The 230,686-nt window shown below is 32.6% G+C and carries 225 protein-coding genes, 1 tRNA gene and 1 other RNA gene (2 of these 227 cut by a window edge); 118 read left to right on the top strand and 109 right to left on the bottom strand.

Annotated features, from left to right (window positions below; translation table 11 throughout):
* Positions 1–258, top strand: partial view of a DUF3307 domain-containing protein gene (locus Q0829_RS02565; RefSeq protein WP_298539574.1) — the 3' portion only. Its footprint begins 171 nt before the window's first position; only the last 258 of its 429 coding nucleotides appear in the window; its start codon lies beyond the left edge, outside the window; it ends in the stop codon at positions 256–258.
* A gap of 9 nt (positions 259–267) precedes the next feature.
* Here Q0829_RS02565 and Q0829_RS02560 read toward each other — a convergent pair whose 3' ends face one another.
* The 6 genes from Q0829_RS02560 to Q0829_RS02535 all read right to left on the bottom strand — a co-directional run bounded on the left by Q0829_RS02560 (position 268) and on the right by Q0829_RS02535 (position 9,393).
* Entirely contained in the window at positions 268–1,449 is a 1,182-nt protein-coding gene (locus Q0829_RS02560; RefSeq protein WP_298539572.1) for an alpha/beta hydrolase-fold protein, read from the bottom strand.
* Between the two features lie 56 nt (positions 1,450–1,505).
* Positions 1,506–2,336 (bottom strand): alpha/beta hydrolase-fold protein, encoded by an 831-nt coding sequence (locus Q0829_RS02555; protein ID WP_298539570.1) that lies wholly within the window; start codon positions 2,334–2,336, stop codon positions 1,506–1,508.
* Positions 2,337–2,437: 101 nt separating this feature from the next.
* Positions 2,438–3,586, bottom strand: a complete 1,149-nt coding sequence (locus Q0829_RS02550; protein ID WP_298539568.1) for a ChaN family lipoprotein — start codon at positions 3,584–3,586, stop codon at positions 2,438–2,440.
* A 182-nt stretch (positions 3,587–3,768) separates the two neighbouring features.
* Positions 3,769–4,812 carry a SusE domain-containing protein gene (locus Q0829_RS02545; protein ID WP_298539565.1) on the bottom strand — a complete coding sequence of 348 codons (1,044 nt, stop codon included), beginning with the start codon at positions 4,810–4,812 and terminating at the stop codon, positions 3,769–3,771.
* Between the two features lie 18 nt (positions 4,813–4,830).
* On the bottom strand, positions 4,831–6,447 hold the full coding sequence (locus Q0829_RS02540) for a RagB/SusD family nutrient uptake outer membrane protein (RefSeq protein ID WP_298539562.1): 1,617 nt from the start codon (positions 6,445–6,447) through the stop codon (positions 4,831–4,833).
* Between the two features lie 12 nt (positions 6,448–6,459).
* Positions 6,460–9,393, bottom strand: a complete 2,934-nt coding sequence (locus Q0829_RS02535; protein ID WP_298539560.1) for a TonB-dependent receptor — start codon at positions 9,391–9,393, stop codon at positions 6,460–6,462.
* A gap of 433 nt (positions 9,394–9,826) precedes the next feature.
* Here Q0829_RS02535 and Q0829_RS02530 point away from each other — a divergent pair, with 433 nt between their 5' ends.
* From Q0829_RS02530 to Q0829_RS02520, 3 genes are all read left to right on the top strand, one after another.
* Positions 9,827–10,870 carry a sensor histidine kinase gene (locus tag Q0829_RS02530; RefSeq protein WP_298539558.1) on the top strand — a complete coding sequence of 348 codons (1,044 nt, stop codon included), beginning with the start codon at positions 9,827–9,829 and terminating at the stop codon, positions 10,868–10,870.
* Positions 10,871–10,876: 6 nt separating this feature from the next.
* A complete protein-coding gene (locus Q0829_RS02525) occupies positions 10,877–11,602 on the top strand; it encodes a response regulator (protein ID WP_298539556.1) in 726 nt (241 codons plus the stop codon).
* 168 nt (positions 11,603–11,770) lie between these two features.
* Positions 11,771–11,935: a hypothetical protein gene (locus Q0829_RS02520; protein WP_298539554.1), complete on the top strand. Its 165-nt coding sequence runs from the start codon at positions 11,771–11,773 to the stop codon at positions 11,933–11,935.
* A 75-nt stretch (positions 11,936–12,010) separates the two neighbouring features.
* Here Q0829_RS02520 and Q0829_RS02515 read toward each other — a convergent pair whose 3' ends face one another.
* Both Q0829_RS02515 and Q0829_RS02510 read right to left on the bottom strand, forming a co-directional pair.
* On the bottom strand, positions 12,011–12,235 hold the full coding sequence (locus Q0829_RS02515; protein ID WP_298539551.1) for a (4Fe-4S)-binding protein: 225 nt from the start codon (positions 12,233–12,235) through the stop codon (positions 12,011–12,013).
* A 76-nt stretch (positions 12,236–12,311) separates the two neighbouring features.
* A complete protein-coding gene (locus Q0829_RS02510; protein WP_298539549.1) occupies positions 12,312–13,898 on the bottom strand; it encodes an NAD(P)/FAD-dependent oxidoreductase in 1,587 nt (528 codons plus the stop codon).
* Positions 13,899–14,156: 258 nt separating this feature from the next.
* Between Q0829_RS02510 and Q0829_RS02505 the strand changes: the two genes are divergently transcribed.
* Positions 14,157–14,903, top strand: a complete 747-nt coding sequence (locus tag Q0829_RS02505) for an acyl-CoA desaturase (protein ID WP_298539546.1) — start codon at positions 14,157–14,159, stop codon at positions 14,901–14,903.
* A gap of 117 nt (positions 14,904–15,020) precedes the next feature.
* On the opposite strand, the gene Q0829_RS02500 is transcribed toward Q0829_RS02505, so the two are convergent.
* Complete coding sequence (locus tag Q0829_RS02500) at positions 15,021–15,890, bottom strand: DUF5694 domain-containing protein (RefSeq protein WP_298539544.1); 870 nt, start codon at positions 15,888–15,890, stop codon at positions 15,021–15,023.
* Positions 15,891–16,097: 207 nt separating this feature from the next.
* On the opposite strand from Q0829_RS02500, the gene Q0829_RS02495 reads away from it, so the two are divergent.
* Complete coding sequence (locus Q0829_RS02495) at positions 16,098–17,138, top strand: histidine kinase (RefSeq protein WP_298539541.1); 1,041 nt, start codon at positions 16,098–16,100, stop codon at positions 17,136–17,138.
* Positions 17,139–17,156: 18 nt separating this feature from the next.
* A complete protein-coding gene (locus Q0829_RS02490) occupies positions 17,157–17,870 on the top strand; it encodes a LytTR family DNA-binding domain-containing protein (protein WP_298539539.1) in 714 nt (237 codons plus the stop codon).
* A gap of 11 nt (positions 17,871–17,881) precedes the next feature.
* Here the strand turns inward: Q0829_RS02490 and Q0829_RS02485 are convergent, their stop codons facing one another.
* From Q0829_RS02485 to Q0829_RS02470, 4 genes are all read right to left on the bottom strand, one after another.
* Complete coding sequence (locus Q0829_RS02485; protein WP_298539537.1) at positions 17,882–18,619, bottom strand: YARHG domain-containing protein; 738 nt, start codon at positions 18,617–18,619, stop codon at positions 17,882–17,884.
* A gap of 175 nt (positions 18,620–18,794) precedes the next feature.
* Complete coding sequence (locus Q0829_RS02480; protein WP_298539535.1) at positions 18,795–20,375, bottom strand: alkaline phosphatase family protein; 1,581 nt, start codon at positions 20,373–20,375, stop codon at positions 18,795–18,797.
* A 357-nt stretch (positions 20,376–20,732) separates the two neighbouring features.
* Positions 20,733–20,915: a hypothetical protein gene (locus Q0829_RS02475; protein WP_298539533.1), complete on the bottom strand. Its 183-nt coding sequence runs from the start codon at positions 20,913–20,915 to the stop codon at positions 20,733–20,735.
* Positions 20,916–21,287: 372 nt separating this feature from the next.
* Positions 21,288–22,736 (bottom strand): glycosyltransferase, encoded by a 1,449-nt coding sequence (locus tag Q0829_RS02470; RefSeq protein ID WP_298539531.1) that lies wholly within the window; start codon positions 22,734–22,736, stop codon positions 21,288–21,290.
* Positions 22,737–23,066: 330 nt separating this feature from the next.
* Here Q0829_RS02470 and Q0829_RS02465 point away from each other — a divergent pair, with 330 nt between their 5' ends.
* Together Q0829_RS02465 and Q0829_RS02460 are read left to right on the top strand one after the other, a co-directional pair.
* Entirely contained in the window at positions 23,067–24,152 is a 1,086-nt protein-coding gene (locus Q0829_RS02465; protein WP_298539530.1) for an adenylate/guanylate cyclase domain-containing protein, read from the top strand.
* 169 nt (positions 24,153–24,321) lie between these two features.
* Complete coding sequence (locus Q0829_RS02460) at positions 24,322–25,404, top strand: adenylate/guanylate cyclase domain-containing protein (protein ID WP_298539528.1); 1,083 nt, start codon at positions 24,322–24,324, stop codon at positions 25,402–25,404.
* A gap of 355 nt (positions 25,405–25,759) precedes the next feature.
* Here Q0829_RS02460 and Q0829_RS02455 read toward each other — a convergent pair whose 3' ends face one another.
* The 7 genes from Q0829_RS02455 to Q0829_RS02425 all read right to left on the bottom strand — a co-directional run bounded on the left by Q0829_RS02455 (position 25,760) and on the right by Q0829_RS02425 (position 32,319).
* Positions 25,760–26,182 (bottom strand): hypothetical protein, encoded by a 423-nt coding sequence (locus Q0829_RS02455; protein WP_298539526.1) that lies wholly within the window; start codon positions 26,180–26,182, stop codon positions 25,760–25,762.
* Between the two features lie 28 nt (positions 26,183–26,210).
* Positions 26,211–26,624, bottom strand: a complete 414-nt coding sequence (locus tag Q0829_RS02450) for a hypothetical protein (RefSeq protein WP_298539524.1) — start codon at positions 26,622–26,624, stop codon at positions 26,211–26,213.
* Positions 26,625–26,630: 6 nt separating this feature from the next.
* Complete coding sequence (locus tag Q0829_RS02445) at positions 26,631–27,899, bottom strand: Hint domain-containing protein (RefSeq protein ID WP_298539522.1); 1,269 nt, start codon at positions 27,897–27,899, stop codon at positions 26,631–26,633.
* A 104-nt stretch (positions 27,900–28,003) separates the two neighbouring features.
* Complete coding sequence (locus Q0829_RS02440) at positions 28,004–30,082, bottom strand: WG repeat-containing protein (RefSeq protein WP_298539519.1); 2,079 nt, start codon at positions 30,080–30,082, stop codon at positions 28,004–28,006.
* Between the two features lie 129 nt (positions 30,083–30,211).
* Positions 30,212–30,724 carry a hypothetical protein gene (locus Q0829_RS02435; protein ID WP_298539517.1) on the bottom strand — a complete coding sequence of 171 codons (513 nt, stop codon included), beginning with the start codon at positions 30,722–30,724 and terminating at the stop codon, positions 30,212–30,214.
* 29 nt (positions 30,725–30,753) lie between these two features.
* Positions 30,754–31,188, bottom strand: coding sequence for a hypothetical protein (locus tag Q0829_RS02430; RefSeq protein WP_298539514.1), 435 nt, complete (start codon positions 31,186–31,188; stop codon positions 30,754–30,756).
* Between the two features lie 351 nt (positions 31,189–31,539).
* Positions 31,540–32,319: a hypothetical protein gene (locus Q0829_RS02425; RefSeq protein WP_298539511.1), complete on the bottom strand. Its 780-nt coding sequence runs from the start codon at positions 32,317–32,319 to the stop codon at positions 31,540–31,542.
* 431 nt (positions 32,320–32,750) lie between these two features.
* Between Q0829_RS02425 and Q0829_RS02420 the strand changes: the two genes are divergently transcribed.
* The 17 genes from Q0829_RS02420 to Q0829_RS02340 all read left to right on the top strand — a co-directional run bounded on the left by Q0829_RS02420 (position 32,751) and on the right by Q0829_RS02340 (position 44,238).
* Positions 32,751–32,912, top strand: coding sequence for a hypothetical protein (locus Q0829_RS02420; protein ID WP_298539509.1), 162 nt, complete (start codon positions 32,751–32,753; stop codon positions 32,910–32,912).
* Positions 32,913–33,000: 88 nt separating this feature from the next.
* On the top strand, positions 33,001–34,932 hold the full coding sequence (locus Q0829_RS02415; RefSeq protein WP_298539507.1) for a tetratricopeptide repeat-containing sensor histidine kinase: 1,932 nt from the start codon (positions 33,001–33,003) through the stop codon (positions 34,930–34,932).
* An 11-nt stretch (positions 34,933–34,943) separates the two neighbouring features.
* The gene (locus Q0829_RS02410) at positions 34,944–35,615 is read left to right on the top strand and encodes a DNA-binding response regulator (RefSeq protein WP_298539505.1); all 672 of its coding nucleotides are present in this window, start codon (positions 34,944–34,946) and stop codon (positions 35,613–35,615) included.
* A gap of 24 nt (positions 35,616–35,639) precedes the next feature.
* On the top strand, positions 35,640–36,200 hold the full coding sequence (locus Q0829_RS02405; protein ID WP_298539503.1) for a hypothetical protein: 561 nt from the start codon (positions 35,640–35,642) through the stop codon (positions 36,198–36,200).
* Positions 36,201–36,338: 138 nt separating this feature from the next.
* Positions 36,339–37,607, top strand: a complete 1,269-nt coding sequence (locus Q0829_RS02400; RefSeq protein WP_298539501.1) for a DUF2130 domain-containing protein — start codon at positions 36,339–36,341, stop codon at positions 37,605–37,607.
* A gap of 189 nt (positions 37,608–37,796) precedes the next feature.
* Positions 37,797–37,979 (top strand): YegP family protein, encoded by a 183-nt coding sequence (locus Q0829_RS02395; protein WP_298539499.1) that lies wholly within the window; start codon positions 37,797–37,799, stop codon positions 37,977–37,979.
* Positions 37,980–37,997: 18 nt separating this feature from the next.
* Positions 37,998–38,774, top strand: coding sequence for an ion transporter (locus tag Q0829_RS02390; RefSeq protein WP_298539497.1), 777 nt, complete (start codon positions 37,998–38,000; stop codon positions 38,772–38,774).
* A 14-nt stretch (positions 38,775–38,788) separates the two neighbouring features.
* The gene (locus Q0829_RS02385; RefSeq protein WP_298539496.1) at positions 38,789–39,040 is read left to right on the top strand and encodes a DUF4236 domain-containing protein; all 252 of its coding nucleotides are present in this window, start codon (positions 38,789–38,791) and stop codon (positions 39,038–39,040) included.
* 11 nt (positions 39,041–39,051) lie between these two features.
* On the top strand, positions 39,052–39,402 hold the full coding sequence (locus Q0829_RS02380) for an excalibur calcium-binding domain-containing protein (protein ID WP_298539494.1): 351 nt from the start codon (positions 39,052–39,054) through the stop codon (positions 39,400–39,402).
* A 15-nt stretch (positions 39,403–39,417) separates the two neighbouring features.
* A complete protein-coding gene (locus tag Q0829_RS02375) occupies positions 39,418–39,588 on the top strand; it encodes a hypothetical protein (RefSeq protein WP_298539492.1) in 171 nt (56 codons plus the stop codon).
* Positions 39,589–39,590: 2 nt separating this feature from the next.
* Positions 39,591–39,998 (top strand): hypothetical protein, encoded by a 408-nt coding sequence (locus tag Q0829_RS02370; RefSeq protein ID WP_298539490.1) that lies wholly within the window; start codon positions 39,591–39,593, stop codon positions 39,996–39,998.
* A gap of 3 nt (positions 39,999–40,001) precedes the next feature.
* Positions 40,002–41,276: an ABC transporter permease gene (locus Q0829_RS02365; protein ID WP_298539488.1), complete on the top strand. Its 1,275-nt coding sequence runs from the start codon at positions 40,002–40,004 to the stop codon at positions 41,274–41,276.
* Positions 41,276–42,196 carry a hypothetical protein gene (locus tag Q0829_RS02360; RefSeq protein ID WP_298539486.1) on the top strand — a complete coding sequence of 307 codons (921 nt, stop codon included), beginning with the start codon at positions 41,276–41,278 and terminating at the stop codon, positions 42,194–42,196. The genes Q0829_RS02365 and Q0829_RS02360 overlap by 1 nt, the downstream gene beginning before the upstream one ends.
* Positions 42,193–42,636 (top strand): hypothetical protein, encoded by a 444-nt coding sequence (locus tag Q0829_RS02355; RefSeq protein WP_298539484.1) that lies wholly within the window; start codon positions 42,193–42,195, stop codon positions 42,634–42,636. The genes Q0829_RS02360 and Q0829_RS02355 overlap by 4 nt, the downstream gene beginning before the upstream one ends.
* Positions 42,633–43,160, top strand: a complete 528-nt coding sequence (locus Q0829_RS02350) for a hypothetical protein (RefSeq protein ID WP_298539482.1) — start codon at positions 42,633–42,635, stop codon at positions 43,158–43,160. Before Q0829_RS02355 ends, Q0829_RS02350 begins: the two co-directional genes overlap by 4 nt.
* Positions 43,161–43,174: 14 nt before the next feature.
* The gene (locus Q0829_RS02345; protein ID WP_298539480.1) at positions 43,175–43,549 is read left to right on the top strand and encodes a hypothetical protein; all 375 of its coding nucleotides are present in this window, start codon (positions 43,175–43,177) and stop codon (positions 43,547–43,549) included.
* 41 nt (positions 43,550–43,590) lie between these two features.
* Positions 43,591–44,238, top strand: a complete 648-nt coding sequence (locus tag Q0829_RS02340) for a thermonuclease family protein (RefSeq protein ID WP_298539478.1) — start codon at positions 43,591–43,593, stop codon at positions 44,236–44,238.
* 104 nt (positions 44,239–44,342) lie between these two features.
* Here the strand turns inward: Q0829_RS02340 and Q0829_RS02335 are convergent, their stop codons facing one another.
* Positions 44,343–45,794 (bottom strand): hypothetical protein, encoded by a 1,452-nt coding sequence (locus tag Q0829_RS02335; RefSeq protein WP_298539476.1) that lies wholly within the window; start codon positions 45,792–45,794, stop codon positions 44,343–44,345.
* A gap of 370 nt (positions 45,795–46,164) precedes the next feature.
* Here Q0829_RS02335 and Q0829_RS02330 point away from each other — a divergent pair, with 370 nt between their 5' ends.
* The 4 genes from Q0829_RS02330 to Q0829_RS02315 all read left to right on the top strand — a co-directional run bounded on the left by Q0829_RS02330 (position 46,165) and on the right by Q0829_RS02315 (position 52,773).
* Positions 46,165–49,884, top strand: a complete 3,720-nt coding sequence (locus tag Q0829_RS02330) for a T9SS type A sorting domain-containing protein (RefSeq protein ID WP_298539474.1) — start codon at positions 46,165–46,167, stop codon at positions 49,882–49,884.
* A 554-nt stretch (positions 49,885–50,438) separates the two neighbouring features.
* Positions 50,439–51,113 carry a hypothetical protein gene (locus Q0829_RS02325; RefSeq protein WP_298539472.1) on the top strand — a complete coding sequence of 225 codons (675 nt, stop codon included), beginning with the start codon at positions 50,439–50,441 and terminating at the stop codon, positions 51,111–51,113.
* A gap of 116 nt (positions 51,114–51,229) precedes the next feature.
* Positions 51,230–51,889: a hypothetical protein gene (locus Q0829_RS02320; protein WP_298539470.1), complete on the top strand. Its 660-nt coding sequence runs from the start codon at positions 51,230–51,232 to the stop codon at positions 51,887–51,889.
* A 197-nt stretch (positions 51,890–52,086) separates the two neighbouring features.
* On the top strand, positions 52,087–52,773 hold the full coding sequence (locus tag Q0829_RS02315; protein ID WP_298539468.1) for a hypothetical protein: 687 nt from the start codon (positions 52,087–52,089) through the stop codon (positions 52,771–52,773).
* 564 nt (positions 52,774–53,337) lie between these two features.
* Here the strand turns inward: Q0829_RS02315 and Q0829_RS02310 are convergent.
* Complete coding sequence (locus tag Q0829_RS02310) at positions 53,338–54,009, bottom strand: hypothetical protein (protein ID WP_298539465.1); 672 nt, start codon at positions 54,007–54,009, stop codon at positions 53,338–53,340.
* 151 nt (positions 54,010–54,160) lie between these two features.
* Positions 54,161–54,589 carry a hypothetical protein gene (locus Q0829_RS02305; RefSeq protein ID WP_298539462.1) on the bottom strand — a complete coding sequence of 143 codons (429 nt, stop codon included), beginning with the start codon at positions 54,587–54,589 and terminating at the stop codon, positions 54,161–54,163.
* Positions 54,590–54,883: 294 nt separating this feature from the next.
* On the opposite strand from Q0829_RS02305, the gene Q0829_RS02300 reads away from it, so the two are divergent.
* Entirely contained in the window at positions 54,884–55,315 is a 432-nt protein-coding gene (locus tag Q0829_RS02300; protein ID WP_298539460.1) for a hypothetical protein, read from the top strand.
* A 122-nt stretch (positions 55,316–55,437) separates the two neighbouring features.
* On the opposite strand, the gene Q0829_RS02295 is transcribed toward Q0829_RS02300, so the two are convergent.
* On the bottom strand, positions 55,438–55,839 hold the full coding sequence (locus tag Q0829_RS02295) for a hypothetical protein (protein ID WP_298539456.1): 402 nt from the start codon (positions 55,837–55,839) through the stop codon (positions 55,438–55,440).
* A gap of 82 nt (positions 55,840–55,921) precedes the next feature.
* Positions 55,922–56,335, bottom strand: coding sequence for a DUF3052 domain-containing protein (locus Q0829_RS02290; RefSeq protein WP_298539454.1), 414 nt, complete (start codon positions 56,333–56,335; stop codon positions 55,922–55,924).
* Positions 56,336–56,533: 198 nt separating this feature from the next.
* Between Q0829_RS02290 and gcvT the strand changes: the two genes are divergently transcribed.
* The 3 genes from gcvT to Q0829_RS02275 all read left to right on the top strand — a co-directional run bounded on the left by gcvT (position 56,534) and on the right by Q0829_RS02275 (position 58,994).
* On the top strand, positions 56,534–57,616 hold the full coding sequence (gcvT, locus tag Q0829_RS02285; protein WP_298539453.1) for a glycine cleavage system aminomethyltransferase GcvT: 1,083 nt from the start codon (positions 56,534–56,536) through the stop codon (positions 57,614–57,616).
* Between the two features lie 89 nt (positions 57,617–57,705).
* Positions 57,706–58,521 carry a sugar nucleotide-binding protein gene (locus Q0829_RS02280; RefSeq protein WP_298539451.1) on the top strand — a complete coding sequence of 272 codons (816 nt, stop codon included), beginning with the start codon at positions 57,706–57,708 and terminating at the stop codon, positions 58,519–58,521.
* Positions 58,522–58,580: 59 nt separating this feature from the next.
* The gene (locus tag Q0829_RS02275; protein ID WP_298539449.1) at positions 58,581–58,994 is read left to right on the top strand and encodes a thiol-disulfide oxidoreductase DCC family protein; all 414 of its coding nucleotides are present in this window, start codon (positions 58,581–58,583) and stop codon (positions 58,992–58,994) included.
* A 477-nt stretch (positions 58,995–59,471) separates the two neighbouring features.
* On the opposite strand, the gene Q0829_RS02270 is transcribed toward Q0829_RS02275, so the two are convergent.
* Positions 59,472–59,651 carry a hypothetical protein gene (locus tag Q0829_RS02270; RefSeq protein ID WP_298539446.1) on the bottom strand — a complete coding sequence of 60 codons (180 nt, stop codon included), beginning with the start codon at positions 59,649–59,651 and terminating at the stop codon, positions 59,472–59,474.
* Positions 59,652–59,909: 258 nt separating this feature from the next.
* Between Q0829_RS02270 and Q0829_RS02265 the strand changes: the two genes are divergently transcribed.
* Entirely contained in the window at positions 59,910–61,778 is a 1,869-nt protein-coding gene (locus Q0829_RS02265; protein WP_298539444.1) for a DUF4139 domain-containing protein, read from the top strand.
* 68 nt (positions 61,779–61,846) lie between these two features.
* Here Q0829_RS02265 and Q0829_RS02260 read toward each other — a convergent pair whose 3' ends face one another.
* Positions 61,847–62,236 (bottom strand): hypothetical protein, encoded by a 390-nt coding sequence (locus Q0829_RS02260; protein ID WP_298539441.1) that lies wholly within the window; start codon positions 62,234–62,236, stop codon positions 61,847–61,849.
* Between the two features lie 270 nt (positions 62,237–62,506).
* Between Q0829_RS02260 and Q0829_RS02255 the strand changes: the two genes are divergently transcribed.
* The 4 genes from Q0829_RS02255 to Q0829_RS02240 are packed head-to-tail and all read left to right on the top strand — an operon-like array spanning position 62,507 to position 67,287.
* Positions 62,507–64,837 carry an outer membrane beta-barrel family protein gene (locus Q0829_RS02255; RefSeq protein WP_298539439.1) on the top strand — a complete coding sequence of 777 codons (2,331 nt, stop codon included), beginning with the start codon at positions 62,507–62,509 and terminating at the stop codon, positions 64,835–64,837.
* 10 nt (positions 64,838–64,847) lie between these two features.
* The gene (locus Q0829_RS02250; protein WP_298539437.1) at positions 64,848–65,564 is read left to right on the top strand and encodes a hypothetical protein; all 717 of its coding nucleotides are present in this window, start codon (positions 64,848–64,850) and stop codon (positions 65,562–65,564) included.
* A gap of 23 nt (positions 65,565–65,587) precedes the next feature.
* The gene (locus tag Q0829_RS02245) at positions 65,588–66,616 is read left to right on the top strand and encodes a histidine kinase (protein WP_298539435.1); all 1,029 of its coding nucleotides are present in this window, start codon (positions 65,588–65,590) and stop codon (positions 66,614–66,616) included.
* Positions 66,613–67,287 (top strand): LytTR family DNA-binding domain-containing protein, encoded by a 675-nt coding sequence (locus Q0829_RS02240; protein WP_298539433.1) that lies wholly within the window; start codon positions 66,613–66,615, stop codon positions 67,285–67,287. Before Q0829_RS02245 ends, Q0829_RS02240 begins: the two co-directional genes overlap by 4 nt.
* Positions 67,288–67,325: 38 nt before the next feature.
* Here Q0829_RS02240 and Q0829_RS02235 read toward each other — a convergent pair whose 3' ends face one another.
* From Q0829_RS02235 to Q0829_RS02220, 4 genes are all read right to left on the bottom strand, one after another.
* Positions 67,326–68,768, bottom strand: coding sequence for an aminotransferase class I/II-fold pyridoxal phosphate-dependent enzyme (locus Q0829_RS02235; RefSeq protein WP_298539431.1), 1,443 nt, complete (start codon positions 68,766–68,768; stop codon positions 67,326–67,328).
* Between the two features lie 101 nt (positions 68,769–68,869).
* The gene (locus Q0829_RS02230; protein WP_298539429.1) at positions 68,870–70,192 is read right to left on the bottom strand and encodes a dicarboxylate/amino acid:cation symporter; all 1,323 of its coding nucleotides are present in this window, start codon (positions 70,190–70,192) and stop codon (positions 68,870–68,872) included.
* A gap of 458 nt (positions 70,193–70,650) precedes the next feature.
* Positions 70,651–71,715 (bottom strand): chorismate synthase, encoded by a 1,065-nt coding sequence (gene aroC, locus Q0829_RS02225; RefSeq protein WP_298539401.1) that lies wholly within the window; start codon positions 71,713–71,715, stop codon positions 70,651–70,653.
* Between the two features lie 182 nt (positions 71,716–71,897).
* Positions 71,898–73,058, bottom strand: a complete 1,161-nt coding sequence (locus tag Q0829_RS02220; RefSeq protein WP_298539399.1) for a histidinol-phosphate transaminase — start codon at positions 73,056–73,058, stop codon at positions 71,898–71,900.
* A 156-nt stretch (positions 73,059–73,214) separates the two neighbouring features.
* Here Q0829_RS02220 and Q0829_RS02215 point away from each other — a divergent pair, with 156 nt between their 5' ends.
* The 9 genes from Q0829_RS02215 (at position 73,215) to Q0829_RS02175 (ending at position 81,484) form a co-directional block, all read left to right on the top strand.
* A complete protein-coding gene (locus Q0829_RS02215) occupies positions 73,215–75,515 on the top strand; it encodes a type IA DNA topoisomerase (protein WP_298539397.1) in 2,301 nt (766 codons plus the stop codon).
* A 168-nt stretch (positions 75,516–75,683) separates the two neighbouring features.
* Complete coding sequence (locus Q0829_RS02210; protein ID WP_298539395.1) at positions 75,684–76,580, top strand: hypothetical protein; 897 nt, start codon at positions 75,684–75,686, stop codon at positions 76,578–76,580.
* A gap of 169 nt (positions 76,581–76,749) precedes the next feature.
* Positions 76,750–77,316: a Crp/Fnr family transcriptional regulator gene (locus Q0829_RS02205; RefSeq protein ID WP_298539393.1), complete on the top strand. Its 567-nt coding sequence runs from the start codon at positions 76,750–76,752 to the stop codon at positions 77,314–77,316.
* Between the two features lie 139 nt (positions 77,317–77,455).
* A complete protein-coding gene (locus Q0829_RS02200) occupies positions 77,456–78,316 on the top strand; it encodes an alpha/beta hydrolase (protein WP_298539391.1) in 861 nt (286 codons plus the stop codon).
* Positions 78,317–78,320: 4 nt separating this feature from the next.
* Complete coding sequence (locus Q0829_RS02195) at positions 78,321–78,554, top strand: hypothetical protein (RefSeq protein ID WP_298539389.1); 234 nt, start codon at positions 78,321–78,323, stop codon at positions 78,552–78,554.
* A 64-nt stretch (positions 78,555–78,618) separates the two neighbouring features.
* Positions 78,619–79,137 (top strand): hypothetical protein, encoded by a 519-nt coding sequence (locus tag Q0829_RS02190; protein ID WP_298539387.1) that lies wholly within the window; start codon positions 78,619–78,621, stop codon positions 79,135–79,137.
* Between the two features lie 47 nt (positions 79,138–79,184).
* On the top strand, positions 79,185–79,958 hold the full coding sequence (locus tag Q0829_RS02185) for a hypothetical protein (protein ID WP_298539385.1): 774 nt from the start codon (positions 79,185–79,187) through the stop codon (positions 79,956–79,958).
* A gap of 156 nt (positions 79,959–80,114) precedes the next feature.
* Positions 80,115–80,789: a class I SAM-dependent methyltransferase gene (locus tag Q0829_RS02180; protein ID WP_298539383.1), complete on the top strand. Its 675-nt coding sequence runs from the start codon at positions 80,115–80,117 to the stop codon at positions 80,787–80,789.
* On the top strand, positions 80,786–81,484 hold the full coding sequence (locus Q0829_RS02175) for a VanW family protein (protein ID WP_298539381.1): 699 nt from the start codon (positions 80,786–80,788) through the stop codon (positions 81,482–81,484). Before Q0829_RS02180 ends, Q0829_RS02175 begins: the two co-directional genes overlap by 4 nt.
* On the opposite strand, the gene Q0829_RS02170 is transcribed toward Q0829_RS02175, so the two are convergent.
* The 5 genes from Q0829_RS02170 to bglX form a co-directional block, all read right to left on the bottom strand.
* A complete protein-coding gene (locus Q0829_RS02170) occupies positions 81,479–82,522 on the bottom strand; it encodes a helix-turn-helix transcriptional regulator (RefSeq protein WP_298541203.1) in 1,044 nt (347 codons plus the stop codon). The two genes, Q0829_RS02175 and Q0829_RS02170, sit on opposite strands and share 6 nt — an antisense overlap.
* A 122-nt stretch (positions 82,523–82,644) precedes the next feature.
* Positions 82,645–82,782, bottom strand: coding sequence for a hypothetical protein (locus tag Q0829_RS02165; protein WP_298539379.1), 138 nt, complete (start codon positions 82,780–82,782; stop codon positions 82,645–82,647).
* 140 nt (positions 82,783–82,922) lie between these two features.
* Positions 82,923–84,266, bottom strand: a complete 1,344-nt coding sequence (locus tag Q0829_RS02160) for a gluconate:H+ symporter (RefSeq protein WP_298539377.1) — start codon at positions 84,264–84,266, stop codon at positions 82,923–82,925.
* Positions 84,267–84,269: 3 nt separating this feature from the next.
* Positions 84,270–86,186 carry an NADP-dependent phosphogluconate dehydrogenase gene (gene gndA / locus Q0829_RS02155; protein ID WP_298539375.1) on the bottom strand — a complete coding sequence of 639 codons (1,917 nt, stop codon included), beginning with the start codon at positions 86,184–86,186 and terminating at the stop codon, positions 84,270–84,272.
* Between the two features lie 15 nt (positions 86,187–86,201).
* Positions 86,202–88,490: a beta-glucosidase BglX gene (bglX, locus tag Q0829_RS02150; protein WP_298539374.1), complete on the bottom strand. Its 2,289-nt coding sequence runs from the start codon at positions 88,488–88,490 to the stop codon at positions 86,202–86,204.
* A 303-nt stretch (positions 88,491–88,793) separates the two neighbouring features.
* On the opposite strand from bglX, the gene Q0829_RS02145 reads away from it, so the two are divergent.
* From Q0829_RS02145 to Q0829_RS02135, 3 genes are all read left to right on the top strand, one after another.
* Positions 88,794–89,633: a UDP-2,3-diacylglucosamine diphosphatase gene (locus Q0829_RS02145; protein ID WP_298539372.1), complete on the top strand. Its 840-nt coding sequence runs from the start codon at positions 88,794–88,796 to the stop codon at positions 89,631–89,633.
* 159 nt (positions 89,634–89,792) lie between these two features.
* Positions 89,793–90,887: an adenylate/guanylate cyclase domain-containing protein gene (locus Q0829_RS02140; RefSeq protein WP_298539369.1), complete on the top strand. Its 1,095-nt coding sequence runs from the start codon at positions 89,793–89,795 to the stop codon at positions 90,885–90,887.
* Between the two features lie 136 nt (positions 90,888–91,023).
* Positions 91,024–91,608 (top strand): tRNA-(ms[2]io[6]A)-hydroxylase, encoded by a 585-nt coding sequence (locus Q0829_RS02135; protein ID WP_298539366.1) that lies wholly within the window; start codon positions 91,024–91,026, stop codon positions 91,606–91,608.
* A gap of 109 nt (positions 91,609–91,717) precedes the next feature.
* On the opposite strand, the gene Q0829_RS02130 is transcribed toward Q0829_RS02135, so the two are convergent.
* Both Q0829_RS02130 and Q0829_RS02125 read right to left on the bottom strand, forming a co-directional pair.
* Positions 91,718–93,376 (bottom strand): serine hydrolase, encoded by a 1,659-nt coding sequence (locus Q0829_RS02130; RefSeq protein WP_298539364.1) that lies wholly within the window; start codon positions 93,374–93,376, stop codon positions 91,718–91,720.
* Positions 93,377–93,601: 225 nt separating this feature from the next.
* Positions 93,602–94,156, bottom strand: a complete 555-nt coding sequence (locus Q0829_RS02125) for a DUF4494 domain-containing protein (protein WP_298539361.1) — start codon at positions 94,154–94,156, stop codon at positions 93,602–93,604.
* Positions 94,157–94,465: 309 nt separating this feature from the next.
* On the opposite strand from Q0829_RS02125, the gene Q0829_RS02120 reads away from it, so the two are divergent.
* On the top strand, positions 94,466–95,641 hold the full coding sequence (locus Q0829_RS02120; RefSeq protein ID WP_298539359.1) for a DUF4848 domain-containing protein: 1,176 nt from the start codon (positions 94,466–94,468) through the stop codon (positions 95,639–95,641).
* A 2-nt stretch (positions 95,642–95,643) separates the two neighbouring features.
* Here Q0829_RS02120 and Q0829_RS02115 read toward each other — a convergent pair whose 3' ends face one another.
* Together Q0829_RS02115 and Q0829_RS02110 are read right to left on the bottom strand one after the other, a co-directional pair.
* Positions 95,644–98,568: an FAD-binding and (Fe-S)-binding domain-containing protein gene (locus Q0829_RS02115; protein ID WP_298539357.1), complete on the bottom strand. Its 2,925-nt coding sequence runs from the start codon at positions 98,566–98,568 to the stop codon at positions 95,644–95,646.
* On the bottom strand, positions 98,565–99,044 hold the full coding sequence (locus Q0829_RS02110; RefSeq protein WP_298539355.1) for an Lrp/AsnC family transcriptional regulator: 480 nt from the start codon (positions 99,042–99,044) through the stop codon (positions 98,565–98,567). Before Q0829_RS02110 ends, Q0829_RS02115 begins: the two co-directional genes overlap by 4 nt.
* A 161-nt stretch (positions 99,045–99,205) precedes the next feature.
* On the opposite strand from Q0829_RS02110, the gene Q0829_RS02105 reads away from it, so the two are divergent.
* The 3 genes from Q0829_RS02105 (at position 99,206) to Q0829_RS02095 (ending at position 101,301) form a co-directional block, all read left to right on the top strand.
* Positions 99,206–100,018 (top strand): DUF1338 domain-containing protein, encoded by an 813-nt coding sequence (locus Q0829_RS02105; RefSeq protein WP_298539353.1) that lies wholly within the window; start codon positions 99,206–99,208, stop codon positions 100,016–100,018.
* A gap of 119 nt (positions 100,019–100,137) precedes the next feature.
* On the top strand, positions 100,138–100,629 hold the full coding sequence (locus tag Q0829_RS02100; protein WP_298539351.1) for a hypothetical protein: 492 nt from the start codon (positions 100,138–100,140) through the stop codon (positions 100,627–100,629).
* Between the two features lie 135 nt (positions 100,630–100,764).
* Positions 100,765–101,301 carry a hypothetical protein gene (locus Q0829_RS02095; RefSeq protein ID WP_298539349.1) on the top strand — a complete coding sequence of 179 codons (537 nt, stop codon included), beginning with the start codon at positions 100,765–100,767 and terminating at the stop codon, positions 101,299–101,301.
* A gap of 76 nt (positions 101,302–101,377) precedes the next feature.
* On the opposite strand, the gene bshA is transcribed toward Q0829_RS02095, so the two are convergent.
* From bshA to rnpB, 3 genes are all read right to left on the bottom strand, one after another.
* Positions 101,378–102,505 carry an N-acetyl-alpha-D-glucosaminyl L-malate synthase BshA gene (gene bshA / locus Q0829_RS02090; protein WP_298539347.1) on the bottom strand — a complete coding sequence of 376 codons (1,128 nt, stop codon included), beginning with the start codon at positions 102,503–102,505 and terminating at the stop codon, positions 101,378–101,380.
* A 182-nt stretch (positions 102,506–102,687) separates the two neighbouring features.
* Positions 102,688–103,863: a Shedu immune nuclease family protein gene (locus Q0829_RS02085; RefSeq protein WP_298539345.1), complete on the bottom strand. Its 1,176-nt coding sequence runs from the start codon at positions 103,861–103,863 to the stop codon at positions 102,688–102,690.
* 32 nt (positions 103,864–103,895) lie between these two features.
* An RNA gene (gene rnpB, locus Q0829_RS02080) (RNase P RNA component class A) lies at positions 103,896–104,208 on the bottom strand.
* 126 nt (positions 104,209–104,334) lie between these two features.
* Between rnpB and Q0829_RS02075 the strand changes: the two genes are divergently transcribed.
* Both Q0829_RS02075 and Q0829_RS02070 read left to right on the top strand, forming a co-directional pair.
* Complete coding sequence (locus Q0829_RS02075; protein ID WP_298539343.1) at positions 104,335–106,131, top strand: DNA polymerase III subunit gamma/tau; 1,797 nt, start codon at positions 104,335–104,337, stop codon at positions 106,129–106,131.
* Between the two features lie 97 nt (positions 106,132–106,228).
* On the top strand, positions 106,229–106,810 hold the full coding sequence (locus Q0829_RS02070; protein ID WP_298539340.1) for a tRNA-(ms[2]io[6]A)-hydroxylase: 582 nt from the start codon (positions 106,229–106,231) through the stop codon (positions 106,808–106,810).
* A 54-nt stretch (positions 106,811–106,864) separates the two neighbouring features.
* Here the strand turns inward: Q0829_RS02070 and Q0829_RS02065 are convergent, their stop codons facing one another.
* The 4 genes from Q0829_RS02065 to Q0829_RS02050 form a co-directional block, all read right to left on the bottom strand.
* A complete protein-coding gene (locus Q0829_RS02065) occupies positions 106,865–107,422 on the bottom strand; it encodes a porin family protein (protein WP_298539338.1) in 558 nt (185 codons plus the stop codon).
* 96 nt (positions 107,423–107,518) lie between these two features.
* Complete coding sequence (locus tag Q0829_RS02060; protein ID WP_298539336.1) at positions 107,519–108,418, bottom strand: exopolyphosphatase; 900 nt, start codon at positions 108,416–108,418, stop codon at positions 107,519–107,521.
* Positions 108,419–108,423: 5 nt separating this feature from the next.
* Positions 108,424–110,529, bottom strand: coding sequence for a polyphosphate kinase 1 (gene ppk1, locus Q0829_RS02055; RefSeq protein ID WP_298539334.1), 2,106 nt, complete (start codon positions 110,527–110,529; stop codon positions 108,424–108,426).
* 6 nt (positions 110,530–110,535) lie between these two features.
* Entirely contained in the window at positions 110,536–111,021 is a 486-nt protein-coding gene (locus Q0829_RS02050; RefSeq protein ID WP_298539332.1) for a histidine phosphatase family protein, read from the bottom strand.
* Positions 111,022–111,413: 392 nt separating this feature from the next.
* Between Q0829_RS02050 and Q0829_RS02045 the strand changes: the two genes are divergently transcribed.
* Positions 111,414–113,600, top strand: coding sequence for an OmpA family protein (locus tag Q0829_RS02045; protein ID WP_298539330.1), 2,187 nt, complete (start codon positions 111,414–111,416; stop codon positions 113,598–113,600).
* Positions 113,601–113,610: 10 nt separating this feature from the next.
* Here the strand turns inward: Q0829_RS02045 and pdxH are convergent, their stop codons facing one another.
* The 20 genes from pdxH to hisG form a co-directional block, all read right to left on the bottom strand.
* Positions 113,611–114,255 carry a pyridoxamine 5'-phosphate oxidase gene (gene pdxH / locus Q0829_RS02040; protein WP_298539327.1) on the bottom strand — a complete coding sequence of 215 codons (645 nt, stop codon included), beginning with the start codon at positions 114,253–114,255 and terminating at the stop codon, positions 113,611–113,613.
* Between the two features lie 52 nt (positions 114,256–114,307).
* Positions 114,308–115,213: a ribonuclease Z gene (locus Q0829_RS02035; protein ID WP_298539324.1), complete on the bottom strand. Its 906-nt coding sequence runs from the start codon at positions 115,211–115,213 to the stop codon at positions 114,308–114,310.
* A gap of 62 nt (positions 115,214–115,275) precedes the next feature.
* Positions 115,276–115,728: a thioredoxin family protein gene (locus tag Q0829_RS02030; RefSeq protein ID WP_298539320.1), complete on the bottom strand. Its 453-nt coding sequence runs from the start codon at positions 115,726–115,728 to the stop codon at positions 115,276–115,278.
* Between the two features lie 52 nt (positions 115,729–115,780).
* Complete coding sequence (locus Q0829_RS02025; RefSeq protein ID WP_298539318.1) at positions 115,781–116,113, bottom strand: ribonuclease Z; 333 nt, start codon at positions 116,111–116,113, stop codon at positions 115,781–115,783.
* 4 nt (positions 116,114–116,117) lie between these two features.
* Entirely contained in the window at positions 116,118–117,047 is a 930-nt protein-coding gene (locus Q0829_RS02020; RefSeq protein ID WP_298539316.1) for an aspartate carbamoyltransferase catalytic subunit, read from the bottom strand.
* A gap of 62 nt (positions 117,048–117,109) precedes the next feature.
* Complete coding sequence (gene pyrR / locus Q0829_RS02015; RefSeq protein WP_298539314.1) at positions 117,110–117,649, bottom strand: bifunctional pyr operon transcriptional regulator/uracil phosphoribosyltransferase PyrR; 540 nt, start codon at positions 117,647–117,649, stop codon at positions 117,110–117,112.
* A 178-nt stretch (positions 117,650–117,827) separates the two neighbouring features.
* Positions 117,828–119,654, bottom strand: coding sequence for a 30S ribosomal protein S1 (gene rpsA, locus Q0829_RS02010; protein ID WP_298539313.1), 1,827 nt, complete (start codon positions 119,652–119,654; stop codon positions 117,828–117,830).
* 159 nt (positions 119,655–119,813) lie between these two features.
* Positions 119,814–120,410, bottom strand: coding sequence for a bifunctional phosphoribosyl-AMP cyclohydrolase/phosphoribosyl-ATP diphosphatase HisIE (gene hisIE, locus Q0829_RS02005; protein WP_298539311.1), 597 nt, complete (start codon positions 120,408–120,410; stop codon positions 119,814–119,816).
* 51 nt (positions 120,411–120,461) lie between these two features.
* Positions 120,462–121,217 carry an imidazole glycerol phosphate synthase subunit HisF gene (gene hisF / locus Q0829_RS02000; protein ID WP_298539309.1) on the bottom strand — a complete coding sequence of 252 codons (756 nt, stop codon included), beginning with the start codon at positions 121,215–121,217 and terminating at the stop codon, positions 120,462–120,464.
* Between the two features lie 59 nt (positions 121,218–121,276).
* Positions 121,277–121,786 (bottom strand): DinB family protein, encoded by a 510-nt coding sequence (locus Q0829_RS01995; RefSeq protein ID WP_298539306.1) that lies wholly within the window; start codon positions 121,784–121,786, stop codon positions 121,277–121,279.
* Positions 121,787–121,860: 74 nt separating this feature from the next.
* A complete protein-coding gene (hisA, locus tag Q0829_RS01990) occupies positions 121,861–122,592 on the bottom strand; it encodes a 1-(5-phosphoribosyl)-5-[(5-phosphoribosylamino)methylideneamino]imidazole-4-carboxamide isomerase (RefSeq protein ID WP_298539303.1) in 732 nt (243 codons plus the stop codon).
* 41 nt (positions 122,593–122,633) lie between these two features.
* On the bottom strand, positions 122,634–122,975 hold the full coding sequence (locus tag Q0829_RS01985) for a four helix bundle protein (RefSeq protein WP_298539301.1): 342 nt from the start codon (positions 122,973–122,975) through the stop codon (positions 122,634–122,636).
* A gap of 30 nt (positions 122,976–123,005) precedes the next feature.
* On the bottom strand, positions 123,006–123,593 hold the full coding sequence (gene hisH, locus Q0829_RS01980; RefSeq protein WP_298539299.1) for an imidazole glycerol phosphate synthase subunit HisH: 588 nt from the start codon (positions 123,591–123,593) through the stop codon (positions 123,006–123,008).
* A 73-nt stretch (positions 123,594–123,666) separates the two neighbouring features.
* The gene (gene hisB, locus Q0829_RS01975) at positions 123,667–124,809 is read right to left on the bottom strand and encodes a bifunctional histidinol-phosphatase/imidazoleglycerol-phosphate dehydratase HisB (RefSeq protein WP_298539297.1); all 1,143 of its coding nucleotides are present in this window, start codon (positions 124,807–124,809) and stop codon (positions 123,667–123,669) included.
* A 24-nt stretch (positions 124,810–124,833) separates the two neighbouring features.
* Positions 124,834–125,754 carry a DUF2167 domain-containing protein gene (locus Q0829_RS01970; RefSeq protein WP_298539295.1) on the bottom strand — a complete coding sequence of 307 codons (921 nt, stop codon included), beginning with the start codon at positions 125,752–125,754 and terminating at the stop codon, positions 124,834–124,836.
* Between the two features lie 21 nt (positions 125,755–125,775).
* Entirely contained in the window at positions 125,776–126,834 is a 1,059-nt protein-coding gene (hisC, locus tag Q0829_RS01965; RefSeq protein ID WP_298541202.1) for a histidinol-phosphate transaminase, read from the bottom strand.
* 62 nt (positions 126,835–126,896) lie between these two features.
* Complete coding sequence (locus Q0829_RS01960; protein WP_298539293.1) at positions 126,897–127,754, bottom strand: DUF3667 domain-containing protein; 858 nt, start codon at positions 127,752–127,754, stop codon at positions 126,897–126,899.
* An 18-nt stretch (positions 127,755–127,772) separates the two neighbouring features.
* Positions 127,773–129,065, bottom strand: coding sequence for a histidinol dehydrogenase (gene hisD / locus Q0829_RS01955; RefSeq protein WP_298539290.1), 1,293 nt, complete (start codon positions 129,063–129,065; stop codon positions 127,773–127,775).
* Entirely contained in the window at positions 129,062–129,481 is a 420-nt protein-coding gene (locus Q0829_RS01950; RefSeq protein WP_298539288.1) for a GNAT family N-acetyltransferase, read from the bottom strand. The genes hisD and Q0829_RS01950 overlap by 4 nt, the downstream gene beginning before the upstream one ends.
* The gene (hisG, locus tag Q0829_RS01945) at positions 129,481–130,338 is read right to left on the bottom strand and encodes an ATP phosphoribosyltransferase (protein ID WP_298539286.1); all 858 of its coding nucleotides are present in this window, start codon (positions 130,336–130,338) and stop codon (positions 129,481–129,483) included. The genes Q0829_RS01950 and hisG overlap by 1 nt, the downstream gene beginning before the upstream one ends.
* Positions 130,339–130,673: 335 nt before the next feature.
* Here hisG and Q0829_RS01940 point away from each other — a divergent pair, with 335 nt between their 5' ends.
* Together Q0829_RS01940 and Q0829_RS01935 are read left to right on the top strand one after the other, a co-directional pair.
* The gene (locus tag Q0829_RS01940; RefSeq protein WP_298539283.1) at positions 130,674–131,588 is read left to right on the top strand and encodes an OmpA family protein; all 915 of its coding nucleotides are present in this window, start codon (positions 130,674–130,676) and stop codon (positions 131,586–131,588) included.
* Between the two features lie 12 nt (positions 131,589–131,600).
* Positions 131,601–132,092: a hypothetical protein gene (locus tag Q0829_RS01935; RefSeq protein WP_298539281.1), complete on the top strand. Its 492-nt coding sequence runs from the start codon at positions 131,601–131,603 to the stop codon at positions 132,090–132,092.
* A 51-nt stretch (positions 132,093–132,143) separates the two neighbouring features.
* Here Q0829_RS01935 and Q0829_RS01930 read toward each other — a convergent pair whose 3' ends face one another.
* The 5 genes from Q0829_RS01930 to Q0829_RS01910 form a co-directional block, all read right to left on the bottom strand.
* Positions 132,144–134,351 (bottom strand): ATP-binding protein, encoded by a 2,208-nt coding sequence (locus tag Q0829_RS01930; protein ID WP_298539279.1) that lies wholly within the window; start codon positions 134,349–134,351, stop codon positions 132,144–132,146.
* A gap of 336 nt (positions 134,352–134,687) precedes the next feature.
* Positions 134,688–135,503, bottom strand: a complete 816-nt coding sequence (locus tag Q0829_RS01925; RefSeq protein ID WP_298539277.1) for a prohibitin family protein — start codon at positions 135,501–135,503, stop codon at positions 134,688–134,690.
* Positions 135,504–135,526: 23 nt separating this feature from the next.
* Positions 135,527–137,557 (bottom strand): VWA domain-containing protein, encoded by a 2,031-nt coding sequence (locus Q0829_RS01920; protein WP_298539274.1) that lies wholly within the window; start codon positions 137,555–137,557, stop codon positions 135,527–135,529.
* A 163-nt stretch (positions 137,558–137,720) separates the two neighbouring features.
* Complete coding sequence (gene fabG, locus Q0829_RS01915) at positions 137,721–138,467, bottom strand: 3-oxoacyl-[acyl-carrier-protein] reductase (protein WP_298539272.1); 747 nt, start codon at positions 138,465–138,467, stop codon at positions 137,721–137,723.
* Between the two features lie 300 nt (positions 138,468–138,767).
* Positions 138,768–139,100 (bottom strand): hypothetical protein, encoded by a 333-nt coding sequence (locus Q0829_RS01910; RefSeq protein ID WP_298539269.1) that lies wholly within the window; start codon positions 139,098–139,100, stop codon positions 138,768–138,770.
* Between the two features lie 236 nt (positions 139,101–139,336).
* Here Q0829_RS01910 and Q0829_RS01905 point away from each other — a divergent pair, with 236 nt between their 5' ends.
* Positions 139,337–140,317, top strand: a complete 981-nt coding sequence (locus Q0829_RS01905; RefSeq protein WP_298539267.1) for a Gfo/Idh/MocA family oxidoreductase — start codon at positions 139,337–139,339, stop codon at positions 140,315–140,317.
* Positions 140,318–140,420: 103 nt separating this feature from the next.
* Here the strand turns inward: Q0829_RS01905 and Q0829_RS01900 are convergent, their stop codons facing one another.
* Positions 140,421–141,260, bottom strand: a complete 840-nt coding sequence (locus tag Q0829_RS01900) for a DUF2911 domain-containing protein (RefSeq protein ID WP_298539265.1) — start codon at positions 141,258–141,260, stop codon at positions 140,421–140,423.
* A gap of 120 nt (positions 141,261–141,380) precedes the next feature.
* Here Q0829_RS01900 and Q0829_RS01895 point away from each other — a divergent pair, with 120 nt between their 5' ends.
* From Q0829_RS01895 to Q0829_RS01875, 5 genes are all read left to right on the top strand, one after another.
* Positions 141,381–142,043: an MIP family channel protein gene (locus tag Q0829_RS01895; protein WP_298539263.1), complete on the top strand. Its 663-nt coding sequence runs from the start codon at positions 141,381–141,383 to the stop codon at positions 142,041–142,043.
* Positions 142,044–142,182: 139 nt separating this feature from the next.
* Positions 142,183–142,677: an SRPBCC family protein gene (locus Q0829_RS01890; protein ID WP_298539261.1), complete on the top strand. Its 495-nt coding sequence runs from the start codon at positions 142,183–142,185 to the stop codon at positions 142,675–142,677.
* A gap of 20 nt (positions 142,678–142,697) precedes the next feature.
* Positions 142,698–143,396 (top strand): SDR family oxidoreductase, encoded by a 699-nt coding sequence (locus Q0829_RS01885; protein WP_298539259.1) that lies wholly within the window; start codon positions 142,698–142,700, stop codon positions 143,394–143,396.
* Position 143,397: 1 nt separating this feature from the next.
* The gene (locus tag Q0829_RS01880; protein ID WP_298539257.1) at positions 143,398–144,708 is read left to right on the top strand and encodes a deoxyribodipyrimidine photo-lyase; all 1,311 of its coding nucleotides are present in this window, start codon (positions 143,398–143,400) and stop codon (positions 144,706–144,708) included.
* An 82-nt stretch (positions 144,709–144,790) separates the two neighbouring features.
* Entirely contained in the window at positions 144,791–145,159 is a 369-nt protein-coding gene (locus Q0829_RS01875; RefSeq protein ID WP_298539255.1) for a nuclear transport factor 2 family protein, read from the top strand.
* Between the two features lie 47 nt (positions 145,160–145,206).
* Here the strand turns inward: Q0829_RS01875 and Q0829_RS01870 are convergent, their stop codons facing one another.
* Positions 145,207–146,085 carry a LysR family transcriptional regulator gene (locus tag Q0829_RS01870; RefSeq protein ID WP_298539253.1) on the bottom strand — a complete coding sequence of 293 codons (879 nt, stop codon included), beginning with the start codon at positions 146,083–146,085 and terminating at the stop codon, positions 145,207–145,209.
* A gap of 85 nt (positions 146,086–146,170) precedes the next feature.
* Here Q0829_RS01870 and hutH point away from each other — a divergent pair, with 85 nt between their 5' ends.
* The 6 genes from hutH (at position 146,171) to Q0829_RS01840 (ending at position 154,849) form a co-directional block, all read left to right on the top strand.
* Entirely contained in the window at positions 146,171–147,751 is a 1,581-nt protein-coding gene (gene hutH / locus Q0829_RS01865; protein WP_298539251.1) for a histidine ammonia-lyase, read from the top strand.
* A 2-nt stretch (positions 147,752–147,753) separates the two neighbouring features.
* Positions 147,754–149,004 carry an imidazolonepropionase gene (gene hutI / locus Q0829_RS01860; protein ID WP_298539249.1) on the top strand — a complete coding sequence of 417 codons (1,251 nt, stop codon included), beginning with the start codon at positions 147,754–147,756 and terminating at the stop codon, positions 149,002–149,004.
* A 54-nt stretch (positions 149,005–149,058) separates the two neighbouring features.
* On the top strand, positions 149,059–151,062 hold the full coding sequence (locus Q0829_RS01855; protein WP_298539247.1) for a urocanate hydratase: 2,004 nt from the start codon (positions 149,059–149,061) through the stop codon (positions 151,060–151,062).
* Positions 151,063–151,111: 49 nt separating this feature from the next.
* Positions 151,112–152,065: a formimidoylglutamase gene (hutG, locus tag Q0829_RS01850; protein WP_298539245.1), complete on the top strand. Its 954-nt coding sequence runs from the start codon at positions 151,112–151,114 to the stop codon at positions 152,063–152,065.
* A 51-nt stretch (positions 152,066–152,116) separates the two neighbouring features.
* Complete coding sequence (locus Q0829_RS01845; protein ID WP_298539243.1) at positions 152,117–152,758, top strand: hypothetical protein; 642 nt, start codon at positions 152,117–152,119, stop codon at positions 152,756–152,758.
* A gap of 210 nt (positions 152,759–152,968) precedes the next feature.
* Positions 152,969–154,849, top strand: a complete 1,881-nt coding sequence (locus tag Q0829_RS01840; protein ID WP_298539241.1) for an ATP-binding protein — start codon at positions 152,969–152,971, stop codon at positions 154,847–154,849.
* A gap of 50 nt (positions 154,850–154,899) precedes the next feature.
* On the opposite strand, the gene Q0829_RS01835 is transcribed toward Q0829_RS01840, so the two are convergent.
* Both Q0829_RS01835 and Q0829_RS01830 read right to left on the bottom strand, forming a co-directional pair.
* Positions 154,900–155,388 (bottom strand): papain-like cysteine protease family protein, encoded by a 489-nt coding sequence (locus Q0829_RS01835; protein ID WP_298539238.1) that lies wholly within the window; start codon positions 155,386–155,388, stop codon positions 154,900–154,902.
* Positions 155,389–155,543: 155 nt separating this feature from the next.
* Positions 155,544–156,368 (bottom strand): alpha/beta hydrolase, encoded by an 825-nt coding sequence (locus tag Q0829_RS01830; RefSeq protein ID WP_298539235.1) that lies wholly within the window; start codon positions 156,366–156,368, stop codon positions 155,544–155,546.
* 398 nt (positions 156,369–156,766) lie between these two features.
* Between Q0829_RS01830 and Q0829_RS01825 the strand changes: the two genes are divergently transcribed.
* The 3 genes from Q0829_RS01825 to Q0829_RS01815 all read left to right on the top strand — a co-directional run bounded on the left by Q0829_RS01825 (position 156,767) and on the right by Q0829_RS01815 (position 161,490).
* Positions 156,767–157,534, top strand: coding sequence for a DUF805 domain-containing protein (locus tag Q0829_RS01825; protein ID WP_298539233.1), 768 nt, complete (start codon positions 156,767–156,769; stop codon positions 157,532–157,534).
* Positions 157,524–160,175 (top strand): hypothetical protein, encoded by a 2,652-nt coding sequence (locus Q0829_RS01820; protein ID WP_298539230.1) that lies wholly within the window; start codon positions 157,524–157,526, stop codon positions 160,173–160,175. Before Q0829_RS01825 ends, Q0829_RS01820 begins: the two co-directional genes overlap by 11 nt.
* A gap of 319 nt (positions 160,176–160,494) precedes the next feature.
* Entirely contained in the window at positions 160,495–161,490 is a 996-nt protein-coding gene (locus Q0829_RS01815; RefSeq protein ID WP_298539228.1) for a T9SS type A sorting domain-containing protein, read from the top strand.
* A gap of 40 nt (positions 161,491–161,530) precedes the next feature.
* Here the strand turns inward: Q0829_RS01815 and Q0829_RS01810 are convergent, their stop codons facing one another.
* The 13 genes from Q0829_RS01810 to Q0829_RS01750 form a co-directional block, all read right to left on the bottom strand.
* Positions 161,531–161,998 (bottom strand): MaoC family dehydratase, encoded by a 468-nt coding sequence (locus Q0829_RS01810; RefSeq protein ID WP_298539226.1) that lies wholly within the window; start codon positions 161,996–161,998, stop codon positions 161,531–161,533.
* Between the two features lie 134 nt (positions 161,999–162,132).
* A complete protein-coding gene (fabG, locus tag Q0829_RS01805) occupies positions 162,133–162,870 on the bottom strand; it encodes a 3-oxoacyl-ACP reductase FabG (protein ID WP_298539224.1) in 738 nt (245 codons plus the stop codon).
* A gap of 166 nt (positions 162,871–163,036) precedes the next feature.
* Positions 163,037–164,014, bottom strand: coding sequence for an NADPH:quinone oxidoreductase family protein (locus Q0829_RS01800; protein WP_298539222.1), 978 nt, complete (start codon positions 164,012–164,014; stop codon positions 163,037–163,039).
* Between the two features lie 120 nt (positions 164,015–164,134).
* The gene (locus tag Q0829_RS01795) at positions 164,135–165,139 is read right to left on the bottom strand and encodes an NADP-dependent oxidoreductase (protein WP_298539220.1); all 1,005 of its coding nucleotides are present in this window, start codon (positions 165,137–165,139) and stop codon (positions 164,135–164,137) included.
* Between the two features lie 38 nt (positions 165,140–165,177).
* A complete protein-coding gene (locus Q0829_RS01790) occupies positions 165,178–165,942 on the bottom strand; it encodes an enoyl-CoA hydratase/isomerase family protein (protein ID WP_298539218.1) in 765 nt (254 codons plus the stop codon).
* Between the two features lie 38 nt (positions 165,943–165,980).
* The gene (locus Q0829_RS01785; RefSeq protein ID WP_298539215.1) at positions 165,981–166,736 is read right to left on the bottom strand and encodes an SDR family NAD(P)-dependent oxidoreductase; all 756 of its coding nucleotides are present in this window, start codon (positions 166,734–166,736) and stop codon (positions 165,981–165,983) included.
* A gap of 22 nt (positions 166,737–166,758) precedes the next feature.
* Positions 166,759–167,145, bottom strand: coding sequence for a hypothetical protein (locus Q0829_RS01780; RefSeq protein WP_298539212.1), 387 nt, complete (start codon positions 167,143–167,145; stop codon positions 166,759–166,761).
* Between the two features lie 10 nt (positions 167,146–167,155).
* Positions 167,156–167,794, bottom strand: coding sequence for a transglutaminase family protein (locus tag Q0829_RS01775; protein ID WP_366892477.1), 639 nt, complete (start codon positions 167,792–167,794; stop codon positions 167,156–167,158).
* 9 nt (positions 167,795–167,803) lie between these two features.
* The gene (locus tag Q0829_RS01770; protein ID WP_298539210.1) at positions 167,804–168,856 is read right to left on the bottom strand and encodes a phosphotransferase family protein; all 1,053 of its coding nucleotides are present in this window, start codon (positions 168,854–168,856) and stop codon (positions 167,804–167,806) included.
* A 3-nt stretch (positions 168,857–168,859) separates the two neighbouring features.
* Positions 168,860–170,074 (bottom strand): acyl-CoA dehydrogenase family protein, encoded by a 1,215-nt coding sequence (locus tag Q0829_RS01765; RefSeq protein ID WP_298539208.1) that lies wholly within the window; start codon positions 170,072–170,074, stop codon positions 168,860–168,862.
* Positions 170,075–170,130: 56 nt separating this feature from the next.
* A complete protein-coding gene (locus tag Q0829_RS01760) occupies positions 170,131–170,907 on the bottom strand; it encodes a glucose 1-dehydrogenase (protein WP_298539205.1) in 777 nt (258 codons plus the stop codon).
* Between the two features lie 52 nt (positions 170,908–170,959).
* Entirely contained in the window at positions 170,960–172,774 is a 1,815-nt protein-coding gene (locus Q0829_RS01755; RefSeq protein WP_298539201.1) for an acyl-CoA dehydrogenase, read from the bottom strand.
* A 331-nt stretch (positions 172,775–173,105) separates the two neighbouring features.
* Positions 173,106–173,678 carry a Crp/Fnr family transcriptional regulator gene (locus tag Q0829_RS01750; RefSeq protein WP_298539199.1) on the bottom strand — a complete coding sequence of 191 codons (573 nt, stop codon included), beginning with the start codon at positions 173,676–173,678 and terminating at the stop codon, positions 173,106–173,108.
* A 904-nt stretch (positions 173,679–174,582) separates the two neighbouring features.
* On the opposite strand from Q0829_RS01750, the gene Q0829_RS01745 reads away from it, so the two are divergent.
* The 10 genes from Q0829_RS01745 to Q0829_RS01700 all read left to right on the top strand — a co-directional run bounded on the left by Q0829_RS01745 (position 174,583) and on the right by Q0829_RS01700 (position 182,745).
* A complete protein-coding gene (locus tag Q0829_RS01745) occupies positions 174,583–175,041 on the top strand; it encodes a Crp/Fnr family transcriptional regulator (protein WP_298539196.1) in 459 nt (152 codons plus the stop codon).
* Positions 175,042–175,124: 83 nt separating this feature from the next.
* Positions 175,125–176,567, top strand: coding sequence for an alginate export family protein (locus Q0829_RS01740; protein ID WP_298539194.1), 1,443 nt, complete (start codon positions 175,125–175,127; stop codon positions 176,565–176,567).
* Between the two features lie 37 nt (positions 176,568–176,604).
* Complete coding sequence (locus Q0829_RS01735; protein ID WP_298539192.1) at positions 176,605–177,372, top strand: hypothetical protein; 768 nt, start codon at positions 176,605–176,607, stop codon at positions 177,370–177,372.
* A gap of 4 nt (positions 177,373–177,376) precedes the next feature.
* Positions 177,377–177,859: a DUF1772 domain-containing protein gene (locus Q0829_RS01730; RefSeq protein ID WP_298539189.1), complete on the top strand. Its 483-nt coding sequence runs from the start codon at positions 177,377–177,379 to the stop codon at positions 177,857–177,859.
* A 284-nt stretch (positions 177,860–178,143) separates the two neighbouring features.
* Positions 178,144–178,662, top strand: a complete 519-nt coding sequence (locus Q0829_RS01725; RefSeq protein WP_298539186.1) for a hypothetical protein — start codon at positions 178,144–178,146, stop codon at positions 178,660–178,662.
* Between the two features lie 183 nt (positions 178,663–178,845).
* Positions 178,846–179,391, top strand: a complete 546-nt coding sequence (locus Q0829_RS01720; protein WP_298539184.1) for a hypothetical protein — start codon at positions 178,846–178,848, stop codon at positions 179,389–179,391.
* 152 nt (positions 179,392–179,543) lie between these two features.
* Positions 179,544–180,197: a hypothetical protein gene (locus Q0829_RS01715; protein ID WP_298539183.1), complete on the top strand. Its 654-nt coding sequence runs from the start codon at positions 179,544–179,546 to the stop codon at positions 180,195–180,197.
* Positions 180,198–180,394: 197 nt separating this feature from the next.
* Complete coding sequence (locus Q0829_RS01710; protein ID WP_298539181.1) at positions 180,395–180,727, top strand: hypothetical protein; 333 nt, start codon at positions 180,395–180,397, stop codon at positions 180,725–180,727.
* A 20-nt stretch (positions 180,728–180,747) separates the two neighbouring features.
* A complete protein-coding gene (locus tag Q0829_RS01705) occupies positions 180,748–181,164 on the top strand; it encodes a hypothetical protein (protein WP_298539178.1) in 417 nt (138 codons plus the stop codon).
* 270 nt (positions 181,165–181,434) lie between these two features.
* The gene (locus Q0829_RS01700; RefSeq protein ID WP_298539176.1) at positions 181,435–182,745 is read left to right on the top strand and encodes a DEAD/DEAH box helicase; all 1,311 of its coding nucleotides are present in this window, start codon (positions 181,435–181,437) and stop codon (positions 182,743–182,745) included.
* A 311-nt stretch (positions 182,746–183,056) separates the two neighbouring features.
* On the opposite strand, the gene murA is transcribed toward Q0829_RS01700, so the two are convergent.
* From murA to Q0829_RS01665, 7 genes are all read right to left on the bottom strand, one after another.
* Positions 183,057–184,373, bottom strand: a complete 1,317-nt coding sequence (gene murA, locus Q0829_RS01695) for a UDP-N-acetylglucosamine 1-carboxyvinyltransferase (protein ID WP_298539173.1) — start codon at positions 184,371–184,373, stop codon at positions 183,057–183,059.
* Between the two features lie 32 nt (positions 184,374–184,405).
* Positions 184,406–185,062: a DUF4290 domain-containing protein gene (locus tag Q0829_RS01690; RefSeq protein WP_298541198.1), complete on the bottom strand. Its 657-nt coding sequence runs from the start codon at positions 185,060–185,062 to the stop codon at positions 184,406–184,408.
* Between the two features lie 333 nt (positions 185,063–185,395).
* On the bottom strand, positions 185,396–185,689 hold the full coding sequence (locus tag Q0829_RS01685; protein ID WP_298539170.1) for a DUF493 family protein: 294 nt from the start codon (positions 185,687–185,689) through the stop codon (positions 185,396–185,398).
* 59 nt (positions 185,690–185,748) lie between these two features.
* Positions 185,749–186,324 (bottom strand): nucleotidyltransferase family protein, encoded by a 576-nt coding sequence (locus tag Q0829_RS01680; RefSeq protein ID WP_298541196.1) that lies wholly within the window; start codon positions 186,322–186,324, stop codon positions 185,749–185,751.
* A gap of 19 nt (positions 186,325–186,343) precedes the next feature.
* Positions 186,344–187,414: an XdhC/CoxI family protein gene (locus tag Q0829_RS01675; protein WP_298539168.1), complete on the bottom strand. Its 1,071-nt coding sequence runs from the start codon at positions 187,412–187,414 to the stop codon at positions 186,344–186,346.
* Between the two features lie 3 nt (positions 187,415–187,417).
* Positions 187,418–189,580 (bottom strand): molybdopterin cofactor-binding domain-containing protein, encoded by a 2,163-nt coding sequence (locus Q0829_RS01670; protein ID WP_298539166.1) that lies wholly within the window; start codon positions 189,578–189,580, stop codon positions 187,418–187,420.
* Positions 189,581–189,600: 20 nt separating this feature from the next.
* On the bottom strand, positions 189,601–190,062 hold the full coding sequence (locus tag Q0829_RS01665) for a (2Fe-2S)-binding protein (RefSeq protein WP_298539164.1): 462 nt from the start codon (positions 190,060–190,062) through the stop codon (positions 189,601–189,603).
* Positions 190,063–190,245: 183 nt separating this feature from the next.
* Between Q0829_RS01665 and Q0829_RS01660 the strand changes: the two genes are divergently transcribed.
* The 5 genes from Q0829_RS01660 to Q0829_RS01640 all read left to right on the top strand — a co-directional run bounded on the left by Q0829_RS01660 (position 190,246) and on the right by Q0829_RS01640 (position 194,813).
* Entirely contained in the window at positions 190,246–190,800 is a 555-nt protein-coding gene (locus Q0829_RS01660; RefSeq protein WP_298539162.1) for an ATP-binding protein, read from the top strand.
* Between the two features lie 13 nt (positions 190,801–190,813).
* Complete coding sequence (locus Q0829_RS01655; protein WP_298539160.1) at positions 190,814–192,706, top strand: ATP-dependent DNA helicase RecQ; 1,893 nt, start codon at positions 190,814–190,816, stop codon at positions 192,704–192,706.
* Positions 192,707–192,714: 8 nt separating this feature from the next.
* Complete coding sequence (gene fmt, locus Q0829_RS01650) at positions 192,715–193,662, top strand: methionyl-tRNA formyltransferase (RefSeq protein ID WP_298539158.1); 948 nt, start codon at positions 192,715–192,717, stop codon at positions 193,660–193,662.
* Between the two features lie 186 nt (positions 193,663–193,848).
* Positions 193,849–194,121, top strand: coding sequence for an HU family DNA-binding protein (locus Q0829_RS01645; protein WP_027391128.1), 273 nt, complete (start codon positions 193,849–193,851; stop codon positions 194,119–194,121).
* A gap of 131 nt (positions 194,122–194,252) precedes the next feature.
* A complete protein-coding gene (locus Q0829_RS01640) occupies positions 194,253–194,813 on the top strand; it encodes a YqgE/AlgH family protein (protein WP_298539156.1) in 561 nt (186 codons plus the stop codon).
* Here the strand turns inward: Q0829_RS01640 and Q0829_RS01635 are convergent.
* Positions 194,810–195,658: an aminotransferase class IV gene (locus Q0829_RS01635; protein WP_298539154.1), complete on the bottom strand. Its 849-nt coding sequence runs from the start codon at positions 195,656–195,658 to the stop codon at positions 194,810–194,812. The genes Q0829_RS01640 and Q0829_RS01635 overlap by 4 nt on opposite strands.
* A gap of 64 nt (positions 195,659–195,722) precedes the next feature.
* A complete protein-coding gene (locus tag Q0829_RS01630; protein ID WP_298539152.1) occupies positions 195,723–196,115 on the bottom strand; it encodes an START-like domain-containing protein in 393 nt (130 codons plus the stop codon).
* 156 nt (positions 196,116–196,271) lie between these two features.
* Between Q0829_RS01630 and Q0829_RS01625 the strand changes: the two genes are divergently transcribed.
* The 5 genes from Q0829_RS01625 (at position 196,272) to Q0829_RS01605 (ending at position 197,751) form a co-directional block, all read left to right on the top strand.
* Positions 196,272–196,345 (top strand) — tRNA-Met (locus tag Q0829_RS01625).
* A gap of 45 nt (positions 196,346–196,390) precedes the next feature.
* Positions 196,391–196,642, top strand: a complete 252-nt coding sequence (locus Q0829_RS01620; protein ID WP_298539150.1) for a GIY-YIG nuclease family protein — start codon at positions 196,391–196,393, stop codon at positions 196,640–196,642.
* A 118-nt stretch (positions 196,643–196,760) separates the two neighbouring features.
* Positions 196,761–197,012 (top strand): GIY-YIG nuclease family protein, encoded by a 252-nt coding sequence (locus tag Q0829_RS01615; protein ID WP_298539150.1) that lies wholly within the window; start codon positions 196,761–196,763, stop codon positions 197,010–197,012.
* A gap of 118 nt (positions 197,013–197,130) precedes the next feature.
* The gene (locus tag Q0829_RS01610) at positions 197,131–197,382 is read left to right on the top strand and encodes a GIY-YIG nuclease family protein (RefSeq protein WP_298539148.1); all 252 of its coding nucleotides are present in this window, start codon (positions 197,131–197,133) and stop codon (positions 197,380–197,382) included.
* 99 nt (positions 197,383–197,481) lie between these two features.
* Complete coding sequence (locus tag Q0829_RS01605) at positions 197,482–197,751, top strand: GIY-YIG nuclease family protein (protein ID WP_298539146.1); 270 nt, start codon at positions 197,482–197,484, stop codon at positions 197,749–197,751.
* A 57-nt stretch (positions 197,752–197,808) separates the two neighbouring features.
* Here Q0829_RS01605 and Q0829_RS01600 read toward each other — a convergent pair whose 3' ends face one another.
* A complete protein-coding gene (locus Q0829_RS01600; protein ID WP_298539143.1) occupies positions 197,809–198,015 on the bottom strand; it encodes a hypothetical protein in 207 nt (68 codons plus the stop codon).
* A 652-nt stretch (positions 198,016–198,667) separates the two neighbouring features.
* On the opposite strand from Q0829_RS01600, the gene Q0829_RS27595 reads away from it, so the two are divergent.
* A complete protein-coding gene (locus tag Q0829_RS27595; protein ID WP_366892761.1) occupies positions 198,668–198,937 on the top strand; it encodes a LytTR family transcriptional regulator DNA-binding domain-containing protein in 270 nt (89 codons plus the stop codon).
* 31 nt (positions 198,938–198,968) lie between these two features.
* Here the strand turns inward: Q0829_RS27595 and ccsA are convergent, their stop codons facing one another.
* The 3 genes from ccsA to nrfH all read right to left on the bottom strand — a co-directional run bounded on the left by ccsA (position 198,969) and on the right by nrfH (position 204,310).
* On the bottom strand, positions 198,969–202,112 hold the full coding sequence (gene ccsA / locus Q0829_RS01595) for a cytochrome c biogenesis protein CcsA (RefSeq protein WP_298539140.1): 3,144 nt from the start codon (positions 202,110–202,112) through the stop codon (positions 198,969–198,971).
* 86 nt (positions 202,113–202,198) lie between these two features.
* On the bottom strand, positions 202,199–203,698 hold the full coding sequence (nrfA, locus tag Q0829_RS01590) for an ammonia-forming cytochrome c nitrite reductase (RefSeq protein WP_298539124.1): 1,500 nt from the start codon (positions 203,696–203,698) through the stop codon (positions 202,199–202,201).
* 12 nt (positions 203,699–203,710) lie between these two features.
* Positions 203,711–204,310 (bottom strand): cytochrome c nitrite reductase small subunit, encoded by a 600-nt coding sequence (nrfH, locus tag Q0829_RS01585; protein ID WP_298311285.1) that lies wholly within the window; start codon positions 204,308–204,310, stop codon positions 203,711–203,713.
* A gap of 406 nt (positions 204,311–204,716) precedes the next feature.
* On the opposite strand from nrfH, the gene Q0829_RS01580 reads away from it, so the two are divergent.
* From Q0829_RS01580 to Q0829_RS01525, 12 genes are all read left to right on the top strand, one after another.
* On the top strand, positions 204,717–205,145 hold the full coding sequence (locus Q0829_RS01580; protein ID WP_298539120.1) for a hypothetical protein: 429 nt from the start codon (positions 204,717–204,719) through the stop codon (positions 205,143–205,145).
* An 11-nt stretch (positions 205,146–205,156) separates the two neighbouring features.
* Entirely contained in the window at positions 205,157–206,458 is a 1,302-nt protein-coding gene (locus Q0829_RS01575; protein WP_298539118.1) for an anaerobic C4-dicarboxylate transporter, read from the top strand.
* A gap of 29 nt (positions 206,459–206,487) precedes the next feature.
* On the top strand, positions 206,488–207,912 hold the full coding sequence (aspA, locus tag Q0829_RS01570) for an aspartate ammonia-lyase (RefSeq protein WP_298539114.1): 1,425 nt from the start codon (positions 206,488–206,490) through the stop codon (positions 207,910–207,912).
* 38 nt (positions 207,913–207,950) lie between these two features.
* On the top strand, positions 207,951–209,021 hold the full coding sequence (locus tag Q0829_RS01565; protein ID WP_298539112.1) for a type II asparaginase: 1,071 nt from the start codon (positions 207,951–207,953) through the stop codon (positions 209,019–209,021).
* Positions 209,022–209,038: 17 nt separating this feature from the next.
* On the top strand, positions 209,039–209,707 hold the full coding sequence (locus Q0829_RS01560; protein ID WP_298539111.1) for a succinate dehydrogenase cytochrome b subunit: 669 nt from the start codon (positions 209,039–209,041) through the stop codon (positions 209,705–209,707).
* 9 nt (positions 209,708–209,716) lie between these two features.
* Positions 209,717–211,627, top strand: a complete 1,911-nt coding sequence (locus Q0829_RS01555; RefSeq protein ID WP_298539108.1) for a fumarate reductase/succinate dehydrogenase flavoprotein subunit — start codon at positions 209,717–209,719, stop codon at positions 211,625–211,627.
* A gap of 6 nt (positions 211,628–211,633) precedes the next feature.
* Positions 211,634–212,377, top strand: a complete 744-nt coding sequence (locus tag Q0829_RS01550; RefSeq protein WP_149625719.1) for a succinate dehydrogenase/fumarate reductase iron-sulfur subunit — start codon at positions 211,634–211,636, stop codon at positions 212,375–212,377.
* 35 nt (positions 212,378–212,412) lie between these two features.
* Positions 212,413–213,570, top strand: coding sequence for a porin (locus Q0829_RS01545; protein WP_298539103.1), 1,158 nt, complete (start codon positions 212,413–212,415; stop codon positions 213,568–213,570).
* Positions 213,571–213,631: 61 nt separating this feature from the next.
* A complete protein-coding gene (gltS, locus tag Q0829_RS01540; RefSeq protein WP_298539100.1) occupies positions 213,632–214,834 on the top strand; it encodes a sodium/glutamate symporter in 1,203 nt (400 codons plus the stop codon).
* Between the two features lie 29 nt (positions 214,835–214,863).
* Complete coding sequence (locus Q0829_RS01535) at positions 214,864–216,018, top strand: acyloxyacyl hydrolase (protein ID WP_298539097.1); 1,155 nt, start codon at positions 214,864–214,866, stop codon at positions 216,016–216,018.
* A gap of 34 nt (positions 216,019–216,052) precedes the next feature.
* Positions 216,053–216,667 (top strand): trimeric intracellular cation channel family protein, encoded by a 615-nt coding sequence (locus Q0829_RS01530; RefSeq protein WP_298539095.1) that lies wholly within the window; start codon positions 216,053–216,055, stop codon positions 216,665–216,667.
* Between the two features lie 46 nt (positions 216,668–216,713).
* Positions 216,714–217,355 carry a hypothetical protein gene (locus tag Q0829_RS01525; protein WP_298539093.1) on the top strand — a complete coding sequence of 214 codons (642 nt, stop codon included), beginning with the start codon at positions 216,714–216,716 and terminating at the stop codon, positions 217,353–217,355.
* A 24-nt stretch (positions 217,356–217,379) separates the two neighbouring features.
* Here the strand turns inward: Q0829_RS01525 and Q0829_RS01520 are convergent, their stop codons facing one another.
* The gene (locus tag Q0829_RS01520) at positions 217,380–218,354 is read right to left on the bottom strand and encodes a lipid A-modifier LpxR family protein (protein WP_298539091.1); all 975 of its coding nucleotides are present in this window, start codon (positions 218,352–218,354) and stop codon (positions 217,380–217,382) included.
* 343 nt (positions 218,355–218,697) lie between these two features.
* On the opposite strand from Q0829_RS01520, the gene Q0829_RS01515 reads away from it, so the two are divergent.
* Both Q0829_RS01515 and Q0829_RS01510 read left to right on the top strand, forming a co-directional pair.
* The gene (locus tag Q0829_RS01515) at positions 218,698–219,147 is read left to right on the top strand and encodes an META domain-containing protein (RefSeq protein WP_298539089.1); all 450 of its coding nucleotides are present in this window, start codon (positions 218,698–218,700) and stop codon (positions 219,145–219,147) included.
* Positions 219,148–219,209: 62 nt separating this feature from the next.
* On the top strand, positions 219,210–219,521 hold the full coding sequence (locus Q0829_RS01510; RefSeq protein ID WP_298539087.1) for a hypothetical protein: 312 nt from the start codon (positions 219,210–219,212) through the stop codon (positions 219,519–219,521).
* A 177-nt stretch (positions 219,522–219,698) separates the two neighbouring features.
* Here Q0829_RS01510 and Q0829_RS01505 read toward each other — a convergent pair whose 3' ends face one another.
* Complete coding sequence (locus Q0829_RS01505) at positions 219,699–220,532, bottom strand: universal stress protein (protein WP_298539085.1); 834 nt, start codon at positions 220,530–220,532, stop codon at positions 219,699–219,701.
* A gap of 351 nt (positions 220,533–220,883) precedes the next feature.
* On the opposite strand from Q0829_RS01505, the gene Q0829_RS01500 reads away from it, so the two are divergent.
* The 5 genes from Q0829_RS01500 to Q0829_RS01480 all read left to right on the top strand — a co-directional run bounded on the left by Q0829_RS01500 (position 220,884) and on the right by Q0829_RS01480 (position 224,031).
* Positions 220,884–221,072 (top strand): hypothetical protein, encoded by a 189-nt coding sequence (locus Q0829_RS01500; RefSeq protein ID WP_298539083.1) that lies wholly within the window; start codon positions 220,884–220,886, stop codon positions 221,070–221,072.
* A gap of 181 nt (positions 221,073–221,253) precedes the next feature.
* Entirely contained in the window at positions 221,254–221,601 is a 348-nt protein-coding gene (locus Q0829_RS01495; RefSeq protein WP_298539080.1) for a hypothetical protein, read from the top strand.
* A gap of 127 nt (positions 221,602–221,728) precedes the next feature.
* On the top strand, positions 221,729–221,908 hold the full coding sequence (locus Q0829_RS01490; protein ID WP_298539078.1) for a hypothetical protein: 180 nt from the start codon (positions 221,729–221,731) through the stop codon (positions 221,906–221,908).
* A 361-nt stretch (positions 221,909–222,269) separates the two neighbouring features.
* Positions 222,270–223,265: a histidine kinase gene (locus Q0829_RS01485; protein ID WP_298539075.1), complete on the top strand. Its 996-nt coding sequence runs from the start codon at positions 222,270–222,272 to the stop codon at positions 223,263–223,265.
* Between the two features lie 4 nt (positions 223,266–223,269).
* The gene (locus Q0829_RS01480) at positions 223,270–224,031 is read left to right on the top strand and encodes a LytTR family DNA-binding domain-containing protein (RefSeq protein WP_298539073.1); all 762 of its coding nucleotides are present in this window, start codon (positions 223,270–223,272) and stop codon (positions 224,029–224,031) included.
* A gap of 2 nt (positions 224,032–224,033) precedes the next feature.
* Here the strand turns inward: Q0829_RS01480 and Q0829_RS01475 are convergent, their stop codons facing one another.
* The 5 genes from Q0829_RS01475 to Q0829_RS01455 all read right to left on the bottom strand — a co-directional run bounded on the left by Q0829_RS01475 (position 224,034) and on the right by Q0829_RS01455 (position 228,389).
* Positions 224,034–224,864 (bottom strand): MBL fold metallo-hydrolase, encoded by an 831-nt coding sequence (locus Q0829_RS01475; RefSeq protein ID WP_298539070.1) that lies wholly within the window; start codon positions 224,862–224,864, stop codon positions 224,034–224,036.
* A gap of 39 nt (positions 224,865–224,903) precedes the next feature.
* Positions 224,904–225,314, bottom strand: a complete 411-nt coding sequence (locus Q0829_RS01470; protein WP_298539068.1) for a TerB family tellurite resistance protein — start codon at positions 225,312–225,314, stop codon at positions 224,904–224,906.
* Between the two features lie 222 nt (positions 225,315–225,536).
* The gene (locus Q0829_RS01465) at positions 225,537–226,652 is read right to left on the bottom strand and encodes a BamA/TamA family outer membrane protein (RefSeq protein ID WP_298539066.1); all 1,116 of its coding nucleotides are present in this window, start codon (positions 226,650–226,652) and stop codon (positions 225,537–225,539) included.
* The gene (locus Q0829_RS01460) at positions 226,652–227,314 is read right to left on the bottom strand and encodes a hypothetical protein (RefSeq protein ID WP_298539064.1); all 663 of its coding nucleotides are present in this window, start codon (positions 227,312–227,314) and stop codon (positions 226,652–226,654) included. The genes Q0829_RS01465 and Q0829_RS01460 overlap by 1 nt, the downstream gene beginning before the upstream one ends.
* 64 nt (positions 227,315–227,378) lie before the next feature.
* Complete coding sequence (locus Q0829_RS01455; RefSeq protein WP_298539062.1) at positions 227,379–228,389, bottom strand: trypsin-like peptidase domain-containing protein; 1,011 nt, start codon at positions 228,387–228,389, stop codon at positions 227,379–227,381.
* Positions 228,390–228,786: 397 nt separating this feature from the next.
* Here Q0829_RS01455 and Q0829_RS01450 point away from each other — a divergent pair, with 397 nt between their 5' ends.
* The 3 genes in view from Q0829_RS01450 to Q0829_RS01440 are tightly spaced (at most 47 nt apart) and all read left to right on the top strand, a layout consistent with a single transcriptional unit that may run on beyond the window.
* Positions 228,787–229,200, top strand: a complete 414-nt coding sequence (locus Q0829_RS01450) for a hypothetical protein (protein WP_298539060.1) — start codon at positions 228,787–228,789, stop codon at positions 229,198–229,200.
* 32 nt (positions 229,201–229,232) lie between these two features.
* Positions 229,233–229,643, top strand: coding sequence for a hypothetical protein (locus Q0829_RS01445; RefSeq protein ID WP_298539058.1), 411 nt, complete (start codon positions 229,233–229,235; stop codon positions 229,641–229,643).
* A 47-nt stretch (positions 229,644–229,690) separates the two neighbouring features.
* Positions 229,691–230,686 carry the 5' portion of a TolC family protein gene (locus Q0829_RS01440; RefSeq protein ID WP_298539056.1) on the top strand. The gene runs 1,347 nt beyond the window's last position, so the window shows 996 of its 2,343 coding nt (coding positions 1–996); its start codon is at positions 229,691–229,693; its stop codon lies off the right edge, out of view.

Below are 230,686 nucleotides of genomic sequence, written 5' to 3'. Positions count from 1 at the left end.
TTATTCGTTCATGTTATAGTTTATACCATTACATTAGCTACATTTAGTCTTTTCTTATTTTCTATTAAAACAACCATTGCATACGTTTTAATAAACAGCTTTTTACATGGTTTTACCGATTTCTTTACTAGCAAACTTACCTCGCGTTATCGAGAAAACCCTCGGATTTTTTTTCCACTTTTAGGACTAGATCAGTTAATTCATACAATAACCTTGTATGCAACCTATCTTCATATAGAAAAAATATTACTTTGGTAATTGACTAAATCATTTATTCGCCTTAAGATCTTTTATCAACTTTATAATTCGTTCATTGCTATTGGGATTCATTCTAAGGGATTTTTCAAAACTTTTAATAGCTTCTTTCTTCTTGCCTTCGTTATTATAAGCATATCCCAGCATTTCGTATGCTGTATGAGATAATGGGTAGTTACTGATATTCAAATCAAAAAACTTATATGCTTCTTTTCTATCATTATTATTAAACTTTGTCCAGGCAATCATATTTACTATATTCTCTGGAGGTAGGAAACTAACACCTAAATTATCAGACAATGTATCATAATGACTAACAACTTCATCCATAGTTATCGTAGATGAAATTGGCAATACATAATCTTCGAAAACAAATCGAAGTCCGTGATATAAACTTATTAAAGATATACTCTCATTGCTTTGTTCTTCAAAAATCTGAAACTTGAGATTACTATAAGGCACTCCATTGTTTTTAAGTAATGAATACAGGTGTTCTTGATTGTTTCTGATATCTAACATCCTGTTTTTTGTACTCTTCACTTCGCCATGACCAGAAAAATAAAAACGCTTCTTTTTTATAGCTTTGGTTAGCGTAGTATCTATCGCATCAATTGTAGATAACTCCTCCTTCCAAAAACCTGAGTTTATAGCCACATATGAATGGAAGATACTATTGTTAAGATACGCTTCTGTAACCAAAAGTCCATCTTGTGTATTACCTACTAACAGACTATAATTCTTGGTTCTAAAATTTTTATTTACTTCCGTAAGTAATTCTTTTTCCAGAAACTTAAGAAACCTTTTATCGTTCATCCTGATGTTACAACGTATCATAAGATCGGTTTCACTTAATGTTCCATCCTCTGTAAAATATTTTTTTCCATTGTCATACGCAGGAATACCCACAATTATCATTTCTGGTATCTGTCCTTCTTTGCTCATAACCTCAACTGTAGTACTCGCGTAATGTAAATGATAATCACTTTCTAAAAGAAAAATCACCGGATAACTTGAAGCAGGGCTATTTTTATAAGAAGGCGGAAGACTTATAGTATAATGCATTTCTTTATGTACCCATTCTGAAACTATTAAATGTTCTGAGGTATCTAGATAGATTCCTTTACCTTCTTGTCCAAAAGTATGAATTGTATTTATTAAGCATGCAAAGCCGAATAGTATCTGATGTAGATGCATTTGTAATGTATATGTTTTAGATAGAGAGAAATAGTATTGCCTGTCAATCTCTGTTATTATTCAATTATATTACTCAAGTCTAAAGTATCGTACACATACAGCAATCCATAATAAAGACTTCTATAAGCGGATGTACCGTGATTTTCATCTGTGAAATATTCTAATTTTATGTTAGCATTTGGAACTCCGTGTTTTTTTAGTTTAATACTAAATAACTCGTGGGCATTACGCATGGCACTCACAGCTTGTGGATTATTGTTGTAATCATCTGCGCTGGAAATGTAAATAGGTTTGTGTTTGATATTCTTTACTAGATCTTTATTAATATTTCTCACCAGTAATTGAGAATCCCACCAAAAACTTGGATCCGTAGCTATGAAAGCATTAAACGTACTATTAGACAAATACGCATAACCAGCAAAAAGTCCTCCCAATGAATGTCCGGTAAGTATTCTACATGTGTTCGTTCTGAATTTTTTATCAACTTCGGTTAAAAGTTCTTTCTCTATAAAATTTAAAAAATTCTTCCCTCCACCACTATTACTATTATAAGCCATATTTGTTGGTGTAAGATCTCTGGTTCTATCTGTATTAGGTATTGCCACAATGATTGTTTCGGGTATTCTATTTTCTTTACTTAAATATTCGATAAGCCCGGATGTATACACAAATCTATAGTCGCCATCTGAAAGTACCAGCACCGGATAGGTTTTCTTAGTTTTATAATATGATGCAGGAAGGCTAATAATATAGCTCCTCGTTTCTTCTAGAATTTCTGATTGAATAGTATATTCTGTTCCTATTTTAAGTTTTTTCGATTCTTGTGCAACTACGTTGAAAAATATCATATACATCAATATTTGCATCCCTATTATAATTTGTTTCATCTGTTTATATTTATTGTTTTCATTGGTCAGATGGAATCGCCACTCTATCATTTCGGTTGGGTGTCAACCTAATAGTTATGGCTTATTTCATAAGATTATTATTATTTATTAATCAATGTTTTGTAACGAGATTTTACATTTCCATAGTTCCTTATTTGTTTCCAATATTCATCATAACTATTCACCTCTTCGTGCCAATAAGGGTCGGGAAGCTGCATTTTAGTTGCATTCCAATCTTTTCCTTTGAAAAAATCACTATCTATTGTGCAGCTTTTCATCTTATTAAATGGTACTAAAAAAATATAACCATCAAACAGCTGACCTAGCCTAAAATCAGGATAACAAGTTGCATAAATACTATCATCCTTTAACTCCCCAAAAGGAGTACTTTGCAAATCAAATCCCATTGGTTTATTACCGGATAAAGCTGCTATTTTTTCAATATGATCAAAGGCTGGTGAAACAAGAAAAGGGGTTTTATTTGGTTTGTTATAAAAAGGGCCATGTAAGAAAATAGAAAAAACCTTGGAAGGATATTTTTCGTAAAGTATATTACCCAGACTTCCATTATCGAAGGCGCAAAAACCATCATTATTCTTAGATACAGAAGCTTTTTGATATCTGGTAAAAGCGTGAGGAGTTCCGACTAATAATAAGATTTTATCATCTTTTTTGGCTATCTCTTGATCTACCACTTTAGCTCTAAATATGTTTGGCGGTCCCATGTGAAATACTTTAGACATATTCTCTGGTGTTGGAATACCCGAAAACACACTCCAGTTATATTGATAACTGACATTAAGTATTCTAAATTTTCTAGAATTCGATGGCAGCCTTTTATTGAATTCCCAAACCGTCTTATAGATATCCATATATTCTTTATATGCCCAGCCTACATTATAGAAATACATGACATCTCTTATGATTTGTTCATTGTATGTTTTAGCCTGTAATAATGAATTCACAACAGGTTGTTTTTCATAAGCCCCAAATTCCATTCCCAAGGTATACACTCCTGCCTGATATAATTCAGGAATTAATTTATCTACAAAATCAAGATTATCTTTAATGGCATGATCCTCTCCTAGAATTACGAAATCATAATCATTAAACTTTTTGATCACATAAGTAATTGGATTAACACCTTTCTCTTTTAAATATGATAATTCTTCGGCAAAACCGAATTCCTGACTACTACTTTTTACAATAAATAGAAAGGCAATAATTATAAAAATCTCTTTTTTAAGCATTTATAGTTTTGTAAGAATTTGACATATGATAGTTACCATTTTAAAAAAGGGGCCATGTGGTTATAGCCCCTTTTTAGTTGAAATGAAATAAAAACTAATTCAACACAAACAAACAGGTCTTATCAAAAACAATTAAAAGATGAAAACCTTACTTATATACTTACTATCTTATTTATAGCAGATTAATTTTGTTTCAAACTGTATGCTAATGTTTTAGGATTAAAAGTTATTAGATAGTTACCTGCATCAACTGGAATATTATTGCTTAATGTTCCTAGTTCTAATACTCCATCATTATCTACATCCCCATAATTAATATCCCAAAGATTATTGAATCGTATCTTCATGCTTCCATCAACAAGTGTAACTTCGGCTTTCCAATTATCAAATAAAGGATCATACATCAGTGGCATATCTGGTCCATCCAATCCATTTATAGTTGCAGTACCAACCAATCCCCACGAATATGGTTCTACTGAATAGTTCAATGAATTTTCATTAAATACTATTTTATAGGTTCCGGCAGTTATAATAATATCGTTTCCTCCAGATTCTAAGGTAGTGTCTGGTTCATTATCTCCATAATTTATTGCCCAATCGTTATCGGCTCTAATTTTAATTGCTCCATCAGTAAGGTTCACATATGCAACAAAAGTATCTTCTGGATCATTTTCATCAGTAGATTGATAAAATGGCATATCAGGTCCATCCCAGCCATTTATAGTGGCACTGCCTACTAATCCCCATCTGGATGATAAATCTAATGCTGATGCATAAGGTGTAACGGTTAGGTTACTGGCTTCAGAAAACCAACTCGTATCAACTGATAATACGGTTTCGATTTTTACAGAAAGTTCTGTTGCTGTTCCTGGATTAGCTCCTAAATTGATTAATATTTGATTCAGTTCTGAAGTAGTAAAAGTTGTAGAAAAGTTATTCCCAACAGCTTTAATCTGAGGCGAACCAAAATCTCCATCCACTAAATCAAATAACAATTGATAGCCAATGGATCCAGAATTATATCCAAAATCAGGTTCTTGAAATGTGATTGCTAATACTTCTTCATCCACATTATTTCTATCCAATACAATACTGTTTGTAGATAAAATGGCATTACCGGTGGACGCAGTGGAAGAAATTGTTATTAGATCATCATTGTCTTCGCAGGATATTGCGAATAGGGATGCTATCAGTATAATAACGATTCTATTATATATAATTTTCATGATTTTAATATTATTTAATTAATAACCAGGAGTTGGAATTAAGTTAGGATTTGCATTAAGTTCTGCACTTGGCATTGGATACAAATCTCTAAACTTCTCAGTAGTTCTCCCCGCAGCAATATTTCCTTTCCAAGGCCATATTCCTTTATCCGAGAATTGTCCGAAACGAATTAAGTCAGTTCTTCGATGGCATTCCCAATATAATTCTCGGGATCTTTCATCTAGTAAAAAATCTAAATCCAAATCCGCTATTGTAATATTGCCACTAGTATCGCCATATGCTCTTTCTCTAAGGTCATTGATATATCCAAGTGCCGTATTAGCATCTCCTCCACCTCCTCTTAGAAAAATTTCGGCATACATCAAATATGCATCCGCAAGTCTAAACATCGGGAAATTGACATCTACATTATTGCCCGAGGCATCAGAACCAATAACACCATTAACATCCAGGTTTCGATATTTAGTAACTGCATATCCCTGAGTAAAATCAAATGGATTATCTATTTCGAGTGTTTGTCCACTGGTATGAAATTCAGCTCTGGTATCTGTATTTCCAGAAATATCATCAAACTTGGCCACAAAAGCACTTGTGCTTCTAATACCAGCCCATCCTGTATTTACGCCAAAATCTGCAGCATCCATATCACCACCGATAGCAGCGTGAACTAAGTATGTCGTTCCACCAAATGATCCATTGGCAATTCCATCAAACAATACAGGATATATGATTTCATCTTCTGCTCCATTACGATCATTATCTGCTAAGAATAGATATTTATAATTAGGTACTAAATTGTATCCTGCGCTGATAATTCTATTTGTATACTCTAGCGCATCAGCATATCTATTGGTGCCAGCATATACTTCTGCATTTAGATATAACTTGGCTAATAACATCCAAACAAATCCTTTATCTGCTCTTCCATACTCATTCTGGCGAGGGTTTGGTAAACGCGTTTCGATATCCAATAGTTCGGATTCTATGTAGTTGAACATTTCCTCTCTAGACGTTTGTTCTGGAAAAAAAGCCCCCACAGGGTCATTTTCATCTACTAGAGGAATATTTCCATACATATCTATTCCGTGCCAATAACTAAATGCTCTCATAAAACGTGCTTCGTCTCTAAATCCAGCTATTTGTTCCCTTAGAGCTGCATCCACATTCTCTCTTTGATCAAGAGCTCCTGGTTCTGTTTCTCTTAAGAACTGATTCACCAGGCCTATCTGGAAGTAAACTCTCGCATACATTGCTGTTACGAAAATATCAGAAGATGTCCACACGTGATTGTGAATGTCATGAATTGTTTGATCATTCCAGGCAATAATAGACTCATCTGTAGCAAGTTCTTGAGTAGTAAATAATAAACGTAGATAGTTAGAGAAATTACCATTAATACCTGCTATATCATCAAAATTTCCACTGGTATCCTGACCAGTTAAGGAGATTCCTCCATAGATCTTTGCTAAAAATTGTATATACGCATCTGGGTTTTCAAAAGTGATTTCTGAAGTTTGTGCGCTTAATGGTTCGAGTTCGAGTTCATCTGCACAAGAAGGTAAAACCAGTAGCATCAATAATATCAACACCGTTGATATATGAATGAGTTTGTTTAATATTTTAATTGCTTTCATTTTCATTTTTTTTTAAAAGTTCATATTTGCTCCAAACACAATAGTTCTTGGTCTAGGAAAGAAGTTGTTATCTATTCCTCCAGAAATTTCAGGATCTATACCATCATATCCAGTAATAGTAAAAACATTTTGAACAGTTAACTGCAATCGTAAACCGATTTTATCATCCTGAATAAGATCTTTAAAATTGTATCCTAATGTGATATTATCCATCTTTAAGAATGATGCATCTTCTAGATAATAATCCGAGAGTAATTGATTGTTTCTGAAACCTGTATCCAATATAGATACGTGGACATTTCTATTGCTATTTAATGAATGTAACCCAAATTCGTTTCCAGTGGATGAAGCCACATTGTTATACACATAATTGCCTATACTTGCTCTCATTGTAAAATTTAAGTCCCAATTCTTATAACTAGTGCTGGAAGACAGACCAAATAAATAATCTGCAGCCGGGCTTTCGTTTATGTATAAATCACCAGAATCTATAACACCATCTCCATTTATATCTTCATAAACACCTTCTAGAGGCCTTCCATTGGTATCATATACTTGTTTGTATAAAAGAAAGGATCGTTGTGGAGCACCTACTCTATGTATTTGAACTGTATTTCCAATACCACCGGCAATAAAACCAGTAGGTACACCTATAAATGAAGGATCGTCTACAATATTTAGTTTTATAATTTCATTGGTGAGATAAGATGCATTAAAACTTACATTCCAGTTTAAATTCTTTTTCCTTATAATATCAGAACTTATAGTAAACTCAAAACCACTATTCTCCAAGTCTCCTATATTTGTTGTTAATTGATTGGTAAGGTTTGTTCCAGATGGAATAGGAATTAAGTTTAACACATCATTCGTTTCTCTTGTAAAGTATTCAATACTCCCAGAAATCCTATTATTAAGAAAACCATAATCTAATCCAATATTATAGGTTTCAGACTCTTCCCATTTTATATTTTCATCAAATCCTTGTGGACGTACTGTATTATAAAATGTACTACCCAACTGGTATTGTTGATTATCTGCACCATTTACGTATACAGGTAAATAACCAAAATCAACACCGATTTCCTGCTGACCTGTCTGCCCATATCCTAACCGAAGTTTTAGATTGGATATCGTTTTTGAATCTCTTAAAAAATTCTCTTCAGCAATGTTCCAAGCCAATGCTGCGGCATAAAAGTTTCCCCAACGATTTTCTTCACTAAACCTAGAGGAACCATCTGATCTGTAACTTAGTGTTAATAGATATCTGCTATCATAAGAATATCGTAATCTAGTAACATATGATTCTAATGCGTTCTGTGTAGCAAAACTATTTTCTGTTGGCGCCCCTACATTAGGAGTACTGCTACTATAATTTTTTCTATAAAACTTCTGAAAAGTATGTCCTGCTGTTAACTCTATATTACTTCGTATACTTTCAATTTCTTTTTTATAGTTTAAAAAGAAATCAACTAATGTACTTCTTCTTATACTGCCGTAATCGCCAACAGTTCCCTGCGAAAGAAATCCTAATGCCGATGTTGCCGGTACATTAGTTTCGCCACTGACTTCATTATAATCAAACCCAAAATTTATATTAGCATTTAATCCGTTTAAAAATGGAGCATTATAATCTAATTTAATGTTCCCTAACGCTCTTTCGGTTTCTGCTGTATTACTGGATTGTTGTAACAAACCAACAGGGTTTCTAGGTGCTAAAGCCAGAGGGTCTCCATTGGGTTGTAGCCACTCCCAATACCCGCCATAGGCATCTGATCCGCTAAATACAGATTGTGTAGGATCAAATTGGGTTGCGGCGCCCAATGCTCCTCCATTTGCAAAATCATCCTGCGTAAGTGCTCCACGAATGTTTAGGTTTATGGACAAGCTCCTGTCAAACAACTTTTGAATAAGGTTTATAGAACCTGAACTTCTTTCGAACTTGGATGTTTTTACTAAACCTTCTTGTGTAGTATATCCTGCAGAAACTCTATAGGAGGTACTTCCGAAACCTTGTGTAAGTGTAATATTTGCATCCGTTCCCAGGGCTTCTTGTAATATCTCATCTTGCCAATCGGTATCACTATTTCCCAATAGCGGTAAAATCAATGCTGCATTTTGACTATTAATAGCTACTTCTCTATATTGCTCAGCATTTAGTACATCTGTTTTTCGTTGCACCATACCGATAGACCCTGTAGTATTTACTTGTATTTTAAACGGTGAACTTAATTTTCCACTTTTAGTAGTTATCAATATCACTCCCGCAGAAGCTCTTGATCCATAAATCGCTGTAGAAGATGCATCTTTTAGTACTACAAAGCTTTCTATATCATTCGGATTAATAGAATTTAATGCGGCCACTCCGTTTCCTCCTGTAGTTCCCTGATCAATAGGTACGCCATCAATTACTATTAACGGACTATTATTGGCAGATAATGAAGAATTACCACCTCTTATACTAATCGTTCCTGCTTGCCCTGGTTGTCCTCCTGGAGGAATTACATTAACTCCTGCAGTTTTACCTGTTAATAGTTGTTCTGGAGAGGTGATTGCACCTTGATTAAAATCTTCTGCTTCAACTTTTTCTATAGCTCCAGTAAGATCTTTTACAGTAGCACTACCATATCCAATAAGAACCACTTCATCCAATGTTGCTGCATCTTCCTCTAGCGCAACGTTAATAATAGTAGTGTCGGCAACTACTTCTAAATTCTTAAACCCCAAATAAGAGAATACTAACACATCTCCAGTAGTTGCATCAATTCTATACTTCCCATCAAAATCTGACACAGCTCCGTTGCTTGTTCCTTTAATAAGAACATTAACCCCAGGAATAGGATTACCGGTAGATTTTTCTGTAATGACACCACTAACCTCGTTTTGAGCAAAAACCCCAAAAGAAATAAAAGTGACTAAGAGTAATACTAGTTTTTGTTTTGTTTTCATACATTAATTTTGTTCTAATAGTTTAAATTAAATAGCTAGTTAAGCGGTAGGTTATTTTCATATGATTTGGGAAGCTATTTTCATCTTATAATTCTTGAATCATTAGATATGTGGTTATTGTGATACGTTGTCTGTCTGGAAACAGTTTTTCTTTAAGTAAAATCATAGGTTTTTTGTGCTAATTGTTTGAATATGAACACATATTATCAAAAATGAATAGCTTCTGAAAATTGATTGAACAAACAACAGCATAGAGCAACCAAAAGCAGGTTCTTTATGTTATTTCCTCTTCTAGTCGAACTTTAAGAATATAGAGGTGTTTATGGGGAACAAATGGTTATTCGTGTCCTGATAGTTGTAGTCTGTTATTAGAATAAGTGAAATAAGAATCATTTTAAAATTTTATTCTTATTTTTCCATCTTAACATTCATAATGACAGATTTTTTAAGCAACAATAAGCTTCCCTACAGAATTAGTAGACATATTCTTTATTGGCTAGGGTTCAATCTCTTTTTAGGATTTATTTGGGGAAGTTCTGATGATAACTACTCTATTGCTATTATTGTCCAATGTTTATTATTACCCGCAAGAATGTTACTTGTGTATGTAACATTGTATATATTAATTCCCAAGTTTTATTTCAAAAGAGATGCATTTATATTCGGTATAAGTTATTTTATTTGGCTGGTGATGGTAACTATTTTTGTGCAAAGACCCATTTGGGATGTAAGCAGGGCACATTTTTTTCCTCAATGGAAAGTTTATGATATGTTCTCTTTATCAGAAATCATGGGGAATTTGTTTGAAGTTAATCGTGCAGCTATTATCCCTATGATCTTTGTATTTATAAAATTTTATAATAATGAACAAAAAAGAACTTTGACATTAGAAAGAGAACAATTTAAGTCCGAATTAACCCAACTTAGAAATCAAATACATCCACATTTTTTGTTCAACACACTAAACAATCTATATTCTTTAATTATTAAAAAATCCGATGACGCTGAAGATGCACTTATAAGATTATCCGATTTAATGCGATATATGTTATATGAGGCAAACGTGCCTAGAGTACAGCTATCAAAAGAAATAGACTATCTTAGAAATTATATTGATCTAGAGAAATTACGACTTAATAATACGAATACTATTCATTTTACTACTAGTATGAATAAGGATAGCGAAATAGCACCTTTCATTCTTATGCCTTTTGTAGAGAATGCTTTTAAACATGGGATCAGTAATGATAAAATATCCACAATAGAAATAAGTGTTATCACGGATAAAGATATATTAACCATGACGGTTTACAATACCAAAAAAATAAACTCTACTAAAAATAAAGATGAAGAAACAGGAGTTGGTCTGGTTAATGTTCAAAAACGTTTAGAATTACTATATAAAGATAAATATGAGTTAACGAAAAATGAAACCGTCTCATATTATGAAATAGTGCTAACATTAAATCTTATTTGATACAATATGAATAACCAAAAAATAAGATGTCTTGTCGTAGACGACGAACCACTGGCAAGAGATGTAATAGAAAATTTTATTTCACGTATTGATAATCTTGAGTTAATCGCCAAGTGCAGCAGTGCACATGAAGCTTTTAACGTTCTTCATAAAGAGGATATAGATCTTATTTTTCTGGATATACAAATGCCCGAGATTACAGGAATAGAATTTCTTAAAGATTTATCTCCTGCACCCACAGTTATTTTTACTACCGCTTACAAAGACCATGCTATAGACGCATATAATCTGGACGCGATTGATTATCTTCTAAAACCTATAGAGTTTTCCAGGTTTTTAAAGTCTGTCAACAAAGTATATCGACAATCAAAACCTATACAAGGAACACATACTGAAGTACAAAACAACATTTCAGAAAATAAACCCTATATATATCTTAAAGTATTAAAGAAGATGCAGAAAATATATCTTAAAGATATTCTCTACATCGAAAGCTTAAAAAGTTACATAAAAGTTAAGACGACTACGAAAGAAATCATCGCTCATAGACCTATATCCGCAATAGAAAGTATACTTCCAATTGATAAATTTCTTAGGGTTCATAGATCATTTCTAATCTCAGTGGATCATATCGATGCTTTTTCTCCAATAGAAATAGAATTAAAAGGAAATAAGGTTCCTGTAGGTAGAAAATATAAAGAAGCCGTTAAAGAAGCATTGGGGTATTTTTAAGTAATAAATTTTTATTTCGATAATAGATCACTACGTGAAACATAATCCGTTTAGTAATTTTAATAAAACTTTATAATATTTAGGGAAATTTCAAACAATTAAACACATAGTTTTATGGTTATAGATGTAACATATTTACAATAATTTTTAACTCTTAAAACCTTAATTATGTTAAAAGAAATTTTAAACCTAAACAGTGCTAAAGTATTAAACAAGAATCAACAAAAGGAGATTATAGGAAATGGTATTCTTACACCATGTCCTTTTGCACCTCCTTGTGATCCGGGTATGATCGAATATCTATGTGAGTGTTATCGCCCTTGGGAACTTTAAAAAAACAAAAAATGCCTGAAAATTATTTTCAGGCATTTTTTTATATACTCGATCCTAAGCTATTAAAAATATATCTCAGGTATTCATATAATAACTCAATGCGCCAGATGGACAAGCCTCTATTTGGCTTTTTAATGCTGCAGTTGAAGCATTTTCTGGTTGAATCCAAGGTTTTCCATTAGGGTCATACACTTTAGGAAGTGTCTTTACGCAGACTCCTGCATGAATACACTTTCCTGGTTTCCATACAATCGTGAGTTCGCCATTTGTATATTCTTTTCTAATCTCGTTTGTAGCCATGTCTAAAGTTTTAATAGTTAATTCTAAAGATACGTAATTCTTCCTGTATTATATTGTGCTGTATTACCCGAACAAACTATCCGAAAATCTTATTTTTAAAGTTTTTGCGTGTAGCAGCTGATGCAGTCACAACACCTGCAAACAGAGCTCCTCCAACACCAGCTGTAACAATATCCTGACCAGTTAGGTATAAACCTTTTACAGAAGTTCTAGGTTGCAAAAACTTCTGACGAAAACGATCTGGAGTATGATCGATCCCATAAATTTCTCCTTTTTTATAATTTACAAAATGCTGCGTACTCAACGGTGTAGAAAGTTCATAATGATCTACCTGCCCTTCCAGATGCGGAAGTTGTTTAAAAAGTTCTTTCATCAATCGTTGAGAAATCTTTTCTTTCCAAGCTTCATACGCTTCTCCTCGTTTCATCCAACGTGTATCTTTCCATTGTGAAACTGTTTCATAAGGAACAAGTGTAATAATATCAATTGTACTTCTTCCTGGATATCGATTAGACCAATCAGGATCTTTGGCTGATGGAAAAGAAACATATACAACAGGAAACGGAGCTTCTTCATTCTTTAAGTATCGATCTACACAAGTATCATGATCTCCATCTTCTGGATATATCCAAAAATTTGTTTTAGGTAATTTTAATTCTTCTGGTGAACTCTTAAATCCCATATATAAACAGGCGTGAGAAACAGATGGTGTTACTTTCTGTAACTTTTCATGTAATTTATGTTTGATAGCTGTAGCTTCAGGAATCAACCTTTCGAAGGTATTAAAAACTCCTGCTCCACTAATAATCATATCGGCATAAAACTCTTTTCCATCAATCATTTTCACTCCTTTCGCTTTATCATTCTCAATAATCACTTTATCTACAGTTGCATTTATTAATATAGTACCATCGGTAGCTGCAATGACAGGGTCGATGGTATCTACAATTCTAGAAGATCCACCAATGGGAAAGTTACCTCCTCCAAAATAGTGTCTGGCTACAGAAGCGTGCATCGCAAAACTACTTTGTTTCGGTGGCAAACCGTAATCACCATATTGAGCGGATAATACTTTGATCAATTCTTCATTCTTGGTAAGCTTGCTAAGTACCTGATATGTTGTTTGATCTGCGTATTTTAAATATGGTTTTTTTAAGAATCCACCAATCAGAAAACGTAGAAAAGCAGGTAATGCTTTTTCTTTATAAAAAGAGCCCATTACTTTATTAGCTTTAAAAACCAAATCTATATACTTCTCAATTGCTTTTTCTTCTTTTGGGAAATAACTAACCATCTGAGTTCTAAAATTATCAACACCTTTTACAAAATCATATGATCTATCACCGATGATTATACGATCATATACCTCTCCCATATCCGCCCATTCTAACTTACTATCAGATACATAATCAAACAATTTTCTTATAGGACTATTCTCCTGTTGTACACCTCCTATATAATGAATTCCAACATCCCATTCATATCCTTTACGTTTAAATACGTGTGTAAAACCACCAGCTGTATAATGGCTTTCTAGTATAAGTACTTTTTTTCCTTCTTTAGCCAAAATAGCTCCTACGGTAAGACTTCCCATTCCAGATCCAATAATAATTGCATCATAATTTTCTTCTAACTGTGGACGTTGCTTATAGGATTGAATCATTTCGTATGAATTGGTTATGGTTGTTGCTAAAATCTAAAAAGATTATGATTATAATGTACCTCTATGAATGTGTGTTTTTTGTAATCTTTTCATAAATATAATACTATTGAAAATATAACTACAATATAACGACATCCATCTGGTAGATATCCTTATTTTTGCGGTGTTCTTTTCTAAGCAGCCAAAATAGTCAGTATTGCGTATTTAGTTAAGATGCTCACAAATCAAAATAATTACAAACTCAACATTAAATTAAAAATGGCTATTCTAATTTTTATGCTTGTATTATGGTATACAGGTCTATTTTTTCAAAGTTTCTTTTTACACAGATATGCAGCACATCAGACATTTACGATGTCTAATTTTACAGAAAAAGCATGTTTTTTTCTTACTTGGGTATGTCAGGGATCTAATTACCTAAGTGCCTACGGTTATGGTGTGATGCATCGTATGCATCATGCTTTTGTAGATACAGAAAAAGATCCACATTCTCCTAAATATGATAGTAATATGTTTAGTATGATGTGGCGTACCAAAAATATATATCAGGATATAAATAATCAAAGAATTACGCTTGATACGAAGTTTACTAAAAACACTCCTCAATGGAAATCTTTTGATAGTTTTGCCAGTTCTAATTTTTCTAGAATTGCTTGGGGATTAGGGTATACAATATTCTTTTATTTTTTCGCTTCGGCATGGTGGCATTGGTTGTTTCTTCCTGTAGCTTTCTTCATGGCACCTATTCACGGAGTTATTATTAATTGGTTTGGGCACATTATTGGATACACTAATTTTAAAGTTGATAATACCTCTAAAAACCTATTGCCAATTGATTTCCTGATGATGGGAGAAGGTTATCATAACAACCATCATAAACATAGTGGTAGAGCTAATTTTGGCGGTGTGCGATGGCACGAAATCGACCCTACTTATTATATTATGTTGTTATTACATAAACTCCGTATCATAAAGTTAAAAAAGAGCGCAGTTACTCTAAAATAATGATCGGTTTTAGTAGGTGACTTACATACTCAATGTATTGTAATACACAAGAATATCGAGCACCTAAAAAGCCTGATATTCTTGTGTATTGTTAATTTAATATTTTGTTGTATCAAATCATAAACTACTAAACTCTATAAAATCATACTCTGGTGAGTATTCAAAAAGATGTCTTAGTATAGATGCGTGTCCGTTACCTACTATTACGAGTATTCTATCTTCTTTATTTTGATCTATTTGCTGAATTTTTCTAAACATCCTTAGATTTCGATTATACCACCATACTGATAAAAAATCTGCGCCTCTATAATCGTCCAATTTAAAATCACCTACCAAATAAGCTCCATAATTATTCTTATGCCCTTCTATAGTATTCATATATTTAATATAATCCAGAATTTTTACTTTTGCTGGAAATTGGGTGGATTCATTAAATGATTTCTGAACCATCTGACTGTATGGATCATCTGACTTAAAATCATATCCTTCCGTAAGTTCTTTCATCATTTCGGGATACTTCTTTTCTAGATCTGAACTAAATGTAGTGGCATCTATAGCGTAGATTTTATCATGCATCAGGTCATTTGCTATACGCATTCCTACTTGATAACTTTCATTTCTCACATCTCTATGCTTTCCTTCTCTATATTCTTTATATTTCTTATCCATTCCCCAATCCACTTTTGCTTCTATAGCTACTTTGGTAGGTTTGAACCTTTTTATATAAGCTACTAATTCTTCTACCTCTGATTTCTTAGGTTCTTTTAAAACATCAATCTTATCATCTTCATTTGTTTTGGTATAATCCAAACCAGGATATGAAAAATGAAACGTACCAACCACTAATACTTTTGTTTTCTGTATTGGATAGTAGCTTGCATATGGTTTCAGGATTCCTTCATTTTCCTTTGATATTTCTTGTGCAGTTATTTTGGTTGTAAAAAAAACTACACCGATACTTACGAGTAATAATAGACTATATTTCATTGTATATGATTTATTAGATTCTATACAATAGTATTATCTTATCAAAAGAATTATGCCTATTTTACACAAACACCTACTATAATTTCACGAACCATATCTATTATAAAACATAGATATTTATTGTATCAAAACTATAGTTCATCCTATAAAAATGGTCGTTTGTACTAATTAACCAAAACAGTACCTTTTTAAAAGTACTTTTGATATATGAGCATAAAAAAAGAAGTTATATATAATGTACTAATCATAATAACCATCATAATTCTTGATATTATTGGTGATTATATCATTTTTGATAAAGACATTTTTTCTTTCAATTTACCTTTACTATTATTTAAGGTAACATTTACTATATCACTACTTATCATATATACTGTAAATTATATATATAGTGCTCCACGCTTTTTATTTAAGAAAAAGTATATCCAATACTTCTTAGCCTTTATCGCTATGATTTTGTTGTTCGCAGGAATACGATTTTTATTGGAAGAAGTTATTATATATAATATTACTGGAAGGCATAATTATTTCTTTGAAACTCCTATCTCACAACTTATAAGTACTTATATGTTAGATTCATTCTATTATACATTACGCGCTTGCTTGGTAAGTGCTGCTATATGTTTGTTTTTTAGATATAATGAAAATAACGACGAAATACATCATTTACAAATAGAGCAAGAAAAAGCAAAATTATCAGTATTAAAATCACAGATAAGTCCACATTTTCTATTCAATACATTAAATAACTTTTATGAAGAATTGTATGATGAGAAACCAGACACCGCTAGTGATATTCTAAAGTTATCCAAATTATTAAGATACGTTACGTATGAAACCAACGAAGACTTAGTTTACTTACAGAAGGAAATAACCTTTATCGAAGATTATCTATACTTCTTTAAACGTAGATATGAAGATAATTTCCATGTGCAACTACACATTGAAGGTTTAATACATTCTCAAAAAATACCATCACTCATTTTGATACATTTTGTAGAAAATGTTTGTAAACACGGTATTATAAATAACAAGGATTATCCAGCTAGTATATCTTTAATTATTAACGAAAATATATTAGAAATAAGAACTAAAAATGATATAAACACCTCGGATAAATATACAGAACCTGGTATTGGAACTAAAAATATTAAACAAAGACTTGAGGTAATATATAAGGATAATTATATCTTGGAACATCAAAAAAATGACAACAAATTCCAAGCATATTTAAAACTTGAACTCTAAGTTTATAATACTCTAAAAATGAAAGATATATTTACTTGTGTAATTATTGACGATGAACCAGCTGCTATTAGGCTTTTGGAAAAATATATTACTAAGATTTCTTTTTTAGAAGTAAAAAATACATTTACAAATCCTTTGGAGGGGTTAAAATATTTAGAAAGTGAACGCATTGATTTAGTTCTCCTAGATATACAAATGCCGGAAATAACAGGGATACAGTTATCTAAAATTATTGATAAAAAGACTAAAATTATTTTCTCTACTGCTTATCCACAATTTGCTCTGGACAGTTATGAAGTTGCCGCTATCGATTATCTTCTAAAACCTATAGAATTCGAACGTTTTTATACAGCTGTATCTAAAATAAAATCAGGTAATATTACAAAAGTATCTGTCGATAATAGTACAGAGGATTTTTTCTTTTTTAAAACAGATGGTAAAAACAAGTATGCTAAGGTGTTTTTAAAAGATATCAGATACATAGAAAGTCTTAAAAACTATATAGCTATACATCTAGACGATCAACAAATCATTACATACAATACATTAAAACATTTTAAGGAAACCTTACCTGCATCCAGTTTCATACAAATACATAAATCTTATATTATTTCTATAAAACATATTGATAAAATTGATAATGACTCGATCTGGATTCATGATCAAGAACTTCCTATTGGGAACACCTACAGGAAACTATTTTTTGACACTATAGGAAATCATCAATTTTGACAACTATTAGATCAACCAGCAATGATATGCTCCACTAGTCGCAATTTTTCGCCATCAAATTTAAAAACCCACATAGAATTGTACTCACTTTCAGAATAATAACCACTACCATATTTAAACGGTTCTTCCATAATTTCTGAGTGTTTTATATCTCCTGTACTCAGAATTACTTCACTTCCATTAATTCTTAAATATGTAATATTAACTGAAAATCCATCATCGACCGACATTTTAAACAAGGCTTCATCTTTATACCAATTCACATTCTTGAGATCTATTTTAGAAAAAATAGTGCCCAATTCATTCATAGTTCCTATTAGGTTTACCTCATTTGATAATCCATCATCTAAAAAGAGACCAATGGTAACCGTGTCTTTTTGCTTTAATACTCTTTTTAACTCATTCAATTCACTAAAGAGTCTTTGTCTTTTCTTTTTAATACGTCCTTCTGCTGTCTTAAAAAGGGTGATATTGGCATTCTCTATAGCATTAAGATTTACTTCCGCAGGGTTATTATAATCCGGTTGATACCATAGGTATTCCTGAAAAAATTCTAATAAACGTTCATCTTTAAAAATATATTGATGTCTTGCAAAAATTTCATTACGCAATAGTTGTAGATCATACAGGCTATTCTTTGCAATATCTTTTGTCGTATACGTTATGGTATCACAAGATGAACAATCTGCTAATTGAGCTTGAAGATGGGTCGTAATTATAAAGAAGAATAAGAGTATAAAATTTTTCATAAAGAAGAGATTGGTTAGTTGGTTTTACAAATATAAGATTTGTAATTAATAGCATTATCGGACACCTCTTCTAATGGGCTCCTTAATTATTTTTGAATTCAAAAAATTCATTCCTAATTACTATCCCAGGAATCTTGTTTCTTTGGTTCCAAAATCATATAACAACCAATTTAATTTATATTAAGTCTTTTATTTCTTTTAAAAAACTTATTGCATCACCTACTGTGGAGATCTGTTTTGCTTTATTAATATCTACTTCCTTTGATGAACCCTCACAATTACGTTTTGCAAGGAAAGAAGCTCCTAACAAAATTGATTTTTGTAGATCATTCAAGTCATCCTTATCATAAGTAGTTTCTTCTATTTCTGGAATTATATGTTTTTCTATAACAGGAAAACTTCTTATAGAACTACTAAAAACCTGTTCAAAACTTTTAGCATTTTTATCTCTATTGGTTAAATGTGGCATATTCCATTTCTTACACATTGTACGAATAAAAGAAGTATGATCAAATACATCATTTACAATAGTATTCTGAGCAATATGTGCCGACACCATTACCATGGGCACCCGAACACCAAGTCTATCAAATGTAAAACCTTTCTGTCCTTTCATTCCGGGAACAGGAGGAATAGTAGATCCTGGAATCACATGATCAAAACAACCTCCATGCTCATCATGAGTAATAATCAATAAGGTATTGTTTTTATAGGTATCATTCGTAAAAATCGTATTGTACACATCCCAAATCAAATTTTCTCCTAAAAGCACTGATCCAACTTTTGTAGGACCATCAATCAAACCAGAAAGAGAAGAAGGATGTTGATCATTATGTTGTCCAAAAAACTTAGGTTCTATAAATGTATACTGAGGTAATGAACCATTCTCTACGTGCTCTTTAAATTCAGAAAGTTCGTCTCCCATATGAATCACATTTTCATTCTTAAAAGGCCCATTTACAACAGTAGTAAGAGAAACAGGGTTTTCTGTATAAATACCATGACTTACATTAGCATCTTCCATAAGTTCAAACAGCGTTTTCTGAGACCAGACGTTTTCAATCCAGTCTTTCATACCTTCTATGTTTCCTATAATGCCTTTATCTTCTCCTGGATTAATTACTTGTCCACCAGAAGTTGCTGCGTGCCAGAAAGCCCTATTACACCAAGTCTGACTAGGCACTGAACAAAACCAATGATCGAATACAGCAAATTCTTTTGCTAATGTAGAAAGAACACTTACCTGAGAAGGCATATAAACCTGCATAATTACTTTATACAAATCAAAAGTAGCTTCATCAAACTGAGGATATTTTTTATCGTCCAACGCTTGTAACCTGTTAATGTAATCATTAACAAAACCTAACATTTGCAAATTATCCGGAGGAATTGGACTAGGAATATTATAAGGAGATACCATATCTTGTTCTGCAACATTTATATTATTCTGGTCTACAAAATTATATAACTGAGTGTTTATATGTTGATATACTTCGCCCGGATCAGGAAAAGGTTGATGAAAATCTTGAGCGGTTTGTACCGGAACTGTTTTATGTGTATTATAATCAACCGCCCTTGGGGGCACTGGCATTTCTTTGGTGTAATTTTGTAAACCTTCAAAAGATTTACCGCCAGGTACTCCATCTATATAAAGATTACCAAGTAAATTATCAAAAGATCGGTTTTCTAACATTAATACAACGACATTATCAAAACTGTCTAATGCATTACTACTTTCTTGAATTGAATCAGCCATTTCTAAAGTGTGTTTTTAAGTATACTTATAAAAAGAACATTAGTTAATTATTACATGAAATTTTATAACTATATGCTATTATTAGTTAAATTGATAAGCACTATAAACTTATAATTAATTTACATTAAAAATAGGGAAAATTACACCAAGCAATAGCAAGTATAAATACGTGAATATTTTATCATAGCAATTGAGATGATAAAAACAAGCTAATATTACATAACACTTTTAGGCATATTTAGGAGGTGCGACCTGATAGTCACAAATAGAGAGGTTTTTATATACTAATTTAAAAGTAATTAACTAAAAAAAATAATGGTAGTTTCAAAAAAGGCAATAAATTTTAAACTAACAAAACTAATAATGCTTAAAAGACATTAAATGAAGTTTTACGTCTTCCAGATTTTTTCCTGCCAAAATATAATCATTGCCCATTAAATTGATTTTACAATGTCCATCAACTTCTGTAATAGCAGATATATGATCTGGATTTATATAGTGCTGTTTGCCATCTTTATCTTTCATTTCCATAAATTCCATATCTATACTGTTTTTAAGGTTTGTATATGTATTAAATATACGATAAAAACGATATAATTACTAATGATATATGAGTACTAATTTATCAAAACAGTGTGATCTTAAGAAAAGAAATGTTGATCAAAAAGTGGGCAAACTATCTCTTATAAATAATAGCAAAACTCCTCCTATTTGGGGAAGGAGGAGTTTTAGGTAGGTTGATTATCATAGATAAATTGATAAGCAAAAAAATATAGTTGAGTTTTGGTGTTACTATTTAAGATGTCTTATAAAGAGTTATTATTAAATCTCCTCAGGGTCCGAAAGCTTATTGGGGGGCAAACATTCAGAACCCTGACGTAGAAATAAATTGGCTAATTATAAAACGTGGGGTTATGATGATGGTATTGAAACTACTTGTTGTTGTTTGTCTAGTTCTTTTTTAGTTAGGTCACGTGTCAGCCAACCGCCTCTTCCTGCAGTCGCGATAGCATACGGAGTGATCCAGAATAATGTGAAAGCATAAAATATGCTATATGGATATGCCCAAAGAGATTCAGACAGATTATGCTTCTTAGCATAAAAAAATGCTTGAATACTAGAAAAGAATAAGATACTTACCAGCGTAGAACTAAAGAATAAAATTGGATATGTAAAAACGAAAAATAACATTAATAATGTAGCTGGATATGCCATAGTCATTTTTAACCATTGGTTTAACAACAAGATTCTTGTACCAATTTTAGATCCTTCTCTAAAATTACTAAAAGCAAATTTACTCATCGCTAGATTCTCTCGAATGTTACTTCGTTCCCAACGGATAAACATCTTATATAAATTCTTATAACGTTCTGGGCAATTCGTATAGACATATGCTTTACGTTGGAATAATACTTTATATCCTTGTTTAAGGATCATATTAGTCATCGCACGGTCTTCTCCTATTTTAGAAACTTGCCCCATAAATGTTTGTGTAATCCATGCTGCTCGGCAGTTCATAACAGCTTCTCTACGATATGCCGATAAAGCACCTGGTGTACATAATACCGAACCTAATGCACTCTGCGCAGAACGAATGAACTCAAAACTAAAAGCAAAACTTACATTAAGCATTCTTGGAATCAATGCTTTATCACTATTCAACACACGTACATTACCTGCTACAGCTCCACACTCCTCATTGGTTACAAAAGGAGAAGCCATAACACGTAGTGTATCTTTTTTTACTATAGAATCGCTGTCTACGGTAATAAATACATCACCCATACCAAGATTAAACCCTCTGTATAATGCGTGTCTTTTTCCTCTATTTTCAGGTTGTTGATAAATAGAAACACGATTACCTAATTCACTTTTTGCTTTCTGCATCCATTGCCAAGTGTCATCCTGGCTACCATCATCTATAGAAATGATCTGTAATTTTTCGATTGGATAATCACTTTGTACCAAACTATGCAATGTTTTATATACTAATTCTCCTTCATTATATGCCGGAACAATCACTGTACACAGTGGTAGTTCTTCATCCGAAACCGTATCAATTACCTTGTACCTTAAGTAAAGAAATAAAATGTAAACTAAAAAACTAACTTTAATTAACAACAAAGAAATACCAATTACCATTAGACTTATACCCCAAACCGTGTTCATTCTTTCTAAACGAATTTCTTCAAAATAAGGTTGCAAAAAATAAAATAATGACGCAGCTCCAAACAGCAATAGAAATGTTCCTAATAAAATCAAAGAAGAGGAAGTATTAAGTATCCTATTCTTTAAACGATTACCAAACGCGTTGGTTATAATTGGTGCTTCTGTAATCTCAACAGGTTTTGATATATTCATAGTATATTTTTAATACCTCTCTGAATAACCAAAATTGATACCATTTACAAACGTTATTGAATACCAAGGATTTAAGAATAAGGCCAAAAAATAAAAGTGTGTATTTTTTACACAACTGTGTATTTTTGCCACATTATTTATGATTTAAGAGTGCTACCTTGTTCCTCCGTACAAGATTCAGCTACAATCAAGGACTTTATTGTATTCTGTTCAGCATACTCCAAAATAAAATCCAAATTACAGGATTCAAGAATACTAGGAAATTTTGGTAAACTTAGCATATATGATTAGGATATTTTGACGTACTTTACAATATCATTATCAGCGTAGATGACACATAACTTAAAAAAATACTTACAATTATTATGGCAATCCATTCTTTTTTGGTCTATAGTTATGGGATTGTATTCTATTTTTCGGTATTACGGGATTGATGAAGAAGAAGGATTTACTGTAATCCCTGAGTATAGCGGAAATATAGGAACAATACGCGCACTAATGGGGTTTACTGGTATAGGCACTATGCTTGGATTTGTATATACTACTATCGATTTTATTTTTGATAAATATACCTCTAATAAATTATCTCTGGTTTGGGATCTCATCATTAGAACTTTACTCTATTTCATAACCACAATTGTTATTTTTACGTTGATTATGGATTTATTTTCTGCTATCTATAACCTCAATCTGGATACAGATCGGGGCTGGTGGAAAGAAAATAAATCATTTTGGGCAACTATACTCTATATCGTACTGGTTTCTTTTGTGTTTTCGTTTATCAAGATCGCTACTGAAAAGTTTGGGAAAGGTGTTTTTATAAAAATGCTACTGGGTAAATATAAAAACCCTCAAGAAGAGAAACGTATTTTTATGTTTCTAGATTTAAAAGATTCCACTACTATAGCCGAAAATTTGGGACATTTTAAATATAGCCAATTCATACAAGATTGTTTTTATGACCTAAATACCGTAGTTCCCAAGTATGACGCAGAAATCTATCAGTATGTAGGTGATGAAGCGGTGCTAAGTTGGCCATATAAAAAAGGGTTGGCTAATAATAACTGCGTAAGCTTATTCTTTGCTTTTCAACAGAAAAAACAGCGTAAAAATGATTACTATAAAGAAAAGTATGGTGTTATTCCTGAGTTTAAAGCAGGATTACACGGTGGTAAACTGATGGTAACAGAAGTTGGGGTAATCAAAAAAGAAATAGCATATCACGGAGATGTAATCAATACCTCTGCCCGTATCCAGGCAGAATGTAATACTCATAAAGTGAAGCTTCTTATTTCTGAAAAACTGCTAAAAGACTTACACATAAGTAATCATCTATCTTCTACTTTTTTAGGAAGTGTTTTATTAAAAGGAAAACAAAAAGAGGTAAATATTCATACCATAGAGAAAATAGTTTAACCCTTCTATAAAGTACTGCAATACAATGTCTTAAAACTAAAATCATCCGGTTTCTCTAATTTTAAATAAAAAAAAGGTAGGGTGTATTACTGCGTATGTGTTTTAGGTACAGAAAATACCAGATCATTATTGATCAAGATATAAATAATCACGTAAATCTGTACCTATTATGAATCATACATTAAAACAATACACGCAGCTTTTGAAGCAGTCTGTACTTTTTTGGACTACTGCTATGGTATTATATTCGATTTTTAGGTATTATGGAATTGAATCCGAAGAAGGCCTCACAGTGATTAAAAAATACAATGGAACATTAGGAGTACTGTATTATTTTGTAAAACTAATCAACATCGGAATTTTAATCGGTGTACTATACGCTACTGTAGACTTTATTTTTGATATTATTACCAAAAATGGGATTTCCCTTATTTATAATATTATTATCAGAACCCTGCTTCATTTTTCAGTAACATTTATTGTATTTACCTTGATTACTGATGTGTTTACGACCCTCACATACACACATTCTAATGAACATAACGTTTGGTGTTGTTTCAATAAATCATTTTGGGCAGTCATCCTTTATATTGTCTTCGCCTCTTTTGTATTCTCTTTTATAAAAATAGCTAATGAAAAATTCGGAAAAGGAGTTTTTATTAATATCCTATTAGGGAAATATAAAAATCCACAAGAAGAGAAACGAATCTTTATGTTCCTTGATCTTAAAGATTCTACAACAATCGCAGAAAAATTAGGACATTTTAAGTACAGTCAATTAATACAGGATTGTTTTTATGATCTTAATAAAGTAGTACCAAAACACAATGCAGAAATCTATCAATATGTAGGTGATGAAGTAGTACTAAGTTGGCCTTATAAAAAAGGGCTAGCAGATAACAATTGTGTGAATCTATTCTTTGCTTTCCAACAGAGAAAACAAAGTAAATCTGAATATTATTTAAAAAAATATGGGGTTGTACCAGAATTCAAAGCAGGGTTACATGGCGGTAAATTAATGGTTACAGAAGTAGGTATTGTAAAAAAAGAAATAGCCTATCACGGAGATGTAATCAATACCTCCGCTCGCATACAAGGACAGTGTAACACCTACAAAGTGCCTTTATTGATATCTGATAAACTAATACAGGACCTAAAGATCAGCGCTAATTTAACCTGTCAATTTTTAGGAAGTGTATTATTAAAAGGCAAGCAAGAAGAAGTAAACATTCATACCATTGCGAGGGTATAAATAGCGAGGGTTTTGGGGAAAATCCGAGCAAGTCGAAGCTTACCGTGTGTTGTAAGCTTCGGCTTTTTTTGTTTTTTATTTGACTTCGTTCAACCTTTTGACCGTTAGAGAGCACTCTTCAGATTATAATAGCAATCCTTCGGCTATGCTTAGGGTTCGGTGAACTAATTCCTCTATTCTATGATTGTATTTCGGTAAACACAGCATACTCTGACACAAGTGGCACTTCCCTCCTATACCTAGTCACGCTTCTATTGGGAGTATCTATGGTAGTAGGTTTTGAAGGTTTTTACCTAAAATCTGTTAAGAATGCGCTAATTACTAAATAATAAAAGGACACATCATTAGTTTGTTTTTATAACGCTAAAGAACCAATCAGAATCATCAACAAGCCCATTAGTGTAACAAAAACCATATACTTTATCTTATTTTTAAAAGGATCTATAATAGTTACTTTATTAGGGTTTTTAGTATTAGGTATGTATAATTTTATTTGACTTCCTTCATGGACAGTACCTTTCCTAAATTGCATAAAAACTTCTTCCGTTTTTTCATACCAATTCGTATCCAATTGAAATCTATAGGTTACTACTGCTACTTCTTTATCATATAAGAAATCAAATTTTACATGAAACGATCGTGGTTTCCATACTACATTAATAACAATGGCATCCGACTGCACGCTTCCTTGTTTGTAGGATAGATATCGTTTTAGGTTATACAAACTTGTTATTAAGAAAAGTATACCAAAAAGAATCGGTATAATGCCTTCATTCATATTTTTAGATACATAAAGTTTATTATACTTAAGAAGTTTTTAAAACAACATATGATACTACAGACCAAACGAGTAAGAATATTGTTGCTAATATAAATCTTCTTAAGCGAACAGTATCCTTATGCAAGCTACATACGTTAGGGCTATTCTTTAGAACTTTTAATGGTATAGTACTGCCAACTTTTATATCAGGATCATATGGAGCTTTTTGAATTTCAGCATAGTTTTTCCCATCTATTTTATACGAAAGTCCTATTTTCATTATCTTTCTTGTTCCCTGTAAAAATCTAAAGCTAGCTGTTTGAAAAGCTTTATCCGACTTACATAAACTTATGGTAGCATCAATAGTAAGCGATTGATATTTAAAACTGAAATATCGATACCCTTCATACAAAGTATACACTACCAATGCCACTTCTATGACGCTAAGGTATATGATCATATCTATCTACTTTGATACATTACCCTTTGATTGGTGAATATCACAATTTATCTTCTTCCTTAATGGCTCTGTTCCTACTACAATATTATTAGCAATAAAATTAGTTCCTTTATCTAAGCGTACTATGGTATATGTTGGTTGCGCTGCTACAGTTGTTTTAATAGATGCAACAGTTTGTTGTTTATCATTTCCTTGCAATACATCTCCTATTTTTAATTGATGTACCTGATCATAGTCATAGTCCTTTATTGTTTTTGATGGATTATAAGAAACCCAAGCTCCATTAGCTATTAATAATGGATGATCATCAGTACATATTATCTCTGATTGATCATCAAAAGTAATAGTTACTAAATTACTATGTATTGGATGTGCTACTTCTTCTATAACAGCAGTTATGTAGGTTTTTGCTTCAATATCATAAGATACTACTTCATCGCCAATTTTTAATAACTCAATAGGTTTTTGTGTAGTATCTGCCATAGTAATCATAGTTCCCGCAGCAAAACAATGCACATCAATTCCATCAAAATAAATTTCAGAGATCACAGTATCCTCATATTTCTCTCCTGGGTATACTTCCAAAATCTCGAATTTCATCGTCCAATCTGGTAATTTAGCTAATTCCTCATAATTATTTCGATCAGCATTACCAATTGGGGCAACCTCAAAATGATTTGTCGCTCTTTCATCTTTAAGGTTAAGTATGGAATAAGGGACATCATCAATATACATTTTCAGTTTTTTCACTCTGCTATTTTCTCTCCATGCTTTTTCACTTTTTACATATCCATTTACTATACTGATTTGCGTAATTCTAGGGTTTTCCTGTGGAAAACTAAATTCTAAAAACTCGCCAACTCCATACCCATCTACTCCTTCTACCCATGCATTTTTATAATCAAAATCATGAGCATTTTTAGGAACATATGATGTTTTTCCTTGTGTCTTTAAATAAGAAGAAGCAGAAACCATAGCAATACTAGCACCACAATACCAACTACAACCATCAGTACCTACCTGCCAATAATCACTATGTACCTCGCTTACCTGATCGAGATCCTTTTGTTCTTGTGCAGTAAGATTTTCATATGTTACTCCAGATTGCATCTTTTCCCAGATGATTTCACAAGCTTTCCAATTTCTATTAAACTCCTGTTCACCTTCTTTACTAAACTCCAAAAGTTCAATATTTGGGTTTAAAGTTTTAATCTCTTGAGTCCATAGAACTGTTGTCCCCATTAGTAGTATAAAGATCAGTAGTGGCTGTTTCATTTAGTTAGTTATTTTGTTGTAGTGATGTACTTAAAGTCCACTTAAAATTGCTTTTTTATAGTTATATATCCAAGATAAAAAACATTTTGATTCTGAAGGTTTTCTTATTTCGATTCTTTGTCTTTCACTAAATTACCATCAGCATCATACGTCTCTCCATTATACAAATGATACACCGCTTCATTACTATCTAACGGAAGAGAAGCACTACTAAATGTATCTGGTAATTTTTTGAAAACCTTATTATTTCTATCAATTAATAAGGCCTCTTTATTTTTTACTACGTACCCATACCTTTCCTGGAAAGCTTTCGCTTCACTATACTGAAACGGAATCACCACTTTACCTGTTGTATCAATATAACCCCAAGCTTTACTTTCCTTATCTTTTACCGCAGCAAGTCCATTAGAAAAAGGCGCTACCTGTTCATATTCCTGTACATTAACAACTATTTTTCCTTTTTTATTGATAAAACCTATATAGTCATAGTAATGAACATTGTTTTTTTTATAGTTATATTTTACTAGTAACAAGCCGTCTTTTCCGAAAGATTCATCATAATCGTTCCATGTACCATTTTTGATACTCACACCTTTCAGTGAATAAATATCCTTTTCATCATACGAATCATCGGTTTCTTTTGAGGTATAAATCATATCATCTTTTACACTGATGTTATTAAATACTTCTGGTAGTATATTTTTTCCATTTTTATCATACAATCCTTCCTTATTATTTAGATCTGTAATAAAAAAGCCTTCTTGTGGTCGGATATAATCATACTTCATCGGGATGACCATGTTGCCTGTTTTTGCATTGATAATTCCCTCTGGCCCATTGGTTTCCCTTTCTATATTTACAAGCTTATCCGAATAGATTTTAACTTCGTCCAGCTCATAACTCACACGCTCCAGTCTATTAGCTCTTGTGTTTAACCAATACAATTGATTGTAATCATCGTTATATAAACCAGAATAATAATAGTCATTCATCATCCGTAAGTCCTCATATTCAGGACGAATAGCCCACGCTCCTGTTTCATCTACCAGTCCTTGCTTCTGTGTTTTCTTATCAATAGCCAAATAATATCCATTAGTAGCTTTTTGATCGTGTTCTGACCTTTTTAATACTAAGGATTTGTTTATTTCTTCAGAAATTCCTGTTTGTATATAAACTTTAGCCTTCTTTAAAGTACCCGAAAATTGAAATCTCTGTAATCTTAACTGATCATTTTCTGGGGCTTCCGATACATTTTGCAATAAAAAGTTGCGCAATACTTCATTGGTATCCATTTCTTTATTTTCGATTTTATCAATCGCCGTTTTTAGTGTAGTATTAAAGCATTTTAGATAGGTTATCATTTCTTCGGTAGGTCGCGTACTACCAGAACTGCCTGATGATACTAAATAATTGTCAGTTTCGTGTATCCCCTCTACCGCTACTATTTTTTCATGCATAGTATTTGGATACTGAAGACTTATCGTATTTCCTGAGATAGCCGCTGTTACTATGGATCCGTCTGGCAGTTCCGTTTTGGTTTCCTTTTTTTCTAATATAATCTCTTTTATAGTAGGATATGTATACAACACCTGTACCTCAATGCTATCCATAGGTTTTGAGGATGGTATCTGTGTCGCTAATGATCTATAAGAGTCTTTCTGAAAAGAGGTCGTGTCTTTTACTCTTGTTTTATCCCCATAAAATATAGTATTGATGTTAAATCTGGGTAAATTTTTATCTTCTTCCCAGAAATCTTTAATAAGTTTTACATCCAAATAATAGCGATCAAATGGAATTTGCAGATAAGAATCAGGATATTGAATTTCCTGTCTCATATACATAGTATTAAAGAAGGTATCCAATTTGCCTTCTAAAGAATCTTTAGGCAACAACTGATAAAATGAATCACTGAATTTAGGTTCTTCTTCATTCATTGATTCGCCAGAGGTCAATGAAAATTCAAGGTTCGCTTCAGAAAAGTTAATTAAAGTTTCTATGCTATTGTACTGTTCTTCTAAAAAGGTTTTAGACTCACTCAGGGTAAATGCTTCTATTGAAGTTAGTAGTATGTTATCTTCTTTAATCTTAAGGGGATTGTTTAGACAATTGCTTTCTTGATTTTGTTGGCCATTACAAGAAACAATTAGTAAAACACTAATAGATAAGGCTATGTATTTAATCATGCTTTTCTTTTTATGAAATCAAATAGTTTATTGATTTCTTCAACATCAAAATTAATGGTTTTTAACGGAATGACGATTTATATAACATAGCTATTCAAACAATACTGAAAAGCGAAATTTTTAACATTATTATTCGAACAGAGTTTTATTTTTAATCTTAGGTAACATATAATCCATTAAAGCTAGGATCATTAATACAGTAGTAAGGATCCTATAATCTCGGGGAATGATATGATATAATCTTAGAGCCGCACCTATATATAGTACAATAACCCAAACCATTTTTAGATAGTCTATTCGTTTTTTTATTGGTTTTTTAAGAAAGTGTATCAAATAAGAAATAACAATACCGATACATCCACCAACCAGAATAGGATTACCAAAGGGCCAATGCATAATTTTAAAAGCTGAACCAATTAAAACTACTGCTAATAAACCCATAACAATACGTGAATAGATGGTTTTAAGAAATGTTCCATTGGATAATAATAAGAACATCCCTCCCATTTCAATTAACCATAGTCCCCAAGTCAGTAAAAAATCACTATTGGCAACTGTAGTGAATGAGGATAAAAACAAGCCAGTTACACTCATTAGGACTCCTAGGATAATTAGTATGGTGAGGGTTTGGTTACTAAGCATGTTATTTTAATTCTTCTTTATAAATATTTCTAATCTATTCTTCTTAATTGGAAACCACCATTTACTACTTCAAGAAGGTTATCAGTACCATAAGTTTCTTGATCTACGACAATCTCCCAATTACCTTTATATTCTTTAAGATCTTCATCATAAAACCCTATATACTGAATATCGGGATGCTCATACCCTTTCTCCACTACTAACGTACCATCATCATCTCTATAATAAGAATATGGATATTTTAGAACAAAACTAATCATATCATTATCAAAAAAACCTTTTACAGAAGCTGGTTTATCAAATAACTCTTTGGATTCTGAATCTTTAGATATTCCAACAAAAGAATCGTTATCAACTTTGATCTCCATCTCAAATATTACCTCTCTATATTGATCAATATCACTATATCCATCTTGATAAGTGAACTGTCCTTTCCATTTTTGTTTTTTATCAACTAATTTCACGTTACCTATATTTTCTTATAACTTAAAAATTTACTGAACAGCTCTATCTAGCAAAATACCATTGTGCCTCTACTTTTTCTTATATCGTCTTTTAAATCTTTTCGTGGCTCTGGGATTTCTTGAACTTGCTCCTAAAAACACCAAAATTATTATCAGTAAAGCTATTGGTATCATATATAATAGTATATCTATTAGTAAGTGTCTTAAATACAAAAAATGTTACTATAATATATGGTGTTTTTTATATGTATTTTTCTTTGGGAAGGAAAACCTCTACATAAATAACCGAAAGGTTTAGTTAATTGTTTGTGGTATTTAGATTAGGTTTTTTTTTTAATTTAAATAAGAAATTCATTCTTTCAATATATAATTACGAACTATCGTCTCAGTAATTGGTTTCAGTGTTACATTTTCTACGGGATGCATCCCCGATTTTGTAAAAAGCTCTACTTTATTATTTCTCTTAAAATACCAATATAAGGTATCCCCTTGTTTGAAAAAGGTTTCAATAGTATCATTTTGTGCTTTCTTAAAATTGTCAACCCAATCCTGATTATAGTTAAGACTAATACCTTTTGTATTACAACTTGCGCTTTCATAATGATCCTCTTTCCAAACCATACATTCTTTTTGTTGCCAATTGATAACGAAATATAATACAATCATAGATGGAATAGCAATAGAGATCGTAACTACTATTTTTCTAACCCAATTACTATTACTATCACTATCATCTTCTTCAACATCTTCAGGAGGATCAATCTTTATATCATCTCCGGTAGAATCTTCTGGTTCTGTTACCAAAACATTCTTTACAAAAGGAACATTATCTAAGTATCCGTCATCAATAGGTTGGTTCTTAACAAACTGCTCTCTTGAATCATAATTCAGAAAACTCAAGAGTTTATTAACCATTGTTTCTGTAGGTTCTTGCTTATTACTTCCTTGATTAAAGAAATAATCATAATAGTTTACTAATGATTTATAATGCTTCTCATCTGCTTCTCCTTCTTCCTTTTCAGTAATCTCTTCTGAAATTTTCTTAGATAAGGCTGTTTTGGTCTTTGTAAAGGGATATTTTTTATAGGCTTCAATAAAAGATAAAGCCACAATTTTCTTGAATTCCTCCATAAATTGTTAGTGTCTTACCCTAAAATAAGGAATTTCCATGGAAATCTAATTGTGGAAAATCACATTGTAGTTACCATTTTTACTGGTTTCCATCAAAATTCCACGAGACTTCCACACAATTTCCATTCAAAATCTTACCATTTATAAAATATTTGTAGTGTAACGTAACAGGAATTAGTTGACGTTTTACAAAGCTTTAAAAACAAAAATGTTTGTATAACACAAACTAATTCAAAACTGGAAATATAAGACAGGATCTGTGAGTTGATCCGAGAAGTACAACAAGCTTTTTCTGTCTGACTATTTCCAAACATACTTCTCAAAAACAGAAAAGGCCTTTTCTCATTTAACGGTGTTGTGACCGGTAATAATTCTCTGGATTTAATATCCGGACAGCAACACTATTGTCAAATTTTTAAAAACAAAAAAAGATGAGAAATTCATTTGTAATTTTAGCAATAGTAATGTTTAGTTTATCAATATTTTCATGTACAACCTCTGATATAGCAGAAGAAATTGCTATCGAAGAATTAGCCACCGAAGGGGAAGATGGAGATTTAGGTCAAGAAAGTTCAGAAGAAGATGAAGGATAGATAATCTAAATTGGTAAAAAGGTCATATTCTTATATTGAATATGACCTTTTTTATTTAATTTACAGGGAATTTTGAACCTAAACACTCTTGAAAATTTTAATAAAATCCTTTTTATTTCTTCTATTACTCACCCAGTGTAGTTCTCCTGACTCATCTAGTACCGAAAAGTTCTCTAAAGATCATCCTGTATATTATTTTGAGCTAGGTAAACAAAAAGAACGATTGCTAAAAGAACGCCTGTATTACCTTACTGAAGCAGAACAAAGAGCTATTGCTCTGAATTTAGATTCGATTGTGATTAAATCTCTTTCTCTTAAAGCATATTTATATAAAAAAGAAAACTATTTGGATAGTGTTTTACCAGTAGCCAAAAAAATGCTCACATATGCAATAAAAGCAAAAGATTCTGCTAGTATTGGCAAAGCGTATTTCAAAATAGGCGAAAACTTTTTAAACAAGAACATTAACGATTCTGCATTCTATTATTTAGATAAATCCAAGTACGTTTATACCCAAATTAAGGATAGCTCAGAAGCTGGAAAAAAATTAGATAGAATGGCAAGAATTCTGATTTATGATGGCAATTACAATCTTGGGGAAAGTCTTTTGGTGGAAGCATTGGAATACCTAGAGCCTATCAAAGATAGTGTTGGACTTACTTCCGTTTATTTAAATCTTGCCATTGATTACAGAAAACAAAAAAATTATAATCAAGCCAAAATTTATATTAATAAAGCATATGAATATTCTACTTCTGCTAAAGCAAAAAAGATACTGGAAAATACCGAGTTACTAATTCTCAGAGAAAATGAGGAGTTTGGTCAAGTTATTAAACGTTACTCAGCTCTCATTAAGGATAAAAATATAGCTAAAAACAAGAAGGAATATGCACGGGTGTTAGATAACTTTGCTTATACAAAATGGCTTGCAGATTCTAATGTAGATGTAGAAAGGGAATTACTAGAATCTTTACGATTACGAGATAGTTTAAAAAATGCGTCGGGTTTAATCGCTAGTAATGAACATTTAATGTTTTTTTATAGCCAAAAAGACTCAGTAAAAGCCATTGATTATGCGAAGAAACTCTATAAATTAACTGTGGAGCAAAACAATATTGAAGATAGATTAGATGCCATCGAATATTTGAGAAAACATTCACCAAACGAAACCATAAAATACACAAATTTAGAATTACAATTAAAAGATAGTTTGTTCAATGAACAGAAATTATCTGGAAGTAGATATGCTGCCATGATATATGACAATAATAAACTGGAAAAAGCATTAATTACTGAGAAAAAAAACAAAGAGCTAATTGATCAAAAAAGGATTACCCAAAATACCATTTATTCTGGAATAGGTATTTTCACCATTCTCTGCTCTATTTTCCTTTTCTTCTATCTCCAAACTAAACACAAAAAAGAAAAAGTATTAGAACGCCACACCACCGAAAAGAGACTTTCCAAAAAACTACACGATGAAGTGGGTAACGATGTGTTTTATTTAATGTCACAACTACAAAACGAAAATAATCTATCTAAAAATTCAACTGGCACTTCTATTATTAGTGGATTGGATGCGGTGTATCATAAAGTACGAGATTTTTCTCGCAATCATACGATAGAAATAGGACCAGAATATGGAGATGAACTGTTATCCCTTTTAAATTCTTATGGGAATGAACATATCAAAGTTTTTACGAATACATTAAAAGACGATTTTTGGACGTCTGTAGCAGATTATAAAAAAGTAGAACTCTATTGGGTACTAAAAGAGCTATTAACTAATATGAAAAAACATAGTCAGGCTACTATCGTATCTGTAGGTATCACTAAAGAGAAAAAGAATATTATCGTGAAGTATACTGACAACGGAATTGGTACTGATCTTAATGCGGTTCAAAAACGTAAGAATGGCCTTTACAATGTGGAAAACCGCATAAAGGATATGAAAGGAACTATTACTTTTGAAACAAAACCACAAAAAGGTTTTAAATCTATTATTGAGTTCGCCCCATAATACCAAAGACTATGTTTAAGAGAATTATTATTGCAGAGGATAGTGATAGTGACAATCTTGGGATTGTATCATCTATCAGTACATCCACTGAGGCAACAGTTGATAACACACAATCTTGTGATAAAACCTTATCAAAAATAAAGGAAGCTATACAAAAGGGCGAACCATATGACCTACTGATTAGCGACCTATCTTTTAATTTGGATGCTCGAATATCTCATAAAATTACTTCTGGAAAGCAGCTTATTGCCACAGTTAAAAGCATTCAGCCAGATATCAAGATCATTGTCTTTAGTGGAGAGGATAAACCTGCGATTGTCAAATCCCTTTTTGAAAATCATCACATCAATGGCTATGTTTGCAAAGGGCTCTATGGATTATCAGAATTAAAAAAGGCAATTACTCAGGTATATAAAGGAAACACTTTTAGTTGTCCGGTTTCTAAACATGCACTGCGGCAAAATAATGTAACACAATTAGATCCATACGAGATACAGTTATTACAACTATTAGCCAACGGATATAAGCAAGATGAAATAAGTCATCAATTTGCAGAAAAAGGTATCGAACCCAACAGCAAACGATCTATTGAAGATCGTATCCGAAAACTACGCCAAGACTTTGATGCCAAAACTACCATTCAATTAATCCATTTGGTGGATGGAATGGGGTTGATATCATAATCATAAATAATTCATATAATAAAAATGCAAAATATAGGAGAAGAAATCTGTGGAGAATATTTGAGTCACATCTTACGCTGTGATTTTATTACCTACAACATAGTGAACCCTGATATTCAAGGAGAAATTGATGTTGTTGGTATAAAGCTTGTTGATAAGAAAATCTATGTATGCGAGGTTGCAACGCATACTGGTGGTTTACAATATGTAACTAATAAAAGACCGGATGACTATAACAGGTTCTATTCTAAATTCAAAAAGGATATCGAATATGCACAGACTTATTTTGAAGGATTCATTGTGATTCCAATGCTTTGGTCCCCAATCGTCAAAATAAGTAATAAGACTGCAAAATATAATACGTACTCTGAATTGATAAGATTACGGGAAAAGATTAAATCAGAATATCAACTTGATCTTCAACTCATGATTAATGAAAGTTATAATGATGCATTGGATTCCTTAAAAGATTTTGCATCTAAAACCACTAGTGCGTTTAACTCTCCAGTAATGCGAATGTTCCAAATAGAAAAGAGTCTCGACAAACATATTAAGAGGTTAAAAAAACGTGGATTAATTGAATAATAATAATGTAAAACTCATATTTAATATTTAGGCATCCTATATTCTTACCAGTAAAATATCTTGTATTGTGGGAAAACACAAAGAATTCTTCTTTAATGAAATTAGGTTTGTATGTATTAATGCATAAAACCTATAAGAATGAGTAAACGAGATATAAACATAACATGTCCAGATTGTGGAAAAGAAATTAATGTAGATGAAATTATATATCACCAATTGGAAGATGACATTAAAAAGAAATACCAATCTCAAATTTCTATAGCTAGAAAAGAATACGAGCAAAAAGGAGAAAAATTAAAAATAAAAAGTATTGAGCTTGAACAAAAGGAAAAGGAAATTTCAGAAAATATAGAAAACCAATTAAAAGAAAAGCTTTCAATACAGAAGAAAGAAATAACAAGTAAAATCAAGCGTGATATAGAGTACGAAAATGCAGAAAAATATAAAACATTACAATCAGAATTAGCTGACAAATCCGAAAAACTTAAAGAATTAAATCAAACTAAATCTCAAGTTGAAAAACTCAAACGTGAAAAAAATGAATTACGCCAAGAAATAGAACTTGAAAATCAAAAGAAATTGACAGAAATTCTACAAGAGCAACAAATTAAAATTGCTAAGCGAGAAGCAGATAAAAATGAGCTAAAAGTTTCAGAAAAAGAAAAGATCATTAACCAATTAAAAGAACAACTTTCAGAAGCTCAAAGAAAAGCTGAACAAGGGTCCATACAATTACAAGGAGAAATACAAGAATTAAGTATAGAAGAATGGTTGAAAAAGAAGTTTCCGTTAGACGAAATTGAAGAAATTAAAAAGGGTCAACGTGGAGCTGATTCCTTGCAAATAATAAAAACAAGAACTAATGCCAACTGTGGTTCTATTTACTATGAAAGCAAAAGAACTAAAGAGTTTCAATCGAGTTGGATTGAAAAATTCAGGAATGATATGCGTGAGCAAAACGCCAATATTGGAGTGCTTGTCACTAATACTATGCCCAAAAACATGGAAAGAATGGGATTAATAGAAGGAGTTTGGGTTTGTACATATCAAGAGTTTAAGGGACTCTGTTGGGTTCTTCGAGAGAACATAATTACCCTATCAAATGCGATTGCAAGTCAAGAGAATAAAGGTGATAAAATGGTTATGCTCTATAATTTCCTAACCAGCAATGAATTTAAATTACAAATAGAAGCTATAGTTGAAGGTTTTACTCAAATGCAAACTGATTTAGAAAGGGAAAAACGTTCAATACAGGGACATTGGAAGAAAAGAGAAAAGCAAATAAATAAAGTGCTTTTGAACACGAATTATATGTACAGTTCAATTAAAGGGATTGCAGGAAACGCTATACAAACCATTCCCCAACTTGAACTTCCTAAAACCGAAAATGATAATTCAGAAGAATAAAATATAACTAATTGGAATCAAACATAAAGCTTGTTATGGGGTAACGGGCTTTTATTGTAGACCTGCTAAGCTTTAAAACTTGGCAGGTCTTTTTTTTTGTTATAAAACGACCGTCACTGTGGAAAACCACAAGGAATTGGGTTTAACTACTGGTAAGTTTGAGAAGTATTAATCCTAAAAACATAAAAAATGGCTTACCCAAAATTTGTCATCAAAAAAAGTACAAATGATCGATTCTATTTCAATTTATATGCTGCCAACGGTCAGATAATTGCAAATAGTGAAATGTACTCAACTAAACAAGGTTGTCAAAATGGAATAAATTCTGTAAAAACAAATGCTCCAGAAGCAGAAATTGAAGATTTATCATAACACATAATTATATTGATTTTGAAACGAAAACTACATTCAATAATATATCAAAACGAGGTTTTTATAAACTCTATTTATTGTTTGATTATTCTGAATGTAGTTTGTTTAATATTAGAATCATATAAGTCTCTATACTGGGATTATAAAGAAGTGTTTCAATTTATAGAGTTTATATCTATATCCATTTTCACTCTTGAATATTTAATAAGATTATGGGTTGCCGATATTGGTACTAAAAACCATAAAGAAAGTTACTCTAATAGAACCAAATATGCATTATCAGGATATGGAATCATTGATCTAATTTCAATAGTGCCATTTTATCTTCCATTACTAATACCATTTGATCTAAGAGTAATCCGAATTCTTAGAGTATTTAGAATTGTAAGGATCTTAAAGTTAGGGAGGTATTCTAAAGCAATTAGAACTATCAACATAATTATTAAAGAAACCAAACCAGAATTACTCATTACAGCTTTTGTCGCCTTTATTTTATTAATCATATCCTCTACATTAATGTTTTATGTTGAAAATCAAGCGCAACCGGACAAGTTTGCAAATATTGGTGAAGCTTTCTGGTGGGCTATTTCAACTTTAACTGGAATTGGTTATAGCGATTTCTTTCCTGTTACTTCTTTAGGAAAATCCTTAAGCGCAGTTATGGCTTTAACTGGCATAGGGTTTATTGCGCTACCAGCTGGGATAATTAGCTCTGCTTTTATTGAAAAATTACAGGCTGAAAAGGATAATAAAGTATGTAAATGTCCAAGTTGTGGAACAGATTTAAATATTTAATAAAACTAAATAATATGGGATTCAGATTCAACAAAAGAATAAAACTGGGAAAAGGATTAGGAATCAATATTAGTAAATCTGGTATCACTCCTAGTTATAGAACCAAAAGGGGTTCCGTAAGTTCTAAAGGATATTCAATAAGAACTGGAATTCCTGGGCTATCATATCGAAAATCTTTTAAAAAATCTAAAGGAAGTGGATGTCTTGTATCATTAATTCTATTAGTAGCCTCAGGTTCCTTAGTTCTTTGCTTAATAACTACCTAATTAACAAAAATATGCAACATATAAAGACTTTATTTTCAATATTATCAATGCTAATGTTTATTTCATTAATCAGTTCTTGTTCTGAATCTGAAACAGAACTCGATACATCTTCAGGCTGTAGAGATACTAACTGTGCGAATTATACATCAATGGCCTCTGCTCAAACGGCGTTTGATGCTGATCCAGAATGCAGAAATGATTTAGACAGAGATAATGATGGTATCGCTTGTGAAGAGCCCGGTAATAGTGTAAGAACTTGTGCGTCGACATCTAATTGTGGTTGTTCTAACAAACCAAAATCTCAGTGTGAAAGTGATCCATGTTGTAAATGGGTAGTTGGAACTGGATGTAAGTGTAGCTAATCAAAAATAAATTATATGGGATATCGTAAAGGATATTATAGAAAAGATGGAACTTATGTAAGAGGACATTATACAAATTCAAGAAGAAGATCAACTGGATTAAATAATAATAATAATAGTAAAAAAGGATGTGCCTCTATAATCATTCTATTTATCATAACTCTAATCATTTTAATTATAAACTAACTATGGAAAATTATACAGTTTCCGCTGAATTAAAAAGCCATTTCTTAAGGCTCTATAAAATGGCTATATCAGATGACAGTTTTGGCATCCCAGAGCTTCAAATGTTATACCATTTTGCTGAAGAACGGGGTATTCAAAAAGAAGAACTTGAAAAACTACTATTAAGCCCTATAGATCATGAATCGGTTATTCCAGAAAGCTTAGATGAACGTATTGAATACCTCTTTGATTTAGCCAGAATGATCTGGGCAGATGAAAAAATCACAGAAGACGAAAGGACCACACTGAAAAAATACTGCCGAAAATTCCAATTCCTAGAAGAAAACATTGAAGATTTATCACAGTACCTTCTGGATTGTGTGCAAAGAGGAATCAGCAAAGAAGAAATCATTGAACAAATAAAATCTTAACCTATGGAGTCTGTAAAAAAACTATTTACACTTAAAAAAGTTGAGTCTAAACCTAAAACTTCAAATGATAGAGAGGGAAATCAGGGAGACCAAATTAGAATAACCTATTATCAAAGTGGTTATGGTGCATCAAAAAAAGCTTCAGGTAGCCCAATTACATTAAGAACAGGTCTTCATAATTTATATAATAGTTTTGAGGATCAATGTAGAAAACAATTAGCTGAACAACAACGCTTAAAACAACCCTATAAAGAAGAACAAGAAAGACAAAGAACTGAGCTAAAAAAAAGGGAGACAGCTATAGTAATATACGAAGAACAAGAAAACAATATTAATAGAAACATCGAAACCAAAAAGCATGAAATGGTTGATGTAAAGCAAAATCCAGATCATTTTGGAATTGATGCAGATAAAAGACCTAAGGCACAATTCTATATTGGACTCTTTATTTTATTGCCAATTTCTATTTACCTATTAGTTTTTTATATTTCAGCATCTTATTCTGCATTCTTTAAAGAGTTTTCTGATGATAGCTTAACCGCTGCTATTTTTGATCCGAACGCACTTACCAATGCTATAAAAGCAAGTTGGCTTGAAGGGTTATTGGTAATTACCATTCCTTTTGTTTTTATGGGATTAGGTTATGTAATACACATGCTACAAAAGGGAAAAGGTATAAAAAGTTATTTAAAAATTAGCTTACTTTTTCTTACCACCTTTCTATTTGATGGTTTATTAGCATATCAGATAGAAAAGAAGATATACGAATTCAATAAAACACTAAATTCTGAACCATATAATTTACAGGTTGCCTTAGAAGAAGCTGAGTTTTGGATGATCATTTTTGCAGGATTTGTGGTTTATATCATTTGGGGATTAGTATTCGATTTTGTGATGAAGGAGTATGAAAATGTTGATAAGATAAAAGCATTTATAAGAGCTAAAAAAGAAGAACTTCGTAATCTACTTGATAAGAAAACAGAATTACTTAAAAATATTGATAAGATAAAACATGAAATAACTTCCATCACAGGTAAGATATCAGAATTACAATCACAAATTGATGGATTTGTTTTTCCTGTCAAAGAGTATCTGCACTATCATTATCAATATAAAGAAGGCTGGTATCAGTCAATAAATGCTGAATTAGCATTACCTCATGATAAAAAACAGGAGTTATTGGATGAATGTGAAAAAGTCTCAGCTGCTCATTTGAATGAACATCAATTGAATCAAATGGATCATCAACATCTTTTATTCACGAAAAAACAACTATAATGAAGTATCTATACATATACACTGCAATAATTATAGTGGTTTTTAGCTCTTGCAGAAAAGAAAACGAAGAGGAGACCACAAACTGTTTTGATAATAAAAATATATCTAAAGTATACACTACACGAAATAGTAATGAAAACTTAAACATAAGCTTTCTATTGGATCTTTCTGATAGAATAAACCCTGAAAAATTCCCAAACCCAGCGATGGAATATTATCAAAGAGATGCAAAATATATCCAATCAGCTGCAGAAGCTTTTAACGTTCATCTGAGGACAAAAAAAGTAATTAGAACAAATGATAAGATTCAACTATTTTTTGACCCAGAACCTAAAACAAAAGAAATTAGTGATATCTCGAATAAGTTAAAATTTCAAGTTGATAAAACTACTGTAACAAATGATCTATTATGTAGTATCGATTCTGTTTATGCAACACTTCCTGTCGAAATCTATAATCAAGCAATCACCGATAATGATTATATAGGTTCTAATACTTGGGGCTTTTTCAAGAACAAAGTAAAAGACTATTGCATTGAAGATCAATTCAGGAATATCCTAATAATATTAACCGATGGCTACATCTATCATAAAGATATTAAACGACAAGAAGGTAACCTTACCTCCTATTTAATACCACAGTATATAAGATCTAAAAGGTTAAATACTGAGGGTTGGAAAAGTAAAATTGAAGATAAAAGCTTCGGATTCATTCCTGCAGCCAATAATCTATCTAATCTGGAAGTGCTGATTTTAGGGTTACACCCAAATAAAGACAATCCTTATGAAGAGGATGTCATTAGACTTTATTGGAATAATTGGTTAACATCAATGAATGTAAAAAGGTTTGCTATTAAAAATGCTGATTTGCCATCTAACATGGATAAAATCATTAAAGACTTTATACTATTAACAAAATGAAAAAGCAACTGATCTATGGATGCTTTGGATCCATTTTTACTGGTAGTTTGATTTATATCTTATTCAGATCTAACACTTTAAAAATGTTTGATTGGTTTAATCAAATTGGCTTTATTAATCTAATTGAAGTATTTAGAGAATATATATTCAAGTTTTCCTATTTAATTCCAGATTGGATATTATTTTCATTACCAGATGGTCTTTGGCTTTTCTCATATGTTAGTACAATACTTTATATATGGAATAATGATATAACTAAGAATAGTTTGCTCTGGATATTTATAGTACCAACTATAGCAATCCTTTCGGAGATCTGTCAAGCAATGAAAATTTTACCTGGAACTTTTGATCTTAATGACCTACTATTTTATCTATTAGGAATCTATACCCCATTTATACTTTATAAATCAAATATTAATTTTAAAATTTATCCATCATGAAAAAATTACAACATATAGCCTCAATATTAACTTTTATTATTTTCATTTTTATTGCTTTCGGTAGCAGTGATGATGATAAAAAAGAAAAATTAAATACATCTTCAAATGCTGAAAAAATTAAGAATGATAATAGTTTAACAGAAACTGAAAAGGACAGTCTACTTGCTATTGAAAAAACTAAAGAAATAGAAATTAGAAAGAATCAAACCATTTCTTCAAGAAACTTAATTGCCATTTATGAAAAAAATGAGGTCAGTGCCGACAATGATTTTAAAAATAAGACTTTCTATGTAGAAGGAAGAATAGATGACATAGGTAAAGATTTTTTAGACAACATCTATATTACCCCAAAAGGGGCTTCCAATAATTTTAGGAATGTTCAATGCTTTATTGATGACCCAACAGTAGTATCCAAACTTCAGAAGGGTCAGTTCGTAACAGTTTACGGCAAGTGTAATGGATTAATGATGAACGTTTTGATGAAAGATTGTGAAATTGTAAAAAACATTTCAGATTTAGAATAGCAAAACTCTTTACAATGAAAAAAATTACCCTACTATTGGCCTTATTAATTACCGCTTCTTACCAATGTAATTCCCAAAGCTTGGAAACCACACTCTATATTAAAGAAGAATTGGTAAATCAGCGAGATGAATTATTACAACAAGCACGGGATATTCAAAAAAGAATTGACTCTATTGATCAAAAATTAGGAAATAAAAGCAATTCTAAATCCGATACCCAATACATAACCAAAACAGTTAATTATAACTCTCTAAATAGCAGTACAACCAAAAAAAAGCGAAACAAACCCAGAACTACTAGGAGATACATACGAGGATCCAGAGGTGGATGTTATTATATCAATTCTAATGGAAACAAAACCTATGTAGATCGAAGTATATGTAATTGACACATAAAATGATTATTTTAATAGACTGAAAAAGAAAGCTTATGGGAAATTATTTACACTTTTTTATATCAATTTTTGCTCTAATTACTATTTCAACTTCTGATAAATTACCCAAAGAGTTTGAAGCTAAAGTTATCGGTGTCAAAGATGGCGACACTATAGAAGTATTGTATAATAATGAGCCTATAATTATACGATTAGAACATATCGATTGTCCTGAAAAAAAAGAAGCATATTGGAAAAGGGCTAAACAATTCACTTCAGATTTTTGTTTTGGTAAAAAAGTAAAAGTAATATCCAAAGGTAAGTTTGACAGATACCGAAGACTCATTGCAGAAATAAAATACAATGATAAAATCCTAAATAAAGAGTTAGTGGCAAATGGATATGCCATTCACTTCAAAAAGTATTCTACAGATGCTAGTTATGACTCTTTAGAAAGTATTGCTAAGCAAAAGAATATAGGTATTTGGTCACAGAAATCGTCAATCAACTATCTAGAACAAGAAAAGAAAAAAACAAAGTGTAAAAAAGAGGTTTTTATATGTAACAGTACAGCTAGTAAAACCTATCACTATACCAAAGAATGTGGCGGATTAAAACATTGCAAAGATAGTATTAGAACTATTTGTAAAGAAAAAGCAGAAAAGAAATTCGGTCGAGTACTTTGTGGTTTTGAAAAGAATTGAAACGAATAAACCCGCATACTAAAAATGATATGCGGGTTGTCTTTTAGTAATACGACAATTAATTACTTTCTCATTATCCAATACATAAAGTTTTCTTTCTATTATTACAACTTTTTGCTAATATTTATTGGCAACCCAACTTTAAATCCAAATCTACGTCCATTCTTATCTCTAGGTGCTTCATCAAGATCTTTTCTGTCAACAAAAACTTGAAGTGTAAGAATAGTTTTTAAATCATCTTTGGATTTTAAATTAAATAATAGTCCTAATCTACCAGGGTAGCTCTCAAGATCAGTAACACCAGATTCTTCTGAAAACATTATATTATCATATCCAACATTTACAAAAGCTCCTAAATTCCTCCAAGCAAAATAGACTTCGGTGCTATAACTTTGCTTAAAACCATATGCATAACTGTTATCCCCTACATACCCTTTCTTACTATTAGCTATAGTAACAGGATTTCCGTCAATAATATCTCCTGTAGGCGTATTCAAAGTAATTGTTTGTTGTGTAAATTCATCTATATTAGAACTTCTGGAAAACGAAGTTAATCCTCTTGCCACAAAATAGCTTTGATCTTTCCATTGTTTAACGACATTAAACGATCCTGAAACACCATAAAGATCCCCAGTAATATCATTGAAAAAATCACCAAAACTTCCACCTGCTATAGGTTCATATAAAGTTGTGCTTTCTCTTTGATAAAACGCCGAAACCCCAAAAAATGGTATTAATTTTGAGTTCCACGATTTATTTGTAATTTCTATCTCTTTTTTCTGAGCTATACTAATAACACTATCCAGTTTTGTTGCTGCCTTTTCATAATCTTGAATTAATTTAAGTACATCTACCCCGTCTTTTAGAACCTGATTAAAAACAGCATTACCTGCTTTATTTACAATTAAATTTCTATTATTACCTCTCGTTTTCGTAGAATAAACTGACAAATCAGTATCTACCTTTTGTTTTAAATATTTCGGATCATCAATATCAATCTTGTATTTTTTCTTCAACTCCTTTTTCATTTTATCATAACTAGATGTTAATTTATCAACAGGTAAATTATGTGCTATCATTTCTTTTCTCAAGTCATCATATCTATAAAAATATTTAGTTAATGAATCCTGTAAAAAAAGATTTTTCTTAATAAAAGCTCTTTGAATATCTACATCTTTTAAATTATCATATTTCCTACTTGACTTTCCTATTCCCGAATAAAAATTGAGTGTGAATTTAGATTTTTTGCTTCCATCATTTTCATCAAAAAAATAAACCCCATTATCGACAGAAAAATCTCCATCTACCGTAAAAAAACCAAAATTAAAACTCTTTAAATATCCACTAGCTTTGATTAAGGATTTTTCCTCTTTGAGCTCAAACAACACACCTTGTTGTGGTGTGTTTTCTCCAACAACTAAAAAGTTAAGATCCTGAAATACAAGTTTATTAAAAGCTCCTGGAGATACAAGATTATTACTTTTATCCTCAATTTGAGAGTTTACGATTAATGAATATAATAGCATTATAAGGATACTCAACGTAATTTTTTTCATGATTTATTATTTAGAGTTATTTAAGTGTTAAAAATAAAAAACATCATTTCGTAAAAACATACCCAATGACCAGTATTTTTTTTTAGTATTGGGCAAATTAATTTTTATTTACAGTATATTTTATAGGTAGTTATACTTGTTTTATACCAAACAAAACGTCCCCAACTGTTGCTTCCAACAATTGGAGGTGTTTGAGTATTACCTTTCGGCTCACCCTTCGACATTTGGTTCATCATCCTTCGGCTCCTCTCAGGGTGATCAACAGCCACGGAGTTGAATTCCACGACCAAAAATTTAACAGAAAAAATCTCATATTTTATCTATTTTTGCTAACATTATAAATTCATTCATTCAATCAAATCAAACTTTTATGAGACTATACTACCTTTTAATATTCTTGGGATTATCTTCTTCTATATCTATTAATGCACAAATTGTGGATATCCCAGATGCTAATTTTAAAAATGCATTAATTAATGATCTTGTAGTAGATACTGATCTGAATGGTTCGTATGATGCAGATGCCGACACCAATAATGACGGAGAAATACAAGTAAGCGAAGCGCAAGCTGTACAACGACTAAAAGTCGCTCGTTTCAATATACAATCACTTGAAGGAATACAAAGTTTTACCAATCTATTGCGTCTGGATTGTAACGGTAACGAAATCAATACTATAGACGTTTCGCAAAATCTACAAATGGAATATTTATCCTGTGGAGATAACAAGCTTATCAGTCTGGATATTTCTCAAAACACTTCCTTACATACCCTATTCTGTTATAATAATAAATTAACAACTCTTGATATCTCCAACAATACGGCACTAGAACGACTGTATGGAAGCAGAAATGATATCGCGGCCATGGATTTGAGTCAAAATCCGCTTTTGATCACTTTTGATTTTGATGAAAACCATCTATCAGAAATCGATCTTTCTAATAATCCGGAATTATGGACTCTTGATGTAGCCTATAACGTACTGACCCGTCTAGACGTGTCGACAAATACAAATCTAAGAGGTATTTACTGTGAATTTAATAAACTTACTTGTTTGGATACAAGTAATAACCCGAATTTGATTGGTGTCGAATGCCAAAACAACCTGTTAACTATTTTGAACATAAAAAATGGTAACAATACAGATATCACAAGTTTTAATGCTCGTAATAATCCTGATCTTCTTTGTATTGAAGTTGATGATGTTACTTATGCAGATACTCAAAATTCTTGGAATAAGGATGCTCTAGCTCAATACAGTATTTCCTGTGATCCTGCTATAAATATTGCTGATATCAATTTTAAAAATGCATTGTTAAACGATACCGTTGCTGATTTTGATAATGATGGCATAGCGGATGGTGATGTAGACACTAATAATGATGGTGAGATACAACGTAGTGAGGCTCTAGCTGTAAATGGGTTAGATCTTTCCGCTAAGAATATTATTTCATTAAATGGCTTAGAAAATTTTAAAAATATTACAAGGTTATTTTGTCAAAACAATCAATTATCCGAATTAAGAATTGATCAACTTACTAATCTTATCGCTTTAGATTGTAGCACAAATCAATTGACTATACTTAGTCTGAAAAATGGCAATAATCCGCTTCTGGCTGAAATGAACGCTTTAAATAATGCTACACTTACTTGTATTTCAGTAGAAAATGTTAGCCTTGCAAACGGGTATCCCAATTGGCAAAAGGATATAATAGCAACCTATAATGAAAATTGTGATCCGATTTTAGATCTTTTTGACGATCGTTTTGAAGAAGACCTGATTACTCGTAACGTAGCCGATTTTGACAATGATGGTATTTATGATGGTGATGCCGATACCGACAATAACAAAAAGATTTCTAAGAGTGAGGCCGAAGCTGTTTTAAGATTAAATGTAGTAAGCAGAGGGTTGAACTCATTGAGAGGTATTGAGTATTTTACTAATCTTACCCATCTCAGCTGTCAAGGTAACCAACTCACTGCTATCGACGTTAGTCAAAACAGTAAACTGGAAGTATTAAGCTGTTGGAGTAATGATATCTCAACGATAGACGTTTCCATGCTTACCGAATTAAAAGAACTTTATGTTGGACAAACTCTGATTAGCGCAATTGATGTATCTAATAATATAAATCTTGAAAAATTTAATTGTAGAGATTTAGGTTTAACTAATATTGATGTTTCTAACAACACCAAACTTGTAGATCTTGTATGCTCTGAAAATCAATTAGCAACCTTAGATATTTCTAAGAATATATCACTTCAATATTTAAGATGTCAAAACAATTTACTTACACAATTGAATATTACTAACAACCCAGAACTAAACCTTTTATATGCTAATGATAATAATTTAACCTCATTAGATTTAAGTAATAGTGGTGATCTTAGTCTTTTAGAGTGTAATAATAACTTTATTACCGACCTAGATATAAGTACGACAAATATTTCCACGCTGCGTTGCGCTAATAATAAACTTACTACGTTGGATGTAAGCACCGTATATTGGGTGGTAAATTTGGACTGTAGCAATAATGAGTTAACTTCTCTATTTCTTAAGGACGGGATTCCTAATCAAGATAATTTCTCACTTGATTTCTCTGGAAATCCGGAATTAAGCTATATCTGCGTAGATGATGATAATGGAGAATTAGAATATATTCAAGATGAAGTTGATCGATTGGGGTATACCAACTGCTCAGTAAACTCCTACTGTACATTTACTCCCGGCGGAGAATTTTATACGATAACAGGCACAGTTACTATAGATAATAATAACGATGGTTGTGATGTTGGAGACATTGCTTTTCCTAATATGAAGTTTAGGATACAACAAGGAAGCGAAATAGCAAACCTTATTTCTGATGATAGCGGAACCTATACCATACCGCTCGAAGAAGGAATGTATACTATTACTCCTATCTTGGAAAATCCATCCTATTTTTCGATTGCTCCAAGCAGTATTGCTGTAGATTTCCCTACTGATGGCAGTCTGTTTAATCAAGATTTTTGTCTTACTCCGGTAGGAACCCATAATGATTTGGATATAGTCATAATTCCTATAGAAGGAGCAAGACCGGGTTTTGATGCTACCTATAAAATCAGTTATAAGAACAAAGGAAACAAGGTATTATCTGGAGCTATTACTTTAACATTTAATGATGATCTAATGGATACCGTAAGCATGGTTCCCCTGCCCGATAATCAGTCAAATAATCTCTTGAGTTGGAATTATGAAAATTTGGCTCCATTTGAAAGTAGACAAATTGATGTGGTTATGAACATCAATCGTCCGACTGATCCTATTCCTGTAAATGGTGATGATGTATTAGGATTTATAGCTACTATTTCATCACAAGTCATTGATGACACACCGGACGATAATATTTTTGAATTCAATCAGACTGTAGTAAATTCTTTTGACCCTAATGATATAACCTGCTTAGAAGGGCAATCAGTTTCTATTGATAAAATTGGAGATGATTTCCATTATCTAATCCGTTTTGAAAATACAGGTACAGCAAATGCTATTAATGTCGTTGTCAAAGATGTTCTAGACACTACAAAATTTGATATAAACACCTTGGCACCTATTAATTCCAGTCATTCGATGGTAACCAAAATTTATGATGACAATACAGTAGAATTTATCTTTGAGAATATTAATCTTCCTTTTGATGATCTCAATAACGATGGTTATCTTACTTTTAAGATTAAATCTTTAAATACACTTGCGGAGAGTGATATTTTAGCGAATCAGGCTGAAATATATTTTGATTTTAACTTTCCCATCATCACCAATGAGGAACAAACAGTATTTTCCTCGACTTTATCTTCAGACGAGTTTGAATCTGACAACATAGAGGTATATCCTATACCTTCTACAAATTATATTTCGATATCCGGAATTTTTGATGCGAACTATATTAGTTTGTTTGATATTAATGGTAGGTTATTAAGAAACCAAAAAGTAAAGAATAAATCTAAAGAAAAAATCTCTTTAGACATACAAGATTTATCTCCTGGAGTCTACATATTAAAGGTATCAAATAATACTGGTGAGCTAGTTAAAAGTATTATTAAGAAGTAATTTTCAATACTAGATTTCTAATGAAATCTAGTATTTTTTAAAACGCTATATACTCACCCATCGACTACGCTCAGGGTTCGGAAATATTCTTATCTGGGGCTGTTACTTCAGTACTTGTCCGCCTATGGAGGAAACTCAGTATGACATTTGGGGATTCGAACATCCGAGGATTGTACTTCGGCACAGCTCAGCATCCGCGTAGCCGAAATCCAGTTCATCACCCTTCGACTTAGCCTGTCCTGAGCGTGTCGAAGGGCTCAGGGTTCAGTATGCTTCATCCAAGGGCTGAGCGTAGTCGAAGCCCGGTTCATCACCCTTCGGCTCTCACTTCAACACGTGTCCGTCTATGGAGGAGGCTCGGTGTGACAACTCAGGATCACTTTTATAGTCTATAGAATATAACACATATTAGTTTTATGAATCAGAAAAATAAGCATTCCATTCACTTCTTTTTTTTCCTTTTTAAATCCATTTTTTCCGTTTCACAGATTTTTATTTCATAGAAGGATCTGATAGTAAGTTATTTGCCAACTAACTCATACAAATCTTTTAAAATGAAAAAACACTTTCTAAAAATTATGCTGTTCTGCACCTTAGGGATCTTCTGCTCTAGTTGTGAAGAAGGGGAAAACGGTCTCGATGGGATCGATGGGATCGACGGAGTCAATGGATCAGACGGAGAAAATGGCGTTGGCTTTGATGAACTTTCTAAATTTGGAGCTATTACACTGAACTTGGAGGGCACAAGACCAGATGGAGTACCCTTTACAAAAACCGATGTTTTTAAGTTTATTGGTGTAGAAGACATTGATTTTGAAAACACAGTCTTTACAGATCCTGATACTTCTTTATTAGAATTTGATACAGTACGATTTTTGAGCACTCCCGATGAGGAGTTTCAAGGATCTGAAGTTGAAGTATTTGCGGAAGTCACAAATCCTGGAGAACAAAATCAGGAAATATTAATCTTTATAGGTATCACTGATTATGCCATTATCGGAGATGATTTATCCTTCTTCAGATTTGACGATAGTTTTGAAACTGATGATACAGGTGTTTCTAATGTAAGTATTACCAATTTTAATTTTAACAATGAAACCAACGCCTTTACTATTTCATTCTCTTTTGATGTAGATGCAGCTAATAACAGCACAGGAAATGATCTGTCTGTTTCTGGAGAAGTCGATGTAATCGTTTTTGAAGATATAGAGGATATAGGATCTAATTGAAAAAATAAGTAACTACCTCAGTGCAAGCCCATGCGGCATTAGATAGAAAATAATTTTAGATTTCGAGGCAAGCCTCGGAACATTTAAATCTCGATTATCGAGTAAAAGAAATACATATGAAAAGTTATAATTATATACATACATACAAAATCCTTTTAGTTTGTTGTTTTGGACTCCTACTATCTAGTTGTGAAATAGAAGATGGGGCAACTGGAATCGATGGAGTTAACGGCATTGATGGAATAGACGGAACAGATGGCTTAGGTTTTGACGAAATTACCAGATTTGGGAGTATCACAGTAACATTAGAAGGTACACGACCAGATAATCAGTCTTTTACTGATTCGGAAATCTTTAGATTTGGTGCTTTGTCTCCAGATTTCTTAACCGAAGGAAATACAGTAACTCCTAACGAATCTGGTTTGGAATTCAATGTAAGAAGATTTTTAAGCGCTCCTGATGATGCGTTTCAATCAGCCAGTACTATTTTCCAACTATTAGTAACGAATCCAGGAGAAGCCAACCAAATAGTCGACTTTGATCTGCAAATTTTGAATTATGCAGTGGTTTCAGAAGATTTGACATTTTTTGATGTTACCAGTACCTCAATTAGTAATGCAGAGGTAACCGATTTCAATTTTAACAACGAAACCAATACACTTACATTTTTATTCACTGCAGATATACCTGCCGAATTAAATACTACTAGTAACGATATTTCTGTATCGGGAGAGGTAGATGTAATTGTACTAAAAGAAATACCAGGGTTAGAGTAAATATCCTCGGGGTAAGCCCGCGAGGCATTCAAACGAAAATAATCTTTAAAGTTTCGAAGCAAGCTCCTAGGTATTAGATCTAAGATCCCGCTAAAAAGCGGAATTAGTTCAACTACCTATTTTGAATGTGTTGCTTCGCAATTTTTCAAAATAGAGTTTCACTAACAAATTATATTAAAGCTATAAACTTATAAAAAATGAAATATTTAGATTTTACAACAATATATAAAACCGTTTTAGTGGTTTGCCTTGGGGTGTTCCTAACCAATTGCGAAGGAGAAGATGGTTTAGCAGGAATCGATGGAGTTGACGGAATTGATGGTGCAGATGGAATCGATGGAGTTGGTTTTGACGAATTACGACAATTCGGAGGAGTTACCATTACACTAGATGGAACAAGGATTGATAACGCATCCCCTTTTACGGATACAACAATCTTTGAATTCTCAGCAATTGATTCACAAGCACTCGAAAATGGTAATTCGGTAGTAGTTGATACAGATGCTTCCAGTATTTCTTTTAATGTTTTACGATTTATTAATATTCCTGATGATCGACATCAAGAATCTACTGTAGAAATTAATCTTACAGTGATCAATCCAGGAACTGAGAATGAAACCTTTGATTTTAATATGGAATTTGTAGAACATAATATCATTTTTGAAGATCTGGGAGTCTTACAATTAGATGAAAATTTCAGTAATGATGATGTAGAGGTTCTAAATTTTGACATTACCGATTTTAATTTTAATAGTGATACCAATACCTTAAGATTTTCATTTTCTTTTGAAGTAGAAGGAATAAATAATGATTCACAAAATGATCTTTCTGTATCGGGCGAAGTTGATGTGATTGTTTTGGAAAATATAGGAATAGATAACTAATATAGATAATACTTAGGTACCTGTCCGCCTATGGAGGACACTCAGCAAATCCAGTTCGACTGGAATTACCCTTGAACTTAACCTTTCCTGAGCCTGTAAAAGGGTTTAGGATTAGAGAGCCTCTCCCTACAGATTTATATCAAGGGTTGAGGCACTCGAAGCCCCATGCTCCATTATTTCTTTTTCTATAAGAATAAAAAGGGGTTTAATCCAGGTATTCTTTTCCCGTTTTTTTTTGGTGAAACTTATATACTTTAAATCTTTATTAACCTGTTGTTCATTTTGAAGTAAATGTTAAAGAAAAGCGTCAATTCGAGTAATTTTCCAAAATGACCTCTCGACTACGTTCGAGATAACAGAAGAAAAATTAGCCTGCTCGCCTCTGGCGTATACACTTCTTCTTTTAGTCGAAGCACTCGAATCGACGAATTTTGAATAAAAAAATAAAAATGCGCAACGGGTAATTTAATTCACTTTTCACCAGTTATTTAAAATAAAACAAGATCCAAACATGATCTATTAAGTCTATTAAAGTTAGTGATTAATCCGCCTGAATCTTCGGTGTCAATTATATCGAATACCATTGATCCAGTTACGAACCATTGTATCAGATAATAATTTACCAATAACTCTGTATTTAGAATACTTTAGTGGATTTTCTGAATCCAAAGCTTCAGCCATTACTCCTATTTCTGGTTTATAATAACTGGCGTGAATAAATCGTGTTTTTTTGTTATCTACACTAATAAAACCTGTATGATCATCCAATCCTACTAGATACAACCCATCTCCACTATTTAATAAGAAATCCTCTATAGTAGTTAAGGGTTTATTGGTAAAACGTTTGATTTGTTGTTTTGCTAGTTTCTTAATAAACACCTCAGAAGCAGATTGTGCCCACTTATATCTAGGAATGTTAAATCCAATATCTTGTAAAGTAGTGGTCACAAAATAACCACAAGCGATCTTGCCTTCACCTGGTATTTTGGTATGTCCGTTAAAATCCCAGGGGGTTCCATACCAATATGGAAAAATAGTGTCGACCAATGTTTTAAATATATAGACTCTTGTTGTGGTTATAATAGAATCTTTTTCTGCGGCATTTGCTCTATTATAAGAGGTATTCGCATTTTTTCTTATTATTTCTATTTCCTGTAATGTAGTTGTATACTCTTTTTGTTGAGCGTACATGTTACAAACAAACAATACTAATAGTATAAGTAAAGTGTCTTTCATTTAACAAAATTATATGTATTGAATGTGAACAAACAAAGATTATTATTACTTTTCTTTTGTCACTTTCGTAATACGATGATTATTTACTACAGTGTATTTGATAGTTAGCAAGAAAGTAAAAATATAAGACACCTATATACAATCTCCAATTTTAATTAGGAACAGTCGCCTCGGTCAGACTTTTGGCCCAATGAATAGCGTCTTCTAAAGATTCAAAGCTTTTAAACTTACTTTTAATGAATAACTTTTCTATTAATGAATTTAATAATCCCTTAGGTGTATAACTAACAATAGCATAGCCTTTCATCTTATAATCACTCTTATAGAATTTTAACCAATCACTTGGTTTTACAGCATACCTATGAACCCTATTCGTAATATAGACTACATTAGATCCATCATGATCATATAGATTCGTTAAATCTTCTACTAATAGTTTTGCATGATCATCCCAGGTAACTACGGTATCTTCTTTGAATTCTCCAATTACAAATCTATCAAACAAGTAAAAATCACCAAACGGATAATTTAACTCGTGAATGGCATCTTGATAGAATATAGAATCTTTTACATATTGCATAGGACAAAAATATTATAATTCATTATCTAATCTTATCATAAACTTCTTAAAATTTTATTATAAATCGATAAACAACTTAAAGAACTGATTAAGTGATTATTTAGAGTTTTTTTGTAATATTATTTTTTCGAATATATATTATTTTTAAGGGAATGTATAGATTTTACGCCTATAAACACCCTGAAAACCGGGTATTTTCTTCACTGAAAAAAGTGTTTGGTAAAGGCGTAAACAAGTGTATATTTGCATTGTTAATAAAAACAAACCAATTAATTAACATTTTATATAAAAATCATGAAAAAAACCATTTTAAATTTCGCATTAGTTATGGCTGTTCTTTTTGCAGCTTCTTGTAAAAACGAAACTAAGTCTGAAGCAACTGATAGTGCTGACAAAACTGAAGAAGTTGAAAAAACAGAAAAAGCAGAAGAAAAAGTAGAAGAAAAAACTGAAGCTGCAGCATCAGATGGTGTACCTAGTTTTAGTGACGAAAAAGTACAGGAGTACGTAAATTCTTATGAAGCTTATATCGAAGAGTATAAGAAAGTAGTAGAAAGTAAGGATATGACTGCTTTTGCTTCTTTAGGTCAAAAAGGACAAGAATTAGGTACCAAAGCTCAAGAAGTTATGGGGAACCTTTCTGGTGATGACGTAAAAAAGCTTAATGATTACATGATGGCTAAGTCAACTGAATTACAAGAGTTATCTAAAAAGTTAATGCAATAATCATTGCTAACGTATTAAGTTAACTTATCGTAATTGATAAGAGTTATGTTACAAATCCTGTTCTAACTTAGAACAGGATTTGTTATTTACTAGGGTTTATATATAATTCCTGAAAAAAGAGTTTAAGGAAGTTTCTGGTAACGTTGACCGCATTCTTCTATACAAGGATGATATAAAAATAAACTTCCTTCTTTGATTTCAAAGCTAATCGAAAAAGGAGCATTACACGAAACAGTTATAGTATTTTCATCGATAGAATAACTTTCTGTACTATTCCCTTCAGATTCTATAGCTAATGAACATAAACTACCATTAGAAACTTGTAGAATACCTTCTCCCAAAAATTCTAATTCTAAATCACTACTTATCGGTTGGAATGTACCACTTCCATCACCTGGGTCCACTAATTGCTCTATTAGTCTCCATTTTCCCAATAAATCTGGATTCGTTATAGTGTCGTCATCGTCATTGCAAGAGAAAACAAATAAAAGTGGAATAAAAAAAAGAAGTGCTTGATTTTTCATAACTATAAAGTGTTTATAATATAGATACATTTCACACAATTAGGTTGCTTCAAATCAGATATTTTAATCAAATATTGATCTATTAATTTCTGTCTGACACACGGTAAACAAATTTTAAACCACTCCAGTCTTCATCAACAGCGGCTACCTTAATATCCACCAATCCAATATCTAATAAATATTCTCTTATAGGTTCTCTTTTAAGATCAGTAGGTATTTTAGAGCTACCTTTGGGCCAGCTAACCCATAACATTCCGGTTTTCTTTAAAGCAGTTTTGTATATTGGTATCTGAGTATGTAGTTCATTTGCACTAGTACAAAACACGTGAATAAAATCTGCTTCTTCAGGTGTAACCTTATATAACTCTTTTATATTCTTTGGTAAGTCTGAAAAAAGATTCCAATAATGATCTGGACGATTATAAAATAATAACGCCAGCCCGTCCTTTATTCCTAGTTTTTTAGCTAGTGGCGTACCTGAATATCCAGCCGACATAATTTTTTTAATTAATGGTGATTTTTATAAAGTTATTAAAAAACATATAAAATCATATTACATATTATAATATCCGTAATTATTAGCTTTTAGATTTAGAAAAAGTTAACAATTAATCATATAAAAGGATTGTTTACCAACACAAAGTTTTTTACTTTCGGCCTCAATTTGATTCTTAATTCTACAAATCGATTCTTTATGAAAAATACTGCGTTAACAGAAACTCATACTGCTTTAGGTGCGAAAATAGTTCCATTTGCCGGATACAATATGCCTGTATCCTATGATGGAGTAAATATAGAACACGAAACAGTTCGTAACGGAGTTGGTGTTTTTGATGTATCACATATGGGTGAGTTTTTGATCACCGGTCCTAATGCATTGGATTTAATTCAAAAAGTAACTTCTAATGATGCAGCTAAGCTTGTAGATGGAAAAGCGCAATATAGTTGTTTACCAAATGATAAAGGTGGTATTGTAGATGATCTGATAGTATATAAAATAGCTGATGAAAAATACTTATTGGTAGTCAATGCCTCTAATATACAGAAGGATTGGGATTGGATCAAGAGCCATAATACAATGGACGCTGATATGCGTGATTTATCCGAAGATTACTCTCTATTAGCTATTCAAGGCCCAAAAGCTGCTCAAGCAATGCAATCTCTTACCTCCGTAGATCTGGAAGCTATGAAGTTTTATACATTCGAAGTAGCAGATTTTGCAGGAATTGATCATGTAATCATTTCGGCTACTGGATATACTGGTAGTGGTGGTTTTGAAATTTACTGTAAAAACTCTGAAGTAGAGCAAATTTGGAATAAAGTATTAGAAGCGGGTGCGGATTTCGGGATCAAACCTATTGGTCTAGCAGCTAGAGACACATTGCGATTAGAAATGGGGTATTGTCTTTATGGAAATGACATTAATGATGAAACTTCTCCTATTGAAGCTGGTTTAGGCTGGATTACAAAGTTCTCCAAAGATTTTGTGAATGCCGATGCTTTGGCAAAAGAAAAAGAACACGGACCAGAACGTAAACTAGTAGGTTTCGAATTAGATGAAAGAGGAATTCCAAGACACGATTATGATATTGTGGATGGAAATGGTAATAAAATCGGAATTGTGACTTCTGGTACGATGTCTCCGTCTTTAGGTAAAGGAATTGGATTAGGGTATGTCCCTAAAGTTTTTGCTGCTCCCGGTAGTAAAATCAATATTCAGGTACGTAAAAAAGCAATTCCTGCGACAGTAGTAAAATTACCTTTTTATAAAGGATAATTATTTTATAACAATAATAAAGAGTAAGTTAAGTTTCAAGGTTACGTAGTTTAGTGATCTTTGGAACTTAACTTTTTTTAGCATAAGTATTGAAAAAAATTTTAATCATAGGAGCCAGTGGTTTTATAGGAAATGCTCTATATAAAGAGCTAAACTCCTATTTTGACACCTATGGTACATACAGAACAGACAATACTTTTTATGAAAAAAATCAAAAATTCTTTCAGTACGATATGGAACTCGAAGATATCTCCATATTATTGGACAACTTAAAACCTACCATTATCGTTTCTGCTTTTAGAGGAAATTTTAATTCACAATTAGATGCGCATCAAAGAATCATAAATTGGTTAACAAAGAATAAATCAAAATTAATATTTCTATCCAGTGCTAATGTATTTGATACGTTTAGTAATTATCCATCCTATGAATACGATAAAACATTAAGTGATAGTGTTTATGGAAGGTTAAAAATCAAAATTGAAAATGCATTAATGCGCTTACCCACAAAAAAATATGTAATCGCTCGAATACCAATGATTTTTGGTGCAAGTACACCTCGCGTACAGGAACTAAAAACCTTACACGATCTTAAGGCGCCAATAGAGGTTTTTCCTAATGTAATTATCAATGCAACTTCTATTTCTAAACTTACACAACAATTACACTATATCATTAATCGAGGTAAAAAAGGTATCTTTCATCTCGGAAGCACTGATCTTATTTATCATCTGGATCTCATTACAGAAATATGCGATATGCTTCAATTAAAAGATCCTAGTTTTAAACAAGTTTTTGATTCTAATAACGATCGTTATCTAGCTGTCTTGCCTAAGGATAATTTGTTGCCAAAGAATCTACAAATTACTACTAAACAAGTTATAGATTCTATTATCCTGAAATGATTCTTAATGAAATTATAATTGGTTAACAAGATTCTATATTTGGTTCTTATCTTTGTAGTATGAATATCGAAGGAAAAAAAATCATATTATTCGATGGAGTATGTAATCTTTGTAATGGAGCGGTTAATTTCATCATTAAGCGTGATAAGAATGATGTATTTCGATATGCTTCTTTACAGAGCGATATAGGGCAGAAATTGGCAAAAGAAAGAGGTATTGACACTTCAGAATTGAACACCATTCTACTTATAGAACCTAATATGGCATATTATCATAAGTCAACAGCTGCCCTGCGTATTGCAAGACAGCTGTCTGGTGGTTATCCGTTACTTTCTGTTTTTCTTATTTTTCCTAAATTCTTAAGAGATTGTGTTTACGATATAGTCTCAAGAAACAGATATAACTGGTTTGGTAAAAAAGAGAGTTGCATGATTCCAACTCAAAAGCTAAAAGCCCTCTTTATCGACCAATAACATATAATTTACTTTTGCAATAGCATTATGAATTAATATCAAAACTTTCCCCCTTTGATGTTACCCTATTCAATTCGGCTTTGTTCATATTATCTATATGTACAAATCCTAAACATGCTACTGCAAAGCAAATTAGTATTATTGGTATTAAAAGCTTTTTCATTTTATTTTGGGATTAAATGATTTGGCAGCAAAAAAAGACCACTCTTTAATTACGGTTTAAAAGTAATCATGATTACGGTCTTAGTTGATAGGTATTTTAGAATTCGTAGGCATTCATTTAGAATTCGTAAAAACATCTTTTTTTCATTCATATAATGATCTCTATTGTTACAAATAAAAAACTGCCTTGCAATAATGTGCAAGGCAGCAGTCTTAGAGTGATCCGTTACTTTTTTTGTTTTCCCTTTTATTTATCCAATTCAGAAATAATTAATTCTTTTCTTTATTGGTTTGTAATGTATCTTTCTCAACTCTTCATTTAGTCTCAAACTTTTCTATTGTTGTAATTTCTGCATCAGAACTACTGTTGATTTGATGCCTCTCTCTTAACTGATTATATTCTTCATCTAGTTTATTCACATTATCGATATGCACAATACTTAGGCATATAACTGCAAATGAGATTAAAGCTATGGGTAGAAAAAGCCGTTTCATAATGAGTGTATTTTAAGTTTATTAATAAGTGTGGTTCAAAAGTATGCTTATCTATTACACAAAGTAAGGGGACTTTAGCTAGAAATCATATAGGGGTTTTCCCCCTTTTTCACTATTTACAGGACATTCACAGCTTTTTAAACTGTAAACTAAGTGCTTATATAGATTTACTCAATCAAAAAGCCAGTTCACTCAATATGGGTTTATCATTATAGGTTACAGTTATATTTTCGTTTAAAATCCAAAAAGTATACAACTATGAGAACCTTTACCTTACTTATGTTACTCTTACCTACTATTATATTTGGTAATAATGATAAAAAAGTATCCTCTACTATAGAAGAGGTCACTGTTTATATATCAGGGGCTAGAATCCAAAGAACCGCTTTAACCGATGTAGTACCAGGGGTAAATGAAATTGTATTTAATGATCTTTCTAATAAAATTGATGAAAATAGTATACAAATTTCAGGTTTAAAAAATGCTTCTATCTTATCCATAAATTATGGAATCAATTATTTAGAAAAGAAAAAGAATTCGAAAGAATTAGAACTATTAGAACATCAACTAGAATTATTATTATTGAAGAAAAACAAATTAGAGAACTTACTCTCGGGACTTCATCAAGAAAAAAAGGTATTAGAAAACAACCAACGAATTGGTAGCGATCAAACTGCACTTTCATTGGAAAAAGTAAAACAAATATCCACCTATTACCGAGAAAGATCAGTAGCTATACAGAATGAAACTTATAATATTAATCTGGAAAAAAATAAATTACACGATGAAATTAGAAACATCACCAATCAAATCGATAGACTTAGTGATCATACTAAAGAAGAACGAGGAGAAATAAAGGTAAAAATAGATGTATCTTCTGCTACAAACCTTGCTTTAAAACTAAAGTATAATGTAACAGACGCCGGTTGGTTTCCTTTGTATGATATCAAATCAAAAAATACCAACACTCCTCTTAAAATAACATACAAAGCTAATGTGTACCAAAAAACGGGTACCGATTGGAATAACACAAAAGTTATCTTATCTACAGGTGATCCTAACACTAATAACATAAAGCCAGATCTTACAACCAGATATTTAAACTTTAGTTATGGTAGTTATCAAAGAAGAAGTGCTGTAAATAGATATTCCTCCACCTATAATCCTAATATAAAAACAGTAAGCGGTATTGTAACAGATGAAAAAGGGCTTCCGCTTCCTGGTGTTAACGTAGTGGAAAAAGGATTCAATAACGGCGCTGTAACAGATTTTGATGGTAGATATACCATTACCATACAACAAGGAAAACAATTATCATTCTCATATATAGGTTTTGTAACCGAAGAAATAACAATAGGAAGTTCTATAGTCAATTTAAGTCTGGAAGAAGATGATACTGCACTAGAGGAAGTTGTTGTAGTGGGTTATGGAACTTCATCAGGATATAGGAGAGCATCGCGTAGTAAATCGAAAAGAAAAAAAGAAACCTATAATGTTACTGTAGAGGCCAAAGAAGAGGGAATTACAAATACCCGATTTGTAATCAAAAAGAAATATACTATCAAATCCAATAGCGATATCACTACTATAGAAATTGATAATTTTGATATGAATGCTGATTACAGTTATTATGTTGCTCCAGAACTCAACGAAAATATATTTTTAACTGCCAAGTTAGGAAACTGGGAGCAGTTTGATCTATTAGCTGGAGAAGCTAATATATATTTTGAAGGTAGTTATGCAGGAAAAACAAATATTGATCCTCAAGCAACTACAGACAGTTTGACGATCTCTTTAGGAACTGACCCAAACATTGTGGTAAAAAGAAAACCTCTGAAAAAATTTAAAAGCAAATCCTTTTATGGGAGCAATAGAATGGTAGATCTTGGATATTCCGTACAACTAAAAAATAATAAACAAAATACGATTCATCTGATTCTCGAAGATCGAATTCCTGTTTCTCAGAACAAAGAAATAAAAGTAGATAATATAGAAACTAATGATGCGAATTACGATCCTAAAACAGGAATCATGAAATGGAAACTAACGGTAAAACCCAAAGCACAATTGGAAAAACAATTTTCTTATCAGCTGAAATATCCGAAAAACAAAAGAATTAATATATAATGATATTATCATAAATACTACTACCGTTTTGTGAAAATTAAAAAACGGTAGTAGTATTTTAAGCAGTACTATCTTTCAAAACGGAAAGTAAATCCATCTATAGCGCTTTCTGTGATAGTAAACACAGTGTTTTCTAAGTTTAATCTGCCATAATCTACTTCATTAACCGCAAGTATATTTGCATCTGCTGCATCAGAAACACTATATGTATATGTTCCTGATACTAACAATGTGTTAGCAGAAGTAGTTGTGCTATTGTTAACGATGGTAACCATCCCTGAAGTTATATCAAAATCCCAAACAACCGCTCCCCTATCTATATCTTCATCTAATCCAGTGATACCTCCTGATACATTAACAAGATTCCAGGTGCCCTGCAATGTGGGTACTGAGTTATCATCATCATTACTACAACTTAAAAGGATAATCGAAAGTAATACTAGACAGAAACGTTTCATGTTTTATAATTTAAAAGTTAATTCTCTTAATAGATGGTATACTTCTATATTGGTTGCGTCTAAAAATTAGTAACTAAATTTAATTACCACTAATTCATCAATATCTAGCAAGGTTCAGAATAGAATCAATATGTTTTCTAGAAGGAAAACCATGATAAAGTATCTATGATTATGATACCATTTATGTTAACAGAGAAATTAGTGACTTTCACAGATTAAAATTTTATAAAAAAGACAAGAGTATCACTTTTGAGATATCTAAATCAAAAAATGATACGAACAGTAACTTTTATCGTATTATCAATTTTAGGGTCACTAATCACGACTGCTCAAGAAATTGATACTTTCACAGGAATTGTAAAAGATTTATCTACTCATAAGGCAATTCCATTTGTAACCATTGCCATCTATGATGATAAAGGAGAATTGATCGATGGCACTTCTACCGATGAAAAAGGCGAATTTATACTAAAGCTTAAAGAAGTATTTACATCTTATGAAGTTAGTTTTATAGGATATGAAACTTATGTAGGTCGGTTTACAGAATTAATTACTTCAGAAAATGTTTTAATCAAACTAACACCAAAAGTCAGTACGTTAGACGAAATAATTATAAAAGGAAATCGGACAACAACACAACTTAAAATCGATCGAAAAATTATAAATATAGGAACCGATATCCAACAATCAGGAACTACAGCATTAGAAGCTTTTGATCAAATTGCAGATATTCAAACAGATCTTGGGACTGGTAATTTATCTCTGAGAGGAAGTGATAATGTACGACTATTAATCAATGGTAAACCTTCTTCTATGAATGCCACAGAGTTATTAGAACAAATACCTTCATCGACCATAAAAAGTGTAGAAATAATAACTTCTCCATCGGCAAAATATCAAGCAGACGGGTTATCAGGTATCATTAATGTGATTTTAAAAAAAGATCTAAACACAGGACTTAATATGAATCTCAATAGCTCTATAGGTACAAAACGATATGGATATGGAGTCCAAGGTAATTATAACCTATCAACCATGAATGTAAGATTTAATGCTTCGCAGTCTGGAAGAGAAATGGATAGTAAGCAAACGATAAATAGAACATTTATAGATGGTAATACTCAAGGAATATTCACTCCATATGATTTTAATGGAATGATCCGAAAAGGAGCTATCGGATTGGATTTCTTTACCGATAAGCATAATGAATTTTCTATAGGGTTTGATTATACAGATGATTATCATAGTTTTTATAATAGGTCACAGTATTTCAACATAACCGATCGAGAAGATTTTATATATACAAGAAATTCTGAACATACACATGTGACATCTGTGCTTAATGCTAACTACCGTCATAAATTTGCTAAATCCAATCATTTCTTGGAATTAGATTACAACTTTAACAATAATAAGAATGATTATCCAGCTTCTGATTTTGAAGATGATGTATTTCAATTTGATCAAATCATAACAGAAGATAATAAAATCCATACGTTTTCTTTGGATTACTCCTTACCCATTTCAGAAAAAGTACAAATAGAAACAGGAGTTTCCTGGAACAAAAGTAATTCAACAAACAATCAATATTTTATTACATCAAATGAAACTGACGCAACAAATAATGTATTTGATTATAAAGAAGACCTTATTGGCATTTATGGACTCACTAAATTCAATGCATATAAAATAGATTGGCAAATAGGATTACGATATGAAGGTTTTTCTTCAGAATCGCAGAATACATTAAGCACATCAAATACGGACTTAAAGTTTTCTAACCTATTTCCATCTATACATCTTTCTTATAAATTTAACGAAGACGGCACACTCGGAGTAGGATATAGCAAACGCATCTCTAGACCTAACCTGCATCATATCAACCCTTTTCAGCTAGGAAATCCGTTTTTCAGGTTTGACGGTAATCCAGCTTTGAAACCAGAATACAGTGATAATATTGAAGTAAATTATCAAAACAATGGAAACAAACTCAATTCGTCTATTGCTGCCTTTTATCGTTACCGGAAAGATGTGATACTATGGGTACAAGATATTAAGGATGAAAATATACAAGTAATTTCATTTCAGAATATAGGAATCAACCATTCTTTTGGTATAGAAACAACAATATCTTATAAAATAGCTAAGTTTTGGGGTGCATTTTTTACAGGAAATTACTACTATACAAAAGTCGAAGAAAATAACTTGAATACCTGGGATAATTTATACTCTTCTAGTCTACAGTTTAAAAACACCTTTAAAATTTCTAAAAAAATAAGCACTGATATTACGTATCGGTATACCCCTAAACGACAAAATGCTTTCGATTTTATAGAACCCAGAAATAGAGTTGATTGGGGAGTAAGAGCAAAATTTTTGGAAAATAAATTAACAGCTAATTTAAGAATAATAGATGTATTTGATAATAATTTGATGAAACGAAATACACGTACAAGAGAATTTAATCAGCGTACCATATGGAAATTTCAATCCCAAACTCTTGGGTTTTTATTTAGTATTAATTACTCCCTTTTCAAAAATAAAAATAAAGAAAGGAAAAGAAAAAAAAGAGAATATAGACATAATGATTCTAATAGTTAAACAATTAATCATGGTAAAAGATCATATAAAAAAGATGTATTTCAACTCACTCACAGTATCTATAATTATTATTTTGGTAATGACTGGATGTGAATCCAATAAACTAATAGAAGAACAAATCAATCCAGAAGAACTTTTAGAATGGAAAACGCTAGGAAAGGGAAAAACTTCGATTAAGGATCGGGAATTTATTATGGAAGAGATTGATAGTTCTGATGGGCTCTTTTTAATAAGCCCTAAAAATTATCAAGGAGATATCATATTAAAATACAAAATAAAAGCCTTGTCTGAAGCATCAGTGCTTATAGTATTATTCTCTGCTTCTAATACCAGTGAAACTTTAGAGCTAACAATACCAGAAGATAACATCTCTAACGAAGATATCTGGCAATGGCGCAGAGAAATGAGTCATTACAACTTAACTTTTAATAATAAATCACATGGATACACACCTTTTTTCTATAAAAACATTTCAGCATTAGAACGTGATTTTCATTTAAGAAAACCAGATAACATTATGGTATCCAACCAATGGAGTACAGTAGAAATCGGTAGAAATGAAGGAAAAGTTTGGTTTTCTCTAAACGATAATATTGTTTTTGAACGGACGGATTTTTCTCCACTTAAAGGTGGGCATATTATTTTTAGAATAAGTGGTGGAACTAGAGATGGAAAAAATATTCTTGCAAAAGCGTCTATAAAAGATTTGAAAATACATCATCAATAAAAGTAATACCTTAGTCTTAATTTATGAAAAAAGATTCTACATATGATAAATTGAAAAAAATTGAGCCATTGTTGCACCTGCTCTTCTGGTTAATTGTGCTTTTGTTTCCGTATATAAAGTATCTGGGACGCGAAGGCGGTTATCCCATGAGTTTCTCTCATGAATTAGTAGCGTTATTATTTAATAGTATCCCAACATATATGATGTATTTGTGGTTTTTTCCTTTAAAAAACAAGCGAAAATATATACTATTGGTATTACTCTTTTTTATCGTTAATGCCTTTTTTCATTATTATGCAGATACTTTTTTTCATTTGGAAGAAAATCATAAAGATCATCGATGGAGATCTATGATTTCGAGCTTAGTAACATATATTACCTTTAGTTTGGTGTTTTTTGCAGTTTTCTCCGTAAAGAAATTGTACGCAAAACAATTAGAATTAGAAACTACAAAACAAGAAAAACAACAAGCAGAACTTAGCGCACTTAAGGCGCAAGTAAATCCTCATTTTTTATTTAATACGCTGAATAATATTTATGCGAATGCTTTAAGAAAAGATGATAAAACTCCTGATTTAATTTTAAAATTATCAGATAGCTTCAGATATGTATTACACGAAGGACAAAAAAAGCAAGTAACAATAGATAAAGAGATCGGTCACATAAAAGATTATATTAGCTTACAAGAAGAACGATTATCAACCAAAGTAAACGTTAGTTTTGTAGAAGATATTCATGATTCTCAAAAGGAAATAGCTCCATTACTTTTAATACCTTTTATAGAAAATGCATTTAAGTATACAAGTATATTAAAAGGTAACAAACACCCTATAAAAGTTAAAACTATATCAGATAAAAACCAATTCTATTTTTATTGTGAAAATACATATAATAAAGATAAAATATCCGAGATCGAAACAAATTGGAAAGAAAGTGGTATCGGTATAAAAAACACTAAAAAAAGATTACAATTGTTGTACCCCAAACAACATCAACTATTAATTGAAGAAAATGATAATCTTTTCAAAGTAACACTTACTATTACATTATGATGAATTGTATCATTATAGAGGACGAACACGGAGCACAAGAAGTTTTAACAAACTATATTGATAAAACTCCATTTTTACATTGTAAAGGTATTTATGAAAGTGGATTGGATATTGATTCTAAACAGTTAGAAGAAGTTGATTTTATATTTTTAGACATCCAGTTGCCAGAATTGAATGGGTTATCTTTTTTAAGAACTTTAATTAATCCTCCTAAGGTTATCATTACTACGGCATATCCTGATTACGCAGTAGAAGCTTTTGAAGAAGCTGTTATCGACTATCTGGTAAAACCATTTTCTTATGAACGATTTTTTAAAGCTGTAAATCGTATACAAGATAAAATTATAGAAAAAAAGGAATATGTTAAACAGTTTTTTTTATATGCCGATAAAACAATTTATAACATACACGTTGATGATATATGTCTTTTAAAAGCAGAGGTAGATTATGTAAAAGTGGTTACACTCCATAAGAATATATTGATTCTGGATACACTTCGCAATTGGGAAGAAAAATTACATAATTTCAATTTTATTAGAATACATCGTTCTTATATTATCAATATGGATAAGATCGAAAAAGTATCAGGAAACCAAGTTTTTATTGGAGATAGGGTAATTCCAATAGGTAAAACCTATAAGAGTACTTTTCTAAAACTTATAAACTATTAAACTAATTAACGTCTAGCCTTCTAATTACGATAGAAGCCTTATTTGAACCTAAAAGCTATTTTTTGTATTTCATCCAAAAGAGCAATAAAATCACTTTCTTCTGTTAAAGGATTCATTATGGATGTTCGTAAGTATCGATCCTCTCCTATCATTGTCTGTACGATATAAAATTTTCCTGATAAGATTAACTCTTCACGTATTTGCGAATTGAGTGAGTTGATAACATCTGAAGAAACATCCGTATATCTAAAATTCACAATATTGGCTTCCGGATCAATAAGTAATTCAAACCCCTCTCTTTCTTTAATAATAGCTGCAAATGCCTTTCCAAGATCATACAATCGATTTATATTTTTTTCGAAAATATCTTTACCATGCATCTTAATAATTGAATACACCTTTAGCGACATCATTAATTTAGTACACTCGAAGGTCCTTTTACCAGAATTATACCACTCTCTAGATTGCTGAGAATCCCAAAGATACTGTGCTTTTTGCTCAAAAGTTTTATAAGAATCTTCGCTGTTTTTAAAGATTAAAGCAGTATTCAGAGCTGGTGTCAATAGCATTTTATGAAAATCAATCACCACAGAATCTGCTTTGTCGATACCTTTTGCTAAATATTTATATTTTTCTGAGAAAACAACTCCACCTCCGTGCGCTCCATCTATATGAAACCATAGATTATTATCTTTTGCAAAGGTCGCTAACGCCTCTAAATCATCATAAGAACCGGTAGATGTAGAAGAAGCACATCCAACAACTGCTATGACAACTAAACCTTTTCTTTGTGCATTTTCCAGATATTCTTCTAATAAAGAAGTATCAATTTTATAAGATTTATTTGATGGGATTTTTATAATTCCTTCTGCTCCAAATCCTAGGATTCTTGCAGCACGATCTATACAATAATGTGCTTCTTCAGAAACTAAAACCGCTAATTTCTCTTTATGACCTTCTTCCCAAACCATTCCAGGTGCTTTTGCTTTTCTTGCAGCTAATAACGCCGTTAAATTTGCTAAAGTCCCTCCAGAAGTAAGAAAACCGGAAGCATCAGATCCGTACCCAATTTTCTTGGCAACAAAATCCGTAACAATTCTTTCTAATGCATTAGACGCCATACCCATTTCATAGACTCCAGTGCCATTACTCAATAAATCGGTTACCAATCCAGAAAGACTACTGATTATTGAAGGTACCGCTACCTGATGTCCCATATATCTAGGGTGATGCACATGAATAGATCGCTCTAAAATATCTTTATATACATCTATTATATCAGTATCAGAAGACATATCTTCTTTCCAATAAGCTAATTCTTCTTCAGGATTTTGATATTTGAGTACAGCTTGTTCTCTCTGGGATTGTACTTGATCCAGGTGGTCTGCTAGTACATCTACTAACTGATGGCCTATATTTCTAAAATCTGATGGGCTATATAATTTTTGTAATGATTCGTCTATTAGCGTATCTTCATTCATGTCGAGCTTGATTAATCAATTCGCATTAAAGGTAAAAACCCTAATTGTATATTAGGTAAAAAGGATTGAATTTTAGAAAAACAATAACAAATTACATCGAATTATCCTTGATAATGATCATCCCAATCTTTTACTTTAGGATCTCCTAATTTACCAACGGATTTTGCAACGATCATAGACACAGTAGCATCTCCTGTTACGTTAATCGTAGTTCGTAACATATCTAATGGTCTATCAACTGCAAAAATTAATGCCAATCCAATAGGAAGTTTATCTGATGGAAAACCTATAGCCTCTAAAACAATTACCAACATTACCATTCCTGCACCTGGAACAGCTGCAGAGCCAATAGAAGCTAATAATGCAGTTAATACAATGGTAATTTGATTACTAAATGTTAATCCTTCTGGCCATAATACTTGCATAATAAATACAGATGCTACTGCTTGATACAAACTAGTTCCATCCATATTAATGGTCGCTCCAACTGGTAATACAAAACTTGATACTTCTTTATCTACACCAATATGTTCTTCTACCCTTTCCATAGTAACTGGTAAAGTCGCAGCACTAGAACTTGTAGAAAATGCCAATAATTGCGCAGGACTAATTTGTTTTAAAAACCAAAGAGGAGATTTTTTGGTAATCACAGAAACTAAAATACAGTAAAAGAAAATCATTAATCCTAATCCAAATACTACCACACCTGCATATCTTAATAACGCCAATAATATATCTGGATCATCAGAAGTTACAACAACATTAGCCAATAACGCAAATACAGCATAAGGAGCAGTAAGCATTATTAAATCAACCATCTTCAAAACTACCTCATTTAAGCTATCAAAAAACTTTTTTAAAGGATCTGATTGTTCCTCTTTAATCAATAACATACTAATACCAAGAAAGATGGCAAAGAATATTACTTGTAACATCATTTTATTATCACTCATTGCCTTTACGGCATTTTGAGGAACCATATCTACAACAAATTGTAACGGCCCACTTTCTTTTTGTCTTCCTGCCTCAGCAATACGTTCCGATATTTTAGCGCTACTTGCATACTCTGTGGTCAGCTTTTCTATTGTCTCCGGAGTAATTCCATTCCCTGGTTTCATTACATTAACCAACAGTAAACCAATAGTAATAGCGATAACTGTAGTGAGTACATAAATTACAATGGTCCTTCCTCCAATTTTTTTGAATTTTGAAATATCTTTTAGATCTGAAATCCCTTTTATTAAAGAAGCGAGAATCAGTGGAACTGCGATTAGTTTCAGAAGGTTCACAAAAATAGTTCCTAATGGTGCAATCCAATCCCCGGTAAATCCTTTACCCCAAGAAAACTGAGTCATTAAAAATCCGAATAATATCCCAGCTATCATTCCGATCATTATCTGCCAATGCAATGCAATTTTTTTCATGTGAATTATCTAATTTTCTGAATACAAAAAGTCGAAGATATAAAAAAAGGTTGAGTAGATGAGTTTTTTATAGTGTGAGTATGTGAGATTAATAGTAACACGTACAATGTAATAAACATGTACCCGTAAGTAAGTTAGAGATTTAACCTGTTATGCATTTAGAATGAAAAGTTAATGAAAAGCTTCAATTCGAGTGATTTTTTGTAATGAAATGAAGAAAAATAGCCTGCTCGTCCGCCTGAGGCGGAGTATCTAAAATAGCTTTTTGGATTCAAAATCCTAAATACATTACTAGTGGATCTATTATATATAATCTATCCTATAACCTGAGTTTATGAGTGTATATCATAACCATTGGCGTGTATAGGGAACTATTCATAAAAAAGAATACATTTTTTAGAAACTCTAGAATCACTCAAATACTCAGATACTCACAAACTGGAGGCTCACAAACTATGCTACTTCTTAATCGTACGATTCATTAACCAATAATCCACTAAAACCAATGCTGCCATAGCTTCTACAATAGGAACGGCTCTTGGCACTACACAAGGATCATGTCTTCCTTTACCTTGCATATTTACTATATTACCTTCTTTATCAATCGTTTCTTGATCTTGCATAATGGTAGCCACAGGCTTAAAAGCAACATTAAAGTAAATATCCATCCCGTTAGAAATTCCTCCTTGTATTCCTCCAGAAAGATTTGTTTTAGTTGTACCATCTGCATTAAACAAATCATTATGCTGACTACCTTTTAGAGCAGCTCCAGCAAAACCACTTCCGTATTCGAAACCTTTGACCGCATTAATAGAGAGCATTGCTTTTCCTAATTCAGCGTGTAATTTATCAAAAACAGGTTCTCCTAATCCAACTGGAACTCCAGAAATCGCGCAACTCACTACTCCACCAACGGTATCGCCCTCTTTTCGAATCTGTTTGATGTATTGTTCCATCTCTGCAGCTTTCTCTGTATCTGGACAACGAACGATATTACTTTCTGTCAATGAAAAATCAAGTTCTGTATGTGGTTTATCCAATTTAATAGCTCCTACACCACTCACATACGCATTAAATGATAATTCAGAGAGCACTTGTTTTGCAATAGCGCCAGCTACTACTCTACTCGCTGTTTCCCTAGCGGATGAGCGTCCACCACCACGATAATCTCTAACACCATACTTTTGGTCATAGGTATAATCTGCATGTGATGGTCGATATGAATCTTTTATGTGAGAATAATCTTTTGATTTCTGATTGGCATTTTTAATGACAAAACCAATAGGAGTTCCTGTCGTTATTCCTTCAAAAACACCTGAATAGAACTCTACAGTATCTGGTTCTTTGCGTTGTGTAACAATAGCTGATTGTCCTGGTTTACGACGATCTAATTCAGCTTGTATCGCCTCAAGATCTAATTGTACTCCGGATGGGCATCCATCAATGATTCCACCAATTGCTACTCCATGTGATTCTCCAAAAGTGGTCACCTTAAATAGGTTTCCAAATGTATTTCCTGCCATTAAAAAACAATTTTCAACAAATGTACTTGTTAATCTTTAAAAACGTGCTAGTAATTTGACAGAAAAACCATCGTTTATTTCTTAAAAATTGCAACTCTTTCAGATTTCAAACTCTTTTTTTACACTATGATTATTTTGAGCTCATTTAACCTCCATGATATGTTATAAAATCTAGTATAGGTTTACACTTTTAACCAATTCATTGCATCTACCGCTTTTAAGAAAATTTTCATTTCTTCCAATCTACCAATACTAATCCTTACCCAAGTTGGGTAATGTTTTCCTCCTCCAGGAACAATAGCAAATCCAAGTGGTTTCAATTCTAATCTAAAACGTTTTGAATTTTTTACATCCATTAGTATAAAATTAGTATTACTATTTACATATTTTATACCAAGAGTATCTAATTTTTTTTCTACGTAAGTTCTTACTTCTTTATTTTTCTTTCGATATGCTTCTACATAACTTGTATCTTCTAGAGCCGTAATAGCCGCTACTATTCCTGGATTGGAAATAAGCCCACTAAAATTATAGTGCTGATGATTCAATAGTGCGATAGTTTCTGCTGATCCCATCGCGTATCCCACACGTAACCCTGCTAAACCATATGCTTTAGAAAAAGTTCTTATGATTAAAACATTATACTTATCTCTTAATAGTTGTATAGTGTTTGGTGCATCAGATGGATTCATTAATTCTATATACGCCTCGTCGATGGCTACTGTGCAAGTAGAAGAAGTAACTTCTTTACAAAAAGATTCTAATTCGGATGCAGACAATGCTTTTCCTGTAGGATTATTAGGATTACATATATATACCAGCTTTGTATCTCTAGTCACTGCTTTTTTAGTAGCTTCTAAATCAATATTCATTTCTTGGTTAAGTACTATCCTTTTTACTTTATGATCAAATATTCTATCTGCAAAAGCTGCTGTAACGTTAAATGTTGTTGCTGGAACAATAATACTATTTTGTTCTTTACCAAAGCTTCTGGTAAGCATACACAATATCTCAAATGATCCATGTCCTAATATTACTTGATCTTCTTTAATATTGTTATGCTCTGCAATCATCTTTTTCAGATTATTAGTGTCGTACCTATGAAAGGAGGCATATCTATTGACTCGATTGGTCTGCTGAGTAATAGCATCTAATACTTTTGGAGAAGGTCCGTAAGGATTTTCATTAGAGAATAACCTAAGATTTTCATTATCTAAAGAAAGTTCTAAAACATCATTCTTAAACAAAGAAGCTCCATATGCTATTGGTGTTACCGCACTTGCTACAGCAACAGTGCTTCCTAATTGTAAAAATTTTCTTCTATTAAATCCTGATGTATTCATATCTATTAAGTTTTACACAAAATTGACTGATATATAACAAGTTTCCTATCAAGATCGTGATCTTGGCAAACTAAAACGTGATATACTCTATAATCATTACTATCGTTTTTATTTTAAATTCCTTAATTTTCGACTCGATAATAAATAGGATTATTGATGAAGGTTTGTATAGCCGAAAAACCAAGTGTCGCACGAGAAATTGCTACCGTTCTGGGAGCGAACACAAAGCGTGATGGCTATTATGAAGGCAATGGATATGCTGTTACCTATACTTTTGGACACCTCTGTACTTTATTTGAACCAAATGATTACAAACCATATTGGAAAAGTTGGGATCTGAATAATCTACCTATGCTTCCTGAAAAATTTAAAACCAAGGTGGTGGATAATCAAGGGATCCAAAAACAGTTCAATATTGTAAAATCCTTATTTGACAAAGCTAGTTTGATCATCAATTGCGGGGATGCAGGACAAGAAGGAGAATTGATACAACGTTGGGTGATTCATCAGGCGGGATATACCGGTGAAATACAACGTTTATGGATTTCTTCATTAACTACTGAAGCTATAAAGGAAGGGTTTAACAATCTAAAACCATCTGCACAATATGATAATTTATATTATGCAGGCTTCTCTCGAGCAATTGGCGATTGGTTATTAGGTATGAATGCCACGAGATTATATACGGTGAAACACGGTGGGTATAAACAAGTATTATCCATAGGAAGAGTGCAAACTCCTAGTTTAGCCATGGTTGTTAATAGGTATAAGGAAATCCTAAACTTTATACCACAACCCTACTGGGAACTGCAAACATTATATAGAGATACATTATTTAGTTATGAAGAAGGACGTTTCTTAAAAAAAGAAGATGGAGAATTACTCGCTAATAAAGTAAAAGAAAGTGATTTTGAAATCGTTTCCATCACTAAAAAAGATGGAAAAGAATATGCTCCTAAATTATTCGATCTTACGGGATTGCAGGTATATTGTAATACAAAGTTCGGGTTTTCTGCAGATGAAACCTTAAAAATTGTTCAGAAGTTATATGAACAAAAGGTAGTTACCTATCCTAGAGTGGATACGACTTTTTTACCTAATGATGTATACCCTAAAGTTCCAGGAATTCTGGAAAAACTAACAGATTATAGTACATTAACAAAACCATTATTAGGTAAAAAAATTAAAAAATCTGCTAAAGTTTTTAACGACAAAAAAGTCACAGATCACCATGCTATTATTCCTACTGGAGAACAAATGAATCTGCAATATAATCAAAAACAGGTATATGATATTATTACAAAACGTTTTATAGCAGTCTTCTATGATGATTGTAAGGTTGCTAATACCACTGTAATTGGAAAAGCCGATACAGTTTCATTTAAAACTACAGGTAAGGTAATTCTAAAAAAAGGATGGCGTGTTGTTTTTGAGAATCCTAATGCGCCTAATAAAAAAGAAACCGGAATTCTTCCTGCCTTTGAAAAAGGGGAAAAAGGACCTCACGAGCCTTCTTTTTTAGAAAAGGAAACCAAACCACCTAAACAATTTACAGAAGCTACTTTACTAAGAGCTATGGAAACTGCAGGGAAACAAGTCGATGATGATGAGATGCGAGAACTGATGAAGGAAAATGGTATTGGAAGACCTTCTACCAGAGCGAATATCATAGAAACGCTTTTTAAACGTAAATATATAGAGCGTAATAAAAAACAAATCCTACCAACCAGTACAGGCATCCAATTAATTGATACGATTCAAAACAAGTTGCTTACCTCTGCTGAGTTAACCGGAAGATGGGAAAAGCAACTTAAAGAAATTGAGAAAGGTACATTTAATGCTGGCGCATTTATAAAGAATATGAAACAGATGGTAGATCATTTAGTTTATGAAGTGAGAACCGAAAAAATAAGAGCCAACATATCCCATACTACTGCTCAAAAACAAAAAAAAGTAACTAAAAAGGTTTCAGGAATCACTACAGAATCTTGTCCTAAATGTAACAAAGGAAAGAATCTAAAAGGAAAGTCCGCTTATGGTTGTAGTGCATTTAAGGAAGGATGTGATTTGCAGTTGCCATTTAGTTATCTAGGTAAAAAAATATCCGAAAAACAATACATCCGATTACTTAAAAAAGGCTGTACCGTTAATCTAAAAGGTTTCAAAACGGATGCTGGTTCTGCGGAAGGATTATTGCGTTTTGATACTAATTTTAAAATACTCTTAGAACCAAAGAAAGCTTCTCCCACTCCAACATCGAATACAACAACTGATCAAATGCCTTGTCCTAAATGTACTAAAGGACATATCCTGAAAGGTAAAACCGCTTATGGATGCAGTGAATTTAAAAACGGTTGTGATTTTAGATGTTCTTTTGAAACGGTAAGAACTAAAGCCACAGGAAAACCTATGTCCAAGGAATTAGTATATAACATTTTGAAAGATAGTCTGAATTAAAAAAACGTGATACCATACTTTTATTGTAAAAACACTTTATATGATTCTTCTTTTATTAAAGAATTATATGTTTCTTTAATAAAAAATAATTGTTACTGTATACCTAAGCAACAATTATACAATTAACACGAAGGAAAATCAATTTACACCTTTACAATTGCGGAATACATGATAAAGAAATTTTCAGTTATTATCTTAATTATAATTTTTCAAACAGGTTTTGCACAGAATGAAAGTATGTTCGAAAGACTCCGAGCAATACGAAATAGTGGAACAACATTTTATAATGTTGATGGAATTGATTTTACCAGCCAAAATATTTCTTCAGAATTCAACGATAAAAATCTCAAAAAGGCTTATCGAAAAAACAAGATAAAAAAGAAAGATGTTAAGATTGCTGACAAACAATTAAAATTTGAAAATTATAAAGTAGTCAAACGGGAAGAGTTTGAGAATGCCTTAGTTTCAATAAGTGTGAACTACTTCGTCAAAAATAATGATAATCGGATTTCAATTTTTTGGTTTGGTTATTATGATAACGACAATCCGGAGTTTGAGAGGAAGATGATTGAACTGATAATTAATAATAAAATTCCAAAAACTTGTTTTAGTTCGATTAAAACAGATAATATTAATTTCGCTGGCCGAGAAATTAAGTTAGGAGGTAATTGTAATTGGATGAATATAAATAATATTCAATGTCCGTATTATGGGCAAATGAATTGGTCTATGCATAAAACCAAGGAAAGTGCCGATTTATCAATCAAAAACGCACTGAAGGCAACTAAAACCAAAAATGGTGGAAAAGTAATCTCTGAAGAAGAAGTGGATATTATTTTTGAAGAGGTTACAACTAAAGCAAAAAAAGTATATTACGATTTTACAGGAGTTACTTCTCTTTTTGCATCAATGTCAGGCGGAAAAAATTTAACCATTTATTACGTTTCAGAAAAGGTACGAGATAATTATGTAAGTTGTGTTTTAAGTTTTTGGAATAACGATTCTATTAATCCAAGTGGATTACCTCCATTATTGGAAGAAGTAATGAGTATTGTAGAAAAATAATTATTAGTAACACCATATATAAAAAAACCCTACCAGTTATTGCTGACAAAAATTCTGGGTAATTCAGGGAAGTCGATATATCGAAAATAATCGCTTGTTTTCTGCCCTACTTACCATATATTTAAAACTTTGAATATAATAACTGATTCCAAGCTTATTGATTTAAGAAATGGTAAAAACATTAGAATCCATACAAAATATTTATAAGCTAAGCGATGTAGCAATTGAATCTCTAAAAAGTGAAGTGAAACTAAAATCTTTAAAAAAAGGTAGTCTCTTATTTTCACCTCAAAGCAGACATTTGTATATCAGTTTTATTGAAAAAGGCTTAATCCGTGCTTATGCTTTTAATGAGGGTAAAGAAATTACTTTTTGGTTTGGGTTAGAAGGAGATATCGTTTTTCCATATCGTACCTACCTAAAACATGAAATAAGCTACGAAACTGCAGAACTTTTAGAGGATTGTATCTTATATCAAATACCGCTACTTCGATTTCAAGAACTCTTTCTTCAAAATATTGAATGGGCCACTTGGGGCAGGAAATTTGCTGAAAACCAAATGGTCGATCTGGAGCAAAAATTTATTGCTTATCAGTTTAAATCTGCAAGTCAACGACATGAAGAACTACTTATTTCAAAACCTGAACTTTTTAATCGTATCCAATTACAGTATTTAGCATCCTACCTTGGAATGAGTCAAGTATCCTTAAGCCGTATACGTGCAGGAATTCAGTAATCATCTTTTTTAACATAGGTAAAAAATAATCTGATAACCGCTCTTTAACTTTGTTCTCATAATAAACCTAATTATTAAACTAATGTTGATCATAGCCACTTTATCTATAGGTTCTATGCATCACTAAAAGCAAAATAGCATGGTACCAAAAGAAATAACTGTCAATGAATTTAAAAAAGGACAAAAACATGTAAAACTAGATGGAATTGCACATATTCCGGTAGATATAGCATACACTGATAAGGGAGAAGGAATACCTTTAATATTATTACACGGTATTCCTACTTGGTCTTATTTATATCACAATGTCATAGATGAACTTGCTCAAAAATATCGAGTAATTGCTCCTGACTTTTTAGGTCATGGATATTCAGATCATAATGATATGTTTGATCGATCCATAGAAGTACAAGCAAAAGTTGTTTTACGATTGATGGAATACTTAAACCTAGAAAAAGCACATATTATAGGCCATGACACAGGTGGAGGAGTATCTTTAATCCTAGCAATCAATCACCCACATAAAATTGATAAGTTAGTATTATCTAACATTGTTGCCTATGATTCCTGGCCAATAGATGACATGTTATCATTAGGAAATCCTGAGTGGGTATCAAAACCAATTAATGAAATTGCAGATTTTTTAAAGGAAGGCTATATAATGGGGTTAAGCAATCCTGAAACACTCACATCAACTTTTATTGAGGGCATAACAGAACCATATCTTACTAATGAAGGTAAAATTAGTCTTATTAGAAATGCGTCTTCCTTAAATACCAATCACACAACAAGTCTGGTATCAAGACACAAAAACATTAAAGCACAAACGCTCTTGCTTTGGGGAGTGGATGATCCATGGCAAACAATAAAAGACGGTGAACGTCTTGCTGCCGAAATCCCTAATGCTAATTTGGTTAAACTAGAAAATGCTTCGCATTGGGTACAACAGGATACACCCGATAGATACATAATGAATTTACTAAAATTTCTAGAAAAATAGTAACATGGAATTTCATACTATAATTGGCTCTTTAGGAGTCTCATTACTCTTAATAGCTTATCTCCTTTTGCAATTAAGGAAAATAGAGAACACTGATCTATTATATGCTGTTTTTAACTTTTCAGGTGCAGCCATGGCTATGTGGTCTTCTTATCTTATTGGTTTTTTACCTTTTATGATATTAGAAGGAATATGGACATTAGTATCGTTTAGAATGATTTTGAAATATAAAAAATAAATATATTGCAATTAAACAGGTATCTTTTACTTCAAAAAAACTGATTCTTATTTATTATAAAAATATGTCTAATAAATTATTATCAATATTCTCGGTTATCTTTTTTCTAATCGTGACTAGTTGTAAAGAAAATGAGACAACAAAAACGGATGATGTGGCACATCCGGAAATCGATATTGAAAACGAAAAAAAAGCTATTTTAGAAACTCTTAATAACGAGACAAAAGCTGCTTTTCAAAGAAATTACAAGGAATGGAAAGATAAATGGGTACACGACCCTAATATCACGAAAACCTATATTGACTTTGTGGATAATACTTTTTCTGAGTCTGTAGGTTGGAATGAAATAAGTCAATTTGTAAAAACGTTTATTGAAGAACATCCAGAACCTGAACCTTTACCCAAATTGTTGGACAAAATTGATGTAAGACTTTATGGAAAAGGAGCTTGGGTGACTTATGAACAACAGGACTCGCTACGTGGACTGAAACGGGAAACAAGACTTATGGAAAAAGTAGATGGAAAATGGAAAATTGCTGGAATGCAAACTACTATTTATGGATTCAAGACAGATAAAAAATAATAAAACTCGAGTTTAATCAAAAGAGCAACAATAACTACAGATAAAAAATGAGTAAACTTATTTTGGTAATATTCATACTGATGCACTTTGGATGTATTGGTCAGAATGGTAAAGGAGCTTCGAATATGCCTGAAAATAGTACAACACAAGTTATTGATGTAACAAAAAAGAACTTTATCCAAACTCTTAAAGAATTAAAATCGGAAAATGATTCGCTTAAAAGTTATGAATTAGTAAAAAGTCAAATTAAAAATGAAAAGCTCAAACTAAAAAACAAAGAAATATCAATTGACTCGCTATCTAACGTTTTTAAGCACTCTTTGATCAATAGAATAATTCCTTTTTGGGAAGGAACTGAATGGTCGTTTGAAGGGCATACCTCAATCCCAAGGAAAGGAAAAATCGCTTGTGGATACTTTGTCTCAACGACCCTAAAACATACAGGATTAAACTTAAACCGATATAAATTAGCTCAACAATCTCCAGTAAACGAAGCAAAAAGTTTAGCGCTAAATACTAAAGTAATTGAAATTGCTGAAAGTTCTATAGAAGAAAATATCTTGATGATTCATAAAAGCTTAAAAAACGGAATCCATTTTATTGGATTTGATGCTAGCCACGTTGGATATATTCTTAAAGAAAATGAAGAACTGTATTTAATTCATTCAAACTATATGGATTATAAAGGAGTGGAAATCGAAAAAATTGAAGACTCTCCTGTTTTTGCTTCCTACAATATGTTTTATCTTGCAGAAATTAGTACAAACGAACAACTTTTAAAAAGTTGGATTACTGGAAAGGAAATTCCAATAGTGTATTGAAAAAAGACACTGATTAACAAAACCTAAGTTAATAACAGGTAGCGAATTAAATTTTCTCTCAAAAATTAAATCTTATTAGTTATCTTTCGATTGCTGCGGAAAATAACTTTAGTAACTATCTCGTTAATATTCATTTACAAATTAGCATAACAAAAAGTGAAAGCGGAAATCAATCAATACTATAATGAAATAGCTGAAAATTATGATTCCAGTAGATTTTCTAACTCATATGGAAAATATATAAACAATCAGGAAAACAGAATCCTTAAAAAATATTTAGATCAAGAGGATGTTAGCTTAAATTTAGATGTAGCTTGTGGTACAGGTCGTTTTCTAAAATATGCTGATCATGGAGTCGATATAAGTTCAGAAATGATTAGAATATCTAAAAGTAAATTCCCTTCTAAAGACATTGTGATAGGAGATGCAGAAGAGCTTCCATATAAAAATGAACACTTCGAAAACGTAATTTCTTTTCATTTATTTATGCATTTAAATCTGACTGTAACTGAAAAAATACTTTCTGAAGTTGGTCGTGTCACAAAAAAAGAAGGCCTATTTATTTTTGATATTCCCTCTTTAAAAAGAAGAAAAATATCCGGGTATCAAAGCAAATCTTGGCATGGTGGAAATCAAATAGAAGTCGAGAAACTAAAGAAAATTACTAGTAAAGACTGGAATATGGAATGTTTTTATGGAATTGCTTTTTTTCCTATCCATAGAATTCCTAAAAAAATCAGAAAGTTCTTTATTTTGATTGACAACTTTTTATGCGAATCTTTTTTAAAGGAATATAGCTCTCATTTAATCTTTGTACTTAGGAAAAAATGATAAGAAAAATTATTCCGGCGCAGATTAAAATTAAAATTCACGTAGTAATAAACTTTATTCGTGATATTTTTAATGGTTACTGGTTTTTATATGCTAAGAAGCAACAAATGAACGTTGATTTTCAATTCTCTAATAAGATATCTCAAGAGTTAAAGCCTAATGAAGCGAAAAAACAAAACTTATTAATCGCTATAAAATCTATAGAGTCTTTTATTATTAATCCAGGTGAAATATTCTCATTTTGGAAAACTGTAGGAAATCCTACGTTAAAAAAAGGATATATGGAAAGTCGCTCTTTGGTTAACGGAAAAATAGAACCTTCGATCGGAGGAGGACTCTGTCAACTAGCAGGTCTTATATATTATAGTAGTCTATATGCTAATCTTGAAATTATAGAAAGACATAATCACTCTAAAGACATATATACGGATGAAACAAGATTTACACCATTAGGTTCTGATGCCACTGTTGCATACGGATATAAAGACTTGAAAATTAAAAACAGCTTACAAACTCCGATTAAATTCACATTTACACTAACAGAAAAGTCACTAACTATACACCTGAATTACAATGAAATAATTAAAAAAAATATCATTGAATTTCATAAAAAAGTTGTGAATACTAGTGAAGTAAAAGTAATTACTTTAGTTAATAAAAAACCCACAAACGAATCAATTTATAAAACCCTATAAAGAATCCAATTGCCCCTCTCTGAACTGTATTGCTGTGGTATTGGTTAACTTCTTAAAGGCTGTATTAAAAGAAGATATACTATTAAATCCACAATCATAAGCAATGCTAGATATTTTATAGTTTTGATATTCTGGAAGCTTCAATAATCGCTTTGCTTCTGCTATCCGATATCTGGCAATAAACTGCGAATAATTTTCTTTTTTATTTTGATTGATAACCTGAGATAGTTGTTTAGAAGTTATTCCTATTTTACTACTGAGTTTGGTTAAAGTAATTTTTGGATCCAGAAATAACTTTTCTTCTTCCATTAGATATGTTAGCTGGTCCAAATATACTTTTGCATTTTCATTATTTAATGAAGAATTTGCGTACTTCTTATTTTCTATCTTAAACAAAAAAGGATTCCTTAGTGCATAAATTAGTAAAACAAGAATTACCGCAGAGAATAAAAAAGCAGTACTTAAATACGGAACTACGCGTAAAAACACTCCAATCTGAATTAGTGACATTGCAATAGTCAGCGCCGTAAAAAACAACAACCAATGATACAGCTTATATGATTTATGATTGGAGTTGTTTTTATTCGTAAACAACCAGTACAACGTATATAATCCGTATAGCAAAATATGGAATAATAGTCCTAGAAATATGATTTTGGAAAATGTAGAATCATCATTGGGAATAATCCAACAAAATACTACAAACAAAAGCAACGGAACATATTGAATGAAAGTTAATCTTTTATTACTTATCTCTTTTGTTAAAAATAATCTCGTGGCATAAAACCACAACGAAGGCCCAATAGCTAATAACATACCCAGAAAAACATTTCGAATGATAGGGTCAATTGGAAAATAATTATAGAACAGAGATTTACCAATTCTAAGACTAAAAGCCAAGAGATATATCGCTAGAAATACATTGGCACTAGCTCGCTCTTTTTTTGTTATTATCAAGAATAATCCAAAGAATAATGCGATTATAAAACCAACACTACCTAGTAATAATTCGATATGTTTAAAAACTTCTGGATTCATCGTAAACAAAGAAAGTAATTTTTACTCTTTGTTTATACTAATGATTATATAAAGAATAACATAATTATATATTCAAAATAAACTTAAAAATTTAAATACTCTTCATTAAATAATCCAAATAATCATTCACATGGAACATAAGTAAGCGCCATTCTACACCATATAACAACGGATTTTTGTTGTGTACCTCCATTAAGTTTATACTTTTCATCTCTTTCTAATTCTTTATACAGTTTTTTAAGTTCATTTAATGTTTTCACAATATTCTTTTTAAATTATTAATAATCTTAAAACTATATCTTTTAGGTAGAAACATTCTCACCCGAAATGGGTGGTTAACTAGTTTTTAACAGCATCATTTATTCTCAGCTTTTTCTTTAGAAATAGTATCTTAGATATACTAAAAAATATACCATAATAGTAATGACATTAAAACCCCTGTAATTGCAATTAATGTAGTCATGACTGTCCACGAGCGGAAGGTTTGTTTCTCTGTCATTCCTAAATATTGGCCTACTAACCAAAATCCACTATCGTTTACATGAGATAATATCGTTGCTCCAGAAGCAATCGAGATTACAAAGAGAGCAATCTGCGAGGCACTAAAATCCCCTGCTAAAATAATTGGCGATGTAATTCCGGCGGCAGCAATCATAGCGGTTGTAGCTGATCCTTGTAAAACTCTAATCAAAGCAGCCACGATAAATGCAAAGAGTAATGGATGAATGTATGAACTCTGTAATGACGAAGCTAATAACTCTCCTGCTTTGGTATCTACTAATATTTGTTTAAAAGCTCCACCAGCACCGGTTAATAAAATAATGGCTCCCGCAGGTTTAAAAGATTTCATTGATATTTTTAACAGCTCATCTCTGGTAACACCTCTCTTAATTCCAAGAAAATACCAAGCTATTAAATTCGCAATAATCAAAGCAGTAAAAGGATGCCCAAAAAGTGTAATTATATATACCAACGATTTTGGTAATACATCTTCTGCAAACCAATTGCCTAACAAAACTGTTTTTAAAACTATTAATAAAATAGGTAATGCTATAATTGCTATAATACCAATGGGATTAGGAGTTGCTTCAATTGTTTTAACAGAGTCATTCGTTTCTGGAATCTTGATGTTTATTTTTTTAGCAAGGTATTTTGCTAAAATAGGTCCGCTAATAATCGCGGCAGGAATACCAGTTAAAAATCCAAATACAATTACCCATCCGAGATTAGCTCCTAAAATATCAGCTACTGCTACGGGACCTGGTGTGGGTGGAATGAAACTGTGCGTAATTGCTAATCCAGCTAATAAAGGAATTGCATAAAGCAACAAAGATTTTTTTGTTTTTCTGGCAATTGCATATACTATTGGTACTAAGATTATAAAAGCCACATCAAAAAATACAGGTATTGCGATTATAAATCCCGTAATCATTAATGCCCAGGATGCATTTTTTTCTCCAGCTAGTTTTAATATATAATTAGCTAATCCTTGCGCTCCCCCAGAATTTTCTAACAAACCACCAAATAATGCTCCTAAACCTACAACCGTAGCAACAAAACCGAGGGTTCCTCCCATTCCATTCTTGATGCTATTAAGAATGTCATCTGCTGGCAATCCGGCAACAATCCCAACTAATATGCAAACAATAAGTAATGCTATAAATGCTTGCATTCTTAATTTCAGGATCATAAAAAGTAATGCAATGATACCTACTCCAACAGCAATTAATAATTGATAATCCATAAATTAGTGTTTCCAGTTTGTATGAAAATATTCATCTAGTGATGAATCTACTCTTTGATAGGTATGCGCTCCAAAATAATCTCGTTGTGCTTGTATCATATTTGCAGAGGTTTGAGCAGATGTATATGCTAAAAAGTAGTTAGTAGCTGCGGAAAGAACTGGTAATGAAAATCCAGCTTTTAATCCAACAGAAACTATTTCTGAAAGTGAACTTACACAAGGTTTCATAATAGTAACTATATCAGAAAATAGTAACAAAGAAGTATCATTATTACTTAAAAATAACTCCCAAATTTGTTCCATTAAATCACCACGTATGATACAACCGTTGGTCCATATTCTAGCTATTTCGGATAGGTTTAGTTTCCACTTATATTCATTAGATGCTTCTTTTAGTAATTCAAAACCAATATGATGGTTAATAATACTAGCGGCTCGAAAAGCTTTTTCTAAATTCTCTATAAATACTGTATCATCTGAAGAAATACTAGATGTTTTTAGTTGATATATCTCTGAAGCTTCTACACGTTTGGATTTTATTCCAGAAATATTACGAGCCATTACAGATTCTGAAATCGTAGATAACGGCATTCCGACTTCTAAGGCAGCATTGGTAGACCAACCTCCTGTCCCCTTCTGTCCTGCTTTATCCAGTATCTTATCAATTAGAAAATCGTCTCCTTCCTTTTTAAGAAGAATATCTGTTGTAATCTCGAGCAGATAACTATCTAATCCATTATTCCTCCAAATATTAAAAATAGCTGCTATTTGGTCTGGTGTTTTCTTTCCATAAAAGCGTAAGATGTGATAGGTCTCTGCCAATAATTGCATTTCTGCATATTCGATTCCGTTATGAACCATTTTTACATAATGCCCCGATCCTTCAGGCCCAATATAAGTACAGCATGGATTATTTGCCTTATCTCTTGCTGCTATTGCTTCTAAAAAATCTCCTGATCTATCATAGGCCTCTTTTGATCCACCAGGCATAATAGACGGTCCTTTCAGAGCGCCTTCTTCTCCTCCTGAAATCCCTACTCCTAAAAAATGAAACCCTTTATCAGCCAATCTATTACTTCTTTCGAATGTTGATTTATAATGAGAGTTTCCTCCATCAACAATACAATCATCTTCTGATAAAAATGGTATCAATGCATCAATCACAAAGTCTACCGGTTTCCCTGCATTAACCATAAGTATAATGGTACGAGGTCGCTCTATAGAATCTACAAATGATTTTAAGTCATCAAATCCTAATACATTATGACTATCGGGCTGCTGCTTCACAAAGTTTTTTGCAATATCGACTTCATAACCATCCACTTGTCTGTTGTAGACAGAAAGTGTAAAGTTTTTAGATAAAAGGTTTTTAGCCAAGCTTTTGCCCATAACGCCTAACCCTACAAGTCCTAACTGTGATTTTTTCGTATTCAATTTAGATGTAATTTCGTTCACAATTTCATCGCTACTTTTATCTATATTTATAATAATACCTTCCTCTGATTTTTCTAAAGTTTCAAATTGAGAAAGCAGCATTTCCTTTTTGAAGAAGTGATTCTTTCTTTTTTCCATACGATTGGCTATCAAATCAAAACTTCCATCTAGAAGTATCCATTTTATATATTCTTTATCAATAGATTTAAGCGTTTCTCTATACTTTTGTTTTAAAGCAGAACAAGCTAATACTGCTCCTCTTTTAGTATTCCAGTCATTAATTTCATTCGCTAATTTTTGTAACCAAGGTTCTCTATCAGAATCATTCAATGGAAATCCATCAGACATTTTTTTGATATTACTTTCTGGATGAAAATCATCTGCATCAAAAAATGGAATATTGAAATCTTTAGCTAACTTTTTTCCTATAGTGGTTTTCCCACTTCCAGAAACTCCAAATAGTATATATATAACACCTTTGCCCACGATATCATTCTTATTTTATTCTAATGTAAATTCTAATTCATTCGTTTCATCCATCGAATGTTTACCTATCCATAGCTTAAAATCACCTGGTTCTGTCACCCATACCTTATCAGGTCCGTAAAAAGCTAAATCATCTGTAGAAAAACTAAATACAACTTCTTTTGAAGCACCCGGTTCTAAAGTTACTTTTTTAAATCGTAAAAGTTCTTTAACCGGTCTGGTCAGACTACCAACCATATCTCTAAAATATAACTGCACGGTTTCTTTAGCCTTTATTTTACCTGTATTGGTAATACTAACTTTTACAGTAATTGTATCTCCTATTTTAGGATTTACTGATGAAATGTTAACATCAGAATACTTAAAGCTACTATAACTTAATCCATATCCAAAAGGATATTGTGGTAAAAAACCAGCATCTAAATAATGTGATGTATTACCAAGTGAACTTTGCCAAGCTGCAATTGGTATCGAATCCATATGCACAAATTCTTCTGGAATCACTGGTCTACCCGTATTTTTATGATTGTAATGAATAGGTATTTGTCCTACTTCTTTCGGCCAAGTAATTGGTAATTTTCCTGATGGCGAAACTTCACCCGTTATAATACTTTTTAAGGCAGGTCCACCCATCGTTCCAGGATGCCAGGTCATTATAACGGCATCAACTTTATCAATTACATTTCCTAATGTAATTGGTCTTCCTGCCATAATCACTAAAACGATAGGTTTTCCTGTCTTATGTAATTCTGTAATTAATTTTTCTTGAGCTCCAGGAAGATCGATATTGGCTCTACTATGCGCTTCTCCAGATAGGATTGCTTCTTCTCCAGCAAAAAACAGGACCACATCAGAAGACTTTGCCGCATTAATTGCATTACCAAAACCTTCTGTTGATTTATCCCTGCTATAGGATAACCCTTGGCTATATTGAATCGTAAATTGACCATCTTCTTGGAATGATTTTAAAGGAGTAATTGTATGTTCCTTTTCACCGTCAAAAGTCCAAGTACCTAATTGTTCATGAGGAGCATTCGCTAATGGCCCTATAATTGCTAATCTCTTTTTAGAATTTATGGGTAATAGGTTATTAGTATTCTTTAATAACACCGTGCTTTCTGTAGCAGATTTTTGGGCAGAAGCTAAATGTTTTTTATTGTAAAGAACTGCATCATTTGGATCAAAATATGGGTCGTCAAATAGCACTAATCTAAATTTTACACGAAGGATATTCTTAACAATTTCATCCAATTGCTTTTCAGAAAACTTATCTTCTTCTATTAATTCTTTTAAATGATCTTGATATGACGTACTCGTCATTTCCATATCCAACATTGCATTTATTGATTTCTCTGCCGCTTCTTTCTGATCTTTTGCAAATCCATGATTTACCATTTCTATGATAGAATTCCAATCACTTACTACAAAACCATCAAATCCCCATTCATCTCTTAAAATATCTTTAAGAATATATTTATTAGCAGATGCAGGAATACCATTAAGATCATTAAAACTGGTCATAAATGTTGCAGAACCAGCATTTACCGCCGTTTTAAAAGGTTTTAGATAAGTGTTATGTAATAAATTCTCATTTATATTTGCTGTATTATAATCTCTTCCTCCTTCTGCTGCTCCATAACCTATAAAATGCTTTGCACAGGCCGCTATACTTGTTGGAGACGATAAATCTTCTCCTTGAAAACCTTGTATATATGCTTCTGCCATCACACTTGTTAAATAAGGATCTTCTCCAGCTGATTCTGCAATTCTACCCCATCTAGGATCTCTTGATATATCTAACATAGGAGCAAAAGTCCATCTGATTCCACTAGTACTTGCTTCTATTGCTGCGACTCTCGAACCTTCTTTTACTAAATATGGATTGAATGAAGCCGCCTGCCCTAGCGGAATGGGGAAAATTGTTTTGAATCCATGGATTACATCTCGTGCAAAAATTAATGGAATTCTACTAGGGCTTTCTTCTACTGCTATTCTCTGTAATTCTTTGGCATCATTCTTATTCATAATATTAAGAAAAGAACCTATTTGTCCCTTTCTCACGGCTTCTTTAAGATCTTTAGGTAATTCTTTTACTCTACTTGATTTACCTCTTTGAGCAGTCTGACCTATTTTCTCTTCTAAGGACATATTAGAAACTATACTATCAATTTTGTGTTCGATTGGATCTTTTGTTATATCCTTTTCTGAAGTATCCGTAGTTTTAGAATCACAGGATAATAAAACACTCAATAATACAAACAACAATAATTTTCTAGTATAACTTTTCATTTGTAAAAACGTCATAAAATAATTTTAGTTAGAGAAAGATATTTTTAACTTTTCAGTAATAACACTGTTAAGATTTATGAGACGAATTTAGATATACTTCAGGATAAGAAAAAAGCAAAACAAACCAATTCTTAAGTTGTTAAGAAAGTATATAGAACCTTTTTGCCTAAATGTAAACAACCTTTCATAGCGTTAACCGTACTGATTAACATTATAATAACATAAGAAACTTACCAGACACAAATCATAACAATCTTCTCATAATCAGTTAATTATTTATTAATCCACATGTAGTTAATTTGAAAATTATTATAATTTATGAAAAAACGTATTGTTGAAGTTGTCGTGATTTCTGATGTTCATCTAGGAACATTTGGGTGTCAGGCAAAAGAACTGTTAAATTACCTAAATAGCATAAAACCTAAAACGCTTATTCTGAATGGAGATATTATAGACATCTGGCAATTTAGGAAACATTATTTCCCGAAATCACATCTTAAAATCATTAAAAAGATTATCAATTTTGCATCAAAAGGAACTGAAGTCATATATATTACGGGAAATCATGATGAAATGCTTAGAAAGTTTAGTGACACCAAAATGGGTAATTTCCAACTTGTAGATAAAGTTGTTTTAGAATTAGGTAATAAAAAAGCTTGGATATTTCATGGAGACATTTTTGATGCTTCTATCCAAAATGCAAAATGGCTTGCTAAACTGGGCGGTTGGGGTTATGATCTCTTGATACTAATTAATCAACTTATGAATTGGTGTCTAGTAAAGTGTGGAAAAGAAAAGTTCTCTTTATCAAAAAAGATTAAAAATAGCGTCAAGAAAGCTGTAAAATATATTAACGATTTCGAACAAGTGGCAGCGGATTTAGCTATTGATAATGATTATCATTATGTAATTTGTGGGCATATTCATCAACCACAAATGATTAAGAAGTCTAATAAAAATGGATCTTGTATGTATCTAAACTCTGGTGATTGGATTGAAAACTTAACTTCTCTAGAATACAACAACAAAGAGTGGAAACTTATAACGTATCAAAATACAGAAACTGATACGTTGGTAGATGATGAAATAGAAGATCTAGATATTAATTTAGAAAATATTCAAGCGTCTTTTGCAATCAATACACTAATTAAAAAATAATAATCAATTTATTTCTAATTAAGGTATTACTAAGACTTCTTTGTAACTTCATACAATACGATCTATGCTTTTCCCTATCGATAATTAATCCCCAAAATATTTATTCTTAAATTTGAAAGTAGGACTATATTTAACCATCAGCTAATATTCATACTTTTAATGAGTATATTTTCTCCTTTTAAAAAAAGATTGATATTTAGGATTATCCCTTTTGGTATATTTTTCATTATTGCAGGTTTTATTTACTTATTTATAGAAAAAGGAATACTTGGAGATTTAAAATTTTATCCTTCTACTCAGAACCCGTACAATTTTAGCAACAGCGTGGTAATAACCATCATTTCTGCTACACTTTTTGGATTAATAATTGGCTCGTTTGAGGTGCTCTATTTTAATAAACTCTTCTCTTCTAAGAGTTTCTCAAAAAAGATAATTTATAAAATATCTTTTTATCTGACCATAGTGACTATTTTTTTAATTAGTACTGCGACGATATCTTTTGTAATAATTTTTGACACTAATCTATTTGATAACATTGTATGGCATAATTTACAGAGCTTTATTACAAACCTAGCATTCCTGAGTGTCGTATTATATATCATAACCATCATTGGTGTTTCTTTATTCTATCTAGAAGTAAGTGATAATATTGGTCAGGAAGTGTTATTCAATTTTTTTACAGGAAAATATCATAAACCTATAGAAGAAGAGCGCATCTTTATGTTTTTAGACATGAAATCATCTACCACTATTGCAGAAAAATTAGGTCACGTAAAATATTTTGAGATGCTCGCCAAATATTATTCTGATTTATCCAATGCAATAGTTCAACATGCAGGTATCGTATATCAGTATGTAGGAGATGAAATCGTAGTTTCCTGGAGCTTGGACAAAGGGCTTAAAAACGATAATTGCATTCATTGTTTTTACGCTATGCAAGAAGCTCTAGAAAAACAATCTGCTAAATACCTAGAACAATTTGGAGTCTTGCCAACATTTAAAGCAGGTTTTCATTACGGAATGATCACAGCTGGTGAAATTGGAACAATAAAAAAGGATATTGTATTTACGGGAGACGTTCTTAATACTACCGCCAGAATTCAAGGACTTTGTAATACTTATGGACAAGTCATTCTTATTTCTTATCATTTAGTACAAAAATTAAAAATAAATTCTGGTTATACATATAAGAGTATAGATAAAACCTCATTAAGAGGAAAAAACGAACAAATAGAATTATTTACAATTAGCTAAGAAAGGGAACTAATACATACAAAGAGGTTTCTAACTTCTTTTACAATCTCCCATAGTTTGATAAATTCTAATTTAAAAACAAAATCTGTAATATGTATCTTTGACTGAATATTCCAAATCATCTAAAAAAAAATCTATGCTTGGTTTAAAATTAGCAACGGATCCTCGTTGGGCTGCTCTAGTAGAATCTAATATCGAAGAAATTCTTACAGATCATGCTTGGTGCGAACAAAAAGCAGCGACCAATGCAATTACAATTATCACACTAAATTCTGAACACGAAGATCTTGTAACCGATTTATTGATCTTAGCTCAAGAAGAATTAGAGCATTTTCAAATGGTTCATGAACTTATTAAAAAACGTGGCTATAAACTGGGACGTGAGCGAAAAGATAGTTATGTTAATGAATTGTTTAAGCATAAAGTAAAGCAAGGAGGAAGTCGTCAGCAGGGTTTAGTGAGTAGATTACTTTTTTCTGCTATGATCGAAGCTCGCAGTTGTGAACGCTTTAAGCTCCTTTCTGAAAAAATAAAGGATCCCGAATTATCAAAATTCTATCATGACCTTATGATTAGTGAAGCTGGTCATTATACAACCTTTATCGGTTTTGCACGCAAATACGGAAAAGATATCGATGTTGATAAGCAATGGCAAGATCTACTAGAATTCGAAGGAGAACTTATCCAAAAATACGGTAAGAAAGAAACGATACATGGATAATGATGTTGTTGAATGGCGGTAAAAGAAAAGACGATGGTTTAATCTTGTTTTCAAAAAAAACCTACCAAATTTAGTAATTTGATAGGTCAATAATGTATATATCTATTGTTTATTCTATTCGTTTAGCAGGCATTTGTCTACCTCCTTGATTCAAGATTAAACTATCTATCGTCCCTTTATCACTTTTATTAAATGTAATTTCAGCAGGAACTGCTTTTAAGAAAAATAATGTTTTACTTTCTGCAAAAATCTCAAACTTAGGTTGACCAGTAGCCATTGCATATATTGAGTTTCCTTCTAAAGTAATATCAATAATAAAATTTGGTTGTAGTTCATACTTCCCAACATACTGTTTTAAAACTTTTGGAGCAACAGTAATCGTTTTTCGTTCTGCTGGAGGTGCTTTATCAATTCCTTTTCCTACAAAACTTTCTTGAGCTGTTTTAAAAATTGTCTGTCGCTTTCCATCATCGGTTAAAGAAAAAGTGTATGAAATAGTTCCATCATCAAAAATATACGAGCCATCTTTCATTGGGTAAATTTCAAATTCTCTTGAATTTTTGCCTTCTTTAAGGCTAAATAACTTGCCATCTTTTAAGATTATATGTCGGATTACATTTTCTTCGAATTGATACGCACCAACCCATTTCTTAACTTCATCAACAGATAATGCTATTGCATCTTTCTTATCCGGAATCGGTTTACCTATAACCGTAGCTGCTACTTTCATAGTAATTTCACGTACATTTTTACAATTGCAATTGGTAAGTCCGATTACATACACATTTTCCTTTTCTAGAAAGATACCATTTGTTGTATACCCAAAAATCCCTCCACTATGTGAATACCCTTTAGAACCTTGTACATTGGTCTTACGCCAACCATATCCATAATTAATTTCCTCACCACTATTTAATGTAGAACCGTTAATGGCTTTTTCTAAACTTGTTCTTTTAATAAAGGTATTAGCACTTATCGCATTTTGCCATTTTAACAAATCATCCACTGAAGACATCAATGAACCAGCAGCATATGGTAATGTCAGACTAAGATAATCCGCATTTAAGTATGTATCACCTTTTTTCTTATATCCTAATGCTCTGTTGTTAACCAGCTCACTCATACTTCCATAATAAGAAGAATTCATAGCTATCTTTTCGAAGATATTTTTCTCTATAAAATTTTCATACGTATCAGATGTAATAACTTCAATGATATACCCTAATAATATATAACCAGAATTATTATACTTAAACTGTTCTCCTGGATCAAAATCCATAGGTTCATTTTTAAAAACATCAATTAATTCCTTTGGTGTCATATCTATACGTGCAGATTTCATAAAGCTTTGCATCCCAGTATAGCTTTTTATACCAGAGGTGTGATTTAAAAGATGATGAATCGTAATCTTTTTACCATTAGTCGGATAATCAGGGATATATTTTTTGATATCATCTTCAATTTTAAGTTTTCCTTGTTCTTCCAACATAAGAATAGCGACTGCTGTAAATTGTTTGGTAATAGAACCTATCTCGAATACATTTTCTGGTTTTAAAGGAACATCTAATTCTAAACTTGCTTTTCCGAAGGCCTTACGGTAAATGGATTTACCATCTTTTGCTACTAAAATGGAAACTCCTGGTTCATCTACTGTATACATTGAAGAAACGATAGCATCAATTTCTTTTTCCATATTCTGACCCTGAGCCGGTATAAAGCTAATTATACAGAGACCTGCAAGTAATTTGATTTTTTGTAATGATTTCATTTGATTTGTTATTTTTTGATTGATATATGATACTGCTTAAATATAAGCATCATATGTATGACGATTAATTGTAGCATAAGTTACTAATACTTTACTAAAAATTAATTGAATAACTCGGCATCTAATTCTAGGGTAAAAAAAAAAGTTTTTATATCTATGACAAAATCACAGATATAAAAACTTAATAAATAGAAAACAGCATTAAACCAGATTTCCAAAAAGAGATTACTCTTCTTCGTCTTTCACTATAAAACCAGGAGCTGCAGGTACATTTTCATCAATCTCTACTTCTTCTACAACTTGAATAGAATCTCGTAAGGCTTTAAACTTTTCTAATTGATCTTCTTCTCCTGTAAAATAAGGAAATACATCCATAATTGGAGATTCTGTAATAGCCGGTATGGTATAATCTCCTGTAGTTCCTTTCATCATACTATTAGTATTATCAAAAGCTTCTTTTACATCATTAGCTTGTACTAAAAGATACATATTTGTTTTTCGTTCTTTACCACTTTCTTCATCATAAGCGATCAAGGAGACCTTTGATTTAAACCAACGATCAGAATTCTCAAAAGGGTGTATCTCTGCAAAATTTGCAACTTTTATATTAGTGATTTTAAATTCTTCGCTAACATACGCTGCCATCTCTTCATTAATTCTAGTTTCAGCTTCTGTATAGGATACAGCATCCACTAAATAAGGTTCTGTAGTAACTTTCTGTACTCCGGAATCGTTTATTTTTCTATACTTTACTTTACATTCATACCAAGTAGCGCTCATATATTTACTTTTTTAGGATGCCAAATATAAATCTTAAAAAAAAATCTCAACACGAATTATATCAATAGATATTCACAATTTTAAAACCTCCATTTCATAAATAATCAAGACTAAACATTAACGCTGGAAATCATACAATTACGTCATTATAAAATTAGAAATTGAAAGAATAGGTAAAATGAATTTGAGAATAATCATTTTTTTAATAAAAATCATGGGTAAGAAATGTTCCTATATATAACTATTTGATGAAAGTAGTGAACTAATGATCTGCTTTAATAAATCATTTATACCAAAATCATTCATACAATGAAAAACATCTTAAAAATTACATTATCCATTTTTAGTTTTTTACTAATCTATTCTTGTCAACAGGAGTTGGAAGTTAATGATGAACTAGAAAATATTAACCAAGAAATCAATATTGAAGAAATTACATCCAAAATCTATGTATCCGAAGATGGCGTTCTAAACTTTGCAACTACCGAGGATTTTAAAAATACCATTTTATGGATTAAAGATCTTTCAGAAGAAGAAATAATAAGCTGGAATAATGATATTGGTTTCAACTCTTTATTTTCTGTATACACAAACGCATTAGATGAAGAAAAAAGAATTTATAACCAGTATAAAGATTTTCTACAAGAAGACAATTCAAAAGATATAGCATTGGCAAAATCTTTTGATGAAGAATATAATTCTCTAAAAAAGAAATATGAAAACTATATGTCTTTTGATGGTTACACTATTGATCAATTTAAAATCAAGGACGAAATTTTAGCTACTTTGTTGGATAAAAATGGGATCGTTTACGTTGCAGGTTCAAAACTGCAATATTCTAATAAAGAATTAAAAATTAATCTAAATTATAAAAATGATCCTTCTCTAAAAAAATCAGGGAATAAGGATGATGATTTAATTGTTATCAATTTATTGAATGAAAATATCAATAAAACTTTTGATGTAACACTAAAAGACAATTGTATATGGTCTCCTCCAGGCGAGCGAAGAGAATTGACTGGGAATACCTCAATAATAAATACATTCACTCCACAATACAGACAGGTTTGGGTGCCAAGAGAATGTAATATTGTTTGTTCTGGATTGGAAGAATTACCTATAGATCCATCAGATGGAGGTATTATTCCAATTGGAGATCCAGGAGAATGCTATGAGGTATGTACAGGAGGATATTATCGAAATGTTTTCGTAAGAAATAATCTAACAAGCACAAGACTTGTAGCTACAATGAGAAGTTATAAGTGTAGGCAAGCATTTGTGGGATTAGGATGTTCAAGACGTTGGAGTATTCAATCTGTATTTCTAGTAATAAATACACAAGGTTTTATAGAAGAAATAAATCCAGGAAGTTTTTCAAAATTCACACACACAGAAGATCTTTCAAATAGAGGTATTACTAACATAGAAGTAACATACTCCAGAAGACCCTCTGATTCTAACTGTACTACTCAAATATCTTGGTAAAACTAATTGACAAAGGCTTTTCTTAATATACTGATGGGATGCAATGCGCTGCGTTGTGTCCCATCTTTTATCTGATGTCTACAACTGGTTCCTATCGCTGCAATAACAGTAGACTCAGAGGCTTTTCTAACAGCTGGAAATAACGTCTGCTCTCCTACTTGCATACTAATATCATAGTGTTCTTTCTCGTACCCAAAAGATCCTGCCATTCCACAACATCCGGATGGGATAATGGTAACTTTAAAATTTTCTGGAAGATTAAGATATACAAACGTTGTTTGAATATTGGATAATGCTTTCTGATGGCAATGTCCATGCAGTTTTATTACCTTTTCTTCTTTAGTAAATTGATCAGAGGTAATATTACCTAATTCAATTTCATATTTTAAGAATTCATCGATAAGAAAAACATTTTTAGAAAGTGTTTTTGCTTCTTGTTTATCATCTGTTAATCTTAGATATTCATCTCTAAATGTTAATATCGCAGATGGCTCAAGTCCAATTAGCGGTTTTTCCGAAGAGATGAGATCCTTAAAAACCTGTACATTATAATTTGCCAAAGCTTTAGCTTGTTTCAATAATCCTTTTGAAATAAAAGTTCTTCCGCTTTCTTTATGGTCAATGATTTTTACTTCATAACCTAAAGATGTTAATAGTTCAATAGTGTCAATACCTATATCAGTATCTAAATGATCTGTAAACTCATCAATAAAAAAGTAAATAGTTTTAATTGGACTTTTTGGTTGAATTGACATTAAATTCTTGCTACACCAATTTCTTAAGGACTGTTTAGTTAACAGTGGTAAATCTCTCTTTTTAGCAATACCTAATGTCGATTTTAAAATTCCAGATGTAATTGTATTTTTAAAAACGAAATTTGTTAATCTGGGCGCTATTCTTCCTAAATTATTTAGTTTATTACTATTAGCAAATAGTTTAGTTCTTAATGAAACTCCATTCTCTAATTGGTATTGATATTCAAATTCTGCTTTTAGCGTTGCTACATCTACATTAGATGGACATTCGCTAGAACACCCTTTACAACTTAGGCATAAGTCAAAAACTTCTTTTAACTCCTTTTGGTTAAATTTATTTTTACTTGTATTATTAGTTAATACTTCTCGTAATGCATTTGCTCTACCTCTGGTTGTATCTTTTTCGTTTTTGGTAGCTCTATAGCTCGGGCACATCGTTCCACCAGCTGCTACAGATTTTCTACAATCTCCACTACCATTACATTTTTCTGCAGCTCTTAGTATTCCCTGCGAATCTGTAAAATCAAATAATGTTTTTATTTCGGGTTCTTCACGATCAATCTCGTATCGCAATTGCTCATCCATAGCATAAGCATCGACAATTTTACCAGGATTGAAAATACTTTTAGGATCAAAAACATTTTTAATTCGCTTAAGTAATTCATAATTCTCTTCTCCAATCATAAAAGGAATATATCCTGCACGTACGATTCCGTCTCCGTGTTCTCCACTCATGGATCCTTTATACTTCTTTACTAAAGCGGCTACATCATCTGTTATTTTCTTAAAAAGAATTACATCTTCTCTCTTTTTAAGATCCAAAATAGGTCTTAGATGAAGCTCTCCGGCACCTGCATGTGCATAATACACCGCTTGCTGATCGTGTTTCTTCATAAGATCAGAAAATTCTGAGATATAATCTGCCAAATCAGGCAATGCAACTGCTGTATCCTCTATACACGCTACTGCTTTCTTATCACCAACAATATTACCTAATAATCCTAATCCTGCTTTCCGAAGTTCTAAAGCTTGATGTATTTCTCCTCCTAATAAAATAGGATTTGCATATGATAATTGTGATTTTTCTAAAGTAGATAAAAGTGCTAATTTTTGCTTTTCAAGACTTTCTATAGTATTTGCTCTTAGTTCGAGCATTAAAATTGCTTGTGGATCTTCTTTTATAAAGAAACGATTTTTAAGCTGTTCTATATTATTCTTAGTACAATCCAAAATCGTTTTATCCATCATCTCACAGGTAAACAATTTATGTTGCATTACAGGCGCTACAGCATTAAGACAATCTTCAATAGAACGAAAATGCGAAGCAATCATTATTGATTCTTGTGGAGGTAATTCATCTAATTGTAAAGTAATCTGAGTGGTAAAAGCTAATGTTCCTTCACTACCGGATAATAACTTACACATATTAAAGCTTTCCTTCTCATCAGAAAAAACAGCAGAGCTTATGAGTTCATCTATGGCATATCCAGTATTACGTCTATGTATGTCTGGTTTTGGAAAATTTTCAATTATTCTTTGCTGTATATTTTTAGGTGAAAGTTCTTGGTAAATGGTTTTGTATATTTTTCCTTCTAAAGTATTTTGATTCGTTTTATATTCAAAATCTTCTTTAGAAATATTAGAAAAAACAGCTTCACTACCATCAGACAAAATCGTTTGTAATTCTATTACTTTATCTCTAGTAACACCATATTGTATGGATGTAGTACCACTACTATTATTACCAACCATACCACCAATCATACATCGATTAGAAGTAGATGTATTAGGTCCAAAAAACAAACCATATGGCTTTAAAAAACGATTAAGATCATCTCTAATAACTCCTGGTTGCACAGTTACTGTTTTCTTTATTTCATCAACAGCAATTATCTTAGTAAAATATTTAGAAACATCGACCACAATACCTTCTCCCACACATTGACCTGCTAAGGATGTTCCTGCCGTTCTTGGAATTAAACCGCAATTATTGTTGTTTGCAAAACCAATTATTTTCTTTATATCTGATATATTCTTTGGAAAAGCAGCAGCAGCAGGAACTCTTCGATACACGGATGCATCAGTAGCATATAATGATTTAGTAAGTGAATCAAATTTTAGTTCTCCATCTAACTGATCTTTTAAAACTACCAAGTCAGTTTCTTTAATCATAATTTTTTTCCTTTTGCCAGCGAATCTAAGGTAATTTGTCTTTTAAAATTAGTATCAAAACAGATAAAACTATCAGTTCCCCCTACACCTTCAATTTGATGGATCTGTTCATATAATATATTACGTAAATGGTGGTTATCGTATGCAAATATCAGGATAAAAAGTGCATAATTACCCGAAACGTAATTACATTCTAATATCTCAGGTATTTTTGCCAAATCATTAACCACAGATTTTGCATATCTAGCTTCTTTTAACCTTATACCTACATAAGATTTGGTCTTATATCCTATCTGTTTCTCATCGATTACAAATTCTGCTTTATTTATAACACCATTCTCTTTTAATTTTCTGATTCTTTGATGGACTAATGAATTAGAAATCTTTAACTCTTCTGCTATCTGAGAAAAAGGTTTTCTAGCGTCTTTACGAATTTGTAATAATATTTGTTGGTCTATATAATCAAAATGATTCATAATTAGTGAAATTTTGAAAGATCTATACTCAAATAATAAAACCTATTTTTAAGCAAAATCAAATTGACATAAAATAAAATAATAAATAGATAAATCATTTATATTTAAAAACAAAAGTAGTCAAAATTAGTATTTTTGTGTCAAAATAAAACAAATAATAAATGAACTCTACACTTTTTTTATCAGCGCTATGGAAACAATATGCAAGTAAAACCCCATCTGCATATAAGATAAAATCTCTGTTAGAAGCAGAAGGCGAAACGGTTTTTAATGATCATATTGCTATTAGAACATTTGATGACCCTAGAACCGATATCGAAGTTATTGCTAAGCCATTTATAACAATGGGATATAAAGAAATGGGTGAATATCATTTTGAAGCTAAGAAATTATATGCAAAACACTACGAGCATATGGATAACCCAAATGCACCAAAAATCTTTATAAGTCAACTATTAACTCATCATTTCTCTGATGAATTACAAACAACAATAAGAGAAATACTAGATAATTGTGATAACAACATCTTCCAGGAAGATGACCTTATTTTAAAAGGTAGAGTTTGGGAAACACCTTCTTACGAAATCTACAAAGGACTACAAAAAGAATCAGAATATGCCGCTTGGATGTACGTTAATGGATTTTGTTCTAATCATTTTACAGTGGATGTTAATAAACTAAAAGGATTCAAAAATTTAAGTAATTTAAACGAGTTTCTAAAGAAAAGCGGTTTCTTGATGAATTCATCAGGAGGAGAAATCAAAGGTAATCCTTCACAATTATTAGAACAATCTAGTATCCTTGCAGATAAAATTGAAGTAACATTTATTGAAGGTGTTAAAGAAATTACTTCTTGTTATTATGAGTTTGCTTATCGATACGAGCAGGAAAACGGAAAACTTTTTACCGGATTTATTGCAAACTCCGCAGATAAAATTTTCGAAAGCACAGATATGAAGCTTCAGGAAGTGTAAATAAAATCTTATTTGACTTAGGAAAATGTTAACTAAATTAACAAAATCTTAAGCAACACTATTACATTAAAATTTAGGATCTAGCGTTATACTGGGATAACAATAAAAACAAAAGTACAATGACGAAGCATATTTTTATTATTACCACATTATTGCTAGCTTCTATCTTTACTATTCAGGGACAGGATATTTCCGAACACGCGATTGGTTTACGACTAAGTGAGAGTGACGGTTTCTGGGCAGAAGCTACTTATCAAGCTGGATTAAGTTCTGACACCAGAATCGAATTAGATCTTGGAGTACAAGGAAGAAATCGATTTAATGCAGTAAAGCTTACCGGAATGTATCAATGGGTATTTAATATAGATGGAGGTCTTAATTGGTATGTTGGTCCAGGAATCGGTGGTGGTCTGATAGATTTTGATGATGATATTGATAATAGAGATAATTTGGAAACTTTTGGTTTTGTTACTGGAGATGTAGGTATCGAATATAATTTTGATTTTCCGTTAATGATTTCGTTAGATTTTAGACCAGAAATCTATTTTGATGACTATACTGATGACGATATTATATTTAATTTTGGTCTTAGTGCAAGGTATAAGTTTTAATAATATTACATATTAGGTACAGTGAATCCTTAACAAGATTGTTAAGGATTTTCTTTTTTCAAAAAAATCAACATATATGTGTTAACCTATCAATTCTAAATGATACTAAAGGTAAATTAAAAAAACCTTATAATCATGAAGAAATTATTTTTTGGAGTACTCTTAATCGTAACAAGTATTAACTTAAAAGCTCAGGATATTCCTAAAAGTGCTATTGGTATCAGAATATCAGAAGGTGTTGTTGGTGACGAAGGATTTGGTCCAGAAATTACATATCAACGACAAATGTTTGGAGAGCATAACCGAATTGATGTTAATTTAAGTTGGAGAACTAATTCATTTATCAATACCTATCGTGCTGGTGGTTATTTTCACTGGAGTTATAATATTTGGGATAACTTAAATTGGTTTGCAGGTCCTGGAATTGGTGCTGGATACATCGATTTTAAAACAAGCCTTTTTGGTTTTGGAATATCAAATGATAGAGACAGTGAATTCTTTCCCTCTGTAGGAGCTGACTTTGGAGTGGATTATCGTTTTGATTTCCCGTTACAAGTAGCTTTTAGCATTCGCCCTACTTATGATATTCATAATATAGAAAATACATCAGGGTTTAATGACGTTGATAATTTTGGAGTAAATATAGGTATCGCAGCGAGATACACCTTTTAGTTACCCCTATAGATCAATTGATTTGATTTATGTTTAGTTGTAAAGCACTATCTTATATATTGATAGTGCTTTATTACTATACTGTCTCAAGTGCATTTTCATACAACTCAACATACATAGGAACAATACTATCTATATCAAACCTAAGCGCTTGGTTAAACGCTCCTGATTTAAAGGTATTTAAGGTATTATCATCCTTAAGAATCTGAATAGCGTTTTCAGACATTTCTTTTACATTACCAACATCACTTAAAAAGCCTGAAACCCCTTCTACATTTACCTCTGGAATTCCACCTGCATTACTAGATATCACAGGCACTTTATTAACCATAGCTTCTAGCGCAGCCAGCCCAAAACTCTCACGTTCTGACGGAAGAAGAAATAAATCTGAGAAACATAATATTTTATCTATCTCATTACTATTACCCAAAAAGATGACTTTATTCTTAATTCCTAGCTCTTTGCACTTTTTTTCTGCAGGTTCGCGTTCTGGCCCATCACCTACCATCAATAATTTAGCAGGAATATCTTTCTGAATATTATAAAAAATATCTATAATATCCATTATTCTTTTTACAGGTCTAAAATTACTAATATGAGTAACTATTCTTTCTTCTGGAGTTGCCATTAACTCTCTCTGACAATCTGTAAAATCAGTTTTGCGAAGACTGGCATCAATAAAATTGGGAACTACTTCTATATTTTTCTTAATATCAAAAAGTCGTAACGTATCATCCTTTAGACTTTGTGAAACAGAAGTAACAATATCACTATTATTTATACTAAAAGTAACTGCAGGTTTATAAAACGGATGATTCCCAACTAAAGTAATATCTGTACCATGTAAGGTAGTTACCATTGGAATATGTATCCCTTCTTCTTCTAACATTTTTTTAGCCATATAACCTGCATATGCGTGCGGTATTGCATAATGCACGTGCAATAGCTCTATGTCATATTTTTTTATAGTATTTACCAATTTACTAGATAAAGCTAGTTCATACGGCTGATACTGAAATAGTGGATACTCTGGCACCGTAACTTCGTGAAAATGAATATTAGGATTTAGCAGTCCAAGTCTTACGGGCTGTTTATACGTTACAAAATGCACTTGATGGTTTAACTTAGCTAGTGCAATCCCTAATTCTGTAGCCACTACTCCACTACCTCCAAAGGTAGGATAACAAACAATCGCAATGTTCATAAATACAATTTTCTTTTCATCGCACAATGTACAAGAAAATTAGTATTGCTGGTTGTTAAAGGATTTGTAAAAAAATAATTTGAATTTACCCCTTGTTATATTAACAGGTCGTTGGTTAGCATTACTTTTGAAACGATAATGAGCTAAATATTTTACAATAATACAAAAGCTTTTATTAAAACTTAAAATATCTTTTTTCGTGACTGGTTATTTGTTGTATTTAATAATTCAATTGTCATAAAAATCTTTTCAAATAGTTCATCAAATGTTATTATTTCTACTGATTTTAAGTCAGATCTGAACAATTCGAATGTTTTTCTTTCATCTTTGGTTAGTAATTTCAATGAACCTACGACTAATAATAGTTTTGGATTGAATACAACAAAGTCACTATCAGTATTAGCGTAAATGGAGTAAAAATCTTTAGATAATTGTTCTTTATAATCGAGTAATTGAGATATAGAACCAGTCAATTCTGCAGATATAGTATGTACATTTCTATACTTCTTACCAATTATTTTGGTCTTAGGGGTTTTTATTTCAATTAAAGCTATATTTTGAGACAGCTTATTTTTTAATACAAAATCAACTATTCTTCCTTTTATGTTAGAAAGGCTTTTCCCTCCTAAGAAAGCTTCTTTTTCAAATAATATTAATGGAGAATTAAAACTCTGGCTTAAAATCCAAGAGTATTTAGATAAAGTAGCTTGCCAAAACTTTTCATTTCTATTTTCTTTGTTTTTATGCCATATATTTACAACCTCTAAAAACTTATCTAAACCACTTAATTTTAGTTCTATTTTATTTAGTAATTCTATCAATTTTTTATTCGCATAGCTAAAAGCTTTTTTAACTGAATATTCTTTAGATAAATTTATCTGGATATATATCTCGCCAAACATATTTTTTGAAGGCTCAAATATTAATATTTCGCTATCCAGATTTTTATACTCTTTAAGTGCTTGAAAATAAAACTTTATTCCCCATTTACTTTTCCAATCTTCGTGGTGTATTTCATCTTGACACGTATCAAATCTTACAAAGTAATTCCCCTTATTGTCATCTCCAATAGTAAGACTATCAAAAGGAAAGGGTATTTCCATTAAAGGAAAGGGCATAGGCTCATTAAGCATTATTGGAATTAAATGAAATTGAACCCCTTTTGGAATTTCACTCAACTTTAATTCTTGTATAATTTTAAACATCTCAACCCTTATCTCCTTATGCTCAGATTCATTAGAAAAAAGTATAATATCTTCATCTGGATACATCAAAAAGTTTTTAGAATATGAGCCAACAAATTCGAATTTCCCTATTTTTAATTTTGCGTTTTTTTTTCCTTTCGAAATTTTAAGCATATTGGATTTTTTGTGTTAGAAGAAAATTCAAATAAAAAAGCAGATCATAAGCCGGATTCTGTAATCCGCATATGGCGGACTCCTTATCATTTATCTAGTATTGATATTACTATCAACATCAAACCGCCTACCCTCCAACATTGAGCGTGCAACTCTTAAGCGTTGGTTTACATGGCGTTGCACCGCATAGAGTTTACCTGGTTTCACTACAGCTTAACCTGTACATACTTTCTGCTGCACTTGTCCTCATTTTACAATGGACGGGTGTTACCCGCTATGCTGCACTGCGGTGTCCGGACTTTCCTCTCTCCGCATAAAGCGAACAGCGATAAGGTGATCTGCTTGCTGCAAAAATAAAATAATTCATATACCTGAATTCAGAATTCAAGAATATTTTTATCTGTTAATAACTCGGGATAAAAACCAAAAGCAACAATTCTTTATTTCCAATCAATTTTTAACTTTGTATCGATGGAACATTTTATAGTATCTGCACGTAAATACAGACCCCAAACATTTAAAGATGTCGTGGGGCAACAGGCTATTACCAATACGTTGCTTAATGCTATAGAAAATAACCATCTCGCTCAAGCTTTATTGTTTACAGGACCTAGAGGTGTCGGAAAAACATCTTGTGCAAGGATTTTGGCCAAAACTATCAATCAGGAAGGCCATGAAAATCCGGACGAAGATTTCGCTTTTAATATATTTGAACTAGATGCAGCTTCTAATAACTCTGTAGATGATATTCGAAATCTAATTGATCAGGTTCGTATTCCTCCTCAAGTTGGCACCTACAAAGTATATATTATAGATGAGGTTCATATGCTTTCTCAAGCAGCTTTTAATGCGTTTCTTAAAACATTAGAAGAACCGCCTAAGCATGCTATTTTTATTCTTGCAACTACTGAGAAACATAAAATCATTCCAACGATATTATCTCGTTGTCAGATATTTGATTTTAAAAGAATCACTGTTACAGATGCTAAGAATCATCTGATGCAAGTGGCTGAACAAGAAGGGATCACTGCGGATGAAGATGCTTTACAAATCATCGCTCAAAAAGCAGATGGCGCCATGCGTGATGCTTTATCTATTTTTGATAGAGTTGTAAGTTTTAGTGGAAAAAACCTCACCAGACAAGCTGTTACCGAAAATCTTAATGTTTTAGATTACGAAACGTATTTTAAAACTACTGATTTAATACTTCAAAATAACATTCCTCAGCTATTATTGGAATTTAATGAAATTCTAGCGCAAGGATTTGATGGTCATCACTTCATTGCTGGATTAGCATCACATTTTAGAGATTTATTAGTTTGCAAAAATCAGGCAACTATTAACCTTCTTGAAGTTGGAGAACAAACAAAAGCAAAATATCTAGAACAATCACAGAAATCTCCACACCCTTTTCTGATTAAAGGTATTGAACTGGCTAATGATTGTGATCTAAAATACAAAACCAGTCGTAACCAACGACTACTGGTCGAATTATGCCTAATGCAACTTGCCTCTGTTCTTACTAAAGACGGAGAAAAAAAAAATGACCAGCCCTACATAATTCCGCCTAGCTATTTTAAAGAGAAAGGAATACAGCCGGTAAAGATTTCTACAGAGCTTAAAGAAAAAGCAACTCAAAACATTCCTGAAGATGTAACTTCTGCAGAAAACCCTGAAAAATCTGTTCCATCTAATCCAGTAGTTGACCACAAAAAAGAAGAATCTCCATCACAACTTAGCAATTCTCAACAAACAGTTACTATACCCCCTACTGCTACAGAAAGCAAACCTGCAATACGTAACAGACAGGGTCGAACTTCTGGTTTATCACTTAACAGTATTCGAAAGAAAAAGGAACACGAAGAGAAAAAAGTAGATACGATTGTTGACCCAAAAAATCTTCCAAGTGATACGTTTACAGAAGCTGAAATGCAGGCTGGTTGGGAAGAATATGGTAAAATGCAGGACAAAAAAGGAGAACGGATTATCGGATCTATGTTCGCAATGAATATTCCGACGCTTACAGATGGTAAAATTCATTTAGAATTACCTAATCAATCTATGAAAGTTGATATGGAAAGTGCACTTCCTGGCTTATTTCAGTTTTTATATAAAAAATTGAACAATTACAGTGTTGCACTTGACATAACAGTAAATGAAGAAGCTTCAAAAAAATATGCCTTTACACCGCAGGATAAATACGAAAAACTACGCGAGAAAAATCCTCTTATAGATAAGCTACGTTCTGATTTTGATTTGGATATATAATTTTACCTATTCATGAGTGATCTTTTTTACTAACCTAATTAGTTTAGGATATTACAAAGCACTAATTTTGCATCTAATAAATCATAAATAACTGAAAATGTTAGGCCTAAAACTTCCAACGGATCCAAGATGGGTAAATATTGTAGAAAAAAATATTGAAGAAATCCTAACGGATCATGCCTATTGTGAGCAAAAAGCTACATCAACAGCTATATCTTTAATCGTTAGTTTTCCTGAGTATACTGAGTTAGTTCAGGAGATGACAAAACTAGTAAAAGAAGAAATTAGCCATTTTAAAATGGTACACGATAAAATTATTGCAAGAGGATGGACATTGGGCAGGGATCGTAAGGATGATTATGTAATTCAATTAGTTACGTTTTTCCCTAAAGGTGGTAGCAGAACTACTCAATTAGTGCATCGATTATTATATGCAGCATTAATTGAAGCTAGAAGTTGCGAACGATTCAAACTACTTTCTGAAGAATTAGAAGATAAAGAGCTTGCAAAATTTTATAAAGACTTAATGGTAAGTGAAGCCAATCATTATACTATGTTTCTTGGCTTTGCCCGGAAATATGGCGATCGCGAAGAAGTGGATAAAAAATGGCAGGATCTCCTGATTTATGAAGCTGAAATTATGAAATCATTAAGCAAAAAAGAATCTATCCACGGATAATAAAAATGCTCACTATATAGTGAGCATTTTTATTATTTTTATATTGTCGTTTGATTATAATCTATACCCAACAGATAACTGAATATTTCTACTATTACCGTCTAATTCGATAGCAGAACCATCTTCATCAAAAACATTAGATAACCCAAAAGCATATCGTAAATCAACAAAGAAATTGTCAGTAATATTAACTCCTATTCCTGCAACAGCTGCAAAATCAAAGGTACCAAAGTCCACAACATTAGCTTGATTATCTTCCCATTCCCATATCTTAATTCCTGCTTGTGGCCCTAATTGAACATTAAAAAGATCTGTAATATTATATTTCAATAAAATTGGTACTTGAAGATAATTAACACGTAGATCTCTATCTTTATTTCCTTGTCCAGAATACTGAAATTCTGGTTGTAGTCTTAGTTTTTCGGTTAAAGCAAAGTCTGCTAAAAAACCTACAACAACTCCTATCCTACTTTTATCTAAATCTCCAGTTATATCATCAGAACTTATCGAACTTAAATTGGCTCCTATTCTAACTCCATATCTGGATTCTTGCGCATTCATAGTAATAGTTCCAATTAGTAAAGCAAAAACAAAAAGTAAAGTTTTATTCATAGCATACGTATTTATTATACATTCGGTTAAGAAGTCCAAGTTAAAACAAAAAAATGAGTTTTTTTAATCTTTTCAAACGATTAAGGGAATTTTCTCTTAAATTCTATTTATTTTTTCGCTATATAGTGATTTTATAATTCCATCGGATAGTCCTATTTTAGGAACAAAAATTTCTTGAGCACCACTCCATTTCATAGCGGACAAATATATTCTAGTAGCTGGTAAAATCACATCTGCTCTATCTTGATTCAGGTTTAACTCCCATATTCTTTCTTCATATGAAAGCGAATTCAATAAATCATAATAAGAACTTAGATATAAAAATGAAAGTGGTTTTCCATTACTTTTCCCACTGTTTTTAAAAATATTATTTATATTTCCTCCGGATCCGATCAAAGATAACCTAGAATATCCTTTAGTTATATTTTCAATCCATTCTTGTACTTCTTCCCATGTACTTTTAGAAACTACATTATTTAGCAGTCTTACTGTCCCTAATTTAAATGATCTAGAAGTTATCGTTTTACCATTATGATATAAAGTAAACTCAGTACTACCACCACCAACATCTACATATAAATAGGTCGCATCAGAATTAATTAAATCATGAAGGTCGGTCATCGCGATAATTGCTGCCTCATCTGTACCATCAATAATATCAATCTTTATTCCTGTTTTTTCTTTAATCAGATCAACCACTTCTCTACCATTTTCTGCTTCTCGCATTGCAGATGTTGCACAGGCTTTATATCGAATTACTTTATGCGTTTTCATCAAAAGATGGTACGCCTGCATAGCATCGATCATTCTGGTAATATTCTCTTCGGAAATTCTATTGGTTAAAAAAACATCCGCACCTAATCGAATTGGTACACGAACTAAACTGGTTTTTTTAAACCGAGTAGTTTTACCATTTTCTTCATGGACACTGCTAATTAATAATCTAACTGCATTAGAACCTATATCAATGGCTCCATATTTTTCTATAGTCAACAAAATATTTAATTTCCTAGTTTTCTTAAATAATAATCATATGTGGCAATCTGGGATCTTACTTTCGTATTATCGTTTCGAATATACCCATTATCCTGATTCTCTGAAAGTTTTCTGGCCTTCACATTATCACTCCAACAAATTTCGAAAGTATCCATTAGCTCTTCTTTAATATCTGTATCATAAATAGGACATGTTATTTCTACTCGTCTATCCAGATTTCTTCTCATCCAATCTGCAGATGATATATATACTTTAGGATTTCCTCCATTCTTAAAAATTAACAGTCTTGGGTGTTCTAAAAACTTATCAATTACACTTATGGCTCTAATATTTTCACTCATTCCAGGAATTCCCGGAATCAAACAGCATATTCCTCTAATAATCAAATCAATCTTTACTCCTGCTCTACTAGCTTCATATAATTTATCGATCATTGCATAATCGCTAAGACTGTTTAGCTTTAGTTTGATACCGGACGGTTTGCCTTCTTTACTATTTTGTATTTCGGCATCTATTAACTTTACCAGAGAACTTCTGGTATAATGTGGAGAAACTAAAAGGTGTTTATATCTACTCACCTTATAATTAATCTCGAAAAACTTAAACACCTTATTCGTTTCCTTTAAAATAGCTTCATTGGTTGTAAACAAAGTATAATCTGTATATATTTTTGCTGTAGATTCATTAAAATTCCCAGTACTTATAAACCCATACCGTTTTAACTTCCCTTTTTCTTCTCTCTCAATTACACATGCTTTACAATGCACTTTTAGGCCAGAAACTCCAAAGATAAGATTTACACCTTCTCGTTGCATTTGTTCTGCATAACCAATATTTGCTTCTTCGTCAAATCGTGCTTGAAGTTCAATCTGTACAGTCACATTCTTTCCATTCTTTGCTGCATTAATTAAAGAACTTGCAATATGTGAGATACTTGCTAATCGATAGATAGTAATTTTAATCGTTTTTACTTTTGGATCAATTGCAGACTCTCTCAAAAACTTCACGGTATAAGAAAAAGTGTGATAGGGCGTGTACTGTAAATAATCTTTTTTAGCAATCTTATCTAACAAACTACCTTGTAAACTTAAACCTGGAATGGTTAAAGGCAATAAAGGCTGATATACCAATTCCTTTTTACCCAAATCCGGAAAATTCATATAATCCCTGCGATTGTGGTATCTACCTCCTGGAATAATACTATCCGCATTATCTACTCCCATTTTTTCCATTAAAAAATTAAGAGTATCCTTATCTATATTTTTATCATATACAAATCGTACAGGTTCTCCATCTCTTCTTGATTTTACACTGCTCGAAATTTTTTGTATAAAACTTTTACTAAAATCGTTATCAAAATCCAGCTGCGCATCTCTAGTAATTTTAATCATATGTGCAGAAGCGCTGATATAATCAAAAATACTAAAGTTAATTTGCATACAGTACCTAATCAGATCATCTAATATAATAATGTACTTCTTACCATCTTTTTCTGGTAATACTACAAAACGATCTGTATTTTTAGGTATTTCGATTAAAGCATAAATTTTTTCCTTAGTTTTTTGGTGTAAAATCTTGGATATTGCTCCTTCTTTAGGAACACGATCTTTTAGTACTAATTTCACAGCGAGATATGCAACACTGTCTTTAAGGTGAGGGAACTTATCAAGATCATTTAATATATAAGTTACTAAGGCAGGACTCACTTTATCGACAAAATATCTACGTATAAAACTATCTTGCTCAGAAGTTACTTGATTTTCATCAATGATAAAAATGTTGTGTTCTTTTAGTTTTTCTCCAATTGTATTAATTGTTTTTAAACTTTCTGCTTGTTGCTTGATTACAATTTTAGTAATCTGTTCCAACAATTCACTTGCTGTCTTACCTTTAAGAACGTTTTTACCATCACGCCCAGCAAGATCTATTCTTTTAATTGCTGCATATCGTACCTTAAAAAATTCATCTAAATTATTAGAAAATATACCTATAAACCGTAATCTCTCTAACAATGGCACACTATCATCAGATGCTTCTTGTAATACTCTGGCATTAAATTGCAGCCAGCTTAACTCCCTATTTATATACTTATTAACTTGATTTTCTACCATTTAACTTTACCTTAATTCCTTTGGAAATAGAGTTAGTACGGTTTTTCCTACTTCTATATCATTCCAATTATCTACATTAAACTGAATACCTACAACTCCCGCTGTGGGCAAGTTATCTATTACCTTACTACCATAAAGATTTGCGATAGATGTGAATGCATGATTATGTCCAAAAATCATTAAAGTATTAACATTTTTATCACAACTTTTAATCACTTCTATCACCTGATGACCACTAAAGTCATAAAGCTTTGACTCTAAACTAAATACATTTTCATCAATATCGAAATTATCTAAAATAATTTTCGCAGTAGTTTTAGCTCTTTCTGCATCACTACTTAACGCCTTATCTATAGTATTAACAAGGGTTTTCAGTCTTTTTCCAACTAAATCCGCATCTCTTAATCCTCTTTTATTAAGAGGCCTTTCATGATCTTCTAAATCAAACTCCCAAGAAGATTTAGCGTGTCTAATAATATATAAAGTTTTCATACCGCAAGATTATTTTAACCAATACAGATTATATCTACGCAAGTTTAAGAATAAGCATTTACAATTCTAAGTATAATATCATAAAAAAGTTCTTTAATAATAAAAAATGTCTAATCAAAAAATATTTCAGATTAAACTAATGACATACATATAATATCATAAATTATTGTGAAAAAAAATGCTAATTCAATGAAAATGAGTTGAATAATTCGATGCATTTAATCGATAAAACTATATTTTATATCGAAAAGAACAGTTTTTACTTACATAATCAGATGTTAAAATTTAAATTTACCTACGGTTTCCCCTTAATATGAAGACAAGTACCCTAACTAATTAGATACAATTTAAGAACAAAATTTAAGTTAACTATAGGGATTAAATAAGGAAAAGTGGAGAAAATTTGTAGACAAATAATAGATTTTAAAAAGGTAAATTTCAGCCTTGTCATTGCTATACTATATTTTTCATTTAATATATATGGTCAGGTTGAAGTACCTCTTGAGAAAAGAACTGAATTTACTATTAAAGGAGATTTTAAGTTCGTTTCTAATACTATTTTAGGAAAAGTAAGTAATGATGACGGGACTGATGTTTTTAATCCTAATAAAAGTTATAATAACGGGGGATTAAACAATCAATTTAAAATGGGCTTTATAGACATTGATAATGACCCATCCACTTTTAACTCTAGTAGTGCTGATTTAGATATCACTTCGGGTTGTGCTTCTATTAAGCATGTAGGTTTGTACTGGACTGCTTCTTATGCAGACGAAAATAGAAAAAATGATATTACTTCAATAAAAATTAAATATCCTGGTAACGAAGCTTACACTCCAATTACCGATGCTACTGTAATCCATGATTATTATAATGATCCTAAATCTTTATTTAAACAATACTCTTGTTATAAAGATATAACGGATCAAGTTATAAATCTTGATAATCCAACTGGAACTTATACTGTAGCAAATATTCCGGCTACAACATCAGAGGTTAATGATGATGCTACTCTTGGAAATGGTTTAGCAGGTGGCTGGACAATGGTTGTTATTTACGAAGATAATTCTAAACCTAGAAAGCGTTTTTATGTGTACGATGGTTTTGTTAATATTGATTCTAAGGCTAAACCTGTAGAGTTTTCTTTCGATAATTTTCAAACGATTCCTGAAGGTGCTGTACACGGAAAAATCGGGGTGATTTCTTACGAAGGCGACAAAGGAATACGAGGAGATCGTTTTCAGGTAATGTCTAATGAGACGAATAAGTACAAAGGTATTACAGACAATACCAACCCTATGAATAATTTCTTTAATGCTAATATAACCGAAAACGGAAAGAATATTACATCCAGAGTTCCTGCTAGTCAAAACACCTTAGGTTATGATGCGGATTTATTTGATATCAAAAATCCAAGAAATAGTATAATAGGTAACAATCAGACAAAATCAAGCTTTCGATTACTTACTGATAACGATGGGTACTCGGTTATGGCAGTAGCTTTTAGTGTAGAAATATATGAACCTGCTATTCAAATTATTAAAAGATCTCGTTACACCGACAATAGTTTTGTTTTCCCAAATGATATTGTGGCACCTGATCAGGATATAATCTACAGTCTAACCATTAATAATGATGGTAATGATGATGCAAAGAATACTGTAATTAAAGATATACTTCCAGAAAATGTAATATTTACTACAGAATCTGTCGTTCTTCCTTCTAAAAAGATTAAAGTATCATACGATAAACCATCTAGGATGTTAAGTTTTTCGGTACCAAACAAACTGGTAAAAATTGATAGTGAACCTTTTGAGATTAGATATTCGATTAAAGTAAACACTAGTTGTGACCTAATAAATGAGACGGGAGAAGTTACTATTGTAGATCAGCCGGTAATAGCTGAGTTTAATGGTTCATTTAATGATACCAAGAAACATTCTAAAGGTTATAATTATATGAACAAATGTAACCTGCCTGATTATTACCAGCTTAAATTAGCTGTAGATATGAGTGGCTTAAATTGCCCTAATGCCAACACTAATTTTGTAGACAGAACAAAAGAACTGGATAAAAATCTTGTTGAGTTAAACACCTCAAACAAATCAGAGAATACAGAAAGTACAGGGATAAATAATAATGATGTTGTTAAAACTGAGAGAGATCCAAAATCTGAATTAACCTCTGAATCTGATACAGAATTAAACAAGACTCTAAATGATTTAATTAAATTAAACGAAATTTATTTTGAATTTGATAAATGGGATATTACTGAAAGAGCGATCGTAGAGCTTGACAAAGTAGTGTCATTAATGAAAGAGGAATATCCTGATATGATTATCAAAATAGAAACGCATTCTGATAGTCGTGGCGACACTGACTATAATTTAGTGTTATCACAAAAAAGAGCAGAGTCTATATTTAAATATTTAGTTAATCAAGATATCTCTGAGAATAGAATACTTTCTTATCGTGGTTTTGGAGAAACAAGACCTGTGAATAATTGCCTTGATGGTCAGGACTGCGAAGAAGATGAATATAGAAAAAACAGAAGGTCTAATTTTGTTATCATGGAATAATCTTTTTTATTTAAGGCGATAATCTTTCTATTTTCCAAGTATTTTTTTCAGCAATATATCTAATTCTATCGTGTAATCTATTAGGTCTGCCTTGCCAAAATTCAAATTCGATAGGTTTGATACAGAAACCTCCCCAGAAATCAGGTTTTGGTATTTCCTTATTTTGGTACTCCTTTTCCAATGATTTAAGTTTCGCTTCCAAAATTTCTCTTGAATCAACGATATTACTCTGATTAGATGCCCAAGCACCTAATTGACTTCCTCGCGGGCGAGATTGAAAATAGTCATTACTTCTTTCTTCAGATATCTTATCAACCTGCCCTTTAATTATAACTTGTCGTTCTAAATTAGGCCAGAAAAAAGAAATACAAACTTTATTATTATTAACAATAGCTTTTCCTTTTTCGGATTGATAATTGGTATAAAACACAAAACCATTATTATCGAAATGTTTTAATAAAACGATTCTTGCTTTAGGAAAACCATCTAAACCAAAGGTGGTTAGTGTCATTGCATTAGCTTCTTCTACTCCACCGGCTTCTTCAACCTCTTTAAACCAATTAGAAAACAATAGAAAAGGTGATTCTGGTAATTCACTTTCTTCCAATGCTTTTTTATCATAAGACTTTCTATAACTCGTAAGATCTCTATTCATGATTATCTAATTTGTTTTTATTTAGTTAGTCCAAAGTACAACGTTTCTTCTATCAGAATTCAAAAACTTTACCATCATCTCCGATTTCTACATGGTCAAAAACTGTTAATGCCTCATCTTTAAACTGTTCAATATTATCATATCTGGTAGAATAATGTCCTAAAATTAAGTTTTTTACATTTGCCTTCTTTGCAATAGTCGCAGCTTCTATAGCAGTACTATGCCCTGTTCTATAACATAAGTGTTTATGACTTTCTAAAAATGTAGATTCATGATACAAGGCTGTAACTTCTTTAATTAAAGAGACTTTATCCTCATCATATCTGGTATCACTGCAAAAAGCATAACTTTTTACAGGTGCGGGATCATCCGTCAATTCTGTATTAGATATCACGCTTCCATCGTTTAACACAGCATCCTTACCCTTTTTAATCGATCTGTAATAAGCCTTATCAATATCATAATTAAGTACTTTGCTCATTAGCAGTTTTCGATCTCCTGATTTCTCTTGAAATAAAAATCCATTACAATATATACGATGTTGAAGTGGAATTGTTCTTACAACTACTTTGTCATCCTCAAAAACTACCTCAGAATCAGGATTGGTGAGTTCGTGAAAGTGCAAAGGATAGTCCGTCCAAGAATTAGACAATTTTAATTGTAACGTGATCGCTTCCTTAACACCTTTTGGCCCATATATATGAAGTGGGTTTTCTCTATTTAGCATTCTAAATGTAGAAACTAAGCCTACCAAACCAAAAAAATGATCTCCATGAAGGTGAGAAATAAAAATATGATTGATCCTAGAGAACTTTACCTTATTCCTTCTAAGTTCTACCTGAGTACCTTCTCCGCAATCAATAAGAAAAATATGATTGTTTATTTCTAATACCTGAGAAGTTGGGTTTGTAAACGTTCTGGGAGTCGCTGAATAGCAGCCTAAAATTGTTACTTTCAATTGTCTTTACTTCTTAATTTAAAACAGCGTGAAGATACTCTAATCTTATATATTAATCAATTTCAGCTTCCAAAAGAATCAAAAGTAGTAAGTAATTCTATATAACGTTTTGCCGACATTTTTCTATATCCGGTTGCACCTAGAACTTTACCCTCTTTATCAATTACCAAAATAACGGGAAACACCATTTTTTTATTATATCGTTCCGCTAGTTCCATATTCTTCTGTTGCTGAATCTCTGGTAACTTATTCTTTTTACGCTTAGGAAAATCTGCTTTAACCCAAACGAAATTTTGATCCGCAAATTTATTGAATTCGGGATCAGAGAATATCTTCCTTTCTAATTTTATACAAGGAGGACACCAATCAGATCCTGTAAAAAGTAAAACAATATTTTGATCTTTTTCTTTTGCTAAAGTTTTTGCTTCATCAAAATCATATTTCCAATCTTGTGCATACGCAGTACTAGAAAACACAAACATAAACACAAGAATAAATGGGGCGTATTTATTCATAAGTATTAGGACGTAAAAAAAATTAAAAATTACAGAACAAAAGAAAAAAAAATTAAAAATCTAAATCTCTTTCTATTTCTTCCATTTCGATCAAGTCTAAAGCCTCTATCAAAGTTGGGACAATCGTTATCTCTTTAGGAGTTTCATCATATGACACCTTATCAGTCACAATAACAAAGGAGCGTTTATTAGTCTTATGTTTTTTAGAAACTCTCAGAAATTCATTAATATCGCTTACAGATAACTCTTTTAACGAAAAAAGATTAGCCACAATATTATCATTTTTAAGGGATTCATATTTATCCTCAATTCCTTTTACAAAATCTACTATGGTAGCTTTTTCTTGTGTAATTATAGTTGTTGCACCTTCTTTATTAAATATCATAAGTCTATTGTTTTATTTTTGAAGCTAAAAGATAAATAACTGCCATCCTCACTGCTACTCCGTTCTGCACCTGATCTAATATTATGGCTTGTTTAGAATCAGCAACATCACTCGTGATTTCTACGCCACGATTGATTGGTCCCGGATGCATTATTACAATTTCTTTATCAAGGCTATCTAATAACCTTTTATTTACTCCAAATTGCTGGGTATACTCTCGAGTAGATGGAAAATAACTTATTTCCATACGTTCATTTTGAACTCGTAACATATTAGCAACATCACACCATTGTATAGCTTTCGTAAGATTGGTTTCTACAGTAACACCTAGTTTTTCTATATACTTTGGTATTAAGGTTTTCGGACCACATACTTTTACCTCTGCTCCTTGCAATTTAAGTGCGAAAATATTTGATAATGCCACTCTAGAGTGTAAAATATCTCCAACAATAACTACTTTTTTTCCCTGTACTTCGCCTAATTTTTCTCTTATAGAGTACGAGTCTAACAAAGCTTGAGTCGGATGCTCGTGAGCTCCATCACCTGCGTTTACAATACTCGCATTTACGTGCTTAGAAAGAAAAACACCTGCTCCAGGATTTGGATGCCTCATTACCACCATATCCACTTTCATAGAAAGGATATTATTAACCGTATCAATGAGGGTTTCTCCTTTTTTAACTGAAGACGACGCCGCAGAAAAATTAATAACATCAGCTGATAATCTTTTTTCAGCAAGTTCAAATGACAATCGCGTTCTTGTACTATTTTCAAAAAACAGATTAGCAATCGTTATATCTCTAAGCGAAGGAACTTTTTTTATTGGTCTATTGATCACTTCCTTAAAATGATCAGCAGTTTCAAAAATGAGATTTATATCTTCTTTTTTAAGATATTTAATTCCTAGTAAGTGATTTACACTTAATTCGCTCATTCGTTTATATTCTTATTATACTCCCAAAATGTTTTTGATAGCATTTCAGAAATTATTCAACTTTAATTACTTATTAAATATACAGCGTCTTCTCCGCTATTTTCTAACCAATGGACTTTTACCTTTTCCTGATTAATTGCATCCACTTGTCTTCCGCGATAATTAGGTTGTATTGGCAAATGTCTGCTAAAACGTCTATCAATTAACGTAAGTAACTCTATTTCTGTGGGTCTTCCAAAAGATTGTATTGCTGTCAATGCAGACCGAATACTTCTTCCGGTATACAAAACATCATCAATAAAAACTACACGTTTATCTTCTACAGTAAAATCGATATGCGTTTTGTTAGCTTCCAAAGGCTTTTCTCCTCTTCTAAAATCATCTCGATAAAATGTGATATCAAGATACCCCATTTTAACATCAGAAAGATTATAATCCTTTACTAAAATATTTTTTATTCTATCTGCTAAGAAAATACCTCTAGGTTGTACACCTATAAGAACTGTATTCTCAAAATGAGTATGGTTCTCTATTAATTGACAAGCCAAACGGTGCAGAATGATATCTATTTCTTTTGCACTAAGTAGTAATTTTTGACTCATAATCTCCAAATGGATATTTGGTATACAAAAGTAATAAAATTTAGAGTTATTACATCAGTGGATCTCCATAAGTTTTAACAATTCTACTTTTCATTATATCGAATATTATGAGAAATATATAAACAAAAAAAGACCGTCCTTTCGAACGGTCTTTCATTATATATTGAAATTAAGAGATTTAGTTACCTCCTTTTTCCATTTTAGCTTTAAGATCTGCTAATGCATCGATATCACCAAGAGTTGTTTTCTCCGAGTTACTTGCAGCAGCTTTCTTAGCCGCTTGCTTAACGATCTTAGCTTCTTCTTCTTTGAATAAAGCAGTATGAGAAGCTACAACTCTTTTGAATTCTTTATTGAACTCAATGATTTGGAATTCTGCTTCATCACCTTTAGTAAGCTTCTTACCATCTTCTTTTTCTAGATGACGAGACGGTACGAAAGCAACGATATCTTCATTAAAATCGATAGTAGCACCTTTGTCTACAATCTCAGTAATGGTGTTCGTGTGCTTAGTTCCAACAGCAAACTCTTTTTCATACTTATCCCAAGGGTTATCCTCAGTTTGTTTGTGTCCAAGACTTAATTTACGTCCTTCTACATCTAATTCAAGAACTACAACATCAAGTTTATCACCAACATTAGTAAAGTCTGATGGGTGCTTGATTTTCTTAGTCCAAGAAAGATCAGAGATATAAATTAATCCGTCGATACCTTCTTCTAACTCTACAAATACTCCAAAGTTAGTGAAGTTACGAACGATACCTGTGTGTTTAGAACCTACAGGATATTTAGTTGTAATATCAGTCCAAGGGTCTGGAGTTAATTGCTTAACACCAAGAGACATTTTACGCTCTTCTCTATCTAAAGTAAGAATAACAGCCTCTACTTCATCTCCAACTTTAACGAAATCTTGTGCAGAACGTAAATGTGTTGACCAAGACATTTCTGAAACGTGGATCAATCCTTCTACTCCTTCTTCAACTTCGATAAATGCACCGTAATCAGCAATAACGACTACTTTACCTTTTACTTTGTCTCCAACTTTAAGTTCATTGTTAAGAGCTTCCCACGGATGTGGTTTTAACTGCTTAAGACCTAATTGGATACGAGTCTTAGCCTCATCAAAGTCTAAGATTACTACGTTTAATTTCTGATCAAGCTCAACGATCTCATTTGGATGGTTGATTCTGGACCAAGAAAGGTCTGTAATGTGAATAAGTCCATCAACTCCTCCAAGATCAACGAATACACCGTAAGAAGTAACATTCTTAACAGTACCTTCTAATACTTGACCTTTTTCTAATTGACCGATAATCTCTTTCTTCTGCTCTTCGATATCAGCTTCGATAAGTGCTTTATGAGATACTACAACGTTTTTGAATTCATGATTAATCTTAACCACTTTAAATTCCATTGTTTTACCAACATAAGCATCATAATCACGAATAGGCTTCACATCGATCTGAGAACCTGGTAAGAACGCTTCGATACCGAAAACGTCTACAATCATACCACCTTTAGTTCTACACTTAACAAAACCGTTTACGATTTCGCCAGTATCGTGAGCATTATTTACTCTATCCCAAGCCTTGATTACACGTGCTTTACGGTGAGATAAAATTAATTGACCTGTAGCGTCTTCACGTACATCAATTAATACCTCAACCTTATCACCTACTTTAAGGTCTGGGTTGTAACGAAATTCATTTAATGAAATAACACCTTCACTCTTAGCATTAATGTCAATAATAGCATCACGATCAGTAATATTGATTACTGTTCCATCAACTACTTCATCATTTAAGGTGTCAACAAAATTTTCTGCAACTAGCTTTTCAAACTCTTCAAGTTTTGAATCTTCGATTGGGTCAATACCTTCCTCGTAGTTGTGCCAGTTAAAATCTTTTAAAAATTGTTCAGGGTTTTCTTGTTGAGGAGATACAGCTGGAGCTGCTTTTGGAGCCTCTACTTCCTGAACGTCTGTGTTTTTTGTTTCTTCAGACATTGAAGATAAAATTTGTATTCTGTACTTGTTTGAGAATCAATACGAAAACGTGCACAGAAGCGTTAAATTAAACTATTTTAATCCTTTTTATATTCTCTTACTCGCTAAAAAGGGGTGCAAAAATACAATTTAATTTATTAGAAAGCAAAGTATTGTATATTAATGTCTATTTTTTAAAACCTTTACAATATCATCTAGCTTATACCCTTTAGCTTGTAATAAAATTAGATAATGAAAGAGTAAATCTGCACTTTCATCTAAGAATAGTTTTTCGTTATCATCTTTTGCTTCTATCACAACCTCTACAGCTTCTTCTCCTACTTTTTGTGCAACTTTGTTAATCCCTTTTCTAAATAGAGATGCTACATAAGACTTTTCATTGTCTTGATTTTCCTTTCTATCCTGTATCGTGTTTTCTAAATCCGTCAAAAAACCAAAAGACTGCTCGTTGGTTTCATTCCAACAAGTATCCGATCCTTTATGACAGGTTGGTCCAACGGGATTTACAGTAATTAGTAAGGTATCCTTATCACAGTCATTTTTTAAATCTACTAAATTTAGAAAATTTCCACTTTCCTCCCCCTTAGTCCAAAGTCGGTTTTTGGTTCTACTATAAAAGGTTACTTTCTTAGATTCCAGAGTTTTTTGATATGCTTCCTCATTCATATACCCAAGCATTAATACATTTTTAGTAATTGCATCTTGGATTATTGCAGGAACCAATCCGTCATTATTTTTATTGAAGTTTATTTCCATTATTTCATCACTATATTATAGATTCCAGATCAAGTCCGGAATGACATTTAATTATAATCTTACTGGAATTTCGTTTACTCTCAATTCCTCTTTTAAATCTTTAATTTCTATTTCTTTAAAGTGAAAAACACTAGCTGCCAAGGCTGCATCGGCTTTTCCTTCTTTAAAAGTGTCTACAAAATGTTGCATATTCCCTGCTCCACCAGAAGCTATAATTGGAATATTCAATTCCTCTGACAATCTGGCTAAGGCTTTATTTGCGAAACCATCTTTGGTACCATCATTATCCATCGAGGTAAATAAAATTTCTCCTGCACCTCTTTCTTCTACTTCTTTTGCCCAATCGAATAAATCAAGCTCTGTCGGCACCTTTCCTCCTACCAAATGCACTTTCCATGTTCCTTCAATTTGCTTAGCGTCTATAGCTACAGTGATACATTGACTACCAAACTTACCTGCTAAATCATTGATAAGTTGTGGGTTCTTTACAGCGGATGAATTCACCGAAACCTTGTCTGCTCCATTCTGAAGCAAAATATCTACATCTTCTATTGATGATATCCCACCACCTACGGTAAAGGGGATATTTACTTTTTCAGCTACTCGAAGGACCAAATCTGCCAATGTTTTTCGTCTTTCTTCTGTAGCAGAAATATCCAAGAAAACCAACTCATCAGCTCCTGCCTTGGAATAAGCATCAGCTAACTCTACAGGATCTCCAGCATCCCTTAAATCAACAAAATTAACTCCTTTTACAGTTCGTCCATTCTTAATATCCAAACATGGTACAATTCTTTTTGTAAGCATTTTTTTTGTTAATAGTTTATAGTTATTAGTTGATAGTATGTATACTTTGTACTAATAACTTATTCATTTTTAATATTTAAATCTATTCCATTATAGAACCCTAAATCTTTATTCTTTAATTGTTTTGTCCAAAATGCAATCTGTCCCGTATGATAGGATAAATGTTCTGTAACATGAATTGCAATACCAATTCCAGAAAACGTAAATCCCTGCACTTCTCGTTTTCTCATTAATTCTGAAATAGCACAATTTAATATGGTTGTTTTCGCTTCGTTAACTGCAGTATTGAGCCGTTCTAATAACTGTTTTTTAGAAAAACCTTCTTTAGCTTCGAACTCTGCATCTCGATCACGTTTATCTTCTTGATTACCTAAAGAAGCAATAGCGTACTGAGTAATGTTTCCACAAAGATGCAATATCAAATTTCCAATACTGTTGGAAGATTCGTTAAATCGTTTCCAGATATCATCCTCAGCAAGTTGCTCAAAGCTGATAGCAATCATTCTAATGCTTTCATCTAACCTGTAGACGATCTGTTCTTTAAACTCTTGAGCTATTTCCTGGTTCATCATTTTGAGGTATTAGATCCCGCTATCCATCGGGATTAATTCAACTTACAATTTTAAGTTCGTTTTTAAACTGCTTAAAATTGAGTTTCACTAATATAATTTTCTAGTTGTTTTAAACTAATTCGGTTTTCATAAATTGCTTTTCCAATAATCGTTCCTTCACAACCAATCTCAGCTAGTTTTGGCAGTTCATCAAAAGTTGAAATACCTCCAGATGCAATTAGTTTTATACTTTCTATTTCTGTCAACATCTTTTTATACAACTCAAAAGAAGGTCCTTCTAACATTCCATCTTTACTTATATCAGTACAGATAACATACGAAACTCCTTCTTTCTGGTATTCTTTTACAAAAGGAATCAACTCTTTATCACTTTCTTCTAACCAACCGCTAACTGCAATCTTTTCATGCTGTGCATCTGCTCCTAAAATGATTTTATCATTACCAAACTTAGATAACCAGAATTTAAAAGTTTCTGGATCTTTTACTGCAATGCTTCCTCCTGTTATTTGGTGGGCACCACTATCGAAAGCTATTTTTAGATCTTCATCTGTTTTTAAACCTCCCCCAAAATCAATTTTTAAATTTGTCTTAGATGCCATTTGTTCTAATATCTTATGATTTACAATATGCTTAGACTTAGCTCCATCTAAATCTACCAAATGTAAATATTGAATTCCGTGGTCTTCAAATTCTTTGGCAACCTCTAATGGGTTTTCGTTATATATTTTCTTGGTATCATAATCTCCTTTAGAGAGTCTAACGCATTTTCCGTCTATGATATCTATTGCTGGTATTATTCTCATGTATTAAATATGAAATTTAGAAAGTTGAAATACGAAATACTTTAACTCTGTTTATTTTTTGCTGTTTTGATTGATGCAACTATAATTCTTAACAATTCATCACATTCTTTCCAAAGGCGATTTGCTTCACTAGTATCTTCATTTATAATTTCAATTAAAATTTCTAACCAAAAACAGGATTCATCGGCTTCTTCCTCTACAATCTTTAGCTTATTTATAAAATCAGCAGTTGATTTTGGTCTTTGTGACGCTCTCCAATTCGCTCCTACAGAACTTGAACTTTTTAGTAACTGATATACTAAATTATTATACTCTCTAGTTTTTGGTAGTCCAGAACATAATTTCCAACAATCAATTGTAAATTGTTTAGTTCTTAGCTTCATATCTTTCATAATTTTCTAAATTTCGTTTTTCTAATTTCCGATTTCTAAAAAATTTTCTAAAATTTTCTCTCCTACTATACTACTTTTTTCTGGGTGGAACTGGGTTCCATAGAAATTATCTTTCTGTAATGCCGTACTATAAGTAATTCCATAAGTTGATTGCGCAATAGTTTCTTCTGTAACAGGTGCATAGTAACTATGAACTAAATAGATATACTCTTTCTCATCTACTCCTAGAAATAAATCTGAGCTTAATGATTCTATTTGATTCCATCCTATTTGTGGAACTTTTACACCGTGATTGAATCTTACTACATCGGTATGAAAAATCCCTAACCCCTTAGTATCTCCTTCTTCTGTGTAATTACACATCAATTGCATCCCTAAACAAATCCCTAAAACAGGTTGCTTTAATTGTGGAACCAACGTATCTAAACCAGAATCTTTTAATTTACGCATCGCACTACTTGCTTCTCCTACTCCAGGAAAAATAACTTTATCAGCCGCTTTAATCTCTTCAGGATCATCGCTTAAAACTGCTTCATATCCTAATCGTTGAATTGCGAATTTAATAGACTGAATATTTCCTGCTCCGTAATTTATGATTACTATTTTCAATTTGATTTTAGATTTGCGATTTCAGATTTACGAGATCTTAATTCGTAATTCGTCTATCTTAATTCGTAATTAATTAAAGTATTCCTTTGGTACTTGGTAAAAACATTTTGTTTGCATCTCTTTTTACTGCCATTTTCATCGCTTTAGCAAAGGCTTTAAATATTCCTTCTATCTTATGGTGTTCATTATCTCCTTCTGCTTTAATATTTAGATTACATTTAGCTCCATCCGTAAATGATTTAAAAAGATGAAAAAACATTTCTGTCGGCATATCACCTATTTTCTCTCTCCTAAAATCAGCATCCCAAACTAACCAAGGGCGACCTCCAAAATCAACTGCTGCTTGCGCTAAACAGTCATCCATAGGCAAACAAAACCCATAACGTTCGATTCCTAATTTATTACCCAGTGTTTTAGAAAACAGTTCCCCTAAAGCAATCATTGTATCTTCTATAGTATGGTGTTCGTCTACATGTAGATCACCATCTACTTTAACCGTTAAATCCATTGCTCCATGACGCCCAATCTGATCTAGCATGTGATCAAAGAAATGTAAACCAGTTGATATGTCATTTTTACCAGAGCCATCTAAATTTAACTTGATATAAATTTTAGTTTCGTTCGTATCTCTAGTAATATCTGCTACTCGATCTTCTAACTTTAAAAACTCATAAATTTCCTTCCAATCTGTTGATGTCAATGCAATACTTTCTGAGATTGCTTTTGTGTCAGTTTCTATTTCATCTGCTCCAAGTTCTGGATCTTCTGATAGAAAAATTCCTTTAGCTCCCAGGTTTTTTGCCAATTCCATATCTGTAATTCGATCTCCTAAAACAAATGAATTTTCAAGATCATACTTTTCCTTATCAAAATATTTCGTTAATAAACCTGTTCTTGGCTTACGAGTATCTGCATTTTCATGTGGAAATGTTTTATCAATATGAACAGCATTAAACACAACTCCTTCTTTTTTGAATGCAGTCATTACTTTATTATGAGCTGGCCAAAAAGTATCTTCTGGAAAAGAATCTGTTCCTAATCCATCTTGATTAGTTACCATCACTAATTCATAATCCAATTCATTAGCAATTTTAGCCATATACTGAAAAACCTTCGGATAGAACTCCAACTTTTCTAAACTATCTAATTGATAATCCACAGGGGGCTCTAAAACCAAGGTTCCATCACGATCTATAAATAATACTTTCTTTTTCATAAACATATACATTCTAGAGACCGTTTAAGCCTCTTTTTTACCAAACAATCTATTTTTAAAAGCCATAAAAACTCCTCCTATTCCTAAAGCTATAAACTTCCAAAATTTTAAAACCAGCGCAAAAAACCCTGCTTTTGCTAATACTTTTCCTGCAATAAGTCCACCGATACCATACGCTGCAACTTCATCTAAATCAGGATTAAAATCCGCATATCTATTCCCTTCTTTAAACTCTACACTTGCTAATATTGGGTCTAAATTATTCTTTACATCATCAAGAACTTGCATATCTCCTATTACGTTTAAGTTGATATATCCTTTACGACCGAGAACTCTTATATTATAGTTTAATGTATTTTCTTCGTCTTCTCCAAATTTATATTCTTGCGCCCAGTGTAATTTTTTGTTTTGCTGATCATAAAAAGGTGCTGAAGCCCATCCAACTAAATTAATTGTTGGATATCCTTGTTTTACTCTTTCTGGGTTTGAATTTTTAGCATCATCCTGCATACCTGTTAATAATTCGTCATAATCAATATCCTCTGCATCATCATCTTCTATGTATCCTTCTTCTGAGTATGAAACTTCTACGGCATAGGATACATCTACAGGAGATTCATCTTCTTTTACGAGCATTCCTAATAATCCATAATCTCCGTTTGATGGATTTCCCCATAGACCTGTCAAAACATAATTTGCTTGTTCTTTATCCAAAAATCTATACCCATTGGGAACATTGAGAAGTGCTAAGCCATCTCCCAACATCACATTTCCTGTTTGGTATTTAAAGGTCTTATCAATACTATCTTTATATTTTTGAAACTGTAGCAACAGTTCTTCCATATTTACAGTCTCTTCATTTGCCGTCTCTTCCTGCGACCATAGACTTAGATTAGATATAACTAACAAATTTAATATCAGTGTTTTTAATGTAGTTTTATTCATTGTTAAATTCTTTAAATAGATCTAATTTTTATCTAATGTCATCATTTTAGTTAATAAAGCCTTATTCTCTTCAGAAGTTCCAACTGTTAATCGTAAGGTATTTTCGCAAAGAGGTTGGGTTGTCCTATTACGAATTACAACGCCTTCTTTAAGCAATTGATCATATCTCTTAGTAGCATCATCTACCTTTATTAAAATAAAATTAGCATCTGTTTTGTATACTTCTTTTACAAAAGAAACATCTTTTAAAGAAATAATCATCTTCTCTCTTTCTTCTAAAATACGAGCGACTTCTCCTTTTACTATTGCTACGTCCATTACTCGCTCTAATGCTCTTTTCTGCGTAAGCTCATTTACATTGTACGGCGGTTTTATTTTATTCAACACATTGATAATCTCTTTTGAGGCGTAACATAACCCTAATCTAATTCCCGCCATACCATAGGCTTTAGACAATGTTTGCGTGATAATAAGATTAGGGTAGATATCTATTTTATTTATCCAACTTTCTTTGGACGAAAAATCGATATATGCTTCATCAATAACCACTAAGCCTTCAAAACTTTCTAAAATTTTAATGATACTTTCTTCTGAAAAAGAATTACCAGTTGGGTTATTTGGAGAACATAAAAAAATAATTTTTGTTGCGTCGTCAATCGCCTCTAGAATTTCAGAGACATTTGGTTCAAAACTATTCGTTAATAAAACTTCCCGTTCACTTATATCATTGATATTTGCCAAAACTTTATACATTCCATATGTTGGAGGTAATGTTATAATGTTATCTATTTTAGGTTCGCAAAACGCTCTAAACAAAAGATCTAATACCTCATCACTTCCGTTTCCTAATAATATATTTTGAGAAGAAACTCCTTTTTGATCTGCCAATACAGTCTTTAAACTACGTTGTTGTGGATCCGGATATCGATTTACACCATTCTCATAAGGGTTTTCATTAGCATCTAGAAAGATCATCTTAGAGCCATCAGAAACATATTCATCTCTAGCTGAGGAATATGGTTTTAATCCTTTTACGTTTTCGCGAGTTATTTTATCTATGTTGAATTGTGCTTTATTCATTTCTATTACCATCCTGAATTTCTTTCAGGATCTCGTGATTTAATTATTTTAATTTTCTAACATTAACCAAAAAAATTTAGTCCAAAAATTTTGGTTAATAAAATCGCTACAATCCCTATTAACAGAGTTATTGTTATAAATGCAGTTACTAAGATTAATAGGAATTTTACAAATTTCCATAAGGTCTTGCCTAAAGTAAGACCACATAATCTTTTGTAAGTAAATGAATAATAAAAAATTGCAATTAAAACACCTGAAGAAAATATGTAAGGATGGATTACTAATGCAGCTATAAACAAAAGAGTGGTTGCAATCATTGAGAACCCCTGTATATAACAATTAATAACTAAATGCTCTGCATAATTGTACTTCTTTCTTCCAAAAACCAAGTATGAAATAAAAGTATACATCGGAATTAATAGAAAAGCGAAAAGGTTAAAATACTTCAATATCTTACCTTGCGTCTTTTTTTGTTTCTCTATTTCCTTAATCTTAAAATCTTCGAATGTTTCCTGCTCATTTTCCTTTTCTATTTTTTTAAGAGAATTATCTTTCTCTTTAGCGGTCTCATATTGTATTCGATAAAAACCTTCACCAAACATATCAGTAGAAAACTCGGTATACTTATCCGAAAAAGCATTAAAAACAAGCGTTGCGGCAGTAAGACCGATTAAAAGAAATGTAAACGGCGGCATAAATTTCTTCCGAATTCCATCAATATAATCCTTAACAACTACATATGGCGCTACTGTCATTGTTCTAAGAGTTCTTAAATATGTATTATCCCATCCAAAAACCTTATTAAGGAATTCTAAAAATATCTTCTTTACAGTAAGTCTTTCTGTAACAACTTTTGCCCCACAGCTTTGACAAAACCGTGCCGTTTCGGTGATATTATATTCACAATTTCTACAAGTCATTTTTCACTTTCAATTAATCTAAACGTTTTTTTTTAAGCTATCTAACCTCAATGTCACAGCATTTTTATGGGCTTGTAACCCTTCTGCTTCTGCCATAACCTCTATAGCATTTCCTATATTTTTAATTCCTTCTTCCGATATTTTCTGAAATGTCATAGATTTCATAAAACTATCCAGATTTACACCACTATATTGTTTGGCATATCCATTGGTTGGCAAGGTATGATTCGTACCAGAAGCATAGTCTCCTGCACTTTCTGGCGTATAGTTGCCAATAAATACAGAACCTGCGTTGACAATATTATCCACATAAAAATCCTGATCCGCTGTGCATATTATAAAATGTTCAGGACCGTATTCGTTGATTAACTCTAATGCTTCTTTATCATTTTCGACATAAATCAGTTTAGAATTAGAGATAGCTACTTCTGCAATTTCCTTTCTTGGTAATACATCGCATTGGCTAATTACTTCTTTTTCTACTTCTACCATAAGTTTTTCTGAAGTAGATACTAAAATCACCTGACTATCTTTACCATGTTCTGCCTGACTTAGCAAATCTGAAGCTACAAAAGATGCATTAGCAGTATCATCCGCTACCACCAATAATTCACTTGGGCCTGCAGGCATATCAATTGCTACACCGAATTTTGTTGCTAATTGTTTAGCCACGGTAACAAATTGATTTCCAGGACCAAAAATTTTATATACTTGCGGAATCGATTGTGTTCCAAACGTCATTCCGGCAATCGCCTGAATACCACCTACTTTAAAAATTTTAGTTACACCACAAAGATTCGCCGTATATAAAATAGCTGGGTTAATTTTTCCGTCTATATCAGGAGGTGAACACAGTACTATTTCTTTACAACCAGCAATATTTGCAGGAACTGCTAGCATCAAAATTGTAGAAAACAAAGGTGCAGTACCTCCAGGAATATACAGTCCTACCTTCTGTATCGGTCTTTTCTCCTGCCAGCAACTAACTCCATCCTTAGTTTCCACAGATATCTTTTCAGTCTTCTGAGCAGTATGAAAAACCTCGATATTTGATTTGGCTAATACAATAGCTTCTTTGAGCTCTTGACTAACCAATTGTTTTGCTTTTTCTATTTCTTCTTCAGAAACCAATATTGCATCTAAAGATACTTTATCAAATTTCTCAGTATATCTATCGATAGCGATATCTCCTTCAGCTTTAACTTCACTAAAAACATTTAAGACGATACTTTCAATATCTGCTACGGTTTGGGTTGGTCTTCTTAGAATTTCCGGCCAGGTATTTCTTTCTGGATTATATATCTTCTTCATAATTTCTTTTGATAGTGATATGCAATTAAATCATAACCTTGTTTTTCCCAAAACTTCTGACCTTCTTCATTTCCGGTATAACAATTTAACTCAGAAGCAATACAATTTTTAGATTTTGCATATTCAAAAATCCAATTCATTAATAAATTTCCTATTCCTTTTCCTTGATATTCTGGAAGAATGTACACATTGTCAGGTTCTATATGCTTACCTACATATAACTTAGTCAAAAACCAAATTCCAGAAATACCTATAAGCTCACTGTTCTTATAAACTCCAATACACTCATAACCAGAAAAAACCATTTCTGCAAGACGTTTTTTCAGTGTAATACGTGTAATTTTTGGGTAAAGCTCTTTTAGTAGAGGTAAAACGACTTCTATATCCTGTTTTGGAATGAGTTTTATACTATACATTATAATACCATTTTCTCAATTGGACATACCAAAATACCTTCAGCTCCTTCTGCTTTTAACTCATCCAAAATATCCCAGAATTTGTTTTTTTCTACAACTGTATGAATTGAACTCCATCCTTTTTCTGCAAGCGGTAAAACCGTTGGGCTACGCATTCCTGGTAAGATATCTACAATACGATCAATTTTATCATTGGGTGCATTAAGTAATACATATTTAGAAGCTCTTGCTTTGAGTACCGCCTGTATTCTAAATTGTAGTTTTTTAAGAATTTCTTTATTCTCATTACTAATACCCGGAGAAACTGCTAACACGGCTTCGGAAGTAAGCATAACCTCTACTTCTTTGAGATTATTTTTAAATAATGTGCTTCCACTAGATACGATATCACAAATCGCATCGGCTAGACCAATGTTTGGTGCTATTTCTACAGATCCAGAAATCTGGTGTAAGTCAGCAGAGATTCCTTTTTCCTTCAGATATTCATTTACTGTGTTTGGATATGAAGTAGCTATTCTTTTTCCATCAAGATCTTTGATGGAATTATATGCTACATCTTTAGGAACTGCCAAAGAAACTTTGCATTTAGAAAAATTAAGTCTTTCGGCTATAGCAATATCTTTACCTTTTTCTACCAAAACGTTTTCTCCGATAATAGCAATATCTACCACACCATCTCTTAGATACTGAGGAATATCACCGTTACGAAGGAACATCACTTCCATTGGGAAATTTCTGGTAGCCGCTTTTAGCTGGTCTTTTCCGTTATCAATAGAAATTCCACAATCTTTTAAAATCTGAACAGAGTCCTGGTTGAGTCTACCGCTCTTTTGAATAGCAATTTTAATTTTTGACATTGTCTTTTTTGTTGTTGTGTTTGATCAGTTCAAAACAAGCTTTAAAATAAAAAAACCCGTTTGAAAATGCTCAAACGGGTTATTATATATGATTTACTTATACACATATCAACTTACCACGCCTGGGCGAAGATGTAAGAATGATGATGATGTACAAGAATATTTCTCATGTTTTTTGTAATACTTTGCGAATGTATAAAAAATATTTTTTTCTGAAATGCATTTCAGCTTAAATTTTTGCTATTCATCTTTTTTCAGGTTATAAATCACTCAATCATAATAAATTAATTAAAACATTTTTATAACTTTAAAAGACTAACACTAATCATCAACATATGAAAAATTTAATTTCGTTTCTTATTTTTATCTTATTCGCCTTACTGGGAATGTGGTGGTACTACTCCTGTAATTGGTGTCTTGGGGATAAAAATAGGGGATCTTCTATTGTAGAAGAAAAAATTGATCCTGAAGCCGAAGCAAAAGCAAAAAAGGCTTATGAAGATAGTTTAGCACTAGCTCACGGCTTTTATGCCAAGGACAACCAAAACACTGATATTTTTAGATATCCTGAAAATCTTCAAATTAATAACGCCAACTTCACGGTAAACATCCCGGATGGTATTCAGGGTTTTGAAGCTAAGATAGCTGATTATCTCGGGCAAAATCAAGATCAAGAGTTAATCGTTTATGGTTACGAAACTTCTGAAGAACAAAAGAAAGATACATTAGCTGGAGTGTCTAGAGCAAATTTCATGAAAGATATTTTGGTTAACGCCGGTATAAACGGAGATCGTATTCTTACTAAAGCGAAATTATACACTTATAATTATGACACCAACGGATATTACAACGGTGGTATTCTTCTAAATTTTAACAAAATAGATGAATCCAGATTAAAGGAAGTTGAAAAAGGCATCGCAAATAAGGTGCTATATTCTGATTTTGGATCTAAAGATTTTAAACCTGATGCTACATTATCAAACTATGCATTAGAACTTAAAACTTATTTAAACAAGTATCCAAACAAGAACGTACTACTTGTGGGGCATACCGATAATGTTGGTGATGAGAAAGCGAATCAATATTTTGGTTTAGAAAGAGCGAACAATGTTAAAAATTACCTTGCTTCTCAAGGCATTCCTATAGAGAAACTTACAACAGAATCTAAAGGAGAGTCAAATCCTATTGCTCCAAATGATACAGAAGAAAACAGAGCAAAAAACAGAAGAATAGAAATAACTGTAAACTAAATAACTAAAAATATGTTAGATTTTTTAAACGAAGCAAACTGGTGGTGTCTACTACTATTATTATTAATTGCATTCTTATTAGGATGGTTTTTATCGAAATGGGCGCTCAAAAATAAATATCAAGAAAAACTGAACCAATGCCTTAGAGAAAAAGAAAAACTAAGAAATGGAAATTTCAAAAAGGCTAATACTACATTTTCAAAGCCTATTACAGTAGAAACTAATGATACTGCTAAAGCAATTAGCTCTGGAGAAAAACCCACATTAAATTTTGATAGTTTCGGAAAAGCGGATGAATCAGAAAAAGATGATCTAAAGCTAATTAGTGGAGTTGGTCCTTTTATAGAAAAGAAGTTAAACAGTATAGGAATATATACTTTTGACCAAATAAGTAAGTTTACAAAAGAAGATATAGATACGGTAACAGATTTAATACAGTTCTTTCCTGGTCGTATTGAACGAGACAATTGGTCCGCTCAAGCTGAAAAATTAAAAAATAAATAACTGCAATGCAATAGCAACTTTTAACTTAGTAATAGCCTTTATGATTACAATTCATAAAGGCTTTTTTGAGTTTACCAATGTATCAAAGAGTCTATCTATTTGTAATGGTTTCCATAAAAAACCATCAAAATAAGTTAAATAGTCCTCATTATTAACAGCTGTTACATCTGCAGTAAGAGCGTAAATGGGTGTATGTTGATTTTCGTTTGCAGAGGCTCTTATAGATTTAGCCGCATCAAAACCATTCATTTCAGGCATGTGAATATCCATAAGGATAAAATCAACTTTTTTCTTTTTTGCAATTGCTACAGCATCATATCCATTTTTTACTCGTTCTATTTTCACACCCCATTTTTTAAGTAGCTGCCCCATTACTAAAGCATTAACTTCATTGTCTTCAGCAAGAATTGCTGTTTTATTTTTTAATTGATTTGTGCGTTTTTGATCAATCTTTACAGTTGCTTTCGCTCGTTGTAGTATTAGTTCGAATTGAAAAGCCGAACCTTTACCCTTTTCACTAGTTAACACAACATTACTACCATATAACTCAACTATCTTCTTAACAATTGCTAAGCCTAATCCAGTACCCCCATTATTTCTTGTAGTAATTGTAGTAGGGATATAAAAGCTTTCAAACAGCCTCGCTTGTTCCTTTTTAGCTATTCCGACACCAGTATCTTCAACACTAAAAGAAATTGTATCATTACTACCTTTTACAGATACTAACTCAATATTTATATTGACCGACCCTTTATTGGTATATTTTATAGCATTACTTACAAGATTTCCCAGAATTTGAAACAATTTAGTTTCATCAAGCATATAGAATTTACTTAGAGCTACATCAATTTGAACTTTCAATTCAATCCCTTTCTCAAGAGCCATTCCTAAATAGGTATCTTTAATATTGTTAATGAGCTCTTCGAAATTAACCGTATGCATTTCTAATTCCATCTTATCAGAATCCAATTTAGAAAAATCCAAAATGTCATTAATAATTCGCATTAAGTTTTTTGATGAGAATTGTAGGGATGTAAGTAGTTTTTGATCATCCGCATCTGCTCTTTCCTTAAGCATAGAGATAATACTTGTAACAGCGTTGAGAGGTGTTCTTATCTCATGACTCATAGCGGATAAAAATGCTTGTCGCATTTTTGCAGTTTCCTCTGCTTGTTTTTTCTTTAATATGATGGCTTCTTTTTCTCTTTTTAGGTTTTCCTCTTGTTGTTCATATTTCATATTTGAAATAAGCTCGTAATTTTCGATCACCTTTACCGTCTGGGAATTAACAGAAGCGTCTTTTTCTATTAAATAGCTTTCCAAGTATTTTAAAGCTTCTTTGTGATTATTTTCACTTCTATATGTTTCGTATAGAAGATGACTGGCTTTATACTTAGTTCTAGAGAGGTTATACTTTGTACTATGAGCAATGACTTCTTTTAGTAAGGTTTTTGCTCGTTCATTATCCCCTGTTTCAAGATATAGCTGCGCCAGTTTATGTTTAGCCATTCCAATACCATAAACCTCATCATATTTTTGATGTATACTTAATGCTTTTATAAAATCAGTCTTAGCTTTTTCATATTTTTTATTGTAATTATACACTTTACCGCGACCATAAATAGCAAAAGCGAGACCTCTATCATCCCCTGTTTCCAACTTTAGTTCTATTGATTTATTTATCATCTCAAGAGCTTCTTTAGGTCTACCTTTTTTAAGAAGTATTCCTGACATAGGGTTGTATACATTAGACTCAAGATTTTTATTTTCACATTTCTTTGCGGTTTCAATTGCTATTTCATAAGCTTCAGAGGCATTATTTTCATCTCCTAAAATTTCATAAATAGAACCTAGTGATTTTTGAGTTCTGGATTGATTATGCCAATCATCATATTTTTGATAAATCACTAACGCATCAATAAGATATATCATCCCTAGATGATAATTATTTGTTTTATAATGTATTCCCGCAATACTATATTTAGCGTCTGCTACTCCTCTATCATCTTCTAAAGACTCAAAACATTTAATCGCTTTTTCTGCAAAGGACAATGCATCACTACCTTTTCCACAAATCATATTATATAGTGAAAGCATATTTAAGCTTTTTCCTATATATACTTTATTATTTATTTTTTCACTCAGCAGTAATGCTTCATTAGCCAGTCTTACGCTTTCTTGTAAATTATTGACCCTAAGTTTATAGGATTCATCAAGTAGGTGAATGATTCTAGATAATGTAGTATCCTTTTCGTTCATAAACGATAAATTCGTAATAAAATTCTTGTTAAAACTACTTTAAAAAAAAGACCAAATGATTACTAATAAAGATAAAAATACATTTTTTTTAAAATTAAGAACGATAAACCCTATCTTTTTTGATCCATAATCAAAACACAACAAGGTAGTTAGGTAATATTTATACGATAATACTCTTAATTTAATATATGCAGTTTCTAAAACTATTTATAATTTAAACACACTGGGTTACAGTAGATAGTTAAGGTTTATAAAATTAGTTATCAGGCATAAAAAAACCATCATGCAATGTTGCATGATGGTTTACTAAAAAAGTGTTGTTTATTATATTACTTTCTATTGATTTCCAAGAATCAATGGCATTCCATCTTTTCCAGAACCTACTATCACTACTTTAGAATTAGATGATTTTGCTAACTCCAAAGTTGCTTGAATTCCTTTTTCCTTAAGAATCTTATCTGTTAAAGAAGCACTAAGGATTTGATTGGCAACCGCCTTACCTTCTGCATCAATCTTTTGTCTCTCTGCCTCTTTTTGAGCCTTTGTTAACTTAAACTCATATTCTAATGATTCCTGTTCTTGTTTTAGTTTACGCTCAATTGCTTCTTTTATAGTTGGTGGCAATGTAACATCGCGCACTAATACTTCATTTAGCTGAACATACTGATTCCCAACAATTTTTTTAGTTTCTTCATAAATCTCTTTCTGAATTACATCTCTTTTACTAGAGTACAACTGCTCTGGTGTATATCTACCTACTACACTACGTGCTGCAGAACGTATGGTAGGTAATAATATTCTTTGTACGTAATTTTCACCTTTTTCCTGATGTAACAATCCTAATTTTTCATACTGTGGTTGAAACCAAGCAGATGCATCTAATTTTATCTCAAGACCGTTAGAAGAAAGTACTTGCATTTTCTCAAAAACCTCTTGTTGTCTTACTTCATATACAATTACCTTATCCCAAGGTAACACCAAGTGAAATCCTTCTCCTAGTGGTGGTTCATCAGTTACAACTCCACCTCCAAATGTTTTATAAAGAACTCCAGCTTCTCCTGAGCCAATAGTGACCGTGGATTTTGAAATAAAGACAATTGTTAACACAATAAGTATAAGAATAGGTAACCCTATTTTAGGTAATTTTTCCATGATAAATGTTTAGTTTTAAATTTTTAAATAAGCCCATTATATTTTCGCATAAACCACTCTATAGCGAGTAATAATATGATAATTGCTAAAAGATATTTCCAATCTATTAAAGATACGATATTTTCTTTGCTCTTTTGGATTGCCTGATACCGCTGATCCTCAATTAGATCACGAATAAAAATATCATTTTCATTCATAAAATAAGCCTTTCCATCAGTATTAGTCGCTACTTGTCTTAACTTTGTTACATCGGCATTCAATAATTGTTGCTCTACATCATAATCTAAAATGCTAAAACTTCCGGAACGTGATATATTTTCACCAGTAACCATCACGGTATAATCATAATTACCAGATGACAGATTACTAAGGTCAGCTTCGTAAGAATTATTTTTTAATAACATCGGAATAGTCTGAGACGTTTTTTTATCTTTATTTTTAACGACTATATTCAGGCTTCCTCTGCTATCAAATTCGTAGTTTTTTGTAAAGTATTCTGCGTTAATCTTGATACTGGCATTACCATAATAAAAAGATTCTGAAATAGTATTTAATCTACTTTTTCGTTTATTAGAAGCTAGATACTGTAGTATCTTTCCTAAAAAATTATCGAAACTTTCAAAATTCTTAGTATCCAGGTAATTCTGAGCTCTCCATCTCCATATGCCTTCACCCAATAATACTGCTTCTCTTATTCCATTATCTTCTAAAGTGACCAACATAGGCTCATCGGTGGTAATATTACCTACATTTCTCTGTAACAATACATCGTGAGAAAAATTAATCTTTATTTCACCAAAAGTTCCAATCAATGGTGGATATCCGTCAAAACCTATATCTTCTGCTAGAAATGTTCCGTAGTTAGTATTAAATCTAGGTAGGTAATACTCCGTTTGTCTTGTAATTTCTTGTCTATATTTATTCTGAATCTTATTAAGAAAGATCCAGTCAGTTTTAGAACCTGTAATCGTAAAATGATTTTTTTTAACATTTTCTATTTTCTCATATACACTTCTAAATCTGGCATTGGGTTGATATAAAATGATCAATTGATACTCATCAACATCTTTTACCTCAGACGGTTTAATAATTGTGAGACTTCTACGCTCATTACTTTCGACACTTTTCTTGATGGCGCCCACATCAGGATGAGTGATATCACTTACCAACAATATATTTGTTTTCTGATCAATAACTTCTACTGCAAAGTCTTTACTATTATTAACTTTATTCTTTTCATTATCAACAGGAATGAGCGTAGCATTATATTGTAACACCCCAGCATTGCTTGCTGCTAATGTAAAATTAATTACTTTAGAGTTATTCTCTTTAGAAAAAGAAACGGGTTGTGAGTATATCAGATTCTTACCGGATTTCACTTCAAATCTGGTATTTATATTTTCATTTCCAGAATATGTAAGAATTACTTCTACCGGAAACTTGTTCTTAAGATATGCATACCGATTTACATTAAGCTGCTGAATTTTGGTATCGGTCACCTTTATAGTATCTCCAGCAATTATTGGGTATATCTGCTGTTTATACGCATTACTTCTAAACTGATAATCCCGACCATATGTTTGATTACCATCAGTAACCAATATTGTTGGTGCATTAGAGTTTTTGTAAATCTGATCTAGATTGTCTAGTGCTTTCGAAATATTCGTTTGTTTCTGATTAAAACCAAAACTTAAGGTATCCTTTAAATCATTAGAAAACGAATAGTACTTTACATCAAATCGTTTTTTAAGCTCCTCATTCGTCTGGATCTGATTTACAAACTGTAATACTTGCTGATCTTGATTAAGATGTTTTATTGAAGAAGAATTATCAACCGCAACTACTAATGTTGGCTTTTCTGTGTAATACGTATTTTTTCGAAATGTCGGATTAATTAATAAGATTAATAACGAAAATATGCTTAGAAAACGTAAAAAAGCAAAGAATAAGTTCCTTTTGGTTTTATTCTTTGCTTTATATATATATTGGAATAGCGCTATAATTAATGCAATTATCCCTGCCGCTATGATCAATCCTATATTTTGTATTTGCATTCTTATTAATTACGATGTAAATGTTCGGATTTACAATTTTTTACTTTCCACATTTTTTAAGATAGTCAATTACAAACCTGAAAATAATAACATTTAATTAAAAAGGTCTTAAACTTATTAAAAAACTATTCGAAAATTATTAATCGCAATTCTAAATTATTATTTAAGTAAGCATTCCACCATCTACATTAAGGACCTGTCCAGTAACATATCCACTTAGATCACTAGCCAAAAACAGACAAGCATTAGCTATATCTTCTGGCGCTCCTCCTCGCTTCAATGGTATTGCTTTTCTCCATTCATCAACAACTTTTTCATCCAGCTTACCTGTCATTTCTGTCTCGATAAAACCAGGTGCAATTACATTACTACGTATATTTCTGGAACCCAATTCTAAAGCTACTGATTTAGAGAAACCAATAATGCCTGCTTTTGAAGCGGCATAATTAGCTTGACCAGCATTTCCTTTTACCCCGACTACAGAACTCATGTTAATGATACTTCCACTGCGTTGTTTAAGCATTGTTCGTTGTACAGCTTTAGTCATATTAAATACACTTTTAAGATTAACTTCGATAACCTTATCAAAATCTTCTTCACTCATTCTCATAAGTAAATTATCTTTAGTGATACCCGCATTATTGATTAATACATCTATACTTCCGAAAGTTTCCAAAACATCCTTTACCAAACTTTCAGACTCTATAAAACTGGCAGCATTACTCTGATATGCTTTGGCTTTAACACCTAAATCGTTTAATTCTTTTTCTAAATCTTTTGCAGCATCTACTGAAGAACTATATGTAAATGCAACATTTGCACCCTGCTTCGCAAAAACTTGTGCTATTCCTTTTCCGATACCACGAGTAGCCCCCGTAATAATGGCGGTTTTACCTTGTAAGAGATTCATTCGCTCTGTAATATTTTTTTGGTTACATATCATTTATATATGATATGTATGATTTTGTGTCCTCAAATATAAGAATTACTAAGAGGTCACCAACAATAAACTCTTTGATTTATATTAGGTTTTATGTACGAGAACCTAATTAAAACACTTGCATTAAATTTTTATTTCATTAGAGAGCTGAATATACGGTAGTTATTACAATTGAAATCTTGCAAAAATGCTGAATTACTAAAACAACTATATTAAAAAAACCTCGATTAGGTATATCGAGGTTTTAGTATACTATTTAAGTCTTCAGTATTAATGATGCACAACAGCCTCAGATCTGTATGTATACATGTTTTTTTGAAAACTATGGTACTTTTTCATAGCCGAGAAAACTTCATCTCCTATTTCTTTTGAAACCTTAACAGAATCTTTTAACAAATCTGCTGTTTTACTTATAGTTTGCTTTAATCTACGCCCACTGTCATCCAACTCTAAAAATTGCTTATGCATATCCGGAGTGCACGGTTCACAGCGATAAGAATGTAACTCCGTAAGCATTCCTGAAAGCTCTTCTTTCATTCGACTTAACCTAAGTGTATGTGTCTGACGAGTTGGGGATTCTTTTGGGGTAGTTTGATTTTTCATAATGGTTTGGTTTTAAAGGTGAGTGTTTTAAATTTACCAAGAATTAATAAGACCTCAAAAAAAACTGGTAGTATATATACATGTTTTATATTTATGTTAAATAATTAAACGATTTATAAAAAAATCATCACTAAATGATAATTAAAATTTCATAAACCTCAATCACAAAACTTATAAATTAAGGGAAAATGCCCTATCAATTTTATAATTACAACCTAAATATTTCATAAGAATCAATGAATCAGAAAAAAAACTTTAAATGGGGAATCATTGGCTGTGGCAAAATTGCCCATAAGTTTGCAGAGGACTTAATGACTATCCAAAATGCTATATTATACGCGGTAGCAAGTAGAGATCTAAAAAAAGCCAAAGATTTTGGAAAAACATATAATGTCTATAGTTGCTATGGAAGTTATAATGAACTTGTAACAAACCCCGAAATAGATATTATCTACATCGCAACTCCTCATGTTTTTCATTTAGAAAATACACTAATGTGTCTAACTCATAACAAAGCGGTGTTATGTGAAAAACCTTTTGCCATGAATACAAAACAAGTAGAAGAAATGATTACTGTGGCAAAAAACAATAATACATTTTTAATGGAAGCCTTATGGACTTATTTTTTACCACATTATAAATATGTTTTAAACATTATACAATCTAAAGAGTTAGGAGAAATAAAAAGTTTAAAAGCTGATTTTGGTTTTGCAAGCACCTACAATCCTGAAAACAGAGTGTTTAATAAAAAACTTGGAGGAGGAAGTTTACTAGATGTAGGGATCTATCCTTTATTTGCAGCGTTAACTATATTAGGATATCCAGAAAAAATCGAAGCGAATGCTACATTTAATGAAGATGGGATAGATGAAAAATGTTCCATGCTACTCTCCTACAAAAACGATATCCAAGCATCTTTACAATCATCGATTACAGAAAAAACAAATACCGAAGCTATTATCGAATTGGAAAAAGCAACTATTATTATTAATAGTCGTTTTCACGAGCCATCTTCTGTCACTATCATACGAAATGGAGTTTCGAAATTACATGAATTTACAACAAATACAAACGGCTACAGTTTTGAAGCAATTCATGTACAAGAAATGCTAGAGAAAGGAAATATAGAAAGTACAGTTATGACCTTCGATAAAAGTCTACAATTGATTCATTTACTAGATACTGTGAGAGATAAAATAAACTTGCATTATGAATAACTTATTTTTCAGAAAATCTATTTGTTTCAGATGATACACAAATAAAAAAAAGCGTTCGATTAATTAATCAAACGCTTTCAATTTGTGTGAAAAAAAAGAGTGTTTATTTAGCTCCCCACTCTGCAAGGGAGTCTTTATTTAGCTTTACATAATCAGCATTTTTAGCCTTTTCTGCTAACTCTAAAGATGTTTTAGCAGCTTTTATTGCTCCATCTTTATCTCCAGTCTTAGCAAGAATTAAAGAATGTTGTCTATGATACCAGAATGCATCTGCTCTACCAGCAACAGCCTTTTCGATATGTTGTTTAGCTTTAGCATAGTCCTCTGTATCTTTATAAAACACTGCAGCTTGATAATGATCATTAGCAGATGGACCAGCCATTACTGTCTCTATGCTTGCAGATGCTTTTTCCTTAGTAGGAACATTTATTTTTACCGCAGCTTCTGTTTTTTCCCAAACAAAGTTCAAATGAGCACTATCCATAGTAAAATCACTAAACATAATTGTAAAAGTTTCTACATTAAATGGTAATGAATTGGCTTTCACCTTTACTTTAGCAGCTACTTTACTGTCATCCCACTCTCTTGGTGTTCCCCAGTTATTCGCATCGCTGTAAAATATAACTTCCCAGCTTTCTTTTCCTGGGTTAGTAAAAATCGCATACGTTCCTTTTTTAAGCGCTGCATCTCCTATTTTAACATCGTCACTAAAAGTGATCTGAGTATTTTTATTAGCTCCTGTTCTCCATAATTTATCATAAGGAACTAGGTTTCCAAAGATGGTACGCCCCTTCATGCTTGGACGTGAATATTCAACAGTAACATCTGTTAAACCTACTACTTGTTCTATTTTAGAAGAAGGACTAGGTTGAGGTGTTTTTATCTGAGCTTCCATTCCAAAAGATAGTAATGCAGCAGATACAAATAAGATGATCTTTTTCATTGTGTTTAAATTTAGTCTATTAATTAGTTTACTAATGACGAAATTAATAATTACACATACATTAAGAGTTAACAAAAACTTAAAATAAGGAATGCTATATTTGCCATCATTTCTAATTGTATGAGACGTAAATATATATCAGAGATTATAGGTACCTTTTCTATGGTGTTTTGTGGCACCGGTGCGATGACGATTAACGAAATTACTGGAGGTGATGTTAGCCATGTTGGCATCGCCGTCACTTGGGGACTCATAGTTATGGCAATGATCTATGCATTTGGTGATATTTCAGGAGCACACTTTAACCCTGCTGTTACAATAGCTTTTGCATATGCCAAAAAATTCGAATGGAAAGAAGTACCTAAATATATTGCAGCACAATTTATAGGTGCAATTGCTGCCAGTAGTATTTTACTTTTTCTGTTTCCCGAGAGTGAATTTCTTGGTGGAACACTACCTTCTTTTGATGATCTCAGGGCGTTTATTTTAGAATTACTCCTTACTTATTTTTTGATGTTAGTCATTATTAATGTATCCACTGGATCAAAAGAAGTTGGTATGATGGCCGGAATAGCGATCGGAGGCGTTGTACTTCTCGAAGCCATGTTCGCCGGACCTATGACAAATGCTTCAATGAATCCTGCAAGATCTCTGGGACCAGCATTGTTATCTGGCCATTGGGAACATCAATGGTTATATATGATCGCACCAATAATTGGAGCCATATTGGCTGTAATGACCTGTAAGCTTATCAAAGCGGACAACTGTTGTAAAGAATGCTAGCCCCTCTGCCAAATCTTCTATCTTATACAATAAACAAAATATCGAAAATAGATATCTATTAATTTTATTTATTGTTTAACACTTACTATTAAAAGATTAAACAAAATGATTGTACCTTTACCTTGAAAACAGGTGCAAAATGAAAATATACACACTAAAAGCAAAACAAAACTTACCCATTTCTCTTCAGGAAGCTTGGGACTTTTTATCAGACCCAAGAAATTTAAAAACTATTACTCCGGATTATATGGGGTTCAAAATTTTATCTGGTGCAGATAGAAAAATGTATCCTGGACAAATCATCCAATACATCGTAACTCCTGTCGCTGGCATTAAGACTAAGTGGGTTACAGAAATTACACACGCTGTAGACAAAGAATATTTTGTAGATGAACAACGATTTGGTCCCTATGCTCTCTGGCATCATAAACATTTTATCAAAGAAATTCCAGGAGGCGTAGAAATGGAAGATGTCATTGATTACAAAGTCCCTTTTGGAATTTTAGGACAACTAGTACATCCGTTTTTGGTTAAGCCTAAACTAAAAGAGATATTTGATTACAGAGAAAAAAAACTAATCGAAATGTTCGGAGTTTTCAATCATTCTACAGAAAAACAAACTGAACTAGTTTAATTATTAAGAAATTATTAGGAATGAGAAAAAATATTTTACTTATTGGTGGTAGCCACGGTATCGGATTTGAAATCGCATTAAAACTATACAACAAACACAACATCTTTATAGCTTCTCGTACTTCAGAGAACTTAGGCAACCTAGAAGTAACGCATATTCCATACGATGCATCAACAGACGAAATTGATACATCAAAACTACCTGAACGTTTAGATGGTTTTGTATACTGTCCTGGAAGTATAAATCTGAAACCTTTTAAAATGCTAAGTCCAGAAGTCTTTCAGGAAGATATGCAGATCAATTTTATGTTCTTGGTAAAAATCATGCATTCTATTCTTCCTCAATTAAAAAAATCCGACCAAGCAAGTTTAATTTTCTTTAGTACTGTTGCAGTAAAAGTTGGTATGCCTTTCCATACTAGTGTTGCAGCTGCAAAAGGCGCTATAGAAGGTTTCGCTAAAGCATTAGCAGCAGAATACGCTCCAAAATTTAGAGTAAATGTAATAGCACCTTCGTTAACTGATACTACATTGGCTGAAAGATTATTAGGTAATGAAAAGAAACGAGAAAAAATGGATGAACGTCATCCCCTTAAGCGTGTGGGAGAAGCAGAAGATATTGCTAACATTGCAAAATTTTTGTTAAGCGATGACAGCAGCTGGATTACAGGACAAGTATTAGGTGTTGATGGAGGAATGTCTACGTTAAATGTAAATTAATATGTCGCAAAAAGTTAATATCTTCTGGTTCAGAAGAGACCTTAGACTTGATGATAATATAGGTTTTCTAAAAGCCATTAAGGATGATTTACCTGTTTTACCAATCTTTATTTTTGATACAGAAATATTAGATAAACTACCTAAAGATGACGCCAGATTATCCTTTATACATAGTACTTTGCAAAAAATGCGCAAAGAACTACAAGACAATCATAACAGCTCTATTGCCTTTTTTTTTGGTAAACCTATTGAAGTTTTTAAGAATTTAATAAAAGATTATACTATTGAAAAAGTATACGCTAACCATGATTATGAACCATATGCAAGTACCAGAGATCAAGAAATAAAAAAACTATTAAAAGATAGCTCCATACAATTTACAACACATAAAGATCAGGTGATTTTTGAAAAAAGCGAAATCGTAAAATCTGACGGAAATCCTTATGTAGTTTTTACTCCATACAAAAATAAGTGGAAAGAACAATTTGACAAATCAAAGCTAAAGATTCACAATACTAATCCCTATTTAACCAATTTAATTCAAAACACTGAACTACCAAATTTTTCATTATCTGATATAGGATTTAAAAAATCTTCAATAGAAGTTCCAGATTATCTAGTTACTCCTGCACTTATTAATAACTATGAAGATACTCGTAATTTTCCAGGAATTGAAAACGGCACATCTGGATTAGGCCCTCATTTACGCTTTGGTACCGTGAGTGTTCGAAAAATGATCAAAAAGGCAATTGCAGAAAAAAATGATGTTTTTTGGTCAGAATTAATATGGCGTGAGTTCTTTATGCAAATTCTTTGGCACTTTCCTCATACTAAGAATAAAGCTTTCAGACCAAAATATGATCGTATTGAATGGCGTAATAACGAAAAAGAATTCGATGCCTGGAAAAATGGTAAAACAGGATACCCGCTAGTCGATGCAGGCATGCGTCAGCTCAATAAAACTGGTTATATGCATAATCGAGTGAGAATGCTGGTTGCCAGTTTTTTATGCAAACACTTATTGATTGATTGGCGTTGGGGTGAAACTTATTTTGCAGAAAAGTTATTAGATTACGATATGTCTGCTAACGTAGGTAATTGGCAATGGGCAGCAGGTTCAGGTGTGGACGCAGCTCCATATTTTAGAATCTTCAACCCTACTACACAAGTTACTAAATTTGATAAAAAATTAGAATACATTAACACCTGGGTTCAGGATATCAACGAACTCACCTACCCACAACCTATAGTAGACCATAAAATCGCAAGAGAACGTTGTCTACGGGTATACAAAGAAGCGGTTGCTGAATAATCAAAATATAACATTTCTTTAAAAATATGGAATAAAGTTTTTTGTAATTTAATAGCATTATAAATCAATAAATTTTAAACCAATGAATACACAAGAAGTAGCCAATCGTTTAGTTGAACTGTGCCGAAAGGGCGAAAATATGCAAGCTTTAAAAGAATTGTACGCTGACAATGTAGTTAGCAAAGAAATGCCGGGAGCTCCCAACCCCATTGTTTCCGGAAAAGATGCAGTTACCAAAAAAAGTCAAGATTGGTATGCTAGTGTTGAAGAATTTCATGGTGGAGAAATTTCTGATCCTGTTGTTGCAGAAAACTACTTTACTTGTAAAATGAAAATGGATTGCACTTTTAAAGGACAAGGAAGGATGCAGATGGAAGAACTAGCTATCTATAATGTGAATAATGGAAAAATAGTAGAAGAACAATTCTTTTATTCTATGCCTCCTCAATAAAAAAAATATAAAAAATCAGGCTATTAGATAGCCTGATTTTTTATATACTACAGAAATCCCCACACTTTCTCTAGAGCTGGATTACGATTATCTTCTTTCCAGATAACGGACAGTTCTGCTTTTTGAGATATTTTAGGAATCTCTAAAAATTTCACGTCCAGATCAAATCCGTATTGTAGTGAGGTCGGAACAATTGCCACTCCTAACCCACTCTCAACCAACCTAAAAATCGTTTGCGCATGTACAGATTTATGAGACACGATTGGAGTAAATCCTTTATCCTCGCATATGCTCATGATCTTATCAAAATATATAGAACTATAATCCGAAGAAAACAATATGAAATGTTCCTTAGCAACCTGAGCTACACTTTTAAAATTTTCTTTATTCAACACATGATTTTTTGGTAAGACCAATGAAAATGTATCTGTTTGTACTGCTTTTATACATACTCCATCAGGTACTCTTGCTAATCGCACAAATCCTATATCCAATTCATCACTTACAATGGCCTTTACCTGATCGTAATTAGACATTTCTTCCAAACTAAACTGGATTTTAGGGTAGTTTTTGTCAACTTTCACCAAAAGTTCAGGTATAACCGTTTGTATGGCTGAGCCCAAAAATCCAATTCTAACTTCACCTTCACTACCTTTATCTATTAATGCAGTCTGCTTTATGGTAAAATCGATATGATTAAATATATAGGCAATTTCTTTTTTCAAATATTCTCCGGCAACCGTCAAACTTACATTTCTTTTATTCCTAATAAATAGCTCAGCGCCTATAATCTCCTCCATCTGTTTGATCTGTCTACTTAAACCTGGTTGTGAAATAAAAAGCCTTTCAGCTGCTTTCCTAAAGTGTAATTCTTCGGCTACCGCCAAAAAATATGTAAAGTGACGCAATTCTAATTGATAACCCATAGTTATTAATTATTGATAAAATTAGTATTTATAGGTATTAAAAATACATATTATCTTAGTCTACACAAAAAATGAATAGCGTATAATGTCTAAAACATCATCAAACTTTCGATTTGGAGAAGATTATCTTACCGCTGGTATAGCGGTAAATATAGCTTCAGGAAAAATTAAAGGAATCATTTCTGAGACTGCTCGAGAAAAAATAAGAAAAAGTCATCAGGTTGTCGAAAACATAGTAGATAAAGGTCATCCGGTTTACGGAATCAATACTGGGTTTGGTCCGTTGTGCACCACTATGATCTCTAAAGAAGAGACCAAAATACTTCAATCTAATATCTTACAAAGCCATAGTGTTGGTGTGGGTGAACCTATTGATAAAGAAATAGCCAAGCTCATGTTGATTTTAAAACTACAGTCATTATCTAAAGGGTATTCTGGTATTGCAGAAAGCACATTGGATCGTATACTTTGGCATATCGACAATGATGCAATCCCTGTAGTTCCTTCACAAGGATCAGTAGGTGCTTCAGGTGATTTAGCACCACTCTCCCATCTTTTCTTACCCTTAATTGGCTTAGGAAAAGTTATATATAATAGTAAAGAGATAAGTACTTCAACTTTATTTAAAGAAACAGAGATAACTTCTTTGGATCTGGGTCCAAAAGAAGGTCTTGCCTTAATTAACGGAACACAATTCATAGCAGCACACGCAGTCAAAGTAGTAGAGAAATTACATAGTTGTCTTTCGCAAGCGGATATTATTGGCGCTATGATGATAGAAGGGTTACAAGGTTCTGTAAAACCTTTTTACAACGAACTCCATGAACTGCGACCTTTTAAAGGCAATATCCATGTCGCTTCAAGAGTGAAGTCTCTTCTAAAAGGGTCTGAAATTATGGAAGACCATATTGATTGTGATCGTGTTCAGGATCCATATTCATTGCGATGTATTCCTCAGGTACACGGCGCTTCCAGAAATGCCTGGCTTCACCTTAAGGAATTAGTCGAAACTGAATTAAACTCCGTAACTGACAATCCCATCATCATTGATGAAGAGTTAACCATTAGTGGAGGGAGCTTTCATGGGCAACCATTAGCGATGGCAATAGATTACGCTTGTCTTGCTGCTTCTGAAGTAGGAAACATTTCAGATCGTAGAATATATTTAGCATTAGAAGGTAATTCTCCTGGCGTTCCAAAATTATTAATGGAAGACACTGGTATTAATTCAGGATATATGATCTTACAATATACTACCGCAGCATTAGCCAGTGAAAACAAAGGATTATGCTTCCCTTCTAGTGCGGATAGCATACCTACATCACTAGGGCAAGAAGATCATGTAAGTATGGGATCCATTGGAGGAAGAAAAGCGTTAAGAGTGATTGAAAATGTCGAAAAAATATTAGCTATAGAGCTTTTAACTGCAGCTCAAGCTTTTGAATTTAGAAAACCGATGAAATCAGGTCTTATTTTGGATGAAATTCACAAAACCGTACGTAAAGAAGTTTCTTTTGCAGAAAAAGATCGTGTTTTTGCGAATGATATAGAAAAAGGAATTGCTATTGTTAAAAATAAAACGATCATTACATTGGCCAATGATGTAGCCAATAAAGAGCGTTTATCTTTAGAAACTAAGTTCTCCTCTCAATTTGAAATATATTAATTATGACAAAGTACAAACTTATTGGCCCCATCACACAGCTCATTTCTATGAATGGATTACCGCTAAAAGGGGCTCTAAAAGATGAAGAATTAACTGTAATTCATAACGGAGGAATCCTAACCGAAGGAGAACACATTCACTCGATTGGAAATTACACTGATTTAATAGAAGTTGCCAGTAGTCTAGATGCAGAAATTATTGAATTATCATCTAATTATGTTTGTCTTCCCGGATTTATCGATGTGCATACCCACATCTGTTTCTCAGGTTCCAGAGCTAATGATTATGCTATGAGAAACTCAGGGAAATCGTATCTTGAAATAGCTAATGCAGGTGGTGGTATTTGGGACACAGTAACCAACACTAGAGCTGCAAGTCAAGAAGAACTTTGTCACGGCATTATAAAAAGAGCGAATCATCTTCTGAAAAATGGCATTACCACCGTAGAGGTTAAAAGTGGTTACGGACTTTCTGTTAAAGAAGAACTCAAAATGCTAAGAGCCATAAAAGATGCTAATTTAAACTTAGAATCAGATCTCATCCCAACCTGTTTAGCTGCTCATATGCTACCGAAAGATTATGATGGTAATCATCAGGAGTACCTTGATGAAATGGCATCAACGTTATTTCCCGTTCTTAAAGAAGAAAACTTAACTAATAGAATCGATGCCTTCGTTGAGCAAAGTGCTTTTTCCAAAGAAGATATAGAACCTTATTTCGAAAAAGCAATAGAAATGGGATTTGATATTACCGTGCATGCAGATCAATTTACACCTGGAGGAAGCGACATAGCGGTAAAAGTTAATGCAGTGAGTGCTGATCATTTGGAAGCCAGCACAGATACAGAAATTAAAACCTTAGCAGAAAGCAATGTTACATCCGTAGCACTACCAGGAGCATCCATAGGTTTAGGATGTGATTTCACTCCGGCGCGAAAAATTCTGGATGCTGGAGGTGCTCTGGCAATTGCAAGTGACTGGAATCCCGGATCTGCACCTATGGGAGATTTACTAACACAAGCTTGTATTTTAGGAACTTTTCAAAAGCTTAGCAATACTGAAGTATTAGCAGGAATTACATCTAGAGCTGCAGCTGCTTTAAAACTAGAAGATCGAGGTAAACTTGCTCCAAGAATGTTAGCAGATTTTTGTCTTTTTTCTACAGATCATTATAACGAAATCGTATATCATCAAGGAAAACTGACTCCTTCTATGGTTTGGAAACGTGGAGATGCAGTGTACACAGAAAACTAAAATAAAACAATATTTCAATGATCCGGATGTGATCAGAAATTACACCATATAAGTATGACAACTTTCAAAGAACAAATCATAGCGGGTATTCCCAAAATACTTCCACAAAAAAAACATCTTAGTTCAGAGATAAGCAGAGCTCCAAAAAGAAAACAAATCTTATCTATTGAAGAAAAGAAATTAGCACTTAAAAATGCGCTAAGGTATTTCCCAACAAAGTGGCATGAAGAATTAGCAAAAGAGTTTCTTGAGGAGCTTAATGAATATGGCAGAATTTATATGTATCGATTTATGCCGGATTATAAAATGTATGCCAGATCCATTCATGAATACCCGGCAAACACTTCACAGGCTGCAGGAATTATGTTGATGATACAAAACAATCTGGATCCTGTTGTGGCACAACATCCGTATGAGCTAATCACTTATGGTGGAAATGGTGCAGTGTTTCAGAATTGGGCGCAATATTTAATTACGATGCATTATCTTGCTACAATGACCGAAGAACAGACACTACATATGTATTCTGGTCATCCTATGGGATTATTTCCTTCATCAAAAGAAGCTCCAAGAGTAGTTGTTACAAATGGAATGATGATTCCAAATTATTCTAAACCGGATGATTGGGAAAAATACAATGCACTAGGCGTTACACAATATGGACAAATGACGGCAGGCAGCTATATGTACATTGGTCCGCAAGGTATCGTTCACGGGACCACCATTACTGTAATGAATGCTTTTAGAAAAACATTAAAACCTGGAGAAGACAGTGCTGGAAAAGTATTTCTTACAGCTGGTTTAGGAGGAATGAGTGGCGCACAACCAAAAGCAGGTAATATTGCTAAATGCGTTACAGTTTGTGCCGAAGTAAATCCTGATGCAGCAGAAAAACGTTATGAACAAGGCTGGGTGGATGAAATTATCGGCAACTTAAATCACTTGGTTGAAAGAGTACAAAAAGCAATTCTGAATACCGAAATAGTTTCTATCGCGTATAAAGGAAATATAGTAGATGTTTGGGAACGTTTTTATGATGAAAACATCTATATACATCTCGGATCTGATCAAACATCATTGCACAATCCATGGTCAGGTGGATATTATCCTGTAGATATGAGCTATGAAGAATCCAACAAAATGATAGCTAATGATCCAGATACCTTTAAGATAAAGGTTCAGGAATCCTTAAGAAGACATGCAACTGCTATTAACAAACACACAGAAAAAGGCACCTACTTCTTCGATTACGGAAATGCGTTTCTTTTAGAAGCATCTCGTGCCGGAGCCGATGTCATGGCAGAAAACGGAATTGATTTTAAGTATCCATCTTATGTACAGGATATTCTGGGGCCTATGTGTTTTGATTATGGTTTTGGACCTTTTAGATGGGTATGCACCTCAGGAAATCCAGAAGATTTAGATACTACAGATCAGATTGCCGTAAAAGTAATGCAGGAAATTAAAGCTACTGCTCCTAAAGAAATTCAGCAGCAAATGCAGGATAACATTACCTGGATTAATGAAGCGAAGCAAAATAAGCTCGTTGTAGGCTCTCAAGCTAGAATTCTATATGCAGATACCGAAGGAAGAGCAAAAATCGCTGAGGCGTTTAATAAAGCTATAAAATCAGGCGATATATCTGCTCCTGTTGTCTTGGGTAGAGATCATCACGATGTTAGCGGAACGGATTCACCGTATCGAGAAACCAGTAATATTTATGACGGTAGCAAATTTACCGCAGATATGGCTATCCATAATGTGATTGGTGATAGCTTTAGAGGTGCCACATGGGTATCCATTCACAATGGTGGAGGTGTTGGTTGGGGTGAAGTAATCAATGGAGGATTTGGATTGTTATTAGATGGATCTAATGAAGCCTCGCGCCGACTAAAAAACATGCTGTTTTATGATGTAAACAATGGAATATCTCGCAGAAGTTGGGCTAGAAATGAAGAAGCTTTATTCGCTATAAAAAGAGAAATGAAACGTACACCAGAACTTAAAGTAACACTACCTAATATTCTAGAAAATAATATTTTAGATAAATTATTTTAACAACAAACACACCTGTGTAATATTTTATACATCAGCATTATCTTAGCGTATGAACATTTATAAAAAAACAGATACAAACATTTGGACAGGACGAACATCTAATGATCAATTATACCTCCACGAAAAAGTAACTTGTATTGATTTAGAAAATGATGAACTACCTGAAAATCAAAATATAAATTTTGCTATTTTAGGATATGCTTGTGATGAAGGCGTTAAAAGAAACTTGGGAAGAGTTGGTGCAGCATTAGCTCCAGACATCATCAGAAAAATGATGGCACCACTATCTAACCACTTCGACCATAAGATTCATATTGTAGATGCTGGAAACATTTTTTGTAATGAAAGCGCTCTAGAAAAAACCCAAACCTATACTTCAAATAAAGTATCACAATTAATTGACAGTAAACATTTTAATATTATATTGGGAGGAGGTCATGATTTAGCATATGCACATTATAATGGCATCAAAAAAAGTAAGCCAAACACTACAATCGGAATTATCAATCTGGATGCACATTTTGATTTAAGACAAGTGAAAACTGAAGCAAATTCTGGTACTCCATTTTATCAAATTGCAAAAGAAAACGATCGTTTCAAATATCTTTGCCTCGGAATTCAAGAAGAATCTAACAATAAAGAATTATTTGAAACTGCCAATGCACTTGAAGTACAATATATCAAGAATACGAGTTTTACCATCGAAAACAAAGATCGTATTAGCTCTGTTATTGATAACTTTATAACCCAAGTGGATCATGTGTATTTAACTATCGATTTGGATGGTTTCTCATCAGCGTATGCACCTGGTGTCAGTGCCCCTTCTCCATTTGGTTTTTCTGTAGATATTGCGCTACTTGTTATTGAGCAAATTTGTAGATCCGGTAAATTAATCAGTACAGACATTGTAGAGTTAAACCCCTCATACGACATTGACAATTGTACTGCCAGACTAGCTGCCAGGTTAGCATATTATATTATGAAATTTATTTCCTCTTCATAATTTTATTTTTTGTTCCTTCGTTTATACATTTACAATACAATAAGTAACCTAATGGAACAAACTGCACTAGTACTGATTTATATTCATGCTTTTTTTGGTGGTATTGGGTTGTTATCAGGCTTAGTAAGTATTATTGGTAAAAAGGGTAAATTTTATCACCGTAAAGCCGGAATCGTATTCTCTACAGCAATGTTTGTTAGTGCTTTAATTGCAATTCCCATTACACTGCTACCTAATCACGAAAATTTATTACTACATCTACTTTCGATTTTCACAATTTACCTTGTGATTTCAGGAAACCGAGTGCTTCGGTTTAAGAAACACCATACTTTAGGAGTGCTTGATATAGTCATTACCAGCATTATGGGGCTCGTCTTCTTAGGAATGATCAGTGTAGGCATCTATTATCATATACAGGAGCTTCCTAAAAGCACCCTGTTCTTCTTTTTTGGAGGATTTGGTATTATGGCTAACTTAAGGGATATTAAACTATTTAAAACCTTTAAACTCAATTCTACCGCGTATTTATCTAATCATATTGGAAAAATGTCTGGTGCCTATGGAGCTGCTGTAACTGCATTTTTATTAGCTGCATTAAATTCCAGTACTTTATGGATTTGGCTTACGCCTTCAATAATTACCTTATTATTTGTAACCTTTTGGAGACGAAAAATAGCTAAAACAGATATCTAAACAATATCTCTAACAACAACTTAATTTTAGCGTTAAAAAACATAATCTTTTTCAGTACTTAAAATCTAATTACTTTTGTATCTTCGAAAAATACGTATACAATCAATTTCCGCTAAGGGAATTATATACATTGATCATCTTTCGGGCTTTTATTATTAAAAAGACTATATCCTTCATCTATTGAAAAATAAAGGTGATTAATTATGTTTTATGGAGGCAATTAATTTTTATCAAATATCAATTTTTCTTTTACAGGGATTCGTTGTTTCCTTTTTAGTCTTAATTCTATTTCATTTTCGAAAAGTTACCGGTAACGGATTGTTATTTACTGCACTGGGTATGTTTCAGTTTATTCAGGTATTTACAGCTACTACCATGTACTTTGAAGTATATGATGGTATTATAGTATCTCCTGGCTCCTCTGTCTTGTTCTCGGTCACTCTTTTTTCTGTACTTATATTTTACATTAAAGAAGATGCCTTATTAACACGAAGACTTATTTATGCATTGGTAATTGCCAATTTGATGATTGTAATTCTTCTACTACTTTTTGGAATTAATTTAGAAGATTCTAATATGCATCAAGTATCATTCAGGATGTTATCAGACTTTTTTAACACAAATGTTTTCCTTTTAGTGTATGGTACCACACTCCTATTCATTGATTCGATTTTGATCATTTTTATCTTTGAATATATTTCGAAATATATCCAGTCCTTATTTTTAAGAATATTTATAACAATGCTTATCATCCTCTCCTTTGATGCCGTATTGTTTAGTGTAATAGGGTTTTGGAATACTGGTAATATATCCAGTGTTTTAATTTCTGGATTATCGTCCAAAATAGTAATGAGTTTCTACTACGGAATATTATTTACTATTTATATAAAATATTTTCAAAAAGAAGTATCAGAAAACAGCTATTCAACATTTAAAGACGTTTATCATTCCCTTACTTACCGACAAAAATTTGAAGAAGCAGAAAAAGTTATTCAACTTAGCGAAAGTCGATACCAAACACTTACAGACATATCACCTGTTGGTATATTTATGACTAAAGCAAATGGTAAAACTACTTTTGTAAATGAAAAGTGGTGCAAAATTGCTGGCTTATCACAACAAGAAGCGATGGATGACGGATGGCTTAAAGCAGTGCATCCTGAAGACAGAAAAAGACTACGATCTGGTTGGTATGACGATGCAAAAAGAAGAAATGCATCGCATGCCGAATATAGGTTTTTGCGTCCTGATGGAACAATCAAATGGGTATTAGGCCAAGCAATTCCTGAGTATAATGAAAAAAAAGAAATTATAGGATACGTAGGAACCGCAACAGACATTACTGAATTAAAACTTTATGAAATAGAACTCAATAAAATGAAAGATAAAGCCGAAGAAAGTGATCGTCTTAAGTCGGCTTTTTTAGCAAACATGAGTCACGAAATCCGTACTCCTATGAATGGTATATTAGGTTTTGCAGAATTACTTAAAGAACCTATACTTACGGGAGATGAACAACAATTATACATTAGTTTGATCGAAGAAAGTGGTGCTCGTATGTTAAACATCATCAGAGATATTATTGATATTTCTAAAATTGAGTCTGGACAGGTAAAGGTTTTTCTGTCTAAAGTAGATATTAATGAACAAGTAACTTATTTATATCAGTTCTTTAAACCAGAAGCAGATCGAAAAGAACTACAGTTATCATTTAGTAATCACTTACCAGATGATAGTGCGCTTATTAAAACCGATAAAGAGAAGTTTAATGCCATACTTACTAATCTGGTAAAGAATGCTCTTAAATACACTCCTGAAGGCTCCGTTTCGTTTGGCTATGAGGTAAAAGATGAGTTTTTACAATTTTATGTTAAAGACACAGGCATGGGTATTGCCAAAGATAGACAAAAAGCTATTTTCGAACGTTTTGTACAAGCCGATATTGAAAACAACTATGCCATAGAAGGAGCCGGTATAGGATTATCGATTGCCAAAGCTTATAGCGAAATGTTAGGCGGTAAAATCTGGTTAGAAAGCAAAAAAGATTTAGGAACAATTTTCTACTTTACCATTCCATACACTAAATCGTAACTAAAAAAAGGGTTATTGAATAATACGTTTACGTAACAAAAAGAACAAAACTACTTATTAAAAACAATAGTCTCTACCCAATAATTTCCTAATTCTTCATATTCCATTTCTTTCATTGCTCCTACCCAAGGATCTATTATTAAAACCGTTTCATCATCAGTATACCCAACAATCAATAAGGCGTGTGCTGCAAAATCACTATAGTTTTGAGTACCAATAAGAATAGGTCGATCACTATCTATTAGATCTTGTAATTCCACAAAAGTTAATTTGGGATCTTTTCCGAAAATTAGGCTTCTATATTCTGTATGAACATATGAAAAGTGAGAAGATATTTGTGGTTGCAAGGTGAATAAATCCAAACCTTGACCATCAGCCCCAAACATTTCATCTAGCTTTTTTTCTGACTGATGTAATCCATAACTCTGCAATGCCATTGATAAAGCTGCTGCCCAGCAATTATTCATGCCCTTCTGTTCCTCTGGCAGAATATAAAGTACTGAGGTCTTTTTTCTTTTAGTGTCTGTTACTTCATTCATAATGCTATTCTTTTGTGTTTATCTAAAAGTTGGTAGTATTTGGCAAAACATATTCCTATAATCACTAAAAGTAAACAAAATTAACATCATAGTAATAATAATGGGGTATGAATACACCTACAAAAACAAAACACAAACACCACAAAAACAACAACTTAATACTTTTCTTGAATCCAGGCAGTAATAGTAAGAATAAGTTTTTCTTTTTCTAAATCATTATGTAGCTCGTGATATCCACCATCAAAAGAGATAAAATCAATATAGTTTGTTTTTTTTGCAAATTCCTTACTAGCATTAAAATCTGTTATCTGATCTTCGGTGCCGTGCACTAATAAAACAGGAGTTTCTAATTGAGAAGCTTTAGTTATTGCCCAATCACCTGCTTTTATTATAGGTAAAGAAAAGTTAGCGCTTACTTTATCATGAACTAAAGGATCATTTTTATATTTATCCACTTCTTCTTTTATTCTAGAGATTGCTTTTACATCTAGTCCAGAAGGCAGTGTTACCGAAGGGGCTATTTTTTGGAATAATTTACCTATTGTCATTTTCCAAGCAGGCGGTTGAAATGCCAATCGTAAAAACGGGCTTGTTAGAATAGCTCCAGTAATTTTAGGGGCATTTCGTAGAATATAATTGATAACTAAGTTCCCGCCCATACTATGACCATACAGAAAAACAGGAAGATCACCTGCAATTTCGCTTGCCTTTTGACAAACAATATCTAAAACTTTCATTAATGCATCATAACTTGGGCAATGTCCCCTCTTACCAATACTCTTTCCGTGTCCGAAATTATCATAAGTAATAACCGCTATATGTTCCTTTAGTAATTTAGGAATCACATAATCCTCATACCTTGAAGAATATTCACCCATGCCGTGTACTAACAGAATCATTGCTTTACAGTCATCTGGTATCCAATACTGCCCAAATAATTCATGTTCTTTATATTCAAAAAAATATTCTTGATGTTGCATGGTTTAAATATACTATTAAAATAAAGCCTTCATACAACTAGATTAACATTATTAATACTTGATTTTGTATAAACAATTAAGGACAGTTTTATTTTTATTAATTATATACAGCTTTATGGTAAAAAATTATATATCGAGAGATAAAATCAGTACAAATTAAGTATTACTAGGTAACATTTTATATAGTTATGACACATACATTAAACCTAACTGTAATTCGACAAATGAATTTCTATTTTATTTTTCTTTTTTTTAATTATTGTTAATCAAAAAACTTTGATTAACAATAAGAGGATCACTAACAAGAATAGAGTTTAAATATGTCAATCATTAAAGTTTAAAAACATTAAAAAACATTTATATCCATTGATTATAAAAATATCCTAAGTCCCAGAAATATGTTCAAAAATCCATTTTCCTTCTCAGGGAGGATACGTCGGCTAGAATATGGCCTAAGTTACCTCATATTCATAGCATCCTTTTTTTTGATAGGAGTTATCACCGAAATTATACCAGAAGCAGAATCTTTAATAGTATTAATAATTTTACCTTCATACTGGTTTCTAATAGCACAAGGTTCCAAACGTTGTCATGATTTAGGAAATAGTGGTTTTTTTCAGTTGATTCCTTTTTACGGCCTTTTTATGCTATTCGAAGAAGGAAATTATGGAGTTAATAAATATGGTTACAATCCTAAAGAAATTGATGCCCCAATTGTTAAACGGGAACCATTCAAATTAAGAATACCATTACCTCCAGGAAAATCAAATATTAATATATTAAGTGAAATATTGTGTTTTGTTTTATTAAACACATTACTCATTCAGCTTTCAAATAATTATGTAGAAAAGGAATTTTTTAGTTTTTTGTGTATATTTATTTCTATACTCGTGTGTTTCTTCTTATTGTTAATATTTGCAAATAAGAAAAAGGCTTTGCCAGAATTTAACTCTTATTTATTTAGACAAAGATTAGCCTATTCTGCAATACTTTCAATAAGCATTTACTTATATAATCTTACTTTTAATTATACATCGTTTCAGTTAGAAGATATATCGTATGCTATCTTCTTAGCCTTGGTAATACTTGGTGTCACCTATCTTCCATTTTTAATCTACAAATCAATTTTTAAGAAAAGAAAGGAGGAAGTGGTATATGAAAACTAAGTACTACATCTGCACTTCTCTAATATTATTTGTTTTAATTCTCGTAGTTGGTTACTCAAACAAAGTAGAACTGAGTGATATAGTTATCTGGTCTGATAGGCCCGTAAATTGGTTAGATTTTCAGCAAGTAGAAGAGATTGATGATGACTTTGATGCTGCAATCTTTTCTGAAATATATTGCCCTAATATTATTAACGAAGATAATCCATTAGTATATGCATTTATGGATCCTAATCAATCGGAAAGATTAAAAGATTCTGTGCTGGATCCTCAATTGTTAAAACACGAACAATACCACTTTAACATTACAGAATATCACGCTCGTTTATTACGTAAACAAATCGTTAAAAAAGGAGAAGAAAACATTTCGACATCTACACTTCAAGAGTTATATGATATGTACGATAAAGAAAGAGCAAAAATGCAATCAGAATACGATGAAACTTCAGAACATAACGCAAACACACAAAAGCAAAGATATTGGGAACTTAAAATTGATGATTTACTCCGTCAAACAGCTTACTATAATGATCCAAATATTTATAACTACTACGACTTCACAAAACAAAGTACGGAATATTACAAGCATATTTATCATACACTAGAGCACGAAATTCTGACTTCACACCCAATCAGTAAAGCCGATCATAAGTATGGGAAATGTTATAAAGTAGAACGTAATGACAAAGAAGTAATCATCAAATATTATAAAAATGGAAAATTAACTAATGGAGGCATCTTTAAAACTGCTATTACTAAAATAATTAAACCTACAGATTCAATATCCGAGGTGCATCATTACAACAAAGATTTAACTCGAAATACTGTATTAAACAAATCCATTTCTAAAACTATATGGAATGCCAATAATGATATGACCATTTCATACTTTGATGAAAATGAAAACCCTATAGAATATAAATCCGTTCATAAAACTATTTGGAAATATGATTCCAAAACTAAAAATCGATATGCTAGTTATTATGATATAAATAAAAAGCCGACCACAAATAATGATCTTGTTTTTCATGAAAGAAGAGAATTTGACAGACATGGGAGAACCATTAAAATTTCCAATTTTAACTCTGAAGACGAACCTATGAACGACAAAGACTACATCTCAATTTATGACTATGTACTTGATGATTTTCATAAAATAAAAAGAACAAGATTATATGATAAAGGAGGTAGTTTTGCAACTCATTTGTCAGAATACAATCTACACTATAACTATGATGAAAGAGGTAATCTAGTAAAGTTTATGAATCTTGATAAAAATGGAGGTCAAACAGAAAATAATGAAGGAATATGTATGTATGAGTATTCCTATGATTTAAAAGATAATTATACCTCTGTTAGAACATATAACGCATCAGAATTACCCGTAATAGGAAATGATGATTACTTTATACAAGTATGGGATTACGATCATAAAAACAGGATTAAATTTACAGCTAAATACTATGATGGTTATGTATTGGCTTTTGATGACAATCGAAATGGTGCCATCAAATATGAATATATCAATGACTCGGTTCGAAATGTTTTAAATATAGACGTTTACAATACAATTTTCAAAAACGATTATGGGTATGCGATTAGAAAACAATACGCAAACAAAGATGAAGAAGTAGTCCGAGAGTTATTTCTAGACGAAAATGAATGTTTTGCAACTTCGGAAGATGGTATCGAAATACACGAATATGCTTATGACGAAAAAGGTAACTTAATTAAAGAAAAGAAGTTGGATTCTTTAGGTAAATTAAAACCTCACAATAAAGATGTAGCCATTACACATTGGGAATATGATCACCATAATAACAAAACCAAAACTACATATTATCAAACGGATAGTATACTGGCAAACGCAAATCAAAACGTTACGTATAACGTTTATACTTACAATAAAGACAATCTCTTTATAGAACGCACCAACTACGATAAAAATATGAACCCAGCATTATTAAACGGTGTGTTTAAAATAATATATGAATACAATAGTATTGGTAAAGATACGCTGGTTAAAGAATTTGACACACAAAATAAGTTGATCAAAGGGGTTTGTACCACTCATTACACCTACAACCAATATGGCAACATTACTCGTGAAACTTATTATAACTCTAGAAATCAAAAGGTTTCATATCAAAATGGAATAAATGCTATTGAATATTTATATGATAATCAACAACGTTATATTGGTCATAAGAATTACAATAGATTTGACAACCCTACTAATGATGGAAATGGTGTTTTTTACGAAAAAAAGACCCTGAATAGATCTGGTCATCTTATTTCTTATGAGTACTTCAATAAAAAAGGCTTCCCAGTTATTGGACCTAACGGATATCACAAAGTAATCTATGAGTATAATGATTCTGATTTGTTAATTAAAGAAAGTACCTACGATACCGACTTTAATTTGGTTAATGATAATAATGGTGTAGCAGAATACAAATATACCCGGGCTGCGTCAAGCCTCATAAAGACCATGAAATATTACGACAAAAATGGTGAGCCTACAGAAAATAAAAATGGTATTGCAGAAACAATCTATCTCGAAGCTATGAACGGTTTGTATTTTTTGGAAAAACAACTAGATATAAATGGAGAAGAAATAAAAAAAGATGTAGAGGAATAAAAATGATTCTGAAAATCAGATCATTACTTTTCCATATGCTAAATAAGTAAAATCGACCTAATCACAAAGACTATTTATTACACATTCTCGTTTTCATATTATTTCCAAAACTTCTTCTAAACAGTAATTTCTTTGAGCGATTGTATTTGGATGCTCCTATTAGCATTAATATTTTTTACTTTACAGGAATTATATCCATGTACCAAATTCCCTAAATTAGCTAATATTCATCCACAATATCCTGCGGTTTAAGCACAATTGAATGTTTTAATGAAATAGTGATCTTATTTTTGAATATAAACCATTAATTATTTCGATCATGAACACACAAAAAATACTTACACTAATTATTTGCGGGATATCATTCTTTGCAAACTCTCAATCTTATGAATTAAGTACATCTACAGGTCCGTATATTAACTTAATTAATAGCACATCTTTAAACGGTACAGCACCATGGGATGATCCTGAGTTTGCAATTCCAATTGGGTTTGATTTTGAATATTTTGACATTACGATGAATCAAATTTACATCGATGACTGGGGATTTGGAGCTGGGTTAACATCAAACCCAAATGAAACAGGAATTCTACCAGCATTAGTTGCTTATGGAGCTGATATTGTCGATAGAGCTTATGATGATAACAACCAGAATGCAACTACTGGTGCTTTATCAAATATCTCATACTTGGTTGAAGGCACTACCGGAAATAGAATATTAAAAATTGAGTGGAACAATGTAGGTTTCCTCTCGGATATAGTAGCAGATGGTATCTCTACTGATTTTACAAATTTTCAGTTATGGCTATTTGAAGGTTCTAATGATATAGAAATTCATTTTGGTCCCAATTCTATATCTGATCCAGATGAAGCCTTTGATGGAGAAACTGGTTCTTCAATTGTTCTAATTCCTGCTTATAACTTTGTAACAGACGTTATTGTAGAGAATGCCACTTTTTTATCCGGCAACCCTACTAACCCAACCGTAGTACTTTCGACCATAGATGACAATACTTTTCTGAATGGCGTAATTCCGAACGGAACTATTTATAAGTTTACAAGATCTACACTTAGTACGGAAGAATTTCAATCCGCTACGACGAAATTAGAACTATTTCCTAATCCTTCCAAAGATGCAATATCTCTTTCTGGTATAACAACTGACGAAAAGTATGAAATTTATAATCTGTTGGGAAATAAAATAGAAGAAGGCATCATTAATAAGAATGAAAGAATTAATATTCAAAATTATTCAAAAGGAGTATATCTAATTAAATTTGATAATAATCAAACGCTTAAATTCATTAAAAGTTAATTGTTGAATACCTTAAAAATCTCTTATGTTTGAAAGAGTGTTATCCTTCAAACATAAGAGATACAAATTCGGCTACACAAGCGGGTTTATCTACTCCTTCTATTTCTACGGAACAATCCCAGGTGATCTTTAATCCATTTTCTGCATACGATTCAATCATCTGGATACTGCTATGCAACCTTAATTTACTATCCACCAAAACTGGATGTGGAAATCGTACTTTATTCAATCCATAATTAACTCCCATGGCAAAACTTTCTATATGAATAAGATCCATCAACATTTTGGATAATAAAGAAACAGACAGAAAACCGTGTGCAATTGGTTTCTTAAAAGGTGATTCTTTTTTGATCCGTTCCAGATCTACGTGCACCCACTGAAAATCCTGTGTCGCTTCCGCAAAGGCATTAATCATCTTCTGGGTGACAGTAAGCCACTCTCCTGTTGGTAACGACTTCCCTTCATGCGTTTTAAACTCTTCAAAATTTTTACAAATTAGTTGATTCATGATTTTTATTGTTATATGATCTTCAAAAATCTATTCTCGATACCCTCCATAGGCGGGCAGGCTATCCTTATTATCATAAATCTGAATACTTGAATTGAAGATTTTTTTTAAACTTTAATTGAAACACTTGCAACCTATCTCGAGATTCCTCCATCAATAGTTAGACAAATACCGGATACATAAGATGCTTCATCTGATGCCAGATACAAGTATCCATATGCTATATCTAAAGGTGTAGCTGCTTTTTTTAGAGGAATTTGTGATTTAATGCCTTCGATATGTTCTGCTGGTATTTGCTCTGTCATTTCGGTTAAGGTAAAACCTGGTGCCAGCGCATTTGCTGTAATGCCGTACTTCCCTAATTCCATTGTCCAGGTTTTAGACATGGCTATTACTCCTGCTTTTGTAGCTGCATAATTTGTTTGTCCAAAATTACCGCGTAATCCCACATTAGATGCAGCAGAAACGATTCGTCCATACCCCGCTTCTTTCATATATTGGGAAACCACTTGTGTACACAGAAAAACACCTTTTAGGTTTACATCAATTACCGCATCCCACTCGGCTTCACTCATTTTATGAAGAGTACGGTCTTTTGTAATACCAGCGTTATTAATCAAGATATCTATTTTACCATATTTTTTATGGATTCTTTCGGCTTCAGCTTCAATAGCTGTTTTATCTGTTACAGAAATATTAGTAAACTCTGCAACTTGATCTTTTGCTGCAATAGCAGCTGCAACACTTTCTCCTTCAGTTAGCAAATCCCATATAACTACGGTTGCTCCTTCCTGAGCAAACAATTCGGATATAGCTTTACCTATTCCTCTGGCTCCACCAGTAATAATCGCTACTTTATTTTTTAGTCTCATATATTTAATTACTATTTATAAAAAGTCAATTATCTTTAAATTAAAAATGCCGTCACACCGAGCGGAGTCGGGGTGTAATCAAACAATTATTCCCCTCGACTCCGCTCGGGAAGACAGAAAGAAAAACCCAACAATAATTAACCTTTTTTCATTATTCTATTTTTCTCTAAGAACACTGAATCACTACTTTCCCTCTTACCTTTCGTTCCATCATTTCTTCTAAGGCATTAGGAGCTTGGTCTAGCGGATATATCTTATGAATATGTGGTTTTAGTTTGCCTTCTCCCAACCATTGCATTAACTGCATGGTATTCTCTAAATTTTTCTTAGGGGTTTTCATGGCAAAATTACCCCAGAACACTCCTACTATAGAACAGCCTTTCAGTAATGTAAGGTTCAAAGGTATTTTAGGAATATGTCCTGCTGCAAAACCGATAACCAGATATCTGCCTTCCCAGGCAGTAGCACGCAATGCGGATTCAGAATAATCACCACCAACCGGATCATATACTACATCAGCACCTTTTCCATCGGTGAGTTCTTTGATTCTCGACTTTAGTTCTTCAGTTTTATAATTAATGACTTCATCAGCTCCATATTCCTTGCATAACTTAAGTTTCTCATCAGAAGAAGCCGCAGCAATTACTTTGGCACCCATCAGTTTTCCTAATTCTACAGCTGCCAGACCTACACCTCCAGATGCTCCTAAAACTAATAGAGTTTCTCCTTCTTTTAGTTTTGCTCTATCTTTTAATGCGTGATACGATGTTCCGTAGGCGATCATAAAAGATGCTGCAATCGGAAAATCCATTTTTGGCGGTTTTTTAAAGCATACATTAGCTGGCACCGCCACTTCTTCTGCATATCCGCCTTGCATCACAAATCCAAAAACGGCATCTCCTACCTTAAGATGCTTAACTCCTGATCCTACTGCTTTCACTATCCCTGCCACATCACTTCCTGGTGTGAATGGTAATTCTGGTTTAAACTGATATAATCCCTGAATGATCAAGGTGTCAGGAAAATTAACTCCACAGGCCTTAACGGTCACTAGGACTTCGTGGTCCCTAGCCACTGGGCTTTCTATATCTTTTACTGCCAAATTAGATGGCGGTCCATATTGTTTACATACTATTGCTTTCATAGTAGTTGGTTAGTTTTTGAGTGATTGAATAAACCTATTGTTATTTAGATAATTTTTAGGCAAAATTCTATTCTCGATACACTTCTCCTAATGTCGAAGCACTCGAATTGACGGATTTTATTATTCTTCAATAACTTTTAATACTAGTTTTCCCATTTTATCTCCAGAAAAAAGGCGTAAGAATGTTTCGTGGAAGTTTTCGATTCCATCATAAATATCTTCTTTGGTTTTAAGCTTTCCATGAGCAATCCAGCCTCCCATTTCCATGGCTGCCTTGCCATAATCTTTAGCATAATCCATAACCACCATCCCTTGCATTGTCGCACGATTTACTAATAACGACAAGTAGTTTTTAGGTCCTCTCATATCCTCCATATTGTTGTATTGTGATATAGCTCCGCAAATCACAATTCTTGCTCGCATTCGAAGTCTTGACAAAGCGGCATCCAGAATTTCTCCTCCAACATTATCAAAATACACGTCAATACCTTTTGGGCATTCACGTTTGACAGCATCATAAATATCTTCAGATTTATAATCAATCGCAGCATCAAAGCCTAATTCATTTACTACGTAGTCACATTTATCCTTTCCTCCTGCAATTCCAACAACGCGACAACCTTTGATTTTGGCAATCTGTCCAACGACACTGCCCACAGCTCCTGCTGCTCCGGAAACTAACACGGTATCTCCTTCTTTGATTTTACCTACTTCCAAAATCCCGAAATATGCCGTCATTCCTGGCATTCCTAAGGTACCTATATACAAAGGCAAAGATGCTAAGCTAGGATCTACAGCATACCAATTATCGCCATTAGTCACTGTATACTGCTGTACACCACCCCAACCAGTTAGATAATCACCTTCTTTAAATTTTGGATGATTATTGGATTTTATCACTTTTCCGATAGAACCAGCACGCATGACATCATCCAATTCAACAGGTTCAATATAGGATTTACCTTCACGCATCCAACCTCTCATTGCCGGGTCTAATGAAATATAATGATGTTGTACCAGTACTTCTCCTTCTGCAGGTTCAGGAATTGGATTGTCTTGTAGTTCCCAAGTATTTTTATCTGGTAGTCCTTCTGGACGGTTTTTTAAGATGATTTGCTTGTTCATTGTGTAATATTTTGTGTATTAAAAAGATTTTAATTTGTTTATTTTTTCTGAAGGCTCTCTACAAAAGCTTTCATTTTTGCTCTTATTTCCGGTTTCCACCAAAGGGAAATCGCTTGTTCCAGATCAATTTTAGGATCTTCCTCCATACCTTCTAACCAATCTTTACGGAGTTTGTACTTTGTATTCTTAAAAATATCCTCATCTGCTTGCAAATATTGCTTCATTTTGGCTTCGGCCTTAGGCAATACTTCTTCTAAATCGCATACCTCATTGACCAACCCTGAAGTAAGGGCTTCTTCTACATTTAATAACTTTCCTCCCAAAATAAATTCATTTGCTTTCCCTTCTCCTAACCAATATGAATATCCTCTAATAAGGTTATTAGAAATCTGAATATTTACCGCCACTTCATTTAATCCTATAGTATACTTTTCTCCTTCTGCCATAATCCTGTGATCTGCTGTAATCGCAATTACGCATCCTCCTGCAGGAGAATATCCGGTAATGGCACATATAAAAGGTTTGGTGAATTTGGCTAACTGAATATACATGCCTCCAAAATCGTTAAAGAACTCATTCATCTTTGGCTTATCATAACTATACAATTCAATCACATCTAAACCTGCCGAAAAGAAATGTGGAGTCCCTGTAATAATAACTCCTTTTACAGTATCATCGGCTTCTAAATCAGTAAAAGCTTGTCTTATTTCTTTTGTCATTTGATGGTTAATTGCATTCACTTTACCTCTGTTCAGCTGAACAATAGCATAGTTATGTTTTCTTTCTATTTTTATGGTTTGCATTCTTAGTAATTACTTGACTTAGTATTTGATTAATCTTTTTATAGAGAAGTTCCTCCGTCCAGAGTTATAGTCTGACCCGTTATGAATTTAGTACTATCAGAAGCTAACCAAACCACGGCTTCAGCAATTTCTTCTGCTTGTCCGTACCGTTTCATTGGGATCACACTTTTTAGCATCTGATCCATATCTGGTCGTACGGATAACAATTTACTTAATAAAGCAGACTCTGTATATCCGGGACATACTGCATTAATCCTTATGTTTCTAGTTGCATATTCCAGTGCTGCGGATTTAGTCATTCCAACTACAGCAAATTTACTGGCACTATAAGACAAGTTATTAAGCGAAGCCTTTAGACCTGCTAATGAAGCAAGGTTAACGATGTTTCCATGACCTTGTTTTGTCATCTGTTGCAATGCTAGTTTCATGCAATAGAATACTCCTGTTTGATTGACAGCAATCACACTGTCCCAATCTTCTAAGGTATACTCTCCTGTTTTTGCCATATTTCTGGGGCCAATTCCAGCATTGTTTACGATCACATCTAGCTGTCCAAACTGTGTTACTGTTTCGTTAATCAATTGTTCTACTTCTTCAAATTTTGCAACATTGGCTGTAATCACTATTGCTTTTCCTCCATCATTACTAATTTCATCTGCAATGCTTTGTGCTCTTGTTTCATTAATATCAGAAACGATCACTGTAGCCTGATGTTTTGCAAAATGTTTAGCGGTAGCGGCTCCGATTCCTGAACCTGCTCCAGTGACTATTACTACTTTATCTTTTACTTGCATGTTATTATTTACGTTGGTTGTTTTATTTTTCTTTACACAAAATCAATCTGGAATCTGCCAAAGCACGACTACGCATTTCTGCCGGATATCCTTCTTTAGTGATCATCGCCAAAAATTCTTGCTTGCTTTCATATTCCACAATTAGTATTTTATCCCATTCTATGGTATTCTCCGGACCTATTAAACCAAACAGGGGTTTCCCTTGATATACTACCTTGGCTTTAGTATTTTCAAAAAATGGAACTATAGCATTCAGATATTGTGCATAAGCTTCTGCTCCACTGGTTCCAGTTTCTTCTACAACGTCTTTAAATTTGAGCAAATTAATCATCTGAAAAGCCCCATCGACTGGGAACTCCATAAAATCATGAAATTGTTTTTGAGTAATCCCTGTATGTATATTATTCATAAAAGTTATTTTATAATCTTATTTCGGTTTGTCCTTCGTATATTTTGGTGATTTCGGAATAATGTTCTTTCATATTATTTAATATAAAATCAAATGGTACATCGTCAAAATGTCCATAATCCTCCAAATATTCCATGAAAATCCCTCCTTGATTATCATATTCCTGAAACATTGAATCCTGTTCTCCATTAAACTCTAATGGAGCAACATTACACTTTTCACATAATGCTTTATTAAAAGCAGGAGAAGCTTTGACCCATTTTCCATCCAGATAGATATTGACCATTCCATGTGGTGTTAGTTCATTGGTTCCAAATTTTTCTATCAAACGTTCTACTCCAATATGATTCTTTACTTTAGCAAGATGAATTCTTGCTGGTATTCTCAAAGCTCGTAAACAAGCTATTAAGAGAATAGATTTATCAAGGCAATGCCCATTTTGTTTTCCTGCAGTCCTACTTGCTTTATACCCTTCTTTAGAAAAACTAATATGATATGGATCATACCACCAGTCGTCTCTTACTTTAAGATATAACCGTATCGCTTTTTCCTTAGGTGTTAATGAATCCGTTTTAAATTCTTTAATAACGTTTTGGACTTCATCCGTTTCATAATCAAAAAAGTATGTTGCTGCTAAATAATCCATCATATACTCTATTTAATCTATTTTCTTCGTTTGAATGGCTTGCCAAGCCAAATTGCATAGCAATTCTGCTGCTTTGTTTAGCTGTGCAAATCGAGGATCGGTGGTTAATCCCTTATTGTATCGGTAATAAATCTGCTGGGCAATTACAGCAATCTTAAAAAGTCCGAATGCATAATAAAAGACAAGGTGATCCACTTCTCTTCCACTTTTTTGTGCATATAACGCTACGATTTCACTTCTACTTGGGTTTCCTTCCATAATTGTAGGTGATGGAATCCCTTGCTGTACAAATGCATGATCACTGTTCATAGTCCAATATCCAAGAGAGGTTCCTAAATCCATTAACGGATCTCCCAGTGTTGCCATTTCCCAGTCTAGCACAGCTATTACTTCGTTCCAGCTATCATCTTTAAAAACTACATTATCATATTTAAAATCATTATGTACCAAACTATACCGATAGTCTTTGGGCTGATGTTCTTCCATCCATTTCATCACCTTCTCCGCTGCAGGTACATCATCTGTTGCTGCGTTTAGATATTGTTTCCCCCAGTTCAGTACTTGTCTTCCAACATATCCTTCCGGTTTACCTAAATCTTCTAATCCTACTGCCTTGTAATCTATATTATGAAGTTCTACAAATGTATTCAACCAGGAATCTGCAATGGTTTTAAAATCACTTGCAGGAACATTTCTTTTTTTAGCTTCACGAGCACTCAGAATAATGCCATCTACCTTTTCCATAATATAAAAAGGACAGCCTAATATACTTTCATCATCTGTAAAAGCATACATTTTGGGAACTTTCGGAAATGCTTTGTATACACCAGATTGCACTTTAAACTCTCGACCCATATCGTGACCTCGTTTAATAGCACCAAATGGTGGACGACGTAATACATATTCTTTATCTTCTATTTGTAACAAATAGGTAAGATTAGAATATCCGTGTGTGTATTGTTCTACTTTCCAATCACTTTGATGATCATTGATCAATCCATTTTCATGAAGGAATGGTTTTAAAGTCTTCTCGTTTAGTTCTTCACCTTTGCGTACGTTTTGCATATTTTATTCTGAATATTTTTTAATTACGCTTTTCCCTAACTGGTACATATGTACTTCATCTGGCCCATCTGCTAAGCGCAACATCCTGGCAGCCACAAAGAAATGAGCTAAAGGTGTGTCGGGTCCTACTCCTTTTCCGCCATGTATTTGCATAGCTCTATCAATTACTGCCAAGGCCATATTAGGAGCTACTATTTTTATCATCGCGATTAAATCTTTGGACGCTTTATTACCGAATTTATCCATTTTATCTGCTGCAGAAAGTGTTAGTAATCTGGCTTGTTCGATTTCGCATTGTGATTGGGCAATCTCTTGCCGAATACTGCTATAATCTTTGAACGTTTTTCCGAACGCTATACGTTCTGCTGCACGTTTAGACATCAATTCTAAGGATCGTTGTGCAATACCTATTAAACGCATACAATGATGAATACGTCCCGGGCCTAATCTACCTTGTGCAATTTCGAATCCTCTTCCTTCTCCCAAAATTAAATTCTCTTTGGGTACTCGTACATTATCCAAAACAATCTCTGCATGACCTTCTGGAGAATCATAGAACCCAAATACTGATAAAGGTCTGACAATCTTTAATCCTGGAGTATCCATCGGCACCAATACCATACTTTGCTGTTGGTGTCTCGGAGCATCGGGATTTGTTTTTCCCATCACGATAGCAACTTTACAATGAGGATTCATTCCTCCAGAAGACCACCATTTTGTACCGTTAATTACATATTCATCACCATCCTTAATAATAGAAGTCTCAATATTCGTAGCATCCGAGGAAGCCACCTGAGGTTCTGTCATTAAAAAAGCAGAACGGATATCTCCATTCATTAATGGTTTTAACCATTGTTTCTGTTGCTCTGGAGAACCGTACTTGGCTAATACCTCCATATTTCCGGTGTCGGGAGCACTACAGTTAAATATTTCTGAGGACCACAATATGCGTCCCATAATTTCTGATAATGGCGCATACTCCAGATTTGTTAATCCAGGACTTAGCGTTCCATAACTTTTGGGTAAAAACAAGTTCCATAATCCGGCTGCTTTGGCTTTTGTCTTTAAATCTTCCATTCCTGGCCAAGGTTTCCATCGGTTATCTGGATTATAGAGAAAAGCATTTACTTCTTCTTCTACGGGTAGTATGTGTTCTTCAAAAAAAGCTGTTAGCTTTTGTTGGAGTTCTATAGTTTTTTCTGAATACTCAAAATTCATTCTGTACGTATATTATTATGTTTTTATGACGAGATTTTGATTTAACAATAAATTAGTTACCCCGCAATCATATAACCTCCATCTGCATTGTACACACTACCTGTCATATAAGCTCCTGCTTCTGAAGCTAGCAAACAAACCATACCGGCCATCTCATCAGGCATTCCCATGCGTGAGGTTGGTAATGTTTTTTCTATTTTATTCAGTAATTTTTCGTTTTGCCAAAGTGCAGCACTAAACTTGGTTTTGATCAATCCTGGACATAATACATTAGCACGAATTCCGTATTGCCCCCATTCTTTTGCCTGGTTCTTCGTAAGCATTAGCAAAGCTGCTTTGCTGGTACTATATAATCCTAAACCTGCTCCAGGATGCAATGCCTCAACCGAAGCAATATTAATAATACTGCCACCACCACGCTCTTGCATAGAAGGCAAGATTAGATTGGATAACATCCAGGGAGCTTTTACATTAACATCCATAATCTTATCGAATACTTCTTCTTCTGCATCTTCAATAGGTCCGTAAATAGGGTTAATTGCTGCATTATTCACTAAAATATCAATTCCGCCATAATGCTCGATTGTCTTTTGAACCAGATGTTTTCGCTGATCTGCTTTACCAATATGACAAGCAATCCCAACCGCTTCTAATCCAGCTGCTTTAAACTCCGCTGCAACTTCATCCACAGCTTCCTGACTACGACTACTTATTACTACTTTAGCACCATGTTCTGCCAATCCTTGTGCAATTGATTTTCCGATTCCTTTGCTAGAGCCTGTGACTATGGCTACTTTTCCTTCTAAATTAAATGATTGTTTTATACTGTTCATTATGTAGTTAATGAATTAATGTTTTAATGATAAAATGATTTCTTTTTCTTTTCTAATTAAAAACTTCTTTCTCGCCTAAGATTGTCAATACCTCTTCATCCATAAGAATCTCAGCCAGGCCACTGGTTTTTGGTAGTTCATACTTGAAATAGAATTTCATTGCGTGAATCTTGCTTTCATAAAACTCTTCAGAATAGGTTTTCTTTCCAGTTATAATAGCATTTTTAGCATGTACTGCCATATCTAACCAGATCCAGGCCATGGTAATATTACTAAAGTACTCCATAAATGGTGTGGCATCTGATAGAAAACGTTCATAATCCCCTTTTTTAGCAAAACCAACCAGGAATCCAATCACTTTCTGAGTCAATAACAGTTTTTCACCTAACGTATTTGCATATCTTCTTAAATCATCATATTCTGATGCTTGTCGGATCGTTTGCATGATTTCATTATTTAGTAATTCTAATGCTTTTCCGTTTTCCATTAGAAGTTTTCTTCCTAATAAATCCTGAGATTGTATCCCTGTTGTTCCTTCATAGATAGGAAAAATACGAATATCTCTATGATATTGTTGTAGTATAAAATCAGAACAGAATCCATAACCTCCCAATACTTGTAACCCATTTGAAACTGCATGGGCACCCATATCCGATGGATACGTTTTTACCATAGGAATGATTAGTTCCAATAACAAACTATACTTTTCTTTTTCGGTTTCATCTTTTAACGTTTCTTTGAAATCATAATATTTTGAAGCTAATAGTACCAGGCTTAAGGAGCCTTCTGCAATTACTTTTTGCAGTAAAAGCATTCTACGTACATCAGGATGATTAATGATCAACGTTTGTCCTTGCTCCGGATCTTTTTTACCTGTACTGGCTAATTTTCTACCTTGTGGGCGTTCTTTTGCATATTCTAATGAAGCTTGATACGCAGCGGTAGCTATCGCCGCTGCTCCTCGTCCTACCGCAATACGAGCTCCATTCATCATCAAAAACATATATTTAAGCCCTTGATGTGCTTCTCCTACCAACCAACCTTTACAATCATCGGCATCTCCAAAACCTAAATGTGTAGTACAATATCCGCGCTGACCCATTTTTTGGAAATCTGCAACTGTGGTTACATCATTAGCCACCAAACCACCATTTCCATCAGGACGTTTTTTTGGAACAATAAATAATGATATTCCTTTAGTTCCTGCTGGTGCTCCTTCGATACGAGCTAACACCAGATGCACAAAGTTATCTGCATATTGATGATCTCCACCAGAGATAAAAATTTTCTGTCCTAAGATTTTATAGGAACCATCATCTTGAGGTGTTGCTTTCGTCACCACATCTGATAACGAACTACCAGCTTGTGGTTCTGTTAGACACATAGTTCCTCCCCAATTTCCGGAAAGCATATTAGGGACATAGGTGTCATTTAACTCTTTATTAGCAAAATGGATAATCAATTCTGCAGCGCCAAGGGTCAGGCCTACATAACCTGGCAAATGGTTATTAGCTGCATCCTGAATAAAAGCAGATGCTGTATAAATCATCATCGGTAACTGTAATCCTCCTGCATCATAATCGAAAGTCCCGGAAATGAGTCCCATCTCACCTCCTTTTTTCATCATTACCTCTACTTGTTTATGAACTACTACACCTCCATCTTTATGATAAGCAGGGTTTTCGTCCATTTCTTTAAAATATGGAAATAATTCTCGATCAGAGAATTCTTTTACCGAATTTAGAAAAAGGTCTAGCGATTCTTTATCGTGATCTGCAAAACGATCTTGCTGCAATACTTCTTCTAATTGATGAACATCATATAAAAGGTATTTAAGCGTATCTAAGTCTATATATTCTTTAGCCATTGTGTGAAGTTTTAAGAGATTGATTATTGACAACACAATAAATTTCGTGAATATTTAGTAGATTCTAATTAAACTGGTTTAATAAATATGAATTTTAAGATATTCTTTGGTTTTTGTATGCCAAAACCCCTCACCTTAATCCTCTCCCCAAGGAGAGGAAACTCATCTCTTTATTTGGTATACCAAAACAGACAGACGAAGTATGGTTTCCAGCAATCGCTTCTTGTAGATAGTAAAATCTCGATTATAACCCGTCTTGAGCTTCCTCCATAAGTCGACAAGTATCAAAAGACTTGAGGTGACAGAATGGGAATTAGCAGAGAAATAATAATTATTGCTTACTCAGTCTTTTACGGATTTTAGAGAGCCCTACAGGTGTTAATCCTAGATAGGAAGCTATTAGGTATTGAGGAACACGCTGAAAAAGTGACGGACGTTTCTCTAGTAGTTGTAAATAACGTTCTTGGTTTGATAAATTTTTGATTCGATTAATACGCTGAAAGTTATTGATAAAAGCTTTTTGCATGGACAATCGTCCAAAACGTTCTAAAGCGTGCGAATGATCAAAAACCTTTAATGCATCTGATTTAGAAATAACATACACTATAGAATCTTCTGTAACTTTCAGATATGATTCTGATGGAATTTCTTCTATATAAGGATACAGATCTGTAAAGAAAGAACCATCTGTATAAAATTCCATAACTCTAGTAATTCCTTCTTCTATGGTATAAAAGGTGACGCATCCCTTCTTCATAAAATAAAAATCCCGAATGTACTGACCGGGTTGTACCAGAAACTTCCCTTTTTTCAAGGTTTCCTTTTTATAAAACTGTAGTCCGAACTCCATATCTGAGTCACTAACCGGAGTAAAGGAGCGTATTTTTTGTTCTAAATCTTTCAAAGTATCTGGCTATGATGGCGAAAGAACAAAATATTTGGGTATTGAGCAAGCGTAGTAGAAGTTATCCTAGAATATTAGTAATCATTTCATAAATCTAGAGATACTTTTTTGTTTTCCGTACACTCAGCTTGTCGAAGTGCAAAGAAAAACAAAAAGAGGTTGTTTATGGGAAACAACCTCTTTCACTATTTATAAACTACACTAAACAATTTATTATTATTTACGGATCGCATAGCTAGATGCGCCGGGAAGATCTCTTAAGAAATCTAAAACATTTTTTAAAATAAGGTCAATAGAAGAATAAAGATGATTCATAACTGTGTGATTTAAGGTTTAACTGAAGTAAATATACGAAGTTATTAACATATAATCAACATTATCAGCAAGTTAATGTTAATAATTATATGTAAAACTTATTTTAATCGATTAAAAACACAAAAAATGTTTATAAAATTGTTAATAAGTATTATTTTCCTACAAAAAATGTTAATAACATAGACAAAACCTTTAAAAACATCGGTCTTATCAACAAAAACCTGTGAATAAGGATGTTTATCAACATAATTGAGGGAAAAATCCCATTAAAATACCATTATATTGTTGATAACTACAAAATAGCTGTTAGTTTAGCTATACTTACCCACCCAATATCAACATTGTATATAATAGTTATTTGTAGCAAGACTACCTCCATTGTGGTTTTCTGTAAAGGAAATTCAGGAAGTTGGATTAGTTTTGGTTAGGGATCACCGAAAAAAATTGGATATCGTCCCATTACAAATAGAACGACAGTCCCTTAATTTATTATTAATTTTGGACTAAATAAAAAATTAATAATAAAACAGCACATAACATTATGCAAGATTGCATACAATTCAAACAAACTACATCAACTTAATATTTAATGAATACTATTGAAATAAGAAAAGGTGAAATTATTCAGCGAAGCGGTGAATTAAATTCCAAGATTTATAATGTAAATACTGGTTTACTTAGAAGCTATACTATTGATGATAAAGGAAAAGAACATATTTACCAATTTGCACCTGAAAAATGGATGATTGCCGATTTAGGTTCACCAGAAAAGCCTTGCCAACTTTTTATTGATGCTATAGAAGATTCAAGCGTTACAGTTTTCGAAAAAGATCCAGACATTAGCCCTACAGATAAAATCAAGTTGACGAATAGAATGAAAGTTTTACAAAATAGAATCATTATGTTAATTAGTGCTTCTGCATTGGATCGCTACCTTCATTTTATAGAAACATATCCAAATATAATTGAACGTGTACCGCAAAGAATGATTGCATCTTATCTTGGTGTCACGCCAGAAGCCCTTAGTCGTGTTCGTAAAAACTTATAGTATAAAAATTACCTGTTGATCTACATCAATGCATAAGGATATTTTAATTCTCAATTTTGTCTTGAATAAAAAAACAAGATCAAATGTGTGGATTACGGCAAAAAATAATCGCGATAAGAAGTATTTCGATAATCATTCTATTTTTCTTATCGACGATCCTATATTCACAAGAATCAAAACAAACAGAAAAACAAGATCCTCCTACTCTTAAAATCCCGCGCGCAGAAGAAAATTATAGTTACTTAAAAGATTCGATTACTAATCCCTATAAAAAAGGGTTTTTAGACGAGCTAAAATATATTTCATTTAACTCTAAAAAATCAATTTATCTTACCTTAGGAGGTCAATATCGTGCACGATTAGAAAGTTATACTAATAGAAATTACGAAAAAGGAGATCAAACATTTTATTCACAACGCTTAAATTTAAATGCAAACCTAAACCTTAGCAAGTATGCTCGTGTCTTTGGCGAATTATATCATGGTTACACAAGTGATGGCGAACAAATAACAGAATCTGACAAACTAGATATACATCAGATTTTTGTAGAGGTTCGTGCGATTTCTACAGACAATCAAAACTTATCTTTTCGTTTTGGTCGCCAAGAGTTATCGCTTGGTTCTAGCAGATTAATCGATTCTCGAGAAGGTCCAAATATTAGAAGAAGTTTTGATTTAGCAAAAGTAAAATATAAAATTAACTCAACCTCTTTAGTGGTATTTTATGGTAAGGAAGTTTCTATTGGGTTTGATGCATTTGATAATGAATTTAATTTATTTAATAGTGATGCAACAGATCCAGAAATATGGGGACTTGGAACTCAGTTTCCTATTAAGAGTTTAAACGGAACCAATCAACTCTATTATTTAGGATTTAAATCTAAAGTTGCCGGTTTTAGTGATGTTTTTGGCGAAGAGAAAAGACATAGTATAGGGTTAAGACGTTTCGGGACTATAGGTAAACGCTTAAGTTATAATACAGAAATTGTATATCAATTTGGTGATTTGGATGATAATACAATAAGTGCTTTTAATATAGAAACAGATTGGAATTATAAGCTTATCAATACCAAATGGAAACCTACCATTGGTATGAAGCTTGATTTATCTTCTGGTGACAAAGAAGCAGCAGATGGAAAATTACAATCGTTTAATCCTTTATTTGTAAGGCCTTCGCTCTATAGTTTGGCATCGCTAAATACACCTGTTAACCTTACCAGCTTTCATCCAAGCATAACTATCTATCCTTTTAACAAGCTTTCAATTTTTATTGAATACGCATTGTTTTATAGAACTTCTGAAAATGATGGATTATATACACCACCTCGTTTTCAATTACGAACAGCCGATGGTATATCTGAAAAACATATTGGAGATGTAGTTGGGTTACAAATACAATACAACATGAATAGGAACATCACTTTTGATTTAAAGTCTAATTACTTTATTCCAGGTGACTTTATTAAGCGCTCTGGAAGCTCAGAAACCTATTTTTATATAGCTCCAACAATGAGTTTAAAATTTTAAGCAAACCATAACTAATTAATCTGCAAAATAAAGAACTATGCGAATTTCAAATCAAATTTTAATGCCGGCACTTGTTGTTTGTACACTAACAGCATGTTCAAACTCTAAAAAGAATAATCAATCTAAAACCGCTAAAACAATGGAAACAAATCAAGTAGAAGAAACTAGTTCTGACGAGTCTGAAAAAGCCGTAGTCTTTTTTCTAAGTGTGAAAAACCCGGATGAAACAGATGCTTATAATGATTATAGTAGTGCATCTCACGAATTATTAACCGAAGCTGGAGCAACTACAATAGGCATGTACAACATTGATACAACGGTTTTCGGAGATTGTGCTGGGCAAACCTTTGGCTATGCAGAAGCTCCAACTGAAAAGGTTCTAACGAATGTTTTTAGTTCTGATGAATACAAAGCATTAATCCCCACAAGAGATAAAGCATTTACTTCAATGAACATTTTTATTGGCACATGGAATGAACTAGCAGATAGCAATGTCCTCAATTCAGATAAGGAGTCGTTGTTCCTTACTGTTGGTGCTATAAATTCTGAGGAGCAAGAGGCTTATCATACGTATGTTGATGAGTCTGAAAAAGTAGCAACTTCTTATGGTATAAATACCTTGCTCTCTTTTAAGATAAATAAACAAATAGCTGGCGAATGTGGTTCAGACTTTATTTGGCTTAAAGAAGGAAATGATGATAGCGTATGGGGTGCTTTGTCTGAAGATGAAAACTATAAAAAATGGGTGCCTTTTAGAAACAAAGGAATAGCATCAATGAACGGATATATAATAACTAAAAAATAAAGATATGCACACTAAAAAACAAACCACAGCTTATTTACTTGCCTTTGCTTTTGTAGCAGCAGTAACTTTCGTCTATTTATTTATCACCATTGCACTTGTACCTTACTGGCAAGAACTGTCAGGCATAGAAATTCAAACATGGTGGTTTGGTCCATTTACTCGATTTTCTTATATGATGGTTCCGGTTCATCTGTTGTCAATAATCACCATTATCATTGCTTATAGAGCACATCGAAATGAAGAAGGTCTGATTAAAAAACTATGGGTTTTGGCTCTTGTTACATTGCTTATATGCCAAGCTTTTAATTTCAGCATCTTTGCTTTTGACTTCAATCCATCATTACAATCAGGCACGCTAGAAGAAGTGACTGCCTTAGAAACCTTTGATAATTGGGATTTTTATCATTTGATTAGAACACTTTCTGTTTGTATTAGTTTAATTACTTTAATAGTTATAGGTATAAAGTCGAATCAAAATAAGAAATAGACTGCATACAAAAACGTATATAAAAAATAGCAGAATTAACGTGGACCATTTGGTTTGCGTTTTTTTATTATCTTTTATTTTACAGAAAAGTTTGTACATTAAAAACTACTACTTTTTACATACAATACTTTGTCTGCAATATTAACTATATCATAGTTTTTAATCTAACTATTAAGACTACTCTATAATTTTCAGAAAGTTATCGGCACTATTATTTCAATTTAAGTAACAATTTTCAAACTTTGCCGTCATCATTGTATAGATATTTAAATAAATATACTTTTATGAGATTTAGATTAATACTTTTTAGTTTCTTCCTTTCTTTCTTTTTTATAAATGCTCAAACAACTAAAGATTCTAAAGCGGAATTGGAAAAAGTAATTGATGTTTTTAGAGTATCAATAATAGAGCATAATGATTTTGAAAAATTTTCTAATTTATTTTTGCACGATTCTATCACTTGGGCAGCAATCATTACAGGGGAAACTAAAAAAAGAGTGCTTCAACAAAAACCTGATTTCACATTTAAAACTAGTAATTACAAGGCCTTCTTTGAAGAATTGAAAGATGGAAGTGAAGAAAAATTTTATAACGTTAAAATAGATGTGTTAAATGAATTTGCAACTATATCATTTGACTACAGTTTCAATGTCAATTCAAAAATTCAAAATTGGGGAACCGAATACTGGTCTCTAATTCTAATAAATAATATATGGAAAATTACAAGTGTAACTTGGTCTCAGAATATGCAAAATTTAGAAGCCTGCCCTTTTGAATCCAAGGATCTCTTCAAAATGAATTAATGAAAATAATAGTAAAACAAACTACAGGTAACAACATGTATAATTAATTGCTTTGGCAATTGTCAACTTAGAAATTTCTTCGGAATTTTCTCTAGCACGTTTTTATTTACTAAATTGATTGTATAACTACGCAACTTACTATACATAAACACGCTTTAAGCACATTCTAGAAAACCAAATTAGATGAAATCACTAAACTTTTTAAAAGATAAAAAGTCCAATAAAAATCGCTTAGAAATTTATGATGGTTCTGGCTTCATTGGATTGATAAACAATCAATTATATAAAACTTTTATAAATGAGGATTGGGAATTAAAAGATGTTCTTTATAGATTTAAAACCGAAACGAATAACAAACACTGTATAATTTGGAATACTGGAACTCAAAATTTAATGACGATTGATTTCATTAATGAATTTACATCTAAACCAGCTTTCAGAGATATTAGAACTCAGGTTAAAGTTACTAATGAATCTCTATATCTCGTTAATTATGACGATTTAACAATGTGTGCTCAATACTTTGATGAAAAATTACCTTCGGATATGAATGCAGATTTAAAACTGGAATTAGATAACGGAATTTACAACATACACATAAGACAAATGTTTAACCCTGAAAATTATACATTGGAGAATTATCCTGATCCTTGCTTTGAGATCAAACTGAAGTTAAGTGAATCTGAAATTGATTTGAAATTTGATAACGTAATATGGTGGAATGAATGAAAATGTGCTATACAACACTATATAGTCATAGCAGTTAAGTGATCAATCGATTGGTTGTTGTATCTTTATGAAGACGTAATACTTGTAAAAAGTAAAAGTTAGAAACCACTACACAGAAAATCGAAAAGCCAAGTATCATTTGAAAAAATTAGATGAAGCATCTCATAATAATATCAATTCTTTTTTTTAGCAATTTTAATTTTGGTCAGATAGCTGTCATAAAAGATAAAGATGGCTTTACCAATGTTCGAAAACTTCCAGACTCTAAATCCGAGGTTATATACAAATTAAAAGATTCTGAAATCTTTAGTTATCATGAATCAGAAAATGATTGGATGACTGTAAATATTTCAAAAAACAGATACCAATTAGAATGTGACGGACAAGATACTTTTGCTGGATATATTCACAAAAGTCGTATAAATCCTATTGGAAATATTGAAATCTACCAAGGGACTGAATTTCTTTTCAAATATAAATTAACCAAATTTAATCTTGAAAATAAAGTAACTGACTTTGATGGAAAATGGTTGACTAGAATAAACGGACGGCATTTTTATGGAACAGACGGAAATATTCCCAAAATAGAAATTGCTGGAATTGACGTGTCAATAAATGGAAAAATAATTGACATCCCAGAAGTGTTTTATGAAGATCTTTTTGAATGTGATAATGAAGTTACTATTAACAAAAACAAAGATGATTATATAGTCCACCAATGGAACGGCGATGGTGCTGGAGGATATTTAATAGTTTGGGTATTTGGAAGTGAAAAATTAAAACAACGATTTATACTCATACCCTAAAAAACGATTTGCTAACATTATATACAAAATCAGCGCAAAGTTTGGTGTTATATCGAAAGGTTATTTCATTTTTGCAATAGCGCTAAAATTTTATAAATTAAACAAGAAATAAAAACGCACAGATAAATCAATTGGTTCAGGAATACTTACCTTACTCCCATTCATATATTTGGCATTGTGGTCAATTAAAACCTCATATGGAAAAAATCACTCTTTACGAATTTGAAAGTCCTAATATTAAGATTTCAATGAAAATTTATTTTAACAAGGAAAATGATTTGATTTTTGATGGGTATGATATTGGAAAAACAGTAAGCAAATTGATGGGAGATTCAGATTATGAATATAAATACTCTATTAAGTTTAACGAAGCAAAAAAGATAGCAAGCCTTTTTGATGTTGATATTCATGAAAAAATGGTTTTTCTAAAAGAAATTAAAAATCGTTTTAATGATAATGAAGCTTATTCTAAGTTTGGTGCGTTTATGAAAGAAAACAATATCGTATTTGAGTCATTCACTTGGAGATAAAAGGCTATTATAAAAATACAATGAAGAATGAATATAAAATATTAGTAATTGGAATAGTAGCTCTCTTAATTCTAAATTTTTTCGGATCGATTGGTTCAAGAATGCTTGATTTTAATTATTCGAATTTATCTCCATTATCATATACTATATATGGTCTTATGGGTTTCCTTGTCACTAAACAGAAAAACTTAAAAACTGGAGTCCTATTTGCCGCTATACTGGGATTCTCTGAATCTACAGTTGGTTCTCTAGTTTCAAACTTATTCGGCGAACCTAATACAGGAGATTTAAAAGTCGAAATGACAACAGGGATTTGGGTATTTATGATTATTGTGGTAACAGGTGTTGCTGCATTAATTGGACTAATTGGAGGTTTATTAACCAAAATTTTGAAAAAGAAAAGTACAGATGTACAACATAATGATATTCAATCCTAGTAGCTTATTTATCTATCCAAAGTTCTTATATATCTGCACTGAAATTAAGAATTTTATCCAGCGTCCCGAGATCATAAAGCCATTAAAAAAGAAATTGAAGCTAGAAAAGGATTTTAATTACAAACCTATATGAATTCAGACCTTTAGTTTATCCTGAACCAAGTCGAAGGGCTGGAATCCATAACAATAGCAAAAATGATCAAATCTATTACACTTCAACTCCTGTCAAAAAACATTCACATATTTCTCTTTTAACTGTACCTTTGCCAGATGTCAAGTACTATCAAAAATCAGGAGCATCTATTACAAAAATTAGGGATTTCAACTCTAAATCCAATGCAGGAAGAAGCAAAACTAGCGATTTCTTCCAGCGATAATGTAGTGCTACTATCTCCTACCGGAACCGGTAAAACGGTTGCCTTTTTACTACCTATCATTGCCGATCTGGATCCAGATTGTACAGAGATACAGACTTTAATCCTAGTGCCATCGAGAGAATTAGCGATACAGATTGAGCAAGTAGCCAGAGATATGGGTACAGGATACAAAGTGAATGCCGTGTATGGAGGTCGATCAGGATCACAAGATAAATTAGACCTTAGACATCGTCCGGCAATTCTTATTGGAACGCCGGGTAGAGTTGCAGATCGTTTGAGAAGAGATAGCTTTTCTGTAGATCATATCAACACCATTGCTCTAGACGAGTTTGATAAATCACTAGAAGTAGGTTTTGAAGCAGAAATGACAGAAATTATTGAAGCTTTACCCAATATTCAGAAAAGAGTGCTAACCTCAGCAACACAAGAAGTAGCCATACCAGAATTTGTGGGGTTACAAAACCCAGTGCAAATCGATTATTTAGATACAGGATCTTCTCAATTACAGATCAAAACCATTGTTTCTGACACCAAAGATAAGTTACCAACACTTGTAAAAGCATTAAGTCATATCGGTAATCAACCAGGAATTATCTTTTGTAATTATAAAGACTCTATTCAACGTGTGAGCGAATTTCTGAAGGAACATAAAATCAGTCATGGCTGTTTTTATGGTGGGATGGAACAAAAAGACAGAGAACGCGCATTGATCAAGTTCAGAAACGGGACTCACCAAATTATCATTGCTACAGATCTGGCAGCAAGAGGAATTGATGTTCCAGAGATTAAATATATTATCCATTACCACTTACCTCTTAAAAGTCAAGAATTCACTCATAGAAACGGAAGAACTGCAAGGATGAATGCAGATGGAACTGCTTATATATTACAATGGAAAAACGAAGAACTTCCAGAATTTATAACAGATCAGGAAGAAGAGGTATTAGAAGATGCTCCTATTCCGAAACCTTCAGGTTGGAAAACTTTATTCGTTTCGGGTGGAAGACGTGATAAAATTTCTAAAGGAGATATCGCTGGACTTTTCTTTAAACAAGGAAAATTAGGTAAGGATGAATTGGGGATTATCGAAATTAAACCTGATTGTGCTTTTGTAGCTGTAAAAGCTTCTAAAGCAAATAAAGTGATCGAGCAAGTTACCAATACTAGGCTTAAGAAAAAGAAAGTACGAGTTTCGATGACATAAGAGTTTTCGATGCATTTTTGCTAACGCAAAAACACTACCATTGACAGATTTTATAAATAGCCGTATTTCAGTATTTAAAACCCCTTCCCTTGATGGAAGGTTGGGATGGGTGTTTCTTTAAAAACATCCTCCTCGATCCTCCTTCAAAGGAGGAAGTAGAAGCTACAGATACAACGAATGTCAGTTTAAACACTGGATAAAATTTTTATTGGATGTCTCAAACTGACTTAATTTTAATTCAGAGACTATAAAAAACGAAAAAGAGGAACTATTTAGTGATAGTTCCTCTTTTATATATAGAGATATTAGTATTACGACTCTATTCTGATAATTTTTGCACCAATTGCTCTCAGACGATCATCGATATCTTCATATCCACGATCAATTTGTTCGATATTATGAATAGTAGAAGTTCCTTTTGCACTTAATGCTGCAATCAATAATGAGATTCCAGCTCTAATATCTGGAGATACCATAGTGGTAGCTTTTAATGTAGACTGAAAATCATGACCAATGATGGTTGCTCTATGCGGATCACACAAAATGATTTTCGCTCCCATATCAATTAACTTATCTACAAAGAACAAACGACTTTCGAACATTTTTTGATGTACCATCACTTCTCCTCTAGCCTGTGTTGCCACAACTAATACAATACTTAACAAATCTGGTGTAAAACCGGGCCAAGGAGCATCAGCAATCGTCATAAACGATCCATCGATATAACTTTCTATCTGATAACCATCTTTATGCGCAGGGATATAAATATCATCACCAACACGTTCTAAAGTGATTCCTAGTTTCCTAAAAGTATTAGGAATAACTCCTAAATTATCCCAACTAACGTTCTTAATAGTGATTTCACTTTTAGTCATAGCAGCTAAACCAATCCATGAACCAATTTCGATCATATCTGGGAGCACTCTATGCTCACAACCTCCTAAAGATTCAACACCTTCAATCGTTAATAGATTAGAGCCAACTCCTTGGATCTTACCTCCCATAGAGTTAATCATCTTACATAACTGTTGTAAGTATGGTTCACAAGCGGCATTATAAATCGTAGTTTTTCCTTTTGCTAAAGCTGCTGCCATAACAATATTAGCAGTACCGGTAACAGAAGCCTCATCTAATAACATATAGGTTCCTGTCAATCCTTCTGGCGCTTCTACTCCGTAAAATCGTTCTTCCTTATTATATCTAAACTCTGCTCCCAGGTTAATAAATCCTTCGAAGTGTGTATCTAATCTACGACGTCCAATTTTGTCTCCACCTGGACGTGGAATATATCCTTTACCAAATCTTCCTAGTAATGGTCCTACAATCATTATAGATCCTCTTAGTCCACTACCCTCTTGCTTAAACTGCTCACTTTCCAGATATTCTAAATTCAGTTCATCACTTTTAAAGGTATACTTACCTTTTCCTAATTTTTGAATTTTGACACCAAGATTTCTAAGAATCTCAATTAATTTATTAACATCTCTAATATCAGGGATATTAGAAATAGTTACTTTTTCTGGGGTTAGTAATACGGCACAAAGAATCTGTAAGGCTTCATTTTTAGCTCCTTGAGGAGTAATCTCTCCTTTGAGCTGATGCCCGCCTTCTATCTGAAAAGTACTCATAAAAGTTGAATGGTTATAGGTGTTGGTATTGGTTAATAACGTTTTTTACCTCGGTTGCTTCCACCGCCTCTATAATTCTTTTTCCCAGAATTATTAGAACGATAGTTTTTCTTCTTACCTCTCATTAAATCTGAAGGTGAACTCAGATCTTCCTCACTATTTCTTAAGTCAATTTTACCGTCACTCAACTCAAAAAGGTGATTAAAAATAGCTTTATCATCTACCGTGTCTTTATTCCAGTTTAGATAGCATTTTTTCATATGATTAGCAATCGTATATGTCAATGCTGTTTTTAGATCTCCTTCTTCCCAACTAATCGCCACATCAATCATTCTCTTAATATTGTTACCATAGTAACGATATTTTGGGAAATTCTGAGGATATTCTAATGGTTCTGGTCTTTCTTCCAGTTTCTCTTTTGTAAGGATAGGATATGGAGCCTCTACGTCTAATTTAAAATCACTTATAATAAAAAGTTGATCCCACAATTTGTGCTGAAAATCTGGAACATCTCTAAGATGAGGCTGCAGATTTCCCATTACTGCAATAATTGCTTTTGCTACTTTATTTCTTTCTTCTTTATCTTCTATTTCCACAGCTTGATCAATCATCTTCTGCAAATGACGACCATATTCGGGTATAATAAGCTTATCCCGCTCCGTGTTATATTCTAAATTATTAATCTCCATATGATTGTTAACGTCCATAAAATGTATAGTAGTATGAGCTTTTCTAAAAAGGAATGGTAAGTTATAAAATAGACTTTCTAAGGTGTAGACTTTTCAGTTGCTCATTAATTGGTTTGCAAAATACTAAAATAAAATTAGTATGCTTATTTAAGTACATAAAAATATTTTAGTTAAACTCATATTGTATTTTTTATTAAACCAAAAAAACATTGATTTTCTTATTCAAGCAATGGCTTTTCTAAGTTGTGCTACCGGGTTACGGAACAAACAAAAGATTAGTTTTATGTAAAAAATATTATGTGTAGGTACTAATAAAAAGTTAAGACAAGTTTTTTATAAAGAAATAACCCCTTCTACCTTCTCTGCAACTTCTTTATATTTGGTAATAACGTGATCTGGATTTTTCATTCGTACATTGACGGATACACTAGTGTATTTACCATTTTTAGATTGTTTGGTAGTAATTACCGCTCCAAGATTATCAAATATACCTTCTATTTGACCAACCTTATCCGAATCAGTCGGGACAATAAATTTATAGAGGTAAGCAGTTGGCCAAAGTGCCGTATCTGCTAATTGTACTTTTAATTTTTTATAAAATTCTTCAGATTTCGAAGCATCACTCATGTATAACTAAATTTTTGACAAAGATACATCTTCTCATTTAGATATCAGAGTGCTTTTACTTACTCTTTCACTCTTTTAGACAATACTCTATACTGCTCTATTGTATCAATATCATCGGTCATATCCTTTCCATCAACAGTAATTATCTGATTCATATTATTCTTAATAATCATGCGTGCTCCATAATCTTCATTAAGCGCTAAAAGTTCTTCAAAATAACCACGCGGAAATATAGCAGGAACACCCATTCTATCTTTCATACCCGTTGTTATAATAGTATTTTGGTTTTTATCAAATTCTGAAATTAATTTACCAAAATGAACATCATCAATAAATGGCTGGTCTATTAACGATATCAACACCGCATCATAAAGTATATCATCATTTAAAATATGTCGAATTCCAAAACTAATAGAAGCTCCCATTCCTGATTTCCAGTTCTTATTATAAAGTATTTCAACAGGAAAATGTTTAATTTCTTTTTGAATGATTTCAAAATGAGCTCCTAAAACAACAACAGTCACTAATCGTTTTAACTTTAGTGATTTTTCAACTTCATTAGCAATTAACGAAGTATTTTTCCACGGTAATAGCTGCTTTGGACTTCCCAAACGACTAGAAGATCCTGCGGCCAGAATGATATGTGCAATTTTTTTAGCGATTGTTTACAATGCTATCTATTGTTTCCTTTTGGGAATTTCCATGAATTCCGCCTACTTTATCTTGTAATGGAATAGGTTTCTGATCACGAATTACTGATAAGATTTCTGCAATAATGGAAATAGCAATCTCTTTTGGTGTCTCTGCTCCTAGATTTAATCCTGCAGGGCCATGAATACACGCTATAAATTCATCAGTCACATCCGGAAAATACTCAATAAAGGCAGAAAGCAATTTCTCTCTTCTTCTAGAAGGTCCCAATAAACCAATATAAATCGGTTGTGTATCTTTTATTGACTGTAAGTACATTAAATCTTTAGCAAAATTATGAGTCATTAAGATAATCGCAGTTTGTTTATCCACTCTTTCGATCACTAAATTTTCTGGAGATTGATTCAATACTTTTTTAGCTCCAGGGAAATCAGACACTGTTTTTGGATTTTTAGGAGTATTCACCACTTCTACTTCCCAACCGGTTGCATTAGCAATCGTGCTTAATTGTATAGCGTCATGTTCCGATCCAATAATAACCAATCGAAAACAAGGTTGCATCTCTCGATCAAAACAATCTAAAACAGGATCTTGTTTCAAAATACTTAACTTAAAATCATCTGAAAATCTAAATTCCTGAGTTTCTCCAAATGAAACTACCGATCCCATTAAACAATCCCTTTCTTCATCTTTGTTATAATAAGACTTAATCTGAAAAGGTTTTCTCAAAGCTAAATATTCCTGCACAATACTAATGGTAGCATAACTTATAGAAAAAGGTTCGATTAGTATGTATAAGATTCCTTCGCAGCCCAAGCGATATCTACCATTGTAGGTCATCATCTTTGCTCTACCTGTAATAAAAACCGATTGTGATTGCCGTAATACTTCTTTTTCTACACAACCGCCACTTACAGCTCCGGTCATTTTACCATTTTCCAAAATAAGCATACCCACTCCAGGTCGTCGGTATGACGAGCCGTCGATATCAACTACTGTTGCCATGACGGCTCGAATTCCTTTCTGACTCGCTTTATGATATGATGCTATTATTTCTTTAAACTCATGTGTCATATACTATCCTAACACTGCTTTGTTTTCCATATTTTTAACAAATGGTTGTTTTGTTAACCTCACTCCTTTTGCTGCTTTAATAGCATTAGCCACTGCGGCTCCAGCTGGTGGTAATGTAGGTTCTCCTAGTCCTGTAGGTGCGATGTCACTCTCGATAAAGTGCGTTTCTACAATAGGAGTTTCATTCATACGTATCAAACGATACGTATTAAAATTTGTATCCTGAGGTTCCCCATCTTTGAAAGAGAAATCTCCATACATAGCGTGACCAATTCCATCAATCACACCTCCTTCAATTTGATTTCTGGCTCCTAACGGATTAACCACAATTCCACAATCAACCACACAAGTAACTTTTTTAACTACAGGCTGATCATTCACTAATACCACATCTGCTACCTCGGCAACATGTGTATTATGACAATAATATGAGCTAAATCCCTGGTATACACCTTCTGGTTTCTTACCCCATTCGGATTTCTCTACTGCTGTTTTAATTACTTGTTCTAACCGCTCTGGAGAATATTGTATTCTTTCATCGGTATGTCCTTTTGCTTTTTGTAATAAATCCAATCGCAACTGAATATTATCTACTTCCATTAATTCTGCCAGATCATCAAAAAAGCTTTGTTCTGCAAAAGCCAAGAAGTTGGTATAGGGCGCTCTCCATGCACCAATGGTAATATTACTATCATATTTTGCTACATCTACCTGATAATTCTCTACAGCTCCCGCTGGAAAGAAATTCGGAATCAATCCATACATATTAGAATTAACAGCAGCTTCTTTCAGATGATAGCCTGTTAACTTACCATCTTTAATCGAAGCACTGATCTTATATTTAATTGCGGGTCTATAAATTCCTGCAGACATGTCATCTTCCCGAGAATATACAACCTTCACTGGTTTTTTAGAAATACTAGATATTTCTGCTGCTTCTAATGCGAAATCACCATATAATCTTCTACCAAAACCGCCACCCATTCGTGTCATTTCCACCGAAACTTCTTCTGGATTTCTTTCTAAAAGTGAAGCAACTCTTCTGGCCGTTCCTGCGGGTGTTTGTATAGGACCTACTAATCTAACTTTCTGATTAGTAACATGCGCAAAGAAATTCATCGGCTCCATACAGTTATGCGGGAGAAAAGGAGATTCATAGACTCTTTCTAAAACTTTATCTGCTGCTGCAAAAGCCTTTTTTACATCACCATCAGCTCGCATCGTATTAAACTCTTTACCGTTTAAAAGATCTGTTAATGCTTTGTCGTGGTCTGTAGTATTCTCTAATTTAGAATCATTTACCCACTTTGCTTTTACGGCCTTTTTACCCTTCATTGCCGCCCAAGTATTTTCTGCTAATACGGCAATTTTATCTCCAAACTTAAAAGCATCTACTACACCAGTAATTTCTTTGGTTTCTGTAACATCAAAATCGTGCAGCTTTTTTCCAAAAGCAGGTGGTCTAACCACAGATACATACAGCATTCCTTCTTCCTTATAGTCTAAACCAAATAAGGACTTACCAGATATGATTTTATCTATATCCACATTATGAATATCTTTTCCTATAATGTTGAAATCTTTCGGATCTTTAAGGGTTATGTTTTCAGGCACTTTTAAGGAAGCAGCTTCTTTCACTACTTCGCCATATCCTAATGTATCTCCATTACTATTTTTGATAATCCCATTCTCCGTACTACAAGTAGAAGGATCTACACCCCATTTGGCAGCGGCAGCATTGACTAACATTTGTCTTGCAGTAGCGCCAGTTTGTCTCAAAGGCTCCCAACCTTGCCGTAAAGATTGACTACCTCCGGCGACTTGTCTAGTAAAGTTTTTGGTATCCAATGCTCCTTGGGCAACATGCACGTTTTTCCAGGCAACATCTAATTCTTCTGCAATTAGCATCGGCATTGATGTTTTTACACCTTGCCCAATTTCAGGATTTGGAGAAAAAATAGTCACCATTCCGTTATCTGCAATTTTAATAAAAGCATTAAAATCGTTAAAATTCAGATCAGCAATATCTACAATATCTGTAGGAGGAGTAACTTCGGGCTTACATGCCTGAAATAGGTTGAAACCAATTAAAATTCCTCCACCAGCTAAAGCCGATGTTCTTATAAATGACCTTCTACTTACAGAAGGAGTTGTTATGCGTTTCATTTTAGTGAGATTTAAATTGGTTAGCTTATTTTACTTGCTGCTTGTTGGACTGCCTTCTCTATTCTATTATAAGAAGCACATCTACAGATATTACCGCTCATAGCATCTCTAATCTGTTCTCTACTAGGATTAGAGTTTTGTTCTAGAAAAGCTGCTGCAGTCATAATCTGACCCGCTTGGCAATACCCGCATTGGGGAACATCTATCTCTTTCCAGGCTTGTTGTACCGGATGCGAAACGTCTTTGGATAGACCTTCAATTGTCTTAATTTCCATTTCTGTAGCAACAGAAACTTTTAATAAACAACTTCTTGTCGCAACTCCATCTGCATGAATAGTGCAAGCACCACATTGTCCTATACCACAACCGAATTTAGTTCCTACAAGATCAAAATGATCTCGTAACACCCATAAAAGAGGTGTATCTTCATCCGCTTCTACAGAAAGCGATTGACCATTTACTTTTAGATTATAAACAGGCATGAGTTTAAATTTTAAGATTTGTATTTAATTAGTCTAAATAAGAGAATAATCACTATTTTGTTATTGAAGTTACTAAAAATACAGATTGACAAATTCAACTTTAACAGAGCTTTATGGTATACTTATCAAAGTATTTTCAAAATCATTTTATAATTCCGAAATTCGCCTCAAAAAAATATTTCTTTGGCAAATCATAAAATAGTTATCACTGGAGGTCCTTCTACAGGAAAAACATCAATCATTAATGCACTTGAAGAAGAAGGTTTCTTTTGTTTTCCTGAATTCATCAGAAGTATTACTCAAGAGGCTAAAAATAAGGATGACTTAGATATTGTTTCTAATCCTATAGCTTCTGTTTCGGATCCATATGATTTTAACATACAATTAATGAATGGAAGGATTGATCAGTTCAAAGATCCTATTGCTAACAATAAAGATATTGCTTTTTATGATAGAGGAATCCCAGACGTACTAGCATATATGGATCTTTTTAAACAACCTTACGATGCTCCATTCATAAAAGCTTGCAAAGACCATGTTTATGATCAGGTTTTTCTGTTACCTCCTTGGGAAAAAATCTATATCTCTGATGCAGAACGTTATGAAAGTTTTGAAGAAGCTCAACAAATTCATCATCATTTATTAGAAACATACACAAAATTTGGATACAATTGTATTGAAGTTCCCTTTGGAAATGTAAAAGAACGTAGTACCTTTATATTACAACACGTAAAATAACAGCATAGTATTGATGACTACCCCAATCCAGCTATTACGAGAGAATTGGAATTATGATACTTTCAGACCTTTACAGGAAGAAATTATCAATGCTGTTATTGAAAACAATGACACTTTTACCCTACTCCCTACTGGCGGAGGAAAATCTATATGTTTTCAGATACCTGCCCTACTTAAACCGGGAATCTGTATTGTAATATCACCACTTATTGCTTTGATGCAGGATCAGGTACAGCATCTGCAACAAAAAGGTATTAAAGCCATTGCATTAACAAGTGGAATTAAATATTCTGAATTAGACACGTTACTTGATAATTGTATCTATGGTAATTATAAGTTCTTATACTTATCACCAGAGCGTCTCCAACAGGATTTGGTAAAAGAACGACTAAAAAGAATGAACATTAACCTTATTGCAGTAGATGAAGCGCATTGTATTTCGCAATGGGGTAATGACTTTAGACCTTCTTATAAGAAAATTAAAATACTAAGAGAGATCAAACCTGCGGTTCCTATGATTGCTCTAACAGCCTCAGCAACTCCGGAAGTCGTAGATGATATCATAAAAGAACTGGATTTATTTCAACCAAAAATATTCAGACAATCCTTTTTTAGAAGTAATTTAGGATATATGGTTTATCATACTTTAGATAAAAATGATAAACTTATCCGAATTCTGAAGCGATATCAAGGAAGTTCTATTATTTATGTTCGAAATCGAAAATCAGCTATAGAAATTAGTGAATTTTTAAATGCTAGCGGTTATGCTGCTACATATTACCATGGAGGTGTAGATGCTAAAGAAAAAACCAAACGTTTTCAGCAGTGGTTAACAGAAGAAGTTAGCGTTATGGTTGCTACTAATGCCTTTGGAATGGGTATTGATAAAGCAAACGTAAAAACTATTATCCATTATAATATTCCAGAGAGTATAGAGAGTTATTTTCAGGAAGCAGGCAGAGCAGGACGTAATGGAGAAACATCTTATGCATTTCTTCTTAAAAACGAAAATGATATCTTAAGAGTAGAAAATCAGTTTATCAAAGTACTTCCTGATGTGGATTTTGTAAAGTTGGTGTATCGTAAATTGTCTAATTATTTCAGAATATCCTATGGAGAAGGAGAACAATCGATACATGGTTTTAATTTTAACATTTTTTGTAAGACTTACAATCTGAACACATTAATGACCTATAATGCCATGCAATTTTTAGATCGTTGTAGTGTTATTAACTTTACACAACGATTTACTAAAAAAAGTACCGTTCATATTACAACCACAGGAAATCATCTTCTAAAATATTTAGAAGATAACTCTCATTTAGAATTAGTCACCAAAGCTATCTTACGCACTTATGGTGGTATTTTTGATGAAGAAGTAAAAGTTAACCTATCTCTAATAGCTTCTAAAGTAAATACAACAGAAGCTAATATTATTAAAGTTTTAAAAAAATTACAAGATGCAGAATTACTTGAGTTTAACTATAAACTTACGGATGCAGATATTGTCTTTTTAGTACCTAGAGAAGATGATCATACTATTAACAGAGTAAAACCTTATATTAAAGAACTAAGTAGTTCTAAAGCAAATAAAGTAAAAACCATGATCGGTTTTGTACAAAACGAATCAATATGCAGAAGTAGACAGCTACTAGCTTACTTTGGAGAAAAGGATTCAAAAGATTGCGGGATTTGTAGTGTATGTATTTCCAATAAAAAAACTATTACAAATCCTAAAGAAATTAGAAACGAGATCATAAACCTTTTACAAAAGAAACAATTGTCTTCCAGAGATATTTTAACTCATTTAAAATGCCCTGAAGCAACTGCTTTGGAAATATTAAGAGAACTTAATGAACATAATATCATAAAAATTGATCCATACAACAACTATCAACTAGTATAATATATATAATGAGAGACTTACGAATCCTATTTATGGGCACTCCGGATTTTGCCGTAGAAACCCTAAAAACAATTATAGAAAATAATTATAACGTGGTAGGTGTTATTACTGCTCCAGATAGACCAGCAGGAAGAGGTAGAAAACTGAGAGCATCAGCAGTTAAGGAATATGCAGTATCTCAAAACCTTCCTATACTACAACCTACGAACTTAAAAGATGAAACTTTCATTAAAGAACTAACAGAATTACAAGCCAACCTAAATATAGTTGTTGCCTTTAGAATGTTACCCGAAGTAGTTTGGAGTATGCCAGAATATGGAACATTCAACCTACACGCGTCGTTGCTTCCGGATTATAGAGGTGCTGCACCAATTAACTGGGCTATTATTAATGGAGAACAAAAAACTGGTATCACTACTTTTTTTATTGATGAAAAAATAGACACAGGTCATATTATTCTTCAAAAAGAAATTGAAATAAAAGATAAGGATACAGCGGGCATCCTTCATGATAATTTAATGACAGAAGGTGCCTTATTGGTTATTGATACTATTAAAGCGATAGAAAACGAAACGGTAACCACTACAGAACAACCTAAAGTTGGAGAACTAAAAACCGCCTATAAGCTGAATCGAGATAACACTAAAATAAACTGGAATGATGATATACATTCTATTTATAATCTTATAAGAGGTTTAAGTCCGTATCCTAGTGCCTGGAGTTCCCTTCATAATAAAGGAGAAGAAGTTTCTATAAAAGTATATACTGCCGAAATAGAGAGTCAGAATCATAATTTTGACATTGGAAAAGTTATCATAGAATATTCCACAATTAAGGTAGCTGTGAAAAATGGATACGTTATTCTTCATAAAATCCAACTTCCGGGGAAAAAAGCCATGGATGCTAAAGCACTACTTAATGGGTATACCTTTTATAAAGATGCAAAAATGGGCTGAGCCCTTGCTATCACTAGAGTAAGAAAATTCATAGAATTCCTACTTGTTTATTAACAATCGCCCTGAGTTATCAACAAAACCCCGTATTTACTGGGCTAATCCTTGCACGAATCATAAATCCGTATAAATTTGTAGAGCGTTTAACAAAAATTTGGTTTAACCAACAATTAATTTAAAAACAGAATTATGAACAAAACAGAATTAATCGATGCAATGGCAGCTGACGCTGGAATTACAAAAGCAGCAGCAAAGAAAGCTTTAGAATCTTTCTTAGGAAATGTTGAAGGTTCTCTTAAAAAAGGTGACCGTGTTTCTTTAGTAGGATTTGGTTCTTGGTCAGTTTCTAAAAGAGCTGCAAGAGAAGGTAGAAACCCTCAAACAGGTAAAACTATCAAGATCGCTGCTAAAAACGTTGTAAAGTTCAAAGCTGGTGCGGATTTATCTAGTTCAGTTAACTAATTTAATTAGTTTTTGATATTATAGAAAGCTCTCTTTTTAGAGAGCTTTTTTTATGGATTCCCCGTAAAAATCAAGCAACCGCTTTGATTATTAGAAATAATTATTTAGTTTTAGTATAAACTACACCATCCATGATATCACTTCAACCCGGGAAAGGACATCTTCTAATTGCCGAGCCATCTATTATAGGTGATGTTTCCTTTAACCGTTCGGTTGTTCTTCTTGCAGATCACAGTGATCAAGGATCTATCGGTTTTATCATGAATAAACCATTAGATTATGTGTTATCTGATTTGGTCCCAGAAGTAGAAGCTGAATTTAAAATCTATAATGGTGGGCCTGTAGAACAGGATAACTTATATTTTATTCATAAAGTCCCTGATCTAATACCTAATAGCGTAGAAATTTCTTCCGGAATTTATTGGGGTGGAGATTTTTCTGTAGTATCAGAATTAATTGCCCAAAACAAAATTACTCCTAATGAAATTCGATTTTTTCTCGGATATTCAGGATGGGACGCAGAACAACTACTCCAAGAGTTAGAAGCTAATTCCTGGGTGATCGTAAAAAACACCTACGAAAAAAACATCATTGGTAAATCCTATAATACATTTTGGAAAGAAAAAATGATAGAATTAGGTGGAGAATATTTATTATGGTCTAATGCTCCAGAAGATCCTAGTTATAATTAATCCCCTATTCGAATCCTTACATTCAATATTCCTAACAACCTTCTTGTCACTTCAGATTTGTATTCTTTTTTCCTAAATTTGGTAATAGGCTGTATTCCAGTTATTACATTAGTTATGAATAATTCATCTGCTTTTTGTAACTCAAATGGCGAAATAGAAGCTTCTTCTATTTCATATTCAGGTAATTTTTCAAGGATTCTTAATAATTGAGTTCTTAAAACGCCTTTTAGACAACCATCAGAAATGGGTGCTGTCTTTATTTTATTTCCTTTAATCAAGAATAAATTACCATTTAATGCTTCGATTACCATTTTATTAGTATTCAATAATAAACAGTTTTCGAATCCATTTTCTTTTGCAAAAATTCCTCCTAATATATTTACTAATTTATTGTTAGATTTCAACGTAGAAAGAAGATCAGCCGCTACATAATGATCCTTAAATAAAGTGACTTCATATAAATCGCTAGGAAGTGTATAAAACTTATTTGACAATGGTTTTACTGAAATACTATAATCAATACTATTAATAGTTGGAGTATATAAACCGCCTTCTTTACGATTTACAATAATTTTAACTCTAACAGAAGAATTTGTCAAACCATTTCCCTCAATAAGATCTAGAATTTCTTGTTGCAAAAACTCTGGTGTAAAATTCATAGGAATTTCCATCCTCAAAATTCTCATAGAAGCCATTAATCTAAAATAATGGTCTTCCCAAAAAAGAATAGTTCCAGAATTTACTCGTATCGTTTCAAATAATGCATCTCCATATGCATATCCTCTATTAGTAATTGATAATGTAGCGTCATTATCAATTAATAAATTTCCGTTAATATTGATCATAAAAAAGCCCCTTATTACCAATTGTTATTGGGCGGGGCAAATATACATTATAAAAATAAAGGAATCATGTAGAACCTAAAACATGTTTTAAATTGCTTATCATATTATCCCACAACATTTTATTTTCTTCAATTTCATCATCGTCCGAGAAATCAGTAACCATTAAAGAAACATCTTTGGTGATTTCATCAACTTGTATGCGCAGTTCGAAAAAATAATCATCTCCTTCTTCTTCATCAGCCATCCATCTGAACTTAATTCTTTCTCCACTTTTTTTACTTAGAAGTTTTGCTTCTTCTTCACTATCATCCCAGATAAATGTAAACATTTCTCCTCGTGAGTTTACATTATCAGAAAACCATTCAGAAAGTCCTGAAGGAGTAGAAATATACTGATATAGCAGTTGTGGGGAGGATTGTATTACAAATTCAAGTTCGTATTTTATTTTTTCAGACATATTGCAAATTGTTAGTAAGCCAATATATAGATTAATTATTGACTTTAAAAGTATTTGAAAAGAGTATTTGAAAAAAATTAATTCTACTTTATTGTTTGCTACAATACTTTTTGTTTTTATATTTGCACCCGAATTAAAATGATGTAGCATCTATTTGGCGAGGTAGCTCAGCTGGTTAGAGCGTTGGATTCATAACCCAGAGGTCGGGGGATCGTGCCCCCCTCTCGCTACACTAATTCGATAAACCCCTGAATTTCAGGGGTTTTTTTGGTTTTATGGAAGAATTTGTAGTCTACATATTATATTCTGAAAAGTATAACAAAAGTTATACGGGATACACTTCTGACTTAATAAGTCGTTTCAGATCTCACAATCAATTAGCCACGAAAGGGTTTACAATACGATATAGACCGTGGAAAGTAGTCTACCTAGAGTTTTTCAACTCAAAAAAAGAAGCTTTAGTCAGAGAAAAGTTCTTAAAATCTGGCAAAGGAAGAGAATGGATTAAAGATAAATTGATCAAATAACAGAAGGATTCATATCCGCCTGAGGCGGACGGAGGATTACGCCATAGGCGTACAGGCGTGCCCCCCTCTCGCTACACTAATTCGATAAACCCCTGAATTTCAGGTTTTTTTTGGTTTTATGGAAGAATTTGTAGTCTACATATTATATTCTGAAAAGTATAACAAAAGTTATACGGGATACACTTCTGATTTAATAAGTCGTTTCAGATCTCACAATCAATTAGCCACGAAAGGATTTACAATACGATATAGACCGTGGAAAGTAGTCTACCTAGAGTTTTTCAACTCAAAAAAAGAAGCTTTAGTCAGAGAAAAATTCTTAAAATCTGGCAAAGGAAGAGAATGGATTAAAGATAAATTGATCAAATAACAGAAGGATTCATATCCGCCTGAGGCGGACGGAGGATTACGCCATAGGCGTACAGGCGTGCCCCCCTCTCGCTACACTAATTCGATAAACCCCTGAATTTCAGGTTTTTTTTGGTTTTATGGAAGAATTTGTAGTCTACATATTATATTCTGAAAAGTATGACAAAAGTTATACGGGATACACTTCTGATTTAATAAGTCGTTTCAGATCTCACAATCAATTAGCCACGAAAGGATTTACAATACGATATAGACCGTGGAAAGTAGTCTACCTAGAGTTTTTCAACTCAAAAAAAGAAGCTTTAGTCAGAGAAAAATTCTTAAAATCTGGCAAAGGAAGAGAATGGGTTAAAGATAAATTGATCAAATAACAGAAGGATTCATATCCGCCTGAGGCGGACGGAGGTCGTACCCCCTCTCGCTACACTAATTCGCAAAAGCCCTTATTTTTAAAGGGCTTTTTTGGTTTTATGGAAGAATTTGTAGTCTACATATTATATTCTGAAAAGTATGACAAAAGTTATACGGGATACACTTCTGATTTAATAAGTCGTTTCAGATCTCATAATCAATTAGCCACGAAAGGGTTTACAATACGATATAGACCGTGGAAAGTGGTCTACCTAGAGTTTTTTAACTCAAAAAAAGAAGCATTGGTTAGAGAAAAGTTCTTAAAATCTGGTAGAGGAAGAGATTACAGTATTAAATTCATGTCAAAGGTTTTTACCATAATCCTATAAATAAAAAAATCGAGACTTTATCTCGATTTTTTAAGTTAGCCTAAAACATAAAAGATTTTATCCCATACCTCTTACATCCACAACTTTCTGCAAACTCGACTTATTTTGACTTTTTGATTCTTTAATGTTGTTTTTCCCTTCTATCTGAGTTTCTAGGTTCTCCAACTCCACCATCTCTTCATTAATACTTGTTGATTCACAACTAATCATCGATGTTCCGAAAACTACAACCATTAGTAATACTATAAATTTTCTTGTTTCCATAATTAAAATAAAAAATTAACAATCATTTCTAAACAATATTAGCTTAAAAGAGTCATTATTTTCCCACCCACAAAGGGTGGTTTTTTATTAAAGCAAATTAGCACAAGTAAAAACTTTTACAAACTCACCAGTGTAATGAACGAACACCTTTCAAAAATGGAAAAAGCAATAAAAAAAGGTAGAGAAAGTAAAGACATCTATAAAACGTACAAATCCTATGTTAGGAATATTAATCGATTTTATTAGATAAAGAAGCATCCAATTTAGTTCTAATGGATTTTAATAACGAATATATTTTTAGAAAAAAATTAGACCTAACAATGAACTCATTGAACAACAAAAAATAAGCGATACTTTTTCTAAGATAAGTCAGTTAGCAAGCTATCCAATAACATACAATGGTATAGCCTAAAAGATACTGGGATTACTCATGGGTTGATAAACCCAGATAAAATTAGCTTGGAACACAATATTGAATCCTACATCGCCTGGCAAAAAGCTAATTGCTAGCACAAAAGTCTTAGTCGATACAAGTAGAACTAATAAATAGGAGTCTCCAAATCTAAAGTTGTTTCTCACAAACCTGATCAAACCTCTCTATACAGTAATTCTTCCCCACCCCCTTTTCAGTTTTTTTGTTTTTATATGAAAGATTTTTTGGCATATCCGTTTAATATACTTCATAACTAAATTAATCCGTTTCACTTTCCTTTTTAGAAGCTTCACCCAGAAAATCAACGATATAGACCCCGAAGTTTTTAACCGGGTAAATAAACAAATTATAATTCAAAAAAGTGCTATTTCAACTATTAAACAATACTTCAATGGTAAACTGATTGTCAATATAAGTCCAGTTTCAAAAGAACGTATTGTAGTAAGCACAGCAAAAGTTACTGGATTCAAGAAATGGGTGGATTTATAATTTTAATGATTAGTTCTTTATTGCAGTACAACTAAGCTTGCTTATAGCTTCCTTTTTTATTCCTGAAATACGCTGTTATTGCAATAAGTATCATCAATAATGCTACTACATAAACAAAAGTAGGAATAGGTATTGGATCTCCTGCTGCATAACTATGAAGCCCTGATAAATAATAATTTACTCCAAAAGAAGTCATAATAATCGACCAAAAAGCAAATGTACTGGCAACATTCAATACGTATCGGTCTTGCAACTTTGGAATGAATCGTAGATGTAACACCACTGCATATACGATAATACTTATCAATGCCCAGGTTTCTTTAGGATCCCACGCCCAATAACGCCCCCAGGACTCATTAGCCCAAACGCCGCCTAAAAATGTTCCTACTGCCAATATAAACAAACCAATGGTCATAGATATTTCATTAATATATGTAAGTTCTTTAACACGTATATCAATAGGAGCCTTTGTTTTATCTGTTTTGATAATCATTAAAATAAGCGCCATTAGACCCAAAATAGCCGATAAAGCCAATGGCGCATAACTGCTAATAATAGTTGCTACATGTACTTTTAACCAAAAAGAAGATTTAAGGACAGGCATAAGATTAGTGATCTCAGGGTTTAGCCAATCTAGATAACTTACAAATAATAATGCACCTGAAAACAAAGTAGCTAATGGCAATGCAAAATCTGATTTTCTAAAAGTCAGTAACCCGCAAAGCATCAATACCCAGGCTACAAAAACCAACATCTCATACCCATTACTCCAGGGTGCGTGCTGCGCCACATACCATCTTAATAATATGTTTCCTGTGAACATCAAAAAACAAATTAGCGATAAGATTATCAATATGTTCCATAGCAATTCAATGGATTTTTTTTGAATAAAAATTTTGGTGATTGCGATTACTAATAATATAAAACCCAAAGTAAAAAATACCTGAAACAACCAAAAATTGAGATTCAACTCGTTATACCATAACTCTGCAGCGACTCTTTCATCATTTGGTATAATAGCTGCACCCAGTACATTTTGATAAGTCTTTATATATGAAAGCTTCTCTGTAGCTGCATCCCAATTCTTTGAAATCACATCCTGAAAATAAGAAGGAACAATGGATTGCACAAACTTGCCGTCTTCAGCTGGGAAATCCCTAAAATGATAGGTATAACTATACCAAGTGTTATTCTTGTCATTACTATTAGGAAAAACCTTTAAATAATTTCCACTAAAAACATTGTACAATATATTGAAACGTTCATCTACTTTTATTACTTCTTTGTCAAATTCATTGCGTTCTGCCGGTTTCTTGAGATTCGCTTTTTCAATTGCTTCACTCAAGATATAAGCTCCTTTTTCGTCTAACAGGGCATTGAATGGAACCAGACCGTCTTCACTTAGTACTAAAGACTTAAATAATACTCCTCCTTTTTTTTGATCTATCTTAATCAAAGGGATTTGTTGCCATGCATTTGGATTTACATGCATCGCTAAAAATGCTTGGTTAGCATCTAAGCGTATGTTTGATCCATTGTTTGAATATTTGAAATAAGGTTTTCTAGATATCTTTCTCAAAAACTCAGAAGCAAGCGTATTTATAGGTTTGATTCGTCCATCTAGATCTTGTACCATCAATCGACCAAAGAGTTCGGCGTGATATACATCAATCTGTTGTTCTGCTACCAGTTGTTGTTCTTTAGTCGGCTCAGTTACATTTCCGTTGCAGAAAGTAGATATAAATAAAAAAAGTAATAATGGAACAATTTGACTTTGTTTTAATTTTTCTAATTTTTGATTGATCAATCGAAATCTTGAGTTTTTTCCAAATAATGTAAAAAACATCCCTAATCCCATTAGGAAATATCCTAGATAAGTAATCCAGGTTCCTGCGGCATCATGACTAACAGAAAGTACGGTTCCTAATTCATCGGTATCATAGCTTGCCTGAAAAAATCGATAGCCTTGATAATCTAACACATTGTTCATAAAGATTCGATATGGTGTCTCTTTTTTATTATCAATAATAGTTACTTCACTCGCATATGCAGAAGGGCTTGTAGAACCAGGGTAGCGTTCTAATTGAAAATCATTAAGATATAACGAAAAAGGCACCTCTTGTGCTTGTGCCCCATAAGAAAGCTGGATCGTTAATCCATTTAATTCGAGTTGATGTGTTGTAGGTAAAAAACCTTCTCGATATAATAATGAGGATTCTTCTATCTGATCATTGACCTGAACATTTACAATGAGTGCATCATCTTTGCCCCTATCATTATCCTTAGGTTTTTCGGATTCACTAACTAGTTCTATAGTGGCGCTAGGATGAAAAGACAGTGGTACAAAAGAAGCATCACCATCGCGATATAATGTACGTAAAGTTAACCGCTGTAGACTATCTTTCTTAATTTTCCCGGCAGTTTGAGAGGCCATCATAAAGAAATCAAGATCTCGTGGTGATAGCACACTAAAATCACCATCTTTCTCTATTATATTGATAATTCCTTCTTCTTTGGCATTATATCCAACTCTATGATGGTGTTTTCCAATACTCTCTACTTCACCTTTTTCCAAAAATACCGTTTGCCTTCCGTTTCCAGACGATACAACTAATTGCAAGAGTGCTTTTCCACCTTCAACATCATCTACTATTTCGGGTACAGCGTCTGCAACAAATTTACTATGAGAAATGCGTATTGGTATATCATCAAAATCTGTTTCTATCGTAAAATCATTATCACTGATTGGAGAGAAACTCAATTGTTTTCGAATTACTTTTGTATTGTTTCCGTCAGAAATGTGTGCTTGCAGATAATTCTGATCTGAAATTATAATGTTTGAAGCGTTTCCTTCTCTAATACGCATAATACCGCTATAAGAAGAATGTCGCGTTATTCCGGCACCTATTAAAATAACGATAAATGCTACATGAAACAAAAGAATTGGCCACTTCTCTTTTCTCCACAGTTTGTATTTATAAATATTAGTACCGAAACAGATACCAAGCCCTATCATAACAAGTTCAAACCACCAAGCATCGTAAATGATTTTCCATGCGGTAGCGGTACCGAAATCATTTTCTACAAAAGTAGCAGTAGCCATTGCGATTGCAAAAAGCAATAATAATAGAACAGCCAAAATAGGTGAGGAAAAAAAACGATATAATTTGTGCATTATGTGTTGTTTAAAAAAAGAAAGATAACCTCATTAGGCTTACTACTGAGGATATCTTGTTTATAAAAAGGATATATTTGATTGTTTTATTCTTCTTGCATAGAAACAGTTTTTACATCCAGTTTTGCTTCTCTGGCTTTTGCTTCTTCTAACCACTTTGGCAGCAGTGTTTTTTTGAATTCCTCTTTTTCTGCTTCTAACTTTTCTATATCGAGCCCCACATAAGCCTGCGCTTTTTCCTTAGAAGATATATCTGGCATTTCTACAGGCTTATTATGTCCTAAATCGGCTAATAAACGGGCTAATTTCACTCTAGCTTCTTGCGCAATATTTAACCCACCACCTATGACTCTAGCGGTTTCTACTGGAGAATGAAAAGAAGCACCATGAGAAGCAGCAGCGTAATCCCAACGCCATTGTGCGTGACGGATGTCTGTTAAAACAGCGGCCATTTGTTCTTCAGTAGCTCCAAGATCCCATGCTTTTTTAGCTTCGATATGAGCTTTAACTAGTAAATCTTCTAATTTTAAGCGGTTTTCTGTAGACTTTTGTTGACGTTCAAATACATTAGCCATTAATTTACTTCCTTCCTCTCTATGGCATACCTGGCAGGCATTCGCTATATTATTTAACGGAGATTGTATGTGATGATCTGTAAATTTTTGCCCTCCTTCACTTTTATAAGGCATATGGCAATCTGCACAGGATACTCCACGATCAGCGTGTACACCTGTTACATAAGTTTCATAACCAGGATGTTGTGCTTTTAACATTGGGGTTTTACTAATTTTATGAGTCCAATCTTTAAATTCAAGGTCATCATAATATTTTTCCATATCCTCTACAGCCATTCCATTTTTCCATGGAAAAACTAGATATGGAGTTCCTTCTTTTCCCGGTAAATTTTTATTGAAATAGTATTCTACATGGCATTGTGCACATACCAACGATCGCATTTCTTGATGAGTAGCATTATTAATATCTTTACCCATAGCATCAAAAGCTTCTACCAGTGCAGGACGTGTAATGCGAAGTTTCATACTTTTAGGATCATGACAATCTGCACAGCCGATAGAATTTACAATTTCTGCTCCTTTATCAGCCCATTTTCCTTTATAAAACTCTTCAATTCCTATCTCATTCATCAATCTCGGTACATATGGACTTTTACAGGTCCAACAAGTAGCTGGCATTGGCCCATCACCTTTTCCTTTTGGACCTCCGGTTCTTAGAGTATTATGAATATCTTCGATAGCGTATGAATGTCCGCGTCCTTGATTATAATCTTTAGAGAAACCATATCCAGCAAATAGTACTACTAAACGTGGATCTTCTTCAAGCATATCGCGCATGGCAGAACCTCCTTGATAAGTGGAAAAACTGGTATCTGCCGTTTGAATAAAAGATTGATATTCCTTTTGAAAGTTTTCGCCCCAAACTGCATTTCGAGGTTCATTTTCACTAATATCCACTTTAGGTACATACTTATATTTTGCTTCAGACTTTCTATTAATAATACTGGAAGCAAGCAGTCCCAATAAAAATACTACGATAATAGTAACAATGAACAATACCTTATTTTTCATAATACTAGCTATTTATTTTTCTTCAATTTCCTTTTGTAACCATTCTGGAATAACAGCCTCTACTTCATCCGTAGGTATAGGCGCTATATTATATTTTATGGTAGAAATACCATGGCTACGTCCATGGGGGATTTCACGATGGCAACTCCAGCATTGCCTATCTGTTCTATCAGATGTGTGCCCATCTATCCAACCGTCATACTTAGTTTGGGTTACTTGTTGTACATGGCAACGAATACAATTATTCTGAACAACTTCTTGAGATGCCTCCCGCATAAAAATCACGTCAGGTTCTGCACGTAATGTAAATATAGAGGCATGATATAAGCCATCTTTAGCTTTAAAATAATATTTATTGAATATATTATCATGGGGAACATGGCAATCATTACACGAAGCCCATTCACGATGTGAACTATGCATCCAGCTATTATAAACTGGTGTCATTACATGACAATTAACACAGGTTTGTGGATTATCACCCATATACGATACCACCTCAGATTCTTTAGCCATAAATAGCCCTAATCCAATAAGAACAGCTATGAGAAAAACCGCAGTAGTACGCCAACGAGATTTTTTATCTGGTAATATTTTGCCTTTTATTGCCAAGATTTGCGTGGTGTTGGTTAGTCTTTAAATTTAACAAAAAAAAAGAACAAAATGGATGATTTAGTTTAGTTATTAAATTATACTTTTTATTCTCGCCCCTATGATAGGGTTAATCCCAATAGTAGGAATTAGTTACATCGATTATACCATTTTATAAATTAAAGCTCATTTCAAAATTGGTCACAATTACTTATGCTACCCTTTAAACAGAATTTATTGTTTTGTTAAATATTTTAAATCCTTAGAAAAAATCACAAAATTTATAACAAAAAAGGATTCAATATTAAGTTTAGACACTTCACTTTTGATTTAGGTTACTTCACTTAAATGATTAGAAATTTAATCTTAATATCAAACTATTTTAGTTAAGAATTCTAACACCATTATTGTCTATAAAATTATATGTATGTATTGTAATTATTTTATCACAGTCATTTTGGCTTGCTTTTGTTTCTTAAATGTGCAGGCACAAGAATTAACAGACGAACAAAAAGAACGTCTCGAATATAAAGTCGATGTTTTTTCTACAGATGACAAAGAACTGCAAGCATTATGGTATGAAGACCGAATGGATAAAATGAAGCTAACAGGAGAGTTACGAGAAAATTACAAGAAAATTGTGGTCTATCACACCTACAAAATGGAACGTCTAGGAAACCCAAAAGCTCAATTAAGTGATGAACAAATCCGTCATGAATTCCCGAAGCAGATACGAAAACTTCACAAGGATGTAGAAGACCTGCTCAACCCTAAACAATTTGAAATTCATAAGAACAGTTGGAATGCCATTCTTAAAGGTATTTATCAACGTAAAAATTGGAAATTAACTAACTAAACACTTGAGATATGATTTGGATTGAATTATTAGTTGTACTCTTTTTTATATTCTTGGGTTCAAAACTGGGAAGTATCGGTATTGGTTATGCTGGTGGTGCTGGTGTTGTTGTTCTTACCTTGGTTTTTGGACTCAAAGCTGGTTCGGTTCCAGTAGATGTAATACTCATTATTATGTCTGTAATAGCTGCCATTGCTGCGATGCAAAAGGCTGGCGGACTGGATTATCTAGTCAATGTATCTGAAAAGATTCTTAGAAAAAACCCAAAACGTGTTACGTTTATTGCGCCTACCGTAACCTATTGGATGACGTTATTGGCAGGAACTGGTCACACCGCTTATGCTGCTTTACCTGTAATTACTGAAGTGGCTAAAGAAGGAGGCGTAAGACCTTCTAAACCTTTAAGTATCTCTGTAGTAGCATCACAAATAGCAATTACAGCTTCTCCTATTTCAGCAGCTGTAGTGATTTTTGCAAGTTTTTTAGAGCCTTTAGGAGTATCGTACTTGCAACTTTTAGCTGTTGCTATTCCTTCTACAGTTTTAGCTTGTATGGTTGGAGCTATTGTAGCTAACAAATTAGGGAAACCCTTGGCTGAAGATCCAGAATATCAAAGACGTGTAGCGTCTGGATTGATAAAACAGAAAACAGAGGAACGTAGCGAAAGCCCCAAAAGCGCAAAATGGTCTGTGGGTATTTTTGGTGTTGCCATATTAATTATAGTAACCTACGCAAGCTTAATTTCTAAGAAAGTGGGGTTAATTCCTGATCCAACAATTAGTCGTAATCACGCCATAATGGCAATTATGTTATTAGCTGCTATGGTGATTGCATTAGTTTGTAAAATAAAACTTAATGAAGTTACAGGTATGTCCACTTTTAAATCGGGTATGAGTGCTGCAATATGCGTTCTTGGTGTTGCTTGGTTAGGAGATACTTTTGTGAGTAATCATATTGTAGAAATTAAAGAAGCAGCAGGAGGTATTTTAAATGAATATTCTTGGATGCTGGCAGTTGTTTTATTCTTAGCGAGTATGCTACTGTATTCTCAAGCAGCAACTACAACCGCATTAATGCCAGCTGCTTTAGCATTAGGAGTAAGCCCTATTGCTGCTATAGCTTCTTTTGCTGCTGTAAGTGCCCTGTTTGTATTACCTACGTATCCGACATTATTGGCTGCCGTAGAAATGGATGACACAGGCTCTACCAAAATAGGGAAATATGTATTTAATCACTCTTTTATTATTCCTGGAATAGTAACGATTGCTTCCAGTGTCATCTTCGGATTTATACTTGGAGGTCTTATTTTATAAACTCATAATCAAATCAAAATAAAGAACTTATGAAAACAAGAAAAGAAACAGATCTTTTAGGAGAGCTAGAAATAAACGGAGATTTGTATTATGGAGTTCATACACAAAGAGCTCTTAATAATTTTCAAATTTCGCATTCAATAATCGGAGATTATCCGTTTTTTATAAAAGGATTAGTAGTTACTAAAAAGGCGTGTGCATGTGCGAACAAAGAAATCGGAACAATTCCGGCAGATAAAGCAGATATGATCATTCAGGCTTGTGATGAAATTCTTGAAAATCTAGATAAGTACGCAGCATATTTTCCTTCAGATGTATTTCAAGGAGGAGCAGGTACTTCTGTAAATATGAATACTAATGAAGTGATTGCAAATGTAGCTTTAGAACTAAACGGACACGAAAAAGGAAGTTATGATATTTTACATCCTAATGATCACGTAAATAAATCACAGTCTACGAATGATGCCTATCCAACTGGCTTTAGGGTAGCTGTTTATTATTATATGAATCATTTGTTGGAAAAAATCAATGTACTGACCACTAGTTTTGATAAAAAGGCTGCCGAATTTAAAAATGTCCTTAAAATGGGTAGAACCCAATTACAAGATGCTGTACCCATGTCCTTGGGTGATGAATTTGGAGCTTGGTCTGCAAATTTAAAAGAAGAAACTAAAAACCTAAAAAATAGTCGTGACCTTATCTTAGAAGTTAATCTCGGTGCCACAGCAATCGGAACAAGAGTAAATGCACCTGATGGATTCACAGAACTGTCCATAGGGTATTTACAACAATTCACAAAGGCTAGTTTTGTGCCTGCCGCAAATTTGATAGAAGCGACTTCAGACTGTGGTGCGTATGTGATGATTTCAGGAGCTTTGAAAAGAACAGCGGTGAAGTTATCTAAAATTTGTAATGATTTAAGATTACTTTCTTCTGGACCCAGATGTGGATTAAATGAAATTAACCTTCCGGAAATGCAAGCAGGTTCTTCCATTATGCCAGCGAAGGTAAATCCGGTAATTCCTGAAGTAGCGAATCAGGTGTGTTTTAAGATTATTGGAAATGATGTGACCATTTCATTTGCAGCCGAGGCAGGACAATTACAGCTAAACGTAATGGAACCTGTAATTGCACAATGTATGTTTGAATCTGTAGAGCTACTCTCCAATGCATGTGTCACACTAGCCAAAAAATGTATTAATGGTATCACTGCCAATGAAGAGCATACCAAACAAATGGTGTTTAATTCGGTTGGAATTATCACCTTCTTAAACCCATACATTGGTCATCATATGGGAGATGTTCTGGGTAAAGAAGCTGTGGCAACAGGAAAATCAATTCGTGAATTGGTTCTCGAGAAAGAATTGCTTTCCGAAGAAGAATTAGATAAAATTCTCAGTGTAGATAATTTGATGCATCCAAAATATACAGCTGCATTACATAAAAATAATTGATTTTTCCAAAAGCAATAGAGAATACAAACTCTTTTATTATGAAATTATTTAATATAAAAATAAAGGCATTCCTAATAGTAGTTGTAATAACTGCTATTGGATTTGCTCAAGACACAGACCTTCCAAATGTAAAAATTCTAGCAACTGGAGGTACCATAGCGGGATCAGCTTCGTCAGCCACTTCTGGGAGTTATTCTGCAGGTCAGGTTGGTATTCAGACCATGATTAATGCTGTACCTGGTATAGAAAAACTGGCTGATGTCTCTGGAGAACAAGTTGCCAATGTGGGTTCGCAAGACATAACCGTTGAAATTTGGTTGAAATTGGCAAATCGGATTAATGAATTGTTAGCTTCTGACGACGTGGATGGCATCGTAGTAACTCATGGCACCGATACACAAGAAGAAACAGCATATTTTCTAAGCTTGGTTGTCAAAAGTGACAAGCCTGTGGTTACTACAGGTTCTATGCGTTCCTCAACTTCTATAAGTGCTGAAGGTCCTTTGAATCTATACAATGCGGTAGCTATTGCTTCGAACCCGGAAGCCAAAGGAAAAGGTGTGATGGTATCACTTAATGATCAAATACATGCAGCCCGCGACGTGAGTAAAATGAATACAACCAATGTCAATAGTTTTCAATCCCCTATTAAAGGGATGTTGGGTGGTGTGTTTTATGGCAGATTGGGCTTTTTCCGCGAACCAAACACAAAATTCGGAAACACCAGTAAGTTTTCAATAACGGGGGTCAAAAAATTACCCCGAGTTGATATTATTTATGCCTATGCAGATATGGCTCCGGATTTAATCGATATGCACGTAAAAGCTGGTGCCAAAGGAATTGTAATTGCTGGTGTTGGGAATGGTAATATGACGGATGCCATCCTGAATGCAGCAAAGAAAGCCTACGAAGATCATGGTGTTATTGTTGTTAGAAGTACACGTGCTGCCACTGGGTGGGTTTTGCGAGACAACGAGTTTAAAGATAAAGATTATCACACTGTTGCCTCTGGAGATTTAAATCCGGCTAAAGCAAGAATTTTATTAATGCTTGCGCTTTCTATGGGTGAAAAATTAAATGACATGCAAGAACTTTTTTATACGTACTAATTTAACAGAAATAGATTATGGCACTTAATCCATTATTTTTTAGGAAAACACTTGTTGCAGGAACAGGGCTGTTCTTATGTGTTTTCCTGGTAGTACATCTTTCTGCAAACTGCATTCTGTTATTACCCGAAGACATTGCTAGAGGAATGTATAATTCGTATTCGACTACTTTAAGGGAAAGTCCATTGATAAAGATTGTAGCGTATTTGTTATATCTATCTATTATTCTTCATGTGGTGTATGCATTACTGATTACTATCAGAAATAGAAAAGCGAAGCCACAAAAATATGTTATGAATCACGCTAACGAAAATAGCAGCTGGTCTTCTCGAAATATGGGGATTTTAGGAACGCTTATTTTGATCTTTATCGTTATACATTTAGTGAATTTTTGGGCGCGTATCAAATTAGGATTTGGTGATGCGGTAGCATTAGATGTAGATGGGAATAAAGATGTATATGAAGTAACGTATAGTCTTTTTCACAACATTTATTATGTTATCTTTTATACTATTATATCCGTACCGCTGGCATTTCACTTGTATCACGGTTTTAAAAGTGGTTTCAAAACCTTAGGCTTTTATCATAAAAAAGGATTAAAGATTATAGCAAAGGTCTCTTTGGTTTATGCTCTTATTATGGGTATTGGTTTCGGGATTATTCCATTCATTGTTTACCTCAAATAGAATATACAGATGAAATTAGATTCAAAAATTCCAGAAGGAAAACTAGAAGATAAGTGGCGTAACTATCAGGTTACATCACAATTGATCAATCCAGCCAATAAAAAGAAGTTAAATGTTATTGTAGTTGGTTCAGGACTTTCGGGTGCTGGAGCAGCTGCTACACTTGCAGAATTGGGATACGATGTACAATGCTTCTGTTACCAGGATTCTGCCAGAAGGGCACACTCTGTAGCAGCACAAGGAGGCATCAATGCGGCTAAGAATTATCAGCATGATGGAGATAGTGTTTGGAGAATGTTTTATGATACCTTGAAAGGTGGAGATTTTAGATCTCGCGAAGCGAATACCTATAGATTAGCCGAACTTTCTGCTCCGCTTATTGATCATTACGTACAACAAGGAGTTCCCTTTGCCAGAGAATACGGAGGCGTATTAGTCAATCGTAGTTTTGGGGGAGTACAGGTACAGCGTACTTTTTATGCCAGAGGGCAAACAGGACAGCAATTATTAATGGCTGCATATTCTCAGTTGTATAAAATGGTACGTGCTAAGAAAGTAAAGATGTTCCCACGTAGTGAAATGCTGGATTTGGTAGTTATTGACGGAAAAGCAAAAGGAATCATCGTTCGTGATTTGGTAACAGGTGAACTTAAACGCTACGCTGCAGATGCTGTAGTACTGGCAACTGGTGGGTATTCTCGTGTTTTCAGATTATCTACATTGGCTATTGGATGTAATGGTAGTGCCTTATGGAAAGCTCATAAAAAAGGAGCCTTATTTGCAGCTCCCAGTTTTACACAAATTCACCCAACAGCATTGCCACAATCTAGCGAAGCGCAATCTAAACTTACCTTGATGTCAGAATCGCTTCGTAATGATGGAAGAATATGGGTGCCTAAACAACAACAGGATGCAAGAAAAGCAAACGATATACCGGAGGATGAACGAGATTATTATTTAGAACGAAGATATCCAAGCTTTGGAAATTTAGCACCTCGTGATATAGCCTCGAGAGCCGCAAAAGAGCGAATAGATGCAGGATATGGCGTGGGGAGATTAAAGAATGCCGTTTACCTTGATTTTAGACATGCCATCGAAAAATTCGGAATCCTGACGATTAAAGATCGCTATGGAAACCTCTTTACGATGTATAAAAAAATCACAGGGATTGATGCCTATAGAGAACCTATGCAAATATCACCTGCGGCGCACTTCTCTATGGGAGGATTATGGGTAGATTATGAATTAATGACTACGATACCCGGATTGTATGCGATAGGCGAATGTAATTTCTCTGATCATGGAGCTAATAGACTGGGAGCAAATTCATTACTTCAAGCAAGTATTGATGGCTATTTTGTGCTTCCGAATACGATAAATAATTACTTGGCAAGTGCTTTAAAAGAAGATCATCCAACTACAGATCATCCTGAATTTGAAAAAGCCGAGAAAGCGGTAAAAGCTGATATAGATAGAATTTTGAATATCAATGGTACGAAAACCGTAGATCATTTCCATAGAGAATTAGGAAAAGTGATGTGGCAAGAATGCGCTATGAGCCGCAATAAAAAAGGATTGGAAAATGCTATAGCACAAATAAAAACAATACGTGATGAATTCTGGAAAGATGTAAAAATTACCGGTAGTAGTAATGAACTGAATACAGAACTAGAAAAAGCCTTGCGATTAGCTGACTTTATTGAATTAGGAATTTTAATGTGTACAGATGCATTAGAACGTGACGAATCCTGTGGAGCACATTTTAGAGAAGAATTCCAGACAGAAGATGGTGAAGCAGTGAGAGTAGATGAAGACTATTCTTATGTATCTGCCTGGGAGTATGATGATGGAGATTTTAAGTTGCACAAGGAAGAACTAGAATTTGAATTTGTAAAACCTTCGGTGAGAAGTTATAAATGATATATTATGAAAGTAACATTCAAAATATGGAGACAGGAAGGACCTGAGGATAAAGGAGCGATTAGAGACTATGAAGTAGATGGATTGACGGAAGATATGTCTTTTCTGGAAGCACTAGATCATTTAAATGAATTATTGGTCCTTAAAAACGAAAAAGTAATTGCTTACGAATATGATTGTCGTGAAGGGATTTGTGGGCAATGTGGTGTTTTTATCAATGGTCGTGCACACGGACCACACGATAATATGACTACCTGTCAATTACATATGCGTAGCTTTAAAGATGGAGATACCATTGTCGTAGAACCTTGGAGAGCTGCCTCTTTTCCGGTAATTAAAGATCTGATTGTAGATCGTTCTGCTTTTGATAGAATCATTGAACAGGGAGCGTATATAACCGCAAAAACAGGAACAGCACCGGAAGCCAATGCCATTCCTATTCCCAAAGAAATATCCGATAATGCTATGGATGCTGCCGCTTGTATTGGATGTGGAGCTTGTGTTGCGACCTGTAAAAATTCTTCAGCTGCATTATTTACTGCTGCAAAAATTAATCACCTCAATAGGTTACCACAAGGAAAAGCGGAAGAACACAAACGGGTACAAGAAATGACGTATCAAATGGAAATTGAAGGATTTGGGAGTTGCACGTTTACTGGTGCTTGCGAAGTAGAATGCCCAGAAGGAATTTCGATACTAAATATCGCAGAAATGAATGCTCGTAATGCTAAAGCTAAATTATTAGGCTAACATAAGTTTTTTGAATGACTAAATTATTTAAGTGTATGAAAAATGTCAATTTTCCATTAATAAATGTTATAGTGATTGTTATGACTCTACTCCTGATGAATGGAATATATGCACAAGCCACTAATGCTGAAGAAACAAGGACTTCAGAAAACGAAAAAAAAGATTCAAATTGGATAGATGAAATTACCTCTCGGGTTACACCTTATGGGAGTATACGAATTGGAGCTGGTTTTGCTGAAGAAGGTGAAATAGGAATTTCTAATAATGCTCCACGTGTAGGGTTAAAATTTAAACATGCCTTGTCCAATGACGAAGCAGAAAATTTTAACATCATTGGCGGTATTGAGTTTGGTGTAAACCTTGTATCAAGAGATGATACCGTAGAGTTTGCGGTAGATCCTGGAGCAGGGATTGCACAAGTTGGTGATGCAGTATTTACTCGATTAGGGTTTGTTGGAGTTTCTTATCAAGATTTTGAATTTACATTCGGGAAACAAAACTCTGTGTATTATACAATGGGAGCTGTTGAAATAGATCGCTTCTTAGCCTTTGGAGGTGCTGCTATTGGTGTATGGAACATCTCTGATGGTGGAGTTTCTGGGACAGGTCGTGCCAATCAGGTTTTTATTCTAAAATACCAAAAGAATGGATTAAGTCTGGGAGTTCAAGCAGAAGCACGAAATATCTCTGACAATAGTGAAAGTATTGATACCTATGGATTTGGAGCTAATTATAAAATAGGAGGACTTGGTATAGGAGTTGGTTACAACAAAGTGAATGATGGAGTCGAAGATCCATTACCAAATCAAGCAAAAGTTGGTGATGAGGCTTTTGTGGCTTCTGTTTCTTATGAAATAAATAGATTTACACTAGCAGCTTCGTATGCTATTTTAAAACAACATCAACGATTAGGGGATGTTTTTTATGATGCTAAAGGTGTTGAGTTCTATGCTCGTTATAAATTCTCAACGAATAAACGATGGCATGTTGCTGCAGGTTTCAATTATTTAAAACCAGATGATGACCAAAATCTAGGTGATTTTGACACCAAATTCGGAATTACCGAAGTAGGCTATAACTTTAAAAAATCCAGTCATATTTTTGCTGCTGCAAGTATAGATTACAGTGAAGATGGTATTGGTGATAGACGTAGTCAAAGTATTTTTGGTGTAGGGATTCGATTTGGGTTTTGAATAAGAAAAAACGGTAAACAAACTGATGATTATGGATAAAATTATAAACTCCAAATAGATTATGGAAATAGGTCCTAGGGACACTATTGTTATAGCCTGTCTAGTCCTGTTTCTGGGCAAGTATATTAACAAGAAAATATCCTTTTTTAGAGCATATAACATTCCTGAACCTGTGACGGGCGGAGTGATTTTCTCTATATTTTTCGGTATTCTTTATACTATTACGGGTATAGAGGTAAACTTTGCTCTTGAATTAAGGGATGCACTTCTCATCATCTTTTTCATAACAATAGGGCTTTCTTCAAGATTAAAAACACTATTAAAAGGAGGTAAATCGTTAGCCCTACTTTTAGTAGTAGCGGTAGGATATCTTTTTATCCAAAACCTTAATGGTATTGGTATTGCTTATATTACTGGTATGTCAAGTGTGACAGGGATTTTAGGCGGCTCTGTTTCTTTCAGTGGCGGACATGGTACTACTATTGCCTGGGTTCCTACTTTTCAAAACGATTTCGGTATTGAAAATGCCATGGAAATGGGTATTGCTTGCGCAACTATTGGCTTAGTACTTGGAGGCTTTATAGGAGGTCCCATTGCAAAATTTCTAATAAAAAAACACAATCTAAAACCAAAAGATAGCAAACCCGTTACGGTAGGAGTACGCCATGGTAAAGGGGATACTGTAGAAATGAATTATAATAACGTTTTGCAAATGATTTATTTCATTTTCTCAACAGCAGGGTTGGGTATAGGAATTAATGAATTGCTCGTATGGATAGGGCTCTCACTCCCGTCTTTTGTCACAGCATTGTTTGCAGGCATTATCATTACCAACCTAATTCCGGTATTTTCTAAAAATTTTCATTGGGAACCTGAAAAATCAAAACCTCTGGCCATGGCCTCGGATTTATCATTGGGGCTTTTTTTAGCCATGTCATTAATGAGTCTTCAATTGTGGACACTGACTGATTTGGCTGGACCACTATTCCTAATTGTAATTGTACAGGTGTTAGTGATTTCTGTTTTCGTAATTGTAGTTGTTTTTAGAATTATTGGTAAAGATTATGATGCTGCCGTGATGAGTGCAGGATATGCTGGATTAGCTTTGGGCGCAACACCTACGGCAATTGCCAATATGACTGCAGTAACTAAAAAGTTTGGGGGATCGCCTAAGGCATTCATTGTTGTTCCTCTGGTTGGTGCTTTTTTTATTGACCTATCTAATGCTTTGATTATTAAACTTTTATTAGGTGTTTTTGGGTAGTTATTACTTTATTTATGATGATATCAGTTATGAAAAAACTTTATTTAATACTTGCTTTACTAACATGTTTTTTTAGCTATTCACAATCTTCTTCGGATAACCTTGAAAATAATTCCCAAAATAGGTTCAGATTCATAGAGATAAAATCTCATTTTGGTGCTTTTCTGAAATCAGATAATGCTTTAGGGAATAGTGGTATTTTAGACAATGGTTATGGCGGAGTAACCGTGAAATTAGGATGGCAACCAACCAATCCAAATGGATGGGCTAGCAGATATGGATATCCATCTTATGGTATTGGAGCGTATGTTGGATTTCTGAGTGATGCTAATGTTTTTGGAAATCCAAATGCTATTTATGGTTTTATGAATTTTCCTATATCTGGGTCTCATAAGAGAAATGTTTTTAGTATTGAACCCTCTCTCGGGATTACGTATAATTTGAATCCTTTTGATGAAGACACCAATGAGTTAAACACTTCTATAGGAGCCAGAGCAGCAGTGTATTTTAATATTGATCTTGGATTCACCTATAAGTTTACAAGAGAGTTAGATTTGTTATATGGATTCGATTTTACTCATTTTAGTAACGGTTCTACGTTTAGACCTAATAGAGGTCTTAATCTGTATGGTATCAATTTAGGGATGCGCTATAATTATAATGCAGCTCAGTTTAAGAAAGATAATGATCCATATACAAATAATGTATTGCCAGCCAGATTTAAACGACCTTTACGCGCTGCTCGAGATACAACAGGTGGAAATTATATAAGCGTATATGTAGCTGGAGGAGTCGGACAAACCGATAGAGAAATTGGAACCAATACAGTATTCGGAACTTTTTCTGGAGTGCTTGATTATGAACATCAATTCAATGAAGTACATACCTTAACGGGTGGTGTTGATTTCTTTTACGATAATCGTTTTCGAGATGTTGAAGCTTCTGAAAGAACATTAATAGGAGTTCATGCTGGTTATGATTTTTCATTCTGGAAATTAGCTATGAAATTTCAGATCGGTACGTATGTGTCCGATGATAAAGGAAAAGGTGGATATTTTATGCGACCTGCATTACGATATAATATTTCTAAAACTTTCTTTGCACAAATTGGTCTTAAAACACTAGATGGAGGTTCTGCAGATTATATAGAATATGGTTTTGGTTTTAAGCCTTTTAAATGGTAAGGAGTAAGTAATAATAGTATACTAAAAAAAAGGGATGAGTTTTTTCGATGTTCTTGATATACTAGGTACGATTGCTTTTGCTATTTCTGGTGCATTAGCTGCGATAAAAAGACAAATGGATCTCTTCGGTATCTTTATTGTAGCATTCGTTACGGCCTTAGGCGGAGGTATTCTAAGAGATGTCTTTATTGGGAATACGCCGGTTTGGTGGATGGGACATTTCTATATCGTACACTTTATTAGCATTTCTGTTATTTTGGCTATAGTATTTCGAAATAGGATTTATTTTTTAACGAAATCACTCTTTATATTCGACACCATTGGCCTAGCCATATTTACAATTAGCGGTGTGCAAATTGGAATTTCTGCAAGTTTGGATCCAGCCGTAAGTGTTGTACTTGGAATTATGACGGGATGTTTCGGAGGAGTAATCCGTGATATTTTGTGTAACAAAATTCCAATACTTTTCAGAAAAGAAATTTATGCACTAGCTTCCCTTGCTGGTGGAGTATGTTATATCATTCTTTACTCCTTAAAATTCGATAAAAATATATCATATCTAAGCACTATTGCATTAGTGGTTGTTATACGAGTTTTGGCGGTAAGATTTAGTATTTCTTTACCAACTTTTACCATCAAAAAGAAATAAAAAAAATAGTTAAAAACCTTTTACATTATAATTAATATAAACACATATGAAAACTTTACTTTATGCGGCTTCTATCTTTTTAATAGTAACATCCTGCGCACCAAAATTGGGCTCTACCTGGAAATCAAAAGACTACAAAGGACGTACATATACTAAAATTGCAGTTGTTGGTATCAGTGAAGATCTGGCAGCGCGTAAAGCCTTCGAAAATAATGCTGTTCAATTACTAAAAGACAATGGTATTCATGCAATTACGGGGATCACTATTTTTCCACCAAAGATGTCTCCTAAAAAAGGTGAAGACGCAAAATTTATTAAAATTTTAAAGGATAATGATATTGATGGAGTCATCACGATGAGTTTGATCAATACGAAAGAATCACAAAGGTATACGCCAGGCGAGACGTATGCAGTCCCATTAGGATATAGACGTTTTGGCAGATATTATTACAGAACATATAGTTATATTTCTACCCCAGGATATTATCAAGATGAAAAATCATATCTAATAGAAGCTGTTTTATATGATGTTGCAGGAGAATTGCAAGAAGGTCAAAATACTTTGGTATGGTCAGGTCAAAGTGCTTTAATTAACCCATCTTCTTCACAAAATGCAGCAGTAACTTTTACCAGCGAAATGGTAGCGTCCTTACTCAATGATATGGTAATTTTACCGTCTCAAAATTGATATAGATGTAATAAAAACTCTTGATCAAAATCGAAACCTAACGATCGATCTTGCATAAAAATGTTGTGTATCAGGTATTACTTTTCCGAATGTAAAAAAATGATCGAAGCCAATGGAAATATTATGATAAGAAAGAAAGATTCCATTGGTAAGCGTTATATGATTATTACTTATATTATCTAAAGCAAATTCAAAATCCCTATCAAATAAATTACCTTGTGCTGTGGCATCAAACCCTGTTATAGTACCACCAATCGTTGACTTTAAGTAATACTTAAATTTTTTATCAGATAGAATACTATTACCAAAAGCAGCTGATTTATATAGTTCTCCGAATTTACCAATACGTAAACCTACCGCAGGACTAATGTCAATATATAGATTTCCTAATCGTGTGTCTACCATCCCAAATACATCAAACAATTTGCTTTTAGGTGTAAAATCATATACGATTTTAGTGTTTATGTTAAAAATGAATTGATTTGGGATTTGAAATCTCCACCCATCAAAAGTAGATCCTCCTGTTATGTTATTGTGAAACCATCCCTGAAGCTCTTCAGCTTGGGATAAAGGTCCCATAACCCCTGCCAAAAGACCAACTTCAAAAAAGGATTTTTCGAAAACATATGTTGCATCAAGTGTCCCATATAATATACCTGCAAAAGGTCTGTCAAAATTAGAAACACTCTGTTGATCAGATTCTATGACTATTGATTTGTTAGAAGGAGTATACCCTTCTAAACGTAATTCGGTTCCAAAAAAGTAATCACTTTTAGAAGGAAATAGTTTTTCAAGTCGTAATAGTCTCTCTGTTCTGAAGTCGTATTGTATTCCTACTCCAAAGGTGTAATAGCGATCAGAAATTTGCCAAGCAACCAAAGCATCGTTATCTGTAGTTAAAGAAACTTCTTTATCATAATGTCGTGTTTGTTGCGCTTTCAATTGTGCTACATAGCTTAAAGAAGCAAAAACAATATGGAGGTATCGAATTAGGTTCATGATTTCCAGATTTAGCTAATATTTCTTAATGACTATATTAAAAGTACTGGATAATCAAAAGATCCATACGGTATTCTTTGGTCAAGTTGCTAAAAATAAAGGTGAACTATCCTATGTTTACAATGAAATAATATAAACTAGTTTTATGTTTTATAATCTTGACATATACATACTGTAGTTCTTGAGATAGCTGATACTCAAAACAAATAAATCATTTGATATCCAACTGATACTCACTTTTCATTTAGAACGTTTCACCTATGCTTTTTTGCTGTTTCAGAAGAAAAATCATAGCCTCCTTCATAAACTTAATCTACTTTTACACAATAATATATATCTAGTTATGACAAAAAGTATTCTTATTTATGTAGTATTTGCTTTTATACTATATAGCTGCCAAGGTACCCAGGGAAATAATAAATCATTAGAAGGAAATGAAGCTATCCAAAGTAAAATTCTTCTAAATGATATTTGGAGTATGACAAAAATTAATGGCGAAGACTATAAAGATGTTGCTCAAAAACGACCACAATTAGAATTTAATCATAGAGAGAATAAATTTACTGGAAATGATGGTTGTAATCAAATTTTTGGAAATTTAAAAAGACTAACGAATACACATTTAGAATTTGATGCTATAGGAGCAACCAGAATGAAATGTATTGAAGCAAAAACCTCAGTGCAATATCAAAACTTGCTCAGAGAAATTAGATATTATAAAATAGAAAACCTCACCTTGTCTTTACTTGATACTGAAAATAAAGCCTTAATGGTGTTTAAAAAAATAGATTGAAGTGTTCTTAGGAATAATTCTTCATTTTAAAACATATGTTTAATTTGTAAAAAACTACAATAATGAGAGATATAAAAAGATATATTATAAGTGCGGTATTTGGTGTTTTTTTAATAACATCTTGTTCAGAAAAACAAGCTTGTTCTAAGGGAGTAAATGGTACTTTGGTAAATATGTTAGGATTGGATGGGTGCTCTTGGGTAATTCAGTTAGATACTGGTGAAAAATTACAACCAGTTAATCTGTTTGATTTCGAAATTGACAAGAAAAATGAGCCAAGGATATCCATAGTGTATAAAGAAGCTGAAGCTATGGCGGGAATTTGTATGGTGGGCAAAATGGTAGAAATATCTTGCCTAAAAGTAATCCATTAAGAATTAGGTGCAGAGAGAGACCTTGTTAGAGGTTTTTAAATCCCTATAAATAAATTACCAGACTTGATAATGTACTAGTACGATGATTTCAGTCCGGTAATTTTTGATAAGAACATAAAGTGCTTCGCTCTTGTGAATATAGAGAAACTTTATCTTATAATCATAGTCTGATTTTTTTTACATTTTAAAAGCTAAAACTGGTAAGGTTGCATGATGCACAAGATCTTCTGATATGCTTCCTCCAAAAAAGTGAACCAAACCTGTTCTACCGTGAGTTGACATAGCAATCATATCCATATTTGTATTATTAGCATAACTTAGAATTCCAGCTTCAACTGAATAATCCGATATATATTCAATCGTAGGTAACCTGTTTAGGTTTCCATCAGCTTTTTCTAAGAAATTTTTTGCTTGTTCTTTTATTTCTGTAGTGCTTTGGAAATTTGAATATGGTAAATTAACGTGCAATAAAGTAGTTTCACTGTTCATCGTAGATAATAAGTCTAGTGCTTTTTTGAACGCAGGAATACTTTCTTCAGAAAAATCTGTAGCATATACTACCTTATCAAAATCTACATTAGTAAGTTTAGATTTAACGATCAATACGGGGACATTACTATGTCTAACGACTTTTGCAGTGTTAGATCCAGAAAATATACCTTCTTGTCGACTGTGACCATGAGATCCCATCACAATAAGATCTGCTCCAATATCTTTGGCTACTTGATCAAGTTCATCAAATACTTTATGGTGCTTAATTATTGTTTCAATTTCTATACCTTCTAAATAATCCTTTTGCAAAAATTCTTCAAACTTCTTACTTGCTAATTTTAGCATAAATAGCGTTTCATTCTGTGTTTCAGTGCCAGATACCGACAAAACCGCTTCTGATAATTCTAACATATGAATAACGATGATTTGTGCATTATGTTTTTTTGCTAAAGCAGCCGAAGTTTCCAGTGCATACTCAGAGTATTTAGAGAAATCTATAGGGACTATTATTTTTTTCATGTAGATGAAGTTTAAATGATTTGTGAAAACATAAATGTAAAAAAAAGAGCGTAAAGAAATGTGTTTTTTCTTGACAATTATATTCCTTCATATCTAATACCGTTTCTGACTTACTATTACCCACTAAAATCTGTTCTTTTTCATTGATGCTTCAAAATAAAATGTAATCGTAGCATAGGCTATGCTGACATTTTCTCTTTTGTCCAAACAAAAAACACTTCAGTATAAAGTCGGGAAGCTTCACTTTCGCTTTTGGTTGTTTCACTCGAAAACTCAATAATTAGCAGCCCATACCGAGCTACATTTGTACTAGAAAACAAAGATAAGTATAGCACTAAAAGTAGAAAGGATATGGAAACGAAACCTTTAAGAATAGTATATGATCACAAAAGAGAATATTCAGAAAACAGTTCAAAACGTAATAAAAGAATCATTGAGCTTTCAATATGGTCTCTTAAAAAAATCAGGACTCTAATTGACCATTACTTAAAAGAATTAGAACAATGGGGATCAGGAGCTGGCGAAGCTATTAGAAGGTAAATTACATGAAAATTAATACTAAAAGATAATGTGATGAAAACAATACAATCAATATTATATACACTCTTCCAAAAAATAGGGAGTGATATAGTAAGAAACAAGAGATACAAAAGTCAAAAAGAATTTCAGTCTTTAGATAAGCAAGAAGAAGTTTTTTTATTCATCTAAAAAATTGAGAATTATGAAAACTATTAATAAAATAACAGGAACATTGATAGTGTTGATACTCTTATCAAGCTGTTCATCCGTAAGGATAACAGATTCTTGGAGAAACCTTGAGGTCCCAGAAATAAAAGGTAAAAAAGTGATGGTGGTAAGTAAGACAGATGATCAAACCGCTAGAGTACGTTTTGAAAAAGATTTAGTCGAAAACTTAAACAAAAAAGGATATCAATCTATTGAAAGCTATATTGTTTTTCCAAACTCATCTCCAACCAAAGAATTAAGCAAATCCGAAACGATGGAAATAAAAGATAAGCTTAAAAAAAAATGGGATAGACATAGTAATAGTAACCATACTAAAACATAGTGAAGAGTATACTAAAACGACTAGTAAAAACAATTCTTTTTATACAGTATACCCGTCATATTACGGTTTAGGATATTATAGAGGATTTTATAGATACTATGGAACAATATATGTAGACTCTGATCCAGTGACAGTACTAACAGAGAATGTTAAAAAATATACGCTGGAAACTGTAGTATATGATCTTACACAACCAAAAGAGAAACAATTGTTATCAGTAATTACAACTGAGATTGATGATCCACAAACCCTCGGAATGGTATCGCTAGATTTTTCTAAAAAGGTAGTCAAAGAATTGAATAAGTAAGTTGTTTTTTCATGATAGAGTTTGGTTGATGACTGGCAGTCGGAGATTTATTAGGTGTTTTCGGCTGCCTTTTTTAAGTACATATTACATTATCAACTCAAAGTATGTTAAAAAAACACTGCAAGAATTAATTGATTCAAATTAAGAAGTGAAGAGTTTCCCCATACCTTCACTTCTACATAGAAGCCTCCAATCTCCATACGGAGGCTTCTTCTTTTTAATTCCGGTTTAAAGAATAAATAACAAAAATATGACTGTGGTTAATAATTATATGATCCGTACAATTTTCCGTAAATTTAACAAGTACGAATTAAAGAAGATATTATTTACATTGAGCTCTAGAAAAGTAAAACACATAGTGATGTTTAGGATAGCACTGCTCATTGCGACTCTTATTAGTTTACCACGTACATTGACATTATTTGATGTAAATCAGAAACTGTTTGATTCTTTTTCAGAAGTTTCAGTACAAGATATTATCATTCGCTTTTTATTTCTCTTTGTAATGTCACTAGTTTCATTGGAACTTAATAGTAATTGGAAGTATATATACGCTCAATATTCCGTTTTTTCACGAACATGTATAACTATTATGCTCAATACAGTATTTTTTTTAGGTATCGTTCAGTTATTTGTTTCATTATATCCTTTAGTAACAGGACAAGAGTTATCAGATTCAGAAATTGGATTTACGTACTTTGTGTATTTTGTAGTTCTAGTGATTACTATTTTTATAACGAGAATTCTTAAATATCAAATGATACATAACGAAGATCTTTTAGAGAACGAAAAACTAAAACAGCAAAACCTTCAGAAAGAACTAACAGCCTTAAAAAATCAAATCAATCCTCATTTTCTTTTTAATTCTTTAAACTCATTAAATTCAATAGTCAGAGATAATAAAGATGCAACTACGTTTATAAAAGAACTATCTTTTATGTATCGCTATATTTTACAGAGTGGAGAAAGAGATCTAGTCTCTTTACAAGAAGAACTTAAATTTTTAGATAGCTATGTTCATTTGGTGAAAACCAGATATCGTAATCGTTTTGAGATGAATGTGTCAATAGATGAAAAATATTTACTAAGAGAAGTTCCTCCGCTAGCACTACAATTATTAGTAGAAAATGCAGTAAAACATAATGAGATTTCAGAAAAGAATCCTTTACAGATAAACGTATATTCAAAAAATGAATTTATTTATGTCGAAAACAAAATAAGAGAAAGAACTTCTTTTGTAGATAGTACAGGTAATGGATTAATGAACCTTGATAAACGATATTTTTTATTAAAAAAGCAACATATTAGTATTCGTAAGAAAGAGAATATATTCAGCGTGAAACTGCCACTAAATTGACGATATGAAAGTAATAGTAGTCGAAGACGAAATAACAGCAAGTGATCAACTCACTTTTTTACTTAAATCAATAGATCCTACTATTGAAGTATTGAAGGTTTTAGATTCTGTAAAAACGGCAATCGAGTATTTTTCTGGTACTCAAGAAGCATCCCTTATTTTTATGGATATTCATCTGGCAGATGGTATTTCTTTTGAAATATTTGAACAAGTAAAAATTGAAACTTCTATTATTTTTACAACTGCCTATGATCAATATGCAATTAAAGCCTTCAAAGTAAATAGTGTAGATTATTTATTAAAACCTATTGATGAAGATGAATTGTTTGAAGCCATTGAAAAATTTAGAAACAGATCCAAAGAAGAGGGTTTTCTAGACCATCAAATTCAAGGAATGCTACAGGTACTTCAGACTAAAACAAAACCTCATAAAACCACATATCTGGTACATCATAGAGATGAATTACTTCCTATAAAAACCGAAAAAATTGCCTATTTCTATATAGACACAGGTGTCGTGAAGGCGATTACTTCAGAAAATAAAGCATATAGCATTGATAAAAAACTAGAAGATATAGAAGATGAACTAAACCCAGAGGTTTTTAACAGGGTGAATAGGCAATTTATAATAAATAGAAATGCTATCGAGAATATTAAACACTATTTTAATGGTAAACTGATTGTTAATATAAGTCCAGTTTCCAAAGAACGTATCGTAGTAAGCAAAGCCAAAGCTACGAGGTTTAAAAAATGGGTGGATTTATAAATTTATATGACTACCTCTTGCCCTTCACGAGCCAAAAAACAATTTGAAAAACGTTGTTGACATTGCCGTTCTACCTTTCTCAAAAAATCATCGTTATGTTCTGGATCATGGTGTGTGAGGTATAGCATTTTTACATTCGCAGCCTCAGCAACTCCAATGGCCTGTTCCCAACTACTATGTCCCCAGCCTTTGTGATTTGGTAATTCTTCAGGAGTATATTGAGCATCATGAATAAGCACATCAGCATTTTTACAAAAATTGACAACATTTTGATCTAACGAATCACCGTGTTCTATATCTGTACAATAGACAAATACTTTTCCTTCAGTTTCTAAACGATACCCATAAGCTCCACCAGGATGCTTATGTTTGTTGACTGTTATTTGACCTCCATCAAAGGCGACTTTATTGCCTTTATTCACAGTAAAAGTGAAATTTGCCCCCATATCATCTATACCTATAGGAAAATAGGTACTCTCCATTTGTTTAGCAAATATTTCTTTGAAATCATGTAGGTCTGGAGCATCATCTCCAATGATAAAAAATTGGATTTCTTTATTTATATCATACGCAGGAGCAAAAAATGGAAATCCCTGAATGTGATCCCAATGGAAATGTGAAAAGGTTAGAAAAATCTTATTCCCTTGAGAAAAGTTTTTTGAAATGAGTTCTTTTCCTAATTTCCTAATACCCGTACCAGCATCAAAAACAAGCACACTTCCTCCTTCCTTTTTACCGGATACGGCTACGCAAGTTGTGTTACCTCCAAACTCCTGAAAGCCAGATTCACAAACAGGTATAGAACCTCTGGTGCCATAAAATGTTATGACCATACATCTAATTTAGCTAAAGAAGTAAATACAACACTAGAATTATTTATTAATATTCCTAATTTCTTCTTTATATGTTTCTTGATCTATCCCTTTCTCAATAACAGCTAATGATTTTCCAACAATGTATTTAACATTTCCTGGGGTAAATCCTATTGCTTTGGCCATTCTTTCTAACCAAAGGGTTTGTTGTTCTCCAGAAATGGTCTCATCTTCAGAAATAAGCTTTGTTAAGGTATACATACTTTCTAATCGCTCATTATGGGTAGTGGTGGGTTCTAATGGATAGGTTAGATAGTTTTGCATGATGTGATCATATTCTTCTCCTGAAATTCCTAAAACTTTGGCCAAATGATCTAAAAAGGTTTTCTCCTCTTCCGATACTTCGCCATCTCTTAAGGTTATTTTTACAACTGCTCCAAATTGATAATGATAGGTACTTTCTGATTTCATAATATCTTCTTGTAAATATTTGATTTATTAAATTTAAAGAATTATTCGATTAATTCTCATGATAATGTTTGTTTTAAAAGAAAATATTAAATTAAAAATCACCAAAACACAAAACCCATATGTCATAAATTCTACGAAAATTGCATTAGCTCAAAAGAGTAGAAGATAGTATTATACCAATATCATTTTTAGTTTGTTCCTGATTTTTAACATCGTTTATTATTAAAAAGATTCATTAATCCCAAAATAAAAACCATTATTACCATTTTCTCCAAATCCAGTATCCAAACGCAGCCAGGTACTTTTGTTTTTAAGTAACTTAAAGCGTATTCCAGCTCCTGCACTGGGTTTCATATTGCTTATGCTAAAGAAATTTTCAGGATTACTTGCCACTTCGCCTACTAATCCAAAGGCTGCAATTGTCCATCGTGGTCTAAAACGCCATCTATACTCTGTTTGTATAATATACATATGGTTGTCTGTAAATCTACCATAGAAATATCCTCTGGCACTATAGCTTCCACCAAACTTTGCTAGTCCCTGAAAAGGTGCGTCTCCAAAAGTATTCTCACTATAGACTTGCATAGCCAGAATACTCGTTTTAGTTAATGGTTCGTAGGTCCGTAAATCCAAAAAGAATTTATTATACCCATGAGTTGCCCCTAGAAGTTCGCTAGAAAATTGAGCATTAAGCTTATAATAACGTCCGGATAGAGGAGATCCAATATCATCTCGAGTATCTAAATTAAAAACAACGCCTAGACCGCTTATAATTGCTCGATCACTGCCTAAAACTGTCGCAGCATCTAGAATTCCTCCCTCTTCAACCTCGGTAACTTCATGGTTTTCGAAGACATACTCAAATCCGAAATTAAGATTTGGAGGTAAGCGTCTTAGGTATCCCATTTTTAGTTTATGCGAAGTCATATTATAAACTTCTTCATCTCTATCTGGTGTACTATTACCTATGCCCCAAAATAAATTAGGGTATATTTCCCAAGTATAGTCTATATCAATAAAATAATCTCCTTTGCCTAAATAGATTTCTGGTTTGACTTCAAATAGAAACTGTTCATTTAGTGTATAAATTCCGCTAAATAGAATGTTTGATTGGCGGTCATTATAGATATTGCTTTTATTTAATAGAAACAGTTGTCCTCCACCACCAAAACCAAATTCAGTTTCTGGGGTATAAAAGGCAATAGGAACTCCTATAAATTGAATACTTTTTGTGCTTGCTATCGTATTCGTTTTAAAAACAGTCTCTTTACTTTGAGACCACGAAGTAGTAGAAAATAGAATAAGTACTAGAATATATGTTAGACCCTGCTTTTGCATCAAAATTGATCTACTAAAATGTTAAAACCAAATGAAAAAGAAATATTACTTATAAAAATATCTTCTGATGTTACAGTATTAGCGGGAAGCGCTTCCTGATCAACATTAATCCATAATAAATTTAATTTGAGTCCCAAATCAAAGGTTACCAGATCAAAAAACGCATATGAATACCCTATACCCACTAATGATCCAAAGCCTCCTCCTTCACCAAGTTGTTGTACAAAAGAATCGGCTTGTTCTATACGGGTTTCATCTTTGTAACGTACATATCCTGGCGCTAATTGAAAAAACAAAGAGCCTTGTTTATTCTTGGAAATAAAATAGGATACTAATGGAGCTATAAATATATTTTCTGATGTTCTTTCTACAATACCGGAGTTATTACTTCGATTTAGCGTTAACGTGCCCCCTATTAAAAATCTATCTTTGATAAACTTTCCTGTGGTAAGATTGATGCCAAATTCATTAGTAGAAGTATTTTCTCCTGTACTTTGTAACTTAATAGTACTAGAATTAATAGTACCGGATAGACCAGTAAACCATCTTCCTTTCCGAAAAGGAGTGACAACAGAATCATTTTCTTTTTCTTGACTATTTCCTGTTAAGCTAACAAGGAGCAGTAGCACAACTAGAATGTTAAAGTATTTATTCGTATACATGATTTTTCCTTCGTATAATCCTATTGATCCTGATGATGTGACAATACTACTTTTATAAATACAATTACCTTTTTAGTTTCATAACCTTTCCTCCTCTTAATATTGTCAGTTCAAAAGGGTCCGTAGGTTTTAGGTTTTTGCCAAACTCTCCAAGTTTTACCAGAGCCTCATCCGTAAGATCAAAGACAATTCCATTAAATGCCATAATAATATCACCGCCAATTATCAATTTTTGACCATCAATAATAGCTTCTGTATCTCCTCCTTGTAATCCCATTTTATGCAATACAGAACCAAAAACCACACGCTGTACCAACAATCCACTTCTTTGAGGGACGTTAAATAATCGCTGTGTTTTACCTGTTAATGGATATGAATCAAAACCTAACCAAGGTGTTCTATTATTTAGCATTAAATTTTTGGTAATATTAGCAGTAGCAGCAAAACCAATACCTTCAAAACCTCCTGATTTAGTAAGAATTTGACTAACGACACCAATAACTTCTCCTTTCATGTTGAACATAGGACCACCAGAATTCCCTGTATTGATAGCAGCATCAGTTTGAATAAACTCAGATTGAGTAAATGGATTAATACCTTTTTTGTTTTTGATAATACCACTCACATAACCTGAAGATAGGGAATGGCGATATCCAAAAGGGGCACCAACAATAAACACCTGTTCTCCTATTTTTACTCGATCTGAGTCTCCAAAATTCACCGTTATAGCATCCTTTTTGGGTATATCTAATTTAATTAATGCAACATCTGCTGATTTGAAGGTAGAAATCACTTTTGCAGATCGTACTTCTCCGTCAATAAATTTGACTCTTAATGTTTCAGCAGCATCAACAACGTGTGATGCAGTAATAATTTCAGATTCTGAAACCATAAAACCAGATCCCAATCCTTCAGAAGTAACTGTTCTGGTAATACCTCCATTAGATTCTAATTTTGCTTCCTGCGTGAAGATTACAACCACTGCTGGATTTACAGTTTCATAAATTTTAGAAAGATCTTGCGCCGTACAAAAACTACTTAGTAATATAAAAATAAGGAAGCATGTATTTTTCATCGTTGAATTTTCAAAAGAGTATTATTCTTGTATTACAGATGTTTTGCTACTTTAAAAAACTGAGTCAGTTTTTAGAGCATTGTAAGATTCATTAAAAGTAATATAAAAAACTTCTATATCAAACATCTCTAAATGCAACTGCGGAGATCAAAAGTATTGATCTTTTTAAGGGATTCTTATGAAAACATGATGATCGATATGACTTATCTTAAAATCTTTATTACTGACTTTTATCAGTTTTTGGTATTCTAGATTTTATTTAAAAGTTTTTTGATTTCGCGGAACTCCGTTTAAAACAAGTCTCAACAATGCATAAAAAAATCCTAATAGTATTATTTTAAATTAAAAAAGTTAAATTTATACGATTTTTAAACCAAAACTCATCAACACGCAAATCATGAGAAATTACTTCACTGGACTACTCTTGCTAGTCTTTATATCTGCCTTTGGACAAACACAAGAAGAAAAACTACAAGAAAGGCAAAAGAACAAAGTAGAGATATTCGAATCCAATGAAAAAGACAATTTACAAGTTTTTGTTGCCGGAGAAGTGGATAAAATGAAACTAACAGAAGACCTTAGAGATGACTATTATGGTATTCTCTTATACTACACCAATAAAATGGGACGTATCGGAGATAAGAATAAAGGATATACGGAAGCTGAGATGAAAACGAAGTTTGACGCTATGGTGATTCAGCTTAATGATGAGGTCAAAGAATTTCTAACAGACGAGCAGTATAAAATACACCGAGAAAGTTTCGGTAAAATTGTTACTAGTGTTTACAATAGAAAAGGTTGGGCCAAGTAGCATATATCAATAATCATAACTTAGCTAAAGATATGAGGTTCAAAAACATTTTTATCAGTATATGTTTTGCTTTTTTTTCAATAACCATTTTTGGACAAACAGAAGGTATTGAAGAAGATACCAAACCTGTTTTGGAAATATTCAAGAAGGAAGAAACCAACTATATCGAAAATTGGATGAAGGATCTTATTACTGATGAAGCGATGACTCCAGAAACAACTGCCCGATTTAAGGTTATTACCTCCTATTATGGTTTAAAAATGAAGCAGCTTAGTGAAAATACTAAACTGACCAAGATTGAAATTATTGATGGCTTTAATAATTTGGTAAAAAAACAAAATAAAGAACTTGAACAAATATTACCTTTAGAACAATTCGAGAGTTTCTCTAAATTTTATGACAAACTATCTTGGTCAGTGAATAAGCGACTAAATCAGTTATAACCTATTATTTATTTTAATTTATAGTATACACGCATCATTTTAGTAATATGAAAAATATAAGATTACTACTCTTACTCATCTTCGTAAACTTTTCAGGGTATTCGCAATCCTCAAAAACAGTGACTATAGGTATTCTTTCCGATAGATCATCTGAAGAAACAAAACCCTTATTGTCTAAATTAAAAAACGAAATAAAAGGTGTTGTTGGACAAGATGCAACGATCGTTTTTAAGGAAGTACTGGAAAACGGATTTAATGTAACCAAGGCAAAAGAAAACTATCAAGCGCTTGTAAATTCTGATACCGATATTATTTTAGCGTTTGGGGTGATCAATACGCTCATCATTGATAAAGAAAAAAACTATCCAAAACCTGTTATTTTATTCGGATCTGCGAATAGCGATTTTTATGATTTTCCAGAAAATCAAAAAACTTCGGGAGTTGCTAATATTACCTACCTCATCGCGCCTTTTTCATATACAAAAGATTTGGATGTTTTCGAATCTCTTTACTCCTATAAAAAAGTGGGTATTATCATCGACGATTTTTTACCGGATCTATTACCAATTAAAAAGTTATTAGACGACTATTTCTCAAAAAAAGAAGCTGCGTATACGTTAATTCCTCTTCAGAATAATCAAAATATAGCAACAGATTTAGATGATGTCGATGCAATATATCTTACTACAGGATTTCATTTAAATGATACCGAATTCAGAACATTAGTTACTACGATCAATACAAAAAAATTACCTTCATTTTCTGCCTATAGTATCGAAGATGTACAGAGAGGAATTTTAGCATCTAACCAACCAGGAACATATATCGATCAGTTTTTTAGACGTATTGCTTTGGATATAGAAGCTATTATTAATGGTACGAATGCTTCTGAGTTACCCATCTACTTAGAATATAAAAATAAACTTTCTATAAATGCCAATACCGCAAAAAAAATTGAGTTCCCATTACGCTATAGTTTGTTGGCTACAGCAGATTTTATAGGAGGGGCTAATGATGAACAAGTAGGTACATCGTATTCTATT

The sequence above is a fragment of the uncultured Aquimarina sp. genome, from assembly GCF_947492405.1.
Lineage (GTDB): Bacteria > Bacteroidota > Bacteroidia > Flavobacteriales > Flavobacteriaceae > Aquimarina.
Note: the sequence above shows the minus strand (reverse complement) of the source record. Positions and strands in the feature narration are given on the sequence as shown.

Excerpts from the sequence above, each read along its gene's own strand:
- Q0829_RS02560 (WP_298539572.1), bottom strand. The coding sequence starts at position 1,449 with ATGCATCTACATCAGATACTATTCGGCTTTGCATGCTTAATAAATACA.
- Q0829_RS02555 (WP_298539570.1), bottom strand. The coding sequence starts at position 2,336 with ATGAAACAAATTATAATAGGGATGCAAATATTGATGTATATGATATTT.
- Q0829_RS02550 (WP_298539568.1), bottom strand. The coding sequence starts at position 3,586 with ATGCTTAAAAAAGAGATTTTTATAATTATTGCCTTTCTATTTATTGTA.
- Q0829_RS02545 (WP_298539565.1), bottom strand. The coding sequence starts at position 4,812 with ATGAAAATTATATATAATAGAATCGTTATTATACTGATAGCATCCCTA.
- Q0829_RS02540 (WP_298539562.1), bottom strand. The coding sequence starts at position 6,447 with ATGAAAGCAATTAAAATATTAAACAAACTCATTCATATATCAACGGTG.
- Q0829_RS02535 (WP_298539560.1), bottom strand. The coding sequence starts at position 9,393 with ATGAAAACAAAACAAAAACTAGTATTACTCTTAGTCACTTTTATTTCT.
- Q0829_RS02530 (WP_298539558.1), top strand. The coding sequence starts at position 9,827 with ATGACAGATTTTTTAAGCAACAATAAGCTTCCCTACAGAATTAGTAGA.
- Q0829_RS02525 (WP_298539556.1), top strand. The coding sequence starts at position 10,877 with ATGAATAACCAAAAAATAAGATGTCTTGTCGTAGACGACGAACCACTG.
- Q0829_RS02520 (WP_298539554.1), top strand. The coding sequence starts at position 11,771 with ATGTTAAAAGAAATTTTAAACCTAAACAGTGCTAAAGTATTAAACAAG.
- Q0829_RS02515 (WP_298539551.1), bottom strand. The coding sequence starts at position 12,235 with ATGGCTACAAACGAGATTAGAAAAGAATATACAAATGGCGAACTCACG.
- Q0829_RS02510 (WP_298539549.1), bottom strand. The coding sequence starts at position 13,898 with ATGATTCAATCCTATAAGCAACGTCCACAGTTAGAAGAAAATTATGAT.
- Q0829_RS02505 (WP_298539546.1), top strand. The coding sequence starts at position 14,157 with ATGGCTATTCTAATTTTTATGCTTGTATTATGGTATACAGGTCTATTT.
- Q0829_RS02500 (WP_298539544.1), bottom strand. The coding sequence starts at position 15,890 with ATGAAATATAGTCTATTATTACTCGTAAGTATCGGTGTAGTTTTTTTT.
- Q0829_RS02495 (WP_298539541.1), top strand. The coding sequence starts at position 16,098 with ATGAGCATAAAAAAAGAAGTTATATATAATGTACTAATCATAATAACC.
- Q0829_RS02490 (WP_298539539.1), top strand. The coding sequence starts at position 17,157 with ATGAAAGATATATTTACTTGTGTAATTATTGACGATGAACCAGCTGCT.
- Q0829_RS02485 (WP_298539537.1), bottom strand. The coding sequence starts at position 18,619 with ATGAAAAATTTTATACTCTTATTCTTCTTTATAATTACGACCCATCTT.
- Q0829_RS02480 (WP_298539535.1), bottom strand. The coding sequence starts at position 20,375 with ATGGCTGATTCAATTCAAGAAAGTAGTAATGCATTAGACAGTTTTGAT.
- Q0829_RS02475 (WP_298539533.1), bottom strand. The coding sequence starts at position 20,915 with ATGGAATTTATGGAAATGAAAGATAAAGATGGCAAACAGCACTATATA.
- Q0829_RS02470 (WP_298539531.1), bottom strand. The coding sequence starts at position 22,736 with ATGAATATATCAAAACCTGTTGAGATTACAGAAGCACCAATTATAACC.
- Q0829_RS02465 (WP_298539530.1), top strand. The coding sequence starts at position 23,067 with ATGACACATAACTTAAAAAAATACTTACAATTATTATGGCAATCCATT.
- Q0829_RS02460 (WP_298539528.1), top strand. The coding sequence starts at position 24,322 with ATGAATCATACATTAAAACAATACACGCAGCTTTTGAAGCAGTCTGTA.
- Q0829_RS02455 (WP_298539526.1), bottom strand. The coding sequence starts at position 26,182 with ATGAATGAAGGCATTATACCGATTCTTTTTGGTATACTTTTCTTAATA.
- Q0829_RS02450 (WP_298539524.1), bottom strand. The coding sequence starts at position 26,624 with ATGATCATATACCTTAGCGTCATAGAAGTGGCATTGGTAGTGTATACT.
- Q0829_RS02445 (WP_298539522.1), bottom strand. The coding sequence starts at position 27,899 with ATGAAACAGCCACTACTGATCTTTATACTACTAATGGGGACAACAGTT.
- Q0829_RS02440 (WP_298539519.1), bottom strand. The coding sequence starts at position 30,082 with ATGATTAAATACATAGCCTTATCTATTAGTGTTTTACTAATTGTTTCT.
- Q0829_RS02435 (WP_298539517.1), bottom strand. The coding sequence starts at position 30,724 with ATGCTTAGTAACCAAACCCTCACCATACTAATTATCCTAGGAGTCCTA.
- Q0829_RS02425 (WP_298539511.1), bottom strand. The coding sequence starts at position 32,319 with ATGGAGGAATTCAAGAAAATTGTGGCTTTATCTTTTATTGAAGCCTAT.
- Q0829_RS02420 (WP_298539509.1), top strand. The coding sequence starts at position 32,751 with ATGAGAAATTCATTTGTAATTTTAGCAATAGTAATGTTTAGTTTATCA.
- Q0829_RS02410 (WP_298539505.1), top strand. The coding sequence starts at position 34,944 with ATGTTTAAGAGAATTATTATTGCAGAGGATAGTGATAGTGACAATCTT.
- Q0829_RS02405 (WP_298539503.1), top strand. The coding sequence starts at position 35,640 with ATGCAAAATATAGGAGAAGAAATCTGTGGAGAATATTTGAGTCACATC.
- Q0829_RS02400 (WP_298539501.1), top strand. The coding sequence starts at position 36,339 with ATGAGTAAACGAGATATAAACATAACATGTCCAGATTGTGGAAAAGAA.
- Q0829_RS02395 (WP_298539499.1), top strand. The coding sequence starts at position 37,797 with ATGGCTTACCCAAAATTTGTCATCAAAAAAAGTACAAATGATCGATTC.
- Q0829_RS02385 (WP_298539496.1), top strand. The coding sequence starts at position 38,789 with ATGGGATTCAGATTCAACAAAAGAATAAAACTGGGAAAAGGATTAGGA.
- Q0829_RS02380 (WP_298539494.1), top strand. The coding sequence starts at position 39,052 with ATGCAACATATAAAGACTTTATTTTCAATATTATCAATGCTAATGTTT.
- Q0829_RS02375 (WP_298539492.1), top strand. The coding sequence starts at position 39,418 with ATGGGATATCGTAAAGGATATTATAGAAAAGATGGAACTTATGTAAGA.
- Q0829_RS02370 (WP_298539490.1), top strand. The coding sequence starts at position 39,591 with ATGGAAAATTATACAGTTTCCGCTGAATTAAAAAGCCATTTCTTAAGG.
- Q0829_RS02365 (WP_298539488.1), top strand. The coding sequence starts at position 40,002 with ATGGAGTCTGTAAAAAAACTATTTACACTTAAAAAAGTTGAGTCTAAA.
- Q0829_RS02360 (WP_298539486.1), top strand. The coding sequence starts at position 41,276 with ATGAAGTATCTATACATATACACTGCAATAATTATAGTGGTTTTTAGC.
- Q0829_RS02355 (WP_298539484.1), top strand. The coding sequence starts at position 42,193 with ATGAAAAAGCAACTGATCTATGGATGCTTTGGATCCATTTTTACTGGT.
- Q0829_RS02350 (WP_298539482.1), top strand. The coding sequence starts at position 42,633 with ATGAAAAAATTACAACATATAGCCTCAATATTAACTTTTATTATTTTC.
- Q0829_RS02345 (WP_298539480.1), top strand. The coding sequence starts at position 43,175 with ATGAAAAAAATTACCCTACTATTGGCCTTATTAATTACCGCTTCTTAC.
- Q0829_RS02340 (WP_298539478.1), top strand. The coding sequence starts at position 43,591 with ATGGGAAATTATTTACACTTTTTTATATCAATTTTTGCTCTAATTACT.
- Q0829_RS02335 (WP_298539476.1), bottom strand. The coding sequence starts at position 45,794 with ATGAAAAAAATTACGTTGAGTATCCTTATAATGCTATTATATTCATTA.
- Q0829_RS02330 (WP_298539474.1), top strand. The coding sequence starts at position 46,165 with ATGAGACTATACTACCTTTTAATATTCTTGGGATTATCTTCTTCTATA.
- Q0829_RS02325 (WP_298539472.1), top strand. The coding sequence starts at position 50,439 with ATGAAAAAACACTTTCTAAAAATTATGCTGTTCTGCACCTTAGGGATC.
- Q0829_RS02320 (WP_298539470.1), top strand. The coding sequence starts at position 51,230 with ATGAAAAGTTATAATTATATACATACATACAAAATCCTTTTAGTTTGT.
- Q0829_RS02315 (WP_298539468.1), top strand. The coding sequence starts at position 52,087 with ATGAAATATTTAGATTTTACAACAATATATAAAACCGTTTTAGTGGTT.
- Q0829_RS02310 (WP_298539465.1), bottom strand. The coding sequence starts at position 54,009 with ATGAAAGACACTTTACTTATACTATTAGTATTGTTTGTTTGTAACATG.
- Q0829_RS02305 (WP_298539462.1), bottom strand. The coding sequence starts at position 54,589 with ATGCAATATGTAAAAGATTCTATATTCTATCAAGATGCCATTCACGAG.
- Q0829_RS02300 (WP_298539460.1), top strand. The coding sequence starts at position 54,884 with ATGAAAAAAACCATTTTAAATTTCGCATTAGTTATGGCTGTTCTTTTT.
- Q0829_RS02295 (WP_298539456.1), bottom strand. The coding sequence starts at position 55,839 with ATGAAAAATCAAGCACTTCTTTTTTTTATTCCACTTTTATTTGTTTTC.
- Q0829_RS02290 (WP_298539454.1), bottom strand. The coding sequence starts at position 56,335 with ATGTCGGCTGGATATTCAGGTACGCCACTAGCTAAAAAACTAGGAATA.
- gcvT (WP_298539453.1), top strand. The coding sequence starts at position 56,534 with ATGAAAAATACTGCGTTAACAGAAACTCATACTGCTTTAGGTGCGAAA.
- Q0829_RS02275 (WP_298539449.1), top strand. The coding sequence starts at position 58,581 with ATGAATATCGAAGGAAAAAAAATCATATTATTCGATGGAGTATGTAAT.
- Q0829_RS02270 (WP_298539446.1), bottom strand. The coding sequence starts at position 59,651 with ATGAAACGGCTTTTTCTACCCATAGCTTTAATCTCATTTGCAGTTATA.
- Q0829_RS02265 (WP_298539444.1), top strand. The coding sequence starts at position 59,910 with ATGAGAACCTTTACCTTACTTATGTTACTCTTACCTACTATTATATTT.
- Q0829_RS02260 (WP_298539441.1), bottom strand. The coding sequence starts at position 62,236 with ATGAAACGTTTCTGTCTAGTATTACTTTCGATTATCCTTTTAAGTTGT.
- Q0829_RS02255 (WP_298539439.1), top strand. The coding sequence starts at position 62,507 with ATGATACGAACAGTAACTTTTATCGTATTATCAATTTTAGGGTCACTA.
- Q0829_RS02250 (WP_298539437.1), top strand. The coding sequence starts at position 64,848 with ATGGTAAAAGATCATATAAAAAAGATGTATTTCAACTCACTCACAGTA.
- Q0829_RS02245 (WP_298539435.1), top strand. The coding sequence starts at position 65,588 with ATGAAAAAAGATTCTACATATGATAAATTGAAAAAAATTGAGCCATTG.
- Q0829_RS02240 (WP_298539433.1), top strand. The coding sequence starts at position 66,613 with ATGATGAATTGTATCATTATAGAGGACGAACACGGAGCACAAGAAGTT.
- Q0829_RS02235 (WP_298539431.1), bottom strand. The coding sequence starts at position 68,768 with ATGAATGAAGATACGCTAATAGACGAATCATTACAAAAATTATATAGC.
- Q0829_RS02230 (WP_298539429.1), bottom strand. The coding sequence starts at position 70,192 with ATGAAAAAAATTGCATTGCATTGGCAGATAATGATCGGAATGATAGCT.
- aroC (WP_298539401.1), bottom strand. The coding sequence starts at position 71,715 with ATGGCAGGAAATACATTTGGAAACCTATTTAAGGTGACCACTTTTGGA.
- Q0829_RS02220 (WP_298539399.1), bottom strand. The coding sequence starts at position 73,058 with ATGAATACATCAGGATTTAATAGAAGAAAATTTTTACAATTAGGAAGC.
- Q0829_RS02215 (WP_298539397.1), top strand. The coding sequence starts at position 73,215 with ATGAAGGTTTGTATAGCCGAAAAACCAAGTGTCGCACGAGAAATTGCT.
- Q0829_RS02210 (WP_298539395.1), top strand. The coding sequence starts at position 75,684 with ATGATAAAGAAATTTTCAGTTATTATCTTAATTATAATTTTTCAAACA.
- Q0829_RS02205 (WP_298539393.1), top strand. The coding sequence starts at position 76,750 with ATGGTAAAAACATTAGAATCCATACAAAATATTTATAAGCTAAGCGAT.
- Q0829_RS02200 (WP_298539391.1), top strand. The coding sequence starts at position 77,456 with ATGGTACCAAAAGAAATAACTGTCAATGAATTTAAAAAAGGACAAAAA.
- Q0829_RS02195 (WP_298539389.1), top strand. The coding sequence starts at position 78,321 with ATGGAATTTCATACTATAATTGGCTCTTTAGGAGTCTCATTACTCTTA.
- Q0829_RS02190 (WP_298539387.1), top strand. The coding sequence starts at position 78,619 with ATGTCTAATAAATTATTATCAATATTCTCGGTTATCTTTTTTCTAATC.
- Q0829_RS02185 (WP_298539385.1), top strand. The coding sequence starts at position 79,185 with ATGAGTAAACTTATTTTGGTAATATTCATACTGATGCACTTTGGATGT.
- Q0829_RS02175 (WP_298539381.1), top strand. The coding sequence starts at position 80,786 with ATGATAAGAAAAATTATTCCGGCGCAGATTAAAATTAAAATTCACGTA.
- Q0829_RS02170 (WP_298541203.1), bottom strand. The coding sequence starts at position 82,522 with ATGAATCCAGAAGTTTTTAAACATATCGAATTATTACTAGGTAGTGTT.
- Q0829_RS02160 (WP_298539377.1), bottom strand. The coding sequence starts at position 84,266 with ATGGATTATCAATTATTAATTGCTGTTGGAGTAGGTATCATTGCATTA.
- bglX (WP_298539374.1), bottom strand. The coding sequence starts at position 88,490 with ATGACGTTTTTACAAATGAAAAGTTATACTAGAAAATTATTGTTGTTT.
- Q0829_RS02145 (WP_298539372.1), top strand. The coding sequence starts at position 88,794 with ATGAAAAAACGTATTGTTGAAGTTGTCGTGATTTCTGATGTTCATCTA.
- Q0829_RS02140 (WP_298539369.1), top strand. The coding sequence starts at position 89,793 with ATGAGTATATTTTCTCCTTTTAAAAAAAGATTGATATTTAGGATTATC.
- Q0829_RS02135 (WP_298539366.1), top strand. The coding sequence starts at position 91,024 with ATGCTTGGTTTAAAATTAGCAACGGATCCTCGTTGGGCTGCTCTAGTA.
- Q0829_RS02130 (WP_298539364.1), bottom strand. The coding sequence starts at position 93,376 with ATGAAATCATTACAAAAAATCAAATTACTTGCAGGTCTCTGTATAATT.
- Q0829_RS02125 (WP_298539361.1), bottom strand. The coding sequence starts at position 94,156 with ATGAGCGCTACTTGGTATGAATGTAAAGTAAAGTATAGAAAAATAAAC.
- Q0829_RS02120 (WP_298539359.1), top strand. The coding sequence starts at position 94,466 with ATGAAAAACATCTTAAAAATTACATTATCCATTTTTAGTTTTTTACTA.
- Q0829_RS02115 (WP_298539357.1), bottom strand. The coding sequence starts at position 98,568 with ATGATTAAAGAAACTGACTTGGTAGTTTTAAAAGATCAGTTAGATGGA.
- Q0829_RS02110 (WP_298539355.1), bottom strand. The coding sequence starts at position 99,044 with ATGAATCATTTTGATTATATAGACCAACAAATATTATTACAAATTCGT.
- Q0829_RS02105 (WP_298539353.1), top strand. The coding sequence starts at position 99,206 with ATGAACTCTACACTTTTTTTATCAGCGCTATGGAAACAATATGCAAGT.
- Q0829_RS02100 (WP_298539351.1), top strand. The coding sequence starts at position 100,138 with ATGACGAAGCATATTTTTATTATTACCACATTATTGCTAGCTTCTATC.
- Q0829_RS02095 (WP_298539349.1), top strand. The coding sequence starts at position 100,765 with ATGAAGAAATTATTTTTTGGAGTACTCTTAATCGTAACAAGTATTAAC.
- bshA (WP_298539347.1), bottom strand. The coding sequence starts at position 102,505 with ATGAACATTGCGATTGTTTGTTATCCTACCTTTGGAGGTAGTGGAGTA.
- Q0829_RS02085 (WP_298539345.1), bottom strand. The coding sequence starts at position 103,863 with ATGCTTAAAATTTCGAAAGGAAAAAAAAACGCAAAATTAAAAATAGGG.
- Q0829_RS02075 (WP_298539343.1), top strand. The coding sequence starts at position 104,335 with ATGGAACATTTTATAGTATCTGCACGTAAATACAGACCCCAAACATTT.
- Q0829_RS02070 (WP_298539340.1), top strand. The coding sequence starts at position 106,229 with ATGTTAGGCCTAAAACTTCCAACGGATCCAAGATGGGTAAATATTGTA.
- Q0829_RS02065 (WP_298539338.1), bottom strand. The coding sequence starts at position 107,422 with ATGAATAAAACTTTACTTTTTGTTTTTGCTTTACTAATTGGAACTATT.
- ppk1 (WP_298539334.1), bottom strand. The coding sequence starts at position 110,529 with ATGGTAGAAAATCAAGTTAATAAGTATATAAATAGGGAGTTAAGCTGG.
- Q0829_RS02050 (WP_298539332.1), bottom strand. The coding sequence starts at position 111,021 with ATGAAAACTTTATATATTATTAGACACGCTAAATCTTCTTGGGAGTTT.
- pdxH (WP_298539327.1), bottom strand. The coding sequence starts at position 114,255 with ATGAATAGAGATCTTACGAGTTATAGAAAGTCTTATGATAAAAAAGCA.
- Q0829_RS02030 (WP_298539320.1), bottom strand. The coding sequence starts at position 115,728 with ATGAATAAATACGCCCCATTTATTCTTGTGTTTATGTTTGTGTTTTCT.
- Q0829_RS02025 (WP_298539318.1), bottom strand. The coding sequence starts at position 116,113 with ATGATATTTAATAAAGAAGGTGCAACAACTATAATTACACAAGAAAAA.
- Q0829_RS02020 (WP_298539316.1), bottom strand. The coding sequence starts at position 117,047 with ATGAGCGAATTAAGTGTAAATCACTTACTAGGAATTAAATATCTTAAA.
- pyrR (WP_298539314.1), bottom strand. The coding sequence starts at position 117,649 with ATGAGTCAAAAATTACTACTTAGTGCAAAAGAAATAGATATCATTCTG.
- rpsA (WP_298539313.1), bottom strand. The coding sequence starts at position 119,654 with ATGTCTGAAGAAACAAAAAACACAGACGTTCAGGAAGTAGAGGCTCCA.
- hisIE (WP_298539311.1), bottom strand. The coding sequence starts at position 120,410 with ATGGAAATAAACTTCAATAAAAATAATGACGGATTGGTTCCTGCAATA.
- hisF (WP_298539309.1), bottom strand. The coding sequence starts at position 121,217 with ATGCTTACAAAAAGAATTGTACCATGTTTGGATATTAAGAATGGACGA.
- Q0829_RS01995 (WP_298539306.1), bottom strand. The coding sequence starts at position 121,786 with ATGAACCAGGAAATAGCTCAAGAGTTTAAAGAACAGATCGTCTACAGG.
- hisA (WP_298539303.1), bottom strand. The coding sequence starts at position 122,592 with ATGAGAATAATACCAGCAATAGATATCATAGACGGAAAATGCGTTAGA.
- Q0829_RS01985 (WP_298539301.1), bottom strand. The coding sequence starts at position 122,975 with ATGAAGCTAAGAACTAAACAATTTACAATTGATTGTTGGAAATTATGT.
- hisB (WP_298539297.1), bottom strand. The coding sequence starts at position 124,809 with ATGAAAAAGAAAGTATTATTTATAGATCGTGATGGAACCTTGGTTTTA.
- Q0829_RS01970 (WP_298539295.1), bottom strand. The coding sequence starts at position 125,754 with ATGAATAAAACTACATTAAAAACACTGATATTAAATTTGTTAGTTATA.
- hisC (WP_298541202.1), bottom strand. The coding sequence starts at position 126,834 with ATGAATAAAGCACAATTCAACATAGATAAAATAACTCGCGAAAACGTA.
- Q0829_RS01960 (WP_298539293.1), bottom strand. The coding sequence starts at position 127,754 with ATGACTTGTAGAAATTGTGAATATAATATCACCGAAACGGCACGGTTT.
- hisD (WP_298539290.1), bottom strand. The coding sequence starts at position 129,065 with ATGAAGAAGATATATAATCCAGAAAGAAATACCTGGCCGGAAATTCTA.
- Q0829_RS01950 (WP_298539288.1), bottom strand. The coding sequence starts at position 129,481 with ATGTATAGTATAAAACTCATTCCAAAACAGGATATAGAAGTCGTTTTA.
- hisG (WP_298539286.1), bottom strand. The coding sequence starts at position 130,338 with ATGTCAAAAATTAAAATTGCTATTCAAAAGAGCGGTAGACTCAACCAG.
- Q0829_RS01940 (WP_298539283.1), top strand. The coding sequence starts at position 130,674 with ATGAAAAATTTAATTTCGTTTCTTATTTTTATCTTATTCGCCTTACTG.
- Q0829_RS01935 (WP_298539281.1), top strand. The coding sequence starts at position 131,601 with ATGTTAGATTTTTTAAACGAAGCAAACTGGTGGTGTCTACTACTATTA.
- Q0829_RS01930 (WP_298539279.1), bottom strand. The coding sequence starts at position 134,351 with ATGAACGAAAAGGATACTACATTATCTAGAATCATTCACCTACTTGAT.
- Q0829_RS01925 (WP_298539277.1), bottom strand. The coding sequence starts at position 135,503 with ATGGAAAAATTACCTAAAATAGGGTTACCTATTCTTATACTTATTGTG.
- Q0829_RS01920 (WP_298539274.1), bottom strand. The coding sequence starts at position 137,557 with ATGCAAATACAAAATATAGGATTGATCATAGCGGCAGGGATAATTGCA.
- fabG (WP_298539272.1), bottom strand. The coding sequence starts at position 138,467 with ATGAATCTCTTACAAGGTAAAACCGCCATTATTACGGGGGCTACTCGT.
- Q0829_RS01910 (WP_298539269.1), bottom strand. The coding sequence starts at position 139,100 with ATGAAAAATCAAACTACCCCAAAAGAATCCCCAACTCGTCAGACACAT.
- Q0829_RS01905 (WP_298539267.1), top strand. The coding sequence starts at position 139,337 with ATGAATCAGAAAAAAAACTTTAAATGGGGAATCATTGGCTGTGGCAAA.
- Q0829_RS01900 (WP_298539265.1), bottom strand. The coding sequence starts at position 141,260 with ATGAAAAAGATCATCTTATTTGTATCTGCTGCATTACTATCTTTTGGA.
- Q0829_RS01895 (WP_298539263.1), top strand. The coding sequence starts at position 141,381 with ATGAGACGTAAATATATATCAGAGATTATAGGTACCTTTTCTATGGTG.
- Q0829_RS01890 (WP_298539261.1), top strand. The coding sequence starts at position 142,183 with ATGAAAATATACACACTAAAAGCAAAACAAAACTTACCCATTTCTCTT.
- Q0829_RS01885 (WP_298539259.1), top strand. The coding sequence starts at position 142,698 with ATGAGAAAAAATATTTTACTTATTGGTGGTAGCCACGGTATCGGATTT.
- Q0829_RS01880 (WP_298539257.1), top strand. The coding sequence starts at position 143,398 with ATGTCGCAAAAAGTTAATATCTTCTGGTTCAGAAGAGACCTTAGACTT.
- Q0829_RS01875 (WP_298539255.1), top strand. The coding sequence starts at position 144,791 with ATGAATACACAAGAAGTAGCCAATCGTTTAGTTGAACTGTGCCGAAAG.
- Q0829_RS01870 (WP_298539253.1), bottom strand. The coding sequence starts at position 146,085 with ATGGGTTATCAATTAGAATTGCGTCACTTTACATATTTTTTGGCGGTA.
- hutH (WP_298539251.1), top strand. The coding sequence starts at position 146,171 with ATGTCTAAAACATCATCAAACTTTCGATTTGGAGAAGATTATCTTACC.
- hutI (WP_298539249.1), top strand. The coding sequence starts at position 147,754 with ATGACAAAGTACAAACTTATTGGCCCCATCACACAGCTCATTTCTATG.
- Q0829_RS01855 (WP_298539247.1), top strand. The coding sequence starts at position 149,059 with ATGACAACTTTCAAAGAACAAATCATAGCGGGTATTCCCAAAATACTT.
- hutG (WP_298539245.1), top strand. The coding sequence starts at position 151,112 with ATGAACATTTATAAAAAAACAGATACAAACATTTGGACAGGACGAACA.
- Q0829_RS01845 (WP_298539243.1), top strand. The coding sequence starts at position 152,117 with ATGGAACAAACTGCACTAGTACTGATTTATATTCATGCTTTTTTTGGT.
- Q0829_RS01840 (WP_298539241.1), top strand. The coding sequence starts at position 152,969 with ATGGAGGCAATTAATTTTTATCAAATATCAATTTTTCTTTTACAGGGA.
- Q0829_RS01835 (WP_298539238.1), bottom strand. The coding sequence starts at position 155,388 with ATGAATGAAGTAACAGACACTAAAAGAAAAAAGACCTCAGTACTTTAT.
- Q0829_RS01830 (WP_298539235.1), bottom strand. The coding sequence starts at position 156,368 with ATGCAACATCAAGAATATTTTTTTGAATATAAAGAACATGAATTATTT.
- Q0829_RS01825 (WP_298539233.1), top strand. The coding sequence starts at position 156,767 with ATGTTCAAAAATCCATTTTCCTTCTCAGGGAGGATACGTCGGCTAGAA.
- Q0829_RS01820 (WP_298539230.1), top strand. The coding sequence starts at position 157,524 with ATGAAAACTAAGTACTACATCTGCACTTCTCTAATATTATTTGTTTTA.
- Q0829_RS01815 (WP_298539228.1), top strand. The coding sequence starts at position 160,495 with ATGAACACACAAAAAATACTTACACTAATTATTTGCGGGATATCATTC.
- Q0829_RS01810 (WP_298539226.1), bottom strand. The coding sequence starts at position 161,998 with ATGAATCAACTAATTTGTAAAAATTTTGAAGAGTTTAAAACGCATGAA.
- fabG (WP_298539224.1), bottom strand. The coding sequence starts at position 162,870 with ATGAGACTAAAAAATAAAGTAGCGATTATTACTGGTGGAGCCAGAGGA.
- Q0829_RS01800 (WP_298539222.1), bottom strand. The coding sequence starts at position 164,014 with ATGAAAGCAATAGTATGTAAACAATATGGACCGCCATCTAATTTGGCA.
- Q0829_RS01795 (WP_298539220.1), bottom strand. The coding sequence starts at position 165,139 with ATGAACAAGCAAATCATCTTAAAAAACCGTCCAGAAGGACTACCAGAT.
- Q0829_RS01790 (WP_298539218.1), bottom strand. The coding sequence starts at position 165,942 with ATGCAAACCATAAAAATAGAAAGAAAACATAACTATGCTATTGTTCAG.
- Q0829_RS01785 (WP_298539215.1), bottom strand. The coding sequence starts at position 166,736 with ATGCAAGTAAAAGATAAAGTAGTAATAGTCACTGGAGCAGGTTCAGGA.
- Q0829_RS01780 (WP_298539212.1), bottom strand. The coding sequence starts at position 167,145 with ATGAATAATATACATACAGGGATTACTCAAAAACAATTTCATGATTTT.
- Q0829_RS01775 (WP_366892477.1), bottom strand. The coding sequence starts at position 167,794 with ATGATGGATTATTTAGCAGCAACATACTTTTTTGATTATGAAACGGAT.
- Q0829_RS01770 (WP_298539210.1), bottom strand. The coding sequence starts at position 168,856 with ATGCAAAACGTACGCAAAGGTGAAGAACTAAACGAGAAGACTTTAAAA.
- Q0829_RS01765 (WP_298539208.1), bottom strand. The coding sequence starts at position 170,074 with ATGAATTTTGAGTATTCAGAAAAAACTATAGAACTCCAACAAAAGCTA.
- Q0829_RS01760 (WP_298539205.1), bottom strand. The coding sequence starts at position 170,907 with ATGAACAGTATAAAACAATCATTTAATTTAGAAGGAAAAGTAGCCATA.
- Q0829_RS01755 (WP_298539201.1), bottom strand. The coding sequence starts at position 172,774 with ATGGCTAAAGAATATATAGACTTAGATACGCTTAAATACCTTTTATAT.
- Q0829_RS01745 (WP_298539196.1), top strand. The coding sequence starts at position 174,583 with ATGAATACTATTGAAATAAGAAAAGGTGAAATTATTCAGCGAAGCGGT.
- Q0829_RS01740 (WP_298539194.1), top strand. The coding sequence starts at position 175,125 with ATGTGTGGATTACGGCAAAAAATAATCGCGATAAGAAGTATTTCGATA.
- Q0829_RS01735 (WP_298539192.1), top strand. The coding sequence starts at position 176,605 with ATGCGAATTTCAAATCAAATTTTAATGCCGGCACTTGTTGTTTGTACA.
- Q0829_RS01730 (WP_298539189.1), top strand. The coding sequence starts at position 177,377 with ATGCACACTAAAAAACAAACCACAGCTTATTTACTTGCCTTTGCTTTT.
- Q0829_RS01725 (WP_298539186.1), top strand. The coding sequence starts at position 178,144 with ATGAGATTTAGATTAATACTTTTTAGTTTCTTCCTTTCTTTCTTTTTT.
- Q0829_RS01720 (WP_298539184.1), top strand. The coding sequence starts at position 178,846 with ATGAAATCACTAAACTTTTTAAAAGATAAAAAGTCCAATAAAAATCGC.
- Q0829_RS01715 (WP_298539183.1), top strand. The coding sequence starts at position 179,544 with ATGAAGCATCTCATAATAATATCAATTCTTTTTTTTAGCAATTTTAAT.
- Q0829_RS01710 (WP_298539181.1), top strand. The coding sequence starts at position 180,395 with ATGGAAAAAATCACTCTTTACGAATTTGAAAGTCCTAATATTAAGATT.
- Q0829_RS01705 (WP_298539178.1), top strand. The coding sequence starts at position 180,748 with ATGAAGAATGAATATAAAATATTAGTAATTGGAATAGTAGCTCTCTTA.
- Q0829_RS01700 (WP_298539176.1), top strand. The coding sequence starts at position 181,435 with ATGTCAAGTACTATCAAAAATCAGGAGCATCTATTACAAAAATTAGGG.
- murA (WP_298539173.1), bottom strand. The coding sequence starts at position 184,373 with ATGAGTACTTTTCAGATAGAAGGCGGGCATCAGCTCAAAGGAGAGATT.
- Q0829_RS01690 (WP_298541198.1), bottom strand. The coding sequence starts at position 185,062 with ATGGAGATTAATAATTTAGAATATAACACGGAGCGGGATAAGCTTATT.
- Q0829_RS01685 (WP_298539170.1), bottom strand. The coding sequence starts at position 185,689 with ATGAGTGATGCTTCGAAATCTGAAGAATTTTATAAAAAATTAAAAGTA.
- Q0829_RS01675 (WP_298539168.1), bottom strand. The coding sequence starts at position 187,414 with ATGACACATGAGTTTAAAGAAATAATAGCATCATATCATAAAGCGAGT.
- Q0829_RS01670 (WP_298539166.1), bottom strand. The coding sequence starts at position 189,580 with ATGAAACGCATAACAACTCCTTCTGTAAGTAGAAGGTCATTTATAAGA.
- Q0829_RS01665 (WP_298539164.1), bottom strand. The coding sequence starts at position 190,062 with ATGCCTGTTTATAATCTAAAAGTAAATGGTCAATCGCTTTCTGTAGAA.
- Q0829_RS01655 (WP_298539160.1), top strand. The coding sequence starts at position 190,814 with ATGACTACCCCAATCCAGCTATTACGAGAGAATTGGAATTATGATACT.
- fmt (WP_298539158.1), top strand. The coding sequence starts at position 192,715 with ATGAGAGACTTACGAATCCTATTTATGGGCACTCCGGATTTTGCCGTA.
- Q0829_RS01645 (WP_027391128.1), top strand. The coding sequence starts at position 193,849 with ATGAACAAAACAGAATTAATCGATGCAATGGCAGCTGACGCTGGAATT.
- Q0829_RS01640 (WP_298539156.1), top strand. The coding sequence starts at position 194,253 with ATGATATCACTTCAACCCGGGAAAGGACATCTTCTAATTGCCGAGCCA.
- Q0829_RS01635 (WP_298539154.1), bottom strand. The coding sequence starts at position 195,658 with ATGATCAATATTAACGGAAATTTATTAATTGATAATGACGCTACATTA.
- Q0829_RS01630 (WP_298539152.1), bottom strand. The coding sequence starts at position 196,115 with ATGTCTGAAAAAATAAAATACGAACTTGAATTTGTAATACAATCCTCC.
- Q0829_RS01620 (WP_298539150.1), top strand. The coding sequence starts at position 196,391 with ATGGAAGAATTTGTAGTCTACATATTATATTCTGAAAAGTATAACAAA.
- Q0829_RS01615 (WP_298539150.1), top strand. The coding sequence starts at position 196,761 with ATGGAAGAATTTGTAGTCTACATATTATATTCTGAAAAGTATAACAAA.
- Q0829_RS01610 (WP_298539148.1), top strand. The coding sequence starts at position 197,131 with ATGGAAGAATTTGTAGTCTACATATTATATTCTGAAAAGTATGACAAA.
- Q0829_RS01605 (WP_298539146.1), top strand. The coding sequence starts at position 197,482 with ATGGAAGAATTTGTAGTCTACATATTATATTCTGAAAAGTATGACAAA.
- Q0829_RS01600 (WP_298539143.1), bottom strand. The coding sequence starts at position 198,015 with ATGGAAACAAGAAAATTTATAGTATTACTAATGGTTGTAGTTTTCGGA.
- ccsA (WP_298539140.1), bottom strand. The coding sequence starts at position 202,112 with ATGCACAAATTATATCGTTTTTTTTCCTCACCTATTTTGGCTGTTCTA.
- nrfA (WP_298539124.1), bottom strand. The coding sequence starts at position 203,698 with ATGAAAAATAAGGTATTGTTCATTGTTACTATTATCGTAGTATTTTTA.
- Q0829_RS01580 (WP_298539120.1), top strand. The coding sequence starts at position 204,717 with ATGTATTGTAATTATTTTATCACAGTCATTTTGGCTTGCTTTTGTTTC.
- Q0829_RS01575 (WP_298539118.1), top strand. The coding sequence starts at position 205,157 with ATGATTTGGATTGAATTATTAGTTGTACTCTTTTTTATATTCTTGGGT.
- aspA (WP_298539114.1), top strand. The coding sequence starts at position 206,488 with ATGAAAACAAGAAAAGAAACAGATCTTTTAGGAGAGCTAGAAATAAAC.
- Q0829_RS01565 (WP_298539112.1), top strand. The coding sequence starts at position 207,951 with ATGAAATTATTTAATATAAAAATAAAGGCATTCCTAATAGTAGTTGTA.
- Q0829_RS01560 (WP_298539111.1), top strand. The coding sequence starts at position 209,039 with ATGGCACTTAATCCATTATTTTTTAGGAAAACACTTGTTGCAGGAACA.
- Q0829_RS01555 (WP_298539108.1), top strand. The coding sequence starts at position 209,717 with ATGAAATTAGATTCAAAAATTCCAGAAGGAAAACTAGAAGATAAGTGG.
- Q0829_RS01550 (WP_149625719.1), top strand. The coding sequence starts at position 211,634 with ATGAAAGTAACATTCAAAATATGGAGACAGGAAGGACCTGAGGATAAA.
- Q0829_RS01545 (WP_298539103.1), top strand. The coding sequence starts at position 212,413 with ATGAAAAATGTCAATTTTCCATTAATAAATGTTATAGTGATTGTTATG.
- gltS (WP_298539100.1), top strand. The coding sequence starts at position 213,632 with ATGGAAATAGGTCCTAGGGACACTATTGTTATAGCCTGTCTAGTCCTG.
- Q0829_RS01535 (WP_298539097.1), top strand. The coding sequence starts at position 214,864 with ATGAAAAAACTTTATTTAATACTTGCTTTACTAACATGTTTTTTTAGC.
- Q0829_RS01530 (WP_298539095.1), top strand. The coding sequence starts at position 216,053 with ATGAGTTTTTTCGATGTTCTTGATATACTAGGTACGATTGCTTTTGCT.
- Q0829_RS01525 (WP_298539093.1), top strand. The coding sequence starts at position 216,714 with ATGAAAACTTTACTTTATGCGGCTTCTATCTTTTTAATAGTAACATCC.
- Q0829_RS01520 (WP_298539091.1), bottom strand. The coding sequence starts at position 218,354 with ATGAACCTAATTCGATACCTCCATATTGTTTTTGCTTCTTTAAGCTAT.
- Q0829_RS01515 (WP_298539089.1), top strand. The coding sequence starts at position 218,698 with ATGACAAAAAGTATTCTTATTTATGTAGTATTTGCTTTTATACTATAT.
- Q0829_RS01510 (WP_298539087.1), top strand. The coding sequence starts at position 219,210 with ATGAGAGATATAAAAAGATATATTATAAGTGCGGTATTTGGTGTTTTT.
- Q0829_RS01505 (WP_298539085.1), bottom strand. The coding sequence starts at position 220,532 with ATGAAAAAAATAATAGTCCCTATAGATTTCTCTAAATACTCTGAGTAT.
- Q0829_RS01500 (WP_298539083.1), top strand. The coding sequence starts at position 220,884 with ATGGAAACGAAACCTTTAAGAATAGTATATGATCACAAAAGAGAATAT.
- Q0829_RS01495 (WP_298539080.1), top strand. The coding sequence starts at position 221,254 with ATGAAAACTATTAATAAAATAACAGGAACATTGATAGTGTTGATACTC.
- Q0829_RS01485 (WP_298539075.1), top strand. The coding sequence starts at position 222,270 with ATGTTTAGGATAGCACTGCTCATTGCGACTCTTATTAGTTTACCACGT.
- Q0829_RS01480 (WP_298539073.1), top strand. The coding sequence starts at position 223,270 with ATGAAAGTAATAGTAGTCGAAGACGAAATAACAGCAAGTGATCAACTC.
- Q0829_RS01475 (WP_298539070.1), bottom strand. The coding sequence starts at position 224,864 with ATGGTCATAACATTTTATGGCACCAGAGGTTCTATACCTGTTTGTGAA.
- Q0829_RS01470 (WP_298539068.1), bottom strand. The coding sequence starts at position 225,314 with ATGAAATCAGAAAGTACCTATCATTATCAATTTGGAGCAGTTGTAAAA.
- Q0829_RS01465 (WP_298539066.1), bottom strand. The coding sequence starts at position 226,652 with ATGCAAAAGCAGGGTCTAACATATATTCTAGTACTTATTCTATTTTCT.
- Q0829_RS01460 (WP_298539064.1), bottom strand. The coding sequence starts at position 227,314 with ATGTATACGAATAAATACTTTAACATTCTAGTTGTGCTACTGCTCCTT.
- Q0829_RS01455 (WP_298539062.1), bottom strand. The coding sequence starts at position 228,389 with ATGAAAAATACATGCTTCCTTATTTTTATATTACTAAGTAGTTTTTGT.
- Q0829_RS01450 (WP_298539060.1), top strand. The coding sequence starts at position 228,787 with ATGAGAAATTACTTCACTGGACTACTCTTGCTAGTCTTTATATCTGCC.
- Q0829_RS01445 (WP_298539058.1), top strand. The coding sequence starts at position 229,233 with ATGAGGTTCAAAAACATTTTTATCAGTATATGTTTTGCTTTTTTTTCA.